Source organism: Pseudomonas sp. AC169 (assembly GCF_979258515.1).
The window spans coordinates 5,011,461-5,242,146 of the sequence record NZ_OZ409866.1 but is presented as its reverse complement, the minus strand read 5'-3'; the positions used below and the strand labels follow the sequence as shown (position 1 = coordinate 5,242,146).

At 59.5% G+C, this 230,686-nt stretch carries 202 protein-coding genes and 4 pseudogenes (2 of these 206 only partly in view); 103 read left to right on the top strand and 103 right to left on the bottom strand.

Features of this window, described 5'->3' with window-relative positions:
• Positions 1–1,137, top strand: partial view of a TonB-dependent siderophore receptor gene (locus ACZZ0G_RS23435; protein WP_463557702.1) — the 3' portion only. 1,062 nt of this gene lie to the left of the window's left edge; the window shows 1,137 of its 2,199 coding nt (coding positions 1,063–2,199); the start codon falls outside the window, past its left edge; it ends in the stop codon at positions 1,135–1,137.
• A 132-nt stretch (positions 1,138–1,269) separates the two neighbouring features.
• On the opposite strand, the gene ACZZ0G_RS23430 is transcribed toward ACZZ0G_RS23435, so the two are convergent.
• The 3 genes from ACZZ0G_RS23430 to ACZZ0G_RS23420 all read right to left on the bottom strand — a co-directional run bounded on the left by ACZZ0G_RS23430 (position 1,270) and on the right by ACZZ0G_RS23420 (position 4,008).
• Positions 1,270–2,556, bottom strand: coding sequence for an ATP-binding protein (locus ACZZ0G_RS23430; protein ID WP_463557701.1), 1,287 nt, complete (start codon positions 2,554–2,556; stop codon positions 1,270–1,272).
• On the bottom strand, positions 2,557–3,264 hold the full coding sequence (locus ACZZ0G_RS23425; RefSeq protein ID WP_463396772.1) for a response regulator: 708 nt from the start codon (positions 3,262–3,264) through the stop codon (positions 2,557–2,559).
• Between the two features lie 132 nt (positions 3,265–3,396).
• Complete coding sequence (locus tag ACZZ0G_RS23420) at positions 3,397–4,008, bottom strand: MiaE family protein (RefSeq protein ID WP_463557700.1); 612 nt, start codon at positions 4,006–4,008, stop codon at positions 3,397–3,399.
• A gap of 159 nt (positions 4,009–4,167) precedes the next feature.
• Here ACZZ0G_RS23420 and ACZZ0G_RS23415 point away from each other — a divergent pair, with 159 nt between their 5' ends.
• Entirely contained in the window at positions 4,168–5,031 is an 864-nt protein-coding gene (locus ACZZ0G_RS23415; protein ID WP_463557699.1) for a universal stress protein, read from the top strand.
• Positions 5,032–5,123: 92 nt separating this feature from the next.
• On the opposite strand, the gene ACZZ0G_RS23410 is transcribed toward ACZZ0G_RS23415, so the two are convergent.
• Complete coding sequence (locus tag ACZZ0G_RS23410) at positions 5,124–5,594, bottom strand: DUF1289 domain-containing protein (protein WP_064117650.1); 471 nt, start codon at positions 5,592–5,594, stop codon at positions 5,124–5,126.
• A gap of 468 nt (positions 5,595–6,062) precedes the next feature.
• On the opposite strand from ACZZ0G_RS23410, the gene acnB reads away from it, so the two are divergent.
• Positions 6,063–8,672 carry a bifunctional aconitate hydratase 2/2-methylisocitrate dehydratase gene (gene acnB, locus ACZZ0G_RS23405; protein ID WP_463558880.1) on the top strand — a complete coding sequence of 870 codons (2,610 nt, stop codon included), beginning with the start codon at positions 6,063–6,065 and terminating at the stop codon, positions 8,670–8,672.
• Between the two features lie 176 nt (positions 8,673–8,848).
• Here acnB and ACZZ0G_RS23400 read toward each other — a convergent pair whose 3' ends face one another.
• Both ACZZ0G_RS23400 and ACZZ0G_RS23395 read right to left on the bottom strand, forming a co-directional pair.
• Positions 8,849–10,129, bottom strand: coding sequence for an HAAAP family serine/threonine permease (locus ACZZ0G_RS23400; protein WP_064117620.1), 1,281 nt, complete (start codon positions 10,127–10,129; stop codon positions 8,849–8,851).
• A gap of 233 nt (positions 10,130–10,362) precedes the next feature.
• Positions 10,363–10,545 (bottom strand): hypothetical protein, encoded by a 183-nt coding sequence (locus tag ACZZ0G_RS23395; protein ID WP_064390528.1) that lies wholly within the window; start codon positions 10,543–10,545, stop codon positions 10,363–10,365.
• Positions 10,546–10,907: 362 nt separating this feature from the next.
• Between ACZZ0G_RS23395 and ACZZ0G_RS23390 the strand changes: the two genes are divergently transcribed.
• The 7 genes from ACZZ0G_RS23390 (at position 10,908) to ACZZ0G_RS23360 (ending at position 16,488) form a co-directional block, all read left to right on the top strand.
• The gene (locus tag ACZZ0G_RS23390; RefSeq protein WP_463557698.1) at positions 10,908–11,291 is read left to right on the top strand and encodes a tautomerase family protein; all 384 of its coding nucleotides are present in this window, start codon (positions 10,908–10,910) and stop codon (positions 11,289–11,291) included.
• Positions 11,292–11,510: 219 nt separating this feature from the next.
• Positions 11,511–12,035, top strand: a complete 525-nt coding sequence (locus ACZZ0G_RS23385; RefSeq protein ID WP_463557697.1) for a cysteine hydrolase family protein — start codon at positions 11,511–11,513, stop codon at positions 12,033–12,035.
• 347 nt (positions 12,036–12,382) lie between these two features.
• On the top strand, positions 12,383–12,865 hold the full coding sequence (locus ACZZ0G_RS23380; protein WP_463557696.1) for a DUF4822 domain-containing protein: 483 nt from the start codon (positions 12,383–12,385) through the stop codon (positions 12,863–12,865).
• A 15-nt stretch (positions 12,866–12,880) separates the two neighbouring features.
• Entirely contained in the window at positions 12,881–13,300 is a 420-nt protein-coding gene (locus ACZZ0G_RS23375) for a hypothetical protein (RefSeq protein WP_463557695.1), read from the top strand.
• 170 nt (positions 13,301–13,470) lie between these two features.
• Positions 13,471–14,439 (top strand): 2-hydroxyacid dehydrogenase, encoded by a 969-nt coding sequence (locus ACZZ0G_RS23370; protein ID WP_463557694.1) that lies wholly within the window; start codon positions 13,471–13,473, stop codon positions 14,437–14,439.
• A 191-nt stretch (positions 14,440–14,630) separates the two neighbouring features.
• Positions 14,631–15,698, top strand: a complete 1,068-nt coding sequence (locus ACZZ0G_RS23365) for a phosphotransferase family protein (protein WP_463557693.1) — start codon at positions 14,631–14,633, stop codon at positions 15,696–15,698.
• A gap of 22 nt (positions 15,699–15,720) precedes the next feature.
• Positions 15,721–16,488: an SDR family oxidoreductase gene (locus tag ACZZ0G_RS23360; protein WP_095120260.1), complete on the top strand. Its 768-nt coding sequence runs from the start codon at positions 15,721–15,723 to the stop codon at positions 16,486–16,488.
• 689 nt (positions 16,489–17,177) lie between these two features.
• On the opposite strand, the gene ACZZ0G_RS23355 is transcribed toward ACZZ0G_RS23360, so the two are convergent.
• Both ACZZ0G_RS23355 and ACZZ0G_RS23350 read right to left on the bottom strand, forming a co-directional pair.
• Positions 17,178–17,435 carry a DUF1652 domain-containing protein gene (locus tag ACZZ0G_RS23355; RefSeq protein WP_463557692.1) on the bottom strand — a complete coding sequence of 86 codons (258 nt, stop codon included), beginning with the start codon at positions 17,433–17,435 and terminating at the stop codon, positions 17,178–17,180.
• Positions 17,436–17,572: 137 nt separating this feature from the next.
• Positions 17,573–19,069, bottom strand: a complete 1,497-nt coding sequence (locus tag ACZZ0G_RS23350; protein ID WP_463557691.1) for a helix-turn-helix transcriptional regulator — start codon at positions 19,067–19,069, stop codon at positions 17,573–17,575.
• Between the two features lie 209 nt (positions 19,070–19,278).
• Between ACZZ0G_RS23350 and ACZZ0G_RS23345 the strand changes: the two genes are divergently transcribed.
• A complete protein-coding gene (locus tag ACZZ0G_RS23345) occupies positions 19,279–19,470 on the top strand; it encodes a hypothetical protein (RefSeq protein ID WP_099758657.1) in 192 nt (63 codons plus the stop codon).
• Positions 19,471–19,587: 117 nt separating this feature from the next.
• Here the strand turns inward: ACZZ0G_RS23345 and ACZZ0G_RS23340 are convergent, their stop codons facing one another.
• Together ACZZ0G_RS23340 and ACZZ0G_RS23335 are read right to left on the bottom strand one after the other, a co-directional pair.
• On the bottom strand, positions 19,588–20,223 hold the full coding sequence (locus tag ACZZ0G_RS23340) for a Vgb family protein (RefSeq protein ID WP_463557690.1): 636 nt from the start codon (positions 20,221–20,223) through the stop codon (positions 19,588–19,590).
• A 31-nt stretch (positions 20,224–20,254) separates the two neighbouring features.
• A complete protein-coding gene (locus tag ACZZ0G_RS23335; protein ID WP_463557689.1) occupies positions 20,255–21,466 on the bottom strand; it encodes a helix-turn-helix domain-containing protein in 1,212 nt (403 codons plus the stop codon).
• A gap of 142 nt (positions 21,467–21,608) precedes the next feature.
• Here ACZZ0G_RS23335 and ACZZ0G_RS23330 point away from each other — a divergent pair, with 142 nt between their 5' ends.
• Together ACZZ0G_RS23330 and ACZZ0G_RS23325 are read left to right on the top strand one after the other, a co-directional pair.
• Entirely contained in the window at positions 21,609–23,738 is a 2,130-nt protein-coding gene (locus ACZZ0G_RS23330) for a type VI secretion system Vgr family protein (protein ID WP_463557688.1), read from the top strand.
• Positions 23,735–24,322 (top strand): DUF4123 domain-containing protein, encoded by a 588-nt coding sequence (locus ACZZ0G_RS23325; RefSeq protein ID WP_463557687.1) that lies wholly within the window; start codon positions 23,735–23,737, stop codon positions 24,320–24,322. Before ACZZ0G_RS23330 ends, ACZZ0G_RS23325 begins: the two co-directional genes overlap by 4 nt.
• Here the strand turns inward: ACZZ0G_RS23325 and ACZZ0G_RS23320 are convergent.
• Positions 24,311–24,757, bottom strand: a complete 447-nt coding sequence (locus ACZZ0G_RS23320; RefSeq protein ID WP_463557686.1) for an NUDIX hydrolase — start codon at positions 24,755–24,757, stop codon at positions 24,311–24,313. The genes ACZZ0G_RS23325 and ACZZ0G_RS23320 overlap by 12 nt on opposite strands.
• A gap of 85 nt (positions 24,758–24,842) precedes the next feature.
• Between ACZZ0G_RS23320 and ACZZ0G_RS23315 the strand changes: the two genes are divergently transcribed.
• Both ACZZ0G_RS23315 and ACZZ0G_RS23310 read left to right on the top strand, forming a co-directional pair.
• Entirely contained in the window at positions 24,843–25,157 is a 315-nt protein-coding gene (locus ACZZ0G_RS23315; RefSeq protein WP_463557685.1) for a hypothetical protein, read from the top strand.
• Between the two features lie 44 nt (positions 25,158–25,201).
• Complete coding sequence (locus ACZZ0G_RS23310) at positions 25,202–25,630, top strand: nuclear transport factor 2 family protein (protein WP_463557683.1); 429 nt, start codon at positions 25,202–25,204, stop codon at positions 25,628–25,630.
• Between the two features lie 168 nt (positions 25,631–25,798).
• Here ACZZ0G_RS23310 and mqo read toward each other — a convergent pair whose 3' ends face one another.
• Entirely contained in the window at positions 25,799–27,442 is a 1,644-nt protein-coding gene (gene mqo / locus ACZZ0G_RS23305) for a malate dehydrogenase (quinone) (protein ID WP_463557682.1), read from the bottom strand.
• 464 nt (positions 27,443–27,906) lie between these two features.
• Between mqo and ACZZ0G_RS23300 the strand changes: the two genes are divergently transcribed.
• Positions 27,907–28,338 carry a nuclear transport factor 2 family protein gene (locus ACZZ0G_RS23300; RefSeq protein WP_463557681.1) on the top strand — a complete coding sequence of 144 codons (432 nt, stop codon included), beginning with the start codon at positions 27,907–27,909 and terminating at the stop codon, positions 28,336–28,338.
• A 139-nt stretch (positions 28,339–28,477) separates the two neighbouring features.
• Here ACZZ0G_RS23300 and ACZZ0G_RS23295 read toward each other — a convergent pair whose 3' ends face one another.
• Together ACZZ0G_RS23295 and ACZZ0G_RS23290 are read right to left on the bottom strand one after the other, a co-directional pair.
• A complete protein-coding gene (locus ACZZ0G_RS23295; protein WP_371850956.1) occupies positions 28,478–29,203 on the bottom strand; it encodes a methyl-accepting chemotaxis protein in 726 nt (241 codons plus the stop codon).
• Between the two features lie 132 nt (positions 29,204–29,335).
• Positions 29,336–30,091 (bottom strand): annotated as a pseudogene (locus ACZZ0G_RS23290) (MCP four helix bundle domain-containing protein); the annotation flags it as partial.
• 245 nt (positions 30,092–30,336) lie between these two features.
• On the opposite strand from ACZZ0G_RS23290, the gene sodC reads away from it, so the two are divergent.
• The 3 genes from sodC to ACZZ0G_RS23275 all read left to right on the top strand — a co-directional run bounded on the left by sodC (position 30,337) and on the right by ACZZ0G_RS23275 (position 31,815).
• On the top strand, positions 30,337–30,858 hold the full coding sequence (gene sodC / locus ACZZ0G_RS23285; protein ID WP_463557680.1) for a superoxide dismutase [Cu-Zn] SodC: 522 nt from the start codon (positions 30,337–30,339) through the stop codon (positions 30,856–30,858).
• 160 nt (positions 30,859–31,018) lie between these two features.
• Complete coding sequence (locus ACZZ0G_RS23280) at positions 31,019–31,333, top strand: DUF2388 domain-containing protein (RefSeq protein ID WP_016983279.1); 315 nt, start codon at positions 31,019–31,021, stop codon at positions 31,331–31,333.
• 80 nt (positions 31,334–31,413) lie between these two features.
• Positions 31,414–31,815, top strand: coding sequence for a hypothetical protein (locus ACZZ0G_RS23275; protein ID WP_463557679.1), 402 nt, complete (start codon positions 31,414–31,416; stop codon positions 31,813–31,815).
• On the opposite strand, the gene ligD is transcribed toward ACZZ0G_RS23275, so the two are convergent.
• The 7 genes from ligD to ACZZ0G_RS23240 form a co-directional block, all read right to left on the bottom strand.
• Positions 31,816–34,407: a DNA ligase D gene (ligD, locus tag ACZZ0G_RS23270; RefSeq protein ID WP_463557678.1), complete on the bottom strand. Its 2,592-nt coding sequence runs from the start codon at positions 34,405–34,407 to the stop codon at positions 31,816–31,818.
• 17 nt (positions 34,408–34,424) lie between these two features.
• The gene (locus ACZZ0G_RS23265; RefSeq protein ID WP_463557677.1) at positions 34,425–35,378 is read right to left on the bottom strand and encodes a methyltransferase; all 954 of its coding nucleotides are present in this window, start codon (positions 35,376–35,378) and stop codon (positions 34,425–34,427) included.
• Positions 35,379–35,389: 11 nt separating this feature from the next.
• A complete protein-coding gene (locus ACZZ0G_RS23260; RefSeq protein WP_463557676.1) occupies positions 35,390–36,766 on the bottom strand; it encodes an iron-containing redox enzyme family protein in 1,377 nt (458 codons plus the stop codon).
• 144 nt (positions 36,767–36,910) lie between these two features.
• Positions 36,911–38,020, bottom strand: a complete 1,110-nt coding sequence (locus tag ACZZ0G_RS23255; RefSeq protein ID WP_463557675.1) for a hypothetical protein — start codon at positions 38,018–38,020, stop codon at positions 36,911–36,913.
• Entirely contained in the window at positions 38,010–41,600 is a 3,591-nt protein-coding gene (locus ACZZ0G_RS23250; RefSeq protein ID WP_463557674.1) for a toxin VasX, read from the bottom strand. Before ACZZ0G_RS23250 ends, ACZZ0G_RS23255 begins: the two co-directional genes overlap by 11 nt.
• Positions 41,597–42,463: a DUF4123 domain-containing protein gene (locus tag ACZZ0G_RS23245; RefSeq protein WP_463557673.1), complete on the bottom strand. Its 867-nt coding sequence runs from the start codon at positions 42,461–42,463 to the stop codon at positions 41,597–41,599. The genes ACZZ0G_RS23250 and ACZZ0G_RS23245 overlap by 4 nt, the downstream gene beginning before the upstream one ends.
• 302 nt (positions 42,464–42,765) lie before the next feature.
• The gene (locus tag ACZZ0G_RS23240; protein WP_463558879.1) at positions 42,766–43,539 is read right to left on the bottom strand and encodes a tellurite resistance TerB family protein; all 774 of its coding nucleotides are present in this window, start codon (positions 43,537–43,539) and stop codon (positions 42,766–42,768) included.
• A gap of 259 nt (positions 43,540–43,798) precedes the next feature.
• Between ACZZ0G_RS23240 and pcsA the strand changes: the two genes are divergently transcribed.
• Positions 43,799–44,521, top strand: a complete 723-nt coding sequence (gene pcsA, locus ACZZ0G_RS23235) for a phosphatidylcholine synthase (RefSeq protein ID WP_007919592.1) — start codon at positions 43,799–43,801, stop codon at positions 44,519–44,521.
• A 152-nt stretch (positions 44,522–44,673) separates the two neighbouring features.
• On the opposite strand, the gene ACZZ0G_RS23230 is transcribed toward pcsA, so the two are convergent.
• Positions 44,674–45,486 carry a class I SAM-dependent methyltransferase gene (locus ACZZ0G_RS23230; protein ID WP_463557672.1) on the bottom strand — a complete coding sequence of 271 codons (813 nt, stop codon included), beginning with the start codon at positions 45,484–45,486 and terminating at the stop codon, positions 44,674–44,676.
• Between the two features lie 32 nt (positions 45,487–45,518).
• The gene (locus tag ACZZ0G_RS23225) at positions 45,519–45,791 is read right to left on the bottom strand and encodes a DUF4242 domain-containing protein (RefSeq protein WP_175554690.1); all 273 of its coding nucleotides are present in this window, start codon (positions 45,789–45,791) and stop codon (positions 45,519–45,521) included.
• 225 nt (positions 45,792–46,016) lie between these two features.
• Here ACZZ0G_RS23225 and ACZZ0G_RS23220 point away from each other — a divergent pair, with 225 nt between their 5' ends.
• On the top strand, positions 46,017–46,478 hold the full coding sequence (locus tag ACZZ0G_RS23220) for a GNAT family N-acetyltransferase (RefSeq protein ID WP_463557671.1): 462 nt from the start codon (positions 46,017–46,019) through the stop codon (positions 46,476–46,478).
• A gap of 17 nt (positions 46,479–46,495) precedes the next feature.
• Here the strand turns inward: ACZZ0G_RS23220 and ACZZ0G_RS23215 are convergent, their stop codons facing one another.
• The 3 genes from ACZZ0G_RS23215 to ACZZ0G_RS23205 are packed head-to-tail and all read right to left on the bottom strand — an operon-like array spanning position 46,496 to position 48,376.
• Complete coding sequence (locus ACZZ0G_RS23215) at positions 46,496–47,707, bottom strand: cytochrome c biogenesis protein DipZ (RefSeq protein ID WP_463557670.1); 1,212 nt, start codon at positions 47,705–47,707, stop codon at positions 46,496–46,498.
• A gap of 37 nt (positions 47,708–47,744) precedes the next feature.
• Positions 47,745–48,083, bottom strand: a complete 339-nt coding sequence (locus ACZZ0G_RS23210; protein ID WP_463557669.1) for a hypothetical protein — start codon at positions 48,081–48,083, stop codon at positions 47,745–47,747.
• Positions 48,084–48,112: 29 nt separating this feature from the next.
• Positions 48,113–48,376 (bottom strand): DUF2790 domain-containing protein, encoded by a 264-nt coding sequence (locus ACZZ0G_RS23205; protein WP_102902755.1) that lies wholly within the window; start codon positions 48,374–48,376, stop codon positions 48,113–48,115.
• 297 nt (positions 48,377–48,673) lie between these two features.
• On the opposite strand from ACZZ0G_RS23205, the gene ACZZ0G_RS23200 reads away from it, so the two are divergent.
• Both ACZZ0G_RS23200 and ACZZ0G_RS23195 read left to right on the top strand, forming a co-directional pair.
• A complete protein-coding gene (locus ACZZ0G_RS23200; protein ID WP_463557668.1) occupies positions 48,674–49,414 on the top strand; it encodes a response regulator in 741 nt (246 codons plus the stop codon).
• On the top strand, positions 49,411–50,718 hold the full coding sequence (locus tag ACZZ0G_RS23195) for an ATP-binding protein (protein ID WP_463557667.1): 1,308 nt from the start codon (positions 49,411–49,413) through the stop codon (positions 50,716–50,718). The genes ACZZ0G_RS23200 and ACZZ0G_RS23195 overlap by 4 nt, the downstream gene beginning before the upstream one ends.
• Positions 50,719–50,846: 128 nt before the next feature.
• Here the strand turns inward: ACZZ0G_RS23195 and ACZZ0G_RS23190 are convergent, their stop codons facing one another.
• Both ACZZ0G_RS23190 and ACZZ0G_RS23185 read right to left on the bottom strand, forming a co-directional pair.
• A complete protein-coding gene (locus ACZZ0G_RS23190) occupies positions 50,847–51,599 on the bottom strand; it encodes an HvfC family RiPP maturation protein (RefSeq protein WP_463557666.1) in 753 nt (250 codons plus the stop codon).
• Complete coding sequence (locus tag ACZZ0G_RS23185; protein ID WP_463557665.1) at positions 51,592–52,431, bottom strand: HvfB family MNIO-type RiPP peptide maturase; 840 nt, start codon at positions 52,429–52,431, stop codon at positions 51,592–51,594. The genes ACZZ0G_RS23190 and ACZZ0G_RS23185 overlap by 8 nt, the downstream gene beginning before the upstream one ends.
• A gap of 404 nt (positions 52,432–52,835) precedes the next feature.
• On the opposite strand from ACZZ0G_RS23185, the gene ACZZ0G_RS23180 reads away from it, so the two are divergent.
• Together ACZZ0G_RS23180 and ACZZ0G_RS23175 are read left to right on the top strand one after the other, a co-directional pair.
• Entirely contained in the window at positions 52,836–53,882 is a 1,047-nt protein-coding gene (locus ACZZ0G_RS23180; RefSeq protein ID WP_463558878.1) for a class I SAM-dependent methyltransferase, read from the top strand.
• 55 nt (positions 53,883–53,937) lie between these two features.
• Complete coding sequence (locus ACZZ0G_RS23175) at positions 53,938–54,780, top strand: NAD-dependent protein deacetylase (protein ID WP_463557664.1); 843 nt, start codon at positions 53,938–53,940, stop codon at positions 54,778–54,780.
• Between the two features lie 315 nt (positions 54,781–55,095).
• Here the strand turns inward: ACZZ0G_RS23175 and ACZZ0G_RS23170 are convergent, their stop codons facing one another.
• Positions 55,096–55,983: a LysR substrate-binding domain-containing protein gene (locus ACZZ0G_RS23170; protein ID WP_463557663.1), complete on the bottom strand. Its 888-nt coding sequence runs from the start codon at positions 55,981–55,983 to the stop codon at positions 55,096–55,098.
• A 272-nt stretch (positions 55,984–56,255) separates the two neighbouring features.
• Between ACZZ0G_RS23170 and ACZZ0G_RS23165 the strand changes: the two genes are divergently transcribed.
• From ACZZ0G_RS23165 to ACZZ0G_RS23155, 3 genes are read left to right on the top strand one after another with little or no spacing between them, the layout of a single operon-like run.
• Positions 56,256–56,954, top strand: coding sequence for a CoA transferase subunit A (locus ACZZ0G_RS23165; RefSeq protein ID WP_463557662.1), 699 nt, complete (start codon positions 56,256–56,258; stop codon positions 56,952–56,954).
• Positions 56,955–56,978: 24 nt separating this feature from the next.
• Positions 56,979–57,644 carry a CoA transferase subunit B gene (locus ACZZ0G_RS23160; RefSeq protein ID WP_122843518.1) on the top strand — a complete coding sequence of 222 codons (666 nt, stop codon included), beginning with the start codon at positions 56,979–56,981 and terminating at the stop codon, positions 57,642–57,644.
• A gap of 11 nt (positions 57,645–57,655) precedes the next feature.
• Entirely contained in the window at positions 57,656–58,837 is a 1,182-nt protein-coding gene (locus tag ACZZ0G_RS23155) for an acetyl-CoA C-acetyltransferase (RefSeq protein ID WP_463557661.1), read from the top strand.
• 218 nt (positions 58,838–59,055) lie between these two features.
• Here ACZZ0G_RS23155 and cobF read toward each other — a convergent pair whose 3' ends face one another.
• Both cobF and ACZZ0G_RS23145 read right to left on the bottom strand, forming a co-directional pair.
• Entirely contained in the window at positions 59,056–59,811 is a 756-nt protein-coding gene (gene cobF / locus ACZZ0G_RS23150; protein WP_463557660.1) for a precorrin-6A synthase (deacetylating), read from the bottom strand.
• On the bottom strand, positions 59,811–60,380 hold the full coding sequence (locus ACZZ0G_RS23145) for a histidine phosphatase family protein (protein WP_463557659.1): 570 nt from the start codon (positions 60,378–60,380) through the stop codon (positions 59,811–59,813). The genes cobF and ACZZ0G_RS23145 overlap by 1 nt, the downstream gene beginning before the upstream one ends.
• A 328-nt stretch (positions 60,381–60,708) precedes the next feature.
• Between ACZZ0G_RS23145 and ACZZ0G_RS23140 the strand changes: the two genes are divergently transcribed.
• From ACZZ0G_RS23140 to ACZZ0G_RS23105, 8 genes are all read left to right on the top strand, one after another.
• On the top strand, positions 60,709–61,563 hold the full coding sequence (locus ACZZ0G_RS23140; protein WP_034152527.1) for a MurR/RpiR family transcriptional regulator: 855 nt from the start codon (positions 60,709–60,711) through the stop codon (positions 61,561–61,563).
• 2 nt (positions 61,564–61,565) lie between these two features.
• Positions 61,566–62,210, top strand: a complete 645-nt coding sequence (locus tag ACZZ0G_RS23135) for a cysteine hydrolase family protein (RefSeq protein WP_463557658.1) — start codon at positions 61,566–61,568, stop codon at positions 62,208–62,210.
• A complete protein-coding gene (locus tag ACZZ0G_RS23130) occupies positions 62,207–63,538 on the top strand; it encodes a type I glutamate--ammonia ligase (RefSeq protein WP_463557657.1) in 1,332 nt (443 codons plus the stop codon). The genes ACZZ0G_RS23135 and ACZZ0G_RS23130 overlap by 4 nt, the downstream gene beginning before the upstream one ends.
• Positions 63,522–64,274 (top strand): N-formylglutamate amidohydrolase, encoded by a 753-nt coding sequence (locus tag ACZZ0G_RS23125; protein ID WP_463557656.1) that lies wholly within the window; start codon positions 63,522–63,524, stop codon positions 64,272–64,274. Before ACZZ0G_RS23130 ends, ACZZ0G_RS23125 begins: the two co-directional genes overlap by 17 nt.
• Before the next feature lie 77 nt (positions 64,275–64,351).
• Entirely contained in the window at positions 64,352–65,701 is a 1,350-nt protein-coding gene (locus ACZZ0G_RS23120; RefSeq protein ID WP_463557655.1) for an APC family permease, read from the top strand.
• Positions 65,702–65,819: 118 nt separating this feature from the next.
• Complete coding sequence (locus ACZZ0G_RS23115; protein WP_463557654.1) at positions 65,820–66,836, top strand: arginine N-succinyltransferase; 1,017 nt, start codon at positions 65,820–65,822, stop codon at positions 66,834–66,836.
• Between the two features lie 58 nt (positions 66,837–66,894).
• A complete protein-coding gene (astA, locus tag ACZZ0G_RS23110; protein ID WP_463396820.1) occupies positions 66,895–67,929 on the top strand; it encodes an arginine N-succinyltransferase in 1,035 nt (344 codons plus the stop codon).
• A 167-nt stretch (positions 67,930–68,096) separates the two neighbouring features.
• On the top strand, positions 68,097–68,966 hold the full coding sequence (locus ACZZ0G_RS23105) for an isocitrate lyase/PEP mutase family protein (RefSeq protein WP_463557653.1): 870 nt from the start codon (positions 68,097–68,099) through the stop codon (positions 68,964–68,966).
• A 134-nt stretch (positions 68,967–69,100) separates the two neighbouring features.
• On the opposite strand, the gene ACZZ0G_RS23100 is transcribed toward ACZZ0G_RS23105, so the two are convergent.
• The 3 genes from ACZZ0G_RS23100 to ACZZ0G_RS23090 form a co-directional block, all read right to left on the bottom strand.
• Entirely contained in the window at positions 69,101–69,403 is a 303-nt protein-coding gene (locus tag ACZZ0G_RS23100; protein WP_038369113.1) for a hypothetical protein, read from the bottom strand.
• A 695-nt stretch (positions 69,404–70,098) separates the two neighbouring features.
• Entirely contained in the window at positions 70,099–71,337 is a 1,239-nt protein-coding gene (locus ACZZ0G_RS23095) for a M20/M25/M40 family metallo-hydrolase (RefSeq protein ID WP_463557652.1), read from the bottom strand.
• A 214-nt stretch (positions 71,338–71,551) separates the two neighbouring features.
• Positions 71,552–72,625 carry a diguanylate cyclase gene (locus tag ACZZ0G_RS23090; RefSeq protein WP_463557651.1) on the bottom strand — a complete coding sequence of 358 codons (1,074 nt, stop codon included), beginning with the start codon at positions 72,623–72,625 and terminating at the stop codon, positions 71,552–71,554.
• Between the two features lie 177 nt (positions 72,626–72,802).
• Between ACZZ0G_RS23090 and ACZZ0G_RS23085 the strand changes: the two genes are divergently transcribed.
• The 14 genes and pseudogenes from ACZZ0G_RS23085 to ACZZ0G_RS23020 all read left to right on the top strand — a co-directional run bounded on the left by ACZZ0G_RS23085 (position 72,803) and on the right by ACZZ0G_RS23020 (position 91,706).
• Positions 72,803–74,257 carry a flavin-containing monooxygenase gene (locus ACZZ0G_RS23085; protein WP_463557650.1) on the top strand — a complete coding sequence of 485 codons (1,455 nt, stop codon included), beginning with the start codon at positions 72,803–72,805 and terminating at the stop codon, positions 74,255–74,257.
• 21 nt (positions 74,258–74,278) lie between these two features.
• Positions 74,279–75,205 (top strand): alpha/beta fold hydrolase, encoded by a 927-nt coding sequence (locus ACZZ0G_RS23080; RefSeq protein ID WP_463557649.1) that lies wholly within the window; start codon positions 74,279–74,281, stop codon positions 75,203–75,205.
• 136 nt (positions 75,206–75,341) lie between these two features.
• The gene (gene glcD, locus ACZZ0G_RS23075; RefSeq protein WP_463557648.1) at positions 75,342–76,841 is read left to right on the top strand and encodes a glycolate oxidase subunit GlcD; all 1,500 of its coding nucleotides are present in this window, start codon (positions 75,342–75,344) and stop codon (positions 76,839–76,841) included.
• Positions 76,841–77,890, top strand: coding sequence for a glycolate oxidase subunit GlcE (glcE, locus tag ACZZ0G_RS23070; protein ID WP_463557647.1), 1,050 nt, complete (start codon positions 76,841–76,843; stop codon positions 77,888–77,890). The genes glcD and glcE overlap by 1 nt, the downstream gene beginning before the upstream one ends.
• A 2-nt stretch (positions 77,891–77,892) precedes the next feature.
• Entirely contained in the window at positions 77,893–79,113 is a 1,221-nt protein-coding gene (gene glcF, locus ACZZ0G_RS23065; RefSeq protein WP_463557646.1) for a glycolate oxidase subunit GlcF, read from the top strand.
• Positions 79,114–79,201: 88 nt separating this feature from the next.
• Entirely contained in the window at positions 79,202–80,581 is a 1,380-nt protein-coding gene (gene hglS / locus ACZZ0G_RS23060; protein WP_463557645.1) for a 2-oxoadipate dioxygenase/decarboxylase HglS, read from the top strand.
• A gap of 377 nt (positions 80,582–80,958) precedes the next feature.
• Complete coding sequence (locus ACZZ0G_RS23055) at positions 80,959–81,474, top strand: Hcp family type VI secretion system effector (RefSeq protein WP_007919523.1); 516 nt, start codon at positions 80,959–80,961, stop codon at positions 81,472–81,474.
• 130 nt (positions 81,475–81,604) lie between these two features.
• Complete coding sequence (locus ACZZ0G_RS23050) at positions 81,605–83,647, top strand: type VI secretion system Vgr family protein (protein ID WP_463557644.1); 2,043 nt, start codon at positions 81,605–81,607, stop codon at positions 83,645–83,647.
• Complete coding sequence (locus tag ACZZ0G_RS23045) at positions 83,637–84,380, top strand: DUF4123 domain-containing protein (RefSeq protein ID WP_463557643.1); 744 nt, start codon at positions 83,637–83,639, stop codon at positions 84,378–84,380. The genes ACZZ0G_RS23050 and ACZZ0G_RS23045 overlap by 11 nt, the downstream gene beginning before the upstream one ends.
• Entirely contained in the window at positions 84,377–89,149 is a 4,773-nt protein-coding gene (locus ACZZ0G_RS23040; RefSeq protein ID WP_463557642.1) for an RHS repeat-associated core domain-containing protein, read from the top strand. Before ACZZ0G_RS23045 ends, ACZZ0G_RS23040 begins: the two co-directional genes overlap by 4 nt.
• Positions 89,146–89,559, top strand: a complete 414-nt coding sequence (locus ACZZ0G_RS23035) for a hypothetical protein (protein ID WP_463396833.1) — start codon at positions 89,146–89,148, stop codon at positions 89,557–89,559. The genes ACZZ0G_RS23040 and ACZZ0G_RS23035 overlap by 4 nt, the downstream gene beginning before the upstream one ends.
• Positions 89,560–89,686: 127 nt before the next feature.
• Positions 89,687–90,106 carry a hypothetical protein gene (locus ACZZ0G_RS23030; RefSeq protein ID WP_463557641.1) on the top strand — a complete coding sequence of 140 codons (420 nt, stop codon included), beginning with the start codon at positions 89,687–89,689 and terminating at the stop codon, positions 90,104–90,106.
• Between the two features lie 245 nt (positions 90,107–90,351).
• Positions 90,352–91,338, top strand: a pseudogene (locus tag ACZZ0G_RS23025) (RHS repeat-associated core domain-containing protein); the annotation flags it as partial.
• A complete protein-coding gene (locus ACZZ0G_RS23020) occupies positions 91,335–91,706 on the top strand; it encodes an SMI1/KNR4 family protein (protein WP_463557640.1) in 372 nt (123 codons plus the stop codon). The pseudogene ACZZ0G_RS23025 and the gene ACZZ0G_RS23020, both read left to right, overlap by 4 nt.
• A gap of 5 nt (positions 91,707–91,711) precedes the next feature.
• Here ACZZ0G_RS23020 and ACZZ0G_RS23015 read toward each other — a convergent pair whose 3' ends face one another.
• Complete coding sequence (locus ACZZ0G_RS23015) at positions 91,712–92,266, bottom strand: RNA 2'-phosphotransferase (protein WP_463557639.1); 555 nt, start codon at positions 92,264–92,266, stop codon at positions 91,712–91,714.
• Between the two features lie 336 nt (positions 92,267–92,602).
• Here ACZZ0G_RS23015 and ACZZ0G_RS23010 point away from each other — a divergent pair.
• From ACZZ0G_RS23010 to ACZZ0G_RS22970, 9 genes and pseudogenes are all read left to right on the top strand, one after another.
• Positions 92,603–93,304 (top strand): annotated as a pseudogene (locus ACZZ0G_RS23010) (bacteriophage T4 gp5 trimerisation domain-containing protein); the annotation flags it as partial.
• The gene (locus ACZZ0G_RS23005) at positions 93,294–94,034 is read left to right on the top strand and encodes a DUF4123 domain-containing protein (RefSeq protein WP_463557638.1); all 741 of its coding nucleotides are present in this window, start codon (positions 93,294–93,296) and stop codon (positions 94,032–94,034) included. The pseudogene ACZZ0G_RS23010 and the gene ACZZ0G_RS23005, both read left to right, overlap by 11 nt.
• Positions 94,031–98,887, top strand: a complete 4,857-nt coding sequence (locus ACZZ0G_RS23000) for an RHS repeat-associated core domain-containing protein (protein WP_463557637.1) — start codon at positions 94,031–94,033, stop codon at positions 98,885–98,887. Before ACZZ0G_RS23005 ends, ACZZ0G_RS23000 begins: the two co-directional genes overlap by 4 nt.
• Positions 98,888–98,899: 12 nt before the next feature.
• Positions 98,900–99,223 (top strand): DUF7716 domain-containing protein, encoded by a 324-nt coding sequence (locus ACZZ0G_RS22995; protein WP_238539547.1) that lies wholly within the window; start codon positions 98,900–98,902, stop codon positions 99,221–99,223.
• Positions 99,224–99,693: 470 nt separating this feature from the next.
• Entirely contained in the window at positions 99,694–100,131 is a 438-nt protein-coding gene (locus ACZZ0G_RS22990; protein ID WP_463557636.1) for an immunity 22 family protein, read from the top strand.
• A 472-nt stretch (positions 100,132–100,603) separates the two neighbouring features.
• Complete coding sequence (locus tag ACZZ0G_RS22985; RefSeq protein ID WP_007919513.1) at positions 100,604–100,867, top strand: hypothetical protein; 264 nt, start codon at positions 100,604–100,606, stop codon at positions 100,865–100,867.
• A gap of 304 nt (positions 100,868–101,171) precedes the next feature.
• The gene (locus ACZZ0G_RS22980) at positions 101,172–101,621 is read left to right on the top strand and encodes an SMI1/KNR4 family protein (RefSeq protein WP_463557635.1); all 450 of its coding nucleotides are present in this window, start codon (positions 101,172–101,174) and stop codon (positions 101,619–101,621) included.
• Positions 101,622–101,739: 118 nt separating this feature from the next.
• Complete coding sequence (locus ACZZ0G_RS22975; protein ID WP_463557634.1) at positions 101,740–102,237, top strand: hypothetical protein; 498 nt, start codon at positions 101,740–101,742, stop codon at positions 102,235–102,237.
• A gap of 57 nt (positions 102,238–102,294) precedes the next feature.
• Entirely contained in the window at positions 102,295–102,792 is a 498-nt protein-coding gene (locus ACZZ0G_RS22970; protein WP_064392907.1) for a hypothetical protein, read from the top strand.
• A 39-nt stretch (positions 102,793–102,831) separates the two neighbouring features.
• Here ACZZ0G_RS22970 and ACZZ0G_RS22965 read toward each other — a convergent pair whose 3' ends face one another.
• Positions 102,832–103,644: a VanW family protein gene (locus ACZZ0G_RS22965; protein ID WP_463557633.1), complete on the bottom strand. Its 813-nt coding sequence runs from the start codon at positions 103,642–103,644 to the stop codon at positions 102,832–102,834.
• A gap of 224 nt (positions 103,645–103,868) precedes the next feature.
• Between ACZZ0G_RS22965 and ACZZ0G_RS22960 the strand changes: the two genes are divergently transcribed.
• Positions 103,869–104,672: a glycosyltransferase family 2 protein gene (locus tag ACZZ0G_RS22960; protein ID WP_463557632.1), complete on the top strand. Its 804-nt coding sequence runs from the start codon at positions 103,869–103,871 to the stop codon at positions 104,670–104,672.
• Between the two features lie 340 nt (positions 104,673–105,012).
• On the opposite strand, the gene ACZZ0G_RS22955 is transcribed toward ACZZ0G_RS22960, so the two are convergent.
• The 7 genes from ACZZ0G_RS22955 to ACZZ0G_RS22925 form a co-directional block, all read right to left on the bottom strand.
• Positions 105,013–105,597 carry a hypothetical protein gene (locus ACZZ0G_RS22955; protein WP_463557631.1) on the bottom strand — a complete coding sequence of 195 codons (585 nt, stop codon included), beginning with the start codon at positions 105,595–105,597 and terminating at the stop codon, positions 105,013–105,015.
• Positions 105,598–105,682: 85 nt separating this feature from the next.
• Positions 105,683–105,880: a hypothetical protein gene (locus ACZZ0G_RS22950; protein WP_463557630.1), complete on the bottom strand. Its 198-nt coding sequence runs from the start codon at positions 105,878–105,880 to the stop codon at positions 105,683–105,685.
• A 10-nt stretch (positions 105,881–105,890) separates the two neighbouring features.
• On the bottom strand, positions 105,891–106,133 hold the full coding sequence (locus tag ACZZ0G_RS22945; protein WP_463557629.1) for a hypothetical protein: 243 nt from the start codon (positions 106,131–106,133) through the stop codon (positions 105,891–105,893).
• Between the two features lie 194 nt (positions 106,134–106,327).
• Positions 106,328–107,395 (bottom strand): lipocalin-like domain-containing protein, encoded by a 1,068-nt coding sequence (locus ACZZ0G_RS22940; protein ID WP_463557628.1) that lies wholly within the window; start codon positions 107,393–107,395, stop codon positions 106,328–106,330.
• Positions 107,385–109,856, bottom strand: a complete 2,472-nt coding sequence (locus tag ACZZ0G_RS22935) for an FtsX-like permease family protein (protein WP_463557627.1) — start codon at positions 109,854–109,856, stop codon at positions 107,385–107,387. Before ACZZ0G_RS22935 ends, ACZZ0G_RS22940 begins: the two co-directional genes overlap by 11 nt.
• The gene (locus ACZZ0G_RS22930) at positions 109,853–110,506 is read right to left on the bottom strand and encodes an ABC transporter ATP-binding protein (RefSeq protein ID WP_463557626.1); all 654 of its coding nucleotides are present in this window, start codon (positions 110,504–110,506) and stop codon (positions 109,853–109,855) included. Before ACZZ0G_RS22930 ends, ACZZ0G_RS22935 begins: the two co-directional genes overlap by 4 nt.
• Before the next feature lie 174 nt (positions 110,507–110,680).
• A complete protein-coding gene (locus ACZZ0G_RS22925; RefSeq protein ID WP_463557625.1) occupies positions 110,681–112,378 on the bottom strand; it encodes a sulfatase-like hydrolase/transferase in 1,698 nt (565 codons plus the stop codon).
• Positions 112,379–112,767: 389 nt separating this feature from the next.
• Between ACZZ0G_RS22925 and ACZZ0G_RS22920 the strand changes: the two genes are divergently transcribed.
• From ACZZ0G_RS22920 to ACZZ0G_RS22840, 17 genes are all read left to right on the top strand, one after another.
• Positions 112,768–114,120: a UDP-glucose dehydrogenase family protein gene (locus ACZZ0G_RS22920; protein WP_463557624.1), complete on the top strand. Its 1,353-nt coding sequence runs from the start codon at positions 112,768–112,770 to the stop codon at positions 114,118–114,120.
• Entirely contained in the window at positions 114,117–115,154 is a 1,038-nt protein-coding gene (locus ACZZ0G_RS22915; protein ID WP_463557623.1) for an NAD-dependent epimerase, read from the top strand. The genes ACZZ0G_RS22920 and ACZZ0G_RS22915 overlap by 4 nt, the downstream gene beginning before the upstream one ends.
• 18 nt (positions 115,155–115,172) lie before the next feature.
• Positions 115,173–115,919 (top strand): sugar transferase, encoded by a 747-nt coding sequence (locus ACZZ0G_RS22910; RefSeq protein ID WP_322846673.1) that lies wholly within the window; start codon positions 115,173–115,175, stop codon positions 115,917–115,919.
• On the top strand, positions 115,919–116,566 hold the full coding sequence (locus ACZZ0G_RS22905; protein ID WP_463557622.1) for a CpsD/CapB family tyrosine-protein kinase: 648 nt from the start codon (positions 115,919–115,921) through the stop codon (positions 116,564–116,566). The genes ACZZ0G_RS22910 and ACZZ0G_RS22905 overlap by 1 nt, the downstream gene beginning before the upstream one ends.
• Positions 116,567–116,587: 21 nt before the next feature.
• Positions 116,588–117,610 (top strand): polysaccharide biosynthesis/export family protein, encoded by a 1,023-nt coding sequence (locus ACZZ0G_RS22900; protein ID WP_463396848.1) that lies wholly within the window; start codon positions 116,588–116,590, stop codon positions 117,608–117,610.
• Positions 117,611–117,626: 16 nt separating this feature from the next.
• Positions 117,627–119,219 (top strand): GumC family protein, encoded by a 1,593-nt coding sequence (locus ACZZ0G_RS22895; protein WP_463396849.1) that lies wholly within the window; start codon positions 117,627–117,629, stop codon positions 119,217–119,219.
• Positions 119,216–120,307, top strand: a complete 1,092-nt coding sequence (locus ACZZ0G_RS22890; RefSeq protein WP_463396850.1) for a glycosyltransferase family 4 protein — start codon at positions 119,216–119,218, stop codon at positions 120,305–120,307. The genes ACZZ0G_RS22895 and ACZZ0G_RS22890 overlap by 4 nt, the downstream gene beginning before the upstream one ends.
• Positions 120,304–121,674 carry an O-antigen ligase family protein gene (locus ACZZ0G_RS22885; protein ID WP_463557621.1) on the top strand — a complete coding sequence of 457 codons (1,371 nt, stop codon included), beginning with the start codon at positions 120,304–120,306 and terminating at the stop codon, positions 121,672–121,674. Before ACZZ0G_RS22890 ends, ACZZ0G_RS22885 begins: the two co-directional genes overlap by 4 nt.
• Positions 121,671–122,639, top strand: coding sequence for a glycosyltransferase (locus ACZZ0G_RS22880; protein WP_463557620.1), 969 nt, complete (start codon positions 121,671–121,673; stop codon positions 122,637–122,639). Before ACZZ0G_RS22885 ends, ACZZ0G_RS22880 begins: the two co-directional genes overlap by 4 nt.
• The gene (locus ACZZ0G_RS22875; protein WP_463557619.1) at positions 122,632–123,768 is read left to right on the top strand and encodes a glycosyltransferase; all 1,137 of its coding nucleotides are present in this window, start codon (positions 122,632–122,634) and stop codon (positions 123,766–123,768) included. The genes ACZZ0G_RS22880 and ACZZ0G_RS22875 overlap by 8 nt, the downstream gene beginning before the upstream one ends.
• A 13-nt stretch (positions 123,769–123,781) precedes the next feature.
• Positions 123,782–124,783 (top strand): polysaccharide deacetylase family protein, encoded by a 1,002-nt coding sequence (locus tag ACZZ0G_RS22870; RefSeq protein WP_463557618.1) that lies wholly within the window; start codon positions 123,782–123,784, stop codon positions 124,781–124,783.
• On the top strand, positions 124,780–126,087 hold the full coding sequence (locus ACZZ0G_RS22865; protein ID WP_463557617.1) for a lipopolysaccharide biosynthesis protein: 1,308 nt from the start codon (positions 124,780–124,782) through the stop codon (positions 126,085–126,087). The genes ACZZ0G_RS22870 and ACZZ0G_RS22865 overlap by 4 nt, the downstream gene beginning before the upstream one ends.
• The gene (locus tag ACZZ0G_RS22860) at positions 126,084–128,006 is read left to right on the top strand and encodes a hypothetical protein (RefSeq protein WP_463557616.1); all 1,923 of its coding nucleotides are present in this window, start codon (positions 126,084–126,086) and stop codon (positions 128,004–128,006) included. Before ACZZ0G_RS22865 ends, ACZZ0G_RS22860 begins: the two co-directional genes overlap by 4 nt.
• A gap of 68 nt (positions 128,007–128,074) precedes the next feature.
• Complete coding sequence (locus ACZZ0G_RS22855) at positions 128,075–128,764, top strand: N-acetyltransferase (RefSeq protein WP_463558877.1); 690 nt, start codon at positions 128,075–128,077, stop codon at positions 128,762–128,764.
• A 4-nt stretch (positions 128,765–128,768) separates the two neighbouring features.
• Entirely contained in the window at positions 128,769–129,953 is a 1,185-nt protein-coding gene (locus tag ACZZ0G_RS22850; protein WP_463557615.1) for a GNAT family N-acetyltransferase, read from the top strand.
• Positions 129,925–130,716 carry a ChbG/HpnK family deacetylase gene (locus tag ACZZ0G_RS22845; protein ID WP_463396858.1) on the top strand — a complete coding sequence of 264 codons (792 nt, stop codon included), beginning with the start codon at positions 129,925–129,927 and terminating at the stop codon, positions 130,714–130,716. The genes ACZZ0G_RS22850 and ACZZ0G_RS22845 overlap by 29 nt, the downstream gene beginning before the upstream one ends.
• 114 nt (positions 130,717–130,830) lie before the next feature.
• Positions 130,831–131,523, top strand: a complete 693-nt coding sequence (locus tag ACZZ0G_RS22840; RefSeq protein ID WP_463396859.1) for an N-acetyltransferase — start codon at positions 130,831–130,833, stop codon at positions 131,521–131,523.
• Between the two features lie 136 nt (positions 131,524–131,659).
• Here the strand turns inward: ACZZ0G_RS22840 and ACZZ0G_RS22835 are convergent, their stop codons facing one another.
• The gene (locus ACZZ0G_RS22835) at positions 131,660–132,457 is read right to left on the bottom strand and encodes a class I SAM-dependent methyltransferase (protein ID WP_463557614.1); all 798 of its coding nucleotides are present in this window, start codon (positions 132,455–132,457) and stop codon (positions 131,660–131,662) included.
• 130 nt (positions 132,458–132,587) lie between these two features.
• Here ACZZ0G_RS22835 and ACZZ0G_RS22830 point away from each other — a divergent pair.
• Together ACZZ0G_RS22830 and ACZZ0G_RS22825 are read left to right on the top strand one after the other, a co-directional pair.
• Positions 132,588–132,704, top strand: a pseudogene (locus tag ACZZ0G_RS22830) (hypothetical protein); the annotation flags it as partial.
• A gap of 98 nt (positions 132,705–132,802) precedes the next feature.
• Positions 132,803–133,150, top strand: a complete 348-nt coding sequence (locus ACZZ0G_RS22825) for a hypothetical protein (RefSeq protein WP_463557613.1) — start codon at positions 132,803–132,805, stop codon at positions 133,148–133,150.
• 98 nt (positions 133,151–133,248) lie between these two features.
• Here ACZZ0G_RS22825 and ACZZ0G_RS22820 read toward each other — a convergent pair whose 3' ends face one another.
• The 5 genes from ACZZ0G_RS22820 to ACZZ0G_RS22800 all read right to left on the bottom strand — a co-directional run bounded on the left by ACZZ0G_RS22820 (position 133,249) and on the right by ACZZ0G_RS22800 (position 141,754).
• Positions 133,249–134,679, bottom strand: a complete 1,431-nt coding sequence (locus tag ACZZ0G_RS22820; RefSeq protein ID WP_463557612.1) for a sigma-54-dependent transcriptional regulator — start codon at positions 134,677–134,679, stop codon at positions 133,249–133,251.
• A complete protein-coding gene (locus ACZZ0G_RS22815; RefSeq protein WP_463557611.1) occupies positions 134,648–136,138 on the bottom strand; it encodes a sensor histidine kinase in 1,491 nt (496 codons plus the stop codon). Before ACZZ0G_RS22815 ends, ACZZ0G_RS22820 begins: the two co-directional genes overlap by 32 nt.
• A gap of 93 nt (positions 136,139–136,231) precedes the next feature.
• Entirely contained in the window at positions 136,232–137,335 is a 1,104-nt protein-coding gene (locus ACZZ0G_RS22810) for an SCO family protein (protein WP_463557610.1), read from the bottom strand.
• Positions 137,332–140,139, bottom strand: coding sequence for a multicopper oxidase domain-containing protein (locus ACZZ0G_RS22805; protein ID WP_463557609.1), 2,808 nt, complete (start codon positions 140,137–140,139; stop codon positions 137,332–137,334). The genes ACZZ0G_RS22810 and ACZZ0G_RS22805 overlap by 4 nt, the downstream gene beginning before the upstream one ends.
• A gap of 166 nt (positions 140,140–140,305) precedes the next feature.
• Positions 140,306–141,754 (bottom strand): sensor histidine kinase, encoded by a 1,449-nt coding sequence (locus tag ACZZ0G_RS22800; RefSeq protein WP_463557608.1) that lies wholly within the window; start codon positions 141,752–141,754, stop codon positions 140,306–140,308.
• Positions 141,755–142,173: 419 nt separating this feature from the next.
• Here ACZZ0G_RS22800 and ACZZ0G_RS22795 point away from each other — a divergent pair, with 419 nt between their 5' ends.
• The 6 genes from ACZZ0G_RS22795 (at position 142,174) to ACZZ0G_RS22770 (ending at position 148,557) form a co-directional block, all read left to right on the top strand.
• Positions 142,174–143,520 (top strand): hypothetical protein, encoded by a 1,347-nt coding sequence (locus ACZZ0G_RS22795; RefSeq protein WP_463557607.1) that lies wholly within the window; start codon positions 142,174–142,176, stop codon positions 143,518–143,520.
• 35 nt (positions 143,521–143,555) lie between these two features.
• On the top strand, positions 143,556–145,784 hold the full coding sequence (locus ACZZ0G_RS22790) for an Ig-like domain-containing protein (protein WP_463557606.1): 2,229 nt from the start codon (positions 143,556–143,558) through the stop codon (positions 145,782–145,784).
• A gap of 73 nt (positions 145,785–145,857) precedes the next feature.
• Positions 145,858–146,322, top strand: a complete 465-nt coding sequence (locus ACZZ0G_RS22785; protein WP_463557605.1) for a curlin — start codon at positions 145,858–145,860, stop codon at positions 146,320–146,322.
• A gap of 27 nt (positions 146,323–146,349) precedes the next feature.
• A complete protein-coding gene (locus ACZZ0G_RS22780) occupies positions 146,350–147,801 on the top strand; it encodes a curlin (protein ID WP_463557604.1) in 1,452 nt (483 codons plus the stop codon).
• Between the two features lie 275 nt (positions 147,802–148,076).
• A complete protein-coding gene (gene relB / locus ACZZ0G_RS22775; protein WP_150693397.1) occupies positions 148,077–148,283 on the top strand; it encodes a type II toxin-antitoxin system RelB family antitoxin in 207 nt (68 codons plus the stop codon).
• Complete coding sequence (locus ACZZ0G_RS22770) at positions 148,273–148,557, top strand: type II toxin-antitoxin system RelE/ParE family toxin (protein ID WP_463557603.1); 285 nt, start codon at positions 148,273–148,275, stop codon at positions 148,555–148,557. The genes relB and ACZZ0G_RS22770 overlap by 11 nt, the downstream gene beginning before the upstream one ends.
• Positions 148,558–148,737: 180 nt before the next feature.
• Here ACZZ0G_RS22770 and ACZZ0G_RS22765 read toward each other — a convergent pair whose 3' ends face one another.
• The 23 genes from ACZZ0G_RS22765 to ACZZ0G_RS22655 all read right to left on the bottom strand — a co-directional run bounded on the left by ACZZ0G_RS22765 (position 148,738) and on the right by ACZZ0G_RS22655 (position 175,011).
• Positions 148,738–149,109, bottom strand: coding sequence for a DUF6124 family protein (locus ACZZ0G_RS22765; protein ID WP_463557602.1), 372 nt, complete (start codon positions 149,107–149,109; stop codon positions 148,738–148,740).
• A 430-nt stretch (positions 149,110–149,539) separates the two neighbouring features.
• A protein-coding gene (locus ACZZ0G_RS22760; RefSeq protein WP_463556477.1) for an IS3 family transposase occupies positions 149,540–150,681 on the bottom strand; the annotation gives its coding sequence in 2 pieces (ribosomal slippage) (positions 149,540–150,420 and positions 150,420–150,681; 1,143 coding nt in all).
• A gap of 203 nt (positions 150,682–150,884) precedes the next feature.
• On the bottom strand, positions 150,885–152,030 hold the full coding sequence (locus tag ACZZ0G_RS22755) for an integrase core domain-containing protein (RefSeq protein ID WP_463555955.1): 1,146 nt from the start codon (positions 152,028–152,030) through the stop codon (positions 150,885–150,887).
• A 647-nt stretch (positions 152,031–152,677) separates the two neighbouring features.
• Positions 152,678–153,538, bottom strand: coding sequence for a CsgG/HfaB family protein (locus tag ACZZ0G_RS22750; protein WP_463396872.1), 861 nt, complete (start codon positions 153,536–153,538; stop codon positions 152,678–152,680).
• A gap of 29 nt (positions 153,539–153,567) precedes the next feature.
• Positions 153,568–153,999, bottom strand: a complete 432-nt coding sequence (locus ACZZ0G_RS22745) for a curli assembly protein CsgF (RefSeq protein ID WP_463396873.1) — start codon at positions 153,997–153,999, stop codon at positions 153,568–153,570.
• Positions 153,996–154,388, bottom strand: coding sequence for a curli production assembly/transport protein CsgE (gene csgE, locus ACZZ0G_RS22740; protein ID WP_463557601.1), 393 nt, complete (start codon positions 154,386–154,388; stop codon positions 153,996–153,998). Before csgE ends, ACZZ0G_RS22745 begins: the two co-directional genes overlap by 4 nt.
• Positions 154,385–154,924 carry a type II secretion system protein gene (locus ACZZ0G_RS22735; RefSeq protein WP_253482782.1) on the bottom strand — a complete coding sequence of 180 codons (540 nt, stop codon included), beginning with the start codon at positions 154,922–154,924 and terminating at the stop codon, positions 154,385–154,387. The genes csgE and ACZZ0G_RS22735 overlap by 4 nt, the downstream gene beginning before the upstream one ends.
• Entirely contained in the window at positions 154,899–155,273 is a 375-nt protein-coding gene (locus tag ACZZ0G_RS22730) for a type II secretion system protein (protein ID WP_064392635.1), read from the bottom strand. The genes ACZZ0G_RS22735 and ACZZ0G_RS22730 overlap by 26 nt, the downstream gene beginning before the upstream one ends.
• Positions 155,274–155,278: 5 nt before the next feature.
• Positions 155,279–155,752 carry a type II secretion system protein gene (locus ACZZ0G_RS22725; RefSeq protein WP_083368631.1) on the bottom strand — a complete coding sequence of 158 codons (474 nt, stop codon included), beginning with the start codon at positions 155,750–155,752 and terminating at the stop codon, positions 155,279–155,281.
• A gap of 2 nt (positions 155,753–155,754) precedes the next feature.
• Positions 155,755–157,602 (bottom strand): secretin N-terminal domain-containing protein, encoded by a 1,848-nt coding sequence (locus ACZZ0G_RS22720; protein ID WP_463557600.1) that lies wholly within the window; start codon positions 157,600–157,602, stop codon positions 155,755–155,757.
• Complete coding sequence (locus ACZZ0G_RS22715) at positions 157,599–158,111, bottom strand: hypothetical protein (RefSeq protein WP_463557599.1); 513 nt, start codon at positions 158,109–158,111, stop codon at positions 157,599–157,601. The genes ACZZ0G_RS22720 and ACZZ0G_RS22715 overlap by 4 nt, the downstream gene beginning before the upstream one ends.
• Positions 158,111–158,659: a GspMb/PilO family protein gene (locus tag ACZZ0G_RS22710; protein ID WP_463557598.1), complete on the bottom strand. Its 549-nt coding sequence runs from the start codon at positions 158,657–158,659 to the stop codon at positions 158,111–158,113. The genes ACZZ0G_RS22715 and ACZZ0G_RS22710 overlap by 1 nt, the downstream gene beginning before the upstream one ends.
• Positions 158,646–159,191 carry a PilN domain-containing protein gene (locus ACZZ0G_RS22705; RefSeq protein ID WP_463557597.1) on the bottom strand — a complete coding sequence of 182 codons (546 nt, stop codon included), beginning with the start codon at positions 159,189–159,191 and terminating at the stop codon, positions 158,646–158,648. Before ACZZ0G_RS22705 ends, ACZZ0G_RS22710 begins: the two co-directional genes overlap by 14 nt.
• 1 nt (position 159,192) lies before the next feature.
• Positions 159,193–159,996, bottom strand: coding sequence for a hypothetical protein (locus ACZZ0G_RS22700; protein WP_463557596.1), 804 nt, complete (start codon positions 159,994–159,996; stop codon positions 159,193–159,195).
• Positions 159,977–161,683: a GspE/PulE family protein gene (locus ACZZ0G_RS22695; protein WP_463557595.1), complete on the bottom strand. Its 1,707-nt coding sequence runs from the start codon at positions 161,681–161,683 to the stop codon at positions 159,977–159,979. Before ACZZ0G_RS22695 ends, ACZZ0G_RS22700 begins: the two co-directional genes overlap by 20 nt.
• 81 nt (positions 161,684–161,764) lie before the next feature.
• Positions 161,765–162,295, bottom strand: coding sequence for a response regulator (locus tag ACZZ0G_RS22690; RefSeq protein ID WP_463396882.1), 531 nt, complete (start codon positions 162,293–162,295; stop codon positions 161,765–161,767).
• Between the two features lie 219 nt (positions 162,296–162,514).
• The gene (locus ACZZ0G_RS22685; protein WP_463557594.1) at positions 162,515–163,276 is read right to left on the bottom strand and encodes a SurA N-terminal domain-containing protein; all 762 of its coding nucleotides are present in this window, start codon (positions 163,274–163,276) and stop codon (positions 162,515–162,517) included.
• Between the two features lie 15 nt (positions 163,277–163,291).
• Positions 163,292–164,842 carry an ABC transporter substrate-binding protein gene (locus tag ACZZ0G_RS22680; protein WP_463557593.1) on the bottom strand — a complete coding sequence of 517 codons (1,551 nt, stop codon included), beginning with the start codon at positions 164,840–164,842 and terminating at the stop codon, positions 163,292–163,294.
• 9 nt (positions 164,843–164,851) lie between these two features.
• On the bottom strand, positions 164,852–165,472 hold the full coding sequence (locus tag ACZZ0G_RS22675; RefSeq protein ID WP_463557592.1) for an SCO family protein: 621 nt from the start codon (positions 165,470–165,472) through the stop codon (positions 164,852–164,854).
• A complete protein-coding gene (locus ACZZ0G_RS22670; protein WP_463557591.1) occupies positions 165,469–166,119 on the bottom strand; it encodes an SCO family protein in 651 nt (216 codons plus the stop codon). Before ACZZ0G_RS22670 ends, ACZZ0G_RS22675 begins: the two co-directional genes overlap by 4 nt.
• A gap of 14 nt (positions 166,120–166,133) precedes the next feature.
• A complete protein-coding gene (locus tag ACZZ0G_RS22665) occupies positions 166,134–168,056 on the bottom strand; it encodes a YncE family protein (protein WP_463557590.1) in 1,923 nt (640 codons plus the stop codon).
• A gap of 300 nt (positions 168,057–168,356) precedes the next feature.
• Complete coding sequence (gene mnxG / locus ACZZ0G_RS22660; protein WP_463557589.1) at positions 168,357–174,203, bottom strand: manganese-oxidizing multicopper oxidase MnxG; 5,847 nt, start codon at positions 174,201–174,203, stop codon at positions 168,357–168,359.
• A gap of 199 nt (positions 174,204–174,402) precedes the next feature.
• On the bottom strand, positions 174,403–175,011 hold the full coding sequence (locus ACZZ0G_RS22655) for a lytic transglycosylase domain-containing protein (protein ID WP_463557588.1): 609 nt from the start codon (positions 175,009–175,011) through the stop codon (positions 174,403–174,405).
• Between the two features lie 206 nt (positions 175,012–175,217).
• Here ACZZ0G_RS22655 and gspG point away from each other — a divergent pair, with 206 nt between their 5' ends.
• The 3 genes from gspG to ACZZ0G_RS22640 all read left to right on the top strand — a co-directional run bounded on the left by gspG (position 175,218) and on the right by ACZZ0G_RS22640 (position 177,423).
• The gene (gspG, locus tag ACZZ0G_RS22650; protein ID WP_160057215.1) at positions 175,218–175,646 is read left to right on the top strand and encodes a type II secretion system major pseudopilin GspG; all 429 of its coding nucleotides are present in this window, start codon (positions 175,218–175,220) and stop codon (positions 175,644–175,646) included.
• Between the two features lie 14 nt (positions 175,647–175,660).
• A complete protein-coding gene (locus ACZZ0G_RS22645) occupies positions 175,661–176,848 on the top strand; it encodes a type II secretion system F family protein (protein ID WP_463557587.1) in 1,188 nt (395 codons plus the stop codon).
• A 74-nt stretch (positions 176,849–176,922) separates the two neighbouring features.
• Positions 176,923–177,423: a hypothetical protein gene (locus ACZZ0G_RS22640; protein ID WP_463557586.1), complete on the top strand. Its 501-nt coding sequence runs from the start codon at positions 176,923–176,925 to the stop codon at positions 177,421–177,423.
• Between the two features lie 131 nt (positions 177,424–177,554).
• Here the strand turns inward: ACZZ0G_RS22640 and ACZZ0G_RS22635 are convergent, their stop codons facing one another.
• Entirely contained in the window at positions 177,555–178,454 is a 900-nt protein-coding gene (locus ACZZ0G_RS22635; protein ID WP_463557585.1) for a LysR family transcriptional regulator, read from the bottom strand.
• 161 nt (positions 178,455–178,615) lie between these two features.
• Here ACZZ0G_RS22635 and ACZZ0G_RS22630 point away from each other — a divergent pair, with 161 nt between their 5' ends.
• Together ACZZ0G_RS22630 and ACZZ0G_RS22625 are read left to right on the top strand one after the other, a co-directional pair.
• Positions 178,616–179,638: an alpha/beta hydrolase gene (locus tag ACZZ0G_RS22630; RefSeq protein ID WP_463557584.1), complete on the top strand. Its 1,023-nt coding sequence runs from the start codon at positions 178,616–178,618 to the stop codon at positions 179,636–179,638.
• Positions 179,639–179,746: 108 nt separating this feature from the next.
• Positions 179,747–181,174: a mechanosensitive ion channel domain-containing protein gene (locus ACZZ0G_RS22625; protein WP_463557583.1), complete on the top strand. Its 1,428-nt coding sequence runs from the start codon at positions 179,747–179,749 to the stop codon at positions 181,172–181,174.
• Positions 181,175–181,835: 661 nt separating this feature from the next.
• Here ACZZ0G_RS22625 and ycaC read toward each other — a convergent pair.
• The 6 genes from ycaC to ACZZ0G_RS22595 form a co-directional block, all read right to left on the bottom strand.
• The gene (gene ycaC, locus ACZZ0G_RS22620; protein ID WP_007913541.1) at positions 181,836–182,459 is read right to left on the bottom strand and encodes an isochorismate family cysteine hydrolase YcaC; all 624 of its coding nucleotides are present in this window, start codon (positions 182,457–182,459) and stop codon (positions 181,836–181,838) included.
• A gap of 70 nt (positions 182,460–182,529) precedes the next feature.
• Positions 182,530–184,368 carry an amidohydrolase gene (locus tag ACZZ0G_RS22615; protein WP_016987824.1) on the bottom strand — a complete coding sequence of 613 codons (1,839 nt, stop codon included), beginning with the start codon at positions 184,366–184,368 and terminating at the stop codon, positions 182,530–182,532.
• A 43-nt stretch (positions 184,369–184,411) separates the two neighbouring features.
• Positions 184,412–185,038 carry an antibiotic biosynthesis monooxygenase gene (locus ACZZ0G_RS22610; protein WP_463557582.1) on the bottom strand — a complete coding sequence of 209 codons (627 nt, stop codon included), beginning with the start codon at positions 185,036–185,038 and terminating at the stop codon, positions 184,412–184,414.
• Positions 185,031–185,444, bottom strand: a complete 414-nt coding sequence (locus ACZZ0G_RS22605) for a DoxX family protein (RefSeq protein ID WP_463557581.1) — start codon at positions 185,442–185,444, stop codon at positions 185,031–185,033. Before ACZZ0G_RS22605 ends, ACZZ0G_RS22610 begins: the two co-directional genes overlap by 8 nt.
• A gap of 239 nt (positions 185,445–185,683) precedes the next feature.
• The gene (locus tag ACZZ0G_RS22600; protein ID WP_463557580.1) at positions 185,684–186,607 is read right to left on the bottom strand and encodes a LysR substrate-binding domain-containing protein; all 924 of its coding nucleotides are present in this window, start codon (positions 186,605–186,607) and stop codon (positions 185,684–185,686) included.
• Between the two features lie 54 nt (positions 186,608–186,661).
• A complete protein-coding gene (locus tag ACZZ0G_RS22595; RefSeq protein WP_463557579.1) occupies positions 186,662–187,645 on the bottom strand; it encodes an MBL fold metallo-hydrolase in 984 nt (327 codons plus the stop codon).
• A 248-nt stretch (positions 187,646–187,893) separates the two neighbouring features.
• Between ACZZ0G_RS22595 and ACZZ0G_RS22590 the strand changes: the two genes are divergently transcribed.
• Positions 187,894–188,325 carry a helix-turn-helix domain-containing protein gene (locus tag ACZZ0G_RS22590; protein WP_463557578.1) on the top strand — a complete coding sequence of 144 codons (432 nt, stop codon included), beginning with the start codon at positions 187,894–187,896 and terminating at the stop codon, positions 188,323–188,325.
• 125 nt (positions 188,326–188,450) lie between these two features.
• Positions 188,451–191,339, top strand: a complete 2,889-nt coding sequence (locus ACZZ0G_RS22585) for an ATP-binding protein (RefSeq protein ID WP_463557577.1) — start codon at positions 188,451–188,453, stop codon at positions 191,337–191,339.
• Here the strand turns inward: ACZZ0G_RS22585 and ACZZ0G_RS22580 are convergent.
• Together ACZZ0G_RS22580 and ACZZ0G_RS22575 are read right to left on the bottom strand one after the other, a co-directional pair.
• Positions 191,316–192,773 carry an ATP-binding protein gene (locus ACZZ0G_RS22580; RefSeq protein WP_463557576.1) on the bottom strand — a complete coding sequence of 486 codons (1,458 nt, stop codon included), beginning with the start codon at positions 192,771–192,773 and terminating at the stop codon, positions 191,316–191,318. The genes ACZZ0G_RS22585 and ACZZ0G_RS22580 overlap by 24 nt on opposite strands.
• A gap of 90 nt (positions 192,774–192,863) precedes the next feature.
• Positions 192,864–193,814 (bottom strand): GlxA family transcriptional regulator, encoded by a 951-nt coding sequence (locus ACZZ0G_RS22575; protein ID WP_463557575.1) that lies wholly within the window; start codon positions 193,812–193,814, stop codon positions 192,864–192,866.
• A gap of 214 nt (positions 193,815–194,028) precedes the next feature.
• Here ACZZ0G_RS22575 and ACZZ0G_RS22570 point away from each other — a divergent pair, with 214 nt between their 5' ends.
• Complete coding sequence (locus tag ACZZ0G_RS22570; protein ID WP_463557574.1) at positions 194,029–194,751, top strand: pirin family protein; 723 nt, start codon at positions 194,029–194,031, stop codon at positions 194,749–194,751.
• A 49-nt stretch (positions 194,752–194,800) separates the two neighbouring features.
• On the opposite strand, the gene ACZZ0G_RS22565 is transcribed toward ACZZ0G_RS22570, so the two are convergent.
• Both ACZZ0G_RS22565 and ACZZ0G_RS22560 read right to left on the bottom strand, forming a co-directional pair.
• On the bottom strand, positions 194,801–195,286 hold the full coding sequence (locus ACZZ0G_RS22565; protein WP_463557573.1) for a hypothetical protein: 486 nt from the start codon (positions 195,284–195,286) through the stop codon (positions 194,801–194,803).
• Positions 195,287–195,467: 181 nt separating this feature from the next.
• Complete coding sequence (locus ACZZ0G_RS22560) at positions 195,468–196,343, bottom strand: LysR family transcriptional regulator (RefSeq protein ID WP_463557572.1); 876 nt, start codon at positions 196,341–196,343, stop codon at positions 195,468–195,470.
• A 111-nt stretch (positions 196,344–196,454) separates the two neighbouring features.
• Here ACZZ0G_RS22560 and ACZZ0G_RS22555 point away from each other — a divergent pair, with 111 nt between their 5' ends.
• From ACZZ0G_RS22555 to ACZZ0G_RS22545, 3 genes are all read left to right on the top strand, one after another.
• Entirely contained in the window at positions 196,455–197,654 is a 1,200-nt protein-coding gene (locus tag ACZZ0G_RS22555) for a YbfB/YjiJ family MFS transporter (RefSeq protein WP_463557571.1), read from the top strand.
• A gap of 61 nt (positions 197,655–197,715) precedes the next feature.
• Entirely contained in the window at positions 197,716–198,714 is a 999-nt protein-coding gene (locus tag ACZZ0G_RS22550; RefSeq protein WP_463557570.1) for an NAD(P)H-quinone oxidoreductase, read from the top strand.
• 112 nt (positions 198,715–198,826) lie between these two features.
• Positions 198,827–199,771, top strand: a complete 945-nt coding sequence (locus ACZZ0G_RS22545; RefSeq protein WP_463557569.1) for an alpha/beta hydrolase — start codon at positions 198,827–198,829, stop codon at positions 199,769–199,771.
• On the opposite strand, the gene ACZZ0G_RS22540 is transcribed toward ACZZ0G_RS22545, so the two are convergent.
• Positions 199,768–201,579 (bottom strand): ABC transporter ATP-binding protein, encoded by a 1,812-nt coding sequence (locus tag ACZZ0G_RS22540; RefSeq protein ID WP_463557568.1) that lies wholly within the window; start codon positions 201,577–201,579, stop codon positions 199,768–199,770. The genes ACZZ0G_RS22545 and ACZZ0G_RS22540 overlap by 4 nt on opposite strands.
• 223 nt (positions 201,580–201,802) lie before the next feature.
• Between ACZZ0G_RS22540 and ACZZ0G_RS22535 the strand changes: the two genes are divergently transcribed.
• Positions 201,803–202,216: a VOC family protein gene (locus ACZZ0G_RS22535; RefSeq protein WP_463557567.1), complete on the top strand. Its 414-nt coding sequence runs from the start codon at positions 201,803–201,805 to the stop codon at positions 202,214–202,216.
• Positions 202,217–202,273: 57 nt separating this feature from the next.
• Here ACZZ0G_RS22535 and ACZZ0G_RS22530 read toward each other — a convergent pair whose 3' ends face one another.
• The 5 genes from ACZZ0G_RS22530 to ACZZ0G_RS22510 all read right to left on the bottom strand — a co-directional run bounded on the left by ACZZ0G_RS22530 (position 202,274) and on the right by ACZZ0G_RS22510 (position 207,702).
• On the bottom strand, positions 202,274–202,603 hold the full coding sequence (locus ACZZ0G_RS22530; RefSeq protein ID WP_016987808.1) for a hypothetical protein: 330 nt from the start codon (positions 202,601–202,603) through the stop codon (positions 202,274–202,276).
• A gap of 151 nt (positions 202,604–202,754) precedes the next feature.
• Positions 202,755–203,780, bottom strand: a complete 1,026-nt coding sequence (gene rtcA / locus ACZZ0G_RS22525) for an RNA 3'-terminal phosphate cyclase (protein ID WP_463557566.1) — start codon at positions 203,778–203,780, stop codon at positions 202,755–202,757.
• Between the two features lie 8 nt (positions 203,781–203,788).
• Positions 203,789–204,577, bottom strand: a complete 789-nt coding sequence (locus tag ACZZ0G_RS22520; protein ID WP_463557565.1) for a nucleotidyltransferase domain-containing protein — start codon at positions 204,575–204,577, stop codon at positions 203,789–203,791.
• A 14-nt stretch (positions 204,578–204,591) separates the two neighbouring features.
• Positions 204,592–205,818: an RtcB family protein gene (locus ACZZ0G_RS22515; RefSeq protein ID WP_463557564.1), complete on the bottom strand. Its 1,227-nt coding sequence runs from the start codon at positions 205,816–205,818 to the stop codon at positions 204,592–204,594.
• 336 nt (positions 205,819–206,154) lie between these two features.
• Positions 206,155–207,702 (bottom strand): RNA-binding protein, encoded by a 1,548-nt coding sequence (locus ACZZ0G_RS22510; RefSeq protein ID WP_463557563.1) that lies wholly within the window; start codon positions 207,700–207,702, stop codon positions 206,155–206,157.
• Positions 207,703–207,906: 204 nt separating this feature from the next.
• Here ACZZ0G_RS22510 and rtcR point away from each other — a divergent pair, with 204 nt between their 5' ends.
• Together rtcR and ACZZ0G_RS22500 are read left to right on the top strand one after the other, a co-directional pair.
• The gene (rtcR, locus tag ACZZ0G_RS22505) at positions 207,907–209,511 is read left to right on the top strand and encodes an RNA repair transcriptional activator RtcR (protein ID WP_463557562.1); all 1,605 of its coding nucleotides are present in this window, start codon (positions 207,907–207,909) and stop codon (positions 209,509–209,511) included.
• Positions 209,512–209,610: 99 nt separating this feature from the next.
• Entirely contained in the window at positions 209,611–209,889 is a 279-nt protein-coding gene (locus tag ACZZ0G_RS22500; RefSeq protein WP_463558876.1) for a hypothetical protein, read from the top strand.
• An 8-nt stretch (positions 209,890–209,897) separates the two neighbouring features.
• Here ACZZ0G_RS22500 and ACZZ0G_RS22495 read toward each other — a convergent pair whose 3' ends face one another.
• The 9 genes from ACZZ0G_RS22495 to ACZZ0G_RS22455 form a co-directional block, all read right to left on the bottom strand.
• Positions 209,898–211,715, bottom strand: a complete 1,818-nt coding sequence (locus tag ACZZ0G_RS22495) for a glycosyl hydrolase family 28 protein (protein ID WP_463557561.1) — start codon at positions 211,713–211,715, stop codon at positions 209,898–209,900.
• A 13-nt stretch (positions 211,716–211,728) separates the two neighbouring features.
• Complete coding sequence (locus ACZZ0G_RS22490) at positions 211,729–212,097, bottom strand: 5-carboxymethyl-2-hydroxymuconate Delta-isomerase (protein WP_463557560.1); 369 nt, start codon at positions 212,095–212,097, stop codon at positions 211,729–211,731.
• A gap of 23 nt (positions 212,098–212,120) precedes the next feature.
• Entirely contained in the window at positions 212,121–212,897 is a 777-nt protein-coding gene (locus ACZZ0G_RS22485) for an ABC transporter ATP-binding protein (RefSeq protein ID WP_463557559.1), read from the bottom strand.
• A 10-nt stretch (positions 212,898–212,907) separates the two neighbouring features.
• Positions 212,908–213,747 carry an ABC transporter ATP-binding protein gene (locus tag ACZZ0G_RS22480; RefSeq protein WP_026000816.1) on the bottom strand — a complete coding sequence of 280 codons (840 nt, stop codon included), beginning with the start codon at positions 213,745–213,747 and terminating at the stop codon, positions 212,908–212,910.
• 11 nt (positions 213,748–213,758) lie between these two features.
• Positions 213,759–214,679: an ABC transporter permease gene (locus ACZZ0G_RS22475; RefSeq protein ID WP_463557558.1), complete on the bottom strand. Its 921-nt coding sequence runs from the start codon at positions 214,677–214,679 to the stop codon at positions 213,759–213,761.
• Positions 214,680–214,741: 62 nt separating this feature from the next.
• Entirely contained in the window at positions 214,742–216,352 is a 1,611-nt protein-coding gene (locus ACZZ0G_RS22470; protein ID WP_463557557.1) for an ABC transporter substrate-binding protein, read from the bottom strand.
• A 46-nt stretch (positions 216,353–216,398) separates the two neighbouring features.
• Positions 216,399–217,412: an ABC transporter permease gene (locus ACZZ0G_RS22465; protein WP_016987798.1), complete on the bottom strand. Its 1,014-nt coding sequence runs from the start codon at positions 217,410–217,412 to the stop codon at positions 216,399–216,401.
• Between the two features lie 84 nt (positions 217,413–217,496).
• Positions 217,497–219,107: an ABC transporter substrate-binding protein gene (locus ACZZ0G_RS22460; RefSeq protein ID WP_463557556.1), complete on the bottom strand. Its 1,611-nt coding sequence runs from the start codon at positions 219,105–219,107 to the stop codon at positions 217,497–217,499.
• A gap of 72 nt (positions 219,108–219,179) precedes the next feature.
• A complete protein-coding gene (locus ACZZ0G_RS22455; protein ID WP_008079679.1) occupies positions 219,180–220,334 on the bottom strand; it encodes a mandelate racemase family protein in 1,155 nt (384 codons plus the stop codon).
• A 360-nt stretch (positions 220,335–220,694) separates the two neighbouring features.
• Between ACZZ0G_RS22455 and ACZZ0G_RS22450 the strand changes: the two genes are divergently transcribed.
• From ACZZ0G_RS22450 to ACZZ0G_RS22440, 3 genes are all read left to right on the top strand, one after another.
• On the top strand, positions 220,695–221,420 hold the full coding sequence (locus ACZZ0G_RS22450; protein ID WP_463557555.1) for an oligogalacturonate-specific porin KdgM family protein: 726 nt from the start codon (positions 220,695–220,697) through the stop codon (positions 221,418–221,420).
• Positions 221,421–221,516: 96 nt separating this feature from the next.
• Positions 221,517–222,359, top strand: a complete 843-nt coding sequence (locus ACZZ0G_RS22445) for an NAD-dependent epimerase/dehydratase family protein (protein ID WP_463557554.1) — start codon at positions 221,517–221,519, stop codon at positions 222,357–222,359.
• Complete coding sequence (locus ACZZ0G_RS22440) at positions 222,356–223,249, top strand: SMP-30/gluconolactonase/LRE family protein (RefSeq protein ID WP_463557553.1); 894 nt, start codon at positions 222,356–222,358, stop codon at positions 223,247–223,249. Before ACZZ0G_RS22445 ends, ACZZ0G_RS22440 begins: the two co-directional genes overlap by 4 nt.
• Before the next feature lie 4 nt (positions 223,250–223,253).
• Here ACZZ0G_RS22440 and ACZZ0G_RS22435 read toward each other — a convergent pair whose 3' ends face one another.
• Complete coding sequence (locus ACZZ0G_RS22435) at positions 223,254–224,009, bottom strand: FadR/GntR family transcriptional regulator (RefSeq protein WP_397482187.1); 756 nt, start codon at positions 224,007–224,009, stop codon at positions 223,254–223,256.
• 199 nt (positions 224,010–224,208) lie between these two features.
• Between ACZZ0G_RS22435 and ACZZ0G_RS22430 the strand changes: the two genes are divergently transcribed.
• Positions 224,209–225,351 (top strand): pectate lyase family protein, encoded by a 1,143-nt coding sequence (locus tag ACZZ0G_RS22430; protein WP_463396924.1) that lies wholly within the window; start codon positions 224,209–224,211, stop codon positions 225,349–225,351.
• Positions 225,352–225,595: 244 nt separating this feature from the next.
• On the opposite strand, the gene gspF is transcribed toward ACZZ0G_RS22430, so the two are convergent.
• The 4 genes in view from gspF to gspM are tightly spaced (each overlapping or abutting the next) and all read right to left on the bottom strand, a layout consistent with a single transcriptional unit that may run on beyond the window.
• Positions 225,596–226,807, bottom strand: a complete 1,212-nt coding sequence (gene gspF / locus ACZZ0G_RS22425; protein ID WP_463557552.1) for a type II secretion system inner membrane protein GspF — start codon at positions 226,805–226,807, stop codon at positions 225,596–225,598.
• Positions 226,807–228,213, bottom strand: a complete 1,407-nt coding sequence (gene gspE, locus ACZZ0G_RS22420; protein ID WP_180697983.1) for a type II secretion system ATPase GspE — start codon at positions 228,211–228,213, stop codon at positions 226,807–226,809. The genes gspF and gspE overlap by 1 nt, the downstream gene beginning before the upstream one ends.
• Positions 228,210–230,579, bottom strand: a complete 2,370-nt coding sequence (gspD, locus tag ACZZ0G_RS22415) for a type II secretion system secretin GspD (protein WP_463557551.1) — start codon at positions 230,577–230,579, stop codon at positions 228,210–228,212. Before gspD ends, gspE begins: the two co-directional genes overlap by 4 nt.
• Positions 230,576–230,686 carry the 3' end of a type II secretion system protein GspM gene (gene gspM / locus ACZZ0G_RS22410; RefSeq protein WP_463557550.1) on the bottom strand. Its footprint extends 432 nt past the window's final position, so 111 of the gene's 543 nt are visible here — the last part of the coding sequence; its start codon lies beyond the right edge, outside the window — the gene reads right to left on this strand; its stop codon occupies positions 230,576–230,578. The genes gspD and gspM overlap by 4 nt, the downstream gene beginning before the upstream one ends.

Here is a 230,686-nt window from a genome sequence, read left to right as displayed (position 1 = left end):
CGCTGGGAAGGTCATCGGGTGCAGAACACCGCTGATGTCAACGTCTCCGGCCCGTTCACCCTGGGCGGTCGCGAGCATGAGCTGATCGCCGGCGTCATGACCGCGCACTCACGCCAGACTGGTGCGACCTACGACGGCAGTGCGTTTTCCGAAGTGCCGGGGAGCATTTACGACTGGGACGGCAACCTGCCAAAACAAGACTTCCCGAAAAACGGCAAGTACGAGCGCACCCAAAGCCAGAACGGTATTTATCTGGCCACGCGCCTGCGCCCGACCGACGATCTCTCGGTGATTCTCGGCAGCCGTTTGAGCACCTTCAAATACAACGAAGACTACCGCTACAACCCCGGGGCCGGCCTCGACGACACCCAGACCAGTTACAAGGAACACGGCGTGGTCACGCCTTACGCCGGGGTGATCTATGACCTCGATGACACCTACTCGTTGTACGCCAGCTACACCAGTATTTATCAGCCGCAGACCTACAAAGACGCCAACGGCTCCACCCTCGCCCCTGTCGAGGGCGACAGCTACGAAACCGGTTTGAAAGCGGCGTATTTTGACGGTCGCCTCAACGCCAGCCTGGCGTTTTTCCGCATTGAGCAGGACGGCGTTGCCGAGTCGATCGGCACCAACGCGGTGACCAACGAAGGCATCTACAAAGCCATCGATGGCGCCACCACCAAAGGCGTGGAACTGGAACTGGCCGGTGAGCTGGCCGAAGGCTGGAACATTTCCGCTGGCTACACCTACGCGCGCACCCGTGATGCCGATGAGCAGCGCATGTACGGCTATCCGTTGTCGACCACCAAGCCCGAGCATATGGTGCGCACCTTCACCACTTACCGTTTGCCCGGCGTGCTGGACAAGGTCACCGTCGGTGGCGGCGTGAGCTGGCAGAGCGCGTTCTACGGCAAGATCTACAGCGCCCCGGCCGGTGATTACACGCGGATCAAACAGGGCGGCTACACCCTCGTCGACCTGATGAGCCGCTATCAGTACAACGAGCACCTGAGCTTCACGGTCAACGCCAACAACGTGTTCGACAAGCGCTACCTGACCGGGCTGGGCAACTTCGACACGACGTTCTACGGCGAACCGCGCAATTTGATGCTGACGACCAAGTGGGATTTCTGATCACCAGTTGAAATAGCAGTGCCATGGACGGCCCCATCGCTGGCAAGCCAGCTCCCACAGTGATCTGTGGCGTTCACAAATCCAGTGTGGGAGCGAGCTTGCTCGCGAAGAGGCCGGCGCAGGCAACGGCGTTCAATCCAGATGCGCCCAGGTCATCCGGAACGAAGCCCCGCCCCAAGGCGAATCACCCACTTCAACCTGCCCGCCATGGGACTGTGACACCCGGCGCACCAACGCCAAACCCAAACCAAACCCGCCCGTACGCCGATCCCGACTGGCATCCAGTCGCGAAAACGGCTCAAAAATCTTCTCCCGCCCGTCCACCGGCACGCCCGGCCCATCGTCGTTGACCCGCACTTGGTAATAATCGCCCGTGCGTTCCAGCGTCACCTCCACCCGCTGCTCGGCATAGCGAATCGCGTTGCGCAGCAGATTGATCACCGCCCGCGCCATGAATCGCGGCTCGATGCGCACCGTGTCGAGCCGGCAATCACCGATCAACAACTGCACCCCCGCCGCTTCAGCCTCCAGCGCCACGCTGCCGACCACACTGTCGAGCCAATTGGCCGCCTGGATGTTTTCCCGTTTGATCACCGTCGCGCCGCGCTCAAGGCTGGCATAGGTCAGCAATTCGGAAACCATTTCCTCCAGCTCGCCGAGGTCGGCATACATATCGGCAATCAGCTCACGGTTCTGGCTGGCATCCGGTTGCTGCTTGAGTTGGTCGAGTTCAAACGACAGCCGCGCAATCGGCGTGCGCAGTTCGTGGGAGACGGCGTTGGTCAGTTCGCGCTGATTGGCGATCAGGCCCTCGATGCGCGCCGCCATCAGGTTGAAGTGCTCAGCCAGATCGCGGATGTTCGAGCGCTTGGACAATTGAATGCGCACCGACAGATCGTTATCGCCGAAACGCTCGGCGGCCAGGCGCAGTTTCTCCAGATCGCGCCAATGCGGACGCACCCAGAAAAACAGCACGAAACCGATCATCACGGCAATCATCAGGTAGGCACCGGCGATGTAGAACGGCATCAGGCTCGGCTCGGCCGGCAAGCGGATGCTGAGCAGTTGCGACCCCTCGTCAATCGCGGAAATGTATTGGGTGTACTGGTCACGAATCACCAGCAGCCCTCGGGCCAGTTCGGCTTTTTCCTTGTCGCTCAAAGCCAGTTCATGAGCATCGACCAGCGTCAGCCCCAAGCCGTAATGCGGGCGAATCGTTTCCAGCTGGTTTTCCCGGGCCGGGCCGTCGAGGTCACGCAACTGCTGAGCCAACGTCCACGCTTGCCCTCGCACAGCCTCGCGGTTGTAGTCCTGCATCTGATAGTCGAGCAAGGCATCGAAGGTGCGCTCGACCGTCTGCAGCGCCAGCACCAGACCAATCGTCATGACCAGAAACAGCCCGAGAAATAACCGCAGCATCTACAGCTCCCACGCGAACGGATTGAACAGATACCCCTTGCCCCACACAGTCTTGATACACATCGGCTCGCGGGGATTGTCCTTGAGCTTGTTGCGCAACTTGCTGATGTACACGTCGACGCTGCGATTGAGCCCGTCGAAGGCAATCCCGCGCATGCGATTGAGGATGTCATCACGCGACAGCACCTTGCCGGCCGCGCTGGCCAGCAACCACAGCAACTCGAACTCCATAGTGGTCATTTCGATGCTCTCTCCAGCCAGTCGCACTTCCCGACAACTGCGGTCGACGCTCAACTGACCGAACTGCATAAAACTGACGACGTTGCTTTCCGGGACCTGTCGTCGTTGCAACGCCCGCAGCCGGGCCAGCAGCACCGGCGGCTTGATCGGTTTGATCACGTAGTCATCGGCGCCCGACTCCAGACCGAGAATGTGGTCGAGATCATCTTCCTTGGCCGTCAGGATCACGATCGGCGTGTCCGACACGCTGCGGATCTCCCGGCACACATGCAGACCGCTCTGCCCCGGCAACATCAGGTCGAGCACGACGACTTTCGGCTTGAATTCCAGAAAGGCAGCCACAGCCAGATCCCCGCGATGTACCGCGCGCACTTCGTAGCCGTGTTGTTCGAGAAAGTGGGCGATCAACGCCGCCAGACGCTCATCGTCTTCCACCAGCAGGACTTTGCCAAAACCCAGGTTATCCATAACGCCCGTCTGCCGCCCATGTGTGAAGTGGTCGGCATTATGGCGACTTTCGTGGCACAGGCGTTTGTTTCAGGCAGCAAAAACCGGCCACTGGGGCCGGTTTTCGGTGATGTTTCATACTCTTAAGAGTTTTTAACAATCTGGGGCAGGCACGCCGCTGTGGAAGCGGAACTCTTCATCCGGCGACTCGATCAGTTCCTGCTCGGCGGCGCGGACCTTGTCGATGACCTGAGCGATATCCTTCGCATCGCCGTACTGATAGGCCAGCTTCAGATAACCCTGAAAATGCCGCGCCTCGCTTTTCAGCAGGCCAAAGTAGAACTTGCCGAGTTCTTCGTCCAGGTGTGGCACCAATGCTTCGAAGCGCTCGCAACTGCGCGCTTCGATAAACGCGCCGACCACCAGCGTATCCACCAGTTTCACCGGCTCGTGGCTGCGCACCACCTTGCGCAAGCCTGAGGCATAACGACCGGCGTGGAGCTGGCGCAGTTCGATCTTGCGCCGTTTCATGATGCGCATGACCTGCTCGTGGTGCACCAGTTCTTCCCGGGCCAGGCGCGACATCATGTTGATCAGGTCGACGTGGGAATGGTACTTGGCAATCAGACTCAGGGCGGTACTGGCGGCCTTGAACTCGCAGTTCTTGTGGTCGATCAGCAGGGTTTCCTGATCGGCCAGTGCGGCCTGGACCCAGGCGTCTGGCGTGCGGCAGCCAAGGAATTCGTGGATTTCGGGAAGGATCATGAGGCTCACGGTAAAAGGTGTTCGAGCGAAGGGCGCCGATTATACCGGCCTGTCCGCAGACCACCAGCCGCGCGCGTTGATATGCGTCAAGTCGCGCACGATCGAGCAGCAACTATAGTTGTGCAACGCCGTGCCTTTTCTTTGCTGGAGACTCCGCTCATGCAAGCCATTCGCAGCATTCTGGTGGTCATCAACCCCGAACATTCGGAAAGCCTGGCGCTCAAGCGCGCCAAGTTGATCGCAGGTGTGACCCAGGCTCATCTGCACCTGCTGGTGTGCGACAAGAAGCACGACCACGCCGGCATGCTCGGTGTGCTCAAAGCCGCGCTGCTGGCGGATGGCTACAGCGTGACCACCGAGCAGGCGTGGAACGAGAGCCTTCACGAAACCATCATCGATGTGCAGCAGGCCGAAGGTTGCGGTTTGGTGATCAAACAGCACTTCCCGGACAGTTCACTGAAAAAAGCCCTGCTGACCCCGGCGGACTGGAAACTCCTGCGCCACTGCCCTACCCCGGTGCTGCTGGTGAAAACAGCGGGATCGTGGAAGGACAAGGTGATTCTGGCAGCCGTGGATGTGGGCAATGCCGATGGTGAACATCGGCATTTGCACACGACGATCATTGATCATGGCTACGACATCGCCAGTCTGGCCAAGGCGCATCTGCATGTGATCGCTGCGCATCCATCACCGATGCTGTCGGCTGCGGACCCGACGCTGCAATTGAGTGAAACCATCGAAGCGCGCTATCGCGAGCAATGCCGGGCGTTTCAGGCGGAATTCGATGTCGATGATGAGCATCTGCACATTGAGGAAGGCCCCGCGGATGTGTTGATACCCTTTATGGCGCACAAGCTGCAGGCGGCAGTGACGGTGATCGGGACAGTGGCACGGACCGGGTTGTCAGGGGCGTTGATCGGCAATACGGCGGAAGTGGTGCTGGATGCGCTGGAGAGCGATGTGCTGGTGCTCAAGCCGCAGGAGGTGGAGGATCATCTGGTGGAGTTGGCGGTGAAGCATTAAAGATCAAAAGATCGCAGCCTTCGGCAGCTCCTACAGGTAGAACGCGTCACACAAACCTGTAGGAGCTGCGGCACGCTGCGATCTTTTGGACTTCAGGCACCAAAGGCGTCCTTGAGAAATCCGGGGGCGATGTAGCGCTGGTAGTGCGCTTCCGACAGCAGGAAGAATTCCCGATCAATGGCATCGCGCAGTTCCGGCAGGTTCCAGTCGCGAAACTCGGGCAGCAACACCATGCCGTAGGCTTCCAGATTAATGATCACCCGCGCACCGCGAGCGATCAGCTGATATGCCCAGCAATATTCCGACTGATGCGGCACGAAGCGGATCTTGCGCTGCTCGAGCTGCTCGCGCAGGCGCGCCGAATCGAAAATCTCGACCTTGGCCGCCATCACTTGTGACAGCAATTGCTCCAGACGCAACCACACCGCGCGCTTTTCCTCCTCGTTGTATCCATTCCAGTGGATCACTTCGTGGTGGAAACGCTTGCAGCCACGGCACACCAGATCACCGTAAACAGTGGAGCAGAGGCCGACGCAGGGGGTCTTGATGGTCTGATTGGGCATAAGATAGGCAAAACACTGAAACGCGGAACAGGCCGGCATGTTAGCCCTTTGTCGGGCATTGATCACCCCTCAAACATCAGGGTCTCAGACGCACCGCGCGTTTGACCCGGCCACGCGCATTGCCACGAAAGTCCAATAGAGCCCGACTTACCTTTAAATTTTTTTTGCCGTAGAATCAGCCAGCCTTTTAAGGCGCCAATGTCCGTTAGAAGCTGTTTTCAAAGCGTCACGAGCACAGTCGTTCCTTCAGAGCGGTGTTGGCGAAGGGTTTTTCCAGCGGGGAAAAGCCCATCGCCAACCCTCATCAGCTCCCCGTTCTGCAGGCGTAAAACTTTGAAAGCAGCTTCTGTAAGGAATTGCCGGTAATTCTGGCCGAACGACCCACAACGTCGTGAGGAGCATGAGTACGGCAATTTCGGGATGAGCGTCCCGGACACCCATTTGGGACCACTGATGAGGGTAATAACTGTGCTTGAAGCCTACCGCAAACATATCGAAGAGCGTGCAGCCCTGGGTATCGTTCCCCAGCCGCTTAACGCCGAACAAACAGCAGGCCTGGTCGAGCTGCTGAAAAACCCTCCGGCTGGCGAAGAAGAATTTCTCGTTGACCTGATCACCAATCGCATTCCACCAGGCGTGGACGAAGCGGCTTATGTAAAAGCCGGCTTCCTGTCTGCACTGGCCAAGGGCGAAGTTTCCTCCCCGCTGCTGGACAAAAAGCGCGCTGTAGAACTGCTCGGCACCATGCAGGGCGGCTACAACATCGTCACTCTGGTTGACCTGCTGGACGACGCCGAGCTGGCGCCAGTCGCTGCCGCGCAACTCAAGCACACCCTGCTGATGTTCGATGCGTTCCACGACGTCGCTGAGAAAGCCAAGAACGGCAACGCTCACGCTAAAGCCGTGCTGCAATCCTGGGCTGACGGCGAGTGGTTCAAAAACCGCCCGACCCTGGCCGACAAGATCAGCCTGCGCGTGTTCAAGGTTACCGGCGAAACCAACACCGACGACCTGTCCCCTGCTCCGGATGCCTGGTCGCGTCCAGACATCCCGCTGCACGCCCTGGCCATGCTGAAAATGGCCCGTGACGGCATCGTTCCTGATCAGCAGGGCGCCATCGGCCCGATGAAGCAGATCGAAGAAATGCGCGGTCAAGGCTTCCCGATCGCCTACGTCGGTGACGTGGTCGGTACCGGTTCGTCGCGTAAATCGGCAACCAACTCGGTACTGTGGTTCTTCGGCGACGACGTTCCTTACGTGCCGAACAAGCGTGCTGGCGGTTTCTGCTTCGGCAGCAAAATCGCTCCGATCTTCTACAACACCATGGAAGATGCCGGCGCACTGCCAATCGAGTTCGACGTTTCCAACATGAACATGGGCGACGTGATCGACCTGTACCCGCATGCTGGCAAAGTCTGCAAACACGGCACCGACGAAGTCCTGACCACCTTCGAAATGAAGACCCCGGTGCTGTTGGACGAAGTCCGTGCCGGCGGCCGTATCCCGTTGATCATCGGCCGTGGCCTGACCGAGAAGGCTCGCGCCGAACTGGGTCTGCCAGCGTTCGACCTGTTCAAGAAGCCTGATGCACCGATCGAAAGCACCAAGGGTTACACCCTGGCGCAGAAAATGGTCGGCAAGGCTTGCGGTCTGGCAGAAGGCAAAGGCATCCGTCCTGGCACCTACTGCGAACCGAAAATGACCACCGTGGGTTCTCAGGACACCACCGGTCCGATGACCCGTGACGAACTGAAAGACCTGGCGTGCCTGGGCTTCTCCGCTGATCTGGTAATGCAGTCGTTCTGCCACACCGCGGCGTATCCAAAGCCGATCGACGTGACTACCCACCACACCCTGCCTGACTTCATCATGACCCGCGGCGGCGTTTCCCTGCGTCCGGGCGACGGCATCATCCACTCGTGGCTGAACCGTATGCTGCTGCCAGACACCGTCGGTACCGGTGGTGACTCGCACACCCGTTTCCCGATGGGCATCTCGTTCCCGGCCGGTTCCGGTCTTGTTGCGTTTGCTGCGGCCACCGGCGTTATGCCGCTGGACATGCCGGAATCGATCCTGGTGCGCTTCAAAGGCAAAATGAAACCTGGCATCACCCTGCGTGACCTGGTTCATGCGATTCCGTACTTCGCTATCCAGAACGGTCTGCTGACCGTCGAGAAGAAAGGCAAGAAAAACGCCTTCTCCGGCCGCATCCTGGAAATCGAAGGTCTGGAAGGTCTGACCCTGGAACAGGCGTTCGAACTGTCCGACGCCTCGGCCGAACGTTCGGCTGCCGGTTGCACCATCAAGCTGTCGAAAGAGTCGATCACCGAGTACCTGAACTCCAACATCACCCTGCTGCGCTGGATGATCGGCGAAGGCTACGGCGATGCTCGTACCCTGGAACGTCGCGCCCAAGCGATGGAAGCCTGGGTTGCCAACCCGGAACTGATGGAAGCCGATGCCGACGCCGAATACGCCGAAGTCATCGAAATCGATCTGGCCGACATCAGCGAGCCGGTACTGTGCGCGCCGAACGACCCGGACGACGCCCGCCTGCTCTCCAGCGTTGCTGGCGAGAAGATCGACGAAGTGTTCATCGGTTCGTGCATGACCAACATCGGTCACTTCCGCGCTGCCGGTAAGTTGCTGGATCAGGTCAAGGGTCAGCTGCCAACCCGTCTGTGGCTGTCGCCGCCGACCAAAATGGACGCTCACCAACTGACCGAAGAAGGCTACTACGGCATCTACGGCAAGGCTGGCGCACGCATGGAAATGCCAGGCTGCTCGCTGTGCATGGGTAACCAGGCACGCGTTGAGCCGAACAGCACCGTGGTGTCGACTTCGACCCGTAACTTCCCGAACCGTCTGGGCGACGGCGCGAATGTCTACCTGGCCTCGGCCGAGCTGGCGTCCGTTGCTTCGATCCTGGGTCGCCTGCCGACCGTCGAGGAGTACATGGAATACGCTGGCAAGATCGACAGCATGGCGGCCGATATCTACCGCTACCTGTCCTTCGACCAGATCGCCGAGTTCCGTGAAGCTGCTGCGAACGCCAACATCCCGGTCGTTCAAGCCTAACGTTACAACGCATTGAAAAACGCCGCCCATCGTGAGATGAGCGGCGTTTTTTTATGCCTGCTGGAGGGTAGCTACCTGTTCGGGTCTCATCGCTTTCGCGAGCAAACTCGGCTCCCGGACATAAAAAAACCGCCGTGCCTGGGCAGGCACAGCGGTTCTTTTCGCTTGAGTCTGCGTTACATCGTCAGCTTGTAAACCAGTGCCGATATCGCTACCAGACCTACCGCCGTAACAAACACGTTCGACGCCTGACCACGATAGCGCGCCATCGCCGGAATCTTGCGAATCGCATACATCGGCATCAGGAACAGAATCGCCGCGATAACCGGGCCGCCGACGGTTTCGATCATGCCCAGAATGCTCGGGTTCAGCGTCGCGATGATCCAGCAGATCACCAGCATGAACGCCGCCACGATGCGATCCAGTGCCTTGGCGCTCGGGCGCTTGCCGCTCTTGACGATCAGGCCTTTCAGACCTTCACTCGCTCCAATGTAGTGGCCGAGGAACGACTTGGAAATTGCCACAAACGCGATCAGCGGCGCGGCGAACTCAATGGTTGGATTGTTGAAGTGGTTGGCCAGGTACGACAGGATCGACAGATTCTGCTCTTTGGCTTCCGCCAGTTGCTCCGGCGACAGCGTCAGTACGCAGCTGAAGACGAAGAACAGCACCATCAGCACCATCAACGCATGGGCGCGGAACAGGATCTGCGAGCTGCGCTCATCGGCATGCACGCCGTACTGACGCTTCTGATCCACCGCGAACGCCGAAATGATCGGCGAGTGGTTGAACGAGAACACCATCACCGGAATCGCCAGCCACAGCGTGTGCAGCAGCGCCGACGGTGGCGGCACCTGCGAAACGGTGGTGAGGATGCCGCCGTTCCAGTGCGGAATCAGGTACACCGCCAGAAACAGCAGCGCGACGATAAACGGGTACACCATCAGGCTCATCGCCTTGACGATCGCCTCCTGACCGCAACGCACCACGGCCAGCAAACCCAGAATCAGCACGAACGACAGCAACGCACGGGGCGGCGGTGTGATGTGCAATTGATGCTCAAGGAAACTGGCGACCGTGTTGGTCAAGCCGACGCTGTAGATCAGCAGGATCGGGAAGATCGCGAAGAAATAAAGCAGCGTGATCAGCGCACCAGCCTTGATGCCGAAATGCTGTTCGACCACCTCAGTGATGTCAGCGCCTTCGCGACCGGAAAGCACAAAACGAGTCAGGCCACGGTGTGCGTAGAACGTCATCGGGAACGCCAGCAGCGCAAGAACGACCAGCGGCCAGAAGCCACCCAAGCCTGCGTTGATCGGCAAATACAGGGTACCGGCGCCAATGGCCGTTCCAAACAACCCCAACATCCAGGTGGTGTCCTGGCGATTCCAGCTCGAAAGTTCAGCGGGTGCTGCTGCATCAAAGCGCTCTTCGACGCTATTGGCCTGATCATTCATCCGGTCGGATCTCCGCATTCCGGTCACTTGCCACTCGGTCAGGACGCGTCGGAAAAAACCGACAGACATGCTCCGGCCGAAACAGGGGCGCGATTCTCCGTGATAAATGAGCAGAAGCAAAGACTTAGCTGAGGAATGGTTGTGTGGAGCAGATCCCTTTGGCGTCGTTTTCGGGAAATTATCTGTCGTAAACAGGTATTCATGATGTCGTTAATAGGCACATGCACGGGTATTCAGATGGTCCGAGCCAACACCATCACGAAAGCGATCCCCACCGCGCCCATCAACATTCCAAGGCTAAACAGCAAAACCGTTTCACGCCTTTCGGCTTTGCGAAAGGGCTTCATGGCTTCTCTGAACTCAAACTCCTCTTGATACAGTCGGTCTATTCTGGCTCTGCTTTCCTCTGTGCTCATACTGCCCCCTTCCCTTTTTTGGTGCTCAAAGCTTGCGCCTCTCCACACCGAGCTTTTGGGTTTCTGTTTGTAGCCTTTCGAGCTCCACATTTTTGTGGTCATCAAGATGCATGAACCTTCCTTGGCTGCTGACAGTTAACGCTCGGGAAGCTTTTCCATCCTGGGCCACCTCCCATCGCGGCCCCATGATTTCGCGTTGACCGTCTGCCCGATAGCAGATGGCTCTGCCAAATGCGTAGGTAAAATCCTCGAGTTTCGTAAGTAGCCTCATACAAAAACAGCAACGAGGTCATCACCCCATACTTTCAATCTGGTTGATATGTTCTAGCGTGAATGGGTTCCCCCCACCGGAGTCTCTGCCCATGCCCCTCGTTCGCGTCGACATCAAACAAAACCCCGACCCCACTTTCGCCAAACGCATCGGTGAGCAGATCTATTCCGCCCTGCGCAGTTGTATTGATGTGCCCGAGCACGACAACTTCCAGATCCTCACCGAGCACGACAGCCAGCACTTCGTATACGACCCGCAGTATCTGGGGATCCAGCGCAGCGATGGCGTGGTGTTCATTCAGATCACCATCAGCGAAGGGCGCACGGTGGAGAAAAAGCAGTTGCTGTTCAAAACAATCGCCGAAAGCCTGCACACACAGTTGGCGGTACGCCGGGAAGACGTGTTCATCAATCTGGTCGAGGTCAAGAAAGAGAACTGGTCATTCGGCAATGGCATCGCGCAGTACGTCACTTGATCCGCTCGTTGACAGCCCGATACCGGGGCCAGCATGATCGGCCCATGAACATTCGCGTGCTGCAACTCACCCGTACCACCACGACCGCCACCGGCGGGTCGTGGTGTTTCTGTCTGAGGTAAACCCAGCGCAGCAAACCCCAAGGCCCCGCCAGCAATGGACGGGGCCTTGTTGTTTCTCCCGTCCGTGCGGCATCTGCAGCACCCCAGGAGAAGCGCCATGTCCGCAGCACTGTTGATCATCGATATGCAGGTCGGTCTGTTCCACGGATCGGAAAAACCCTACCAGGGCGAACGGGTTCTGGCCAACATCCAGCGCCTGGTCGCTCAGGCCCGCGCGAATCGAGTGCCGATCTTCGCCGTGCGCCACACCGGCCCGGACGGCTCACCGATTGCCGCTGGCAGTCCTTTCTGGCAATTACTGCCAGCGCTTGAACTGGACGCAGATATCGACACCCTCTTCGATAAATCCCGACCCAATGCTTTCCATGGCACTGACCTTGCGCGGCAACTCAAAGCCGCACAGGTAGAAGACCTCTATGTGGTCGGCATGAAAAGCCAGTTCTGCATCGACAGCACCTGCCGTAGCGCTGCCGATCTAGGCTTCAAACCAGTGCTGGTCGCCGACGCCCACACCTGCATGGACACTGCCGCGCTGCCGGCCGAAGCGATCATCAAACATCACAACGCAACGCTCGGTGCCGCCTTCGCACGATTAGTCGACAGCGCTGAAGTGACGTTCTAAGGAAGTCCTCCCTGAAATTGACGCAACTTAAATTGCTGCGGTTGCGTCAACCAGATATCTGTTACGGCATCCCCTGTCCTACATCATTGTGTAATCAGTTGATTACGCCAGCTTCGTTAGCTACAGAAAACACCAATAAATAAGCGATCCAGCCACAAACATTTCAGACTATTCCTACAACTTAAACGGCCAACACATTCACAACAAAATATTACTCAAAAATCGAATAACCGGTATTTGTTACAAACAACTACCCAGCCATTGAACAATACTCCGCGGCAAGCCTATATTTTTATCGCCCCGAATCCGAACAATTAATAACTGGATTCCAACCAAGAGGACACAGCATGCAAAAGTACATGATGACCGGCCTGTTGTTGACCGCTTTGCTTGCCCCGCTCGCCAGCGCCACTGCCGACGTCCGCGAGCTGGCTTCTTCGCCGCGATGGCTGACCACCAAGGTCTATATCGACGGCGCCCCGGAAACCGACGTCAAAGCACAGTACCCCGGCGTCGTTGGCATTTCGACGTGGGATCCCGAGCGTAATCGATACGAGTTCTTTTACGCCGATACAGGCGAATCAAAGTACAACAATGGCGGGGGTGGTTATTTCTTCGTTACCGGCGATCAGCAGCAGCACATTCTTGTGCCGGATATTGGCCCGACCAAAACATTGGTCAGGCGTCTGGAAACATTGAACGACCGCGAGTTCACTTATTCTCGTGAAGTACCCCGCGACATGGTCGACAACAACCCTCTCGTCCGCATTCATGTCGTTCACGCGCCCTATACCGGAACGATAGAAACCAGGTCTGCCATCAAACAATAAGACCAGGAGTTCGATATGCAAACGTCACTTAAGACCCTGCTGTTGTCGTCGTTACTGATTTCTTCCGTCTATTGTGCCGGGGTCAGCGCGCAAGCCGCTGCCGAACCCACAAAAAATGCCGTCGCCACTGCCGACAACGCGATGATGCTGACCGTATTTCTGAAACACGATCAAACCCGACCGCTAAGTGAGCTCAAGGCCCAGCTCGCGCAACAGGGTTTCCACAAAACGTTTCCCCCGGCCGGAGTCGAGGTGGTGAGCTGGAACATCATGATGGGTATCGGCCAGGTAGTAACGGTGCGCTTTCCTGTCTCGCGTCTGGCGGAAGTGAACCTTGCACTGGAAAACACCGCATGGGGCAGTTACCGCACCGAGTTCTATCCGACCTACGATATCAAGCCGATCGCGATGGCTGAACAAGCCAAAGCCCAATGATCCCGGCAGCACACCGGATCACCGGTGTGCTGCCTGCCTTGCTTCTTGTCCGAAGCCGTCCAGAATCAAAGCACCACTGCGCCAATGACAACGATTGCCAAGTCGCTGCGGATTCAGCACTCTGAAACGACTTTCGCGACCACCCCGCAGACGTTCACAGGAGCCGCGCAATGCCCGCAACCGTTCTGGTACTGGTTGAAACCATCAATGACTATTTGCCGATCCTCGAACATCAGGGTTTTCACCTGATCCTCGCCCCCACACCCGCCGAACGTGCGCAAGCCATCGCTACCCACGGTAGCCGCATCGACGCAGTGCTGACCCGTGGCCCACTTGGCCTCACCGCCGATGAAATCGCCGCCCTGCCCGCCCTGAAAATCATCACGGTGATCGGCGCCGGTTACGAACACGTCGATCTGCAAGCCGCGAGCAACCGCGGCATTACCGTCACCAACGGCGCCGGGGTCAATGCCTCGTCTGTGGCCGATCATGCGATGGCGATGCTGCTGGCGCTGGTCCGTGACATCCCGCGTTGCGACGCGGCCGTACGCCGCGGGGAGTGGCCGAAAATCATGCGCCCGTCACTGGCCGGCAAGCACTTGGGGATTCTTGGTCTCGGTGCGGTGGGGATGGCGATTGCCAAACGCGCGAATCTGGGCTTTGACATGGAGATCAGCTATCACAGCCGCCAAGTGCGCAGCGACGTGCCTTACGCGTTCTGCTCGACGCCGACCGAACTGGCCCGGGCGTCGGACTTCCTGATCATCGCCACGCCCGGCGGCATCGGTACACAGCACCTGGTCACCCGTCCGGTCCTCGATGCGCTCGGTCCGAAAGGCTTCATCGTCAATATTGCCCGCGCCAGCGTGATCGCCACGGCGGACCTGATCACCGCCCTGGAACAACGTAGAATTGCCGGCGCCGCACTGGATGTGTTCGACCACGAGCCCCAAGTGCCGGATACGCTGAAAAACCTGAGCAACGTGCTGCTGACGCCACACGTCGCGGGCCTGTCCCCAGAAGCTACTCAAGGCACGGTGGAACTGGTGGGCAAAAACCTCGCAGCATTTTTCTCCGGGCAACCGGTACTCACACCGATCGCATTGCCTCCGAAGCTCAACAACCAGCGCGTGCACTGATCAAAACGCAACCCCGACAGGAGCTGCCACAGCCTGTGGTGACTTTTGCGGGGGGCCTTTGCGCCTATTCGGAACGCTGATTATCGGGCAACACGCTAACCTATAAGACCGACCCGCGCTTGTGGCGATCTGAGCGCGCCATTAGATTAGCCAATGATGTCTGGCCTCCAAAATAAGCAGAAGGGATAAGCATGGCGCTTACTGACCAGTCCACCCGGATCCGCTCTGGCGAAGAACTCGATGCCAGCCTGATCGATCCGTACCTCAAGGCGCACATTCCAGGCCTGAGCGGCACACCTGCGATCAGCCAGTTTCCTGGCGGTGCGTCGAACCTGACCTACCTGCTGGAATACCCGGAACAGGAATTCGTCCTGCGCCGTCCGCCGTTCGGCCACAAGGCTAAATCCGCCCACGACATGGGCCGTGAATTCCGCATCCTCAATCAATTGCGCGACGGCTTCCCGTATTGCCCGAAAGCCTACGTGCACTGCACCGACGAAGCGGTGATCGGCGCCGAGTTCTACGTAATGGAGCGCGTCAAAGGGATCATCCTGCGCTCGGAACTGCCACCGGAACTGGGCCTCGATTCAGCGAAAACCGAAGCGCTGTGCAAGAGCTTCATCGACCGCTTCGTCGAGCTGCACCGCGTCGACTACCACGCCTGTGGTCTCGGTGATCTGGGCAAACCGGAAGGCTACGTTGCCCGTCAGATCAAAGGCTGGAGCGAGCGCTACGAAAAAGCCCTGACACCCGACGCGCCACACTGGGAAAAGGTCAAAGCCTGGCTCAACGACAAGATGCCGGCCGACCACCCAACCTCCAGCATCGTCCACAACGACTATCGCTTCGACAACGTGATTCTCGACCCGAACAACCCTATGCAAATCATCGGCGTACTCGACTGGGAACTGACCACCCTCGGTGATCCGTTGATGGACCTGGGCAACACCCTCGCCTATTGGATTCAGGCCGATGATCCGGCGCCGGTGCAACTGATGCGCCGCCAGCCGAGCCACGCGCCGGGCATGCTCACCCGCCGTGAGTTCGTCGATTACTACGCCGAACGTTCGGGCATCCAGATCGACAATTTCGACTTCTACTACACCTATGGCCTGTTTCGCCTGGCCGGCATCGTGCAGCAGATCTACTACCGCTTCTACCATGGCCAGACTCAGGACAAACGCTTCGCGCAGTTCATTCACATGAACAAACTGCTGGAGCAGATGAGCTTGCAGGTCATTGCGAAATCGAGCCTCTGACGGCCCACACCCAGGAACCCTTATGTCCAAGACTCAGTTGTTCGACCTCGACGGCAAGATCGCTTTCGTCTCCGGCGCCAGCCGTGGCATCGGTGAAGCCATCGCCAAACTGTTGGCCCAGCAAGGTGCCCACGTGATCGTTTCGAGCCGCAAGCTCGACGGTTGCCAGCACGTCGCCGACGCGATCATTGCTGCTGGCGGCAAGGCTACAGCCGTGGCTTGCCACATCGGTGAGATGGAACAGATCAGCCAGGTGTTCGCCGGGATCAAGGAACAGTTCGGCCGCCTTGATATTCTGGTCAACAACGCCGCGACCAATCCGCAATTCTGCAACGTGCTGGACACCGATCTGGGTGCATTCCAGAAGACTGTCGACGTAAACATTCGTGGTTACTTCTTCATGTCGGTGGAAGCCGGCAAGCTGATGCGTGAAAACGGTGGCGGCAGCATTATTAACGTCGCCTCGATCAACGGTATTTCACCGGGGATCTTCCAAGGCATCTATTCGGTGACCAAGGCAGCGGTAATCAACATGACCAAAGTGTTCGCCAAGGAATGCGCGCAGTTCGGCATCCGCTGCAACGCTCTGCTGCCGGGCCTGACCGACACCAAATTCGCGTCGGCACTGGTGAAAAACGATGCGATCCTCAAGCAGGCACTGACGCAGATCCCGCTCAAGCGTGTGGCCGATCCGAGTGAAATGGCCGGTGCGGTGTTGTACCTGGCCAGTGATGCGTCGAGCTACACCACCGGTGTTGCGCTGAATGTGGATGGTGGTTTCCTGTCCTGATATGCACTGCTAACACGCAAATCCCGGTGGGAGCGAGCTTGCTCGCAAAGGCGTAGTGTCAGCCAATGTGACTTGAATGACACACCGCGTTCGCGAGCGGACTCGGTCCCACAGGGGTTGTGTATCAGGCAATGACCTTCGGCAACTGCCAGCCGAAATGCACCAACAGCAAGGGCAACATCAATCACCCCGCCGACGCTATTGCGTGACGCAACGGGTGGTTGTGATGTGTCGAGTAACCTGCCCGTCGGCGTACACGTCACCGGCGACCTCAGTGTTTTCGAGCACCTGACACGTGCGCTCCGGCGGTGGCGGCGGCGCGACCGGTGGAGGGGGTGGAGGACTGGCACAGCCAGCCAGCAGCAATGTAAAGAAAGCCAACGGCAACACGCGTTTCCCAGGATTTTTCATAGGACGACCCGCGATAAATGGAAGAGCAACTCCCGCGACCGAACCGACCACGGAAGACCTGACCACTCATTCTTTATAGCCGAGCCCCCCGCAAGCGCCAGCGAATCGGCCGTATCCGGGGAAGTTGGCTGTCGATTTTGCGTTGGGGTTCGAGCGGGTTGGCAGATTGAAATGTGATTTGTCTGACAGGGCCACATCGAGAGCAGGCTCGCTCCCAAAGTTGAAAGCGTACATCTGCTAGAAATTGGTCAGCTGTCAGGCCGCCAAGCCCAAGGGGCCTACGCCAAATCCGGATCCCGAGACGAACGCAAAGAGTTGCTCTCAAGCTCATACCGCAACTCCTCAACCAACGCCTCAACAGCCTCAGCCGTACGCAACACATCAAGCTTCAAGCCACTGATCACCAGATCCACCTGCCCAGACACCGGGTGATACAGCTTCACCGTCAGCGAATGATCACCATCCACCAGACACTCACACGCCAGCGGAGAAAAACTGCGTTCAAGCTGCGCGCGCAACTGCGCAAGATTCATCATTGCGGTTGTTCCTTTAGCAACTTCGAAGGGACGCGACCACAAACCTCAAAAGGCTTGCACCGCACCCAGCCAGACTAAGAACAGCCGCTGCCGGCCAACACCTCAAATTGCACCAGACCAACTAGTGCATTTGCACCCTATCGCTGCCCCTTGACGCTGGAATCCCCGGCAAACAAGCCACGCTCGCGCGCCCAGACAATCGCCTCACTGCGACTGTGCACATCCAGCTTGGAATACACTGTCGCGACATGATTACGCACGGTGTTCGGCGCCAGTTTCAGCCGCGCCGCGATCTCCTTGTCCGCCAGTCCTTCACAGATCAACCCCAGTACATCACGCTCGCGCGCCGTCAAATCGGTGAACGAAACGCTCGGCAGTTGCGGCGAGTTGACCTTCTTCACATTGGCCAGTTTTTCGATCAGCGTACGGCTGAACCACGACGCGTCTTTCATCACCTCTTCAATCGCCGCGACAAGCTCTAGCTCGGTACGTTTGCGCTCCGTGATGTCCATCAGCACAAGTAAATAACACGGCATGTCATGAATATTCACAGTGTCGGCCGACAGCGCACACTCGAGCAGATTCGCATCCTTTTTGCGCACCCGCACATCCACCCGATCCACCCGCCCGTTTTTCGCCAGCGCCGCCAGCAGCCGCGAGCGTGCGCCGCTGTCATCGATAAAGTCCAGCTGCGTCACGGTTTTACCGAGCACGTCCGCGCTGTCGTAGGCCAGAGTTTCGAGGAAGGCCTGATTGACATCGATCACCTGCTGCTCATCGGCGCTACAGATCAGGATCGGCACCGGCGTCAGGCGAAACGCTTTGGCAAAACGCTCCTCACTCTGACGAAGCGCCACCTCGGCCCTGTGCCGCAGCTCCATGTCGACAAAGGAGAACAGCATGCAATCCTCATCGTTGAGCGTCAGCGGCTGACCGGCCACGATTACCTGCTTGCTGCTGCCATCGGGCAAGCGCAGCTCAGCTTGCATCTGCGGGATGGTTGCGACGTCGCGCAGGCGCTGAATAGCCAGATCCCGGCGTTCGGCCTGTTCGAAAATATCGATTTCATAAGAGGACGTGCCGATCACTTGCTCACGGGTGTACCCGGTCATTTCCAGAAACCCCGGATTGACCTTGATGTAACGCAGATCACTGAGTCGGCAGATCACCGCCGGTGCCGGATTGGCGTTGAACGTCCTTTCGAAGCGCTGCTCGGCGTTGGCCCAATCAGTAACGTCGCTCATGATCAGCACCAGTGATTCGGGCTGCCCTTCGCGGTCGGTGAGAATCATGCTGCGCACGCTGTGCACCCAGATGCGTTCCGGATCGTCGGCCGGCGACACTTCAATGAGCACGTCATTGAAACTCTCACAGCGCGCCACTCGGCTGATCGGATAGTTTTCGGCGCTGATCGAGTGATTATTGCGATAGCGCAAATTGAATTTCTTGGCGTATTCGTCGGCATTGTGGCCCAGATCGGTGATCCGGTTGACGCCGTGCATGGACAGCGCGGCTTCGTTGGCCCAGAGAATGCTCTGATCCAGCTCCAGCAGAATCACCCCGTCAGACAGCCCGGCGATGATCTGCTGCAACTGGCGGCGGTTGGTTTCGGTGGTCAGGACTTCCTGGCTCATTGGATCTCCACAAGTGATACGCCCATGTGCAGAGTACGACCGCGGCGGCCTCTGATCGTGCCGAACCATTAATTTGCGCAACACCGCCCATCCCTTTGCAGGAGGGGATCGCGGTGCGTTCGCAACTTCCGGGGTTGTCGACTAACGTTAACACCTCATCGGATTGAGCCCCTGCCTGCTACACCGGGCTCTTGATCAAGGAGAGACTGATGACGTCGCGTCGCAACATCGAACAAACCTATCGCACCTGGTCGAGCCCGATTCTGCTGGAGCTGAAAAAGCGCGAGCACCAAATGGCGCCGGTCGAGCGCCAGGCCCTTGAGAATGTCTTGGTGGAAAGAAGGCTGCTGGACATTGGCGGCCCGGAGGGTATTGAACGTCGTCGAAACAGCGGTGCCTGAGACTGCGCTTTCGCGAGCAGGCTCGCTCCCACAGATTTTGGGTAACTCACAAAGCTTGTGTTCACCCGCAATCAATGTGGGAGCGAGCCTGCTCGCGAAGAGGCCAGTCCAGTCACCTCACGATTTGGGCCGACGCACCGCCCTCACCCGGCCACTGTCGCCGCCACCGCAATAAAAGCGATGCGCGCCGTCAGCCTCCAAACCTGAAACTCCCTGCCCCGCCGGCATCTTCAGAGACTCGAAGACTTCACCGTTCTGCGCATCGATATGCCGCAGCTCACTCTCATCCCCCTCCCAAGTACCATGCCACAACGCGCCCTCCACCCAGGTCACCCCGGTGACAAAGCGGTTCGACTCCAGCGTGCGCAGGATTTTGCCGGTCTGCGGATCAATCTGATGAATCTTGCGCTCGCGATACTGCCCCACCCATAACGAGCCGTCCGCCCAGGCCATGCCTGAATCACCGCCATTGCCCGGTGCCGGGATGGTGTGGAGGACGCGCCCGGTGGCTGGATCGATCTTGTGGATATGGCGATCGGCGATCTGATACAGATGCTGGCCATCGAAGGCGGTGCCACCATCGGCGCTAATCTGGATCGAGCGTACGGTTTCGCCGCTGACCGGGTCGAGTGCATTGAGCTGACCGTCGCTGGCGAACCAGACGTGCTGGCCATCGAAGGTCACGCCGTGAATGCCTTTGATGTGGTCAAAAGGACCGTATTCGCGAAGGATTTCTGCGTTTGCCTGTTTCATGTCGGCTTCCTCGTGGATGTGTGGGTCCAGCCTAACCATTGCCCAGCGACACCGGGAGTAACAAGATCGTCGCGAAACCCGGTAGCGGTGGCGTCACCCAGCGCCGCGCCCGGCCCACGCCGAAAGCCTGCACCTTGTCCTCCACGGCCAAGGCCTCCAGTGCCCGCTGCACCTGTCGCTGGCTGCGCCCCAACGCCAGCGCCAACGCTGAACTCGACCAGGCCTCACCGTCAGCCAGCAAGGCCAACAATTGCGCCTGTTTGTCCTCAACCGGCAGCGTGAGCAACGCCACATCGGCCGCTACCAGTGCAAAGCCGCGCGAAGTTGCGGTGATATTCGCCAACGGTTGCAAAGCTGATCGCAGCCGACCGATTTCGACACGCAATCGCGCGCGGTGGCTTTCATCACTGAGCTGCAGGCGGAACGCCGTCGCAATCAGTTGCTCCCGAGACACATCGCCCGGCCAGGCTTGCGCAAGCAATCGGGCAAGGTTGAACAGCACCGGCCGGGTTGCCAGTGTCACGGTCATCCCGGCTCCGCGCACGGTGTAGCGCGTGGCATCGATCACCAGGCCCGACGACGCGAACAACGCTTCAACCTGCGCCAGATTCACCGCTTGCGAGTGGCCCGCGCTGATCAACCGCGCAGCCGGCGCGTCGAAGTCTCGTATGGCGTGTTCGACCTCTGCCATCAGGCTTGCGATGCCCGCTTGTTGTGCTGCTAGCTGCGCCCGTGCAAGTGCGGCGCGAGCCTTGTGCGCCTGTATCCGGCGCAGGGCAATCCCGGCCGACATCAGTTCATGGGCCGCATGCAGCGCCGGCGGCAAGGGTGCGCGATCCACTTCCACAAGCAGCGCTTCGGCCGCATCCAGTTCACCAATCAGCAGCAGGCGGCGAATCTGCAAATATCGCGCGTGCGCTGCGTTCAACCGGTCACCGTGGCTGTGCAACAACTGCCGAGCGGCCTCCAACGCTTTCACCGGCCAGCCCAGGTCTCGCGTCGCCAGCGCCACTTCCGCCTCGGCCACCATGCAACGCGCCCGCGACAGCGGTTCGTTGCTGCCAAAGGCTTTCACCGCGCGCTGCAACAACGCCTTGGCGCGGGGCAGATCACCGAGCTGGGCCATGGCAATGCCACGCAACGCCAGCGCAGGCGGATCTTCACGCAGGGCAACGTAGTTCAACGCACCCAGCGGATCGCCAGCGCTCAACGCCCGACCAGCGGCAGTCATCAACGAGTCCATGGTGAGTTCATTGCGGCGGACACCTCGGTACAGTGCTTTGAGATCGAGTTTAATGCAGGCGTTTAAGCGCGTTTAAAATCCCTTGATAGCACATTGGTATTGCTGCACCATCAGCAAAGCTTTTCCATGGAAGGAGTCAGGCATGCTGGACGCAAACGCTACCCACATTACCTTTTCCCTTGAAAGCGGCTCCACCGATCTGCAGGTGTTGAGCTTTGTTGGCCATGAAGCCGTCAACCAGCCCTTCTGTTTTGACCTCGAACTCATCAGCGCCCGCCCCGACCTCAAACTCGAAGAACTGTTGCACAAGCCCGGCGTCCTGACTTTCGGCCCCACCGGCGAAGGCAAGATCCACGGTCTGGTCTATCGCATCGAGCAAGGCGACTCCGGCAAAACCCTGACCCGTTACAGCCTCAGCCTGGTGCCACAACTGGCCTACCTGCGGCACAACCACGATCAGCAGATCTTCCAGCAACTGACTGTGCCGAAGATCATCGCTCAGGTGCTGGAAGATCGCGGCATCCTCGCCGACGCCTACAGCTTCCAGCTCGGCGCCGAATACCCGGAGCGTGACTACTGCGTGCAGTACGACGAATCCGACCTGCATTTCATCCAGCGCCTGTGCGAAGAAGAAGGCATTCACTTCCACTTCCAGCACAGCGGCAGCGGCCACAAACTGGTGTTCGGCGACGACCAGACCGTTTTCCGTAAACTGAAACCAGTGAGCTACCAGCAAGACTCCGGCATGGCCGCCGACAAACCGGTGATCAAGCGCTTCAACCTGCGCCTGGAAACCCGCACCACCCGCGTCAGCCGCCGCGATTATGACTTCGAAAAACCGAAGATCCTCCCCGAAGGCGCGGTGAAAACCGAGTTCGCCCCAGACCTCGAGGACTACGACTACCCCGGCCGTTTCACCACCCGCGAGCGCGGTAAATTCCTCTCGACCCGCGCCCTCGAACGCCATCGCAGCGACTACAAACTCGCCGAAGGCAAAGGTGACGAACCAACCCTCACCAGCGGCCATTTTCTGACGCTGGCCGAACACCCGCGCGCCGAATGGAATGACCTGTGGCTGCTGCTGGAAGTCTTCCACGAAGGCAAACAACCGCAAGTACTCGGCGAAAACGTCACCAGTGACGTCACCGACAACAAAAGCGATTTCCACCAGGGCTACCGCAACAGCTTCCTCGCCACCCCGTGGGACGCGCACTACCGCCCTGCCCTTGAACACCCGAAACCAAAAGTCCTCGGCAGCCAGACCGCCGTCGTCACCGGCCCCGCAGGCGAAGAAATCCACTGCGACCAGTACGGCCGGATCAAAGTGCAATTCCACTGGGACCGCGACGGTCAGTCCAACGACAAAACCACCTGCTGGATGCGCGTCGCCAGCGGCTGGGCCGGCGCTGCCTATGGCGGCATCGCCATCCCGCGCATCGGCATGGAAGTGCTCGTCACCTTCCTTGAAGGCGATCCCGATCAGCCATTGGTCACCGGTTGCCTGTACCACAAGGAAAACGTCGTCCCCTACGACCTGCCGGCCAACAAGACCCGCAGCACCTTCAAGACCCTGAGTTCACCGGGCGGCAAGGGCTACAACGAATTCCGCATCGAAGACAAGAAAGGCGCCGAGCAGATCTACATCCACGCCCAACGCGACTGGGACGAGAACATCGAGCACGACCAAAAAATCCGCGTCGGCAATGAACGGCATGACACCGTTGAAGCCAACACGCTGAGCGAATTCAAGGTTGAAGAGCACCGGATTACGCATCTGGATCGGATTAGCGAGATGCGGGCGGATGATCACCTGACCGTGAGTGTGACGCAGCATCTGAAGGTGGGGACTGCGCAGTTCGTCGAGGCCGGGTCAGAAATCCATTACTACGCCGGCCAGAAGGTTGTGGTCGAAGGCGCAATGGAACTGACGGCCAAGGCTGGTGGGAGTTTCGTCAAGGTCGATGTCGGCGGTGTGACCATCAGTGGTGCGCAGGTGAAAAACAACTCCGGCGGATCCCCAGGCTCCGGAAGCGGTATCGCGATCAAACTGCCGATAGCGCTGACACCCGCAGATGCCGACACCGCCGGTAAAACCCTCAGTGCGGCGCCAGTCAATACCCCCACAGCGGCGACACCGCTGGCAACACCGGCCTCTACAGCCGCTACGCCGTCCCCCGCAGAAACCCGACTTGTTCAGCAAAACATTCAGGCGCAAACACTGGTGACCGCCGCAAAAACCGGCGTGCCCTTCTGCGAGATCTGCAACCGATGAGCCAGTTTCGCCCCAGTCGCAACGAATGGTTGACCGCCGAATTCTGGCCCCAGGGTTCGCGCCCGGACGCGCCCAAGGTCTACGCCTTGCTTGACGGAGCCCGCGACCCACGCATCGAATCTCTGGTCCGGAGCAGCGGTGCGGAGTTTTCTTGCCTGTACGCAGGTGAACTCGCACCGAGCCTGTCGGCGGCCGCCCCCTATCTGCTGCACCTCGATCCACAGCAGGCGTACACCGCCCGCCTGTTCGAAGAAAGTTGGGGCAAGAGCTGGGGCATTTTCGTCATCGCCCCCGCCCGGCTCTCCCTGGACGAGTTACGCAGCCACTTTCGCACCTTGCTGCGCGTCACCGACCCGGATGGCAACCTGCTGGTGTTCCGCTTTTACGACCCCAGAGTCCTGCGCGTGTACCTGCCGACCTGCACGCCCCAAGAGCGCGCTGCGATATTCGGCCCGGCGAGCAAGCTCATCGCCGAAACCAGCACTGGTCATTCACTGATTGCTTACTTGGCAGATCCTTCCGGCGGCCCGGCGGCACGAGTCAGTGGCTGGCCGTCGGCGCCCGCAACCGGGTCAATCGAGTAATGCAGCGCCTTTGAGCAGTTCGCGCAGCCCTGTCGGGACCAACATCGCCTGATCAGTGAAGCTCGCGCTGTCATGCCACTTCACTCTGAAGGGTGAACCATCACTCTCATGCCCATCAATATGGAGGCGTTGGTAAACCCGCTCATCCTCAAACAGCGCGTCATACACCTGAACGATTTCATGCCCCGGTTTGCCATCGAAGACAAAGAAGCTTTCGAGTGTGCCCAGCAAACGCAGGTTTTTGATAGCGAGTCCTAACTCCTCCTGCACTTCCCTTGCGACCGCCTCGGCACTGGTTTCACCAAACTCGATGCCGCCACCGACAGGGCGCAAAAAAGACTGCTGTTTGATGACGTCGTCAAATTGGTGAAGCAGAATCTTGCCTTTGTGGTGAAAGACACACAGGGCAAGTGCGCGAATACGTTGTTCGGCCATGTGAGAGAGGTCCATCTGCAGATTTATGGCGCGGTATTAAACCATGCTTCATGCACAGTAGCTGCGGACCTGACCCCAATAACGTTTGCACGCGTCAAACCGGCGAAATGGTCGCCAGCAAGCCGATCAGAATGGTCAAGGCCAAGAAACCACCGAGGAAAATCGCCATTTTGTTCATGCTGCTCTCTCCAATGCTGAGCTAGCGGTGCACCGGACGCTTCGGGATGAAGGATTGTCGCGAGTCACCGAACTGTGGGGCTATTTTGAGCGGATGACTGAGCCGGTAACAGAGGCAGATCCGGCGAAAAAATACGGATCAGATGCGCATCTGATCCGCATGGGTCATGGGCCGGTATTCAAATCGTTGCACAAGGACTCAATTTCGCTGTGGTTGATCTAGAGTCATTGCCGTCGCGAGAACAATAAAAAATTCCTGGAGTGAACATGACCAACCTGAACCTGCAACCCAACGTCGCCGCATCGCTGAAGCAATGGCACGAAATGATCGGCAGCGGCAACCTTAGCGCCCTGCCCGAGTTGCTTGATCCACAAGCCGTGTTTCGTTCACCAATGGCCCACATGCCTTATCCGGGTGCGCCGGTGGTGTCGATGATCCTCAACACCGTGTTCGAAGTATTTGAGGATTTCAAATATCACCGCGAACTGTCGACGGCGGACGGGTTGAATGTGATTCTCGAGTTCAGTGCGAAGGTTGGGGCGAAGGAGTTGAAGGGGATCGACATGATCTGCTTTGACGAGAGCGGGAAAATTGTCGAGTTTGAGGTGATGGTGCGGCCACTCAGTGGACTGCAAGCCTTGGGCGAAGAGATGGGACGGCGGCTTGGCGCTTATCTGGCAAAGGCCAAATCCTGAGCAATTGAAAAACCGAGAGCTGCCGCAGGCTGCGATCTTTTGATCTCGATCTTCCAAAATCGAAAGATCGCAGCCTAGTTTCACTCGACAGTTCCTACAAAACGCTTTGCCACAAAAAAACCCACTGACCGTCGCCGGTTCAGTGGGTTTTGTGTGTCAGGCGTCTAGTTACAGCGCCATGTCACGTGCAGCGTTTTCCTTCGGAGCTTCAGCTTTTTCAGCTGCAGGTGCAGGAGTTGCAACCTGACCGATCACCGGAGGCGTCGGCAGTTCGAGGATCTTGGCGGTGTAAGCCCACTCTGCAGCCACTTTGGCTGGATCGCTGTTCAGCTGAGTACCGTAGCTTGGAACGATCTGGTGCAGCTTGGTTTGCCACTCAGGCGATGCAACTTTGTCTTTGAAGACTTTCTGCAGCACGCTCAGCATGATCGGTGCAGCGGTCGACGCGCCTGGCGATGCGCCCAGCAGGCCGGCGATGGAGCCGTCTTGTGCAGCAACGATTTCAGTGCCCAGTTTCAGCACGCCACCAGCGGCTTCATCACGCTTGATGATTTGCACGCGTTGGCCGGCTTGCCACAGGCGCCAGTCTTCGGCTTTGGCGTTCGGGAAGTATTCCTTCAGCGCGTTCAGACGGTCTTCATCCGACAGCATCAGTTGGCCAGCGAGGTACTCGACCAGCGGGTATTCCTTGATGCCGACCTTGGTCATAGGCCAGATGTTGTGGGTGGTGGTGCTGGTCAGCAGGTCCAGGTACGAGCCTTCCTTGAGGAACTTGGTGCTGAAGGTCGCGAATGGGCCAAACAGAATGACGCGCTTGCCGTCCAGAACACGGGTGTCCAGGTGCGGAACGGACATCGGTGGTGCGCCAACCGACGCTTTACCGTAGGCCTTGGCCAGGTGCTGTTCAGCGATGGTTGGGTTATCGGTCACCAGGAACGAGCCGCCTACCGGGAAGCCAGCGTATTCCTTGGCTTCAGGAATGCCCGACTTCTGCAGCAGGTGCAGTGCACCGCCGCCCGCGCCGATGAACACGAACTTGGCGTCGGTTTCGGTTTTGCTGCCGTCTTTCAGGTTTTTGTAGCTGACGCGCCAAGTGCCATCGGCATTCTTGGTGATGTCCTGGACTTCGCTCGACAGTTTCAGATCGAAGTTAGGCTTGGTCTGCAGGTGGGCAGCGAACTGGCGGGTTATTTCGCCGAAGTTCATGTCGGTACCCAGCGGGCTCCAGGTGGCCGCGATTTTCTGGTTCGGGTCACGCCCTTCCATCATCAGCGGAACCCACTTCTTGATCACAGCCGGGTCTTCGGAGTACTGCATGCCGGCGAACAGCGGGCTCGCTTGCAGGGCTTCGTAGCGCTTTTTCAGGAACTTGATGTTGTCATCACCCCACACAAAGCTCATGTGCGGTGTGGTGTTGATGAACGAGCGAGGGTTCTTCAGAACGCCTTGCTGAACCTGCCAGGCCCAGAACTGACGGGAGACCTGGAACGCTTCGTTGATCTCGACGGCTTTCGGGATCGTCACGTTGCCTTTGTCGTCTTCCGGGGTGTAGTTCAGCTCAGCGAGCGCCGAGTGACCGGTACCGGCGTTGTTCCAGCCGTTGGAGCTTTCCAGGGCGACGCCGTCGAGGCGCTCGACCATTTCCATCGACCAGCTTGGCTCCAGCTCATTGATCCACACACCGAGGGTGGTGCTCATGATGCCGCCGCCGATCAGCAGGACGTCGACTTTCTTTGCTTCGTCAGCATTGGCGGATGTCATCCCCATCGCCAAAGCCAGACCCAGCAGGGCTGTGTTCACTTTCTTAAACATCTGTTGCACCTATGATAAAACGCCTTCCGCCCGCCGCTGTTATCTGTATGCGATCCGCTTTGATGACGCTCAGGCTCGCGTCGCAGATTCCGGCACACTTCAATTTTGACGGGTGGGCACACAAGGCCGACATGCTGCATCGACCTCAGTTAATGTCCCTTCTGAACTGACTTCTTATCATTATTGGCTCAGCTACTTGAGCGACAGGGATTCCGTCGGCCCGCCCAAAGGCAAGCAAACTGAATAAGGTCAAACCAAGTTGGCGCGAAGAATATCACGTCAGGGCAAACCCGCGCGTCTGTTCCCGACTTGAGAGTCTTTTTCCGCTCACGACACTATCGGCCGATGAAGGCTGAACATGACCCCCGACGCTTTGAAGCAGTGCCCTGATTAAAGATTTCTGCTAGGTTGTACGATGACTGACGAATCAGTCATCAACCCATAACAACAAGGAAACAACCTCCATGACCAAAACCCGACTGCTGATCGGTTTTCTCTGTGCCTTCAACGGTTACGCCATGGCCGCTTCTGCTCCAGCGGAAAAGGATGTCGCCCAAGCGGTGGATCATCTGACCCAGGCGATGCTGCACAAGGACATCGCCGAACTGAACGCGCTCACCGCGCCCAACCTGACCTACGGCCATTCCAGTGGCAAGATTCAGGACAAGAAGGAATTCATCGCCGACATCGAGACTGGCAGAAGCGCCTTCAAGACCCTCGAGATGCAGAAGCAGACCATCACCCTCTCAGGCGATACCGCGCTGGTGCGCCACCATTTTTCCGCGCAGGCGTTGAAGGGGACCGAAGTCGTGCCGACCGAGATCGAGAATTTCCAGATCTGGCAGAAGCTGGATGGCAAGTGGTTGCTGGTGGGACGGCAGGCGTTCAAGTTTTGAGGCCAGTGATCTAGCTGAATGAAAGTTGGCCGAGCTGGCCTCTTCGCGAGCAGGCTCGCTCCCACACAGGAACGCATTCCAAAGGTGGGAGCGAGCCTGCTCGCGAAGGCGGTAGCCCAGGCACTACAAATCTTCCTGGTTACAACCGAAACCGATCCACCGACTGCGCCAATTGCCCCGCCAGGCTCGACAACTCATCGGTGGTATTCGCCGTTTGCCCGATCACCCGGCTGTTGCCCTCGGACATCCCGGCAATCATTTCCACCTGATGGGCAATCTCGTTACTGGCTTGGCTCTGTTCGCCGATCGTGCGGGTGATGTCGTTGACCAGTTGCGTCGTGCTCAACGTCGCCTCGAGGATTTCGCGGATAGCGCGCTCGACATCCGCCGTCACCGCCATGCCCTTGTCGACCTGCGCAACCCCCGCCTCCATGCTGCTCACCGCCTCGCGGGTGCTGTGCTGAATGCGTGCGACCATCGCCGCGATTTCCTGAGTCGAGGCGCTGGTGCGTGCCGCCAGACTGCGCACTTCATCCGCGACCACCGCAAACCCTCTGCCCTGCTCCCCGGCCCGGGCCGCTTCAATGGCAGCATTGAGCGCCAGCAGATTAGTCTGGTCGGCGATGCTCTTGATCACCTGAATGATGTTGAAAATGGCTTCGGATTCCTGATCCAGCGTGCGGATCACCTGGGCCGACTGTTGCGCTGATCGGGCAATATCGTCCATGTCGCTGACCACTTGGTGAATGACCCCGCCGCCCTCCTTGGCCAGGGTTTCGGCCTGACTGGCCATGCTCAGAGCACGTTCGGCGTGGCGGGTGATTTCCTCGATGCTCGCGGTCATCTGGCTGGCGGCTGCGGCCATGGTGCCGGCGGCGACACTTTGTTGCTGGCTGCTGTCGGCAACCTGATGGCAGCCGTGGCTGAGTTGTTCGCTCATGCCACTGACGCCATGAGCATTGCGCCGCACCACATCGATCATGTTGCGCAAATCGCGCTGCATGGTCGCCAGCGTGCGGATCAGGACACTGGCTTCGTCCTTGCCGGACGGCTCGGCGATCGGCTCACTGAGATTGCCGTGGGCGATGCTCTCGGCGATGCGACTGGCGGTCTTCAACGGTCCCATGATGCTCAGAATGACCCAGCGACCCTGTGCCAAAAGCAGCACCAGACTGGCGATCAACACCACACCGAGCGCGAGGTTGGCATTGCGGATCGCCGCTTCAGTGCCTTCGCTGGTCTGCCGCGTATTGGACTCGATCAGTTCGCTCAAAGCGGCCATCTGTTCTTCGAGCTGACTGAATGCAGTGTTGAACGTGCCCAACTCCTGTTGAGCCGCATCGGGATTGTCCAGCGCCAACCCGACAATCCGTTCGCCGGTATTGATGTAAGTGTCGAGGCTCGGCTTTAAATGCTCCAGCGCAGTGCGCAATGTCGGGTTGATCGGTAATTTGAGGTTGTCTTCTAGCACCTCACGAAAATGCCCGGCATGCTCGTTGATCGACTCGCGCACCTCGCTCGCCGTACTGGTGCTTTTGCCCAAACCCACCAGCATCGCCGAGTAGACATCGGCGCGCAGGGCGTCGTGCATCATGTCGGCTTCCATGTGATTACGCAGCGCGCTCATGCTGACCGCGTTGTCGCTGACCGCTGAGGCCATCCGCTGGTTGCCGACGTAACTGACCAGACTCACGATCAAGGCTGTCAGCAGACTTGTCACAATCAGCAACACTAAACGCAGTTTGATCGACACCGGGTTTTCCTCCTTGGCCACGCCCGTAAGCGCTTGTCAGCCTTCAGTTAAGCCTATTTGCGCAGGTCTGCCGGACCAGAGCGTGTCAGCCGGTGTCGGTATGCAGGCAGACTGGCGCAAAACTTTCGGATTGCGCGGCAAGTCTCACTTTTCAACGCGCACGGCCAACGCCTTCATCACCGGTTAATGCCGGCAGGCTATTGAGTCCGTCGTTCTGAATTCTCTTGCAGCAAAAGGAAACGCTTATGAAACGCGCATTGTGGTTGGGTTTGCTCGGCACCTTCGCCATCGGTACCGCACAGGCGGCGACGGAGAAAGTCGCCATCAATCTGGTCAGCGCCGACGGCGCGCCGCAGGCAATCGGCTCGGTCACCATCAGTGAAACCGCGTACGGCCTGTTGTTCACGCCCGATCTGAAATCCTTGCCGGCCGGCGTACACGGTTTCCACGTGCATGAAAACGGCAGTTGCGAAGCGGGCATGAAGGATGGCGTGAAAGGCGCTGCACTGGCCGCTGGCGGGCATTTCGATCCGCAAAAAACCGGCAAGCATCTGGGCCCATACGCTGACGGCCATTTGGGTGACCTTCCGGCGATCTATGTCACCACTGACGGCATTGCCAACTACCCGGTACTGGCGCCGCGCCTGAAAAAAATCGCCGAGATCAAGGGCCATGCGCTGATGATCCATGCCGGCGGTGACAACCACGCCGACATGCCCAAACCGTTGGGCGGTGGCGGTGATCGCATGGCCTGCGGGGTCATCTGACTAGTCGCAGCATCAAGACCGGGCAGCCTGCAATGACGCTGCCCGCGTCTGTTTTGCAATAGCTCAGACTTTGCTGCGCCACGGAACTCCCGCCGCGTGCGCCCCTCTCACATTATGTAGTCCTTCCCTTTTTGCTTCGCGCTTGTGGAGGAACACCGTCATGCGCAAGTTAGTGCTCGTTTCTTCTTTACTCTTATGCCTGCCGGTCGGTTCGGCGTTGGCCCGCGTCGATGCGGGTGATGTCGCGACCTCGGCCGGTGTCTCCGCGTCGCTGTACTCGACCTTCAAGGATCACAAAATGGTGATTCCGGCCCGTGACGACTTGTCTGCATTTGTCGCCAGTGGCGGGGCCATTCGTGGGGTTTATCTCGAGTCGGTGCTGCAGCAGGTTCGCCAGGACAACCCTGGCATCAACGCCAGCGATGAAGATCTGGCCAACGCGATTCTGGTGCATTACGAAGGCCTGAATCAGTAGCCGTCACGGATAAAGCAGCCGATGGATGGCCGCTGAAGGCACATAGGCAAAACTGTCCGACGGCCTCTATGATGGAGGCCATGACGACCTCTGCGCCTTTGCGCTCCCCCTGCCCGCCCGGCGCCTGCATTTGCGGGCGCGATCCTTTGCTCGAGACGCCCGGTGCGGATGTGCGCATCCTGCGCCTGACCCGTGAGGAGGAGAAACGCCTGCTCGCGCGCCTCGAAATGCTCAAGGACTTGAATGACCTCAAACATCTGCAACAGCGGATGTTCGAGCAACTGGGGATTCGCGTTGACGTCGCCCCTGGGTTCAATGAAGTTCGCACCATGCGCGGCATCGCTATTCAGATCGACGAGTTACCGGGCCTGTGCCGCAAGACCCGCGCAGCGATTCCAGCCGCCATTCGTCGCGGCCTGGAAAACCACCCGGAAATCGCCTTCGAACTGCTCAACGCCCACGACTTGCTGCGCGACACCTGATCATTTTTTCAGACCAACCCGTTTGCGCATCTCGGCCGTGATGCTCTGACGGGTTTTCTTCATGTCGGCCCACGGCTCATCACCAACCTCAGCCAAGCGCTCATGAACGTTGTGCACATTCCACTGATTGCCACCCTTTATCTCAGCGACCTCTTCACGAAACAGCGGCACCGATACCGGCAAGCCTTCGCGGGTGCGCGCGGCGTAGGCGCAGATCGTGGTGGCGCCGAGACCGTTGCGCAGATAGTCGATGAAGATCCGGCCAACGCGATTCTTCGGTCCGGACACCGCCGAAAACCGGTCCGGCAACAGCTTGGCGATATGACTGACGATGGCGTGGCTGAAATCCTTGACCTCATCCCAACCGAGTTTACGAGTCAGCGGCACCACCAGGTGAATACCCTTGCCGCCACTGGTTTTGAGAAACACTTTGAGTCCAAGTTCATCGAGCACGGTCAAAGTCAGCGCGGTCGCTTCGACCATGCTTTTCCACGGCAACGCCGGATCCGGGTCAAGGTCGAGGACGAAGCGATCGGGCTTGTCCAGATCGACGGTGGTGGCGTTCCAAGTGTGCAGTTCGACGGTACTCATCTGCACGGCACCAATCAGCGCTTCGGCGTTATTGATCAGCATCACCGGTTGCCCGGTAACGTCCTTATCCAGCGTGGTAATGCCGGGGATCGCCAGGCGTTCGGCATTTTTCTGGAAGAACAACTCGCCGGCGATGCCGTCCGGCGCCCGCACCAGAGCGACCGGACGTTCCTTGAGTTGCGGCAGGATCCATTCGGCAACGCTCGCGTAATACTCGGCCAGTTGCATTTTGGTGGTCCCGCTGACCGCGTCGATGACCCGATCCGGGTGAGTGATGCGCACCTTGCCATTGGCCAGCCCGAGCTGTGACGGTGCAGTGTCGGCGCTGCTCGCCGGAGCTGTTTTCGACGTTTTTTTCGTTGCGGTTTTCTTCTCTGCAGTCTTCACCGGTTTCGCTCGCTCCTCAGTGATGTCCTTGGCAGGCTTGTCATCGCGCAAGCCATGAAACACAGCGTGGCGCACCGAACCGTCCTTGGTCATTTCGGCAAATGCGACTTCCGCCAGCAGTTTCGGCTTGAGCCAGTGCACGCCTTTGACCTCGAAGCCGCTGGGTGGATTGACCACCGCCGCCTTCTTCACCTGCAACGGTTTGAGTTGGGCCAGAATGCTTTTCAACGTCGACTCGTTGAAACCGGTGCCGACCTTGCCGGCGTAGCGCAACTCACCGCTGTCGCGATCATGCAGCCCCAACAGCAAGGCGCCGAAGGCACTGCGCGAACCTTTCGGATCGGTGTAGCCGACGACCACGAATTCCTGGCGGTGTTTGCACTTGAGCTTGATCCAGTCGCCACTGCGCCGCGACACATATGGCGAGCCGAGACGTTTGCCGATCAGGCCTTCCATCTGCATCTGGCAAGCGCTGTTGAGCAGTGCGTCGGGGGTTTCGTCGAAGGCTTCGGAAAAGCGCAGCAACGGTTGTTCATGGCTGCCAAGCACCGTGGCCAGCGCGGCGCGACGTTCCTCGACCGGCACTTCACGCAGGTCGACACCGTTGAGATACGGCAGATCGAACAGGTAGTAGAGAATGTTGCCGCTACGTCCCGCCTCAAAGGCATTTTGCAGGGCCTGAAAGTCCGGCACGCCGTGTTCGTTGGCGACGACCATTTCACCGTCCAGCCATGCGGATTCCAGCCCCAGCGCAGCCAAAGCTTGCGCCTGTTGCGGCAACTTGTGCGTCCAGTCATGACCGTTGCGGGTGAACAGTTGCACCTGATCATGATCGATGCGCGCCATGATCCGGTAGCCGTCGAATTTGATCTCGTAGCTCCACTGACCTTCGGGCGCACTGTCGACCAGCGTGACCAGCTCCGGCTTGAGTTGCGCCGGCAGTTTCGCCTTGTGCGCGCCGGTGAGCTTGCCGGTCGCGGGTTTGCGGGTCTTGGCCGGGGGCTTCTTTAGCGGTTTGCTTTGCTCGGCGGCCAGTTTGGGTTTTCCGACTATCGTGCGTTCGCTCAGCACACTGTCCGGTTCGGCCACCAACACATCGTAGTCATCCTGCGGCCGTGCGGCGGCGTCCTGATGCTTGATCAGAAACCACTGTTCTTTCTTGCCCGGCATGTGCGTGCGCACCAGGTTCCAGATGCCGCCCAGTTTTTCGCCTTGCAGCTCGAACTTGAGCTTGCCCTTTTCGTAGGCCTTGTGCGGATCTTCCAGCGGAATCCACACGCCACGATCCCAGACGATCACATCTCCGGCGCCGTAATGCCCTTCTGGAATGCTGCCTTCGAACGTTGCGTAATCCAGCGGATGATCCTCGACGTGCACCGCCAGCCGTTTGACCTTGGGGTCGAGAGATGGTCCTTTCGGCACCGCCCAGCTCTTCAAGGCGCCATCGAGTTCCAGGCGAAAGTCGTAATGCAGGTGCGAAGCGTCGTGCTTCTGAATGCAGAACTGCAACGCGTGTTCCGTGGCGGATTTGCGCCCCGAACGTTTGACGGCGGCCGGTTCCGACGTCGCCGAAAAGTCGCGCATGCGGTTGTAGTCGTCGAGGTTCCTGTTCATCGTGCACCTGCCTTGCTTCAGCCAATCCGCGTCACGGTCAGCGCCACCACCGCGATCCGGTCGACCCGTTGATAGCCGGGGTTGAGCAGCTCTTCGCCGAAGACATCCGGATCGAGTTCGCGGTATGTCCAGCCGAAGCGTTTTTCATCGAGGCGCGGTAGCACGGTGTCGAGAAACGGATCGCGACCATCGACCATTGCCACGCCGGTGTAGAGCAACAGCGAGCCACCGGGTGCCAGCCGATTCAGCGCCTGCTCGACAATGCGCAGCGACAGCCCTGCCCCGAGCGTGCCGCCACCGTGTCGATAGGCGCGTTCCGCAGGGTCGGCCATGTACGGCGGGTTGGCGACGATCAGATCAAACTCGCCGTCGGCGTTCTGCAACAAATCACTGGCGCGCACCTCGACGTTAGCGACCTCTGCCAATGCGGCATTGATTGCGGTCAGGCGCAGCGCCGCAGGGTTGATATCCAGCGCCAGCACTTGCGCCTCGCGGCGGGCCCGGCCAATCAGAATCGCACCGACGCCAGCCCCACAACCGATGTCCACTGCGCGATGAATCGGCGCGAAATTCTGTTGCAGGTGAGCGTGGATCAGTTGCGCGAAACGGTAGGTGTCGGGGCCGAAAAACACCGCGTCAGCGGCCTCAGTGGGAAATGCTGAATGCACGAACAGCAAATCATCCAGACTCGACCAGCGCACCCGGCTCTTCAGCTCGCCTTCGTAGTGATCAATGATCTGAGCGTCTTGCAGTTGTTGCTGTTCATCAGCCGACAACAAGCCCGGCGCGAAAGGACGCGACCAGCCGAACACGTCGCGCAAAGAGTCAGCCATTTGCCCTTCGTCACGCTGGTTGACCCGTTGATGGGTCAAAGGTGTAGGGGTCACGAACCGATACCCGTCTGCCAACAGGCGTCGGCCCAGTTGCAGCAGCACGAGGTCGTTGGGGCAGAGCTGTTCTTCCTGATTCATCGGCAAGGTCCTTAAGGCAAACGAGATTTGAGTTCGATGAAACGCCGAGTGGCGAGCAGCCCGGCTGGATGTGCATGGCGGGCCGGGGCGAGCCAGGGGATCAGAATTGCCATCTGAGCCAATGCGTCCTGACCTTGCAACGCCGCGTTGAGCGCCTGAACATCGGGGTCCTGTTCAAGTCCCTCGATGGCTGCTGTGGTCTGACTGTGCCGCCGGACGGGTTTCGCTTTATCCGACGGCGCCCAGTCGCCGGCGATCCAGTCGTGCACCAGTTGTTTTTCGTAGGCATTGAACACGCCAAACATTGCCGCACCATCACCCGCGATCAGTTGCCAAAAGCGACTGGCCTGTGGATCTTCGTGTCGCTTGATCCAGCCTTTGTTCTGCAGCGCCTGAAGAAAACCGGGCAATTGCTCCGGTGCTGCCAGCCACTGATTGACGGTCTGCCCTTCGAAGCGGCAGTAATCGGAGTGCATATGCTGGGCAAATGGGCATTTGCGCTCGAGCATCGACAGCAACTCGCGCTCAAGGTCGAAGCCTTCGATGATCGCGCGACTGCCCTGCCCCAGATCGTTGAGTCGATAGCCCAGCGCCACCCGACGCAGAAACTCGCCGCGATCAGCCTCAAGCGGCAGCAGATCGAGCGCTGCCTGCACGGCCTTTTGCGCATGGCCTGTACTGGCGTTGTCGATGGTCACGTGCAGGGTGAAATAGTACGGATCGATACCCAGCTCACTGAGTTCGTAACTGCTGATCAGCAAGTGCAACGGCAGTTGTTCATAGCCGAGGTTATAACCGATCACCTCGGGCAAGTAATCGGCGCCACAGACACCGAGGGCCAGTTGTATCGCGCCTTGCAGGTAGCGTTCATCGTCGATGGCGCTGTTGTCCTGCAAATCGTGCTCGGCGAGCAGTTTGCGGTAAATCACCACGTGATTCTGTGCCGGATTGCCATCGCCCAGCTCTTCCAGAAAGGTCCGCAACAAGCCTTGGAAACGCGGGTCCTGCCAGCGCGGCAACAGCCCAGAGAGCCAGGCGCCATCGACCAGTTTGGTCGGCGCCACCGCTTGCAGGAAATACAGCGCTTGCGCCTTGCCACGGAAAAATTGCCGTGGCCCACCGGCCTTGCGTTGTTGCAGATAGTCGGCGTATTGCCGGGCGACATTAGCGCAATGCTCGGCCACCCAGGCGTGCCACGTGGTGGGATCTTCGGGCAGGGAATCGGTGAGTGGCGCGGCGTGTTGCAGTTGCTCCTGCAAAAACGCCTGCGCAAGCTCTTGGGGATTGTCATCGCGCAACAATGCTTCATAGACCTGGCGGATGTTCCCGGCGGCGTTCATCAGTTGCGGTTGAGCAGGCGCAGCTTGCAGGTGTGTCAGGACAGTCATGGCAAAATTCTCGGTCGGTTGGCAGGACGCTGTTACACACGCCTCTACAGCAGCAGAGAGGCAGGACCTGCGAAAAATTCAATCGACGTGAAATTTGCCCGGACGGACGGTGGGCTTCTGCCCCAGCGCGCAAAGCCCGCGGATTCACCTGCCTCGTTGTACCTGCGCAAAGATCTCGGTGATCGGCCGATGCGGCTGGCGTTTTTGCATTTGCCGTACTTGTTCGCTCAGTCGCAGCAATTCCTCGCTCGGTTTGGCCCATTGATCCTCCGGCAATGGTTCCGACCATTCGCGCATGACGTCGGGCAATGCTTGCTTGCCGATTCTTTCGAGACGACGCACTTCCCATTCGACGAGGTGGTTGGGAATCGTCCACAAGGTCATGACGTGGTACAGGTACCAGAAGAAGCCCGACAGTCTTGTTCGTGTGCCTTCGCGGATTTGCTGGTGCATGCGCGTGCGAGCATTGCGAAAAGTGTGAAGGCCTTCGTGGGGTGGGTCGTCCGGGCCTTGCAGGTCTTGCAGGTCCTGTATGGATTTGAGGTCGTTGACTTCGTATTCCATGTAACCGCGAATCGCTTCCCAGTGGCTGATCGCGAAGGGCAGGCCGGCGCATTGGAATTCGAGGCTGATGAGGGTTTCGCCGTGGTAGAAGCCGATGCCCATGCCGTATTGGCGGTGGATGCCGTATTGGGTCGCGCCTTGGGCTTCGATGATCCAGGCGGAAAGAGATTCCCATGGAACGAAGACGGGTTCGGTTTCGCCTTCGGGCATGAAGCAGACTTCGCGGCGTTGGCGGTTGAAGCGGGTTGGGATGATGTGGGCGCGTTTTTTGTGGTTGTGGTGCCAGACGGCGAGGCCGATGAGCAAAATAAGCGGGTCGACAATTACCGAGTTCTCATAGCCTGTTTCGAACATGCCCACCATTGACTCCCATATAGCCTCCTGTCCATACCCAAAAATAATCCCCATCAGTCCGGTAATTAGCGGGAACAAAAATACGACCATGAAAGATAAGCTGACTGGCCCGCCTAAAGTCATTTGCCACATGAATACTTGCGGTGATCCCAACCCAAAGTCCATAAAACCGTCATTCAGCTCACCAATATGCGGCCCGTACGGTGGAATTGAAGTTGGCAGCGGAAGCGGCGCGAGATAGGTAGTTTTGCCGCTCGGAAACGGTTCTATATCTCCGGCTTTTCGCGGTTGTTCAACCCATACAGCACCGGTGGATTGATCGTGCTTATTCGCCATGATCGGCTTGCTCCAGAAACTGGGTTTCGACTAGCAACATGGGCGGATTCCCTTTGACCCGCTGAGGAGCAATCACCGCAAAATGCCCGTCACCCTGCGGGTCAATATGTATGACACGGGTTCGCGACGCCCACTCACCTTTGTCGTTCAAGTTTTGAACGCATACGGCCAATTCCAGCGTTTCTTTTGCTGGCGTGTACTCGGCGCTGTGATCAACCGGATATTGGAGGCAGAGCACCAACCCTTCTGGCGATGACTTGACGATTCGCAGGCTGCTTAAAACCTCGTCGCTAAGCACGTCTTTGCGCTCTCGCGGCGCGCCTCGACTGTGGAGGGGTATGGAAATACGGTGTGCGCCAATGCCCAGTCGGTGTGTCGGCTTACCACCCAAGGGAGGTAGAAGGTTTTCCAATGTCAGTCTGGGTAAGACCAGATGGATATCGCTGGGCTTGGCTTTGAACAACAGACTTTTCAGCCAGGAGTCGTATGGATTTGGGCCAAGTTGCGCGTAAGGCGCATGGATTAAAAAGGCCAGATAATTTTGATAATCCTCCAGCGTGTGATCACCGCGCATCTCCGCATCATGACTCCAGGGTGTGATTTTCAGCCATTTATCGTGCGCGCTGAGGTTGTAGCGGTTGAACAGCCAGGTGCCACTGAACTCCAAAACGGTGAATAACGCTCCCGCCAGGTTGAAACGGAAAAAAACAGTGGAAAGGCGCCTGCCTGCGGCGGCCCAAGCGACTGTTCGCGCAGCCCGGCTTGGTGCGGTGAATACGGTGTAACCCGCATGCAAGGTATTGCTTAAGCCATAAGCGTTTACCGCAGTTATTCCGCCAGCACCTAGTGTGCCTAGCGCGCCTGCACTTTGAGCCGCTTGATTTCCACTGCGAACTGCCTCCTGCCAATTTTGGTTTTGACTGTTGAAACTGGCCAAAGCGACTCTAAGGCCCAAACCGTATGTGAAGATGCCCAACCCAATATGCAACTTGCCCATTTGCACATGCACGTGCTGTAACGCTTGAGGTTGAAGCGCAACTGTTAGCGCTGTTCCACGAGCCTTCAACGCGTTATCCGCAAGCCCCTGCGCCGCTGTAAACCCGGCCGCACCCGTTGCAGCCAAAGCAGAGAGAAAGTCCGCCCGCTTCTTCTTGTCTCGGGTCTGCTTCATCAACTCCCGATACGCCCCAACCAAATTCACCACCTGCACCAAAACCACCACCAGCCCCATCCCTTCCGCCCTCACCAAACTCCCCGCCGACACCCCACTCACGCCCAACCGAATATTGCCCAACAAACTCCTTAATTCCCCCTGTTGCGCCGGCGGAAACACCACCGTCACCCCCGCTCTTGCAGGCGTTGCGCCATACAACCGCGCCGAGCGATCCGGCAGTTCCTCAATCGGGCTCAACGCCGCTGCCAAACGTCCTTCGAACAGCGCCAATTGCGCCCGCACCCGCACGATTTCTTCCTGTAATTCCACCGCCCGCGCCGTTTTGTGGCCCTGGCGATTTTTGTTGTGGGTGAGCTGGTTGCGTTCGCGGTTGAGGGCTTTCAGGTATTCGCGTTCTCTGAGCAATTCCTTGATCGCGCCTTGCAACGCGGTCTGTTCCGCCGGGCTGGCGACGGTGAAGGTCACACCGCTGGTTTTTGCCGCGTCGAACAAGCGTAATTTCAGGCCTTTGGGCAGGCGCTGGAACAGTTCATCCAGCTCGGGGATTTTCTCGCCCGACAGGTCGAAGCCTTCCAGCACGCGGTTCAGCCCAAGGTTCAGCGCCGGGCTGTAGGTGTCCTGCACCGCCTCGGCGATGGTGCGGGTGTGTGCGGGAAAATCGTCGAGTGCCGGCAGCTGCGGCTGTTCGATGTTCTTCAGTTTCGCCAGCCAGTCTGGCAGGTTGTTGAACATCGCCATGCCGGCGTTGAACAGTGGCGAATACTGCCCGGCTTGCTGGGTTTGCAGGCGCAGCGGCAAGGTGTAGAACAACATGCGGGTCAGTTCTGGATGCAGCTCCAGATAGCCGAGCATCTCTTCGCTGGCCGCGTCGCTGCGGCAGAGGTCCTTGAGGCAGGCGTATTCGGTGCTAAGGGCCTGGCCGATCTGCGCCGCGACTTGTGCGTCGAAGTACCACGCCGAACGATGGAAGCGCCCGGCGATCAGCAGTTGCGTGCGGTCGGCGGTGATGCGTTCGAGCAAGCGGTTCCAGCGGCCGAGGTTGTCGCGATGACGGTTGAGGACTTCGTCCATCGCCGGGCGGTCGATCAGGTCGTTGATGCCGCGTTTGCCGCTGAGGATCGGCCCGTCGAGCACGTCGCGCATGCGCCGATCCTGATCCTTGCCGAGGTCGACCAGTGTCGAAAGGTGCCGTTCGACAAAGTCTCGCGGGGCGACTTCGGCAAAATACTCGCGCGTATAAAAACGTCGATCCGCCTCGGCGGTAGCGCGACCATAAGCCTTGGCGTCCGGCGCTAAACCATCGAATCGATTTAACGCCAACGCATCATCAAGGGCTTTTTCGCGAAGTTGCGAAAGCTCTGGCGATACTTCCGCAGAAGCAGGTTCAACCGTGCCGCCCTTGTTCAAATACTCAAGCAACGCCTTGCGGGTATTTTCCCGATCCGGCTCGGGCAGTTGCTCCAGCTCGGCATAAAACGCCTTGGCCTGCGGATCGTCACTGGCCTTGGCCAGACTGTCGAAATCTTCGCTGCCGAGCTGGCTCAGGGACTCGATGTAACTGGCCAGCAGATAATCACGTTCATTGTTGCCGCTGTTGCTCCACTCTTCGACCCAGCCAACGGCTGTGTCCTGATACTCGGCCAGATCACGCATCACCCCCAAGTCATCATTGACCAGCAGAAACAGCGTGTCGTCCTGATACGGCCCGCGCACCCGACCGAGAAATTCGCCGATGTGTGCCTCGCGAAAGCGTCGCGGCTGTTCCCACAGATACGGTTCGCGCTCGTGCTCCGGCGCATCGCTGACCTGCACCGCTGGCATTCGCGTCGCATCGGTCTCGGCAACCGGTTCAGCCCCCACCGCCACCTCCGCCAGCCATCGCCGGGTCTGCTCGACGGTCAACAAGTGCTCGCCGCCAACCAGGCAATTGACCGGCCCCAGATCGACCGCCTGCATGAAGTGCTCGCGCTCCTCGCTGCTGTCCAGCACCTGCCGGCATTTCGCAGCCGTCAACTGCACCTCGGCAAACGTCACGTACAGCGTGCTCTTGCGCGAAAAGATCAACGCCGGGCGTTCTTCGATGGCCGCGCGCTGATCCTCAGTAACGGTTTTACCTTGGTGCAGCAGCGCGGTGACGATGCCGTCGAGTACGCGATATTCGTACAACTCGCCACCGAGGCTGTCGATGATGTACAGCCAGCCATCGCGCAACCGGCGAATGCCCATTGGCCGGGCGGTCAAGGTATACGGCAGCGTCAATTCGGCGGCCGGGTCGTGCGGTCGTTCCACCAGGCCATAGGCCAACGGCAACAGTTGCACGTGGGTTTGCCGCAGCGGGCAAAAATCCAGAGAGCCAAACGGCTTTTTTGAGGCAGCGGCAGCATCAAGAATCGCAGGATGGGTCACGGTTTCACCCTTTGGCTGGCCCAGCGTTCTGCCAGATCAACCGCCAGCGCGACACGCTCGCCGGGTGATTGCAGCGAGGGGTTGTGGAGCAAGTGATGGATTTGCGGGTGTTGGCCGATATCGCTGCCGTCGAGCAACGCCGTCAGGTTGGCGTAGTTGAACAACTCGGACTGACAGCTCAAGCCAAGTGCACTGGCTTGGGTTTCCATAAGATCCAGCAATGGCCAGCGCTGGCCCAACGTTTCCCCGACATGGAATTCGCGAAAGTGCTTTGACAGATGCGCATCGAGATCAAGCAACACTCGACGCCGGTCAACCTGATCCAGTGCCGCGCTCAGCTCAGGATCAAGGCGATACGGCACGGCAAGCGCCGGACACTCGGCCAGCCGAGGTCGATGACTGTGCCAAAGATCATTGACGCAGTCCGCCGTCACCACGCAGGCCAAAGGCCCGAACAAACGCTGATCGGCATGGGTGAACAACGCATGCGCCACCGCCGCATCGGCCATGCGCAAAAACGCCGATTGCCCGGCGGGTAACTCGACGACCAGCAGTTTGCGCAGGTGTTCGGCGACGCCGTGCAGCGGCGCAGCACTGAACAACAACACGCCCCACTCCTCCCGCGCGCTGTGCAGATAGAACTGCGCCAATGGATCGTTCGGTTGCTCGATCGCCACCAGCAACGGCGAGATATCGCGCAATGTTGAGAATGGCGGTTGGTCGTAGAGGGCAAGGGTGCTGGCCGTCGGGCTGATCTGTTTCAGACGCTGCGGCAAATCGATGATCGTCGCGCCGTCCAGCAGTACACAGGCCTGCTGCTCGCCCCAAGGCAAACCCTCTGGAAAAGAAGTCAACGCGCTCATGCTTGTGCGGCCTCGCCCATAAGACGGTGCGGGCCGCGAGTGAAATCGAGGGCGGGATGTTGCTGAGTCAGATCAATAAGGCTGCGCACCCTCCTGACCCGGAATCCGAGTATCTGAAATGGGTGGAAAATTCTCTCGATTTCGAATCTGCAAGCGACTGACGAGCCAACCGTGAGCATCCGCATTTCCTTGTGTCTGGTTAAGACACAGGACTTTGCTTGGCTCTACGGATAGCCGCAGTCGGCTGATTCCCTTATTTACGTAGGACACATCCGGTAACCAACATGACCGGTGTGGACTTTCTATGCTTGGCCCTTGGCTTGCTGCTCCAGATGCACCTGCAAATCGGGGTCGATCTGCAATGCTGCCGCCAGTTCATCCAGATAACTGCGCTCGGCGTCCTGCTGATCATCCACCAGCATCACGCTGACCAGATACATTTCAGCGGCCATGGCTGGATCGTCTTTGGCCGCCTGCGCGACTTCGTGCGCGTCCAGCGGTTTCGCGACTTCTTCGTCAAACCATTGCTGCAATTGTGGATCGTCGGTGTGTTTGGTGATTTCCCCACTGATCATCTGTTGCTCCCGGGCGTCGATCTCACCGTCAGCCTTGGCCGCCGCGATCAACGCGCGCAGCACCGCATGGCTGTGTTCCTCAATCTCCGGCCCGGCCAGGAGGTTAGCCGTTTGCGGCGTTTGTTGCGCTGCCGAACTGGCCTGGCTGCGTTGCCAAGCCTGATACGCCTGGAACGCCATCATCCCCAGCGATGCCAGCGCCGCATAATTGGTACCACCGGAACGACTTTGCGTGCCGCCCCCGCCGCCCAGCGCTCCACCCAGTGCGCCGCCCAGGCCGCCACCGGCGCCGCCGCCGAGCAAACCACCGAGCAAGCCACCTAAGCCACCCAGCCCTCCGGCTGCGGAGCCACCGCGTGTGCCGGTGGAATCCGCACCACCGAGCAGGCCGCCCAGCAAGCCACCGAGGCCGCCCAGGCCCGCACCGGCAGACGCTGAAGATTGTTGACCTGCCGAGGCCTGGCCTCGCAGCAGTTGTTCGAGCAAATCGCTGGTGTTCATGACGTCATCCTCAAGCATTGGCAGTAACTTCGTCTGGCAACGATAGACCCGTGCGGCCTTAGCGCCAGCACCGTTTGGCTGATGCTCGAAGCCCTGGCGGATTTCGCCCGCGTATTTTTTCGCCGGCCAGCTAAGATTGATCAATGGTGAACCTTATCCCGGCCAGACCGGTCGATAGCTGCAACCCCGACCCGGTTTGCCGGCGCCCTGCTACCCGAGGGTGATACCCGGCTTGCTTGACTTTCTGGAGAACGCCCCCGTGATATCGACCGTACACATCGCCAGGCTCAAAGCATGGGGCGCCCATGGTTTTACCGCGACTGGCGTGGTCACCGCTTTTCTGGCCACCCTCGCCCTGTTGGAAAACCAGCCGACCCATTGTCTGATGTGGCTGGGCGTGGCGCTGATTGTCGACGGCCTCGACGGCGCACTGGCGCGCAAGGTCAATGTGCAATCGGTGCTGCCGAGCTTTGACGGTTCTATCCTTGATCTGGTGATCGATTACCTGACCTATGTATTCATTCCGGCGCTGTTCATCTATCGCTACATTCCGTTGCCCGACTACACCCTGCTGCTGACCGTGTCGCTGATTCTGGTGTCGTCGCTGTTCTGCTTCTGCAACGTCAACATGAAGAGCAAGGACAACTACTTTGTCGGGTTTCCAGCGGCGTGGAATGTGGTCGCGCTGTGTCTGTACATCATCGGTCCGGGGCCGTGGATTACGTTCCTGACGGTGATTGGCTTGGCGTTGCTGACCGTGACCCGGATGAAGTTTTTGCACCCGTTCCGTGTGCGCCGGTTCATGCCGATCAACATTGCGGTGACGGCGATCTGGCTGCTGTGCAGCCTGTCGCTGGTACTCAACCATCCGGTGATCAACCCGTTGGTGATGGGTTTGTGGTTGCTGATGTCGGCGTACTTTCTGGGGATCTGCATCTGGCGCACGGCGCTGGAATGGTTTGATCGGCCGCAGGTGAAATAGGCATTGCGCCCCAGCTACATTTACCCTTGTGGGAGCGAGCTTGCTCGCGAAGACGGAGTGTCAGACAACATCTGTGTTGAATGACACAGCGCTTTCGCGAGCAAGCTCGCTCCCACAGGGGGATCACCACAAATTTTAAAATAGTGTGTGACTCAGCGTTTAGTGATCACCACCTCCAGATATTCACTCGGCACCACCAGCGAACTCTCCCCCGCCCGATTCAACCGATTGAGCAAATCAGCCAGATCACTCTCCAGCGCCTGCCCGCTCTCCGGCGGCAATGCGGCGAAAGCCTTGTGCACCGGCCCGTACCAATGGCGGAAAATGTCGATGAAATGCGCGGCCGAGCGATAGCGAAAATTGAACTCGCGCCGTGTCACCCGAAGCAGAAAATCACGGTCATCGAAATGCTTGTGCAGCCATGCATCGGAGCCCCAATTCGAGGGCGGCTGTGCGCCTGCCGGGGGTGGCAGATGCCGGCCCAAAGTCTTGAACATCTGGCCAACGAAACCTTCCGGCGTCCAGTTGGCCAGGCCGATCCGCCCGCCACGGCGACACACCCGGCCCAGTTCGGCGGCAGCCTTGTCCTGGTCCGGCGCGAACATCACGCCAAAGGTCGACAGTACCGCGTCGTAACTCTCATCGGCGAACGGCAGTGCCTCGGCATCGGCGACCTGAAACGTCACTTCCAGATGCTCTGCCCGTGCGCGATCCTGACCGCGTTCAAGCAATGCCGCGACATAGTCGGTCGAGGTGACCAGACAACCACGCCGCGCCGCCGCCAGCGTTGCATTTCCGTTGCCGGCGGCGACATCCAGCACCTCCTCATCGCAACGCAAATCACAGGCTTCAGCGAGGTTTTCGCCGACGATTTGCAGGGTGGTGCCGATCACGGCGTAATCGCCACTGGCCCAGGCGACTTTCTGGCGTTCTTTCAAGGCAGTCAGATCTATCGGGGTACTCATGACAGTGAGCTCCGCTACACGTGGGTCGGTGATCATTCGGCAGTGGTGGGGTCGATGACAGTCATCACCCGCGCCACACTGTTGGCAGGAAAACCACCGAGCCTGGCATGTTCGCGCACCTGCTCTTCGTCAGGCGCGATGTACACGCAATAGATTTTGTCTGCGGTGACGTAACTCTGCAGCCACTGCACCTGCGGGCCGAGCTCGCGCAACACGTCACAGGACGTTTGCGACACGGCTTTGAGTTCTGCTTCCGACAGCTTTCCGGCTCCTGGAATCTCGCGTTCAATCACGAATTTCGGCATGGCAACCTCGCGTTCTTGTTATGTGACAGGGCCGGCAGTGTCCCTGCTCGTTCACTATCGCGCCGCGGCTGATCGGCGTCCTTGCCGATCGTCTGGCAAGCCAGTAAAACCGGGGGTTTGCCGATGAGCGGTGGAAATCTGTAAAGCGTCTGGAACACCTTGAGGATTGCCATGCTTCGGCGATTGGTTTCTGATGCACGCTCGCTTCTGGAACGGACTCGACCGATGGCACTGCAAATTGATTGGCTGGCGCATCACATGCACCACAGCGACCGTTATGCCGAGTGGATTCACCAGCAATTCCCCTACGAATACATCGACCAACCGCTGGCCGAATGGCAACGTGAATTTGCCGAAGGCCAAAGCAATGGCAATTGGTCCTGCCTGATCGCAATGGACGGTGAGCGTCTGCTCGGCGGCGCGGCACTGGCACGCGATGACCTCGCCCTGCGCCCTGATCTCGGGCCTTGGCTGGCCTGCGTTTTCGTCAACCCTGACGCACGCGGGCAAGGATTGGCGGAACGCTTGATTGCAGGGATTTGTCAGGAGGCGAAAGACTGCGGCTTTGCGCGTTTGTACCTGCATACGCAAAGCAAGCAGGACTACTACGCCAAGCGCGGCTGGCAAATCCTGAAGCGCTTTCGCGCCTGGGACAACGAACAATGGCTCATGGTTCGCGACCTATGAGCCATTGGTTCTGTTGATCAAGCGGCAGGCGCCTTCGCCTCCTTCAGCAACTGCTGGATCATCTGCTCCTGCGTTTCGTAGCGACCTTCGCCGAAGTGGCTGTAACGCACCTGCCCCTTGGCGTCGATCAGGTAATGCGCCGGCCAGTCCTGATTGTCGAAGTTGCGCCAGATCGCGTAGTTGTTGTCGATGGCCACCGGGTAGGTGATGCCGAGCTTTTTCACCTGATCCTTGACGTTGTCGATAATCCGCTCATAACCGTATTCCGGGGTGTGGACGCCGATCACCACCAGGCCATCCTTTTCGTACTTCTTCGCCCAGTCTTTGACGTACGGCAGGGTGTGCTGGCAGTTGATGCAGTCGTAGGTCCAGAAGTCCACCAGTACCACTTTGCCGCGCAGGGATTCTGCGCTCAGTTCGGGCGAGTTCAGCCATTGCACCGCGCCGGCCAGTGACGGCATCGCGCCTTTGCCCTCCTCCATCGGCGAGTCCGCGCGGACTTTGCTGATGAAGTAGTCGACCACTTTCGGTACGTTTTCCAACACGCTTTTTTCGACGCTGGCGACGCCTTCAGAGGAGGTCTTCGCCAGCAAGGTTTTATCGAAGCCGGTGGCAATCACCGCCGCCGTTGCCAATACCGCAACCCCGGCACCACGACGCAACCAACCGGTGAACGGGATCGACGGTTTCAGGCGATTGACCAAGCCGCGTCCGGTGAAGATCAACGTGCCCAGCGACAATGCACTGCCGGCGCCGTACGCCAGCAGCAACAGGCTGGTCTGCGCGTTGGCGCCTTGCAGCATGGCACCGGTGAGGATCACGCCGAGAATCGGCCCGGCGCACGGTGCCCACAGCAGCCCCGTGGCCACGCCGAGCATGATCGAACTCAACGGCCCGGCCTTTTTCCGGGTATCCGGGTCGAGACGATTGCCCAGCATCACGAAGGGACGTGTCAGCCAGTCGCCGATACGCGCCGAGATCAGCGACAGGGCGAACACGCTCATCACGATCAGCGCGACGTAACGTCCGCTGTTGCTGGCTTGAATCACCCATTCACTGCTGACCACCGCCAGGCTGGAGATCAGCGCGAAGGTCAGGGCCATGCCGCCGAGGGTCAGCATTATCGAAGCGCGGCTACGCTGGGCGCCGGCAAACAGAAACGGGACCACCGGCAGGATGCAGGGGCTGAGCACGGTCAGCAGACCGCCGAGGAATGCGATGAGGTACATAGTGAGTCACCCTTGATCAATGAATGTGACGAGCCATTCAGACGTTCTGGCTTTCCAGCCAATGGCTCTGCGGCGTACGGCTGGCGCCGTTCTCGGCAAACATCTGGCCTTGCGGTGTGCGACTGGCGCCGTCCGCTGCAAACATCTGGCCCTGCGGCGTGCGGCTGGAGCCGTCCGCTGCAAACATCTGGCCCTGCGGCGTGCGGCTGGCGCCGTCCGCTGCAATCAGGCCGTCGCTGCCCTGCTTGGCCACCGGCGTCAGCTGGAAGCAGGTGCCGCTGTGGCAGCTATGCTGTTCAACCGCAGCGTTTGCATGGGCTGCAACGCCAGCCAGGGAGAAGGCGATGGCGGTCAAAAAACGCGATACGTTGTTCATGGCTGTTTCCTTCTATAAAGAGTGATGGCTTAGTTGTCGTTGTTGCAGCCGTCGGCGAATTTGCTGTAATCGAGTACGCGGGTCTGACCGGCCGAATCGAGGTAGGTCATGCGCGCCTCGACAATCCCGCAATTCACCGAGTTGTCCTGTTTCAGCGAGAGCACTTTCTGGATATCCAGGTGGGTGCCGTAGGTGTAGGTTTGCGGGGTGACAGCGGCTTCGGCACGGGCCGACAGCGTGCAGATGTTCAGGGCGGCAAACAGGCAGGCGGCGATTACGGATTTGTTGTTCATGGCGTGTTCCTCAAGGCTTCAGTGGGTTTGAGCCGAGGCGATCTGTGTGGGCCTCGATGGAGCCTATTTGAGGCTCGCGAGGTATCGCGTCTGTGTCAGGAACAAGCGCGTTTCAATCGCTGTGTATCCCTGCCAGCGGGGGATACACAGCGATACAAAACCCTGTGAAAATCGCGTTTTTGCGTCCCCGTGTATCCGTGAACGCGGCAGATACACTGCAATACAAAGGCAGGCAGGCGAGCCATTGAAGGCTCTATAGACTGCACGGGATTCCCCTTCTGACTGAGGCTTGAACCGATGGATCATGTCGATCACATTCTCATCGTCGACGACGACCGCGAGATCCGTGAACTGGTAGGCAACTACCTGAAGAAAAACGGTCTGCGCACCACGGTGGTCGCCGATGGCCGGCAGATGCGCAGTTTTCTCGAAGCCAACACCGTCGACCTGATCGTGCTCGATATCATGATGCCCGGCGACGATGGCCTGCAGCTGTGCCGCGAACTGCGGGTGGGCAAACACAAGGCCACGCCAGTGTTGATGCTGACCGCGCGCAACGACGAAACCGACCGCATCATCGGCCTGGAAATGGGCGCCGACGATTACCTGACCAAACCGTTCGCCGCCCGCGAATTGCTCGCGCGGATCAACGCCGTGCTGCGCCGCACGCGGATGCTGCCGCCGAATCTGGTGGTCACCGAGGCCGGTCGCTTGCTGGCTTTCGGCCGTTGGCAACTGGACACCTCGGCCCGTCACCTGCTCGACAAGGACGGCACCATGGTCGCCCTCAGCGGCGCCGAGTATCGATTGCTGCGGGTCTTTCTCGACCACCCGCAACGGGTGCTCAGCCGCGATCAACTGCTCAATCTGACCCAGGGCCGTGATGCCGATCTGTTCGACCGCTCGATCGATTTGCTGGTCAGCCGTTTGCGTCAGCGTCTGCTCGATGATGCGCGCGAGCCGGCCTACATCAAGACCGTGCGCAGTGAAGGTTACGTGTTCTCGCTGCTGGTCGAGATTCTCGGTGCCCCGGCATGAGCATCAATCTGCACTGGCCGCGCACCCTCGCCTCGCGCCTTTCGCTGATTTTCCTGATCGGCCTGCTGCTCGCCCAAGCGCTGTCGTTCGGTGCGCAGTATTACGAGCGTTACCAAAGCGCCAAGAACACCATGCTCGGCAATCTGGAAACCGACGTGTCGACCTCGATTGCGATCCTCGATCGCCTGCCTGCAGAAGAGCGCCCTGCCTGGCTTGAGCGTCTGGCGCGAAAAAATTATGGCTACCTGCTGAGCGAAGGCGAACCGGGCACGCCGATCGAGGCCAGTGATGTGCCGGTGGCTGTCACCTCGATCACCGAAGCCATCGGTGAACGCTATCCGCTGACCTTCACCGACATTCCCGGGCCAAAGAAACATTTTCAGGGCCATCTGCGCCTGAGTGACGGCAGCCCGGTGACCATCGACGTGCGTCCCGCCATGGTCCCGTTGTCACCGTGGTTGCCGGCGGTCCTGCTCGGCCAACTGGCGCTGATGCTCGCCTGTAGCTGGCTGGCCGTGCGCATTGCGGTCCGCCCCTTGACCCGGCTGGCCGACGCCGTGGAAACCCTCGACCCCAACGCCCACCCGATCAACCTCGACGAAAGCGGCCCGAACGAAGTGGTCTACGCGGCGCGGGCGTTCAACACGATGCAAGCGCGCATCGCCGCCTACCTCAAAGAACGCATGCAACTGCTGGCGGCGATTTCCCATGATCTGCAAACGCCGATCACGCGGATGAAACTGCGCGCCGAGCTTATGGACGATTGCGTCGAGAAAGACAAACTGTGGAATGACCTCAGCGAGATGGAACATCTGGTGCGCGAAGGCGTGGCCTATGCGCGCAGCATCCATGGCTCGACCGAGGAAAGCCGCCGCACCAACATGGATTCGTTCCTCGAGAGCCTGGTGTTCGACTATCAGGACATGGGCAAACAGGTGCAACTGGTCGGCAAGAGTGCAGCCGTCATTGATACCCGGCCTCATGCGTTGCGCCGGGTGCTGGTGAATCTCACGGACAACGCGCTGAAATTCGCTGGCGCCGCCGAAGTCTGGGTGGAAGCCAACAAAGGCAACCTGGCGATTACCGTCATGGACCGTGGCCCGGGCATCGCCGACGCCGAACTGGCACAGGTGCTGCAACCGTTCTACCGCGTGGAAAACTCGCGCAATCGCGATACCGGCGGCACCGGGCTGGGACTGGCCATCGCCCAGCAACTGGCCATGGCGCTCGGTGGTTCGCTGACTTTGAGCAACCGCGAGGGGGGCGGGTTGTGTGCTGAACTGAAACTTCCCTTGCACTCCTGATAACAACGAAAATCCCTGTGGGAGCGAGCTTGCTCGCGAAGGCGTCCTGTCAGTCGATGTTCAAGTTGACTGACAGATCGCTTTCGCGAGCAGGCTCGCTCCCACAGGGTGCGGCGCGGTTTAAGTATTCAAGATGCCAGACCGATCACCTGGTCCTCATGCATCTGCTGCAACAACGCCAGCCCATTGTCCATGAACGTAGCGCTCGCCGACTCCCCGGCCTCCTGCGCCAGACCTCGCAACTGCTCGCGCCCCGTCAACGACACAAACTCAGTGATGCGCTGCAACAACCGCCAGGCCAACGGACTCAGCGCGGAAAACTTCACACTCCAGTCCGCCGCACGCCGCACCAGCAACAGCGTCGGTTGCGCCGGAGGCGTGGCGGGCTGATGGTTTGGATCGAGTGCCTGTACCGGCCACACATACGCCAACGGCCAGGCCAACGCCGAGATCTGCAGCGGGCGTTCCAGCAACAGCGCCGGATCCGTCCACGGCAGCGCCTCAGCATCAGACTGCTGCAACACCATCTCGACCCATTCGTAATGCGCCAGCTCCAGCAGAAACGCCGGCCACTCACCTTCGCGTAACACCTGCGGTTGCGAAGCGAGATAGTCGAGAAAGGTTTGGGCAATCTCGCCGAACTTCGGTGTTTGCGCTCGCCAGTCACGCAAGAAACCTCGCACCAGCAGGCCCCAGCGTTGCTCACCGATGATCCGGATCATCACCGGAAACGTGCCGCTGAGCAATTGCGAGACGTTGTTGAACACCAGATCCCGATAAACGTTGACCCGCTCCGCGTTCATGTCGGCCGGTGGCGATTGATGATCGGGATCGCGCAAATACCGGGTCAGCGCCTGTTGTTGCAGTGTCAGCTTATCCACGATGGTTGCCCCCTGCCTGCAAGTGGCGAATGGTCTGCATCTCAGCAACCAGTTCGGAAAATGCCGGGAAATTGAAATCCCGTTCAAGCAGCGTGGGCTGCGCGCCAAACCGTGCGTAGGCTGCGGCCAGCAGAGACCAGACCTGCGGTTTTACCGAGGCGCCATGGGTGTCGATTTTCAGCGTATCGGACTCATCGAAATGCCCGGCCACGTGCATCCCGACCACCCGGCCCGGCTCGATACCGGCGAGAAAGGTTAGCGGATCGAATTCATGGTTGATCGCATTGACGTAGACGTTGTTGACGTCCAGCAGCAGATCGCAATCAGCCTCTTGCAGAACCGCATTGGTGAAGGTCACCTCGTCCATGTCCTGGCGCGGGGCGGCGTAGTAGGAGACGTTTTCCACGGCCAGACGCCGGCCGAGAATGTCCTGAGCCTGACGGATGCGCGTGGCGACGTGGTGCACCGCCTCTTCGGTGAACGGTAATGGCAGCAAGTCATAGAGATGCCCGTCATCGCTGCAATAACTCAGGTGTTCGCTGTACAGCGGCACGTTGAAACGGTCGAGAAACACCCGCACTTCCTGCAGGAATTCGACATCCAGCGGCGCGGATCCGCCAAGTGACAGCGACAAGCCGTGACAGGACAACGGGTAGCGTTCGGCCAGTTCACGCAACGCCGCACCGTGGGCACCGCCGACGCCGATCCAGTTTTCCGGAGCGACTTCGAGAAAGTCGAAATCGCCGCTGCGGGCAGCTTGCAAGTCTTTCAGCAAGCCACGGCGCAGGCCCAGGCCGACACCGGGTTGCGTTGATGATTGAGGAATTTGCATGGGGAAACCTCGATGGATGGGTCTACCCAGTGGAGTCGACGCCTGTATCAGGGCTGTGTACGCCCACCCGGACAATTGCCGCCCCGTGTATCCCCCCACCACCGCGATACACAGTGATACACACTCTCAAATGTGGGAGCGAGCTTGCTCGCGAAAGCGTCGTCACTGCCAATATAAGAATTGCCTGAAATGCCGCATTCGCGAGCAAGCTCGCTCCCACCGAGGTTTTCGCTGTTCACAAAGAAAGCGGCAGTCCCGGACCGGGGCTAGACTCCTTTATTACCCAGTCGAGGGGGACGCAGGACTTCAGCCGTGCCCTGCCCAACTCCGCGACCACCGCCCGGTGGCGCACGCCTCGACCCTCGACGCCGCCGGACTGTGATCCTGTTTCAGGAGCACACATGATGGACGAGGCGAAGCTCAACCAATTCATGGGCAAACTGGTCAACGACATGGGCGGCGCGGCGATGCTGGCCAATGTCATCGTCGGCGAAGAACTCGGTTTGTACCGGGCCATGGCCGACAGTCAGCCGATCAGTGCCGATGCCCTCGCCGCGAAAACCACCTGCAACCCGCGTCTGGTGCGCGAATGGCTCAGCGCTCACGCGGCGTCCGGCTATATGGAGCACCACGACGGCCAGTTCCGTTTACCGGAAGAACAGGCGCTGGCCCTGGCCGTCGAAGATTCGCCGGTATACGTCGCTGGCGGCCTCGGGGTGGTGGCGTCGTTTTTTCATGACAAGGACAAACTGGTCAAAGCCATGCGCGGCAACGGCGCCCTGCCCTGGGGCGATCATCATCCGTGCATGTTCAGCGGCACCGAGCGGTTCTTCCGGCCTGGCTATAAAGGCCACCTGATCGCCGAATGGCTGCCGGCGCTGGACGGTGTGGTGGCGAAACTGGAGGCAGGCGCCAAAGTCGCCGATGTCGGCTGCGGCCATGGCGCGTCGACGGTGATCATGGCCCAGGCCTTTCCCAACTCGCGTTTCGTCGGCTACGACTATCACGCCCCCTCGATCACCGTCGCCACCCAGCGCGCCGAGGAAGGAGGAGTCAGCAGCCGGGCGAAGTTTTTCCAGGGTTCGGCGAAGAGCTACCCCGGCAACGACTACGACCTGATCTGTTATTTCGACTGCCTGCACGACATGGGCGACCCGGTCGGCGCCGCGCGTCACGCCTATGATTCGCTGAAAGACGACGGCACGGTGTTACTGGTCGAACCGTTCGCCAACGACACCCTGGACGACAACATCAACCCGGTCGGGCGGCTGTTCTATGCGGCCTCGACGTTTATCTGCACACCGAACTCGCTGTCGCAGGAAGTCGGCCTGGGCCTGGGCGCGCAGGCGGGAGAAATGCGTTTGCGCAAAGTGTTTGTCGAGGCCGGGTTCAAGCAGTTCCGCAGGGCCACGCAAACACCGTTCAACCTGATTCTGGAGGCGCGCAAGTAACCTGCGCGGGTCGCGTGCTAACCTGCTGGCATCGTCCTTCCCCGGAGCGCTGACCATGCTCGACAGCCCGACCCGCGACCACCTCGACACCCTGCGCAGGGTGATGGCTGATGGCGATTTCATCGTGTTGACCGGAGCCGGCATCAGCACGCCGTCGGGGATTCCGGATTACCGCGACAGCGACGGTGTGCGCCGTGGCCGGCAACCGATGATGTATCAGGAGTTTCTGGCCGCCGCCGAATCCCGCCGCCGCTATTGGGCACGGGCGATGCTCGGCTGGCCGAGGGTGCGTCAGGCGCAGCCGAATGCGGCTCACGAGGCATTGGCCGATTTGCAGCGCAGTGGGCTGATCCGCGATTTGATCACTCAGAACGTCGACACCCTGCACGATCAGGCCGGCAGCCACGATGTGATCGAACTGCACGGCAGCCTGCATCGCGTCCTGTGCCTGGACTGCGGTCAGCGCAGTGAGCGTGATTCGATTCAGCAATTGATGGAACGGCAAAATCCCTATCTGGCCGGCGTCGATGCGGTGCAGGCGCCGGATGGCGACACCCTGCTCGACCCGGCGTTCGAGGCGCGTTTTCAGGTGCCGCAGTGTCCGCATTGCTTTGGTGAGCGGATGAAACCGGACGTGGTGTTTTTCGGCGAGAACGTCGCGCAAGTCACGGCGGCACGGGCGATGGCGGCGGCGGAAAATGCGGCAGGGATGTTGGTGGTGGGGTCGTCGTTGATGGCGTATTCGGCGTTTCGCCTGTGCCGGGTGATTGCCGATCGCGGCAAACCGTTGATTGCGATCAATCTGGGCAAGACCCGCGCGGATGACTTGCTGGATTTGAAGATTGAAGCGTCGTGTGAACAGCTTTTGCCATTGTTGGCGAGGGATCTGGACCTGTGAATGGCTGCACTCTGCGCTCGACTCAGGACCCAAGCCCCTCACCCTAGCCCTCTCCCAAGGGAGAGGGAACTGACCGAGTTGTCTGGGATGAATACTGCGACCTGAAAATGCTGAGTCGAGCTCACAAGCTGAATAACCCCCGATCAGCTCCCTTCCCCCTCGCTCTCTCCCAGGGGAGAGGGAACTGACCGAGTTGTTGTCAAGCGATACACCGACCTGAAAATTTCGAGTCGAACCCATTTCCTGAAATGCCCACGATCAGCCCCCTTTCCCCCTCGCCCCCTTGGGGAGAGGGTTGGGGTGAGGGGGTAAATCTCACAGTCGCCCGAGATCTTCAGCCTTGAGAATATCGAACAACGCCTGCGCCGCCGCCGACAGTTCATTGCCAGGCTCGGTCAGCACGCCAATCGCCCGTTCCACCGAATCATCCAGCGTCAGGCAATGGGCGCCCAGCTCCTGCATCTGCTCGGCGCACAACGCCGGCACGGCACTGACGCCCAGCCCACTGGCGACCATGCGCCCGACCGTTGCCAATTGATGGCTTTCAAACTCCACCGGCAACTTCATGCCGCGCGCCTGCAGGTGCTCTTCGAGCATCACCCGAACCGTCGAGGGTCGCTGCAACGTGATGAACGGCTGCTGCAACAACGTCTGCCAATCGATCTCACTGCGCTGCGCCAGCGGCGAATCCTTCGGCACCACCGCGACGAAGCGATCCATGTACAACGGCGTAAACGTCATCGAGGTGTTTTGCATCGGCTCGAACGCCACGCCCAGTTCCACCTGACGATCACGGACCATCTCCAGCACTTGCTCATTGATCACGTCATTGACCGTGACGTTGACGTTCGGATAGCGCGCCCGAAACGTCTTGAGGATCGGCGGCAGCAGGTTGCCGGCGAACGACGGCATCGCCGCCAGCGTCACCCGCCCGCGTTGCAAACTGAATCGTTGACGCATCTCGTCTTCGGCGTTGTCCCAGTCGGCGATCAGGCGCCGGGCCAGGGGCAACAGCGATTCACCTTCCGGAGTCAGCGCCACATTGCGAGTGTTACGGCTGAACAGACGCCCACCCAGGCCCTCTTCCAGCGCTTTGATGGTCAGGCTCAAGGCTGATTGCGACAGGTGCAGGCGCTCACAGGCCACAGCGAAACTCAGGCTTTGCGCCACGGCAAGAAAAGCGCGGATCTGTTTGATGGTCATGGTCGCTTCGCTCCAGTTGTAAGCTACAAGCGTTAAGCGGCAAGCCATGATGATCGTTGCAGCCCGTGACGCTCCGCGTCACTGGACGCGGAGCGTCCCTAAAGGCGTTCCCACGCAGAGCGTGGGGAACGATCAAAGCAGCACGCCATAACGCGACTATTGAGTTTTATCTATCAATCAACCTTAAAAATCAACTTAACAAATATATCTCCCGGCGAGACACTCCAACCATTCGGCTAGCCAGCCGCCCGCAAATAATAAAAGAGGTGCATATGGCAGGTTTCGACAAACGCGTGAATTCCTACGAGGAAGCCCTGGCCGGGCTTGAGGACGGCATGACCGTCATCGCCGGCGGCTTCGGCCTTTGCGGCATTCCGGAAAACCTGATCGCCGAGATCAAGCGCAAAGGCACCCGCGACCTCACCGTGGTTTCCAACAACTGCGGCGTTGACGGTTTCGGCCTCGGCGTACTGCTCACCGATCGTCAGATCAGCAAAGTCATCGCTTCCTACGTCGGCGAAAACAAGCTGTTCGAAGAGCAACTGCTCAAGGGCGAAATCGAAGTCATCCTGACCCCGCAAGGCACCCTCGCCGAGAAGATGCGCGCAGGCGGCGCCGGCATTCCTGCGTTCTTCACCGCCACCGGCGTCGGCACCCCGGTTGCCGAAGGCAAGGAAGTGCGTGAATTCAAGGGTCGCAAGTACCTGATGGAAGAATCCATCACTGGCGACTTCGCCATCGTCAAAGGCTGGAAAGCCGACCACTTCGGCAACGTCATCTACCGCCACACCGCGCAGAACTTCAACCCGCTGGCCGCCACCGCCGGCAAGATCACCGTGGTTGAAGTCGAAGAAATCGTCGAACCCGGCGAACTCGATCCTTCGCAGATCCATACCCCGGGCATCTACGTCGATCGGGTCATTTGCGGCACGTTCGAAAAACGCATCGAACAGCGCACCATCCGCAAATAATTCAGGCTGACGGAGAATAAAAACATGGCACTTACCCGCGAACAAATGGCTCAGCGCGTCGCCCGCGAAATGCAGGACGGCTTTTATGTGAACCTCGGCATCGGCATTCCTACCCTGGTCGCCAACTACATTCCCGACGGCATGGAAGTCATGCTGCAATCGGAAAACGGCCTGCTCGGCATGGGCCCGTTTCCGACGGAAGACACCATCGATGCCGACATGATCAACGCCGGCAAGCAAACCGTGACCGCGCGTATTGGCGCGTCGATCTTCAACTCCGCCGAGTCCTTCGCGATGATTCGCGGCGGCCATGTCGACCTGACCGTGCTCGGCGCGTTCGAAGTCGACGTCGAAGGCAACATCGCTTCGTGGATGATCCCCGGCAAACTGGTCAAGGGCATGGGCGGCGCGATGGATCTGGTGGCCGGCGCCGACAACATCATCGTGATCATGACCCACGCCTCCAAGGATGGTGAGTCGAAACTGTTGGCCAAATGCAGCCTGCCGCTGACCGGCGCCGGTTGCATCAAACGAGTGCTGACCGACCTCGCCTACCTGGAAATCGAAAATGGCGCTTTTGTCCTCAAGGAACGCGCGCCTGGCGTCAGCGTCGAGGAAATCGTCGCCAAAACCGCTGGTAAACTGATCGTCCCGGATCACGTACCGGAAATGCAGTTCGCTGCCCAGTGAGGAATTCGAAAATGCAAGACGTCGTAATTGTTGCCGCCACGCGTACCGCGATCGGCAGTTTCCAGGGTTCGCTGGCCAGCGTGTCCGCCGTTGATCTGGGCGCGGCGGTGATCCGCCAGTTGCTCGAGCAAACCGGTCTGGACGGTGCGCAGGTTGATGAAGTGATCATGGGCCAGGTGCTGACCGCCGGCGCCGGCCAGAACCCGGCGCGTCAGGCCGCAATCAAGGCTGGCTTGCCCCACGCCGTGCCGGCGCTGACCCTGAACAAGGTTTGCGGTTCGGGCCTCAAAGCCCTGCACCTCGGCGCACAGGCGATCCGTTGCGGCGACGCTGATGTGATCATCGCCGGTGGCCAGGAAAACATGAGTCTGTCCAACTACGTCATGCCGGGCGCACGCACCGGTCTGCGCATGGGCCACGCGCAAATCGTCGACACCATGATCAGCGACGGTCTATGGGATGCGTTCAACGATTACCACATGGGCATCACCGCCGAGAATCTGGTCGACAAGTACGAAATCAGCCGTGAGCAGCAGGACGCCTTCGCTGCCGCGTCTCAGCAAAAAGCCGCAGCCGCGATCGAGGCCGGTCGCTTTGTCGATGAGATCACCCCGATCCTTATCCCGCAGCGCAAGGGCGATCCTGTTGCCTTCAAGGTTGACGAGCAACCGCGTGGCGACACCACCGGCGAATCCCTGGCGAAACTGCGCCCGGCGTTCAAAAAGGACGGCAGCGTCACCGCTGGCAACGCTTCGTCACTGAACGACGGCGCCGCTGCGGTCATCCTGATGAGCGCCGAGAAAGCCAAGTCCCTCGGATTGCCGGTTCTGGCGACCATCGCCGCTTATGCAAACGCAGGTGTTGATCCAGCAATCATGGGCATCGGCCCGGTTTCGGCCACCCGTCGCTGCCTGGACAAGGCCGGTTGGAACATCGACCAACTCGACCTGATCGAAGCCAACGAAGCGTTTGCTGCACAATCGCTGGCGGTGGCCAAGGATCTGCAATGGGATCTGGACAAGGTCAACGTCAACGGCGGCGCCATCGCCTTGGGCCACCCGATCGGTGCCTCGGGTTGCCGCGTCCTGGTGACCTTGCTGCATGAAATGATCAAGCGTGATGCGAAAAAGGGTCTGGCGACCCTGTGCATCGGCGGCGGCCAGGGTGTGGCGCTGGCCCTGGAACGCGCATAACCAGAGTTCAACAGTGAATGGCGGATCCACGACATCCGCCGCTTGCTGCCAACAAAAACCCGGTGCGACTTGCGTTGCACCGGGTATTTTTTTGCCTGTTCGAAATCGGCTTTGAATGTTGCGGCCCCTTCGCGAGCAAGCTCGCACCCACAAGAGAACGCATTTCAAAATGTGGGAGCGAGCTTGCTCGCGAAGGGGCCAGCCCGGCCAGCGAAAATCTAGGGTTTGCGCAGCAAGTACGTATCCATGATCCACCCATGCTCCGCCCGCGCCTTCTTGCGCACCCGCTCGATCTCATCGGCGACATCGGCAAGCCTGCCACTGATCAGAATCTCGTCCGGCGTGCCCAAGTAGGCGCCCCAGTAAATCTCGGTCTGCTGATCGGCGACCTGGTGATACGAGTCTTCGGCATCGAGCATCACCACCAGACTGTCCGCATCACTCACCTGCCCCGCCGCCAAACGCCGCCCGGTGGTGATTTCAATCGACCGACCGATGGTGTTCAACGGCACTTTGTGCTGCGCCGCGAGCGCCTGCACACTGGTGATCCCGGGGATCACTTGAAACTCGAAGGTACAAACGCCCGAGGCAAGAATCGCCTGAAGGATGCGCACGGTGCTGTCGTACAACGCCGGATCGCCCCACACCAGGAAACCGCCGCACTGGCCGTCAGACAATTCTTCATTGATCAGACGCTCGAAGGTTTGCTGCTTGGCGCGGTTCAGGTCATCGACACTGGCTGTATAGTTGACATCGCCCCGCTCGCGTTCCGGGCTCTGCGCTTCGACGAAGCGATAGTCGGGGTCGTCGATGTAGCGCTCACAGATCTCACGGCGCAAGTCGATCAGCTTGTCCTTGCTCTGGCCTTTATCCATCAGGAAGAACACATCGACCTGATTAAGCGCCTTCACCGCCTGCATCGTGATGTAGTCGGGATTACCGGCACCGATGCCGATCACCAGCAGTTGTTTCATCAAAGTGCTCCTTTAACATCCAGGCTTGGCAGACGCAGGCGCCAGCGCCCGGTGAAGCGTAGTTCGACCATCGACAGCGGTTCGACATCAATGTCATGAAACGCCACGCCACTCATCGCGTGGCTCAGCGCAGCGCGGATGACAAACGGATGCGTCACCGCCACTACCTGTCCAGGCGTGGCTTGCAGACTGCTCAGCCATATCGCCACCCGCTCGCACAACTGGGCCACCGATTCACCGCCATGTGGTGTCGCGTGGGGATCTTCGAGCCAGGCCCGCAGCGCCGCGTCTTCAGAGTTTTGCAGGGATTTGATCGACACCCCGTGCCAGCGTCCCCAGTCACAATCGCGCAGCGCCTCGTCGATCTGCGCATCCGCGCCAAACCACGCCGCCGTCTGGCGGGTGCGCAATTCCGGAGCGCAAATCAAGCGTCGCGCGGTGTCGAAACGCTCGGCCAGTGCGGCTGACGCCAGGTCGATATTTTCAACGGGTTCATTCGTAGGAAAACACGCCAATTTCTGTGCGACGGTTCGCGCATGGCAAATCAATGTCAAACGAGTGGTCTGCACAGGCATCGCTCCGGTCGGGCTTGAGGAAAATCAACGACGTAAGCCGTTTTGTTGGCAATTGTGCCGTAAACCGAGGGCTGCGGGGCCGCTGGCTAGCCACCGGAAAAAAGGACGACGCCAGGAATACGGCAATATCTGACAGCGTTGTGGGCAATGGACTACAAGGCTGGTCGAAATCCGTGTAGCCCTTGTTATACGGGCACCGCGCCCCATTTGGGCATTGCTTCAACACGCTGAAAAATTCACTAGACATGTAACGTCAGTTACATAAATACTGTTTTAACGGATTATGAAGCGAATTCAACACCCTCATCCAGCAGGAGCCCGGATGCCCCCTCTCAGAGACCTGATCACCGATCCCGGCCTGGATCTTACGCCGTCGGAGCGCAAAGTCGTTCGCGCCTTGCTTGATCAGTACCCACGCAACGGTCTGGGGCCGATGGCGCGTCTGGCCGAACATGCCGGCGTCAGCGATCCGACCATTGTGCGGCTGGTGAAAAAACTTGGTTTTGGCGGTTACGCCGAATTCCAGGATGCCCTGCTCAGCGACATGGACCACCGCCTGCGCTCGCCGCGCACGCTGTTGCAACCGCGCGCCCATCAGCACAAGGACGACGCCTGGAGCCACTATCTGGGCGACAGCCATCGCCTGCTGGTCGAAACCCAATCGCTGACCCAACCCGAAGACGTGCGCATTCTCACCGATTGGCTACTCGACGCGCGGCATCAGGTGTACTGCTTCGGCGGGCGCTTCAGCAGCCTGATGGCCACTTACCTGCTCAATCACCTGCGTCTGCTGCGCCCCGGTTGCTTCGCTCTGGAAGACAACGCGCAATTGCCCGATCGCCTGTTCGATCTGCAACGCCAGGACGTGGTGCTGCTGTTCGACTACCGCCGCTATCAAACCCAGGCCCTGCGGGTGGCCAGCGCGGCGAAAAACAACAACGCGCGCGTAGTGCTGTTCACCGACATCTACGCCTCGCCACTGCGCGAACTGGCCGACCTGATCATCAGCGCCCCGGTGGAATCGGCCTCGCCGTTCGACACCATGGTGCCGGCGCTGGCTCAGGTCGAAGCACTGATCGCCTGCCTGACCTTGCGCACCGAAAACCTCGCCGATCGCCTGGAAGGCATCGACGCCCTGCGCAATGACTTCAACACCCACCTGCTGGAGGATAAATAAGGATGTTCAGCCTTCCCCACCGCTCGCCGCGGGACTTGCCGTTTGTCACCGATCACACCGCGCTGTTGCTGGTGGACATGCAGCGTGCCTGGCTCGAACCGCAGTTCGACGCGCACCTCAACGGCCCTGACGCCGAATATTTCCTCACCCGCGCGCACATGCAGGTGGTGCCCAATCAACGTCGCTTGCTCAGTGCTTTTCGCGAAGCGCGGCAAAACGTGCTGCACACCATCATCGAAAGCCTCACCGCCGATGGTCGCGACCGCTCGCTCGACCACAAACTCTCGGACATGCACCTGCCCAAAGGCAGCGTGCAGGCCAGGATCATTGAAGACCTGACCCCGGTGGAAAACGAAATCGTCCTGCCTAAGACCTCGTCCGGGGTGTTCAACTCGACCAACATCGACTACGTGCTGCGCAACCTGCAAACCCGTCACCTGATCATTGCCGGCATCGTCACTGACCAGTGCGTCGACATGGCCGTGCGCGACGCCGCCGATCGCGGCTATCTGGTCACGCTGGTCGAGGACGCCTGCGCCACCTACAGCGCCGAACGCCATCACGCCTGCCTGAACGCGATCAAGGGTTATTGCTGGATCACCGACACCGACACCGTGCTCGGCCGCCTGCAGGAGATGCAGCCATGAGTACGCGCCTGACCCCACTGCCGATGACCACACTGGTCACCACCGACCTGATCGGCATCACCCGGGGCCGCTCGTTTCCCACCGATGAGCTGGAGCATTATCAAGCCGCCGGTTGCGGCTGGGTGCCGGCCAACAGTGCACTGACGCCGCAGGACATCATTGCCTCGACCAATCCATGGGGCGCTTATGGCGACCTGCGGCTGATTCCGGATCTGGGCAGCCGCGTCACCGTCGGCAACGGCCCGGATGCTGATGCACCAGCACTGGATTTCATCCACGGCGATATCCGCGAAACCGATGGCCGCCCGTGGGGCGCCTGCCCGCGCACGCTGTTGCGCGACGAAATCGAGCGTTATCGCGATGAGCTGGGCTTGCAGGTCAACGCCGCGTTCGAACACGAATTCAACCTGCACGCCGGTTTCGTCGAACATCTGGCATTTTCCCTCGAAGCCCAGCGTCAGGGTGCCGAATTCGGCGGCTGGCTGCTCAGTGCCTTGCGCGCCGGCGGTGTCGAGCCGGAAATGTTTCTGCCGGAATACGGCAAGCACCAATACGAAATCACCTGCCGCCCGACGCTCGGCGTGGCGGCGGCCGATCGCGCGGTCAACGTGCGCGAGATCACCCGCGAGATCGCCCGGCAAATGGGCCTGGATCTGAGCTTCGCGCCGAAGACCTCCGCCGATGCGGTGTGCAACGGCGTGCATTTGCATGTCAGCCTGCTCGATCTGGCCGGCCAGCCAATGCTTTACGACGCCGGCACCAGTAACGGTCTGTCGAGTCTCGGTCAGCATTGGGCGGCGGGGATCCTGCATTACTTGCCGGCACTTTGCGCGTTCACCGCGCCGACGCCGGTGTCGTACGAACGTTTGCAACCGCATCACTGGAGCGCGTCCTACGCTTGCCTGGGCCAGCAGAACCGTGAAGCAGCGCTGCGCATTTGCCCGACCGTGACCCTCGGCGGCAAATCCGTGGCCCAGCAGTTCAACCTCGAATTCCGCGCCATGGACGCCACCGCATCGCCGCATCTGGCCATGGCTGCGCTGTTGATCGCCGGTCGACTGGGCATCGAACAACGCCTGGCACTGAACGCGATCACCGACGAAATTCCCGATTCACTCAACGACGAGCAACGCCAGGCCCGGGGCATCGTCGCCCTGCCCGCCTCGCTGGCCCAGGCGCTGGATTGCCTGCGCAACAGTGGCGCCTTCACTGCATGGCTTCCCAATCCGCTGCTCGACACTTATTACGCCCTGAAAACCGAGGAACTGGCGCTGACGGAACAGCTCTCGCCCGCTGACTTGTGTGAGCACTATGCACGCCTGTACTGAATCCGCCGAACTGGGCTTGTACACCCGACCGGCCTACAACCTGAGCCGCGCCGACTCGACGCACCCGGTGATTCTGGTGTGCGAACACGCCAGCCGCTATATCCCCGACGCCCTGAACAATCTGGGCCTGGACGATGCCGCCGCTCGCGAACATATCGCCTGGGACCTCGGCGCCCTGCAACTGGCCGAGCAGTTGTCGCAAATGCTCGGCGCAACCCTGTTGAGCGCCAATTATTCGCGGCTGCTGATCGATCTGAACCGGCCCCGCCACGCCCCGGACAGCATTCCGGCGCAGAGCGAAATCTATCAGGTGCCGGGCAACCGCGAACTGGACGAAGCCACCCGCGAATACCGCCGCCAGACCTTGTTCAAACCGTTTCACGCGCGCTTGCAAACCTTGATCGACGAACGTGTTGCACAGGGCCAAGCGGTACGTGTGGTGGGGATTCACAGTTTCACCCCGGTGTATTACGGCCAGCCGCGACCACTGGAGATCGGCGTGCTGTTCGGTCAGGCGAAAGACTATGCGCAACGTCTCCTCGACGGCCTCGCTGAACATCCAGTGAAAGTGGCTGGTAATCAACCGTACAAGATCGACCCGCTGGGCGACATGACCGTGCCGGTGCACGGTGATGCCCGGGGCCTCGATTCGGTGCTGATTGAGGTGCGCAATGACTTGCTGCGCAGCCCCGAAGCCGTATCGCGCTGGGCCGGATACCTCGCGCCATTGCTGTAATGAAAGATTGCTGACGCTGTAAACGATGGACCGATAACAACTAAAACGACCGACTGGCTGACAAGGAGTTGCGCTTCATGGAAATTGAAGAATTCGGCTACAAGCAAGAGTTGAAACGTAGCCTGACGCTGACCGACCTGGTGGTGTACGGGATGATCTTCATGATCCCCATCGCCCCGTTCGGAGTGTACGGCTACGTCAACGCCGAAGCCCCGGGGATGGTGCCGCTGGCGTACATCATCGGCATGGTGGCGATGCTGTTCACCGCGCTGAGCTACGGCAGCATGGCCAAGGCTTTTCCGATCGCAGGTTCGGTATATTCCTACGCGCAACGCGGCCTCAATCAGCACGTCGGCTTCATCGCCGGTTGGTTGATGCTGCTTGATTACCTGCTGATCCCGCCGCTGCTCTACCTCTATGCGGCGATGGCGCTTAACCACTTGTACCCGGACATTCCCAAGGTCGGCTTCATCCTGGCGTTCCTTGTCAGCGCGACCTTCGTCAACTTGCGCGGCATCACTTTCACCGCGCGGATGAACATCCTCTTTCTGATGGCGCAACTGGTCGTGCTGGGCATTTTTCTGTTCTATGCCTGGAACGCGCTGCACAACGGTGGCGGTAACGGCGAGTTGACTCTGGCGCCGTTGTATCACCCGGAAACGTTCAACTTCGCCCTGCTGATGCAAGCGGTGTCGATCGCTGTGCTGTCGTTCCTCGGCTTTGATGCAATCTCCACGCTCGCCGAAGAAATCAAGGACGATCCGGGCCGCAGTGTCGGCAAAGCGGCGCTGATCACCCTGGCAGTAATGGGCACGATTTTCGTCGTGCAAACCTGGATCGCCACTGATCTGGCGGCGGGCATGGGCTTCAAGTCTGCCGACACGGCATTCTATGAAATCGCCGAGATCGCCGCTGGCAGTTGGCTGGCGACTCTGACCGCCGTCGCGACGGCGCTGGCCTGGGGGGTTGCCGTGGCAATCACTTCACAAGCGGCAGTGTCGCGCCTGCTGTTCGGCATGGCCCGCGACGGCAAGCTGCCAAAAGTGCTGGCCAAAGTGCATCCGAAATACAACACGCCCTATCTGAGCATCTATCTGGTGGCCGTGCTGTCTCTGGTGATCTGTTATCTGTTCATCGACGCAGTCGACATCCTGACGTCACTGATCAACTTCGGCGCGCTCAGCGGTTTCATGCTGCTGCACCTGACAGTGATCAACTACTACTGGCGTCGGCAGAAGTCCGGTCAGGTCGTGCGTCACCTGATCTGCCCGGTGATCGGCTTCATCATCGTCGCGGCCATCATGTACAACATGGGCGTCGATGCGCAGAAACTCGGCCTGATCTGGATTGCCCTGGGTCTGGTGTACCTGTTTTTCCTCAACAAACTCGGCGCCAGCACCGCGCTGCCTGACCCGAGCAACGGCTGACAAGAAAAAGAGCGGCGTCTGACAACAAATCAGGCGACCGCCGATTTATCGCGTGGAAACCGACAGTGATAGTCAGGTTCGGCGACTTTGCCGAACCTTTTGATACAGGAGTACATCCATGCTGGTCTTACGCCCAGTCGAACAGACTGATCTGCCCCAGCTCCAACAATTGGCCCGCGACAGTCTGGTGGGCGTGACCTCCCTGCCGGATGACAGCGAACGCTTGCGCTTGAAAATCGCCGGTTCCTGCACTTCGTTTGACAGCGCTACGGTGGCCCATGGGCCGGAAAATTACTTCTTCGTGCTGGAAGACCTGGGCAGTCAACGGCTGGTCGGTTGCTCGGAGATTCTGGCGACTGCCGGTTTCGACGAGCCGTTCTACAGTCTGCGCAACCGCCACTTCACCAGTGCCTCCCGCGAGCTGAACATTGAACATGGCGTGCCGGCGCTGTCGCTGTGCCACGATCTCAATGACCACACGCTGCTGCGCGGTTTTCACATCGATGCCGAACTGGTGCGTACGCCGTTTTCCGAACTGCTGTCACGGGCGCGCCTGTTGTTTATCGCCGCCCACGCGCCGCGCTTTGCCGAGGCGGTGATTACCGAAATCGTCGGTTACAGCGACGAGCATGGTCATTCGCCGTTCTGGGATGCGCTGGGCAAGCACTTCTTCGATTTGCCCTACGCGGAAGCCGAACGCCTGTGCGGCCTGCAGAGCCGCACGTTTCTTGCCGAACTGATGCCGCAATACCCGATCTACGTGCCGATGCTGCCGCAAGCGGCGCAGGACTGCATCGGCCGGATCCACCCGGACGGTCAGGAAGCGTTCGACATCCTTGAGCGCGAAGGCTTCGAAACCAACAGCTACATCGACCTGTTCGACGCTGGCCCGACCCTGTATGCGCGAACCGCCAACATTCGTTCGATCGCCCGCAGCCAGACGGCAAGGGTGCAGCAACGGCCACAGATCGATGCCCGTGGTCGTTACCTGCTGAGCAACGATGCGCTGCACGGTTTCCGGGCAATTATTGCCGAACTCGATTACCAGACTGATCAACCGCTGTCCCTCACCCCTGCAATGTGCGCGGCGCTGAACGTGACCGATGGCAGCCCAATCCGGCTGATTGCCCTGTGAAACCCGCGCGGTTGCGCAGCCAACGACAGTGCCCGAACAGGCGCGAAGGAGTTACAGCATGATTGTCCGCCCGGTCAAAGTCAGCGACCTGCCAGCCTTGATGGCGCTGGTGCAACAGGCCGGCCCGGGGTTCACCACCCTGCCGGCCAACGAAGATCGCCTGTCCCACCGGGTCCGCTGGGCGCAACGGGCGTTCGCCGAACAGGTGGAACGGGCCGACGCGGACTATCTGTTTGTGCTCGAAGACGACGACATGCGCGTGGTTGGTGTCAGCGCACTGGCCGGGGCGGTTGGCCTGCGCGAGCCCTGGTACAACTATCGGGTCGGGTTGACCGTCAGTTCGGCGCCGGACCTGGGCATTCAACGGCAGATCCCGACGCTGTTTCTCAACAATGAACTGACCGGCCAATCGGAGCTGTGCTCGCTGTTTCTTGGCCATGATCAGCGCCATGGCAGCAACGGCCGTTTGTTGTCACTGGGGCGTTTGCTGTTCGTTGCCGAATTCCCGCACCTGTTCGGCGAGAAGATGATTGCCGAACTGCGCGGCAGTGCCGATGAGCACGGTTGTTCGCCGTTCTGGGACAGCCTGGGTCGGCATTTCTTTCAAATGGACTTCAGCCACGCCGATCACTTGTCCGGGCTGGGCAACAAATCGTTCATCGCCGAACTGATGCCGCGCCAGCCGCTGTATACCTGCATGCTCACCGAACAAGCCCAGGCGGCGATTGGCCAGGCACACCCGAATACCGAGCCGGCACTGAAGATCCTCCAGGCCGAAGGGTTTACCCACAAGGGCTACATCGACATTTTTGACGGCGGCCCGGTGATCGAAGCGCCGGTGCGCAATATCCGCACCGTACGCGAGAGCGTTGAGCTGACCCTGAGCCTCGGCAGTCCAGATGAACAGGCACCGCTGTGGCTGATTCACAACCGCCGTCTGGAAAACTGCCGCATCACCGTGGCCCGCGCCCGCCGGGTCGGCAGCAGCCTGATGATCGACCGCCTCACCGCCAAGCGTCTGCAACTGCAACCGGGCAATTCGGTGCGCGCGGCGATGCTGCCCAATCAACAGCAGCAGGCGGTGGCGGCCTGACGGTCATCACCGCAAAAAGGTAAATCCTTTCAGCAAAAGAGTCCGCGACAACCTGTCCCTTGCAAATTCGTCATGATCCTTGACCCATTCGCGTGATAGCCTTTTCATTCTTCGGCGTTGACACCTTTGTTCAAGCCTTTCCATTCCTTTGTATTGGTGGAACTCGTATGACCAGGCTTTCCCATCAAGATTTGCGCCGCAACTTCCGTCAACTGCTGGCTTCCGACACCTGCTATCACACGGCTTCGGTGTTCGATCCAATGTCCGCGCGCATTGCCGCTGACCTGGGTTTTGAAGTGGGCATCCTCGGCGGTTCCGTGGCTTCGTTGCAGGTGCTCGGCGCCCCGGACTTTGCCCTGATCACCCTCAGCGAGTTCGCCGAACAGGCCACCCGCATCGGCCGCGTCGCCCAATTGCCGGTGATCGCCGACGCCGACCACGGCTACGGCAACGCCCTCAACGTGATGCGCACCATCGTCGAACTGGAACGCGCCGGCGTCGCTGCACTGACCATCGAAGACACCTTGCTGCCGGCACAATTCGGCCGCAAATCCACCGACCTGATCACCGTTGCCGAAGGCGTCGGCAAGATCCGCGCAGCGCTGGAAGCCCGGGTTGATACGGAAATGGCGATCATCGCCCGTACCAATGCCGGTATTTTGCCGAACCAGGAAATCATCAGCCGCACTCGCCAGTATCAAGCGGCCGGGGCTGACGGTATCTGCATGGTCGGGATTCAGGATTTTGATCAACTCGAACAAATCGCCGAACACATGACCGTACCGCTGATGCTGGTGACCTACGGCAACCCGGCATTGCGCGACGACAAGCGTCTGGCAGAACTTGGGGTGCGTGTGACCATCGATGGGCATGGTGCGTACTTTGCGGCGATCAAAGCGACGTACGACAGCCTGCGCGAGCAGCGGCAGATCTTTACCCAAGCCTCCGATTTGAGCGCGACCGAGTTGACGCACACCTATACCCAGCCGGAGGAATACATTCTCTGGGCCAAGGAATACATGAGCGTCAAGGAGTGATGCACACGCTTCACCGGCCCATTTCGCGAGCAGGCTCGCTCCCACATTTGATCGGTGTCGAACACGAATATTGTGTTCACCCAAGATCCACTGTGGGAGCGAGCCTGCTCGCGAAGGCGTCTGCCGCTACACCGCTAAACCGGCGTCTTGTAAGCCTCCTCCCGCTGCACTGCCCGCGCCTGAATCACATTCAGAATCGCACAGCCCTCGCGCATCAACAGATGCACCGCGCTGGTCACCCGCGTCAGATCACAATCGGAAATGCCCTTGAGGTTGAGACTGGCGAAGGTGTCGGCCAGATCGCGCACAACCACAAACCGGTGCATCGCACAGGCGGCCATGTCGCTGAGTTCTGAGTGAGTATTGAGGAAGAGCACCGGGGATTCGGCGTCGTAGGTATCGATGGGGAGGAAGCGGGGCATTACTTGATCACACATTGGTATAACTCCTGTATTGAGAGAGCTACCACCAGTCGCGGCCAAACGAGGAAGGTGGCAGCCGTACGCGGGTTGGCCGACCGGATACAGGAACCGGCACACCCGAAGGTGTCCCACGCACAGCCGCCATAACACAACATCACAGACAAACATCGACTGAATATGTTGGGCAGACTGTACGTCTCTGTATCGACCGGCCAAGGTCGTTCGCGGTGTTTTTCCGCGAGCCCGAACTATAGGGGTCGATACCGAAATGCGGCAACAGGGTACGTTGTAGGAAACGTCTTGGAAAGTTGTACGCCGTCCGCGCCTTCCACTTTTCCCCCAAAAGCCCCTCACCCTAGCCCTCTCCCAGAGGGAGAGGGAACTGATTGGGGGATGCTCGGGAGCTACGCCGACTTGCGACACCGCGCTGAATCCGATTTTGAATTCAAAGGTAATCTTTCAGGTCGCCGTGTTAATCACAAACAACACGGTCAGTCCTCTCCCTCGGGAGAAGGAACTGATTGGGGGATGCTCTGGATCTACGCAGACGCGAGAGACCGCGTTGAATGCAAATTTGCATTCAACTTGATCTGCCGATTGCCACATGGACCACAAACAACGCGGTCAGTCCCCTCTCCCTCCGGGAGAGGGTTAGGGTGAGGGCAAATGCACCTGACACCCCACCCGCATCAGTCACACCACCAACCCACTCACCGCGGCTTGGCCAACTCCATAATCATCCGCGACAACAGATAAATCCGCGGCGCCACGCTCGCCACCTCGGCGTACTCCTCAGGCGTGTGAATATTGCCGCCAACAATCCCGAAACCATCCAGCGTCGGCGTGCCAACCCCGGCAGACAAACTGGCATCCGCCGCGCCGCCACTGCCCTCCTCCGTCAACTTGCGGCCAATCTCGCCGTAAATCCCCTGAGCCATGGCCATCAGGCGATCCGACTCGGGCGTCTGCGGCATCGGTGGCAAGCCGCGTTGCAACGATGTCTTCACTTCAGTTTCAGGAATCAATTTGTCCTGCGACACCCGCGCCAGGTCCTTCTCGATCCGGTCAAACTCCTCCGGCACCGCAGCACGCACATCAGCCTTGGCCGTGGCTTGATCGGGAATCACATTGGTGCGATCGCCGGCCTTGAGCACGGTGAAGTTGATGGTGGTTTTCTTCGCCTCATCGCCGAGTTTGCCCAGTTGCAGAATCTGATGCGCCGCTTCCATCGCGGCGTTGCGTCCCAGCTCCGGCGCGACACCGGCGTGCGCGGCTTTACCCTTGACCTCGACCAGCGCCGTCGCGCTGCCCTTGCGCCACACCACCAGACCATCGGCCGGGCGGCCCGGCTCAAGGTTGAGGGTCACGTCGTGCTGTTTGGCGGTTTTCTTGATCAGGTCGGTGGCGACGTCCGAACCGGTTTCTTCGCTGGCGTCGAGCAGGAAGGTGATTTGCGCGTAGTCCTTGAAGTCGAGGTTTTTCAGGATTTTCAGCGCATAGATCCCGGCGACGATGCCGCCCTTGTCATCCATCACGCCCGGCCCGTAAGCGCGGCCATCCTTGATGTGAAACGGCCGCTCGGCAGCCGAACCTTCCTTGAACACCGTGTCCATGTGCGCCATCAGCAAGATTTTCGCCTTGCCGGTGCCTTTCAGCGTTGCGAGTACATGGTTGGATTTTTCCGGCGTGTTCGGCACCAGTTCGATGGTGGCGCCGAGTTTTTTCAGTTCATCGATAGCGATGTCGCTGACTTGCTTAAGACCCGGTTCATAGCCGGAACCGGAGTCGATATTGACCAGCCGCTCCAGCAGTTTCAGGGCTTCTGGCTGGTATTGCTCGGCATCAGCGAGCACTTGTTTGTGCGGTTCGGCAACGGCGTTGGCAGCCGAGAAAGCGAGAGACAGGCCGAGGCTGGCGGCCACCAGGGAGCGAGAAAATGAGAACGTCATGAAGCGATCCTTGTTTCGCGTCGGGGGGACTCCAACCGTACCCGACATCGGCGCGAGGCTCTACACCGAATGCGACATCTCCCTGACCACCACCGAACACGTGTAGGAGCTGCCGAAGGCTGCGATCTTTTGATCTTGCTTTTGATTTAGAAAGACCAAAGTCAAAAGATCGCAGCCTTCGGCAGCTCCTACAAGGGATGTGTGGTGATGCGGATCAGACCGAATCCAGCAACGTCCGCCGAGGCTTGTCATCGCAATTGCAGATCACCCGGTTACGCCCGCTCGCCTTGGCCTCGTACAACGCCTGATCGGCATCGTTGAGCCAGCGTGTCGCGTCGGCATGCGCCGGATCGTACGCCGCGAGGCCAATACTCAAGCTAACCTTCAACGCCGGATTCTGCTCATAGCCCAGAAGCGCAAAGCGCTCACGCAACGCTTCCATGGCCTGCGCGGCGTTGAACAACGGCAGTTCCGGGAGAATCACGCAGAACTCATCACCGCCGTAGCGCCCGGCAACGTCCGTCGCCCGCAGGTTTTGTTTAAGCAACTTGCTCAACTGGCGTAACACGATGTCGCCGGCAACATGGCCGTAGGTGTCGTTGATGGCTTTGAAATGATCAATGTCGATCAACGCAATCGCCGCGCCCTGCTTCTGCCGCTTGCAGCGCTGAAAAGCGATCTCCAATTGATCCTTCCACGCGCCGTGATTGAGCAGGCCAGTCAGACTGTCGGTGCGGCTCAGGGCGAGCAATTCGCGTTTATGTCGACCGAGGGTGTAGGCCTGACGAAAGCAGATCCAGCCCAGCGCCAACGGGTACAGCAGCAGCAACGGAAAACAGGCGTACATTTGCGCCGGCGAGGTTTGCGGAATGAATGCCGGAGCAAACACCACCAGCCCGACGCCGACCCCGAGCAACTGCGCCGCAGAACCGGCCAATAGAAACCGTGAACCACCGATCGCGACGTTGTTCATCGCCATCATCGAAATGGTCGTGGCAGTGGGCAGCGGATTGAAATGCATGGCGGCAAGCCAAAAGCCGCCGAAAAAGGCGTCGATCAACAGATTGCGGTGTTCAGCGTGGTAAGGAACCCGGGCGCGGCGCGCCCATTGAAACGCCAGATGCGGCCAGACCAGGCCATTGAACAGCATCAGCGCCCAGACCCACAGCGGTGGATCCAGCGCATACATCGCGACGGATACACACAGTAGCCCAAGCAACAGCCCGAGGGTTCGCGACGTATAAAGCCTCCTGGCCAATGAAAGTCCCTTTCCTCCCGTGTTTCCCATAAGGACCTCGATCACGCACACCGCAGGACGGATGTGTTGGGAGTCTATCAGGGCGACGTTAAATAGCCATCACCGGCCAGCGGGCTGAATAGCGCGCCATCAGGGCCGCACACAGGGCAAATATTTGGCTATACATGAAAGGAGCAAAATGGAAAAACAACTATAAGAAGGAGGCCCATGCACACCTATCACGTGTTGATCATCGGCAGCGGTTTTGGCGGTCAATGTGCTGCGGTCAACCTGCTCAAAGCCGGGATCGACGATTTTCGCCTGCTGGAGCGACGAGACTTCTTTGGCGGCACTTGGTGCCAGAACACCTACCCCGGCGCGGCGGTGGACGTGCCGTCGCCGCTGTACTCGCTGTCGTTTGCGCCATACCGCTGGTCGCAGATGTTTGCCGGGCAGGCCGAACTGCAGCGCTACACTGAGCATGTGATCGAGGAATTCGGTTTGCGCGAACGCGTGGAGTTGCAAGCCAATGTCGAGCGCGTCGAATGGGACGACACGGAAAAACGCTGGAACGTGCACACCGCCAGCAAAGGCACCTTTCATGCGCAGTTCCTGATCAATGCCACCGGGCCGCTGAGCCAACCAGTCATCCCACACTTTCCCGGCCAGGATCGCTTCCAGGGCAAGACGTTTCATACAAACAACTGGGATCACAGCTACGACTATCGCGGTAAACGCGTGGCCATCGTCGGCAGCGGCGCCAGTGCAGTACAGGTGATTCCGGCGATTGCGCCGCAGGTCGAGCAACTGCACGTGTTTCAGCGCACGCCGCATTGGGTGCTGCCCCGCGCCGATCGCCAGTTTGGGCCCCTGCAACGCTGGCTACTCGGCCGCAAACCTGCCTACAAACTGTTGCGTTGGCTGATTTACTGGCAGTTCGAAACCCGGGTCATCGCCTTCAAATATTCGAAAGCAGCGATTCACATGGTGCAGCAGCACGCCCTGCGCTTTCTCAAACGCCAGGTGCCAGACCCGGTACTGCAAAAAAAACTCACCCCGGACTTCACCATCGGCTGCAAACGGGTGCTGGTGTCCAGCACGTATTACCCGGCGCTGAGTCGTCCCAACGTCACTTTGCATACCCGCGAGCAGGGCATCGCTTCCATCGACGAAACCGGGATCAACACCGAAGACGGTCAGCACATCGATGTTGATCTGATCGTCTGGTCGACCGGTTACGACGCCACCGACGGGGTGATTTCCTACCCGGTCAGCGGAAAAAACGCCGTGCAACTCAGAGATGTCTGGGCGCAATACCCGCGTGCGTATCTGGGCACCAGCCTGCCGGACTTTCCTAACCTGTTTATCGTCACCGGCCCCAACACCGGCATCGGCCATACCTCGGCGTTGTTCATCATCGAGTCGCAGATGAACTACATCCTCGACTGCATTCGCACCGTGCAGGCCAAAGGCCTGCGCAGCATCGAAGTGCGCCCCGAAGCGGAACGTACCTACACTGAGATGATTCATCGGGAAATGCAGCGCACGGTCTGGAAGTCCGGCGGCTGCCACAGTTGGTATCAAAGCAAGAGCGGTCATGTGATCGCGATGTTTCCCGGCTTCAGTTTCAGCTATCACCGCTTGACCCGAGCGCTGAAACCGGCCGACCACATTCTGTCCTGAACACGTAAAAGGAAGACGTCGATGCTTTTGCTGTTTGTCGCCCTCGCGGTTTTCGTGGCCTGGAGCTGGTTGAGTTATCCGGCGGTCGGTCATTGGCTGTACGACCTGAACATGGCCATCGAGGCCAAGTTGTACAAGTTGCACAAGATTGAAGTGCCGATCGCCGAGATGACCGTCTCGACCTGGCAGGGCGGACCGTATGAAGCGGCCAGCGCGATTCTGATGCTGCATGGCTACAGCGCCGAGAAGAACCTGTGGCTGCGCTTTTCCCGGCACTTTGTGCGCCAGTATCGGGTGATCATCCCGGACCTGGCCGGCCATGGTGAAACCGGCTTCAAGGCGGGTGGCGGCTACGACATCCCATTGCAGGCCAAACGCATGATCCAGTTGCTCGACGTTTGCGGTGTGGAAAAAGTCCATGTGATCGGCAACTCGATGGGCGGCTACATCGCGGCGTGGCTGGCGGCGACGTATCCCGACCGCATCGCTTCGGTGGCACTGATCGACCCGGCGGGCGTCACCGCGCCCGAGGTCAGCGATATGGAGCGGCATCTGGCGCGCGGGCATAACCCGTTTCTGATCAACTCCCGGGAAGAGTTTCGCCAGTTTTACGCGATGACCATGGAATCACCGCCGTGGGTGCCGAACCTGGTGCTGGACGCCATCGCCCAGCGCTACGAACGACAACGCGATGAACTGGAAGAGATCTTCCGCGATTTTCGCGCCAGCCCGCCGATGGAGCCGAAACTGGCCGACATCAAATGCCCGGCGCTGTTGCTCTGGGGCCGCAAGGATCGGTTGATCGACGTCAGCAGCGTGCCGGTGTGGAGCAAGGGCATCGCCAATTTGCGCGTGGATGTCTGGGATCACGTCGGGCACATGCCGATGGTTGAACAACCGGGGAATACTGCAGAGCTTTACCGCGAGTTTTTGGGAAGCCAAAGATGACAATGCACCCGGCCCCTGATCGTTCCCACGCTCTGCGTGGTAATGCCTCAAGGGACGCTCCGCGTCCAGTGACGCGGAGCGTCACGGGCTGCATTCCCACGCAGAGCGTGGGAACGATCAAGGTTAAGGGCTTGAGATGAACATTCTTTATGACGAGCGCCTCGACGGTCCGTTGCCGCAGGTGAACAAGGCTGACCTGCTCAAGGCCCTGCAACACGCCGTGCCAGACCTCGACATTTTGTGGCGTGAAGAAGAACTCAAACCCTACGAATGCGACGGCCTCTCCGCCTACCGCACCACGCCGATGCTGGTCGCCCTGCCGCGACGACTTGAGCAAGTGCAAACCCTGCTCAAACTTTGCCATCAGAAGAACGTCCCGGTGGTGGCCCGTGGTGCCGGCACAGGCTTGTCCGGCGGCGCATTGCCGCTGGAACAGGGCCTGCTGCTGGTGATGGCGCGCTTCAACAATATTCTGCACATCGACCCCGCCGCTCGCACTGCGCGGGTGCAACCGGGGGTGCGCAATCTGGCGATTTCCCAGGCGGCCGCGCCTTTCGGTTTGTATTACGCGCCGGATCCGTCCTCGCAAATCGCCTGTTCGATCGGCGGCAACGTCGCGGAAAACGCCGGCGGCGTGCATTGCCTCAAGTACGGATTAACCGTGCACAACCTGCTGAAAATCGAAGTGCTGACCATCGAAGGCGAACGCCTGACCCTCGGTTCGGACGCCCTCGACTCAGCGGGTTTCGATTTGCTCGCGTTGTTCACCGGTTCCGAAGGCCTGCTGGGGATCATCACCGAAGTCACGGTCAAACTGCTGCCCAAACCTCAGGTCGCGAAAGTCCTGCTGGCCAGTTTCGACTCCGTGGAAAAGGCTGGCCGCGCGGTCGCCGAAATCATCGCGGCGGGGATCATTCCCGGCGGCCTGGAGATGATGGACAACCTCGCCATTCGCGCCGCTGAAGATTTCATCCACGCCGGTTACCCGGTCGACGCCGAGGCGATTCTGCTGTGCGAACTCGACGGTGTCGAAGCCGATGTCCACGACGATTGCCAACGGGTGCGCGAGGTCATGATCGCGGCCGGTGCCACGGAAGTGCGTCAGGCCCGCGATGAAGCCGAACGTGTGCGCTTCTGGGCCGGACGCAAGAATGCTTTCCCGGCCATCGGACGTTTGTCGCCCGATTACTACTGCATGGACGGCACCATCCCGCGCCGCGAATTGCCCGGCGTGCTGAAAGGCATCGCCCGCCTCGGCGAAGAATACGGTTTGCGCGTGGCCAATGTGTTCCATGCCGGTGACGGCAATATGCACCCGCTGATTCTCTTCGACGCCAATCAACCGGGCGAACTGCACCGCGCCGAAGCCTTGGGCGGCAAGATCCTCGAACTTTGCGTGCAGGTCGGCGGCAGCATCACTGGCGAACACGGCGTCGGCCGCGAGAAAATCAACCAGATGTGCGCGCAGTTCAACAGCGACGAACTGAGCCTGTTCCATGCGGTAAAAGCTGCGTTCGACCCAAAAGGCCTGCTCAACCCCGGCAAGAACATTCCGACCCTGCACCGCTGCGCCGAATTCGGCGCGATGCACATTCACGCCGGCCAATTGCCATTCCCCGAACTGGAGCGTTTCTGATGGCTGACGTCGACGCCGCCAGCGCCCTGCTCGATCAGGTCAACGAGGCGCGGGCCAATGCTACGCCGCTGAAAATTCAGGGTGGCAACAGCAAAGCATTCCTCGGCCGCGAGGTCGCCGGCGAAGTGCTCGACACCCGTGCCCACTGCGGCATCGTCCGCTACGAGCCGACCGAACTAGTGATCACGGCGCGCGCCGGCACGCCGTTGTCCGAGCTGCTGGCGGCGCTGGATGCTGCCGGACAAATGCTGCCCTGCGAGCCGCCGGCATTCGGTGAAGGCGCCACCGTCGGCGGCATGATCGCCACGGGTTTGTCCGGGCCTCGGCGGCCGTGGTCTGGCTCGGTGCGCGATTTCGTCCTCGGCACGCGGGTGATCACCGGCCTCGGCCAGCACCTGCGCTTCGGCGGCGAAGTGATGAAAAACGTCGCCGGTTATGACCTGTCACGGCTGATGGCCGGCAGTTATGGCTGCCTCGGCGTGCTCACCGAGGTCTCGCTGAAAGTCCTGCCGAAACCGCGCCAGTGCCTGAGCATTCGCCTCGATATGGACTGCGCGCGGGCACTGGCCAAGCTTGCCGAGTGGGGCCAGCAACCGCTGCCGATCAGTGCCGCCTGCCACGATGGCCAGAGTCTGTATCTGCGGCTTGAAGGCGGCGAAGGCTCGGTGACGGCCGCGCATCAACGCCTTGGTGGCGAGCCATTGGACTCAGGGTTCTGGCGGGATCTGAATGAGCAGCGGCTGGCATTTTTCGATGAAGGCCCGCCGCTGTGGCGCCTGTCTCTGCCGAACAATCTTGGGCCACTGGACTTGCCCGGCGAGCAGTTGATCGACTGGGCCGGCGCGCAACGCTGGCTGAAATCCGACGCGGCGCACATCCACATCCTCGCGCAGGAACTGGGCGGCCACGCCACCTGTTTCAGTCATGGCGCCAGCGACACACCGTTCCAGCCATTGCCCGCGACACTGCTGCGCTATCACCGCCAACTCAAGGCGCAACTCGACCCGCAAGGGCTGTTCAACCCCGGGCGGATGTACGCGGAGTTCTAGCCATGCAAACCACCCTCAGCGAACAATCGCGACAACTGCCCCGCGCCGCCGAGGCGGAGAAGATCCTGCGCACCTGCGTGCATTGCGGTTTCTGCAACGCGACCTGCCCGACCTATCAGTTGCTCGGCGATGAACTCGATGGCCCGCGCGGGCGCATCTACCTGATCAAGCAAGTGCTCGAAGGCGCACCCGCGACGGCGCAGACGCAACTGCATCTGGACCGCTGCCTGTCGTGCCGCAACTGCGAAACCACCTGCCCGTCCGGCGTCGACTATCACAACCTGCTCGACATTGGCCGCGCGGTGGTCGATCACGCGGTGCCACGTCCGGCGGCGCAACGTCTGTTGCGTGAGGGGTTGCGCGCATTGGCGCCGAATCCGGGGTTGTTCAAAGGCTTGCTGCGCGTGGGCACGACGTTTCGACCGCTGTTGCCGCGAATGCTGGAAAGTAAACTGCCGCAGCATCTGCCGCTTTCCGGTTTGCGCCCCGCCCCGCGCCATGCCCGGCGGGTGTTGTTGCTTGAAGGCTGCGTACAACCGGGGTTATCGCCAAACACCAATGACGCCACGGCGCGGGTGCTGGATCGCCTGGGCATCAGTGTCACGCCGGTGGCCGAGGCCGGGTGTTGCGGCGCGCTGGACTATCACCTCGACGCGCAAGCCAAGGGCCTCGACCGCGCCCGGCAAAACATCGATGCCTGGTGGACGCACCTGCAAAACGGTGCCGAAGCGATTGTGCAGACCGCCAGTGGTTGTGGTGCATTCATCAAGGATTACGGGCATTTGCTCGAAGACGATCCGTTGTATGCGGCCAAGGCCCGGGAAATCAGCGAACGGACGCTGGATCTGGTGCAGATTCTCGATCGGGAACCTTTGGAAAAGGTTTGCGCCGCCAGCGAACGACGGATTGCCGTGCATTGCCCGTGTACCTTGCAGCACGCTTTGAAACTGGGCGGCGCGGTGGAAGCCGTGCTCACCCGCCTCGGTTTCAATCTCACCGCCGTGCCCGACGGCCATTTGTGCTGCGGCTCGGCGGGCACCTATTCGCTGACGCAACCGGTGCTCGCGCGGCAACTGCGCGACAACCGCCTCAACGCGCTGGAGAGCGGCCGACCTGAGCTGATCGTCACCTCCAACGTCGGCTGCCAGAGCCATCTGGCCAGTGCCGGACGCACGCGGGTGATGCATTGGATCGAACTGGTGGATCAGTCGTTGGCAGAATGAAGTTCGTAGGATTCTTCGTTTGCCCGCTTGCGAGAAGGCTGCGATCTTTTCTCCTATCCATTTCGTGACCGTGGCAGGAATTTTTTTCATGACCGTGCAGCCGTTCGTCAGCCCCGACCTGATCCGCCAACGCTTCTCCAAAGCGATGTCCGACATGTACCGCGAAGAAGTGCCGTTGTACGGCGCGCTGATGCAATTGGTGGAACAGACCAACCGCGAAGTGCTTGCACGTCAGCCGGACATCGCCCGGCAACTCGACAGCACCGGCGAAATCCAACGGCTGGACATGGAACGCCATGGCGCCATCCGCGTTGGCACTGCGACGGAACTGGCCACCCTCGCCCGTCTGTTTGCGGTGATGGGCATGCAACCGGTGGGTTATTACGACCTGACCCCGGCGGGCGTACCGGTGCATTCCACAGCGTTTCGCGCGGTGCATGAAGAGGCGCTGCAAGTCAGCCCGTTTCGGGTGTTTACGTCGCTGTTGCGCCTGGAGTTGATTGAAGATGCGGAACTGCGCGCGTTTGCCGAATCAGTGCTGGCCGAGCGTTCGATCTTTACCTCGGAGGCGTTGCGCCTGATCGCGCAAGCTGAAAACGCGGGTGGACTGAATGAAAGCGAGGCCGAGGCATTCGTCCTGCAGGCACTGGAAACTTTTCGCTGGCATCACAGCGCTACAGTCACCGCCGCGCAGTATCAGACATTGAGCGCCCAACACCGCTTGATCGCCGATGTGGTTGCATTCAAAGGCCCGCACATCAATCACCTGACGCCACGCACGCTGGACATCGACCGCGTGCAGGAGCAAATGCCAGCCCATGGCATCACCCCGAAAGCCGTGATCGAAGGCCCCCCGCGCCGGCAGTGCCCGATCCTCTTGCGCCAGACCAGTTTCAAGGCGCTGGACGAACCGATCGCCTTCACCGACCAGAACCAGACCCGTGGCAGTCACAGCGCGCGTTTCGGCGAAATCGAACAGCGCGGCGCGGCACTCACGCCCAAAGGTCGGGAGCTGTACGACCGCTTGCTGAATGCCGCGCGCGATGAACTCGGTGACTTCCCCAACGAAGGCAATGCCGCACGCTACAACGCGCTGATGGCTCAACACTTTGGCGAATTTCCTGACAGTGTCGAGGGCATGCGTGAACAAGGGTTGGCGTACTTTCGCTATTTCGTCACGGAAAAAGGTCTCGCTGCTGTAGGGCTTGGACAGTCGTCACTGGAGGAATTGTTGCGCGATGGTTATGTGAAAGCGGAACCGTTGGTGTACGAAGATTTCCTGCCGGTGAGTGCGGCGGGGATTTTTCAGTCGAACCTTGGCGATGCCGCGCAGGCGCATTACGGCGAGCATTCCAATCGACAGGCCTTCGAGCAGGCGCTGGGCCGCGCGACCATTGATGAGTTGGGGTTGTATGCCGCGACGCAGCAGCGTTCGATTGAGGAGTGTCTGAGCCAATTTGCGCGTTGAAAAATCAAAAGATCGCACGCTGCGACCTTTTGATCTGAAAGTTTCAAGCAGCCGCCTCGACCAAATGATGGCGTGTGGCCATTGTGCGCAAGAAGTTGCGCACTTGTTTTGCAAAACAGACCGATAAAACCGCTGAGAGCCACACCGCACAAGGCCTGCAGCCAAGTGCGCAAGAAGTTGCGCAGTACTGCGCAACTTCTTGCGCACTTTTGCTTCGGATGACTGCTTCGTTTCGCGCAATCGGCGGAAAAATCGGCTGAACACCCCGGCCCGCATGGCTGCGACAATTGTTGGCACGCTCCTTGATAACAGTCAGGCACCCACCGGGCGATTTCGCCTCCCGGGCACCTTAAATTATTCCGCAAGGAGAGCACCCCATGGCAACACCAGCGTACATGTCGGTTACCGGCGAAAAACAAGGCCTGATCACTGCAGGCGCTTTCACCGCTGACTCCGTAGGCAATACCTACCAGGAAGGCCACGAAGACCAGGTTATGGTTCAGGCTTTCAGCCACGACGTGATCATCCCGCGTGACCCACAATCCGGTCAGCCAACCGGTCAGCGCGTTCACAAGCCAGTTGTGATCACCAAGGTCTACGACAAAGCTTCGCCTCTGCTGCAAGCCGCTCTGACCTCCGGCGAGCGCATGAGCGAAATCGTTATCCAGTGGTTCCGTACTTCTGCTCAAGGCACCCAAGAGCACTACTACACCACCAAACTGGAAGACGCGATCATCGTCGCCATCAACAACAAAATGCACAACTGCCAGGATCCAGGCAACTCGCACTTCACCCACCTGGAAGAAGTGCAGTTCACCTACCGTAAAATCACCTGGACCCACGAAGTATCCGGTACTTCGGGTTCCGATGACTGGCGTGCTCCAGTCGTTTAATTACGGCTGATCGTTACAAGCATCGGCCAGCTCTGCTGGTCGATGTTGTTTTCGCCCTCCAGAATTTCGCGTAAGTTGAGCCGTTTTGCGGTCGTCAACTCACGCCGCTGTACAGCACGAGGAACAAGGGATGTTCGCGCCGGCCAATGAAACTCACTTTGCCCTGACCATCGAAGGGCTTTCCGCCGATTTTCAGGTGTTTACCCTCACCGGTCGGGAAGCCATCAGCCAGCCTTTTGTCTTCGAGGTGGAGCTGGTCAGTGAGCAGCCGTCGCTGGACCTCGAAACCCTGCTGCACAAACCGGCCTTCCTGCAGTTGTCGCCCGACGGCAGCGGCATCCACGGCCAGATCTACCGCGCCGCGCAAGGCGATTCCGGCAAACGCCTGACCCGTTATTCAGTGACCCTGCGCCCGCAACTGGCGTACCTGGCGCATCGCGTCAACCAGCGCATCTTCCAGAACCTCAGTGTGCCGAAAATCATCGGCAAGGTCCTCGAAGAACACGGTATTCAAAGCAACGCCTACGAATTCAAGACCGGCTCGATTTATCCCGAGCGCATTTACTGCGTGCAATACGATGAATCGGACCTGCATTTCATCCAGCGCCTGTGCGAGGAAGAAGGTATCCACTACCACTTCGAGCACACGGCGACGGCGCACAAACTGGTGTTCGGCGATGACCAGACGGTGTTCCCGAAACTCAAGCCTGTGGCCTATCAGCAAGACTCCGGCATGGTCGCCAGCGACCCGGTGATCAAGCGCTTCGACCTGCGCCTGGAAACCCGCACCAGCCGCACCACCCGCCGCGATTACGACTTCGAAAAACCGCGCATCACCCTCGAAAGCGAGAACCGTGGCGACGCCCTGCCCGACCTCGAAGACTACGACTATCCGGGTCGTTTCATCGACCGCGAGCGCGGCAAACACTTGGCCAAACGCGCCCTCGAACGCCACCGCAGCGATTTCAAGCTGGCTGAAGGCAAGAGCGATCAACCGCTGTTGGTCAGCGGCCACTTCCTCGCCCTGACCGCGCACCCGAAAGCCAAATGGAATGACCTCTGGCTGCTCACCGAAGTCCACCACGAAGGCAAGCAACCGCAAGTCCTCGAAGAATCGGTAACCAGCGACACCACCGCACTCAAAGACGATTTTCACCAGGGCTACCGCAACCGCTTTCAGGCCACGCCGTGGGACGTGCCGAACCGCCCGCCCCTGCGCCACCCGAAACCGCGCATCCTCGGCAGCCAGAGCGCCGTGGTCACCGGCCCGAAAGGCGAAGAGATCCACTGCGACGAGTACGGTCGCGTCAAAGTGCAGTTCCACTGGGACCGCGAAGGCCAGGCCGACGACAAAACCAGCTGCTGGTTGCGCGTCTCCAGCGCCTGGGCCGGCGCCCAGTACGGCGGCATCGCCATCCCGCGTATCGGCATGGAAGTGCTCGTCACCTTCCTTGAAGGCGACCCCGATCAACCGCTGATCAGCGGCTGCCTGTACCACAAGGAAAACACCGTCCCGTATGAGCTGCCGGCGAACAAGACTCGCAGCACCTTCAAGACCCTCAGCTCGATGGGCGGTGGCGGCTACAACGAACTGCGCATCGAAGACAAAAAAGGTCAGGAACAGATCTACCTGCACGCCCAGCGCGACTGGGACGAAAACGTCGAGCACGACCAGAAAATCCGCGTCGGCAACGAACGCCACGACACCGTCGAAAAGAACAGCTACAGCGAGTTCAAGGCCGAAGAACACCACACCGTCTACGCCGACCGCAAAGTCGAAACCCGCGCCAACGACCACCTCACCGTCGGCGTCAATCAGCACATCAAGATCGGCACCGGCCAGTTCATCGACGCCGGGCAAGAAATCCACCTCAGCAGCGGCATGAAAGTGGTAATGGAAGCCGGCGCAGAGCTGACCCTGATCGGCGGCGGCAGCTTCATCAAGATCGACGCCGGCGGCGTGACCCTGAGCGGCCCGGTGATCAATATGAACTCCGGCGGAAGTCCCGGCAGCGGCACCGGCGCCGCCCCGTTGATGCCCGGCATCCTGAAACAGGCCGACGCCGACAAGGCCGGCCAGGTCCTGACCCCGGCCCAGATCAACACCCTCAAACGTAACGCGCCGTTCTGCGAAGAATGCGAAAAATGCAAGGCAGGTGCCTGTGCCATCTGATCGAATTACGCCTAAGGATTGGCTGGCGCAACAGCCGTTGCAGACTGGCGAGCGTTTGTATCTGGTTATTAGTGCGGCGAGTGATTCCGACGCGCTGAAAAATCTCTACCTGACCGAGCCTACCGCCCAGCTCCTGCCGATATGGGGCGGCACGCCCTACTCCACCTGGCAACCGGTGATGCCCTACGTCACCGAGCTCAAAGCCAATTCCGCGTTCCTGCCGTGGATCGCTGAAACCGATGCCCTTGATTGGGGCTGGCTGGCGGTGTCGCGTTCCGAGCCGAATGAAGTGTTCGAGCATCTGCGCAGCCTGACACAGGTGAAGATGCCGGACGGGACCGAGGTGTTTTTCCGGTTTTGGGATGGGCGGCATATCTACCCGATTCTGCATGGGCTTGGGGAGAAGGCTGGGGAAGTGATGCCGATGTTTGAACGGTATCTGATTAATGGGCAGTCGCTGGAGGTTGGGACGCGGGTTGTGCCGAAGGTGCGGGACTGGCCGTGGTGGGAGGTGCCGAAGGATTTGCTGGATGGATTGATGGCGGAAAATCCTTCGACCGTCATCGGCAACATGATGCAGTGGCTGTTGGACGAACATGCCGATCTGTACTTCTCGTTCCCCGAATCAAATCTGAAACAAAAAGTGGCGCGTTTCGTAAAGCGCACGCCGCTCACGGAAGAAAATTTTGCCGGGCTGCTGAAAGCCCATCTGGAAAATGAGGTGGTTGTATGAGCGTTTTGATGGGTGGGATCGTTGGTGGCCTCACGGCAAAACAACCTGATGCTCAGGCGATCATTGCCGACTTCAAGAAGTGTCTGAAAGACTACCGTGAGCATGCCGAAGCCTGGTATGGCGGCATTCTGGATGCCGAGCAGCAGTTCAAGGTCGGGGACGAAGTCGGCACTGCAGACAAGGACAGCAAAAAGGAAAACACCCTTTATGCCAACTGCCCGGCGAACGGCAAGCTCGTACTGGTGCACAGCTTCGAATCCGCACGTTTTGTACCGATCGGTAATACACCGGTCCGTCTGACACCAGTGGTAGATGGCCGCTTTATTGGCAAGAACGAAGTCGGTCCAACCATCAACAAAACCATCGACTCGACCGGCATTCTGGAAGTTTCCGGGCTTACACCCAATCAGCAATACAAGATTACGTTCTTCCCTAATCCTACGCCCGCTCAGATCGATAGTCTGTTCAACTCCTACCAAGGTGTGATCGGTGAGCTCGGCGGTTGGCTGCAAACCGAGTGGAGCACAAGTTTCTTGCCGCTTTGGCAGGCACATACTGATGCATCACTGGGCGGTCGTGCCCTGCAGGAGTTGGAAGCTGCGTGGGAAGGCTTCATGAAGGCGATAATGGGCTTGTGGGGCGATATCAAGAGCCTCTACGACCTCGTCGCCCACCCTCGCGAAAATTACGAAAAGCTGAAAAAATTTTTCACTGAGGAGCAGATCAAGAAAATTTATGATGCCTCAGCAGAGGCCATCCACACGGCCTTGCTGATCGCCAGTGATGAGCCACTGATGTGGGTCTACGTCGCCGCCATCGTGGCGTGGATAAAGATGCTGCCGCCACAAACCTGCACGGAAGTGCTGGCGCAAATGAGCACAGAATTCTTGCTGAACATTCTGGTCGGTGTGGTTCTGACTGGTGGCCTGGGCCTGGCTGTACGAGTGGGCACAAAGGCAATCCAAGGCGTGCAAAGCAGCGGCAAGGTCATAAAACTGATCGAAGACTTTACCGGCATGCTGATGAAAGTCAGCAAAACCAAGGCCACACCGCACACCGAAGCGTCGAAGCCTTTGTTGCTTAATGGCGATGCGCCGTTCAACCCGGCGCGTAAGGCTGATGTTCAGATTGCAAGCCCAAAACCTGCAGAAACGGCAAAGGTTTCTGAGCCAAAACATCCTGTCAGCGGCGGGAAAGTGAAATCCGACGCGCAGATTCAGGCACGTAAAAAAGATGCGCCTGCCTCACGTATCGAACAAGTGGAACCTGTCGATAACGCGCCAAAACAGTCAAAAAACCCGGCCGACAAGCCCGCCCAATGCGTCGACAAAACCTGCTCAGACGGTGAACCCGTGTCGATGGTGACCGGTGAGGAATTACTCACGCTGACCGATGGTGAAATGGGGGGGGGGCTGCCCTTCGAGTGGACCCGCCTATACCGTAGCAGTGCGGTAGAGATCGACAGCCGTCTCGGCCATGGCTGGAGCCATTCGCTTTCTCATCGTTTGCATCTCGATGATGAAGGTGTGCTGTGGACAGACAACGAGAACCGGCAGACCCGATTCCCGATGCCCACTGAACAGCGCCCCGCCATTACCAATAGTCTGGCGCAAGCGGCAATTTATCTAGGCGATGCTCCCGGTGAACTTGTCCTGACTCAGGCCGGGGCAAAAACACGCTTCTACCATTTCCGAGCCGGTCGCCTAACCACGATCAGCGACGCCTACGAAAACCGGTTACATATCAGTTATGACTTCGTTGACCGTATCCAGCGCATCGATAACGGTGCAGGCCGTGCCCTGCTAATGCGTTACGACGACCGACACATTGTGGCCGTCGATCAGCAGCAACAACGCCAGGAATACAATGACCGCGGTGAACGTCAGGATCCATGGCTGACCATTCAAACGCTCGTCACCTACCAATACAACGCACGCAATCAACTGGTTTCCTCTACCAATGCGGCGGGTGAAACCGAGCACTATCGGTACAACGATCAGCACGTCATCCTCGAACGACAAATGGCCGGCGGCGCCAGCTTCTTTTGGGAATGGGAACGTGAAGGCAAACATTCCCGCTGCGTACGCCACTGGGCCAACTACGCGCAAATGGAAGCGCGTTACGAGTGGGACGACAAAGGCTCGGTGACCGTCTACAACGCCGACGGCAGTGAGCTGGTCTACGTGCATGACGAAAATGCGCGTTTGGTCTCGGAGACCGCCCCCGACGGCGGTGAAACGCAGAACGCGTACGACGATCAGGGACGTCTGATCGCAGTAAAAGATCCGATGGGGGCGATCACTGAGTACCAATACAGCGAATCTGGGCGCTTGATCGCCGTTATCCCGCCAGAAGGTGTGCCAACCCGCTACAACTATTTCAACGGTCAACTTATCGACGTACAGCGTGGCAAGGCCCGCTGGAAATATGAGCGCAACCGACAGGGCGACATCACCCAACAAACCGACCCGGATGGCAACGAAACCCATTACAGCTATGACCGTCAGGGCCGACTGCTGGAAATTCGTCATCCCGACGGTAGCCGTCACCAACTGGGCTGGAACAACCTCGGCCAGTTGCTGGAAGAACGCCTGCCCGATGGCGGCCAACGCAAGTATCGCTACGATGCTTTGGGTCGGCAGATTACCCGCCAGGATGAATTCGGTGCTATTACCCAATACCAATGGGATGCTGCTGATCGTCTGACCCAAGTAACCCTGCCCGGCGGCGCCACCCGCGCCTTCAGCTACAACCCATATGGCCGCGTCACCGCCGAACGCGACGAGCTTGGGCGAATCACTCGTTACGAGTACGCCGACAACCTGCACCTGGTCAGCCGCCGCATTAATCCTGACGGCAGCCAACTGCGTTATCGCTACGACAACTCCCAACTCAATCTCACCGAGATCGAGAACGAGCGCGGCGAACGCTACCAACTCGACTACTATTCGAATGGCCTGATCCAGCAGGAAACTGGTTTTGACGGTCGCCGTACTGCCTACGAGTACGACCTCAACGGCCAGTTGCTGAAGAAAATCGAGTTCGGCGATGACGACAGCGAACTGGTCAGCGAGTATCAGCGTGATGCGTCCGGACGCCTGCTGGTCAAAACCTTGCCAGACGGCGAAGAAATCCATTACAGCTACGACGCATTGGGGCGCCTGGTAAACGTCGACGACGGTAACTGGCCGCTCGCGTACGAATACGACATACAGGACCGCCTGATCACCGAACACCAGGGCTGGGGCACTACACGTTACGAATACGACAGCGTCGGCCAACTGAGCCGCTGCCGCCTTCCAGATGGCAGCACACTCGATTACCGTCATCTACCCGGCGGACGCCTGAGCAGCATCGACCTGAACGGCTCACGCCTGACCTCTCACCAGTTCAGCGCCGGTCGCGAGCAACAGCGACAACAGGGTTTGCTCCTAAGCCAATACCAGTACGACGAACAAGGTCGCCTGCAAGCGCATAGCGTTAGCCAACGCGAAAAAAATCTGTTCCAGCGACGCTACAACTATGACGCGAATGGCAACCTAGCCGGCGTAGATGACACCCGCAAAGGTAATCGCAGCTATCACTACGACCCGTTGGATCGACTGATCAGTGTGCGTGGTGCGACACCGGAAAGCTTCGCCCACGATCCAGCAGGCAACCTCCTCGGTCAGAATGACCTTCCTGTAGCCAATTTGGCTAACGTCAAAGGCAACCGCCTGCTAATGCAGGGCGACCGTCATTATGACTACGACGCTTACGGTAATTTGAGCCGCGAACGTCGTGGCGCAGGCCAGAAACTCGTCACCGAATATCGCTACGACTGCCAGCATCGTCTGATCGGTGTCAGCCTGCCGGGCGGCAGCACTGCAACTTACAAATACGACGCCTTCGGCCGTCGTATAGAAAAAAACGTCGACGGCCACACCACTGAATTCCTTTGGCAAGGCGAGCGCTTGATCGCTGAAAGCGCCGAGAATCGCTACCGCAGTTACATCTATGAACCGGGCAGCTTCCGTCCGTTGGCCATGCTCGACGGCGAAGGCCCACGTAAGGCCACCCCGTTTTACTACCAACTCGACCACCTCGGCACACCGCAGGAACTCACCGATTACAGCGGCGAGATTATGTGGTCGGCCAGATACCGAGCTTATGGCAACCTGGCGGCACTCGATGTCAGCGAAATCGATAACCCCCTGCGTTTTCAAGGCCAGTATTTCGATGCCGAGACGGGGTTACATTACAACCGTCACCGCTACTACAATCCAGGCACTGGACGGTTTTTGACGCCGGATCCGATCAAGCTTGCTGGCGGACTGAATAACTACCAGTACGTGCCTAACCCTACGGGATGGGTGGATCCGTTAGGATTGAATGGGTGTCCTGGAGGCGAAAATGGCTCATCAGGAATAAGTACCGAGGCCCCCTCAAGCAAATCAGTCGTAAAGGAGGGTTCTCCGCCACCTCCTGAACCCCCAGTTACTGATAAGTGGAGTCGGGAACCCAAAAGCATTCAAGATCAAATGACCTTGCAAGCAGCTAAAGAAGGACACGGAGTCAGGATTATTGAAGGACTCAATGATCCAAAATTTAAAGGAATGGACAAATGGGAACTAAAAGTTAAATCTAAAAACGGGAACGACTCAGTTGTGCATTACGTCAGAGACCCTAACACTGGGGAGCTAATGGATTTTAAATTCAAAAAACATAGTACAGATGATATAAAGCCATGGGGTAACGACCCAGCCGTCCCACCTGGAGATAAAAAGTGAAAGTCACATGCAAAACAAACAAGATAGGCGAAAGCTTCTCGTTAGAAACAGCATCTAGACTAAAACGCCACATTTCAATTGGCGACGATGAATTGGAAATCGAAATTGGAAAAGAATATGTAGTCTATGGCATTGAGCTTTGGGATAACTGCCCCTGGCTTTACATTTGCACAGAACCCTATGACGAATATCCGAAACCGTTCGCCCTAGATTTTTTTGAGATTTCCGACAAGAAACTTTCATCTCACTGGATTTTGAAATCAAAGGAGACTCACAACAATAAAAACAAAACTCAATTTGTTTTTCAAGAGTGGGCTGAAGACGACAGCTTTTATGAAAACCTAGTTAACGAAGATCAAACCTGCATAGCTATATTCAACCGATACAAAAAACTCATTGATACAGAATAAGATCAAAAACGATATATGAGCCACCTTTTCACTTGCGAGCTCCGCGCAGTAGGAGAAAGGCTATATTTTTTGCGATTCGCACTTTAAACGTGGTCCGTCCCTGATTAATTCCCAGGGCATTTAAAAAATGAGTTATTTCGACGACGAGATTGAAAAAGACCTATCAAACTCCAACATTACTTTCGAAAAATTGAAACCCGAAGTACATGATAGTTTTGTATCTAGCACCAATAAAAAATTTCCATTTAGCGGGTCTAAAATAGCTTGGAACTCCCTCCCCAACATTATGAACTACGTAAAAAAAGAGGCCGACCAAGCTTTTATTGACATTTCAAAAAAAATAACTGCCCTCAACGCCCCCGAGATTGTATTGATTGGCGACTCTCTTACAGATAACGCATACAAAATAAGCACAGCAAATTTAGAATGCACTCTGGCGATTTTCGCGGACATCCCTCAACATACTTACTTCTTCTCGGAAAGCCTAAGCTTCATCGGCTGCATTAGTAGCGAAGGAGAAATTAATTTTAGCGAATCATCTTCTTAATCATCATTCCCAATCAAGCCGGGACAGGCCACGTGCCTGTTTTCCTGATAGACTAAATAGGGAACGAACTAAAAAGGTGACAGATTTATTTTCTACAAACTGAAAATAATTCTGTCACCTTTGTTTCTCAAACCGCATTTCAATGCGTGAATGGGGACAGACCACGGTTTCATTTTTGTATCTATAATCTGCCCTCTAGAAACTCACCTCTTCCTCGCTATTTATAGTTGTCTGTCCCTGAATAACACCGCTTGATCGGCGTTAGCCTGCCGGGTGGCAGCACTGCAACCTACAAGTACGATGCCTTCGGCCGTCGTATTGAAAAAACCGTCGACGGCCACACCACTGAATTCCTGTGGCAAGGCGAAAGACTGATCGCGGAAAGCGCCGAAAACCGCTACCGCAGCTACATCTACGAACCGGGCAGCTTCCGCCCATTGGCGATGCTCGATGGCGAAGGCCCACGTAAAGCAACACCGTTCTATTACCAACTCGACCACCTCGGCACACCGCAGGAGCTAACCGACTACAGCGGTGAAATCATGTGGTCGGCGAAGTACCGAGCCTACGGTAATCTCGCCGCGCTGGACGTCAGCGAGATCGATAACCCGTTGCGGTTCCCAGGTCAGTATTTCGATGCGGAGACAGGGTTACATTACAACCGGCACCGCTACTACAATCCGGGAACTGGACGGTTTTTGACGCCGGATCCGATCAAGCTTGCAGGTGGTTTGAATAGCTACCAGTACGTGCCTAACCCTACAGGGTGGGTGGATCCGTTAGGCTTAAGCTGTAATGTCGCGCAGTGCCCGAAAGTGAAATCCATTGACCCAAATGAGGTAAGATTTTCTCAAACCTCCGTCTCATACAACAAAATTGACAGAGCGGGAAACAATTACACCTATGACAATTTAGTCGCGAGCATGAGAGAAAAAGGTTGGCAAGGCGATCCCATTGATGTGGTCCGAATGCCGGATGGTCACCTCACCAGCATGGATAACACTCGGGTGCGCGCCGCACGCGAAGCAGGTATAAAAGTAGAGGCTAGAGAGCGCGGATATAACGATCCAGTAACTGAGCCAGAACAACAACGCTTTGCTGTTAAGGGAAAAAAACCAGATACGTGGGGACAGGCGATCGAATTAAGAGTCGGAAAACAGTCGCCAAAACGATTCGGAAAGGAAACTCCTTACGGATCTCACGAACTACCAAAGTTGAGTGGCAAAGAATGAATGCTCATTTAGAAATCACAGGCAGAAGTCATTTTTATTATCCAAATGACTTCATCAAAACAATCAACCTAAAACCTGCCATCGATATCGAACCTTGGTGGTTCATTGTGTTTGAAGAGGGGGATGTAAACTACTGGTACCACACCTTAAAAAAGCTCTACCCCCAGAGGGAGCTAATCCCCTTTGCGAAGTTTAACGCGAACGATGACATAGCCTGCTTCGATGGCCGCGATGATTCCGGAAACCCGGAAGTCCTCATAATCCATGCCTACGCTTCGGAAGGCTGGGAGCTTCATGGCAGTCACGAGAATTTCAAAGAGTGGTTGAACGAGGCAATTAAGATGCATGCTGCCTGGGAAGAAGAATGAACACCCTAGCTATCTGCAAGCGTGTGAATATATTTCGGAGGTACCAAGCTTGTTAACCAAACATCATTTTCAGCTTTAAAAAACTTGAATCCATTTAAATACATCTGGTGACTACCAACGCGCAAAATCACAGACTTACCGTAACGACGCCCGACATCACAAGCTAGCGATTCACTTTGTGTTAAATGGACATGATGCCTAGCTCCAGATATCAGACCGTGTTCCCAAATAGAGTCGAGGAAACGTATGGCCGTGCCGTGATACAAAAAAACCGGAGGCTCAAGTTCAGGGTAATAACGCTTCACCGATTCTGACGAATGCCCCTGAACTGCTCGAATACATGCTCCATCTCCGGATATTTCAAAGCGTTTTTTAGCACTGCGAGAGACAATGTTAATTATAATTTCATAGCTCAATGACTTCCCAACGCTCTCCGCACTTCTGATTAAACTATCTATATTCGCCCACCCCTCGACATCCAGCAGCAATCCAATCGACTCGGGCTCGTGACGCAACACATAACTTATAAACTTACTAAAATCTTCAAACGAATCAGCCATTAAACACCCCAAATAAAAAACCTTAAAAAATAGACAACACGGTTACCAAAAATAATTACTCAACCCTAAAAAACGCCTTAGCACTCAGCATTCCTCCTTCAACATACTGTATACAAGATCGCCTCACAAACCAGCCAACTTCAGCATCAATAAATCCTTGATCAGGGGCACTGAAGTTATCTTCGCATACTCAGAAACCTAAAATCCTCATAAAAAGAGTCGATTTCAATCTTCCCATTCTGGTTGTATGTAATAGCTTTTCCAACTATTACTTTACCCCCGCATTGCGACCGTAGATCTTAAGCATCCAGAGTTCAGCCTTTGGACCTGAGGGCGCCGCTGATCAGCGGCTGCCTGTACCACAAGGAAAACACCGTCCCGTATGAGCTGCCGGCGAACAAGACTCGCAGCACCTTCAAGACCCTCAGCTCGATGGGCGGTGGCGGCTACAACGAACTGCGCATCGAAGACAAAAAAGGTCAGGAACAGATCTACCTGCACGCCCAGCGCGACTGGGACGAAAACGTCGAGCACGACCAGAAAATCCGCGTCGGCAACGAACGCCACGACACCGTCGAAAAGAACAGCTACAGCGAGTTCAAGGCCGAAGAACACCACACCGTCTACGCCGACCGCAAAGTCGAAACCCGCGCCAACGACCACCTCACCGTCGGCGTCAATCAGCACATCAAGATCGGCACCGGCCAGTTCATCGACGCCGGGCAAGAAATCCACCTCAGCAGCGGCATGAAAGTGGTAATGGAAGCCGGCGCAGAGCTGACCCTGATCGGCGGCGGCAGCTTCATCAAGATCGACGCTGGCGGCGTGACCCTGAGCGGCCCGGTTATCAATATGAACTCCGGCGGAAGTCCCGGCAGCGGCACCGGCGCCGCCCCGCTGATGCCCGGCATCCTGAAACAGGCCGACGCCGACAAGGCCGGCCAGGTCCTGACCCCGGCCCAGATCAACACCCTCAAACGTAACGCGCCGTTCTGCGAAGAATGCGAAAAATGCAAGGCAGGTGCCTGTGCCATCTGATCGAATTACGCCCAAGGATTGGCTGGCGCAACAGCCGTTGCAGACTGGCGAGCGCTTGTATCTGGTCATTAGCGCGGCGAGTGATTCCGAGCCGCTCAAGCCTTTCTATCAGCAAGATACCGCACCACAACTTCACCCAATTTGGGGTGGAACGCCTTACGCCGATTGGCTTCCTGTCATGCCATATCTCGCCGAGATCAGTCCCAATGCCAGTTTTCTGCAATGGATTACTGAAACCGATGCATTGGATTGGGGTTGGCTCGCGGTATCCACCAGCGCGCCGGAAACGGTGCTGGAGCATTTGCGCAGCCTGACTCAGGTAAAAATGCCGGACGCCACTGAGGTGTTTTTCAGGTTCTGGGATGGTCGACATTTTCATCCGATCATCGAAGGGTTAGGTGCTACCGCAGGTGAATTGCTGCCGGTGTTCCAACGCTACCTGATTAACGGACAGACGCTCGATGTCGGCAGAAGAGCGATACCTCCCGCAAAAGAGTGGCCCTGGTGGGAGATCCCCCAAACACTTTTGGATGCTCTCGCGAAAAAGGACCACACCACCGTCGTTGAAAACCTGATGCAGTGGCTATCCGAAGATTGCCCTGAGTTGTACTTCGAATTCCCCGAAGCCAACTTGCGCAGAAAGGTTGAGCGCTTCGTGCGCCAGAACCCAAACACAGAAGAGATGGCAGAGCGTCTCGCCGCAGAGCTGACAAAGGAAGTCACGTCATGAATACCCCGATTGGTACCCTGGTCCTGCGTGTGCTGGACGCCAAAACACCTGACGTGAACCTGATTCTCAAAGACTTCAAAAACTGCCTGAGTGATTACAAGGAATGGGCAGACGGTTTCTGGACTGGCTGGGCGCTGGACGTCGACCAGACCTTCAAGGTCGGCAACGAAGTCAGCGTTACCGAACGGAAAACCGAAACAGGTGCGGTGAAGACCTATGCCACTTGCCCGTTGGTAGGTGATTTCACGCTGATTCATATGTTCGAGTCGGCGCGCTTTGTGCCGATTGGCAACACGCCAGTCAAACTGGAACCGGTCACCAAGGGTACCTTTTACGATGACGTTACCGGTCCGGTCATCGAAACCATGATCGGACCCAGCGGCATCAAAGTGATCGAGGGGGCCAAGAGAGGTCAGACTTACCGCATCACTTTTTTCCCCAACGTATCCCAGAGCGACGTCAAGGCGCTCTATGACTCCTATCAAGGCGTTATCGGCAAGCTTGATGGCTGGTTGCAGAGCGAATGGTCGAGCAAGTTTAAGCCGCAATGGGCCAGTTACTCTGCAGCGGATCGTGCCGGGCGTTCGGTGATTTTGCTCAAACGAGCCTTGGACGGTTTCGAAAAAGCGCTGCTGCGGCTGTGGGACGACATCAAAAGCCTTTTCGAGCTACTCGCCAATCCGAAGAAAAACTACGAAAAACTCAAAAAGTATCTGTCGGATATTGAGATCGACAAGCTTTACGCTGCTTCCAAGGAGTCGATTGCTTCAGGGCTGTTGATCCTCAGCGACGAACCGCTGATGTTCATCTACGTTTCCGCCATTGTCGCTTGGGTCGGAATGCTGCCGCCGCAGGTAGTGGTCGACGTGATGACTGCCATCGCCTCGGAATTCCTGATCAACGTACTGGTGGGTATCTGCCTGACAGGTGGCGCCGGGCTGGCCGTGAGAGCGGGCACCAAAGTCCTCTCCACCGTCAAATCCGGAGAAGCCATCAAGTATCTTGATGACCTCGCGTCGACCTTGATGACACTCAGCAACAAACACGCCCTGCCCGCCCACGCGGAAGTGTCGAAACCAATCATCGCCAGCGCCAAGAATGTGCCGATGAAGCCTGCCAAAACCGCAGCGCTGAAAATCGATGAAGCTACCACTGAAGCGCCAAAGGCTGGCTCGCGCAAGGCTGAACCCAAGAGCCAACTAGAGGGACTGTCTCCCGCAACACAACTGCCTAAAACTGCAGATACTCCGAAACAAGAAGTCAAAGACGCCTCTTCGTTCCCAAGGGACAAGAAAAAGAACCAGTCCACTCTGCAACCTAAAGAAAAAGTCGACGACGTTCCCGATCAGTCCAAGACACCCGATGACAAAAGCGCCACCTGCGCGAAAAAGACCTGCACCAACGGCTGCCCGGTCTCGATGGTCACCGGTGAAGAGCTGCTGACCATTACCGACGGTGAACTCGGTGGCCTGCTGCCATTCAGTTGGACTCGACTCTACCGAACCAGCGCGGCTGAAATCGACTGCGGTCTAGGCTATGGCTGGAGTCACGCCCTCGCTCAGCGGGTGGACATCAATGGCGACGAGGTCGTGTGGACCGATCACGAAAACCGGGTCACCACTTTTCCGCTGCCCAGCGTACAGCGCCCGGCAATCACCAACAGCCTTTCAGAAGCCGCGATTTTCATTGGCGACGACCCGTCCGAACTCGTACTGACTCAAGCCGGCGAAAAGCCGCAGTTCTATCACTTCCGCTTCAACAACAAAGGCGCGACGTTGATCGCCATCAGCGACAACTACGACAATCGCCTGCACATCACCCGTGACATCCATGGTCGAATCAAGCGCGTGGATAACGGGGCTGGTCGTGCATTGCTTGTGCGGTACGACCGCAAGCACATTGTCGCCATCGACTATCAGCAGTTTATTCCAGCGGACAATCTCGAAGACGCCTGGAACACCGTTCAGACGCTGACCACCTATGAATACGATGCTCACCATCGGTTGATCAAAGCCACAAACGCTCTGGGAGAGTCCGAGCGTTATGCCTACAACGAGCAAAACGTCATTCTTGAGCGGCAACTCGCCGGGGGCGCGAGCTTTTACTGGGAGTGGGAAAAAGAAGGCAAGTCTGCACGTTGCATCCATCACTGGGCCAGTTTCTCTCAGATGGATGCGCACTATGCGTGGGATGACAAAGGCAGCGTCACCGTTACCAATGCCGATGGCAGCGAAGAGGTCTATACCCACGACGACAAGGCGCGACTAGTCGCCAAAGTTGATCCGGATGGTGCCGAGCACTTAAAAGCCTATGACGACAAAGGCCGACTGATCGCCGAAAAAGACCCGATGGGTGCGGTCACGGAATATCAGTACAACGAGGCCGGCCGTTTGATCGCGGTGATACCGCCAGAAGACGCGCCGACCACCTACGAGTACTACAAGGGCTTTGTCCGTGTGGTGAATCGCGGTACCGCCAAATGGATCTACTGGCGTAACGACCAGGGTGACATCACTGAGCAAGTCGACCCGGACGGCAACTCAACGCATTACACCTACGATCGCCAAGGACGCCTGCTGGAGATCCGCCATCCCGACGGCAGCCGCCACCAACTGGGGTGGAACAATCTCGGACAATTGCTGGAGGAGCGTCTGCCCGATGGCGGCCAGCGCAAATACCGCTACGATGCGCTCGGTCGCCAGATCACACGTCAGGCTGAAACGGGTGCAATCACCCACTACCAGTGGGATGCGGCTAACCGCCTGGCACAGATCACGCTGCCCGGCGGCGCTACCCGTGCGTTCACCTACAACCCATACGGCCGCGTCACTGCTGAACGCGACGAACTGGGCCGCGTAACCCGTTACGAGTATGCCGATAACCTGCATCTAGTCAGCCGTCGCATCAACCCGGACGGCAGCCAACTGCGCTATCGCTACGATAATTCGCGTCTGCTGCTCACCGACATCGAAAACGAACGCGGCGAACACTATCAGCTGGATTACTACTCGAACGGGCTGATCCAGCAGGAAACCGGTTTCGACGGACGCCGTACCGCTTATGAGTACGACCTCAACGGCAAACTGTTGAAGAAAACCGAGTTTGGTGACGACGGCAGTGAATTGGTGACCGAGTATCAGCGCGATGCCTCTGGTCGCCTGCTGGTCAAAACCCTCGCTGATGGCGAAGAAATCCATTACAGCTACGATGCCCTGGGTCGCCTGGTAAACGTCGACGACGGCCACTGGCCCCTCGCCTATGAGTACGACGTACAAGATCGTCTGACCACTGAACACCAAGGTTGGGGCACCACGCGGTACGAGTACGACAGCGTCGGCCAACTCAATCACTGCCGCCTGCCGGATGGCAGCACACTCGATTACCGCCACTTGTCCGGCGGTCGGCTGAGCAGCATCGACCTCAACGGGTCGCGCCTGACTACGCACCAGTTCGACGCTGGCCGTGAACAGCAGCGCCAACAAGGCGTGCTGCTCAGCCAATATCAGTACGACGAACAGGGAAGGCTTCAAGCGCACACCGTAGGTCAGCAGAATCGCAATCTGTTCCAGCGCCGCTACGCCTACGATGCAAACGGCAACCTGGCCGGCATCGATGACAGCCGCAAAGGAAACCGCAGCTACCACTATGATCCACTGGATCGTCTGGTCAGAGTTCGCGGCGCCACCCCCGAAACCTTCGCTCATGACCCGGCCGGCAACTTGCTCGGTCAAAACGATCTGCCAACTGCGAACCTCGCCAACGTAAAAGGCAATCGCCTGCTTATGCAAGGCGACCGGCATTACGACTACGACGCCTACGGCAACCTTAGTCGCGAACGCCGTGGTACCGGCCAGCAACTGGTCACCGAATATCGCTACGACTGCCAGCATCGCCTGATTGGCGTCTCGCTGCCCGGTGGCAGCACCGCAAGCTACAAGTACGACGCTTTTGGCCGTCGTATCGGAAAAACCGTCGATGGCCACACCACTGAATTTCTGTGGCAAGGCGAACGCCTGATTGCCGAGAGCGCTGAAAATCGCTATCGCACCTACATCTACGAGCCAGGCAGCTTCCGCCCATTGGCAATGCTTGATGGCGAAGGCCCGCTGAAGGCAACGCCGTTCTATTACCAACTCGATCACCTCGGCACACCTCAAGAGCTCACCGACTACAGCGGCGAAATCATGTGGTCGGCGAAATACCGTGCCTATGGCAATCTGGCCACCTTGGACATCGCCGAAATCGACAACCCTCTGCGCTTTCAGGGTCAGTATTTCGATGCGGAGACCGGGTTACATTACAACCGGCACCGCTACTACAATCCCAGCACCGGACGGTTTCTGACACCGGATCCGATCAAGCTTGCAGGTGGTTTGAACAACTATCAGTATGTGCCTAACCCTACGGGATGGGTGGATCCGTTGGGATTAACGGCTATCGAGTGTGAACCTCCTGTTGTGGATGCGAGTGGCCGCCCTAAATCCAGCCCTCACTATAGCGTCGCTTATGAGGCCACATTGGAAAAAGACGTTCACTATCCTGGAAGAAGCGATCTTTCACACTTTCAGGAAGGTAATAAACAGCTCTACAACACTATGAATAATGATCCTGTTTACAAAGATCATATGGAAACGTTGTATCCTGGCATTTTTGATAAAGTCAGCCCTGGCCCGAAGGGCGCTCACGCAAGGTCAAAGCCACATCCTCTACTAACCTGGCATCATGATGCCTACCGTGAAGGGATTTTGCAGCTCATCCCTACGGCGCAACACAGATCCGGAGGGGTAGTTGCTGATGTTCTACATCCAGGCCAGAAAGGTGGGATGGAGCTCTGGGGAGGCGGCCGAAAATAAATGGTGGATCAAATGAAAAAAACAAAATTTATTAATGTTCTCTCTGATGCAGAAAACCTAAATTGGGAAGACGCATTGTATTTACCAAAAAACAAAGAAGAGTGGGGTTTGAATTGCGAAGCAATAATCGAAAACCCAGACACCTTTGAAGACTACGACGCTGATGATAATCCGACAGAGCTATCAAAAATAGGCTATCGTTATGTTTTACTCTGCGACGACCTATCGTCCATAATAAAAAACCTAAAAGAACAGACCGCCTCATATGATATGGATACTGCCTACAAAGCGTTCATATTTTATTTTAATAACGATAGCTTCATTAAAATAGCCTAAACAATAGGCCCAGCACAAATATCGATAATAGTGGGCAGATGAAAAGATAGATTTATTTTTAAATGTATCAACCAAAGCCATTAAAAATAATCTGCCCCCTTTTTACCGGCATGTTCCAGAGAAATTTTGACATGCCTAAGATAAGTATTTCGTGCAGCAGTCTTGTAAAGAATACAAGGCAAAAAGGTGACAGATTTATTTTCTACACGCTAAGAATAAATCTATCCCCTTTCGCTGTGGAATCCTGATATGAAATTTGACTGGAGTTCTTTTGGGATTGAACAGGGATCCTCAGTGGATACCAATACGATTTCTCAAGTGGAAAAACTACTTAGCGTAATTTTTCCAAAGTCATATCTGGACTTGGCCACATATTCAGACCAAAAAGGGGACAGATTTATTTTCTAAAAAATGAAAATAAATCTGTCCCCTTTTTTCCCTCAATGAGTGGCCGGGTCGGAGGTTAGAAGGTGGAGTTGACTCTCTCCCATCTGGCCTTAAAAATTGAGGAGAAAAAGATGAGTAATAAAAAAACAGTATCAATTTGGACTGCAAACGCCGACTGGCAGCAATCCACTCTTCGGGAAATAGTGACGCCTGCCTATTCTGACGATGGAGAATCTCTAGGATCGGAGTTCAGCAATGCATTTTCTCTGGGCTTTATTGACGACGACTTTATTGAAGCTGATATCGTAGAGCCAACTAAAAATCTGGAAAAAGCAATCGAGGATTTTTCTTATGACTCCGATATCATCGCTGAAATAAAAAAGAAAAACCTCTCTACCTCACCTGAAAAAATAAACACTGTTATTACAATTTATGATTGTGCTTATAAAGGAAAAACCAAAGCCTCCATATTACGAGGCATCGAATTTACATATCGAGGTCAGTTTGAATATAAAGATTAGGACACATGAGACGCAACCGATAAAGATTGAAGTTTTTACTTCCCTAAGTGCCCATCGGATGACCTTTACCCGTCAATCCTAAATGCTCGTGACTAGCCTCGTCGATGTCAAAGACAAGCACCTGACGACACCCTTACTACATGGATAATTGCACCGTAAACGGGGGACAAACCACGTTTTCTTTTTCTGAAGGTAATCTGCACTTTATGAGCTTCTGTCCCCTTTTCTGTTCTTTGAGAGTTCCTTTGGCCTTAAACCTGGCTTTCTTAGCAACAATCAATTATTGCGCGTGGACATCACTAACCCAAGGGAACTTGAATTAAGAATTCCATCAGGAAATGAAGCCGGCGCTAACGACCTATGGATTCCGGGTGGAAAGTTGCCAAATGGAAACAGTGAAGCAATAGTCGACGCTAAAGGCCCCATTGCACCGAAACTTGAAATATCACCACTGTCGCTATAGAGAGAAATCATGAAATTCAATGACACTTTTGTCAATACAGACGAGCGATTCACTTTAGGAATAGAAGCCGCCAGTGGAAAGTATTATGTCTCTATCCCTGTTAGCAACCGCTTGGTTGACTATGACGAGTATTACGAAATAAGCAGAGAGTCATACGAACTCTTTCTTAAAGATCCGTCTGCAGCGCTGATATTTGTAGAGCGCTGTAAAGCTAGACAAGAAGACGAATCTCTCATGTTCAAGCCAGGCGCAGACCGCGGAGTTGCGACCTAAAAAATTTTCTGGCGAGCCGAACTTTCTATTTCCTCGGGAAGGGTCTAGCCCTTTCGGGGTAGGCATCTCGGTTCAGCCGATTGCGGCCATTCACAGGCGCTTGCTTTTGGCGGTTAACTGCCGCTCCCGATCGTACACTTCCGGCCAGAAGCGAACGCTTACCCGACCAACTTCCGCCCGTAGAACAGCACGGACAAAAAGGGGACAGATTTATTTTCTAAAAACTAAAAATAACCCCCCCCTTTTCTCAAACTAGGAAAACATATTGAAAAGAACGAGCCAAAGACTTTGAGCGAGCAGAACCATGCATAAATATCAAGACCTGATAACGAAACTGGATAACTCCGACGAAGAAACATTTTGGCTCGGCCCCACCGCTGCTGAGCAAATTAAACAACTCGAAAATATTCTAGGCATAAAGCTGCCTGAAGATTTCTTTGACTTCTTGAGTGTATGCGGTGGTGGTGGTGGTGCAGCAGACTCAGAAATATGCGGAATTGAGAATAATGATGCAACTCTAGATAACGGCGGAACTGTAAATTACAGCACCATGTACTGCCGTTCAGAGTTTGAGTTACCTAATCATTTTGCCGTAATTTATTTAAAATACGACGAAGTTTGCTGGGCAATTGATTGCGGTCCCACGGAAAATGGACAGGTCATTAGCTACGATCTGTTTAAGCGCAAAACGTCTAAGAAAACAGCGGAAAACTTCTATTCATTCTTTGAGGAATACGTCGAACTCAGAACTTAACTTTCAGCCATGAAAGAACGGGAATACAAAAATTGGACTAACGACCAAAAAGGGGACAGATTTATTTTCTACAAACTGAAAATAAATCCACTCCCGTTTCCCCGGAGCGTCATTGAAAATGACGATGACTTTGGAAAAAGCCTCAATGAAAACAACCTTTGAAACAGCTTTAGAACTTCATGAAACATCTGATTTATTTAAAGGCAATGGAAAATATTTTGCTCGCGGCTCTGACTGGGGAGATCATCTTTTCATTAGCAGCTGGCAGGAAATGTGCGGAGTTTTAAAACATCAAAAAGCAGCACAACACCTGCTGACAACTATATTTGAAAATTATGCAGAACACTTAAAAGAAGATTATTCAGATGCAGAAGGATTGCTTTCAAACATAAGCGCTTACTACACACTTAAAGACAAAGTCGCATTTCTGTCGGAGAATAATTACGACTTGATTAAGAGCCTTAAAGAAAAAAGCAAAACAAACATAGGGAAATTATTCCGTCTCCTTAGACAGCAGTACGACATAAAAAACGAACTCTTGCCAAAATACAAATTCAATGATGAGATCAAGCGATTAAAACTCAAAGGCTGTCTAATTGACCTCGAACGCCTTTGAGCAATATTTAATTCGACTACCTCACATCACCGCACGTTCGATACTTGACCCGTACTCATGAATAAACATCAGATCACTCTAGCCAATGGATGGACAGCAACCTTTGATAACAACGGTGAATTCCGTATGGGAGCCGAAGGTTGGAGCTTGTCTTTGCAAGGGCCGGACGGCAGGAATATTCATTACTTCGCGGATCAGATCATTCTGGTCAACGATGACGACGGCACCCAGGCAAATTCATGCCTGCGTCTATCTACTGATGGTGTTTACGGTTATTTGAGCACAGCCGTTGATAGCTGCTGGGTGATCGATTTTTCGCGATGCATGATCGCTCCCCATCGGGTAAGCATCTATCACTACCATGACGCCTACGATGAAAGCGTCGCAGCTTACGAGCAGCCGGCCTTCAAACGCGCGAGGCAATACATCAGCGTTGTTGGAAAGTACATTTATCTGACCTTCCCTCTAACCAAAGATGAGGACTTTCCCAAGGTATGGGAGGAGTACCTCTCGATACGCAGACGCCAGCTGGATGAGTTGTATTTCAGAAACTGATCAAAGGGCGCCATCGTCAGCGAAGTGCTTTCACGCGCCCTACCCGATCAACTCATCTGCCACGTCGTACTTAACCACCACCCGATTCCGATACAGCCTCACCCTCTCCACCAATTCCCCAACCTGCCCTTTCTCCCGCACCTCCCGCCAAATCTCATTCTCCCGATACACCCGCGCGCCCTCCCGCACAAACCGATGCCCTTCTTGAAAAACGTGATACCGATACTCCCTCACCCGATCACACAGCAACTCCCCTTCGAGTTGTGTCTCGCCGACGTTCAACTTCAGCTGAAAGCTCCGATCCGTCGGGTTATGCAGCACCAGATCAACGTAGTTGTAGAAAATCGCCGCCCCGGACCCGAACGGCAGCACCCGCCCTTCATCCGGAAACGGGTCGAAGCTGTGGTTGGAGCGCTCGACCACCACCAGCGGTGAATGAATCGCCATCCAGTGAATCAGGTTGCTCAGTTGGCAGATGCCACCGCCTACCCCGCGTCGTGCCTCACCGAAAGACAGTTCCATGCCTTCAACGTAACCGCGCTTCACAGTCGGACGGCCGACGAGGCGGCAGAAGGAGAAGTGTTCGCCGGGGGCGATGATGACGCTGTCGATGGCGGCGACGGCGAGTTTGAGGTTGATGACTTTGTTGTGTTGCAGGGCGAGGTCGGAGTCGCCGAGTTTGCGGATGAGTTTCGAAGTGTGTTTGAGGTAGCGAAATGGCAGACGCTCGGCCGTAGCGACGGGGCGTGCGTAGCGTTTGCTGGAACAGTGCCAGGCAATCTGGCGGAACAGTCTTTTTTGCCACACGCGCAGCCAGTAGAGGGCTGGGTGGTAGAGGGAGAGTGGTTTCATCCGTGACACAACGGCGTGCGCCGTTTCTTCCTTGAACCGTGAGAGGGGCGCGCATTTTATCCGGTAATGAGTGGCAGCACCCCATGCATTTCATAAGACCAGCAGCCTCTTCTCGGCATACATCTACAGCCACATCCGCAAATTAAGGTTCGCCTAAGGTTGCCTCGCTACGATCGCGGCCACGAAACCCTGTTGCCCTTGAATCGCAGATGAGTCCTTCCGACATGAAAGCGTTTGATTTACCAACCCAGCCAGCGTCGAATTTCAGCCTTGTCTTGGTAAATTACAAAACCCCGGACATCACCAGAATGTGCCTTGAGCTGTTGCGTGAGCACGTCCAGGAACAACGCATTCCGGTGTGGGTGGTGGATAACGATTCGGCGGATGCCAGTCTCGATTACTTGCGTTCGCTGGACTGGATCAACTTGATCGAACGTCCTTCCCCGGGTAAGGAAGCCGGGCATATTGCGCATGGCAAGGCACTGGATCTGGCGCTGGAAAAAGTCGACACCGATTATCTGTTTCTGTTGCACACCGATACCTTTGTCTACGACAAGGAAGTGTTTGCCATGATGATGCGCGAGTGCACGAAAACCCCAGACATGGCAGCGGTAGGTTGTGTCGAACAACTCAATCGCGGGATTGTTCGTGACACCTGGCGTCTAACTTCGCGTTTCTGCAAGCACTATGTTCGTAAAGCGAAAGTGCGTCTGGGTCTGCGTTCGAAAATGCCACGGCCGTACAAAGAAACGCATCTGAAAAGTTTCTGCACATTGTGGAATGCGCGTTTGATGAAGTCCCACGGCCTGCACTTCTGCATGGATGACCGCGTGCCCGGCTACACGTTGCAAGATCGAATGAGCAGCCTGGGATATGGCATCAAGTTTCTCTCACCGCGCAAGATTTTCGGCTATCTGGATCACATCCAGGCAGGCACCGTCGCGGCGGCGGGCACCTACGGGAAAAATCACCGCAGGACAAAAATGTATCAGGCGACGCTGAAGCGCTTTCAAGGGCAGCAAGCCTGACGGGCAACCCTCGTTTTAATTCACCGCAAACAAAAAGGGCGACTTTAAAGTCGCCATTTTTGTTTGCGGAAATTGTATACAACCACTCCGAAGAGGTGTTCGCCCAGTGTAATGGCCTGGCAATCCATGCACCGGTAAAGAGCCCTGACACTGGGCGAACGGGAGGGATTTTAATTGAAGTTGGCCGATATGTCCTCATGCTTAAACATGAAATTTATGTACCAGAAAGTTAAAAAGTGTTGCCCGCCGATATTTACCGGGAAACTTCCTACAGGTTCTTTTATATGATTGCTCTCATACTTAAAGCTGTACAAGAACAATCATTCTGTAGAGTTAATACTCAACTTTCGTGTTGACTGGTCACTTTCAAGATATCGGTGTAAGTGACAATAACGCTCTGCCCTTCCTTCAGATCTTTCAGCTTGGCTTGAATTTCAGGCTTTTTCACGTCGAGGACTTTCGATACCCCCGCCGGGTTTTCCAGGGTCACCTGATTTGTCTTCAAATCAATTTTGGTGATTTTCAGTTGCACCTGAACCTGACGGTACGCTTCGCCACCGGGGTTATCGCTGCCCGGGGCCTTACGCAACTCGCCGGTACGTTCGGTGGTGCCAGGCAGACCTTTATCCACATCGGTGTCGAGGTAAGCGGCGACGGATCGCTGCACTTCGATCTTCACCTGATCGCCGGCCTTGAGATTGGCGAGGTTTTTCGCCTTGTCACTGAGCTGAACATGAACCGGCTTGCCTTCGGCGCCTTCGAGCACCACCTGATGGTTGGCGGCATCGACGGAGATCACTTTGGTGGTGACCTGATCTGCTTCAAGAGTGGCAGACAGCGGAATATCGGCAGCCAGAGCGCCGAAGCTGGTAGCGGACAGTACGGTTGCGAGGGTGATGGCCTTGGCCAGTGCGTCGAGCTTCATAAGCAATACTTTCCCTGTGATGAATGGCAGCGCCCGGCGCTGAAGCGAATTCGGCGACGGGCGTGCCAGTGAGCATAGACGCTGTTCAGGGCTTGGCTTTGGTTTGTGCCGGGGAGGTTTGTTGCTTGGCGGTGTCCTGCGCGGTGGATTCGCCACTGGGTGTGCCCTTCCCACTGCTTTCACGTTGTTTTGGATCGGTCGGCCGCAGAGCGTCGTTGTCGCGTTCGGTTTCGCCCGGTGGACGGGGTTCGTCGGGGTGTTCGCCTTGGGTGATGGGTTTCATGGGTTGCTCCTCAGGCTTCAGGGTCGTCGAGTTCACGGGTGACGTTGATGGCGGGGGAATCCTTGTGCAGATCGTCGGCCTTGGCGCGCAGGATCTGCCATTGCTCAAGGTCGATGGCGCCTTGGCCGAGCATGTCGTCGGCGATGCGTTGCAGGTCGAAGTAATGCGCGTCGGGGGATTGCTGCCAGTAGGTCTGGTCGTCGAACAGGCGCTGCCAAGTGGTCATGTCATGGGGTTGCAGGTCGTCGCTCATGGGGGAGTCCTCGACGGCGTTTCGCAAAGGTGTGAGAGATATTTGGTAGAGGGGTTAAGAAGTAGCGGAGTTCCGGCCAATTTCTCTGTGGTATCTGGACGGGCGCTTTCGCGAGCAGGCTCGCTCCCACATTTTGATCTCGGTCAGATCCGGATTCTGCGCCCGTTACAACTCGCAGTTTTTACGAGGCGCTGTCAGTACCCGGTCATTTCCAGATAGCCCTGGCCAGGATGGCTGCCGCTGATGTGCACCGGGCCTTCCCAGTACGGGATGCGCAGGTTCATCCACGCATTGGCGTTGAGCGCATCGAGGGTAATGTCGAGATGTTTTTCAGGAATGCTGATCGACCATTTCACCGGCATCTCGCGGCCTGCGACGTTGGCAGTGTCTTGTGGGGTCAGCTGGATCTGCGAACTGCGCAGTGTTTGCGTCTGGCCATCGGCAGCAATCCACGTGCCGGTGAGGTAAGGCGCGCCCTCTCTCTGGCGCATGCGGTAAAGCATCACGTGTTCGCCGCTGTCCAGATGCAGGGAAAACCAGTCCCAACCGGTTTGATTGGCGGTCAGCGGCTGGCTGCTCCATTCGCGATCAAGCCATGCCGGGCCACTGACGGTGTAGGTCTGGCCGTCAATCTGCAACGTACCTCTGGCCTGAAAAAACGGCTGACTGTAGTAATACGACGCCTGACCTTCTTCGGATTTCTGACTGAAGCCCTTGTCGCCCTGCAACACCAACGGACGACTGGAAGTGAGGTGCAGTTGATAGGCGAAAGCCGTGTCGCGAGCGCTGAGTTGTAAATCACTCAAAGGATCCTGCGCCTGACTGGCGAACCGCCAATCGTCGATCCATGCCTCGAACGGTGCCAGTTGCACACCCGCCTGCCCTACCCCGCCTCGCGCATAACGTTCGGCAGCGTGATGCACCGTGCTGGAAGTAACCGCAGCGTGCCCCAGCCAGATCGTCTGGTTGCCCCACCCCGCCTGCTCCGCCACGGGTTTCAATGCGCTGCGAAACAAGGTCCATTGCACGCCGAACTCATTGCCCTGCTGATCCTTGAGATTGGCGGTGACGTACCACCACTCGATACGAAAACCCTCGTGTGCAGCGTGATCCGCCGGAAAACTGAACACCCGGCCCGGCACTACCGGCGTAAACGCCAACGCCTGATCGCCCATCCCGGCAAAGCCTTTCTGCTCCGGCGCCGATTGATCGCAACCACCGAGCAGCAACAAAACCATGAGCACAGCGAAGTTAATCCTCATGGGCAAAAGTCCTCAGCAGATCCGCCGGTTGCGTGCGGTACAGCGAGTACAGCGGCCATGCCGAAGCCAGCAACGTCGCCAACAACGCCAACCCCATCAACTGCAGCAATTGCCACGGAAACACCCGCAACGGCAGCCGCCAGCCAAACGCCTGCACATTGATCACCGCGTCCAGGCACCACGCCAGCGCGATCCCCAGCGGCAACGCCAACACCAATGTCAGCACCGCCAGCAGCCAGGTCTGACCGAGATTGAGCAGCATCAACTGCCGTCGCGTTACGCCCAGCGCCCACAGCGGTGCGAGTTGGCCGAGGCGGCTTTGACTCTGGGTCAGCAGACTGATGAACAGCGCCACACCCGCCACCGCCAGGGTCAAACTGTTCAACGCCGCCGTCGCCGCAAAGGTGCGTTCGAAGACTTGCACCGACCAGCCCTTGAGCCGCGCCTGATCGACGATGCGGCTGTCATCGAGTTGAAAACGCGTCTGCAATGCAGCTAAAAATCCCGGGATGTTCTGCGGTTCGATGCGCAGATTGAAACGGTTCGGCGTCAGTTGCGGCCAGCCGCGCAGCAGGTGGTTGATGTTGACCAGCAAGTGCCCTTTGGGATTACCGTAATCGGCGTAAATGCCGACGATGCGCGGCGACCACGCACCATTCGGCGCTGGAATCGTCAGGCGATCGCCCGCCCGCACCTGCAGCCGACGCGCCAGTTGTTCGCTGAGCATCACCGCATCGTCGGTGGCCAGATGCGCCCACGGGTCGCTACCACTGACATCGAGCAACGGCCAATGCTGGCGATAATGCGCGTGGTCGATGATGCCGAACACCTCCGCCGGCCAGCCCTGCAATGTCACCGCGACCTGCCAGTTGGGCAGAATCGCCGCGATATTCGGCTGCTGCTTGAGCCAGCTGTACATTTCCCGCGACTGCGCCGGATTGCTCGGGTTGATATACAGCTCGGCGCTCAGACGTTGTTCGAGCCAATCATCGAACGTCTGGCGAAAACCGGCGGTCATGCTGCCGGCGCCGATGTTGGCGGCAAGCGCCAGAAGCAACGCCATCAGCGCCAGACTCAGTGCCGGCAATTGCTGACGGCAGTCGGCGAGAAACCACTGGCCGAGCACCGAGCGACTGCGCCCGAGCAGCTGATTGAGTATCGCGCTGAGCAACACCGGCAACGCCAGTGCGGCACCGAGCAGCAGGCCTGCCATCAGGACAAAACCGCTGGCCAGACTGTCGCCCCAGATCAACGCCGCCAACGCAATCGATCCCAACATCGCCGCCAGCCAACCTTGTCGACGTAGCCAACGCGCATATTGCTGGTGCCAGGCTTGCGGATCGGCCACCGCCAACAGCGGCAAACGGGCGGCGCGCAACAGACTATTGGCTCCGGCCAGCAAAGCGCCGAGCAGGCTCAAACCGATACCGCTGAACCACCACCAGGGACTGAGGCGCAACTGCCCCGCCACTTCCGCGCCGTACAATCCGCGCAGGCTGGCGGCGACATCCGGCAGCAAGACACTCGCCAGCCAATAACCGCTGATTACGCCGAACAATCCGCCGATCAGCGCCAGCACACCCAGCTCAACGATCAAGCAGAAAATCAGCATTCGCGCGCTGACCCCGCACGCGCGCAGCGTGCGCAACAAGCCGCGCCGTTGTTCGAGAGCAAGGCCGATTGCGGCGTGGACGATGAACAATCCGACCAGAAAGGAAAGAAATCCCAAGGCATCGAGATTGAGGTGAAAACTCTCGGTCAGACGTGCCAGGTTGTTTTCCTCACCGCTGCTTTTGAGCTGCAACTGGCCTTTGAATGAGGCTGGCAATTCACCGTGAAAATCCTTCGGCAGCAACAGACGCGAGAGTTGGCCTGGCTGCTCGAGCAGGGTTTGCGCGACGCCGATATCCACCAGCAACACACCCGGCGCCATGTCCTTTTGCGCCAGCAGCGGCGGCAAGTTCAGCCCATTGGTCGTCTGCGGCGTTGCACCCTCCCGCAGCTCCAACGCCTGCAAGGTTTCCGGGGAAATCCACGTGCTGCCCGGTGGCGTGAAAAACTCGACAACCCGTTCGATCGGCAGCGCCTGCCCGGCCACCGCCGAATCGGGCGGCAGCGACACCGGTTCGATACCCATCAGTTGCAGCCGCTGATTTTCCTGGCCCTTGAGCGTCAAGCGGCCCTGCAACAGCGGCGACACCGGCCAGCCCTGTCGGCGCAGATCAACGAACCATTGCTGCGGGAAAGTCGCCCCGTTCGGCGTACTGAGACTGGCCTGCGGTTCGCCGCCGATCAACTGACTGGCCCGCGCGTAGCTGTCGTGCGCCTGACTGTTCAGCGCTTCGACACCGGTGAGCAGACTGGTCGCCAGCCACAACCCGGTCAGCACACTGAAAAATTGCACCGGATGGCGCCGCCAATGGCTGAGCAGCGCGCGCAGGGTCTGATGGAAAACAATCACGTCAAGCGTCCGTTGGACAACACCACGCGCTGGGCCAAGCGCGCCGCGACTCGTTGGCTGTGGGTGACCATCAACAACGTGGTCGGTGTGTCGTCGAGCAATTCCAGCAACAAGCGCAGTACTTCGTCACTGGTCGCTTCATCGAGGCTGCCGGTGGGTTCATCGGCCAGCAGCAATTTCGGCTGCGACGCCAATGCCCGGCCCAACGCGACCCGCTGTTGCTGACCACCGGAAAGTTGCTCGGGATAACGCTTGAGCAAATCGCCCAGGCCCAGACGCTGCACCAGATGCGCCTGCCAACGCGGCTCATGACGCCCGGCCAGACGCGCCTGAAACGCTAGGTTGTCTTCGACGCGCAAACTGCCGATCAGGTTGAACTGCTGGAACACCAGACCGATTTCCGTCCGCCGCCAGTTCGCCAGTTGCGCCTCGTTCATGGTTTCCAGCCGATGCTCGCCGCTGCGAATGCTGCCGCTGTCGACTTTGTCGAGACCGGCGACCAGGTGCAGCAAGGTGCTTTTGCCGCTGCCGGACTCGCCCATCAGCGCCAGGCTGCTGCCGGGCGCCAGCGTCAGGTCGACGCCTTGCAGCACCGGCAATGGGCCTTGCGGGGTGAGATAACTTTTGAAGACGTTTTCAACACGAAGCATGCCGCCACCTGATCGGTCAGTGTGGGGCAAGGATAGCGGATGCCGGTGACAGACCTGAATCTTGCGTTGAAGCAAATGGCCCCTTCGCGAGCAAGCTCGCTCCCACAGGTAGATCGCGTTCCAAATGTGGGAGCGAGCCTGCTCGCGAAAGCGTCAGCCCAGCCAACTCAAAATCTACTGTCCCGCCGCCACACTGGTGGGCGCCTGCGCAGGCGTGACAATGCTGCCCAGATCAATGTGCTTCCACTCAGGCTTGGCCCCCAGTCGCGCGTTAAAGCGATAGTTGAACGTGAATTCATCCGCCGTCGGCACCGTCAGCGGTTTGCCATACAGCGCCTCGATCCCCGCCAGGTCATAGCCCATCAACTGCAGCAGCGTCGGGAAGATGTTGTAGTGGCTGGAGCGATCCTTGTTGGTCGCCAGTTGCGCCGACCAGTCAACGGTCTTCAACGCGCTGCCCTGAATCACCACCAGCGGCACCAGCCCTTCTTCCTCTACCGGATCGCCACCGCAATGAGTGTTCAATCCCGGGTTACCGCGTTCATGCAAATCCTGGCCATGATCAGACGTATAGATCAGCAGCGCATTGTTCAGATTGCCTTGGGCGAACACCCGCGCAAAGAACTCACCGACATTCCATAACAGCGTGTTCTTGTAGGCGTTGCGATACAGCACCCAGTCATCCGGCTGACCATTGAAACCGTTGCGCTCGCCGGTGTCGGCCACCTCGGTGAATTGCCCGCGCGGCAAGGTCGGCCGGTAGGCCATGAACGCATCGGGATATTTGTCATGCACCGGGAAGTGCGCGCCGACCTTGTTGATCACCACCAGCTCCGGCTGGTCATCGTTGAGCAATTCGATGAGCTTCGCGGCCGCCGCCATGTCGCGATCGCGCACGCTGGTCTGGTCGAATTGCACGAACTGGTCGATGTCCTTCTTCTCGGTGTCGGTCATCAGATTCTGCAGGTTGCCGGCGGTGCGCTGGGCGTCGATGTAAACGGTGCGCAGCCCGGCCTTTTTCGCGTACTGCCAGATCGACGGCAACGTGCTGTTGATGCGCATGTAATCGGCGCGGGTGCCACCGTAGCGCAGGGTCACGTTGGTGTCGGCGCTGCAATTGGCGATGGACGCGGCGTATCCGTAATTGAAGATATCGACGCCGGGACGCGCCTGTTTGAGGTTGCTGTGCACGCCGAATGGCGCGTTGATGTCCAGATAATTGCCGGAGATGCTTTCGTCGATGATCAGCACGATGTCGTGGCCGACCGCTGGCGAGGTGCGCGCCAGTGTCACCGGCTCGCGTGGGCCGACGGTGTTGTGCAATGCCTCATAGGCAAACAGGTTCAGGTACGCCAGCGGCGTGTACATGATCGGCAAGCCCCGCGCGCCCTCACCCGCACGCAAGAACAGCACGGCACTGAGCAGCAAGACACCACACAACGGCGCCGCCACACGCAACGCGTTCGGAATCACCAGCCCATGACGTGGTTTCAGACCAATGCCGAACAGCAACAGCAAACCGCTGAGGGCGCCGTGCAGGATCGCGTCTCGGTACTGGTACGCCGCTTCCTGGATGAAGCCGCCGGAATACACCAGCGAGACAAAGCTGCTGTAGCTCAGATAATCCGCTGTGACACGGGTGTAGACATCAAAAAACACCGCCGAGGCGAACATCGCCAATGCGAATGCATGGCGGATGAGAGCCTGCCGTATATACGCCGTTAGATATAACGCAAAAGTAAGCGCCAAAAACATCGCGCCAAAAAGAAGTACAGCAAAACCCAGGCCGATAGCATTTAACCGCTCTATGTAATATTCGGCATAAAGCAGTAAATAACTAATTAAAAGCAATTCTTTGGCATATCTGAACATGGCGATACCGGTCTTTCAAAACGCTAGGGAGTCAAAGGTTTGGCAATCAGAACCTGACACTAGCACCCGGCCATCAAAGCGCAAGAATTGACTGTTTTTTGTGGAAAGCGTCAAAAAACCGGTGACTCAAATCTGACACACATAAGGCGCTACAAGCCTCTAAATTAAAGGCTTGCGACCGTTTATCGCTTATTTTGAATCTGAACAAATCTGCAAAAAAGCAACAAATCCAATCGCAGCAATGACTTGATGGCCAATCGCCAAAAAATGCTCAAGTGTTATACAGATGCAACATGTCATTTTGCTGACACGCTTTTCAAACGCTGCGCTATACCCCTTTTACAGTCTTCTTCCGAACTTCTTCTTTTCGCTTTATCGAGGGTGCGCAGATGGACGTGAGCGTATTTGGCACGGGCTATGTTGGATTAATACAAGCCGCCGCACTTGCAGATGTCGGTCATCGCGTTTTATGCGTTGATATTGACCCAAACAAGATTAAACAACTGCAACAAGCGGTGCCGCCAATCAGTGAGCCCGGTTTATCCAGCACGCTCGAAGAAAACATCAAGGCTGGCCGTCTGCTGTTCAGTACCCAGGCCAGCGACGCCGTCGAGCATGCCGAGCTGATCTTCATCGCCGTCGGCACGCCGGCCGATGAGGATGGTTCTGCCGATCTCAGCCACGTGCTCAACGTCGCCCGACAAATCGCCTCATACATGGAAGCCGATCGCACCCTGATCATCAAATCCACGGTGCCGGTGGGCACAGCCGATCAGGTGCTGGCCACCGCCAACAGCGAACTGCTGCGCCGCGGCAAGGCTGATCTGGCCGTGCGCGTGGTGTCCAACCCGGAATTTCTCAAGGAAGGCAGCGCCCTCGTCGACTGCATGCGCCCCGACCGGATCATCGTCGGCACCCGCGACGACGCAGCCCGCGAGCAGATGAGCGAGCTGTACGCGCCGTTCTGTCGCAACCACGAAAAACTGATGTTCATGGACAACCGCAGCGCCGAGCTGACCAAGTACGCCGCCAACGCGATGCTCGCTACGCGTATCAGTTTCATGAACGAACTGGCCAATCTCACCGAGCTGCTTGGCGCCGACATCGAAGCGGTGCGCAAAGGCATCGGTTCTGATCCGCGCATCGGTTACCACTTCATCTATCCGGGCTGCGGCTTCGGTGGCTCGTGCTTTCCCAAAGACCTGCGCGCCCTGCTGCACACCGCCGAACACAACGGCATGCCGCTGAAACTGTTGCGCAGCGTCACCGACGTCAATGACCTGCAAAGGCACATCCTGTTCAGCAAACTCAAAGCACAGTTCCCGCAAGGCCTGGCCGGTAAGTCCATCGCGATCTGGGGCCTGGCCTTCAAGCCCAATACCGACGACATGCGTGAAGCACCGAGTCGCTATCTGATGGATGCACTGTGGGCCGAAGGCGCCAGCGTGCAGGCCTACGACCCGGAAGCCATGTCCGAATGCCGGCGCCTTTACGGTTACCGCAATGACCTGCACCTCTGTGCCACCCGTGACGACACGCTGGAAGACGCCGACGCACTGGTGATCTGCACCGAGTGGAAAAACTTCCGCGTGGTCGATTTCGAACTGCTCGCCGACAAGCTGCGTTCGAAGGTGATCATCGACGGCCGCAATCTCTACAACCCGGAACAAGTGGCGGCCGCCGGCCTGCATTACAGCGGTATCGGCCTGCGCCACATTGCGCCTGAAGGCGTGCGGCCATGAAGATCCTGGTCACCGGTGCGGCCGGTTTCATTGGTGCCCATTGCGTGTTGCGGCTGATGCGCGACGGGCACTCGGTAGTCGGTCTGGACAACTTCAACGCCTACTACAACCCGCAACTCAAGCACGACCGCGTGCAGTGGGTACGCGAGCAGGTCGGCGATTTCCAGCTCGCCACGGTTGACCTGGCCGATGCCTCGGCCATCGAAGCGCTGTTTGTCCGCGAACGCCCACAAGCGGTGATTCACCTCGCCGCGCAAGCCGGGGTGCGTTACTCACTGGACAATCCACGGGCGTATCTGGACAGCAACCTCAACGGTTTCCTCAACATTCTGGAAAGCTGCCGGCATCACCCGGTCGAGCACCTGATCTACGCCTCGTCGAGTTCAGTGTACGGCGCCAACCAGCACACGCCGTACTCGGTGAAGGACGGCGTCAATCATCCGCTGTCGCTGTACGCCGCCACTAAAAAAGCCAATGAACTGATGGCGCACAGCTACAGCCATCTGTTCGGTATTCCCTGCACCGGCCTGCGTTTCTTCACTGTGTACGGGCCATGGGGCCGGCCAGACATGTCGCCGATCCAGTTCGCCCGGGCGATCAGCGAAGGCACGCCGCTGAAGCTGTTCAACTATGGCGAGCACCAGCGCGACTTCACCTATATCGACGACATCATTGAGAGCATCGCCCGCCTCATCGAGCAGCCACCGCAGGTCAATCCGCAGTGGGATCGCGAGCAACCCGACCCGGCCAGCAGCATGGCGCCGTGGCGGTTGTTCAACATCGGCGGGCAGCACCCGGTGGAACTGAAAACCTATCTGGCCCTGATGGAAAAACATCTTGGCCAGAAAGCCATGGTCGAGCTGCTGCCGCTACAACCCGGCGACGTGCTCAACACCTGCGCCGAGGCCAGCGATCTGGCCCAGGCCACCGGATTTCAGCCCCGGATCGAGCTGGATGAGGGACTTGGGCGCTTTATCGCCTGGTTTCGCGACTACTACCCCACTGCCTATCGCCCAAGCGCCGTACGCGCCTGAATTAATGCGGAGGATTTTATGACTGGACATGAGAAAGGTGTGCCGATCCAACAAATGCGCCGCGACAAGCGCGTGGATCCCGAGCACCGAATGCGTCTCGACGCGGCGATTCATCGCCAGGGCCGCGGCTGGTTTACCGGCCGCGACGGCGGTCGTCCATGGCAACTGTCGCGCACCAATCGCGTGGTCGCCTGCCTCGGAGCGCTGATGATTCTGCTGCTGATTTCGCCGCTGTTGCTCGGTCTGGCACTGATCATCAAGTTCACCAGCGAAGGCCCGGTGATGTTCGTGCAAAAACGCACCGGTTATCGCGGGCGCAAATTCGGCATGTACAAATTCCGCACCATGGTGGCCAACGCCGAAGAACTGAAAGAGTCACTACGCCACCTGAACAAGCATGGTGCCGACGCGATCGATTTCAAGATCGACCACGACCCGCGCATCACCCGCATCGGCGGTTTCCTGCGGCGCACCAGCCTCGATGAATTGCCCAACCTGATCAATGTAGTGACCGGCGACATGCGCCTGGTCGGCCCGCGTCCGACCTCGTTCAACGCCTATCGCTACAAGGACAACCATCTCGCGCGTCTGGCGATCTACCCCGGCATGACCGGCCTGTGGCAGATCTCCGGACGCAGCAATATCGACTTCGACCAGCGCGTTGAGTTGGACCTCAGCTATATCGCCGAGCAGAGCCTTTTGCTTGATCTGAAGATTCTGTTGAAAACCCCCTTCAAAGTATTCAGCGGCCACGGAGCAAGCTAATGGACGGTTCAACCAACAAAAGCCTGAGCATCGCCAACCCCAGCGAATCGAACCTGACCTCGACCGTGCTGGATCTCGATCTGCGGATCCTGCTCCTGACCGCCGCCAACCCTGGCGCGGGGACCACCACCAGTGCGCTGGCGCTGGCCAGCCAACTGGCGCAAATGAGCAGCGGCCAGGTGCTGCTGGTCGACGCCAGTCAGTCGGCGAGCAACCTCACGCAGCAGTTGAACCTGAACAAGGAGCGCGGCCTGCGCGACTTGTTGTTCAACCCGGACAACCCGCCGCTGTTGCAGGACTGCGTGGTGCAGGTCTCGAGCCTGCCCTTCCACGTGCTGCCCAACGGCCGGCCGATCCGCACCATGGAACACCTGACCGCCGAGCGCCTGAGCCCGTTGCTCGATCAATTGGGCAGTCAGTACCGCTTCGTGGTGATCGACGGCGACGCGGTGTATTCCGCCGCCGACACGCTGGTCATCAGTACCCAAGTCGATGGCGTGGTGTTTGTCGTCCGCGCCGAGGACACCCGCTGGGAAGTCGCCCAGGCCGCCGTGCAACGCCTGACGCAGGCCGGGGCAAAAGTGGTTGGCAGCGTGTTCAACCGGCGCAAGTACTACATGCCCAAATGGCTTTACAAAAACCTCTAAGCGAACGCGAAGGATGACGCCATGAACGCCAAGATTCTTGTGCTGCTGATGCTGCCGCTTGCAGGCTGCTCGAGCACCTCCGATACCCAGAACATGCCGGTGAACATTCTCACCGCCAGCCCGGCCAACGCTCAGGCCACGGATATGCCGAAGATCGAGCAGACCCTGCGTCCGCAGGATGTGCTCGATGTGATCTTCCATATCAGCACCAGCGGCTCGGACGCCTACCGCGTGCAGTCGGGTGACCAGATCGGTCTGAACTTCACCGCTGCCAGTCAGCTCAACGGCAATCAACTGGTGCTGCCCGATGGCACCATCGAACTGCCGGGCGCCAACACCTCGGTGAAAATCGCCGGGCTGACCAGTGATCAGGCCCGCGAAGAAATCCAGCGTGCCTATCAGCGCAAGCAACTGTTCCAGCCCAACCGCAATCAGTTGACCGTGCAGATCATCAGCCCGCTGACCAATGAGCAGAACCTGAAAAGCGCGCTGAACCACCCGGCCACCGGCATGAGCCGCGAGATCACCGTCGGCACTGACGGCTACGCGAGTTTCCCGGAAATCGGCGCCGTGCCGCTGCAAGGCATGACCGTCAATCAACTGGAAACCTTCCTCAACAAGAAGTACGCGCAACTGCCGGGCCGCATGACCGTGGACGTGCTGTTGAAGTCCACCGCCGGCAACGAAATCTATGTGCTTGGCGAGGTCGGACAACCAGGTTCCTACCCGATCCGCCGCCCGGTGTCGGTGCTTGAAGCGCTGACCCTGGCCCGTGGCACCAACGTCAAGGCGCGCCTGGATTCGGTGGTGATCATGCGCCGCAACGGCAATCAGGTGAAGGCCGTGCGTTACGACGTCGAGAAGGCCCTGTCGGGTGAGGCGCCACAAATCGCCTACCTGCAACCGGACGACATGCTTTACGTACCGAAAACCAAATTGGCCAGCGCCGGCGAACTCGCCCGCCAACTGGCCGACGTGGTGTTGTTCCAGGGCGTCGGGTTCAGCTTCGGCTACCGCGTCGACAACAAAGACAGTGACAACTAACTCTCAGGTGACCGACATGAACCCAAAGGAAAACTACCTGCACGAGTTCTTCAGGATCTTCTTCGCCAACAAGCAACTGGTGAAACGGGTCTTCCTGATCTTTGCAGTGATCGCCCTGCTCCTGCCGCTGCTGCTCAAACAGAGCTTCGATATCACCGCGCAGGTGATCGTGCAGTCGAAAAAACTCTCCCAGGGTGACGCCACCACGTCGCTCACGGTGGACAACGCCACCTTCATTCCGCCATCGCTGGCGGACATGGAAACCGAGAGCAATATTCTCCGTTCGCCGGCATTGATCCGGCAGACCATCAGCGAACTGCGCGACAAGGGTGAATACACGCCTTCGCCGGGCATCTTCAGCAAACTGGTGGCCGAGCCGTTCAAGCGCTACGTCAGTTCGCCGCTGCGCCAGTACGTGATCAATCCGGTGCGCAACGTGCTCGGGCTGGAGACTGATCCGGTGCGTGACACAGCGCTCGACGCCTTCACCCAGCAAGCCATCGATAGCCTGAAAATCGAGACCCTGCCCGGTTCCAACGTGATCTCGATCGTCTACAGCTTCCCCGATCCGCATCAGGGCACGACGTTTGTTTCAGCCTTGCTGCAAAACTATCTGGTCAGCCGTCAGGCCTTGCAATCGATCGACTTGCCGCAGTCCTTCTACGAGTCGAAGAAGCATCTTTATCAGGTGCGCCTCGATGGTCTGGAAGGTAATCGTCAGGCCCTGCTGGAAAGCGTCGGCTCGTCGGATCCGAAGGAAGAGATCACCTTCCGCCTCAACGCGATCAACACCGAAGAACAAGCGCTGAACCTGTATCAGGATCGCCTGTTGCAGAGCCAGCGCTGGCTCGAATACCTGAAAACCGCGATGGCTGCGGCCACCAACAGCAAGCTCAACGACTACACCTTCCCCTTCACCTTCACCACCACCGTTGACAACGTGGCGTTCGAGGATCGGGAAATCAAACAGATGGGCGAGCAACTGACCACCCAGGTCAGCCGTTACATGAATGACCTGGCGGTGTTCCAGCCCGGCAGCGAACCGATGCTGCTGACCCGCGAGCAGATTGCCCGCACTCGCCAGCAATTCCTCAAAGTGGTGAGCAACCGCATTCAGGAACGCACCGCCGATCTGGCCGTGGTCAAGCAAGTGATCGAGCAGAAAACTGCGCGCATCGCCGATTTCAAAAACCGCATCCACGAGTTGCAGCAGACCCAAAGCAAGCTGCGCCAGATGGACACCGAAATCGATGCGCTGCATGCGGCATTCTCGACTTACGCCCAGCGGTTTGCCGAAAGCAGCACCACCGGCGCGCTCAACGACGATCTGTCCAACGCCCGGGTGCTCAGCCCGCCGTTCGAACCGACCGAAGCAGCGTTCCCGAAACCGGGCCTGATCATTCCGTTCGGTTTGTTCACCGGTTTGTTGTTGGCGATTGCGCTGGTCTACGTGCGTGAGTTCTTCGATCACCGCTTCAAACATCCGGCGCAAATCAGCCACGAGCTGGGCCTGCCGGTGCTGTTGGTGATCAACGACCAGAACGCGCTGCCGAGCAATCCGCACAAGAGCTGGACAGTGCCAAGCTTCCTCCACTGGGTGCGCAATTGAACACCGCACCCTCCCCGACTGCCGCGCTGCCGATCATTCATTTGCTCAGCAGCGGCGGCTTCTATGGGGCCGAGCGCATGTTGCTGGATCATTGTCTGGCGACGCCGGGGCAGCATCAGGTGCTGTTTCTCGACGCGCCGCCAGAACTGATCGCGCGCTTTCGCGAGGCTGGGGTGGACTGTCGCGGCTGTGCCGGGCTAGGGGAGTTGCTGCGGCACTTGCGTCAGCGGCGCGGCGAAAAGCCGCTGATCAATACGCACAATTTCAAAGGGCTGTTGTTCGGTTGGGTCGGCGCGACGCTGTTGCGCCTGCCGCTGGTGATTACCCAGCACGGCTTCACGCCGCGCAGTCGCAAGCAGAAGTTCTACACCTGGCTGAGCCTGCAACTGTGCCGCACGGCGTCAGTGGATCGGGTGGTCTGCGTGGCGGAAAGTATCGCCGCGCTGCACCGTCAGGCCAGCGTCCGCGCGGAAAAATTGCAGGTGATCCCTAATGGTTTGCCGGCCGCTGCGGCCATGGTGCCGGACGCCGGTCGGCAACGCTGGCTGGCCGGTTACGTCGGCCGTTTGAGCAGCGAGAAAGGCCCGGATCTGTTTCTCGATGCCTTGATCCCGCTGTGTCATCAGCATCCGCAACTGGATGCGGTGATGCTCGGTGATGGCCCGGAGCGCGAGGCGTTGCAGGCGCGGATCGACCACGCCGGTTTGCAGCAACGCATTCATTTGCCTGGTTATCAGGTCGCCATGCAACCGTGGTGGCAGCAACTCGATGCGCTGGTGATCAGCTCGCGCACCGAAGGTACACCGATGATTTTGCTCGAAGCCATGCAGGCCGGGGTGCCGGTGGTGGCGTTCGGTGTCGGCGGGATTCCCGATGTGCTGGAACACCGGCACAACGGTTTACTCGCCACACCGGTCGATTGCACTGACCTCGCCCGCCAGCTCGACACCTTGTTGAGCGAGCCGAAACTGGCCCGGCAACTGCGCGACAACGCAAAACGCACGCAACAGGATCGCTACGACCTCAAGGCTCTGGCCGAACGCTGGTCGCAGCTGTACATCCGCACGGCACGGGAGGCACGCGCATGATTTTCCCGCTCTCGATCGTAAGTCTGCTCAGTCTGGTCTGCATCGCTTTGCTGGCCAGCCCTTATCCGTATCTGGCGCCGGGGGCGGTGCTTGGCCTGGTGGGCTTTGCGGTGTTATACCGCAAGCCGACCTGGGGTCTGCTCGGCATTGTCGCACTGGTGCCGTTCGAAGGTTTTTTCAAAGACAGTCCATTGTCCGGCAGCAAGCTGCTCGGTGCCGCACTGGCGGTAATCCTCATGCTGCAACTGGCGCTGCACCAGATTCCGTCCGAGCGCCTGCGCAGCAATATCTGGCGCTTTCTGATCTGGTTCATGGTTCTGTACTTTCTGAGCCTGCTCAACACCGATGATCTGGGCATGTCACTCGGGCATCTGCGTGAACTCAGCGTCGGGCTGATCCTGTTTGTCATCACCCTGCTGATCGGCCGCGAGCTCAACCTTGATTTGTTTGCCCGCCTGGTGACCCTCGCGGTCAGCACCACCTGTGCGATGGCGATGTTCTCAGCCAAATTCCAGGATCAGGGCCGCGCCGCTGGCCTGCTCGAAGACCCCAACGCTTTCGCCCTGCTGATCGCGTTTGCCATACCGATGGGGTTGTTTCTGGTGATCCGCAGCCCGAATACCCTGCACCGGTTGTTCTGGGGCGGTTGCTGCCTGCTATTGCTGGGCGGCATGACCAAAACCGAATCGCGCTCCGGGCTGGTGGTATTGGCCTTGAGTCTGTTGATCGGTTGCTGGCACTACCGCGCGCAACTGACCCGCATTCGCCCTCGGCACCTCGGTTTTGCCATGCTCGGCGCGGCCATTGTGATTCCGCTGGCGATCTACGCAATGCCGGCCGGTTACATGGCGCGCATCCAGTCCCTGAGTATTCTCAGCGCCGGCTCCAAGGCTCAGGACGAATCCCTCGGTCGCCGCGCCTCGTACATCGTCGTCGGCAGCCAGATGATCCGCGAGGACCCGCTGCTTGGGTCCGGCCCCGGCACCTTCCCGCTGCATTACGCGACCACCGGTTACGCCAAGGCGTTTTCGGCCAACCGCAAAATTGGCGACCTCTATCGCCGCGCACACAACACGTATCTGGAAATCTTCAGTGAACTCGGCGTGCCTGCCGGGCTGTTGTTCGTCGGCATGCTCGGCCTCGGTCTGTACAACCTGATTCGCGCGCGGGCGGCGTGGATGCTGCGCCGCGATGCGTATCAGGCGGATCTGATGACCCACCTTGGCGTGAGCTTTCTGTCGCTGACGCTGTTCCTGATGTTTCTCAGCGCGCCGAACCAGAAATACGTGTGGATCATGCTCGCCATGACCAGCGTCCTGCGCCTGAAAGCCGAGCAAGCACCCCTGACCAAGGAGGCCAGCGCATGAGCCGTATCAGCATCGTCATCCCGATGTTCAACGAGGCCCGGCACATTGGCCGCACCTTGCTCGCCGCGCAGAAAGCCGCGTACGCCGCCAATGTCGAGTGCGAGCTGATCGTGGTCGATAACGGCTCGACCGATCAGGGACCGCACATCGCTCGGCAATTTGGCGCGCAGGTGCTGGTGCAGCCGGGACTGTTGATCGGGGCGTTGCGCAATCGCGGCACCAGTATCGCCAGCGGCGAGTGGCTGGCGTTCATCGACGCCGACATTGAAATGCCAGAGAGTTGGATTACCCGCTTGCTCGACATTGAAGCCAGCGGTCAGGCGGATGTGTTCGGCCTCGACCTGGACACCCCCGCCGAAGCGCCGTGGTACGCCACCGCATGGCAACGCCGCACCACGCGGGTGTCTTCGCAGCCGTCGCATTCTGTCGACTGGTTGCCCAGTTCAAACCTGCTGATGCGCCGTCGCTGGTTTGACAAGGTCGGCGGCTTCAATGAAAGCCTGCGCACCGGCGAAGACAAGGAGTTCACCCTGCGCCTGCATGAACAAGGGGCGCGGCTGCTGTCGATCAACGACAACGTCGCCCTGCACTGGGGTTACGAAATGAACTGGCGCGAGTGGATGGGCAAGGAAATGTGGCGTCAGGGCAGTCATCTGCAATTGCTCCGCACCCACGGTTTCAGCCTGCGCCTGCTGCGTTTTCCGATGCTGTCACTGTTGGTGTGGTTGCTGGATTTTCTGGCGATTTCAGCGCTGCTCGACGGCTTTCCGCATCATGCGGCCGTCATGGTCATACTGACACTGATACCGGGACTGGTCCTCAGCCTGCGCCAAAGTGCCAAACACCGGGACATCAGCTTGACCCTGCAACTGTGGGGGCTGCACTGGGTGCGTCTGCACCTGGCCGGCGCTGCCTTCATCTTGAGTCTGTGTCATTGGAACGCCAGGAGGCCTGCCCGTGGCTGAGTTCATTTTCTGGATGTGCCTGTTGCTGCCGGTCTACGCCTATGTGGGCTACCCGCTGCTGCTGACGATTCTGGCGCCGCTGTTCCCGGCCTGGCGTCACACACCGGCACCGCCATTGAACGTCAGCATCGTGATTGCTGCGCACAACGAAGCACGGCACATCGAGCACAAGTTGCGCACGCTGCTGGCGCAGGATTATCAGCCAGCGAACCTGCAGATTATTCTGGCCAGCGACGGCTCGACCGATGACACGGTGGCCTGCGCGCGCAAAATCGTCGACCCGCGTATCACCATTCTCGACCTGCCGCGCCAGGGCAAAGCCGCGACGCTGAATGCCGGCGTGGCCCTGAGCAGCGGCGACATTCTGGTATTCACCGACGCCGACAACCAATGGTCACGCGAAACCCTCGGCTACCTGCTCGCACCGCTGAATGATCCGAATGTCGGCGGTTGCGCCGGGCACATGGTGATTCCGGTCACCGGCGGCGGCTTGAGCGTCGGCGACAGCCTCTATCGGCATTACGAAGGCTGGCTGCGCCGGGTCGAGAATCGCACCGGTTGCATGGTCTCCGCCGACGGCGCCCTGCTCGCCCTGCGCCGCGAGTTGTTCCAGAACGTGCCGGCCGAGGTCAACGACGACTTCTTTATCAGCACCTGCGCGCCGGTCGCGCACAAACGCATCGTCTACGTGCCTGAAGCGCAAGTGATCGACCACGGCGTCGATGAGGCGGACAAGCAATTCCGCCGCCGCCAACGCGTCACCGTCGGTGGTCTGCAAAGCCTCGCCCAGCGCCGCGAGCTGCTCAATCCGCTGAAATATGGCCTGTATTCGATTGCGCTGATCAGCCACAAACTGATCCGCCGTCTCGCGCCAATCCTGTTGCTGCCGTTGCTGTTGAGCAACTTCTGGCTGTGGGAAGACCACGGCTTCTATCGCCTGGCCCTGATCGCGCAATTGTTCGGCTACGCCATCGCGATTGCCGGGCTGCTGGATTCGCAACACCGCTTGCCCAAGCCCTTCCGCCTCGCCGCGTTTCTGCTGGTCACCCTCGCCGGGATGAGTCTCGGCCTGTGGCAGTTCCTGCGCGGTCAGCGGTATGCCCAGTGGAATCCGGAACAGAACCGTTAAGAGGACCGAAGCCATGGCGATCAAACAACTGCTCAAACGCACCAGTGGCTGGCTCTATCTCAACTCGTCCATGGGCCGTAACCAACTGCACGGCGCCGGGGTGATTCTGATGTTGCACCGGGTGCTGTCGAACGACCGCGCCGCCGATCTGCCGCACCGCAATGAACTGTGCGTGGGGCCGAAAGCCTTCGAGCATCTGCTGGTGTGGCTGCGCAAACATTTCGATTGCGTGCCGTTGATGGAAATCCTCCAGCCCAACTCGCTGCGCACCGAACGCCCACGGGTGGCGCTGACCTTCGATGACGGCTGGCGCGACAACGCGGTCAACGCCTTTCCGCTGCTGCAAAAACATCAGGTGCCGGCGAGCATTTTCCTCTCCACCGATTTCATCGGCAGCCGTCAGCGCTTCTGGTGGGAAAGCCTCGGCGAAACCCTGTGGGGCAGCCACGGCGACAAGGCGCGGATGCATTTGATCGAATGCCTGCATGCCATGCATCACCCGTTGCCGGTGCTGGTCGATGACATCGACGTTGACCGCCGCAGCCTGGCACTGCTGCATTATCTGCACGGCCTGAAGTCGCTTGACCCGAAGGAGCTGGAACAGCTTACCGATGAATGCCCGGCGGAATCACAACCGCAAGCACTGGACTGGCATCAGGTGCGCGCGCTGGAAGCTTCCGGGCTGGTGCGTTTCGGCCCCCACGGCGCCAGTCACGCGATCCTCACTGGCCTGGACGATGTGCGCCTGAACGAAGAAATCAGCCGCAGTCGCGATGCCCTGCACAACGGCTGCAACCGACCGCTGCCGGTGTATTGCTACCCCAATGGCGACAACGATGAGCGCGTGCGCGAACAGATTGCCAATCACGATTACCCTTTCGCCCTCGGCACCGGCACCGGCATCTATCGCGGTGAAGGCGATCCGCTGAATCTGCCGCGTTTCGGCGTCAGTCAGCGCACCGCCCGTAATCCGCAACTGTTGTCGTGGCGGATTTTTCGTGGGGCGCGGCCATGAGCCGAGGCAACTACCTCAAGCATTTGGCGCTGAGCATGGGCACCAAACTGGCGATGATCGCCCTGCGCTTGCTGCGCAACGTGCTGCTGGCGCGGATTCTCGGGCCGAGTGAGCGCGGGTTGTTTGCGCTGCTCAGCACGTTGCCGGACTTGATCAGCGCCGCCACCAGCGGCGGCTTGAATTCAGCGGTGGGTTATCAGGCCGCCAAGCAGCGGCCGATGGGTTTGTTGCTCAGTCAGGTGTTGGTGTTCGGCTGTTTGCTGGCGGGGTTGCTGACCTTGTTGGTGGTGGCGCTGGTGCGTGAATTTGGCAGTGAGCTGGATGTGACGATGCAGCTTGGCTTGCTCGCCTGGCTGTTGCTGCTGGCAGTGCCGCTGACCGTATTGAAAAGTGGTTTGCTGACGCTGCACAACGCCTCCGGTGGCGTGGTCGCGTTCAATGCCTTGCGCCTCGTGGAGTCGCTGGCGCCGCTGTTGCTGTTCCTCGCCCTGTTCTGGATGTGGCAAAGCGCTGCCCTCGAAGCCGCGTTGATCAGTTGGCTGGCCGGCATCAGTCTGGTGGTGCTGGTCGGCTGGGTCTGGCTCAAACGCGCACAACCGTTGCAGTTGCAATGGGACCGCGCCAGCCAGAAAGAACTGCTGCGCTACAGCGCGCGCAGTCATCCGGATCTGCTGTTCCAGCAAGTGATTCTGCGTTCGGATTATCTGTTTATCGGCGCCCTGCTCGGCAGCACCGCCCTCGGTCATTACGCGATGGCCAGCGCTGCCGCCGAACTGCTGCTGATCGTCCCGGAAGCGGTGACCACACCGTTGATGAAACGCCTGCTGCAACAGGACGAAGGCATGGACAAGGTCACGCCACTGGCGCTGCGTCTGACCGCCACGGTGATGCTTGGCGCCTGCCTGACCATGGCGGTGATTGGCGAATGGCTGATCGTCACCTTGTTCGGCGCGGTTTACCAACCGGCGTATCCGGCGCTTCTGGCCCTGCTACCAGGGTTGTTGGGCCTGTGCTACGCAAGCATTCTGCGGTTGGACTTGCTCGGCAAAAATCGCCCCGGCACGGTGTCGTTGCTGATGGGGCTGGGGGCGCTGCTGAACCTGGCGCTGAATCTGGTGTTGATTCCGGCTTACGGGATTGTCGGTGCAGCGGCGGCTTCATCGATTGCCTATCTGGCGGTGACCGTGGCGATGCTGGTGCTTTACTGCCGCTTGAGCGGCGTGCCGTTCTGGCAAGTCCTGATCATTCTGCCCCGCGACCTCACGCCAATGTGGCTGATGCTGCAACGGCGGAAAACCGCATGAAAGGCCTGGCCCTGCTGCTCGGTCTCGGCCTGTCGCTGGACGCCTTTGCCGCGTCGATGCGTTGGGGCGAGATCCGCGACGGCAGTCTGTATCTGCAAGCCGATCGCCCGGATACGGTGACTGTGCGCTGGACGCCGGCGTGGCAGGCCGATGCCAACGAAGAACATCTGTACCTGCTCGACGGTCAAGGCAAACTGGCGGCCGATCGGTTCATAAAGGCCAGCGAAATTCGCGGCAGTCAGAGCTGGCCATTGCTGCCCGGCGCGAGCAGTTATCGGCTGGAAATTCCCGGCTACAGCTTTCGCAATTATCGAATTGAACATGACCAGCGCACGGTCGCGTTGTTCGCGCCCGCTAAAGTGCATTTCAGTGCCGACACGCACAACGGCGATGAGCTGTATTTCAGAGTCGCGCCGGGTGAACACGCGGTGCTGGCCGGCAAGTTTCACGGCGGTGTCAGCGGCTTGCAGGCGCAGCGGGTTGGCGACGATCAGCCACTGACATTGGCGCTGAAACCCTATCGCGCTTATTGGCAGTTTGATCAAGTCGCCCTGCCCGTCAGCGAGCGCGAGCAGATCTGGCGCCTGCGTTTGCAAGGCAGTGGCAAAGCGGCATTCTGGCTCGACGGTACGGCCAACCTGTTTGCGCAGACGCCGCAACAACTCAAGCCACTGCGCGAAGACGCTGGCCAGACGCGTCTGGTGTTGCACGACAAAATCCTCGGACGCACGCCGGATCTGGGCATCGCCCTGCCCTACGTGATGCCGCCGCAAGCCAGTCATGCCGCACTCGATGCACTGAAACCGACGGCAGCGAGCTACTACAGTTTTGTCGATGTGACGGCGAAGAATCCACAGTTCGAAGATGCGTTCCGTCAGCTGTATCAGGAGCGCTTCGGCATCAGGCAGGACATCACCCTGCTGGCCGGCAGTCAGCGTCAGGCGGATTTGCGCGCCGATGTGCAAAGCAACAGCGGCCTCGATGCGTGGCTGGCCAGCACCCGCAAGCTGGGTGGCAAAGGCACGCACTACATCGGTTTTGCTGATGAGCCGAACCTCAACTATTCCAGCTACGCACAATATCAGGCGATTTTAGCCAGCATGGCCCGCCAGGTGCGCAGCGATCCGGCCAACGCCAAGGCTGGCGTGCGCATTGCCATGCCGGCCAGTTCGCGGCTGGTCAACGGACCGTTCGCCAACAACGCGGCGGACAAACGCGGCATCGATTGGGCGCGGCGCTTGCTCAGCGAATCCGGCGATCAGGTCGACGCGCTGGCGTGGCACGAATGGATGATCCGCGACCTGCTCGCCACTCGTGTGTATCGCGACAGCGTGCGCCGCGCCGCCGATCTGGTCGGCCTCGACGCCAAGGGTCAGCCGCGCAAAGCCTTGCTGCTCGACCAGACCAACCTGTCCAGCGGCTCCAGCCTCAGCCCCTACGATCAGGAAACCCACTACGCTTCGCTGTGGTGGGCGTCGGTGGTGATCAACGCTTCGCAAGACGGCTTGCTGAGCATGCTCAACTGGTTTCAGGCCGCCGATGAGCCGCAGTATCCCAAGGGGATGTTGCGGGTTTCGCAGGATGAACAACGTTTCGAGCTGAAACCCGTGGGCCTGGCTCAGCAATTCATCGCCCAGCATTGGCTGCATCAAGTGCTGTGGCTGGAGAACGATGCGTTCGAAGTCGATGTGCTGGCGATGGCCGGTGACGATCAACGTGGCTTGCTGGGGGTGAACAAAGGCACGCGCTTGCAACGTGTCGACTTGAGCGGCGCCAAGTGCCCGCTGAGCAACGGCGCCCTGCGTTATTTCGGCGCTGACAATCGCAGTCGCGATGCGCCATTTACCTGCCAGGACGGCCGTGTGCGTTTCGAGCTGCCGGGGCAAACCCTGTTCGCTCTCAGCTGGAGCGCCTCATGAACCGTCCGTTGATGTTCAGCCGCGCCGGCTTCTGGCCGCGCGATGCCTCATCATCAGGAGTGCACACCATGAACATGCTCAACAAACTGACTCAACACCTGCGGCAGAAAGGACTCACTGCCACCGTTAAGAAGGCATGGAAGCACTGCATCTTTTCCCATCAGGAACTGCTGTGGATGGAGCGCGATCTGGTCAGCCCGGTGCCACCGCACAGCCTCAAACCCTACCCGCCGCTGCGGGTGGTGAAGATCACGGCGGACAACGCCAGCGCCTTCGCCCGTTACTTCGGCGACCGCGTCGGCACCATGGCCGAACTGGCCAACGAGGGTCACACCGGGCACATGCACCTGGACGATCAGGGCGATGCCGTGGCGTTTATCTGGGGCAGCTCGCGGGACTACTTCGACCGGCACTACTACGGCTGTCTGTTCCCGGTGAAACCCGGTGAATTCTTCGAATTCGGCGGTGAACTGACCCGCGCCTATTGGGGCACCGAGTTGTCGGTGGATCTGCAACTGGAGCTGTGGAAAGCCATGGCCGCGCAGGGTTGCGACAAGGTGGTCGACGTCTGCGAGTTCCACAACATCCCGGCGCTCAAACTGCACTTGCGCATGGGCTACACCGAGCAAAACCGCATCATGAATGTGTACACCCTGTTCGGTCGCTGGCGCTTCTACCGCGAAAGCCGCTATAGCGGTTCGCGTCTGGAGACGCTGCGCAAACCTTCCCGTCCACCCGTAACAGCCACGGCAGCCTGAGCTTATGGTGACGCGATTTGAATGGCGCACTTCCCTGTGCGCCGCCGATTTCCCCGAAGCAGCATATGAAGCGCTGCGCCTGCGGGTGACGGATCACACGCCGTTCAACAACCTTGGTTGGTTGTGTGCGGCCGAGCAGGCCCTCGGCGAGGATGAGCGTCTGCACATTCTGCTGGGCTGGGAGGCGGAGGAATTGCGTCTGTGTCTGCCGTTGGTGGCGAGTCGCGAGCGCTTTGCCGGTGTGCCGTTTCGGGTGCTGCATCACTTGGGTTATCCGCTGGCGGATCGCTTGGCACTGTTGTCGTCGCTCGGCAGTGAGGACATGCGTCAGGCCTTGAACATGATCCGCCAACGCGTGCCCCACGCACTGCTGCAACTGAATGAACTGTCCGAACCCGTCGGTGAAGAAAGTGCGCTGACCGAATGGATGGCGCACAGCTCCACCGGCGAGCGGCGCTTGAGTTGTCGGACGCCGGTGCATCTGATCAGCGAGGCCGATCATCAGGAAGTCTCCGGCGACCCGCGCTACAAGTTGCGCCGGGCACGCAAGCGCATCGCCGCGTGCGGTGCCGAAGTACGCCGGATCACTCCCGATGCGCTGAGCATGGGGCCGCTGTTGCAGACCATCAGCGAAGTCGAAGCGGTGAGCTGGAAAGGTGACGAAGGGGTGGGAATTTTCGCCAGCGAACGCAGCCGCCAGTTGATCGAACGCGCCTTCATCGCCCTCGCCGGCCAAGGCCTGGTGCGCGTGGTCACGCTGGAACTGAACGGCCGTTGCATCAGCTATCGCCTTGGCCTGTTGGAGCAGGGTCGACTCTACGATTACAACCTCGCGTTCCTGCCGCAATACGCCGATCTTGGCAGCGGCCGGGTGCTGCTGGAGGAATGGATTCGCTGGGGCCTGGACGACAACTGGCGCTGGATCGATGCCTCGCGGGTCAGCCTGGAAAACTCCAGCCATCAACTGCACGAACGCATGACCGGGCAACTGGAGCACTGGCGCTGGAGTTTTTATTCCTGGCGCCCGAGCGGCCTGATCCTCGGTCTCGGCTTGCGCCTGTGGTATCGACTCAAACCCCATGTCCAAGCCTGGCGGGCACGCCGTGCCGAACAAGCGAAACCCACACTGAAACCTGTCGCGGTCACCACGGAGGGCGAACATGCCTCGCCAAGTCATAGTCAACGCTGACGATTTCGGCCTCAGCCCGAACGAAAATGCGGTGATCTTCGGAGCGTTTCAGGCCGGGGTCATCAGTTCTGCCACGGCGATGGCCAACATGCCGGCGTTTGAAGCAGCGTGTGCCATGGCGCGGCATCCGACCTTGCAAGGCCGGGTCGGTCTGCACTTCAACCTGACTTACGGACGACCACTGAGCCAGGCGATTCTGACTCGACGAACGTTTTGCGATGACTTCGGTGTGTTCGACCTCAGCCTGCCCCGCCACAGTTTTTCGCTGGCGCGCGAGGATCGTGAAGCGGTGCGCGAAGAGTTGCAGGCGCAGTGGCAGCGCTGCGTCGATCACGGCATGCGCCCCAGCCACATCGATTCCCATCAGCACGTGCACAACATCTGGCCGATTGGCGAGATCGTCGCGCGGTTTGCCGCGCAGCAAGGTGTGCCGATTCGTCTGGCGCGAAATCTGGGGCAGAACCTCAATCTGCCCAAACGCGTGTTCAAGGGTTTGCTCAATTGGCGCTTGCAGAGTCTGGCGGGGGTTACCGCTGACTATGTGTGCACACCGATCGACCTGCGCAACGACAGCGCGCCGACCGACGGCGTGCTGGAAATCGTCGCGCATCCAACGCAACTCGGCGCCGATTTTGGTGATGCCTATCTGAACCCAGATGAGTCGCTGATCCGCGTGCTAGAGCAGCGGCTGACGGGTGTTCCACGCGTTTCCTATAGCGATCTGAACAAGGAATTCATACGCGGCGCCACGGCCATCGATTGAGCTACACAAGTTGAAATACTTTCCAAAGTGGCACTTTGAAATTAGTTGACCAGCGTGATCTATACCCACAAAAGCACCATCCACCACACCCGGGCTTCGGCCACGGAGGGCAGCATGAGCATCATCGAAAAACTACAAGAACGCATCCGGCAAAAAGGCCTCGGCCGCACTTTCAGCACGTTGTGGAAACGCTACGTGTTCTTCCATTGGGAACTGCTGTGGATGGAGCGCGACCTGGTCAGCCCGGTACCGCCACACAAGCTGCGTCCTTATGACGGCCTGCGCAAAGTCGACATTACGCCGGAGAATGCCATCGCGTTTTCCAAGCATTTCGGTGACCGCGTGGCGACCATGGCCGAGCTGGCTGCCGAGGGTCACACCGGGCACATGTACCTCGATGCCGACGGGCACGCGGTGGGATTCATCTGGGGCAGTATTCGCGACTATCACGACCGTCACTATTACGGCTGCACCTTCCCGGTGAAGCCGGGTGAATTCTTTGAGTTCGGGGGTGAGATGATCCGTGCGTACTTCGGCAGCAGCCTGTCGGTGGACGTGCAGGTGGCGCTGTGGGAAGCGATGGCGGCGCAGGGTTGCAACAAAGTGGTGGATGTTTGTGAGACGCACAATATTCCGGCGCTGAAGCTGCATATCCGCATGGGTTATCACGAGCAGGGGCGTGTGATGCACGTGTATTGCCTGTTTGGCCGCTGGAAGTTTTTCCGCGAAACGCGCTATGAGGGTTCGCGACTGGAACCGCTGCGCAAGCCGGGACGGCCGGTGGTGAGTGCGGCGGCGCAGGCTTGAGTCAGTTCTAAATATTGTGGCGGTCATGAGGCCGCCTTCGCGAGCAGGCTCGCTCCCACATTGGATCTGCGTCATGCACGCATTCAATGTGGGAGCGAGCCTGCTCGCGAAGGGGCCGGTCTGTGCAATGAAGATGTCAGGACTTGGTGGCAACCAACGTAAAGCACATCGGCATCTGCGCCTCTTGATTCAGATACTGGTCATACACCTCTTCCCGATTCGAATGCGCATACTCCTTGAAATGCGCAATATTCAGCCCCGCCGCAATGGCAGCGCTGAAGATGGCACCAAGGTTATGCACAAACCAATACGACTTCGCCGCCTGCTGTTCAACCTTGCCGACGTAGACAATCGGCTCTTCCTGCACAAACGGCTCGGCTCGGAAGTACGAACTGGCGAGGCGGTAAGGATCCTCAGCGTCGGGATCGACCATCTCCAGGAACGGATGGGTTTCGTAGATCACCAGTTTGCCACCCGGTTTAAGGGTCGAAGCGACATGGCGGAAGAACTCGCCGATGTCCGGCATCCAGTTCAAAACACCAATGGTGATCAGCGCCACATCAAAGCGGTTCTGCAACGATGCCGGCAGATGATGGACATCGCTTTCGATGAATTCGGCGTTGTGCGGTGAACGCTTGTTCAGCTCGCGGGCCTGTTCGAGAAACGCTGCCGATTGATCGACACCGACCACGCTTTTGGCGCCGAGGGCAAACAGCGACAGACTTTCGCGACCATTGTTGCAGCCCAGTTGAATCACATCTTTGCCGTCGACCTCCAGCAACCCGTTCAATGTCTCATCAAGGCAAGAGAAATCCGTCTGCGCGACCTCGCCGAGCAAGGCCTGCCAGTCAGGCGAATCCTCGTGATGGCGGGCAGAATCGTTCCACGCCTGTCGATTGCTCTCGACGGCGATTTTATTATCGGGCACTTCCATGGCGCACTCCGGACGATACTCGTGATTGAGCGAAACCGAGTCTAGATCACCCTGCCAATCCCGGTTGTTGCAAACTTGTAAGCCACTCCCCCTGTAGGAGCTGCCGCAGGCTCCTACATATCAGGGTGTTCTGGCCTACAAATGTCGGCGAATTATCAAAACAGCCATCGCCGAATACCTGTTTCAGGTGCTTGCGAACGGAGATAACAAAGAGTTTCTTCGCGCAATCGGCTATGTGCTCAAGGCCTGCGCACAGCCGGGGCATGTGATCAATCAGCCGGTTGCTTGAATGCAGGGCAGCTATAGTTAATAGCCTTGGGGAAAACCGCACTCGCAGGTGCCGCCATGCTAATGCTCGATCGGCTGTTGTTGACCGGCTGTCTGCTTGTTGCCTCTCAGGCGCAAGCACTGGACAGCAATTTCAATTATTACGGGCCTAACCAGCCCTTCGCCCACCCTGCTCCGTATTCACTGCAGGCCACGCCACCCAAGCCTTACGACGATACGGCCCCGCAGGATTTCGTGGTGCTTCCGGGTGACCATGAATTCTACGATTCGCAACTGCCGACGGTGGCGGATGCGACCGTGCGGGTGTTTATCCGCACGTACGATGCCGAGCGCGGGATTTATGTGAATGACGAGGTGCTGGACCCGAGTTGTGTGCTGGAGTGTTTGAGTCGGCAGCAGCATTGATCCGGGTTGTCCAAATATTCTGCAGACGCCAGATAACCCTGTGGGAGCGAGCTTGCTCGCTCCCACAGGGTTTTGTGCTGGCTCGGACATCTGCATTTTTACCACTGCCGCTTGTCGGGGCGGGCGAGGCCGAGTTTTTCGATGCGGTAGCGCAGCATGTCGCGGCTCAGGCCCAGCAGGCGCGCGGATTTGGTGACGTTCCAGTCGGTCTTGTCGAGCATTTTACGCACCATGTCGCGCTCGACTTCCGGCAGGTTCATCGACTCGGTGTTGCTCGCCGGCCGTGGTTCGTAGTGCAGCGGTGCTTCATGAATATGCAGTGGCGGTTCGTCGACCAGGCTCATGCACACGTTCAACTGATGCGCGGCAATCGTGTCACTCGGCGCCAGCAGCACGGTTTGCTCAAGCATGTTGCGCAACTCGCGCACGTTGCCCGGCCAGGTGTAACTGAGCAGTAACTCCTCGGCCTGCTGGCTGAAATGCAGATTCGGTTTGCCATAGCGTTTGCCGTGACTGGCGAGGAAGTGCCGCGCCAGCAGCAAGATATCTTCACCCCGCGCATACAGGCGCGGCACCTTGATCGAAATGATCCGCAAACGGAAAAACAGATCGCGGCGGAATTTGCCCTGCTGGACCATTTGCTCAAGGTTGCAGTTGGTCGCACTGATCACCCGCAGATTGACCTTGCGCTCCTTCACCGAACCGACCCGGCGAATGGTCCGGTCTTCCAGCAACTTCAGAATCTTCGCCTGCAACAGCAGGTCCATTTCGCCAATCTCATCGAGAAACAGCGTGCCGCCGTCCGCCGCTTCCACCAGTCCGACCCGGCGATCCTTGGCATCGGTAAATGCGCCTTTCTCATGGCCGAACAGTTCCGATTCCACCAGGTTCGACGGGATCGACGCACAGTTGAATTCAATGAACGGGCCTTTGCTGCGCGGACCGTCGAAGTGCAACGCGCGGGCCACCAGTTCCTTGCCAGTCCCGGTCTCGCCTTCGACCAAGACCGGTGGCAGATCGGTGTTGGCCATGCGTCGCTCGGCGTCGAGCAACTGGCCGATGGTGTTTTTCAGATACTGCATCGGCGCCGAGTCACCGATCAGCGCCTGCACCCCGGATTTCTGCGCCTCGCGCTCCTGATAGAACGACAGCGTGCGCTCCATCCGCTCAGTGGCCAGCGCCTTATCGAGCAGCAGTTTGAGTTCCTGCAGCGCGACCGGTTTGGTGACGTAATGAAAGGCGCCCTCCTTCATCGCCACCACCGCATCTTCAACGTTGCCGTAACCGGTCATCATGATCACTTTCAGATCCGGCGCGCTGATGCGCAGCTTCTGGATCAGGTCGTGACCGCTCATGCCCGGCAGCGAGTTATCGGTCAGCACGATGTCAGGCATGAAGCTGCCCAACTGTTCCAGCGCGTCTTCGGCCGAATGGCAGACGGTCACCTCGAAGTCCTTGCGCTCCAGGTAGGTCTGAATATTTTCGGCCAGCAGTTCGTCATCCTCGACCAGCAGAATGCTGTGTTCCATATTCCCCTCCCGATGCCACTTTGAAGTTGAGACTGACGCGGGTTCCTTCCTGCTCTTTGCTGGTCAGGACGACCGAGCCCTGAAACCGCTCCATGATTCTTTTGACCAACGCCAGGCCAACCCCGAGGCCGCCCTGTTTGGTGGTGAAAAACGGTTTGAACACCAACAGTTGCTGCTGCGCGCTCATGCCCTTGCCGGTGTCGATCACGGTCACGCGCACGCTGTCCGGCTGCGGCGACTCGAATTCGACGCTGAGCACGCCGCCCTTGGGCATGGCTTCGAGGGCGTTGGCAAACAGGCTATTGAGTATTTGCGTGAGCAGCACCTTTTGACTGACGACCGGTGCGCAGTTTTGCGGACTGAATCGCACTTCGACGTTGCTGCGTTTGATCAACGCTTCAAAGGCACCAAAGGTGTCTTCGACCGCCATGACCAGATCCACCGCTTCGCCGTCGTCATTCATCGGCCGCAACGACACCAGCAGCTCGCGCACCCAGCGTGACATGCGATCGACCTGGCTGATGATGTCGCCAATATTGCGCTGCGCACCGGGGCTGGCGACTTCCTGGGCCAGTTCGGCGCTGGAGCGTATGGTCGCCAGTGGATTGCGCAAACTGTGCGCCACCGCCGAGGACATCTCGCCGAGGGCGACAAAGGTTTCATTGCTGATCAACTGCTGTTGTTGGCTCTGCAGTAATTTCGCCGCCCTGCGCACGATCCAGAACAACGCGAGAAAGATCGCCGCGCCACCGAAACACGTCGCCGCCCAGATCGAGGCAAAGCCACGGTCGATACGGTCGACCAGATCCGACGGCTCCTTGTAGACCTCAACCATGGCGATGACTTTGCTTTTGTCGGCGTTGAACATCGGAATGTAGTTCTCGATGAACAGGTATTTCGGTTCGCGCAGCAGGCGCTGCTCGGGTTTCTCATCGTCGATCTTGTGGTAGCTGGAGGACACCGGCACTTTCATCTCGAACGACTCGTCGAGCTCGTCGTCATCCTCGATGCGTTCGCCAATCAGCTCGGCGTTGGTCGACCAGATCACCGTGCGATCCAGCGCATACACCGTGGCCAGGAGAATGTCCGGCAGGTGTTCGACGTGATCGAGAAATTCGATACGCGCCGACGCCTGTAGCGCCGGATCAACATCGGGGTAATGGTTGTCCTGACGAGGGTCGAGCATCTCGCCCATCGTCCGGTTCGTATTGATTTTGGCGTGACGCATCTCGGCCGCGCCAATGGCCTGAACGAATTGCGCGGTCAGCAGCGCATCGCGCTCGACGCTTTCGGTGACCACGAAGCGCGTGGAGATGTAACCGAGACCCAGCGCCACCGCCGCGATGATGAAAAAACTCGCGAGCGAGAACCAGCGCAGCAGATTGAACTGCTCGCGCCAGCCCTTGCCTGCGACCGATGGGTTCGGTGCAGAGGTTTTTTGTGCTTCCAGTCGCTGCATGGGAGTGCCCTGGAGTTTTATATCGCGCCGCTTATAGCCATCAGTGTAGGTGGCTCTGACCGCGACACACGGTTCAATGATGCTATTTCGCCGCTATCGCATCTGACTTACCGTTGCGGCTGGATCGCCCGGTTTTACTGGCGCCAAACCACCGTCGGCCAAGGCTTTGGCGGCCGGATGCTGACGCTCGGTTTCATCGCTAAGGAAGTCGATGATCGACTGCGCGGCCTGCTCGTCAAGGCGCAGGTTGGGCATCGGGATTCGCTCGAATTGCTCATACAGTTGCAGGGCAATCGGGTCTTTTTCCGCGAGCAGGCGGTCCGGTTCGCGGATCCAGCGATTCAGCCACTGGGGATCGCGGTTGCGGGTTACGCCAATCAGATCGGGGCCGATGCTGCGCATGCCGATGCCCTGCCCGTCCTGTGGGCCGAGGCTGTGGCACGAGGCACAGCGAGTGCGGAAGAGTTCTTCGCCATTGCTCGGCGGACGAATGTCCGGGGCATTGGCGTAGCTTTCTTCAATGCTCGGCTGTTTCCAGTTCTGCAGGGTGTTGGCCAGTTGATCGGCGAGGATCCACGGGTTTTCGAACGGCGAGGCTTTCATCCAGCGCCCGGTGCTCTGGTTACCGACGATCAGGCTGAGGTTGTGATCCTTGGTGCGGCCATTGTCGACGCCGTCGATAAACAGCCCGAGTTTTTTACGCAGGTCGGTGACGTCTTCGAATTCGCCGGTGAGAAACTTCCAGCCGGGGCCGACCTTGAAGCGCTGCGAATAGGCCTTGAGCACTTCGGGGGTGTCACTGAGCGGGTCGATGCTGATCGAGTAAAAAAAGATGTCTTGGCCGACCCGGTCACCGAGCAGCTTCTGCACCTGGCGCAGGCGTGCGGTTTCCAGTGGGCAGGAGTCGCTACAGGAGGTGAAGATGAAGTTGATCACCACCACTTTGTCTTTGATCAGGTCATCGAAAAAATGCACCTGCCGACCGTCCTGATCGGTCAGCAGGGTATTGGGGAAATAGTCGCCACCCCACGGGGTGGCGGATTCACTGGCCGCTGGCGGTGCGCCGACACTGGCCTGATGCGCCAGCAGCACGCGGCTGCCGAGCATACAGGCCACCAGCAGCAGCACCAGGTGCATACCCAGCGCCCGGGAGCGCGGGGTATGCAGCGGTTGGCTGTCGCCATGCCGGCGGTTCATGGCTTGACCACCACTTGTGGGCCCATACCGTCGCCGTTGCGGAAGGTCGGCAGCGCGGCGGAGTTGACGTAGCGCACACCGTCCCAGCTTGGCAGCGGTGTCGGCATCAACTGCAATTGCCCGGGCTTCTCAAGGTCCCAACGCAGCAGCATCGAGTTGTCCTCATGCTGGGTGTTGTGACAGTGCTCCATGTACGTCCCGGCGAACTCGCGGAAGTTGATCGCCATCTCGACGCTGTCCAGGCCATCGTTTTCCGAACCGATGCGATAAACGTCCTTGCGCGCCCATTTTTCCCATTCTGGCGGTGCCTTGCCGCCGCGACTGAGGATGATCCCCTCTTCGAAGTGCACGTGCACCGGATGGCTCCAGCCCTTGCCGCCAGCCTTGATGTTCCACACTTCCAGAGTGCCGAATCCGGTCACACCGGCGTCGGTCGGACCACTGGACAGTTGCGTCGAAGCGTTCAAGCGGCGCGGGTCCATGTGGTAGCCGAAACCGCCATCGGTCTTGACCGTCCACGGTGCCAGATCGGTGCCGTCGGAACGGCCGAAGGTGAAGGTACGGTGACGGGCCTTGGCCAGCACCACTTTGTCGGCGGCGTTGTCGCGATGGAGCTTCAGCGGAATCATCACCAGCCCTTCAGCCTTGCCCGGTTTCGCCGGTTCGTAGGCTGCCGGGTTCATCGCCAGATCCTGGCCGGTGTAAGCCTTGACGTTGAGCTGCAGGAACTTGCCGACCACCGGATCGCCCTTGTCCCACTGCGGGCCTTTGCTGGTCTGCTTGATCACCGGCAGGTATTTCTCCGAGAGCACGTCAGCCAGCGAGATCACGTCTTTCGGGCCTTTGCCGTCGTCGTGGGATTGCAGGTTGACGAAGAACAGCTTGTCGCCGGGCTTGATACCGTTTTTCGAGAAGTTGACGATGATGTCGAAGCGCTCGGCGATGCCCTGGGTCGGCAGGATCGCGTTGTGGTTCTGTTTATCGCCATCGGCGTCCAGATCCATCGAGCCGTCGAACGGCACGCTGTGTTCCATGATGTTGCCGTCGTTGGCGATCATGTGGAACGGCACGCGGCTGTATGTCAGGCCGGAGTTTTTCGGCCCCTGGAACTCGCCGCCGCTGCCCTTGATTTCCCGCACCAGCGCCAGTTTGAAGTAGCGCGACACCGAGCCGTTGAGGATGCGGAAGCGATAACTGCGCGCACGCACGTCGAGGGTCGGTTTCCACTGCCAGTTGACCAGCATCTGATCGCCGATAAAGCCATCGGTGTTGAACGGGTTGAACCACAACTGCCCTTCCTGATCCCAGGCCTTGTCGGCCAGCACCAGGTTGACGTCGTAGTCGCGGTTACCCCACGGCAAGGCGCTGCCGCTCGGGAAACGCAGGTTGACGCCGTCGTTCACCGACTCGTTGCCGCGATCCAGCGCGCTGTAGTAGTTCATCATCGCCGCGTTGCCCTTGTAGACGTTCTGCGCGGTGAAATCGAGCATGTGGTCGTGGAACCAGTGGGTGCTCATGGTCTCGCGCCAGTCGCCGCGGATCTTGATCGTGCCGTTGTCACAGGTCTTCTTCGCCGGCGCCAGGTCATTGACCCACAGGGTTTCGCCCGGGGCGCAAGGGAACGCGGCGCGCGGGTCTTCGGCCTTGGTGTTGATGCTGTCGTAACCGGCGAGCTGGATCGGCCAGCGATAGTCGTAGAACTGCCCCGGGAAGAAAAATGCGTTGGCATAGCCATCGCTTTCCGCCGGCGCGTGACCGTTGTGCTCGTGGGTGCTGATGGTGTGCAGGCCGAAACCACGGTTGGCCGACGGATCGATCGGCAAGCCATTGTAGTGGCGCATCATCACCGGCTGGCCGTAGCGCACCATCAACAGTTTCGGCGGCAGCGTGCCGTCGAACGTCCACACCGAGTTGTGGTTCTGCACCGGCATGTTCGGGTGGAAACGCGCATCGACGCCTTTGGCCGTGCCATCGGTGGCGGGAACGCCAGCGACGTTGTGGTACAGACCACCGGGGCCGAATTCACCCATGGTGTAGCCATGCATTTGCCGACTGTCGCGCAGGCCACCGTTGAGGCGCGCACCGGTCTGCACGGTTTTGTAGGCCGCTTGCGGGTAGAACTCGTTCCAGCGTTGATGCGCCCAGCCTTTTCCTGGCGGCCGCCCTTCAGCGGAGGAACCGATGTGGCGGTTGAGGAACACCTCGATCTGCGCCTGCCACGGGTTGCGGTCGACGATATTGGAGAACTGGCTCGGGAACGGGGTCAGTCCCGGCTGGCGCAGGAACGCATCAAGGGCGGTGCCGGGTGGCGCACTGCGGGCGACGTTGTTCGGGTCTTGCGCCGGCGCCGGGCCAATCGCTGCCGGCGGGAATGGCAGCGGCGCGGCCGGCGTGGTCGGGTCGAGTTTTTCCGGGCCGAACTCTTCGAACAGGGTCAACTGCTGGGTGAACGGCTGCGCGCCATAGAGTGGGCTCGGCTTGCCGTTGGTGGGGTAGTTGAAACTGGTCTGCACGGTCGGCGGCAGGATGTTTTCCGAGCGAGTCGAGTCGCGGCTGCCTTTGACGCCGTCAGGCAAGTCGAAGGAATCTTCGTTGGCCTCGGGCAGGGTCAGGATGTTGTTGAGCGCGCCGGCGCGGTCGGCCGGTTCGTCGTAGTACGCCGACGGGTCGGAGGTTTCTGGCTGTCGCTCGTCATCGATCGGGCTAGCGCGAACGCCGGCCGTGGTGCCGAGGGTCAACATCAGAAAGACGCTCAGAGGCGTCAGCAGAAAGGTGTTGCTTGGGTCACGCGTTGTTTTGTCCATCACCAGCCGCCTCATCAAGGAAGGGGTGATGGTGTTTTGCAACTACTGCGCCAATAAATTATTTCCAGTTGTTACAGGGACTTGGGGGCGCTGTGGGTTTCCCCACTCCCCGGTGACCGGGGCTTGACACCCACTGGTGGGGGAAGTTCAGCGAATTTTCGCGGATTTACGGCACCAGCTGAAACGCCAGACGAACGGTGGTGCCCTCGCCTTCGCGACTGTCCAGCGTCACGCCTCCGCCGAAGCGCTCCATGATGCGTTTGACCAGGACCAGACCGACACCCAACCCGCCAGACTTGGTGGTAAAAAAAGGCCGGAAGGCCATGGTGCGTTGTTCTTCATTCATGCCCTTGCCGGTGTCGCTGAGCACCACGCATACGCCATGGTCATCACTCGACTCTAGGCTCACGGTCAGCGTGCCGCCCTTGTCCATCGCTTCCAGGGCATTGGCCAGCAGGCTATTGAGGATCTGCGTCAACTGCACCGGTTGGCTGAGCACCATCGGCGTATTTTGCGGATGAAACACCACCTGCACGCCAGCCTTGGCAATCTGCTGTTCAAACGCAACGAGGCTTTCGTGCAACGCCGCCACCAGATTCACCGGTTCCGGATCATCGTTGAGCGGACGCAGTGACTGCAGCAGTTCGCGCACCCATTTCGACATGCGATCGACCTGACCGATGATGTCCTTGATGTTCTTTTCGGCCGGGCCGGCGTCGAATTCCAGCGCCAGCTCGGCACTGGAACGAATGGTCGCCAGCGGGTTGCGCAAACTGTGCGCCACTGCCGAAGACATCTCACCGAGGGCGACGAAGGTTTCATTGGCAATCAGCTGCTTTTGCTGGGCCGCGAGCAAAATCGCCGCCCGCCGCACGATCCAGTAAAGCCCCAGATAAATCAGCCCGCCGCCCAGTGCGGTAGCCAGCCAGATCAGCGTCAGCCCGCGCTCCATGCGCGCAATCAGGTCTTTGGGCTCCTTGTAGATTTCAACCATCGCCGTGACGTTCTTGCCCTCGGCGTCGAACAGCGGAATGTAGTTTTCGATGAAGATGTAGTCCGGCGGCGTGATGAACTTCTGCTCTTCACGGGCCTTGTCGACGTCGTGGTAACTGGCGGAAACGGGGATTTTTTCGTTGAAGGCGCGATCGAGGTCTTCGTCGGCATGAATGCTGGTGCCGATGAGCACGGGATTGGTTGACCAGATTACCTGGCGGTCCGGCGCGTAAATGTTGGCGAGAATCACGTCTGGCAAGTGTTCGATGTGATCGAGAAACTCACCCCGTGCATCGGCTCGGGCTTGCGGGTTGACGTCGGGAAAGTCCTTGTCCTGACGCGGGTCGAGCAATTCGCCCATGGTCCGCACGTTGGGAATAGACACGTGGCGCACTTCCGCCGAGGCGATCGCCTGGATGAACTGCGCGGTGAGCAAGGCATCGCGTTGCACGCTCTCCTCGATCACGAACCGCGTCGACACCGTCCCAAGGGCCACGGCCACGGTGCCGATCACCGCCATGCTGATCAGTGAAAACCAGCGCAGCAGGTTGAACGACTGCTTGCGCGAGCTCAATCGGAGATTGCCCTCCTCGACCGGTAGCGACTTTGACTGCATGTTCATGGCGGCGACTTCCCGATACGTCCCTATAGGGTTATAGCCCACGGGTGGGGGTTTGCCCGGATGCGGGGATATCGACCCGATCTACACCTTCCAAACCACCACAAATCCCAGTGGGAGCGAGCTTGCTCGCGAAAGCGGCAGGTCAGTCGACATTTTCGTCACAGGAAGTCCGCTTTCGCGAGCAAGCTCGCTCCCACAGGTTCTTCATCCGGCAGATATTCAGTCTTCATCCCCAACATCCCCAATTCTGGGGAATGACGCCCGTTCTGCGCAGCCCAAAAATCTCACCATCCCGCCTGCCAACCCCTCTACCCCGGCCCTCTCGCGCCCATTCACCGCACCTTGGCATGGAAGGTGTAAAGGCCCTGTGCAACTGACCCATCCCCAAGGGGCAGGTACTTTGATAGAGGGATTAACTCATGCACCCTTTACTGTCCAAAACCGCGACCGTCCTGGTCGTGAGCGCCTTGGCCCAGGGCATTGCTCAGGCCGCTTTGTTTGCTGTTGACCCTGGCCCGTACGCGCCGGCCAACGGTGGTTTCGCCAGTTGGTATCAGGACACCCACGGTCGCACCCTGGATCTGTGCCTGTCCAAAGCACTCAGCTCGCGGGTGCCAAGCGCCCCCGGCGCGCCGTCGTACATGTGCTCGCTGCTGCCGACCCCCGGCGTGTTCGATGACGCCCAGCCGATCGTCTTCCCGACAAACTTTCCCGATGAAGCGTTCTGGTTCACCGGCGAAACGACCCTCGTCGACGCCGCACGCGGAATCGACCTGACCTACGTCAGCGCCATCGAAGCCGCATTCGCTGCCGAAGAACCGGTCGAGGGCGATCAAGTCAGCTTCGCCCGAATCCGTATTCGCGTTGATGTGCCCACCGCCGGCACCTACGTGATCACTCACCCGTACGGCGTCGACGTGTTCAACATCGACACCCCCGGCCGCCGCGCGATCAACATGACCCGCGACATCGGGATCGGCACGCCGAAAACCTATGACGGCGCGCTCAAGGGCGACATCGGCCCGTTCCTGCGCAGCGTCAACGGCCCGTACACCGAAACCAACCCGCTGACCGGTGCCGCCGAACAATTTGTCGGCGACCCGAACCTCAGCGAGGCAGTCACCGGCAGCCCGTTCAACACCAACTTCGTGCGCATCGAAGGCCCGAACGGGCTGGATCTGCGTTCCACCACGTTTGCCGTCTCCGGCAAGTTGTCGACGGTGGTGCGGCCAACGCCAATGATCACCCAGCGCAGCACCTACTCGCGCAAAGCGGGAACCAGTGCGCCGGTCGCCCAGCAAGACGTGTTCGTTCTCGCACCACCAGCGCCGGGCACCGTCGCCGTGACCAGCAGCACTCCGGTGCTGAACATGACCGAGGCCAACTCCACCGGCAGCTGGTACGCGCAATCGTCTACCAACCCGACCTTGCCGAGCGTCCTGCAGGTGACCGCCGACAACCACTTGGCCATCGCCAGCAGCACGCCGACCACCCTGCCCATGAACCTGACCGACCTGGTAGTGATCCAGAGCGCGCAATACAGCCTCAGCTCCGGACAACTGACCGTGGTCGCCTCGACCAGTGACGAAACCTCGCCGCCGGTACTCACCGCCACCTCCGGCAGCGGCGCCGCCATCGGTGCGCTGGGCGGCGACGGCGCAGTGAAAACCCTGGCCACCGGGATCTCGCCGATACCACCGGCCAAGGTGCGCGTGACGTCGTCCAACGGCGGCAGCGACACCGAAGAAGTGGTCATCGTGCAATGAACGCTCACATGCCCAGATCCGCATCAGGAGGCATCATGAACAAGTGGCCACGCTTTGCGCTCAACGCGCTCGGGCTCGCTCTCTCGCTGACCGGCAGTGCCTATGCGCAACTCGCCGCCGTCGACCCCGGCCCCTACACCTTCGCCACCGGGAAATTCCCGATGTGGTATCAGGACAACAATCTGCTGTCGATGGAACTGTGCCAGTCGCGTGCTGCCAGTTCGCGCGTTGCGGCGACCACGCCGCCGGCCTACATGTGCATTCTCTTGGCCGAGCCAGGCATCTACGACGATGCCCAGCCGATGATCTTTCCCGACAACTGGCCGCCGGAAGCCTTCTGGTTTTTAGCGGAAACCGCAATCCCCGACAACGGTGCCGGTTATGGTGTGGACGCTTATGTCGCCGGGATAGAAGCAGCATTCGCCTCGGAAAATCCGGCCGATGGTGATCAGCAAAGCTTTGCGCGGATTCGCATCCGGGTGAACGTCCCGGTTGCCGGCACTTACACCATCACTCACCCGTACGGCGTCGAGACGGTCAATGTCACCGCACCCGGGCGCCGCGCGATCAACATCACTCGCGACATCGGCATCGGCGCACCGGGCAATTTCACCGGTGCCGTCAATGGCGCTATCGGACCGTTCCTGCGCAGCGTCAACGGCCCTTACACCGAAGTGAACCCGGACACCGGCGCCACGGAAACTTTCGTCGGCGACCCGAACCTCAACGAAGCGGTGACCGGCAGCCCGTTCAACACCAACTTCCTGCGCATCACCGGGCCGGCCGGGACGATCCAGTCCAGCGTGTTCAGCCTGTCCGGCAAAGTGCTCGACAACCGTCAGCAGACCCAGGTTGAAATCGACCGTGCCACCTATCGCCGCACCGCCGCTGGTGTGCGTGCCGAAGTGTTTGCCAAGGCTGACAGCAGCTCGACCCTGTGCTTCCGTGAAAGCGTGGCGCTGCTCCCCGGCCCACCGCCGACGCCGTGCCAGACCAGTTTGTTGGGTGACAACAACGGTCTGTTCTTCGGCCAGCGCCTGAGCACCGGTGCAGTTCCTCCAGTGGTGGTCGTTACCGCCACCAACCCGACCGGCACGACCCGGCCGACGGCGGTGTCAGCCAAGCTCACCGACGTGGTGAAAGTGCAGACCGCGCGCTACAACTGGGCCAACCACAGCCTGCTGATCGAAGCGACATCGACCGATGAAGTGGCGATCCCGGACATGGTTGCGCAAGGCTATGGACGTCTGTCGAAGTCCGGCACCCTGCAACGCATCACCGTTGCCGACTTGACCCAACCACCGGCCACCATCACGGTGAAATCCGCCGCCGGCGGTAGTGACACCGAGGCGGTCGTCGTGGTCGGCAGCGCGCCGGACACGGGTGAAAACCAGGCGCCGATCGCCAACGCCGATACCGGCAGCACCAGCTTCGGCGTGCCGATCACCCTCAGCCTCTTGACCAACGACAGCGATCCCGATGGCAACAACCCACTGGGCATCACCGCGTTGACTCAACCGGCTGCCGGCCAAGGCACCGTAGCCCTCAGCGGCAGCGCCGCCGTGGTCTACACCCCGCCAGCGGTGGTCAACGCGCCACTGACCACGACCTTCACCTACAAAGCGCAGGACGCCAAAGGTCTGGCCTCGGCCAACCCGGCAACCGTGACAATCACCGTCGCACCGAACCAGGCACCCACCGCGGTCGCCGACAGCGTCGCCACCCTGGGCGTAGCGATCCCGATCAACGTGCTGGCCAACGACACCGATCCGGAAGGCAACGTGCCGCTGGGCGTCGCCAGCCTGACCCAACCGGCCGCCGGCCGTGGCACGGTCAGCACTGACGGCACGGTGATCACCTACACCCCACCGGCCACCGTGACCACGGCGTTCACTACGACCTTCACCTACATCGCCCGGGACAACTTCGGTGCCCTGTCGACGCCGGCCACGGTCACGGTGCAAGTGTCGCCACGGCCAGCGGCGGAAACGTTCGCCATCACCGCGTCGACGGTGCAGGCACGCTCCGGCGGGCGCTTCAACTGGGACTTCACCGGCACCTCGTCGGTGACCACCGGCAACACCATCACCGTGCAGGTCACCACCCCGACCGGGCTGGTCACCCTCGGCACCACCACCGTACCGGTGACCGGGCGCTGGCGGCTGACGCTGAACAACACGACGGTGGTGCCATCGGCCAACCCGACCGCGACGATCCGCTCGTCCCAAGGCACCGTGCGCACGGTCTCGGTGACCACGCTGTAAGCCAGCACCCCAGCCACTTTCGGGTGGCTGGGGGCTGAATTGAAACCGGTTAACGCCTGACAGGAAGTGAGCCATGAACACGCCGACCGCCGCCCTGCTTTGCCTGCTTCTGTTGTGCAGCACTGCGGGCGTGCGCGCCGACGACCTGATGGAAAACGACGACCTGGCCCCGACCAGCAGCGACCTCGGCGAACTGCCTCCACCGGTGGGTCAGCAAGCCCTGATCGACCAGCTCGGCCAGGCCAACGTCGCCCTGCTGCAACAGAACGGTCAGTCGCTGCTCGGGCAGATCGTGCAGTCGGGCAGCAATCAGGAAGCGTACATCCTGCAACAGGGCAGCGACCTGATGGCGCTGATCAACCAGAACGGTTCCGGCAACGCCGCCTCCATTACCCAAAACGGCAGCCATAACCGCGCGCAGATTTCGCAAAACGGCAACAACAACGACGCCAGCATCGAGCAGGCCGGCGCGGGGCTGCAAAGCGCCGTGACCCAGTCGGGCAACGGCATGAGCGTTTCGGTCAAGCAATATCGCTAAGCACTGCCAATCATCGGAGAGTTCATCATGTTCAAACTGACGCCCCTCACCGCCGCCATCCTGGTCATGATCAGTGCCCAGGCCATGGCCGACGACAGCCTGTCCACCCAGAGCCAGGCCGGTACTGCCAACATCGCCGATGTGAAACAGTCCCAGGCCCCGTTCAGCACCGCCACCCAGACCCAACTGGGCCAGGGCAACGACGCCGCCGCCGTGCAAGACCACGCCACCAGCGTGATCACTCAGGACGCGGTCGGCGACTACAACGCCGGTTACGCCGAACAGCTTTACGAAGACAACGCCACCATCACCCAGCAACAGGCCGGCGCCTTCAACACCGCCCACGCCAGCCAGTCGCTGGGCTTCGGCTCACCGAACAACGCGCTGCAACAGCAGCAAGGCACCGGCAACTTTTCGTTTGTCTACCAGGACTCGCAGAACGGCAGCCAAGGCACAACCTTGCAGTTCGGCGACAGCAACGAAGCCAACATCGAGCAACTCTATGAAGGCACTGGTAATAGCGCAGTGATCACCCAGTACGGCACCGCCAACTACGGCACCGCCGAACAAGTGCTGCACAACGGCGGCCAGATCGGCATCAACCAGGCTGGCGAAGGCAACTACGCCTACGGCGACCAGCGCAACGGCACCGGCGGCAACATCACCATCAACCAGTTCGGCAACCTCAACGGCACGGAAATCTGGCAGGACGCGCAACTCGCCAGCCAAGCCACCGTTAACCAATACGGTGACAGCAACGAAACCGTGGTCGACCAAAGCTTCGGCGAAAACAACAGCGCCGCCGTCACCCAGGTCGGCAACACCAACGCGATCTACGCCGACCAGTTCGAATCGGTCAACTCGACGCTGGCGCTCTATCAAGTCGGCAACGGCAACGTGCACTTCACCTACCAGAACGGCGACAGCCACGTGCTTAACGCCACCTCGGTGGGCAACGACAACAAGGTCTACGCCAGCAACTGGAAAGGCCCGCAGTCGGGCGGCCAGTTCGGCAGCGGCCAACGTGCCACAGTTACTCAGGCGGGCAATGGCAACATCGCCAGCTTCACTCAGGATGGTGTCGGGCATGTGATGACCACCAATCAAACCGGGACAGGCAACAAGACCACGGTCAGTCAGGCTGAGTCCTATAACGAGCTGTACTTTGATCAGAATGGCAGCGACAACATTCTGATCTCGGATCAGCGCGGGACGGGCAACCTGGTGCAGGGTTCTTCGAATGGCACCGGCAACAGTGCTGAGTTTGATCAATCCGGGACGGGTAACCAGGCGTACACCGCGCAGCTGTACGGCAGTGACAACATGATCACTGTTAAGCAGGCAGATACGATGAACGTGGCGTACGTGACCCAGGGCGGCACGGGGAACATCGCCAATGTCGATCAGAGTGGCGTGACGCAGACGGCGAATATTCAGCAGTTTGGGTCGGCTAACCAGGCAACGGTTTTGCAGCAGTAGGGGTTGGGTGTTGATGGGCCGCGATTCTCTGGTGAGGGGGTCGCGGTTTTTTTTGCGCTGACGCTTGAGTTGCGTCCTACGGAAAACGGAACGTTTTCAGAAATTCGGGGAGTTTTCTGACAAGTTCTGGCGGTTGGCCGTCGGAAGTGCAGGCTCTAGGATTTGCCGAGACAACTTGATCCACATGGAGCTTGGCCTACATGCAATTCATCCAGACAGCGACGACAGCGATACCGTTAACGAATAGACTTCGAGGCACCAAACCCGGAGGTTCTATGATCGACCCGTCCTTGATCGACCCACTGTGCCCGGTTGTTTCGGATCTTGGTCCCGAGGAGCAGGCTGCGAGTTATGACCGTTGGTTTCGGGCCGAAGTACAGGCCTCTCTCGATGATCCGCGTCCGAGTATTCCCCATGAGCAAGTGATGGAGGAAATCAACGCCTTGATGGAATCAATGCGCAAAAGCGCTGATGCAGATTAAGTGGCGACCCAAGGCCCGGGTCGAACTCTCGAAAATCCTGAAGTACATTGGCGAGCGAAATTTTGTAGCGGCGACTGCACTTCACAAGTCCGTCTCAAAAACTACATCTGCGCTTTGTTGGCATCCACACCTGTATCGCAAAGGCCGCTCTCCCGGCACTCGAGAGATTGTGGTAAGCCGGAACTATCTCGTCGTTTATCAAGTAGCGGACCAGATTGAGATTGTGAGCATCTTGCATGCGCATCAGGAGTACCCTCGACGCGACCCCGGCTAAGATCGGTTCCTCGTCTCAACACAAGAAATCGTGCTTCCCGTGGAGGTACGGTTTTTTTGTATCTTGATCGTTCCCACGCTCTGCGTGGGAATGCCTCTCGAGACGCTCCGCGTTCCAGCTCGCGAATTTGACGCAGAGCGTCAGGGGCTGCATTCCCACGCAGAGCGTGGGAACGATCAATCAGCCATCCTTCAGCTCGACGTGATCCAGCGCTTGATTCACCGCCAGTTCGCCCAGCATGACGACTTGAGCGATGCCCAATGCGGTTTTGCGCTGTGAGGTTTCCAGCGAGGCGGCGAAGTTGATGAGCATTTCGCTGGCCGAGCCGAGGGTTTCGCTAGCGTTGGCCAGCAGGGATTCGGTGTTGTACCTGGGATTGGCGAGGTACATGGGTTCCGGCTCGTTGGCGCTGGACATGATGTGGGCGGTGGGATTGAGGTAGAAATCGAGGGCGCGGTCGGCGGCTTCGTGGAGTTTTTTGCTGTCGACCGAGGCGTAGGGGGATGTGGTGTCGGCGTCTGATTCTGGGGGATTGGGTGTTGGTTTTTTCATGGTTATTTACCCTGTATGACGGTTATAGCTGGCCCCCCATTCGGTTTCCAAGCGAATAGGTGGCAGCTGTACGCAGGTTGGAAACCCGGGACAGAGGCAACCCGGCAGACACAAGGTCTCCCACGCACAGCCGCCATAACAAAGTGCACACAGTGAGGTGCGCAAGGATACGTTATGAATGGCGCTTGTGCGCTCTGTAGTTACTCGGGTTTCCACGCCCGGTCGCTGAATTGGCAGCGACGAACACAGGCTAGAGACCGGACGTCCGACGGACAACCTGAAAACCTTGTGGGAAGGTTCCGCCGATTCAGACACTTTTTTAAACACACTTCAGATCGCAGCCCTCACCCTAGCCCTCTCCCGGAGGGAGAGGGAACTGACCTGATCTGGTCAAACGATACTGGACACGGTTATAGGGTTTTACCCTTTTTCATGCCGCCAGGGCTTCCATGGCTACGGGAGTTCGATAGCCGTTGTAACTGTGTAGCCTGATCCGATTGTAATAGTGGGTCAGGTAGCGCAACACATCGGTACTGGCCTCGTCTTCGTTTCGGTAGCCAGCCTTGGGTATCCATTCAGATTTCAAACTGCCGAAGAAACGCTCCATCGGGGCGTTATCCCAGCAGTTTCCTCGTCGACTCATGCTTTGTTTTATCCGCATCTCCGACAGCGTTTCACGAAACATTTTACTGCTGTAATGGCAGCCCTGATCCGAATGGAACATCAGGTTTGCAGGACGTCCTCGCGACTCGAAAGCCATCTTCAACGCTTTACAGGTCAGAGCCGAATCGGGACTCCTGGATATCGCCCAGCCGACGATGCGTCGGGCATACAGGTCTAGTACCGCGGCCAGATAAACCCAGTAAGTACCGGCCCAAATGTAAGTCACGTCGCCACACCACACTTGATTGGGCGCCTCAACGTTGAATTTACGCTGCAAATGATTAGGGGCGTATTGAGCCTCCGCGCCGCTAGGTTTGTAACGATGCCTGCGCCGTTGCTGGCTCTTCAATCCGATCTCGCGCATCAGGCTACGAGCCATGTAACGACCTACCGACTCCTTTTCGTTACACAACGCCTTTGCCAGGCTGCGCGCGCCCATTGAGCCGCGACTTTGCTCATGTAGTTCGGCAGCCTTGATCTTGAGGCGATCGCGCTCGACATCCACTTTTGTCCGCCGTTTCAGACGCTCGTAATAACTGCTGCGGTTGATACCAAATACGCCACACAACTCGGATCTTGGATATTGCTCGCTTAACTCCTCGACCAGCTTTACCGATCGAGGGAATCCGACATCAAGAGAGCAGTAGCCTTTTTTAAAATTTCCTTCTCGCGCTCAATCCGTCGGATTGTTGCTTCCAGTTCCTGGATGCGTTGTTGGTCAGCGGTCATGGCCTTGGACTTCTCAGGTGTCTTCCCGCTGCGCTCTGCACGCAGTTGCTCAACCCAGCGGCGCAGAGCTGTAGGGCCTACACCCATTGCTTCACAGGCTTCGCTCACCGAATAATCTTTATCCAAAACCAGGCAAGCCGCGTCCCGTTTGAAATCTGTCGAAAAATAGCGTCTGGTCAAATCACACCTCGTCGTTGGGCGTAGATTAACGCCCTTTAGGGGTGTCCAGAATCATTAAGCCAGATCAACCGTGGTGTTTGGGAGATGTACACCGACATGAAATACCGAGCGGAACTTGGATTTTCAAGCTTTGAATCAAGAGCCCCTCACTGTAGAGACCGGTACATCCTTTACAAATTAGACCGGGGACATCGTTTACACCTTTAAAGGCTTGAAACGCGTTTGGCGCCGTTTTCAAGCCTGCCTAAACAGTGGCTGCAAAGGTACAGTTCCCAAGCGTCATCAGCCACTTCCTTCAGCGCGATATCCTCTCCAATCAGAGCCTCTCCTAGAAAAATCAGCTGTCCTTTCCATTTAATTTCCCCATTTGACCGAACCTTGCGTACTTCAACATCGGAACCGTATTCAAACGCAGGCAAGTAACCAGGATAAGCGCGTGTCGACGGGCTATAGACAGATGCCGGCGGTTTCATGCCCAGCGCGGTGTGCGGTCGGTGGTGGTTAAAGTCTTGGATGAATTCCTGAAAAGCCAGCTGCTGGCGCACCAGGTTTTCCGCCGGTGGCACTGCTGCCTTTAGCGTTCTATGCATCCGTTCATGTCGCCCATTTTGGTCGGGACGGCCAGGCGTAATCGTTTCGACATGGATTCCAAGCCTGATGAACCAAACCGATAACTTCGAAAGTCGCGCCAGACCTGTCGACGCAAAAGGAGCGCCATTGTCAGTGCGGATCACATCCGGCAGCCCATATTCTCGAAAAGCCCACTCGAAGCCTTCCCGCGTCGGCGCTCCGTGCGTACTGGGCAAGGCGCGACAGACGAATAAAAAGCGGCTCATCTGATCGGTAATGGTCAACGGGTAGCACCAATTACCGTCCTGCATTTTGAACTGCCCTTTGTAATCAGCACACCAAGTCTGGTTGGGCGCGTCGACCGGACGCAAATGTGTTGGAGCACGGGGACGCGGGGGATAGGGCCGTCGCGCCACCACCAAACCAGCTTTCTTCAACCACTCCCCGGCGGTGCTCGCGGCCGGCCATTGGATATGCGGATCGGAATCGCGCAGGCGACCAATGATCTGCTTGGGTCCCCGATCGGGATGTTCGTTTTTCTTGGCCAGCAGCGTGGCAATAATTTCGTCGGGCGTTTGATGAGGACAGTTCAACGGCTTGCGCGATTGCTCTTTCAAGCCATCTACGCCCAACGCTGCGTATCGTTCCAGCCACTTGTCGATGGTTGGACGGCTGACACCATAGCGCCGGCTTAATTGGCTCTTGGTGTAGCTGCCGCCAAGCCAGTCACTGACTAACTTCACTCGTTGATCCATTGGGGACTCTTGATTCCAGGGCATGGTCAGCACCTCCTGACCATGATTAATACCTGTAAACCATGTCCCCGGTCTCAAACGTAAAGGATGTACCCGGTCTTTACCCACCCTAGCCCTCTCCCGGAGGGAGAGGGGACTGACCGAGGTGTTTCGAAGAGGTACGCCGACGTGCGATACCGCGTTGAACTCAGATTTTGAAAGGCCCAAAAATCGGCTCCCTCTCCCTCGGGAGAGGGCTGGGGTGAGGGGCAAGAGCACCACAAAAACCAAAGCCGTGCGCGCCGTGCTCTTCACCACTCAATAGGCCGAGTGTCAGCTCGCCTGCTTTTGATCTTGATCCACGGGCGACGTCGGAAGGCTGAGTGGAGGGATTGATCCGGGCGTGGGAGCGCAGCGACCGTTTGGCGCAGCCAAACACAGCGGGAGTAGGTGCAGCGAAGCAAACCGGAGACGCTGCGCCCGGATCGATCCCGCAGCGAAGGAACCCCGAGCCCCAGCGAGCGGGCCGCACGTAGGAGCAAGCCTTTTGGGTTACCTTTTCGGCGTTTGGAAAAGGTGACCCGCCGTCAGCGCGGAACCCTAAGCCGCCGTTACCGCAGCAACGGATATGCACCCGGCCAACCAGAACTCACCGCCCAACCAGAACCTGGTCGGCCCGAAGGCCGCCACGTTCACTCCGCATCCGGATCAATCTTGTTCTGGCTCAAATACCGATTCAACACATCATCCTGCCCAGGCACAGAAGCGTCCCCCGCCACCTGCCACAGCCGCCGCTCAATTCCCTGCGCCACCATATGCCCCACCGCCGCCTCAATCGCCGACAACACACAAAGCTGCGCCGGCTCATTCGTGGTGTAGCCAACCTCAGCCTCAAGCAACTTCTTGAACTCGATAAACTTGAAAATCCCCGCACTGCGCGCCACCGAATAAATCGTCTTGCTGGTCATCACATTCGCCAACACCTGCCCACTGCGCACATCCACCGCACGCAAATTCACGGTCACCTGATCCACCCGATACTCACGCTGCAAATCAATCCCCAAATACCGCGCCCCTTCCCCACCGCTGCGCACATTGGTGTCATAGGCGATGATCCCGCCTTCAAGCATCATGTTCGCCGCCTGCAACGGTGGCAGCTCACCCTGAATATTCACCGGCGTATTCGGCTTCTTCTGCGAGGCGCGAATGATCTTGCGCTCGGTCAACAGGTTCTGCAGCCCTTCCCGCTCCAGCACCACAAACCAGCCACTGGCCTGCATCGCGTCCATCAACATCGACGCCGCACCCTGGGTCACGCTGGTGGAAAACGAACTCGCCGGCGTCGGCTTGTACTGCCCGGTCTGATCACGGAAGCCGTACACCACCGCCATCAACCGCCCCTTGGGCCGCGGCATCTTCAGCAAGTCGTAATAGGTCGAGGCCCTGGGGGTCAGGGTCGGGGTTTCGGTGTCCTGCTCAGCCGACATCGGCTCCCGCAGACTGCACCCTTGTAAAGTCGCCAACAGCAGCCCTAACGCGATTAATTTTTTCATGTCCATCACTCCCCGGAACCGTCAGCCCGTCATGGGTTGAGGCCGTTCACCTGAATTTCCGAAACCTCACCGGTCGCTCGATCGGTCACTTCAATGCTCAGTGCCCCGGAGTCGTCGATGACGTTGACGATAAAAGAGTCGGTGGACAGGCTCCCCGTGTTGCCGGTGGAGATGTTGTCCAGCAACTGCCCTAGCAGCCGCGATTGCAATTGACTGGTGAAGCGCTCCAGCGCCGACGTCCCAGCCACCGCCGAGCGGCTCTTGATGTCCGGGTCGTCGTGATCGTTTTGTGCCTGCGCGTTGTTGAGCAACCATGTGCCGTTCAGCGGGTTGCCGCCGAACGACGGGTTGACCGGCGTGTAGACCAGTTCAGTGGCCTGGACGGCAGCGGCGCTGGCGAGCCCGATCAACAACCCCGAGATCCAGAATCCGCTGCGCCGTGAGAACGTTGTGCTGTTCATAGTTCGTCCTTCTCAAGGTCGGTGGTGTCCTGCAACAGAGCCTCCAGCTTGCGCTGGACAACCTGGCGTCGAACCCAGTCGGCGGCCGCGTAGGCCTCGTCCTTCAGTTCCACGGTGTTCGGCGGCAGGAAGCGCCGATAAACCAGGCGTTGCTGATATTCCACGGTCACCAGGCTGCCCCAGCGCGCGTCGGGCCGCTCGCGCACCACCAGGTTGAAATCCATTCGGCTGGTGTCGCGCAGGCGTTCACTGAACGAGTAGTAAAAGTCGTGGCCGATGTGCGAGATCGTGTCGTCGACGATAAAGCCCATCATTTCGTCTTCTTCACCGGCCTGAGCGCAGCACGCCGCCATGGTGAGAATCAGCGCGCACCACCACTGACGAGTCATGGCTGCAGCGCCTGTGGCAAATTCGACTGGCCTTTCGCCGGGCCGTTGGTGCCGTCGAGGAAGGCTTTTTCGGCAACGAACTGCCAGTCCGAATAACGCTGCATGCCGTCGAAATCCGACCACTGCGTCGGGAAGTCCGCCTGCTTCAATGGCAGCTCGGTCGAAGGACTGTTGAGGCCGGTGATGCGCCCGTCGAAACCGCGTTGCAGTGCCCATTCGCCCTGACCGATCGGGTCCGGATAGAGCTGACGCAGATGATGCTTGGCCTCGGGAAAACGCTGATCTTCAAGCAGGTCCGCCAGTTCTTTCGGGTACTGCGCCAGCCCCGGCGAACTGCGGTAATAACTGCGCAGCGCCTGTGCGTACTGAGTGCCGACCCAGAGCAACTGACGTTCACGGTCGCGCCGCGAAGCGGTCGACCACAACTCGCCGGCACTCGCCAGGCCCATGCCCATCACCGCAATCAGGAACAGCACGCCCAAGTAAGTGAAGCCACCCTGCTGCGCGCGGTTACCACTCGGAATACTGGCTGCCATCACGCGCCCTCCCGGTAGCACCGCTTTTGATGTCGGCCACGCCACCCGCCACGCCGTCCGGTGGCGCGATCAGCACCCACTGGTCTTTGCGTTCGGTGATCGGATCGAGTGGCGCGTTGCGCAGGTAACGTTGTTCGATCAGTTGCTCGATGGAATCCGGATAGCGGCCGGTGTCACCGTAGAAGTGATCCAGCGCCTCGCGCATCGCCGACAGGCTCTGGCGCAAGGTGGTTTCCTTCGACGCATCAAGGCTGTTGAAGTAGCGCGGCAGTGCGATGGTCATCAGCGTGGCGATGATCGCCATCACCACCATCAGCTCCAGCAAGGTAAAGCCTTTTTCCCGGCGCATGAGGTTCACCACTCGCGGTAAGCGACACCGTTGAGGCCCTTGCCCCGGGCGTGGGAATAGACGTCGAAAACGTCCTCGCCATCGCGCGGGTTCTGAGCCGAACTGTTGTAGGCGCGCACGCCCCAACCCCCTTCGTCATCACGTTTGGCCGGCACCAGCGGATCACGCGGAATGCGGCGTAAAAAGTAGAACTTGGCACCTTTGGCGCTGCGCACATCGCGCACGCCTTCGACCAGCACCTTCAGGTTCGGCGGGTAGCCGCTGCTGTTCAGCGACTTCTCGATGTAGCCGGCATCGAAGGCACGCTTGTAGGCGTCGATGCCATCGCGAATCTGGTACAGCGCGTTGCGCAATTCCTGCTCCTTGCCACGCCGCACCAAAGTCTCGGTCAGCGGCGCGGCCATGCTCGCCAACAGGCCGATCAGGGCCAGCGTCACCACGACTTCGATCAGGGTGAAACCGCGTTGGGAGGCGTTCATGATCAAGGCTTCTCGACGGTGACACGGGTGGTGGCCACGGCCGATTCACCGACGGCACGCGGTTGCGCGGCAGGCGACGGCATCACGTAGCTCTGCGAACGGTCCGGGGCCTGGATGTGCATGCTGGTTTCGGTGCCGGTGGAGAACTCCATGTCCGACGGGCTCTGGTACGGCAGGTTGCGCACAATCCGTGGGGTGATCGACAGCACCAATTCCGATTTGCCGACAGTGTCCTTGTTACTGCCGAACAAGCGGCCAATGCCAGGAATGTCGCCAAGGCCCGGGATCTTGTTGCCGGTGGCGCCGTGGTCGTTGCGCATCAGGCCGGCGAGGATTTGCGTTTCGCCGTCATGCAGACGCAGTGAGGTTTGCGCGTTGCGGGTGTCGACCTGCACCGGGATCGTGCCCTGCCGGGTCGGTTCCAGCGGCGTGGCGTTACTCACTTCCAGCGCAATCTTGATCGCCACTTCGTTGTTCAGGTGCACGGTCGGTTGCACTTCGAGCTTCAGACCGACGTCCAGGTAAGTGACGCTTTCGGTAATCACCGGACCCTGCGTCGAAGGCACCGACGTGGCGCTGATGATCGGCACGCGCTGACCAATGTGAATACGCGCCTGCTCACGGTTGCTGACGCGAATCACCGGGCTGGCGAGTGTGTTGATGTCGTTGTCCTGGGCGTTGATCTTGGCTTGCGGCGAAGGCGAGATCGAGATGCGGCTGGAGTTGATGCCCTTGAGTTGATCGAGAATGGTCACCGCCGAACCGTCGCTGTTGACCACGCCGAAGGTGTTCGGCCATTGCAGGCCAAGGTCGAGAATGCGCTGGGTGGCGACTTCCATCACTTCCACTTCGAGCACCACTTCCGGGTTGGACTGGTCTTGCGACTGCAGCAGTTTCTCGGCCATGCGCACGGCGTCTTCGGTGTCGCGCATGGTCAGGGTGTTGAGGCGTTCGTCGACGAACACGTCACGGGTCTTGAGCATGGTTTTCACCATGTTCAGCGCGGTGTTGGCGTCGATGCTGGTCAGGTAGAAGGTGCGCATCACCAGTTCCTGGTAATCCTTCACTTTCTGCGGCGAGTCCGGGTAGATCAGCAAGGTGTTTTCGTTCACGACTTTCTGGTGCAACTGGTTCTGTTGCAGCAGCAAAGTCACAGCGTCTTCAATGCGCACGTCACGCACGAAAATCGTCGCTTTCATGTCCGGGCGCAGGTCTTTATCGAAGATGAAATTCAGCCCGGCGACCTGCGACAGCACTTCGAAAATGGTCTTGAGGTTGGCGTCGCGAAACTCCAGGGTCACCGGCCGATCGAGCTTGGTGCGCAGTTGCGGATAAGGAATGACATTGCGGCTCTGCACCAGACGAATATTGCCTTGCAACTCCAGCGCACCCTCGTTGTTGGGGTCGAGTTCGAGGATCTGTTTGACCTGCCGATCGGCACCGTAAATGTCACCCCGGCGCAGGTCGCCACGGGCCAGTTCGAGCTTCTCGTCCATGCTGCGCAGGTAGTCCATCTGCTTCAGGGCATCCTGGGCGCGGCGATTGTTCGGCTCGATGGTCAGCGCGCGGTTGTAAGCCACACGCGCCGAAGCGAAATCGCGGCGCGAACGGTCAGTGTCACCGGTCGTCAGTAACGCGGTGATGGCCTTGGCCCGACCGCTGTTTAGCAGCAGATGCAGTTCCGTGTCCCGTGGGTTTTCGCGCAGACCTTCCTCGACACGCGCCAGACCCGCCTCGTACTGACCCTGTTCAATCAGGTCGGCGGCTTCCTTGTTGGCCACTTGTGCAGAACTGCACGCGGCCAGCCCGGCACACAGGCCCAGGCTCATCAGCAAACGGGAACGGTTCATTGCGTACTCCCCACAGACAGGGTCTGCGACAAATGCAAAGGCAGGTAAACCAGGCTCAATTCCACATCGGAAATGCCGGTGATCTTCCAGGTGTCGTCGATCACATCCCCGTTGCGCACGACGTAGATCTTTTCGCCGTTCTGCAAAAACACTTGCAGATCGCTGCGGTCATGCAGCCTGCCGACGAACTGAAACGGCACCGGTGGCAGGCTCGGGGCTTGCACCACTGTGGCCGGATTAATCGCTTGTTCGGTGACCGTGGCCAGGGTTGGCGCGGCCTTCCAGGATTTGGCTGCGAACAGGTCGCCGGCCGGGCTCAGGTCCTTGATCGGCGCATCCTTGGCCTTGGCGGTGCTGGCCGGCAGCGCGCCACGGGTTTTCCCCGGTGTGGCGACCGTCACTTCGTTCGAATCAGCGTCTTCGCTCGGCGAGAAATATTCCGGCAACCACGCCAGCGCGGCCGCCACGCCGAAGAATGCCAACCAACCTGTCACGCGCTTGGTATTCATCACGACCTCGACAGGAAAAGGGTCATACGGATCCGGCCATTGAGGTCGGTGTCGCCAATCTTCTTGCGTTGCAACTCGAGGTCTTCCACCACCACCGCCGGTAACTGACCGAGCAAGGCGTGGACGAAACGGCGCAGTTGCGGATAGCTGCCGCGTACGGGCAACAGGATCTGATAGCGGGCCAGATGGGTTTTCGGGTCAACACCGAGGGCATATTCGCCACGCGCCAAAGTGATGTGTTCCTGGGCTGCGAGGGCGTAGATGCGGTCGATGGCGACGGTGGCTTGCGGTTGCGCCGGCAGTTTGTTGCGGAAGTCGTCTAGCTGACGCTGCGGCACCACCGGCGGCGCGATGCTGCCGTCTTCAACCTTGGCCAGGTACTCGGTGGCTTGCTGAGTCTGCTGGCTCAAGTGCTGCAACGATTGCCAGCCCGGCAGCAAACCGCCAAGTGCCCAAGCCGCGGTGACCAGCAGCAGCGCCAGCCCGGCCAGGCCCGGAACGCCGAGGCCTTGCAGGTATTCGTGGACGATCAGTCTAGGGATTCGCATCGCCCATCTCCCAAGTCGCCGACAGGTTGAATTGCACCGGTTGTTCCGGCGATTTGACGACGATTTCGTGGCTCAGCAGCGACACGTCGGACAGCTCGTCGCTGGCTTCCAGACGTTTGTGGAAATCGAGCATCGCTTGCAGATCCCGCGCTTCGGCGCTGATCCGCACCTGGCCTTTACGCGCATCCGGGGTCAGGGTCAGCAGCGCGACGTCATCACGCGGCATCGCTTCGAGCATGGCGAACAGGCGTTCCCACGGCCGGCGCAGTTGCTGCGAGACCTTGCGCATCTCGGCGAGATTCGCCGCTTGCTCGCGGGTTTCCGCCGGGCTCAGGGTGGACTTGGCACCGCTGTCGCCGGTGAGCTGACGCTGGGTGGTTTGCAGGTGGCCTTGTTGCTGTTCGGTGTGCGCATCGAGGTGCTGTTGCGCGGCGAAGCACAGCAGCGCCAGCAGCACGCCGGCGCCGAGCAGGCTCCAACCCAATGGGCCGGAACGAGGGCGTGGCTGAAAGTCGAGATTGAGCGCGCGCATCTCAGGCCACCGCCCGGGACATGACGTACAAGCCGTCACGCACGGTCATCGAGGCGTCTTCAAGGGTGCGCAGTTGCACCCCCGCCACGTCCGGATGCGCATCGAGGCGCGCCGGCGCATGCAGATAAACGTTGAACGCGCGTTCGCTGGTCGAGGCTTGCAGCTGCCGTTCGCGACCGATCAATGCACTGAGCGCCGCATCGCTGTCGCTGCCACCGACCGAACGCACGCCGGCCCAGCGCCCTTCCCTCGCCAGCAACAACACGCTGCGTTGCGGCTCGGCGACGACAAAGAGGAAGTCGCCGGCATCGAGGCTTTTGTCGAAGCGGTTGAACGCCGCCATCAAGTACGGCTGCACCGAGCGCAGGCGCAAACCGCGAGCGCTGACCAGCGTGCGCAAACGTTCGAGCAAGTCTTGCGGCAAGGCGCCGGCGATGCGGTCGTAACCGGCCGGCTCGGCGGACAGCACCAGACTCCAGGCTTGGCTTGGCGCGCCAAACAGGTCTTCAAAACACAGCTGGGCAAAGCCGCGCAGCTCTTCAGGGCTGCTGATCTGCGCGCTCCATGGCACCAGGCAGAAACGGCTGAAATGCCCGGAGATGACCACGCTCAGTTCGGCACCGGCGCGGGCGTGTTCACCGAGCAGGCGATCGAGGGTGTCCAGCGCCACCGTGTAGCTCTGGAAGCCTTCGTCGATGTATCCGACGCTGCCCAGCCACAGGGTGTCGCTGCCACGCCGCTGACCGAGGCCAACACCGCTGGCGCCGAGCACGGCGACAAAACGCTCACGAGATAAATGTGACACGGTTGATCTCCTCCAGCGTGGTGCGACCTTGTTCCACCAGCTCCAGCGCCGATTCGCGCAGCAGGCGCAAACCACGGGCGCAGGCCAGGGCTTTGATGTGTTTGATCGGTTGGCGCTCGACGATCATCTGGCGTAGCTCGTCATCGAGGTGCAGCAATTCGGCAATCGCCGTACGCCCGCGATAACCGCTGCCCCGGCAATGGCCGCAGCCTTTGCCGTGGACGAAGTGGTAATGGTCGACTTTCTGCGGATCGAGGCCCGAGGCGCGCAGCTCTTCATCGCTCGGGTTGACCGGCGCGCTGCAACTGGCGCACACCAGACGGATCAGGCGCTGGGCGAGAATCGCGTTGAGCGCTGAGACCAGGCTGTAGGGGTCGATTTCCATTTGGGTGAAGCGGCCAATCACGTCGAAGACGTTGTTGGCGTGGATGGTGGTGAACACCAGGTGGCCGGTAAGCGCCGATTGCACGGCGATCTGCGCAGTGTCCGGGTCACGGATTTCGCCGACCATGATCTTGTCCGGGTCGTGGCGCAGGATCGAGCGCAAGCCGCGGGCGAAGGTCAGGCCTTTTTTCTCGTTGACCGGGATTTGCAGCACGCCCGGCAATTGATATTCAACCGGGTCTTCGATGGTGATGATCTTGTCCACGCCGTGGTTGATCTCGGTGATCATCGCGTACAGCGTGGTGGTCTTGCCGCTGCCGGTCGGGCCCGTCACCAGGACCATGCCGTAGGGTTCGGCGGCGAGGCGACGCAACTGGCGCAGGGTTTCGTCTTCAAAGCCCAGCGCCTGCAATTGCACGCCGCAGACCTTGTCGGCCAGATCCTGTTTGTCGAGCACCCGCAGCACCGCGTCTTCGCCAAAAATGCTCGGCATGATCGACACACGGAAGTCGATCTGGCGCCCGCTGATGCCGATCTTGAAGCGACCGTCCTGCGGCACACGCTTTTCGCCGATGTCCAGTTCAGCCATGACCTTGACCCGCGAGATCACCTGCTCGGCGAACTCGTTGCCCTGGACTTTACTGATGTTGTTGAGCACGCCGTCGATGCGGTACTTGATCACCAGACCGTGGCCGGTGGTGCCGAGGTGGATGTCGCTAGCGTGCATTTTCAGCGCGTCGTACAGGGTCGAGTTGACCAGTTTCACCACGCTGCTGGCGTCTTCGCTGATGCTGGTCAGCGACAGGCTTTGCAGGGTGTCGATTTCGCTGTGGGTGTCGCCCTGGGCGTTCAGCGATTCAACGGCGTGGAAGCTTTCTTCGTGGCGGGCCAGATAGGCCTTGAGGTCATCGGCGTGCACCAGATGCAGCGGTGCGCCGTGCAGGCAATCGTCGATCCAGGCCAGGCGCGCTGGGTCGAAGGGGTCGGCAAATACGCCGATGACTTCGTCGTTGTGGCGCAGCAGGATGAATTCACGTTTCAAGCATTGTGCGAGGGTGACCCGGTCGAACACCGGCGTCGCGGCAAACAGTCTGTCGGTGTCGAGCACCGGGTAATGCAGGGTAGCGCCGAGGGTGTGAATGAACGGCATCGGCGCCAGTTCGCAAAGTACGCCGAGGGCTTCGAGGACGCGTTCGCCGGAGGTGGCGGCCCGCGCCCGGGCCTGGGCAAGCTGTTCACTGGAAAAGCGTTCTGGCGCGCTTTCGGCCAACAGCGGTTCGACGACAACGGACAGACGTTCCATGGCTTGCTCTCCAACCGGGGCTTAGAGCCCTGTCGGCGCGGCAAACCTTGGCGGCAAGTGCCGGAACGTCTGTTCGCGCCATTACTCCCCGGTGAGCATTTGATCGTCGTCCGGCGCCATGGATTGCGACTGTCGTCGCCGATCCGCCAACACCCAACTGCCATCGTACAACTGCAACGGGAAGCTCTCGGTCCTGCTCTGGCGTCGTTCGACAAACCCTTCGGAAGGGTTCGCACCGGGTTTCGCTTCGCGCTTGATGCCCAGAAGGTCGCAGACAGCTCGGGCCAGTTCCGCCAATGGAAACGGTTTGAACAGGATGTGGCTGACCCCCAGTTGCCGCGCCCGCTCACAGACTTCAGCGGTCGGGTGACCCGTTATCAGCACAAAATGGCACGTCCTGTTCTGGCGGACCGCGTCGAGCACCTCAAAGCCTTCCATATCGGGCAAGCGGTAATCGAACACCAGCACGTCGGGGGCAAACGTTTCGGCCAAACCGATACCCGTCGCTCCGTCATGTGCAATCCGGACGTCCAGCCCTTGCGCCGACAGATAATCCTGAAGGTTTTGTGCAAGCAGCTGTTCGTCTTCGACAACCAGTACTTTGTTAACCAAGGTCGACTCCTTGAAACAGCAGGTCCGATGACCCCGCCCTGAGAGTGCGCCTTACCATCGGTAACGCACACTTCATGCCAGGCTGAGTGCCGGTAATTTTATGTCTTCATGTCCTTGAATTTAATGACAATGCCCGCTCGTCCCGGTACCCCGTTCCCCAGAAACGGGGAAGCACCTGAATGGGCATCGAAGCCATTCCCCACTATTGGGGGGGAACCTTCAGTCGTCGTCAATTCGTTCGATCCTGTTCTGCACCCGTAATTGCGCGAGCACTTGGCGACGAGCCTGGGTCTGTTGCTGTCGGGCGAGCTCTGCCCTGACTGTGTCCAGCCCCTGCAAATCTGGGACATCGGCGACCTCCAAGTGGTTCTGCGAATAAATCACATGCCAGCCGAACGGTGAACGCACCGGTTGGCTGGCAAACGACGCCCCGCTGATGATCGAGACGCGCATTTGCATCAAGCGTAGACGCGCTGCGGCCACTGTGGCTGCATCCGCTTGTGCAGGTACGCGGATCAACAAGTGCCGGGGTTGCAAAGTGTTCGCGCGTATCAGCTCGGCAAAGGTTTGCTGCGCGGCCAATTCGCGGCGGGTGTACTCGGTAAAAGAAACCTCGTCGAAACCGGCATCCTGCAAGCGACGCTGGAATTTGTCCGAGCCTCCGATGGCACTGCGCATCTGCTCGATCTGCTGACGCACCGCTTGCTCGTCAATCTGCACGCCACGTTTTTGCGATTCCTGCCACAACAACTCCTTGTCGATCAGCGTTTGCAACGCAGCCTGGCGCAACTGCTTGTAAGCCTTGGGACTACGAATGCTCGCCACCGCGCGGCCCTGATCTTCCAGGTATTCCGCGAAGAAGCGCTCGAAGCGAAACCCGGAAATTTCCTCGCCATTGACCCGCGCCACGGCCGGTTCGTTATTGGCCCACGCCAGCGGCAGCCAGCAGGTCAGCAGCCATATCAGCGTTGTCAGTTTCATGATCGGGCCCTCCATTCAGGGGCTGGCAACAATCGGTTTATAAGGCGCGACCAGATAGAAGCGCTGATCCGGCAAGTCCACAGTGACCACATGGGCGCCGCTCAGACCCAGGCGGCGTCCGGGGCCGAAACTCAGGCGCGGAGTCAGGCCGGTGTCGAAGTCGTGCAGGCCTTCCAGCGCCGCCACCAGTTTCTCGCGGCTGGCATCGCGACCGGCCTGTTTCATGCCTTCGCTGAGCAGCAGCATCGAGGCATAAGCGCCGACTTGCAGCACCGCGTGCTGGGCGCCGAGGCCCTGGCCTTCGCGCAGCAGCGTCAGGGCCATGCGCCCGGTCTGGGTCCAGTCGCTGGGCACGAACGGATAGGCAAGAAACACCCGTCGGGTGAATCCGTCAGGCACTTGCAGCAGATCGCCGGCCACCTGGCTTGAAGCGGCGAACAGATAAGGCACTTGCCCGGCGCTTTGCAGCCTCGTTGCCAGACGACTGAATCCGTCGCCATTGCCCAGATAGAACACCGAGCGCGAACCCAGCGGCAGCGCATCCGCTGCCGGGCCGTAGGCTTGCAGATGGACTTTTTGCCAGCCGTGATCCTGCAAGTACTGGCCGAGGTTTTGCGCGGCCAGCGCTTGTGCAGGGTCATCGGGATAGGCAATCAGCGTCGGCCCTTGCAGCACACGCAAGCTCGCCGTGGCGTAGTCAGCCAGGGCGATCAGTTGCTCGCGCAAGCCCGGTAATGGCTCGAAAATCTGCGGACTGGCCTGCATCGCCCCGAGTAATGACAACGCGCCGATCAGCGGCACGCCGGCCTGTTCCAGACGCGGCCCCAGTTCGCTGTCGAGGGCCGGCGCCAGCGGCGCGATCAGGGCGAACACTTGTTCCTGTTCGATCAAACGCTGCAATGCTTGCTCGGCACTGGCGCGATCCGGACCGGGATCGATCACCGTCAGACGCAGTTGCCGACCATGAATGCCACCGGCCTGATTGATACGCGCGACACTGCCATTGAGCACCGCTGCCACCGTCGCGCCCTCCTCGGCCAATGGGCCTTGGCTGGGCAGTAAGGTGCCCAGGTGCAAGGTCTCGGCATCGAGGCCGGGGTCGCGCTCATCGGCCAGACGTTTGAGGTACGCGGTGAGGTTGCGCTGATCCTTCATCGACAGCAGAAAGCGCGGCATGCTCGGGTCAAGGCGATTGTGGCCGGGGTCGCGGCCCTGCTCGATGACGGTCGCCAGACTGCTTTCGCTGTACGCCGGATAGCTGCGCCCATTGACCTGTTGCTGACCATAGGTGCTGGTCAGCCGCGCCCAGTTCAGCGGCGGCGGACGCACGCCGCCTTCGGGCCGACCGAGGCCATCGGCGCCGTGGCAATTGGCACACGGCAGGCTGGTCGCCGGCAGCAACACATCCGCCGCGCCGACCCGCGCCATGATCGCCTCGCCGCTGGCCGACAGACCCTGGCGGTACAGGCGCTTGCCCGCCGCCTCTTCCGCGGTCAGCGACGCAGCACTGGCGCCAAGGCTGAGGCCGGCGAGCAGGATCAGGGCGAGGACGCGGCTCAGGTTCATGGCGCGGACTCAGCGGCCAGCCACGGGCATTGTCAGCAACTGCAAGCGCTGGGCAATGGCGGCGGCCGGGGCATCGGGACGGATTTTGCTCCAGCGTTTATTGGCGACATCGCCGACGATCAACTGCGTCGAGTGCTGCTCGGGCGTCGGCACGATCTGGCCGATGCGGCTCAACACCAGGTCCATCTGCGCCTTGTCGCCGGTAAGAAAAAGCCAATGAGGGTCATCGGAACCCTGCTTCAAGGTGTAAGCCTTGAGCACCGCTGGCGTGTCGCGCAGCGGGTCACTGGTAAGGGAAATAAAGGTGATGTCCGGCGCCTTGTCGCCCAACAGCTCGCGGACTTCTTTGAGCTTTTGGGTGATCAGCGGGCAGGCATCGTTGCAACTGGTGAAGATCACGTTGAGCAGCACTATGCGGTTCTGCAGTGCGTCACTGTAGAAGCGCAGGGTTTCGCCGTTTTGATCCTGCAACGGCGTGTCGGTGAACCAGGTTTTCGCGTCGTGTGTGCCTTTGGCCGGCGCGGCAGCCACAGCGGCTGGCGGCTCTGAAACGTGACCTTCGTGGGCCAGCGCGACGTTGCTGAGAATCCAGAAACACACGCTCAGGGAGATCCAGTCGAGCAGTCTCATGGCTGTTGCTCCATGGCGATGGCGGTGTGTTTGGCGTGGGTGCGCAGGCCGCTGAGTTTTTCCACTTCCTTGGCCAACAGCGCCGGGTCGGTGAAGCCGTAGTAGCGCATCCAGTGCCGGTTGTTGCCGTCGCCGACGAGGATCAGCGGTTGATGACTCTTCAAGTCGCCGCTGAAACTGCCGAGGCCCTTGAGGGTTTCATTGATCGATTGCGGCGAGCCGGTCAGCCAGCTCCAGCCCGGCCCGCGCTGGAACGTGCGCGCATAATCCTGCAGGCGTTTCGGATCATCGCGCTGCGGGTCGATGCTGATCGACACCAGTTGCACTTCATCGCCAACGCGCGCACCGAGTTGCTTCTGCACCTTGCCCATGATCGACGAGACCACCGGGCACACCGTGGTGCAACTGGTGTAGATGAAGCTCATGACGACAATCTTGCCCTGCACCAGATCCGGCTCCAGACGCACGGTCTTGCCGTTCTGGTCGAGCAGCGGCACGTTGGCGAATTTCACTTGGGCGTGTTCTTGCGTGCTGCTGGCCGGGGCTTTGTGCCCGGCGTGTTCGTCCGCCGAATGGGCCTGGGCGTGTTGGATGCCGAGGCTCAACAGACACAGGGTCAGCAGGCCACTGGATGCAAATCGGTTCATGTCGAAACTCCTCTTCAACGGGCCTGGCCGGGGGCTACCCGAACACTGGCAAAGGTCTTGTCATCGAATCCGGCACCCAGCGAAGCCGCGCGCACATGCAGGTACCAGGCACCGCTGCGGTCGAGGATGATCGGCGCTTCGTACACGCCTTCGGCGACTTCCAGCGCTGCCACTTCACGGGGGTGTGAGGTCGGTGCGAGGTAGTAACGCAGTTGCACGTCTTTCACCCCGCTGCGTTGGCTTTTGTCTTTGCCTTGCACGATGCGGAAACGCACGACGTAAGGGTCGTTGAGTGCGACGGCAGTCTTGTCGAGAAGAAACTCGACCTTCGGCTGGCCGAGGTGTTTTTGCGGTTTGCCGTCGCTATCAATCTGCGCGCTGAAGCAGTGAATGATGTTCGGCTGGTTGAGCAGGAACGCCACATCGAAGCGCCCCGCTGCCGGCAGTTTCACCCGCGCGCTGTAAAGTCCCGGCGAGACTTCGCGCAGGCTGCGATCGATGACCATCGCGGCGCGGGCGATCTGGCCACGGTTGGGGTAACCGGACATCGGCGCGTTCATGCCTTCGGCGTAGAAGTAGGTGGTGTTGTCGACCGGGTTGACCACGAACACCGCGTTGTCGTCCCGCGAAACCGCGAGGCTTGAGGCCAGCGGCAAATCGCCGGCCAGGCGCGGCGCTTGCGGGCCGGCTTCGAAACCCTGGCTGATCGGCTGGCGGCCTTCGCCGAGGGAGGACAGGTTGATCATGGTGACTTTCGGCGAAGCGAGTCCGCGGATGTAGGCGTAGGCCTGGGTGAACACCACTTGGTAAGGTTCGGCGCTGACGTCCAGATCATGGATGGCGCTGTTGGTCGCGGCATCGATAACGGTGGCGCGGTTTTCCACGGTGTTGAGCACGACACCGAAGCGGCCATCGGCGCTGAAGCCCATGGGGCCGAGGCCTTGCTGCAGTTTGAGCACCCGGCGGATGGCGTGGGTGCTGGCGTCGATCACGGTGACGGTGCCGTCCTTGCCGTCGGCCACGTAGACCGCGCCGGACAGTGCTGAATAGGCGACTGACAACGGGTGGGAGCCGGTTTTGAGCTGCTGGACGATGTTCAGGCTGGCGATGTCAACCACGCTGACGGTGCCGTCGTCGCGGTTGCTGACGAAGGCGAAGCGGCTGTCCTTGCTGAAGCTGATTTCGTGGTGGCCGCGACCGGTCTGCAGATGTTTGAGGGGTTTGAGGCTTTGGCTGTCGATTACCGTCACCCCGGAGTCTTCGGGTTTGCTGGCGTTGTTGCCGACCCAGAGCAGGCGTTCGTCCGGTTGCAGCGCCACGCGTACCGGTTGGCTGCCGGCTTTGATCGAATCGAGAACCTTGAATTGTTCGCTGTCGATGACCGCGACTTCGCCCGCCGTTGGCATCGAGACGAACACGCGTTTGTTGTCTTTGGGCGTGACCCAGTCCATCGGCGGCTGCTTGAGTTCAATCCGCGCGAGGGTGCTGGTGATGCCGCCCACTGACACCGACGGATCGACCACGGCGATGCTGGCGTCGCGGTTCATCACCAGCAAGAAATAGCTGTTGAGGTCGAGCAACGGTCGCGCGCCGATGTTGGATTTGAGGAACACGCCGACCCGGGCTTTGCAGCTCTGGTCACGGCCCTGGGCCTGATCGGCGGCGAGGGCTTGCGGATCGACCCAGGCGCCCGGGGCCACGCCGGACAACGGCTGGCCGGAAGCGCTGTCGGTGACGCGGAACTGCACATCGGCGAATTCGCCTTCGCGCAGTTTGCCGTCAGCGGCCAGTGGCTTGAGGTTGAAGTCCACCGCCACACCGTCACGCTTCAGCGATTGCCCGCCAGCGGTTTGCGCCAGCGCAATCTCACTCAGCGTCAGCACCGCCCCGGCCATGGCCAGCGTGCAAATACCGATGATGTTGATGATCCTGTTCATCTATCACTCCCCTACCTCTTCATCTGGCAAAACACCGCCCCCCATGTGGGAGCGAGCCTGCTCGCGAAAGCGTCTTCAGCCTCACCCTCACAAACCGAGTTGCCCCGATTCGCGAGCAAGCTCGCTCCCACAAGGGATTTGCGTACATCCACTTCCTCACTGCCACCACTGCCCCCTGTGGGAGCGAGCTTGCTCGCGAAAGCGGTCTGTCAGCCAACACACCTGTTGCATGTGCCGCCCTCCTCGCGAGCAGGCTCGCTCCCACAGGGATTTGCATCCGCCGGGGCATTACCGTTGTACCTACTGGCTTGGTGGCGCCGGTTCCGGTTCGTTGGTCACGCGCAGCAGTCCCCATAACCCGGACGTATTGCCGTAGGCGGCGTAGTCGCGGAACAGGTAGTCACCGGGGATCGCGTTGCTGCCGCCGGCGCTCGGGATCATGAAGCTGAAGTGCGCGGCCGGCAGGACGCTTTCGTGGGCGCCGATGTACATCGACATCGGGTTGTAGCCGAAGCGCACCGATCCCACGCCCGGCGAGCCCATCGGATAACCACCGACATCGCTCTTCTCGGCCTGGAACGGATTCACCGACCAGACATGCCCGTCGAGCTGGAACGTGGTGCCGCGACTGCCACCGCTCGGCATCAAAATATGCGTACGGAACGGCTGCCCCGGTTTGGCGTAAAGCACCGGCGTCTGCGGATCGCCACCCACCAGCGCATTGCTGTAAGCCATGTGCGCATTGGTCATGTCGCCATAACCCGCGCCATCCGCATGACCAAACGGTGCGTCCGGGGCGAGGCCGAAGCGATACCACAGCGGTTCGGTCTTGTAGTTGATCGCCATGCTCGAGTTGTCCTGCGGATCGGTCGGCACGCCGAAGCCTTCGGCAGCGATCCCCTCCACTGGCCGACCATTGGCCCAACGGGTGTTCAACGCCTTGTGCCAGACCATCGCGAAGTCGCGGTAGCTGGTTTGCCCAGGCGCCGTGACCGTGGCGTTGACCTTGCGCGCATCATCAACCCAGGTCGCGCCGATCGGCAGAATGCTCATCGCCCCGCCAAGGCCTTTTTGCGGCTGCTTGATCACGTCCGCCGGGGTGATGTTCAAGCCGCCGAACTCGACCGCCGTGGCGTTGATGTTGTCGACGCTGCGGCCCAGTTGAGTCACCGGTTTGCCTTCACGCTCCAGGTGCCCGGCGTAGTACTGATAAATACGGGTCGGGTACGCGCCGCTGTTGCCGACGCGCGGTGGCACGGTCTGGATCGGGTTGGCGCCGACGTTGGCGCCGTCGGATTTGGTGATGTCATACGCCAGCAATTGCGCGTGCAGGCCGACGTGGCTGGACGGCCGCATCAGGTTGTTGCTGAAGGTGGTCGAACCCAGACCGCTGTTGCGATCACGCTTGACCATGCCTTGCATCACAGCGGTTTGCGTCAGGTCAGGCATCACGCTCGGCAGGCGGTTTTCCAGGGTGATGTTGATGCAATCACCTGCGGCTGCACGCAGCACCAATGGTTCGACCGGGATACCGGGTTTCAGCTTGCCGCTAAGCGGATCGAGATCGGATTTGCGCACATACAGGATCGCGGTCGGATCATGCAGCGGCCCGCTCTGCCCGCCAATGGTGATGGTTTCGCCATCCTCCGGATCGGTCACCGTGACCTGCGGAATGCTCACCGTGCGCGAGTTCAGCACCAGGGTGCCGCCCGCCGGATTCAGCGGTCCGCCGACATGCTGGCCGAGCCCTTCGGGATCGCCGATGGTCAGGCCCAGCGTATTGCCGAGGATGTCATTGGCCAGCGCCGCAACCACTTCATAGTTGCGCTGGACAGTGGGCCGAGTGCCAATGCCGTTAGGGTTGGCGCCATAGCGTGGGCAACTGCCCTCGAACGCCACGGTATTGCGCATGCCCGCCGGGCTTGGATTATTAGGGATAGCGAACAGATCGCTGCGCTTGGCGGTGTAGTTGCGCATCACGCCCCAGATACCGCTCCAGTAGCCTTCGATCGAAGCGTCCATCGAGTACAGATAGTCACCCGTGGTCGCTGCCGAACTGGAGAGCATCGACACCGGCGCAATGAAGCCCATCTGCTCGGAGATGCCGATCATTTGCGACGCGCGCCAGCCGGAGTTGGAGCTGTTGCCGAAACCGGAACCGCTCTGCAGCCATTTCACACCGTGCAGGGTAACGTTGTGCTCTTCTTCATGGCCGCCGGCATGCACCCGCAGCCGCACGTTGTCGCCGGTATAGGTGCGCAGCATTGGCGTGAACGGGTCACCGGGTTCGGCGCCGCCCTTGTTGATGTGCGGCGGGAACAGCGTGGTGCCGCCGGTTGGGCCGGTGGCCGAGGTGAGCAGATTCGGCGCCAGGTTCATTGCCGGAATCGCGCGGTCGGTACGGCTTTGCATGGCGAACGACAGATCACCGCCGAGGCCATCGGCCTGCATGCCGCGCTTGCCATCCGGGCCGACCTTGTTCGGGTCGTACACGCGCAGGGCCAGCGGTTCGTTGCGATAGTTGACGACGAACATCCCAGGATCATCCACCGAAATCGCCTGCGGACATGGCCGGCTCGGGCAGCCCGGCACCTGACCACCCTGCACTTCCAGCACGCCTTCAAGCAGGTTGCTGGCGTTGTTGCGCACTGGCGGATTGATCGCGTAGCGGAAGCTGTCGGCGGTGGCCGGGAATGCCTGCGCATTCGGCACACCGTTGGGGCCAGCACCGACGTAGACGCCAGCTTCATAGGCGTGCTGGAAGTCGCTGTATTCGAGGAAGAACTCGCGGAAGCTGTCGTTCTTGCCGTCGCCATCGAGGTCGCCGGTGTTGATCACCGCTTGCCACGACGTCGGCCCGCCGTCCTGCCGCGCGCCGCTGTACAGAGGCTCACCGGTTTCGGCGTGGAACCAGGTGGAACCGGCCGGTTCCGCCAGCACAGTGGCGTACAGACCAATCTGCTGATGCGTCGATGGGCCTAAGTGGTCGTGGGTGAAGATGGTGCCGAGGCCGCGATCGACGCCTTTGGCGTTAACCACCGGATCGACGAACCAGCGCTGCATCGCCGTGCGCGCACCGACCCAGTCGGCGCGGCCGTACTGACCGAAGAACGGATGGTTCTTGGCTTTCGGGCAGGCCTGAGTGCCGTCGCGTGGATCGGTGCCCGCGCACTGGTTGAACTCGCGGATCGCATGAATGCGTTCCTGAACGGCGCCGGGCGAGAGCACGCCGTCCTCATAGTTCCAGCCGTTGGATGAACCATCGGCAGCGGTCAGATCCCACTTCGGCAGGTGAATGTGCTGACCGATCACGTCGGTTGGCGTGCGCACCTGATAGTCGTCCATCTCGTAGGTAGCCGGCACCAGGTTGGTTTGCTGGTATTGCACGCAATCGAAAGTGTTCATGCGCATCACCAGCGGCTCTGGCGGACGCTGCTTGGTGATCACCGGCCAGGCGTCTTCCCACAGCGCCAGAATGCGCGCCTGCGGAAAGTGATAACCGACCTTGTTGTACACCGCGTCGAACTGGATGTTCGCGGCTTTGTAGATACGCGGGCGGTCGGCGGTGTAGGTCGAGGCGCCGACAAAGGACATGCCGTCGATGCGCTCACCGCTGGCAAACTCACCGCTGCCAGCGCTGGCGGTCAGGCGTTTTTGCCGATCGTCCATGCACGGTTCGTAGTACGGCGCGCCGGCCATCGGCAAGGCACCGTTGGTACGGAACGCCTTGGCCACCACTTGATTGCCGGGCAGCAAGGCATAGCTTGGGTGATCTTTTTTCGCGTGGAAAGACATCGCGGCTTGTTCGACTTCGGTGCCTTCTTCCGGCAGGTAAATCGGTTTGGCGCGGGTGACTTCCTTGGAGAAATCCAGCGAGGTGGTCACGGTGTGGGCCTCACCGCCCGCCGATACACCGTCGAGTGCATGCCGCTGCAAACCGCCATTCCAACCACCGGATTGCGCAGGATCAAGGTTGGCCCACAGCGCTTTGCCGCTGGCCTTGAGCGACTGCGCGGTGGCGGCGTCGAGCATGTCCAGTGGCGGGGTTGGCGGACGTTGGCCGACCGAGCTTTCCATGCCGCCGATCCAGAACGGATAGCCAGGGTTTTTCAGGCTGCCGTCGGCATTGCGGTTGGCTTCGCTACGATCGACCAGCGCCAGAGAACCGATGGCTTGACCACCGGCGTTGCCGCCATGGTGTTCACCGTCGTCATCGCCCTCTTCTTCGTCATCGTCGTCATCATTGCCGGCGATCAGGGTCTCGCCGATTTTCGGCACGACCACGACTTTGCCGGGCATCGGCGCCATGGCTTTGCCCGGTAGCGGCACGATGGCCGGAATAGGTGTACCGGCGACGATTTCGCCATCAGGCAAGGCGCGTGCTCCGGCGGCCGGTTTGCCACTGCGCAAGGCAAACGGTTCGCTGTGGTAACCGTCGGCGCCCTGCTGCGAAACATCGAGTCGGGTGCCTTCTTCGAACACATCGTGCACCCGCCACATCGCCCACATGCCTTGGGCAAAGTGCGGGTAGAAATGGCAGTGATAGATCGCATCGCCGGCCACGCGGTTGCGGTTGCCCGAACCGCCGTTGGCGATTTCATAGGTGTAACCGGCACCCGGGCCGATGCCTTGGGCGTCGACATAGTCGGAGTTGTCGTCGTTGGGGTTGAACAGCCACTGATGGCCGTGCAAGTGGAAGATGTGCTGCTCGTGACCGTTATGGGTGTTGCGGAATTTGACGAAGTCACCGATGTAGCTGTGGTTGACGTTCGACGGCTCTGATGGATACAGCGCCATGGTCGCTTTCACACCGATCTGGTCGGCGCTAGGCGTTTGGCCGGGGAGGATGTTCTCAAGCCCGGTGTTGGCGGGGACATCCACCAGCATCGCCACGTCGCCGACGGTGTGCGAGCTGAGGAAGAATTCTTCATAGGCGCAAGACAGGCAATCATGCATCGGCCCTACGCCCAAACGGTTGGCGACCACTTCGGCGCCCATACCGCCGGAGCCGTAGTTGATCATGAACGAGTCGCGGGTCGGCTCCAGCACATGGGCCATCACCGGGTCGGCCCAATACGCCGGGAAGGCTTGGGTGGCGGCAGTTTCGTCCTGGAATTGCGAGGCAAAATCGCGGAACGCTTCGAGGCGGTTGGGGATTGCCGGGTTGCGCTTGCCGACCGCTTCCAGCGGATAGGTGCTGGACGGGAAGCTGCCGTCGGCGTTGCTGCCCATGACAATCGCATCACTCTCGCTGGAAATGATTTCATTGCCGTCGACCATGCCGATGATCGGTGTGCCGGCCTTGCCTTCACGCAACCACGGTTCGCGCTGCGGGTAGCGTGCCTGGTAGTCGACGATCGGTTGGCCGGTGGGTGCGCGGCCGGTGGTGGCCAGGCGCATTTCTTCTTCGGTGAGGGTATTGCGATAGGTGCGACCACCCTTGGGCAGCACGACGACCTGGCCGAACAGACCATTGGCGACGTTGCCGGCCGCGCCCTCGCCGCCAAACGTCGCGCCACGGCTGCTGACGGCAAACGCGCCTTCGCGTTCGGCGTACAGGGTGTAGGAACGGCTCGCGCCAGGTGGCACCAGGCTGTTGGCGTTACGCCCGGTGAACGAAGAGATGTCATCGATGCTGTTCACCGCTTGCAGGCCGTTGACCTGGAAACCGACGTGACGATCCGCCACTTGCTCGTCGACTTTGAAGTCTTCGGCACCGTTGGCGTTTTCGACGCCCTCTTCTTCGCCTTCCTCTTCGCCTTCGTTTTCAAAGTGCTTGTTCGGGTTGGCCTGATAGTCGAGCAGGTTCTGTAGATTGATCGTCAGGCAATCACCGGCAGCCACGCGCAGCACCAGTGGCCGTGGGCGCTTGTCCGGGCGCAGCGAGACTTTGCCCGGCACTGCGGCGCCGCCGTAAGCCAGCGACTGCTCATGTTCATCGACCACATCGCGGCGCAGGGCGAACATCATGCCGTTGATGTTCTGCGCACCGAGGCGGTTGAACATCAGCGGTTGATCGAAGGCGACGACGTTGGCCACCAGGTTGCGCTCGCAACGCACGGCCGCGCTGGCCAGCTCGACGCTGAGCATCGAGGCCAGGATGACTAGCCAGTTCAATAGAGACGGAGCGTGATGAATGCCAACCATGATCAGTAACCTCGTAGTGGGTGCTCTTGGGAACACTTCTCGACAAATGCCTCGGAGCAATCAGCGTGCCACAAAAAATCTCATTACCGTTCAATCAGTTACCGCGACCACTTGAGAATCCGGGGAATATTCCCCACCCCTTTTCCCCACTTTTCGGGGCTATCCGGTTTGCCCCGAAAGTGGGGAAACCGGTTTGGGGTCACAGTGGGGCGTCCATCGCCAACCCTTGCAGGCGCCGGTATTGGCGCAACACATTCGGTACGTAGCGCTGGGTTTCGGCGAACGGCGGAATCACCCGGCCACGGCTGAGCACCGCGTCGGGCCCGGCGTTGTAGGCCGCCACGGCAAGGGCGATGTCGTTGTCGAACAGGGTCATCAGGCGCTTGAGGTATTTCGCTCCGCCCTGGATGTTGGCCTTGGGGTCGTAGACGTCGGTCACGCCCAGCTCCCGTGCGGTGTCGGGCATCAATTGCATGAGCCCGCCGGCGCCTTTCGGTGAGGTCGCGCCGGGGTTGTAATGCGACTCGGCGTTGATCACCGCGTGCAGCAATGCTTCCGGTAACTGATTGACTTTGGCCGCCGCCGAGACCAGTTCCGCGTAGGGCTGGTTGGCGATCATTTGCGGCTGTTGATCGAGACTGGCCACGGCGGCGTCCGCCTCGTGGATCACCCGTTCGTAAGTGCGTCCGGGCCGGTGAACGTTGGACAGTACGTAGCTGCCCTTGGCGTCCACCGAGATAAATACATCGGCCTGCACGGCGCCGCTGAGCAGCACACATCCGAGCAATCCGCTGGCGAGAAATTTCATATCTGGCCTCCCCGGATCGACCCCGATAAATTGGGGGAAATGCCCCAATGGCCGATCACGTTTGAGCCATATGCAAGCACTGTGCCGATTCTTGAAACGCCCGGATTACAAGGCTTACAGCCTATCCATGAATTTTCATTGGGGGCTGAGCATGGCAATTGCATAAGCCCTTCAGGCGACACGGCTGCCACTCACGGGAGGTCATCATGAAGCTGCAATTTCGTCCGCGTGACCAACGCGGTTTTACCCTGCTCGAATTGCTCGTGGTGTTGGTGGTGCTCGGCCTGTTGGCCGGGATCGTCGCGCCGAAATATTTCGCCCAACTCGGCCGCTCGGAAGTGAAAGTGGCCAAGGCGCAGATTGAAGGGCTGAGCAAAGCGCTGGACATCTATCGACTGGAAGTCGGCCACTACCCGTCCACCGAACAGGGCTTGCAGGCCTTGGTCACCGCGCCGAGTGACGAGGCGAAATGGACCGGCCCGTACCTGCAGAAAAAGCTGCCGCAGGATCCGTGGGGGCGTAACTACGCCTACCGCTATCCCGGCGAAAACAGCGAGTACGACTTGCTGTCGATGGGCAAGGACGGCCAGCCCGGCGGCGAAGGCGAGAACGCCGAAGTGACTAACTGGCAGTGAGCGGAGCGCGGCCCATGCGATTTCATTTGAAGGCGGTCGGCAAGGCTGGCGTGGTGTCCTTGAGCGTCGAGGCGGCGGGTGACAGCGAAGCGCGGCGCATCGCCGAGGATCAGGGTTTGCGGGTGCTCAGCTCGCACGCCGACAAGCATTGGCGCTCACTGAAACTGCGCCAGCGCGAGACCTTCAACCTGGTATTGTTCAGCCAGGAACTGACCACGCTGCTCAATGCCGGCCTGCCGTTGATCGATGCGCTGGAAAGCCTCGCCGAAAAAGAAACCGCCCCCGCCGCCCGGAAAACCTTGAGTGAGCTGGTGCGCTTGCTGTACGAGGGCAAATCCTTCTCGCAGGCGTTGGGCCAGTTGTCGGCGGTTTTCCCGCCGCTGTACGTGGCGCTGGTACAGTCCAGCGAGAAGACCGGCGCGGTCGGCGATGCGTTGGGCCGTTACGTCAGTTATCGCCAGCGCATGGACGAAGTGCGGCAGAAGATCATCAGTGCCTCGATCTACCCGATGCTGTTGCTCATTGTTGGCGGTGGCGTGGTGCTGTTCTTGATGGGTTATGTGGTGCCGCGCTTCAGCCTGGTGTTTGAAGGCTTGGGCGATAACCTGCCGTGGCTATCGCAGGTGTTGATGAACAGCGGCATGTTTCTGCATGCGCATCAGGCGGAATTCTTCGGTGCGCTGGCGGCGCTGGTCATCGCCCTCGCCGTGCTGCAAAAACAGCCGGCGTTTCGCCGGGGACTGGATCGGCTGGTGGAGAAATTGCCGGCCGTGCATCAGCGGATTTTCATGTATGAGCTGGCGCGGTTTTATCGTTCGCTGGGGATTCTGCTGCAAGGCGGGATACCGCTGGTGACCGCCATGAGCATGGTGCGCGGCCTGCTCACCGTGGCGTCACGGGTGCGGCTCGATCAGGCCTGCGAGCGGGTGCGCGAGGGGCAGTCGCTGTCTACCGCGCTGGAGCTCAATCACTTGGTAACGCCAGTGTCCCTGCGTCTGCTGCGCGCTGGCGAACAGTCCGGCAACCTCGGGCAGATGATGGAACGCAGTGCCGACTTCTACGACGAGGAAATCAGCCGCTGGCTGGAGTGGTTCGTGAAGTTGTTCGAACCGCTGCTGATGACCTTCATCGGCCTGCTGATCGGGGTCATCGTGATCCTGATGTACATCCCGATTTTCGAACTGGCTTCGAGTATTCACTGACTCCGGGAACGGGTCCGGCTCCTCCAATAACGCACTGTTACGTTCCCAACAAAACCACAAAGACGGAGAACGATATGCACATTAAAAAGCTCGTGCTCGCAATGGCCATCGGCGCAGTTCTGTCGGCGTCTACGGTACTCATTCCGGACAGTTTGTCCGGGGTGTCCAGTGCTTATGCCAAGGATGGTGGGAGTGGTGGTGGAGGCAGTGGGGGCGGCGGGGGAAGTGGTGGCGGAGGTGGCGGGGGCGGTCACGGTGGCAGCGGTGGTGGCAGCGGTGGAAATGGTGGGGGCGGAAGTGGCGGCGGAGGCAGTCACGGCGGTGGAGGCAACAGTGGTAGTGGCGGTGGCGGCGGTAACAGTGGCCACAGCGGCAGCGACCACGGCTCGGGACACTCGGGCGACAGCGCCTCATCCGGTCGCAGCGGCACGCACGCCGAAGCGGGAGATGACCATGGGGTCCACCGCGCGGGCGAAGTCGGTGATGATCGTGGCGTGCATGCTGCGGCTGAAGCCGGCGATGATCGCGGCGTGCATGTCGGCGGAGAGCCGGGCGATGACAAGCGCGCCAACTGATTTTTAGAAACACCACAAAAACCTGTGGGAGCGAGCCTGCTCGCGAATGCGGTGGGTCAGCCAATGATGTTTTGACTGACAGGACGCTTTCGCGAGCAAGCTCGCTCCTACAGTTTTGATCTGCGTAAGGCTCAGAGGGCGACGTGGCTCTGGTTCAGGCGCTCGCGCAAAAATTCGACCAGCGCCTGCACCGGTCTGGAGGCCTGACGATGTTGCGGGTAAACGGCTGAAAGCGTCAGTGGCTCCGGACGCAAATCATCCAGCACCGGCACCAACCGGCCATCTTTCAACGCCGCGCCAACGATGAACGTCGGCAAATAGGTAATCCCCATCCCCTGCACCGCCGCATCCCTGAGCAACTCGCCGTTGTTCACCCGCATGCGCCCGGTGACATTCACCAACAGCGGCTTGCCCTGCCCCGCATTGAACCGCCACTGCACTGACCGCCCATGCCCATAAGGCAAACAATCATGGCTGTGCAGATCTTCCGGCCGGAGCGGAGTACCCCGCTCGGCCAGATACGCCGGGCTGGCGCAGTACACCCGTTCGATGGAGGCGATGCGCCGGGCAATCAGCGTCGAGTCTTCCAGCACGCCGATGCGCAACGCCAAGTCGTAGCCCTCGCCGAGCAAATCCACCGGCCGATCACTCAGATCCACTTCCACCGTGACCTCCCGATAGCGCTGCAAAAACATCGGCAGCAGACACCCCAGATGCGCCACGGCAAACGACAGCGGCGCGCTCAGGCGAATCGTCCCGCGTGGCTCGGCGGTTTGCCCAGCGATGCCCTGCTCCACCTGTTCGACTTCACCGAGCAGGCGCAATGCCGATTCGTAATAACTCTGCCCCAGCGGCGTGACATCAAGGCGCCGCGTCGAGCGGTTCAACAAGCGCACGCCGAGGCGCTCTTCCAGTTGCATCAAGCGCCGGCTGACGAACTGCTTGGACAGGCCCAATTGATCGGCCGCTGAGGTGAAGCTGCCGGAGTCCATGACCTGGCAAAAAATACGCATGTCTTCGAACGGGTTCATTGTCACTCTCTGGTGGACAGTTAAACGCTTTATAGCCGCTTTTTCACTTTCGAGCAGCTCATTAATCTGTGCTCACGGTGTTGCTGAGGCCTGAAGCCCAGCGCCACAGCAGCCCGCAACCCAGGCATAAAAAATCAAAAACATTCAAAAGGATTTCCACCATGAACATCGTCAAGAAAACCCTGACCGCTTCCCTCCTCGCCCTGTCCATCGGCAACGCTTTCGCCGCCGAGACCTCCGGTGTCGAACACAATACCCAGGCCTTCCTCAACGCCCTCGCCGCCGGCGGTGGCAAACCCCTTGAGCAACTGAGCCCGAAAGACGCTCGTGCGGTACTGACCGGCGCGCAAGCTTCGGTGAAAGTGGACCTTTCCGGTGTTGAAGTCAGCGACAAGGCGATCAAGGTCGATGGCCAGACGATCAACCTGAAAGTGGTGCGCCCGGCCAAGGTCAGAGGCGAGTTGCCGGTGTTCATGTTCTTCCACGGTGGCGGCTGGGTGCTCGGTGATTACCCGACGCACCAGCGCTTGATTCGTGACTTGGTGGTGGGTTCCGGCGCCGTCGCGGTGTACGTCGATTACACGCCGTCGCCGGAAGCGCAGTACCCGACCGCGATCAACCAGGCCTACGCCGCGACCAAATGGGTGGCCGAGCACGGCAAAGACATCGGTGTCGACGGCAAGCGCCTGGCGGTGGCCGGCAACAGCGTCGGCGGCAACATGGCGGCAGTTGTGGCGCTGATGGCCAAGGAACAGAAAGCCCCGGCGCTGCGTTTCCAGCTGCTGATGTGGCCGGTGACCAACGCGCAATTCGACGACGGTTCTTACCAGCAATTCGCCGAAGGTCACTTCCTCACCAAAGGCATGATGCAGTGGTTCTGGGACAACTACACCACCAACCCGGCCGAACGTGCACAGATCCATGCCTCGCCGCTCAACGCCAGCGCCGAACAGCTCAAGGGCCTGCCTGCCGCACTGGTGCAGACCGCCGAGTTCGACGTGCTGCGCGACGAAGGCGAAGGTTATGCGCGGCACCTTGATGCAGCCGGCGTGGCAGTGACCTCGGTGCGTTACAACGGGATGATTCATGACTTCGGTCTGCTTAATCCGCTGAGTCAGATTCCTGAGGTGAAGGCGGCGGTGCGTCAAGCGGCGGCCGAGTTGAAGACCCATCTGAACCCTTAAAAGCAAAAGATCGCAGCCTGCAGCAGCTCCTACCTTGGAATGCAATTTTCTGTAGGAGCTGCCGCAGGCTGCGATCTTTTCACTTGCAGACACCACGGAGCCAAGGTCATGACATTTTTCTACACCCACTTGCTGTCCTGGAGCGCCGCCCTGCTGCTGCTCGACGCTGCGCTCTGGCACTTCGCGCCCTACAAGCATCGGGCACCAAAGGTTGGCGTGCGCCTGGCGCTGTTCCTGGCTTTTACCGCGCTGGTGATCAACGCCGGCGTCAGTCCGTTGCAGACGCCACAGTTCGCCGATGATCGCGTGGCGCAATTGGGTGCGACGGCACTGGGCATTCTCTGGTGGCTGTACGCCGCTCGCGTGCTGACCGAAGTCATCGGCCTGGCGTTGATGCGTCGCATCGGCCACAGCGGTCGTTTGCTGCAGGACGTGATCGGCGCACTGGTGTTTCTGGTCGCCACGGTCGCGGCGGCAGGTTACGTGCTGGAGTTGCCGGTGAAAGGCTTGCTGGCAACCTCGGGCGTGGTGGCCATCGTTGTCGGTCTGGCCCTGCAAAGTACCTTGGCCGATGTGTTTTCCGGGATCGTGCTCAACACCACCAAGCCGTATCAGGTGGATGATTTCGTGGTGATCGACGGCGTCGAAGGCAAAGTCTTCGACATCGACTGGCGCGCCACGCACCTGCTGACCAGCGCCGGGACCATGGCGGTGGTGCCGAACTCGGTGGCGGCCAAGGCAAAAATCGTCAACCTCAGCCGCCCGAACAACATGCACGGCGTGTCGATCAGCATTCAGGTGCCAAATCACATTCGCCCGCGTCGGGTACTGGATGCGCTTGATCGCACCTTGCAGGGCAGCAGTTCTCTGTTGTTGAGTCCGGCGCCGAAAGCCGTGTTGAAAGAGGCCGGTGAAACCATGTCGGAGTACGTGGCCAGCGGTTTCATCGCTGAACTGGGCAAGAAAAGCGAGGTGCGTAATCAGTTGTTCGACCTCGCCCACCGGCACCTTGAAGCCGCAGGCATTTCCCGGCATCCCGACGGTGTGATCGAACCCTCGACCCGCGCCCGTGCGTTGCTCGATGAAGTGAAAATCTTCCGTTCGCTGAGCAGCGAAGAACGTGATCGCCTCGCCGAATCGATGGTCGCGCAGCAATACACTGCAGGCCAAGTGGTGCTGGATCTGGATGAGGTGCCGGACAGTCTGTTTGTGATCGCCACGGGCGTGGTCAGCGCGACCGTGCCGGACGGCGACAGCAAAATCGAGGCCGGGCGCATGGGGCCGAGTGAGGTCATGGGTGAACAGAGCATTCTGGCGGATACACCGTCGCAGGCGACGTTCACGGCGATGACGTCGAGCATCATTTATCGGCTCGACAAGAATCTGACCCGCGAGTGCATGGCGCAGCGCACGGAGGTGGGTCGGGCGTTGAATAAGTTGCAGGCGGTGCGTCAGCAGAACAGTCGCCTCGCGTTGATGGCCAAGCCGGTGGCGGTGAGGAAAGGTGGGTTTCTGGGTTGGTTGCAGAAGCGCTGAAGCGGCAAGATCAAGATCAAGATCAAGAGCTTACCCCCTCACCCCAACCCTCTCCCCCAAGGGGGCGAGGGGGAAAGGGAGCCGATCCCCGTGTACTTCAAGACCGGAGTTCGGCTCGGTATTGCAGGTCGGCGCACCTCGAAAGAACCCCTCAATCAGTCCCCTCTCCCCAAGATCTCAGAGGAAAAGGGAGCCGATCTTCAAGCTGTTCAAAACTGAAGTTCGGCTCGGTATTGCACGTCGGCGTACCTCGAAAGAACCCCTCGATCAGTCCCCTCTTTCCAAAATCTCAGAGGAAAAGGGAGCCGATCTTCAAGCTGTTCAAAACTGAAGTTCGGCTCGGTATTGCACGTCGGCGTACCTGGAAAGAACCCCTCGGTCAGTCCCCTCTTCCCAAGATCTCAGAGGAAAAGGAAGCCGATCTTCAAGCTGTTCAAAACTGAAGTTCGGCTCGGTATTGCACGTCGGCGTACCTCGAAAGAACCCCTCGGTCAGTCCCCTCTTTCCAAGATCTCAGAGAAAAAGGGAGCCGATCTTCAAGCTGTTCAAAACTGAAGTTCGGCTCGGTATTGCACGTCGGCGTACCTCGAAAGAACCCCTCGATCAGTTCCCTCTCCCTCCGGGAGAGGGCTAGGGTGAGGGGCTTTTCAGGATCAGCCGATTACTTGGCAGTGAACTTGGTATAGCTGTTGATCAGGTTGCGGTAGTTAGGCAGACGCTCCGACAGCAAATGCGCCAAACCTTCCATGTCGTTGCGCCAGTCACCCTGCAGCTCGCACGCCACCGAGAACCAGTTCAGCAGGTGTGCACCCGCCGCCGACATCCGCGCCCACGCCGCTTGCTGCACGGTAGTGTTGAAGGTGCCCGACGAGTCAGTCACGACAAACACTTCGTAACCTTCAGCGATAGCCGACAGGGTCGGGAATGCCACGCAAACATCCGTCACCACACCAGCGATGATCAGTTGCTTGCGACCGGTAGCTTTGATCGCTTTAACGAAATCTTCGTTGTCCCAGGCATTGATCTGGCCCGGGCGCTGAATGAACGGCGCATCCGGAAACTGCTCGCGCAGCTCAGGCACGATCGGGCCGTTGGGACCTGCGTCGAAACTGGTGGTGAGGATGGTCGGCAGTTTGAAGAACTTGGCGATGTCACCCAGCGCCAGCACGTTGTTCTTGAACTCGTTCGGGGTGAAATCCTGGACCAGCGAGATCAGGCCGGTCTGGTGATCGACCAGCAGTACAACTGCGTCATCTTTGTTCAGACGTGTGTAAGGAACGCTCATGGGAAAACTCCTGATGGACGGATGGATGAAGCGATAAGCGCCGACCGGATGGCCGGCGCTTCAGGGGAAATCAGAAGGCGAAGCAGGAGCAACCGAAAGCGCCCCAGAAACCGGCGAAGTCGCTGACCGGTGCGTTCGACATCCGTGCCTTTTCATGGCTGTGGGTGTGCACCGCGCATGGGCCGCTGCATTGGTGAACCTGCGCCTGCAACGGCGAATTCGGCCGCCAGTGGCCCGGGACTTTCACCACCGGTGACCAGTCCGGTAGCACCGGAATCGAGCGCGGGCCGAGGTCTTCGAAGTCGCCAGCGGCGTAAACGATCTTGCCGCCAACCACGGTCATGACCGATTCGATCCACTTGATCGCTTCTTCTTCGACATGGAAGAAGTCCGCGCTCAGCGCCGCCAGATCCGCCAATTGGCCGACCTTGATCTGGCCCTTCTTGCCCTGCTCCGAGGAGAACCAGGCGCTGCCGTGGGTGAACAGTTCCAGTGCGGTGGTGCGCGGCAGACCTTCTTCGTACAAGGCCAGACCGCCGACGGTGCGACCGCTGACCATCCAGTACAGCGAAGTCCACGGGTTGTAACTGGACACGCGCGTCGCATCGGTGCCGGCGCCGACCGGTACGCCTTCGGCGAGCATGCGTTTGATCGGCGGCGTGGCTTCGGCGGCTTGCTTGCCGTAGCGGTCAACAAAGTATTCGCCCTGGAACGCCATGCGATCCTGAATCGCAATGCCGCCGCCCAATGCCTTCACCCGCTCGATGTTCTGCGGGGTGATGGTTTCGGCGTGGTCGAAGAACCACGGCAGACCGTTGAACGGAATGTCGCGATTGACCTTCTCGAACACGTCGAGCATGCGGCTGATCGATTCGTTGTACGTCGCGTGCAAACGGAACGGCCAGCGCTGTTCAACCAAGTGGCGCACCACCGGCTCCAGCTCTTCCTCCATTGTCTGCGGCAAGTCAGGGCGCGGTTCGAGGAAGTCTTCGAAGTCCGCCGCCGAGAACACCAGCATTTCCCCGGCGCCGTTGTGGCGCAGGAAGTCGTCGCCCTGATGCAATTTCACGCTGCCAGTCCAGTTCTGGAAATCGCTCAGCTCTTCTTTGGGCTTCTGGGTAAACAGGTTGTAGGCGATGCGCACGGTCAACTGGTCATCTTTGGCCAGTTGCTCGATCACCTGATAATCGTCCGGGTAGTTCTGGAAACCGCCGCCGGCATCAATCGCGCTGGTCAGGCCGAGGCGATTGAGTTCACGCATGAACTGGCGGGTCGAGTTGACCTGATATTCCAGCGGCAACTTCGGCCCTTTGGCCAGCGTCGAGTACAGGATCATCGCGTTCGGTCGCGCAACCAGCATGCCGGTCGGGTTGCCGTTGCTGTCGCGGACGATTTCGCCACCCGGCGGGTTCGGCGTGTCGCGGGTGTAACCGGCCACACGTAGCGCGGCGCGGTTGAGCAGCGCGCGGTCATACAGGTGCAGGATGAACACCGGGGTGTCCGGCGCGGCCTGGTTGATTTCTTCCAGAGTCGGCATGCGTTTTTCGGCGAACTGGAATTCGTTCCAGCCACCGACCACGCGCACCCATTGCGGGGTCGGTGTGCGGTCGGCCTGATCCTTGAGCATACGCAGTGCGTCGGCCAGCGACGGCACGCCTTCCCAGCGCAGTTCGAGGTTGTAGTTCAAACCGCCACGGATCAAGTGCAAGTGCGAGTCGTTGAGGCCAGGGATGACGCAGCGGCCGTGCATATCGACCACTTGCGTGTTCGGCCCGCGCAGGGCCATGGCCTGGTTGTCGTTGCCGACGACGACGAAGCGGCCGTCGGTGATGGCCACGGCACTGGCCAGCGGTTTGGTGCGGTCTACGGTATGAAACTGGCCATTGAATAAAATCAGATCGGCGCTCATCGCAGTTCCTCAAGCAAAGTGAAAAGAAGCGAACCCCGCGCGCTCAACGCGGCGAGGTTTCTTGGGAGTCGAGGTGTTCATGGGCCTGGCTGGCTTCGAGCCACGGCGTAAACAAACGGGTGACCGGCGGCATCACCACGTACACCACCGACAGGACGATGGTCAGGGTGATCAGGAACGTGGCGACCACGTAATTGGACAGGAGCGGATGCAACGCCAGCAGCGGCCCCCAGATCAGCGGCACCAGCAAGGTGTGCGGCAGAATCACCAGCAGCGTGACCACGGCTTGCTTCCAGCGCGGCGGTGGCGAAGCGGCGTCGGCCAGTGGGGTAAACCAGAATTCATTGATTGGCGCGACTTCGGTCTGATCGCCATCAGCCAGCATCGGCGCGGCTTCGTCGACCAGCGCCCGGCGCTGCGGCGACTCCAGCCAGCCTTGCATCGCTTCGGTTGAGCTGAAGCGCAACACGCAGGTGTAGAAGTCGAGACGGCCGCGCTTGCCGCGCACCACGTCCACACCCAGATGCCCTTCACGCTGCCCCGCCACGCGGACGATATTGCGCAGCCAGGCTTCGTACGCCGACTCGAAACCGGCCTTGACCCGGTGCTTGATGATCAATGTGACCGTCTCATCGGCCCCCGGTGACTGTGGATTGAGGACTTCAGGCATAACGCAACACTCCGGGCAAACGAACAGAAATCGCCAGCCGTCCCGGCCCGGCGATCAACACAGTGGTAAACAGGATCAGCAGCAACCAGCCGAACTGCCCTTCGGCCACACTCCATTGCGGATGCACGACCAGCAACGCCACCAGCAGCACAAAGAGAATAGGCACGCAGGCCAATCGCGCCAGTAACCCGGCGACGATCAGTAACGGACAGAGGACTTCGGCGAAGATCGCCAGGATCAAGGTGAGGTGGGCGCCGAGGTGGAACGGGTCTTCGATCAGTTGCAGTTGCGCGGTGAAGTCAAGCAGCTTGGGCAAGCCGTGGACCCACAGCAGGAACAATCCGCCGCTGACCCGCAGGAACAGCAAACCGATGTCGCGTGTCTGTTCATCTGTTGAGGCATTCATGACCCGAACCTTGAAATGTCATTGGCTGGAATCATGCCAATGATGGTCGGGAGGAAATTGGACAGATGTGCTCAGTTCTACGGCATTCCAGAATTCTTGGAGCACCGCAGCCCCCTGTGGGATCGAGCCTGCTCGCGAAGGCGTCGGGTCAGTGAAGAATGAGTTGAATGACACAACGCCTTCGCGAGCAAGCTCGCTCCCACAGGGATCAGTGCTGTATTTGAGATTTGCGCAGGGATTCAGCTAGCCGGGATATCCAGCGGCGCCGCCATGAACTGGCTGATCCGCGAACGCAGCCATTTCTCCGCCGGGTCGTTGTCATGCACCCCGCTCCAGGCCATCGACAATTGCGCCGCATCGATCGGAAACGAGGGATCTTCGGCGCGCAACGCACAGCCCTCAACCAGCGCACACGCGGCGTAATCCGGCACGGTGGCGATCATCTCGGTGCCGGCGAGCAAGGCGCGCAGACCGCTGAATTGCGGCACGCCCAACACGACGCGGCGACTGCGTCCGACCTTGGCCAGGTCCATGTCGATGTTGCCGCTCAAGTCGCCGGAGAACGACACCATCGCATGCGGGCGCTCGCAGTATTCATCCAGCGTCAGCGGCCCCGGACGGTCGTCGCCGCGCAGGACTTTGCAGGGAATGTCGCGCAGTTTTTTGCGCTTGGCGTTGGCCGGCAATTCAGTGGTGTAACTGACGCCAACGGAGATTTCCCCAGAGGCCAGCAGCGCCGGCATCAGCAGGTAGTTGGCGCGGCGCACGACCACGACAATCCCCGGCGCCTCTTGCTGAAGCTGACGCAGCAACGGCGGAAACAGGCCGAATTCGGCGTCGTCCGACAGGCCTATGCGGAAAACATCGCAACTGCTCGCCGGCTCGAACTCCTTGGCCCGGCTGACCGCACCGGAAATCACATCCATCGCCGGCTGCAGCTCCTTGAGAATCGCCAGCGCCCGCGCGGTCGGCTCCATGCCGCGACCGTTGCGCAGCAGTAGCGGATCGTCGAACAGATCGCGCAACCGCCCCAGCGCTGCGCTGACGGCTGGTTGCCCCATGAACAGTTTTTCAGCGACGCGGGTCAGGTTCTTTTCGAACATCAGCGCTTCGAAAATCACCAGCAGGTTCATGTCGACGCGACGCAGATCGTTACGGTTCATGGGCGTGTTTTCCTTTTCGGTGTCGGCCGCTTTTGCGGGTGGGCGCTGCGCACTTTACTCGATTAACGGCACCTTGGCCGCGCGCTTGTAAGGACCGTATTCCACGGGCACCCACTGAAAATGTTTGCCCTGCGCGGTGATGTGACCGATCCCTGGGAACGGCAGGTGCGCCGCCGTCACCCACGTCTTGCTGGCCACCGCCGCACTGAAGACTGCCTGACGCGCGTTGATCGCTTGCGCACTGTTGACATCAAAGCCGATGGACACTTCTGGATGCTCAAACTGCACAGCCAGGTTATGCACCAGATCGCCCATGAAGACGATGCTCTGATTCTGCGAGGTGAAACGGTAAGTGGTGCTGCCCGGCGTATGGCCAGCTTCGAGTGTCGCTTCGACTAATCCCGGCAACGGCGACTGGCCAGCGGCGAACGTCTTGAAGCGCCCGGCGGCGACGTAGGCCGCCGTGGAGTCCTGGGCGATCTTGAAAAACTCTCTGGCGCCGGCCGGCGCCTTGGCCTGCGCGGTCGGGTCGAGCCAGTAATCCGCTTCAGCCTTGGCGGCGTACACCGTGGCATTCGTGAACAACGCTTGTTTCTGTGCATCGACCAGACCACAGACATGATCAAGGTGCAGGTGCGTCAGCAAGATCGTATCGACCTGCTCTGGCTGGTAGCCGGCCGCCTGCATATTCGCCAGGAGCTGCCCGGCGGTGGCGCCAATGCATTGCCCGGCGCCGCTGTCGACCAGAATCAGTTGCTTGCCGGTATTGACCAGAAACGCATTGAATGCCGTCTGGACACCCGGGGTTTCAATCGAACGACGTGCCAGCAGCGCACGAATCTGGGCCTGACTCATGCCCTGCAACAGCTTCGGCGACAGGTCGTTGTACCCATCGAACAACGCGGTGACCTCGTAATCTCCCACGGCCAGGCGGAAATAGCCTGGCGCCTGAGTGCCCTGCTGTGGTGCCTGCGCCATGGCACCGGAAATCACCAGCGCGCACGTCAGTGCCGTCGCTACTTTAAAGATGCCTTTCATTTGATTCCCCCTGGACCTGCCGATTGCGGCGCCCCATCGGTTCGCCACGCTTGCAGTCATCGTGCCGCAAACCGCGGGGCGCAGACTTGCAGGGATGTGCTGAGTTCAGGTCAATGCGCTGGAATTAACAACGATTAACTCGTCAGCCTCCCGCCCTCGGCCAACAATGAAACCCTCTGCGCAGCGTTGTTTTTTTGACCTGAGGGGATGCGCCGACCGTGCATTCCCCATCGACACGGACTTTGGCCATGGCTCACTTACAGCACAGCGTCGCCCTCGCCCCTGCCAATCAACCACGCAAGACCGGGATCGGCGGGCTCAGTCCGCAACGTGAACGACAGGTCAAACAGCTGATCCTCGAACGCCTCGGCGAAAGCCTTGAGGTCACCGAACTGGCCCGCGCCTGTTCACTGTCACGCAGCCATTTTTCCCGCGCCTTCAAATGCAGCACCGGGGTGTCGCCGCAGGACTGGATTCGCACCCAGCGTATTGCGCGGGCCAAGCTGTTGATCCAGCACACCGACCTGAGCCTGACGCAAATCAGCCTGGAATGCGGGTTCTGCGATCAGGCGCATTTCTGTCATATGTTCACCCGCAGCGAAGGCATCAATCCGTTTGCCTGGCGCTGCCAGATCATGCGTGAACCCAAAGCTCACCGTGCACAGCCCGCCGTGTTTTGATTGCGGCCCCCGTTGCACTGACGCTCAAACCTGAGGATTATGCCGGGACACCCCGGAATAGAAGGCCTGCGCGCGCGCTCGGCGCTACTCCGCTCTGTCCGTTGCCGCACCGCAGGAGTGAGCTGTTGAGTCTTTCCCCGAATCAGGCCCTCGGCTTTGGCCCCTATCGGATTCATCCCGGACAACGGCGGGTGCTCGAAGGCGAGCAGCCGTTGCGTCTCGGTCGACGGGCGATGGACATCCTCCTGATTTTGCTTGCCCATGCCGGCGAAGTGGTGAGCAAGCAACAATTGATGGCCGGGGTCTGGCCGGACAGCGTGGTCGAAGACATCAACTTGCGGGTGCACATGGCGGCATTGCGCAAGGCACTCGGTGACGGTCAGGCCGGCCAGCGTTACATCATCACCGTGGCGCAACGGGGTTACAGTTTCGTCGCCCCGGTATTAATGGAATCCATGGAGGAGCGACCTGTGGGCGATGCTGGCGGTCGGCACAATTTGCCCTTGCGGCGCACGCGTATGATCGGCCGCCAGCCGCTCGTCGATAGCTTGATGACGCAGTTGCCGCGCCGACGCTGCATCACCCTGGTCGGCCCCGGCGGGATCGGCAAAACCACGGTGGCCTTGCGCGTGGCCGAGCAGTTGATCGGACAGTACCGCGACGGCATTCGACTGGTGGACCTGGCACCGCTCAACGATCCGCGGTTGATTTACTCGCACCTGGCCGCCCTGCTCGATCTGGCGTTGCTCGAGGGTGATCCACTGGCGGCGCTGGTCAATGGTCTGCAACAACGACAAATGCTGTTGCTGCTCGACAACTGCGAACACCTGATCGATGCCGTCGCGGCGCTCAGCGAGAGCATTCTGCGTGGAGCGCCGAAGGTGCATATCCTCGCCACCAGTCGCGAGAGCCTGCGCGCCGAAGGCGAATTCGTGCAGCGTCTGGATTCCCTCGAATACCCGTCGATGCCCGCAATATTGAATCGTCAGCAGGCGCTGGATTATTCGGCGCTGCAACTGTTCATCGAACGGGCCACTGCCGCGCAGGAAAGTTTCGAGCTGAGCGACGCGCAGTTGCCGCAAGCGATCGAGATCTGCCACCGACTCGACGGCATTCCACTGGCGTTGGAGCTGGCGGCAGCGCAGGTCGCAGAACTGGGCCTGGATGGCCTGCTGAGTCAATTGCAAGGCCGCTTGCCGCCACTGGCGACTGGCAATCAAAGCAGTCTGGAGCGCCACCTCACCCTGCGCGCCACACTGGATTGGAGCTTCAATCTGCTCGACCGTTGCGAGCAAACCTGCCTGCGCCGTTTGGGCGTGTTTTGCGGTGGTTTTACTTTAGAGTCAGCGGCGGCGGTGATCGTCGGCCAACAGATCGACCCCGGAGTGGTGTTTGTTTCGATCACCCAACTGGTGGCCAAATCCCTGCTCAGCGTCGAGGTCGGTGATGAAGAGGTGTTTTATCGCCTGCTCGACACGACCCGCCGTTATGCACTGGAAAAACTCGAGCACGCCGCCGAATGCGAAGAAACCCGCGAGCGCCATGCCGAGCGTTGTCTGGCGTTGATGCAGCAGGCGCAGAGCGATTGGGAAAATACACCGACGGCGTTGTGGATCGAACGCTATGCGCGAGGGCTGGAAGATTTGCGCGCGGCGCTGGACTGGAGCCTTAACGGTGTCGGCCCGGGCGGCTTGGGGATTCGCCTGACAGCAGCGTCGGCGCCCTTGTGGCAAGAGTTGTCACTACTCAAGGAGTACGGTGGCTATGTGCGCCGGGCGCTGAGGCTGTTCGACGAACTCGGCGAACCCTGCCCGCGTCTGAAAATCGCTCTGAAGCTGGCTCTGGGCAGTGCCTGCTATCACACCTGGGGCGGCACTCCGGAAACCATCCAGGCGTTTGCCGATGCGCGCCAGTTGGCCCACGAGCACGATGACGTCGCCGGGCAATTGCGTGCGGTGTCCGGGCACATGGCGGTCAACCTCAGTTGCGGGCACTACCGCATGGCGCTGGCCCAGAGCGAACAGTTCGACCGCCTCGGCCTGCACGGTGACCCGTTGTTGTCACTGAGCACCCACCGTCTGCGAGTGCTGGCCCTGCACTATGCCGGCGACCAGCCGCAGGCGCGCATTCATGCCGAACAGGTGCTGCAGCGTATGGCGCACAGCGGTCACGTCAACCGCTTCACTCACGGTTTTGGCGTGCAGTACGACCAGAGTGTCGCTTCGCTGACGGTGCTGGCGCGGGTGCTATGGCTGCAGGGATTGCCGGAGCAAGCGTGGCATACAGCGCGGCTGGCTCTGGATATTGCCGTGCAGATCGACCACGGCACTTCGATTTGCTACACCCTGGCATTGGCCAGCTGCCTGATCGCGCATTACAACGGCGATCAGCAGAACGCCCGGGCACTGTTGCAGCAGTTGCTGGAGCAATCGCAGAAGCATTCGGTGTTGCTGTTCAACACGTGGGCGCGGCACTACGCGCAGGTGATCGACGCACAAGCCGAGGCGTCAGTGCCGAAGGACAGCAGCGGGTTGATTCGGGAAATCATGGTGACGCTGGATGACCGCTTTGTGGATGACGCCCTGTTTGAGCGAGCGCTGAGTGGTGATGCGGGGTGGAGCACGGCGGAGATTTTGCGGGCTCGGGCGGATGCGTTATTGAGTGAAGATCCGGGTTGTCTGGGCGGGCCTCTTCGCGAGCAAGCTCGCTCCCACATGGGTTCTGAGTACAGGATGAATCCTTGTGGGAGCGAGCCTGCTCGCGAAGAGGCCCTCAAGGAAGCCGAAGCACTCCTGCAACAATCCCTGACCATCGCCCGCACCCAAGGCGCGCTCGCCTGGGAACTGCGCAGTGCCACGTCACTCGCGCAACTCTGGCAGCGCCAGTCACGCTGTCGCGAGGCGCTGGACTTGCTCTGTCCGGTCTACCAACGTTTCACCGAGGGCTACGCGACCCCGGACTTGCGCAAGGTGCGCTTGTTGATCAACGAACTACACGAGCACGTGCACGCCTGAGGCTTGGCGAATCCGGTTGATGTAACGCGTGTGCCGGCGTTCAAGATCAACCCCTTCACCGCTGCGTTCGAGTTGCTCGCGGGCATAGCATCGGGTGGTATTGAGCATGCGGTAGCGGCCGGCACTGGCGCCCCGCTCTACCGTCAACAATGACTTTTGCACCAGGCCTTCGATGAGCGCAGCAAGCCGCGGCGATGCCAGTTGCGGGCAACTGATCACCGCTAGCGCAGCGTCCAGCGTAAACGCCATTTTGAACACCGATAAACGTTGCAGCACACGTTGCTCCTGCTCACTCAAGCGCTGATAGCTCCAGTGCAGGGCCGCCTGCATCGATTGGTGGCGGGGCACAGCGGTGCGCCGGCCATGGCTGAGCACTTGCAGACCGTTGGCTATTTGCGCCTGCAAGCCGAGTAGCGCCAGCGCATCGATCTGCGCCGCCGCCAATTCGATCGCCAAGGGCAAACCGTCGAGTTGGCGACAGATTTCAAGGACCGCTTTGACATCCTGCTCGCGCAAGCGGAAATCATGCTGTCGAGCCCGGGCGCGGCTGACGAACAACTGCACCGCAGAATGACCCATGGCTTCAGTGATGCAATCTGCCGTCGAGCGTTTCGGGATGGCCAGGGGTGGCACGTACTGATGCGTTTCCAGACTGACGTGTAAGGCTTCACGGCTGGTGGCGAGAATCGACAGTCGAGGCGCGGCTTCGAGCAACGTTTCAATCGCAGCTCTGCAATCGTCGCGGCGGTGGTCACAGTTATCCAGCAGCAGCAAGGCATGGCGAGTCGAGAGCCCGGTCAAATCGCAATCCAGGGTGCGCAGCACATGATCGAGGAGCGACGTGTCGCCGTCGATCAAGCTCAGATCGACCTGCCACACGCCGTCTCGGTAGTACTGCAACAGCAGCTCTGCGACCCGCAATGCGACAGTGGATTTACCTACCCCGGCAGCGCCCGTGACGGTCATCAGTCGACACAGTGGCATTTTCCGCACCAGCCCGCCGACCAGCGCATCGCGTCCGGCAACCGGGGTCAGTCGCGCAGGCAAATTATGCAGGGGCGTTTGCAGACCCTCGAAGACCACTTGCGTGACGCTGTCGCAGCGTACCGGGGCAATAAAGCTGTAACCGCATTGCGGCACGTTAACGATGTAGCGCTGACCGTTTTCGCCGTCACCCAAGGCGCGCCTGAGCGCGGCGATGTGCACGCGCAGATTGATCTCCTCGACCACCGACGTCGGCCACACCAAAGCGATCAACTGTTCCTTCCTGACCACTCGACCGGCACGCTCGACCAGCACCTGCAGAATGTCCAGCGCACGACCGCCCATGCGCAGCGGCCGATCTCCATCGAGTATCAGCCGCTGGCGCAGGTGGAAGGCGTAAGGGCCGAAATGCAGCACCGACGCCGTGTTCAAATCGTTGAGGCTATCCATGCCAGCTATCTTGGCAGCCTCAGATGACGCGACAACCGCTACACGGGGCGCAGCACGGACATACGAGTGCGCCAGACGGACACAACCGCTCTAACTGAACTGTTCACGGTATTGCACGGGGGTCAGACCAAGCTTTTCAGCGAACAGCGAACGCATGTGCCGCACACTGCCGAAACCACTTTTGTAAGCCACGGTTTTAAGCGGCAGATCGCTGGTTTCCAGCAGGTTTCGCGCGCAGTCGATGCGCGCACTTTGCAGAAACTCCATCGGCGTCATGTTGATGTCGCGGGTGAACACTCGCGCGAAGTGCCGCGCACTCATATTGGCAATGGCCGCCATGCGCTCGACCGTAAAGGCTTCGTCGAGGTGTTCCAGCACGTAACTCTGGGCGCGGGTGATCGGTGTTTCCTGCGGTGCCACGGCAGCCATCAGCGGACTGAACTGCGCCTGCCCGCCCTGCCGTTTCATCACCACCAGCAGGACTTTCGCAACATCCTGGGCGAGTTTCTTCCCGTGATCACGGGCGATCACCGCCAGCGCCATATCGATGCCGGCCGTGACGCCACCCGAGGTGATCAGGTTGCGATCCTCGACATAGATCTGATCGGTCGTGACCTGGGCCCTCGGAAATCCCTTGATCAGGCGCTCGGTGTAGTTCCAATGGGTGGTCACACGGTAACCATCAAGTAATCCGGCATGACCCAGTACAAACGCGCCAGTGCAGATCGAACCGTAATAGTCGACACGCTGAACAGCGCCTTTGAGCCAGGCAAACAGCGACGGAAATTGTTGGTTGTAGGCACCGGGACCGCCCGGTACCAACAGCAGATCATAATGTTCGGTGTTGTCGTCGATAGTTTGGTCGGCATGCACCAACACACCATTGGACGCCCGAAGTGGGCCACGCTCGGTGCCAAGCGTGATCAATTGATAATGCGCATCGGGTTTCAGGAAGCGATTGGCAACCGAAAAAACTTCCAATGGCCCGGCCATGTCTAGCAGGAGAAAGTCGGGGAACAGCACCATTGCCACGGTTTTCATGGGAGGACATCACTTCAATCAAAGAAACATGAGACAGGCCCGACATTATGGTCAAGTCATACATCGCGGGCGCAAGAGTTTGTGTGAAGGGTATCGCATAACTGTCAACCTGATCAGGACAGTCTTTCAATTTTCATCTACTTATTGCGCAACCCAGTAAATAGTAACCTTCTCCTCACTCGGACGAATTCACGTCCCGCAAGGAGATTTCATCATGCTGACTCTTCGCAAAGCCTCCGATCGTGGCCTCGCCAATCATGGCTGGTTGAAGTCCTTTCACACCTTTTCTTTCGCCAGCTATCGTGACCCTCGCGAACAGGGCTTTTCCGACCTGCTGGTGATCAACGATGACCGCGTTGCCGCCGGTAAAGGCTTTGGCCAGCACCCGCATCGCGACATGGAGATCTTTTCCTACGTGCTGGAAGGTGCGCTGGAACACAAGGACACGCTGGGCACCGGCTCGGTCATCCGCCCGGGTGACGTGCAATTGATGAGCGCCGGCAGCGGCGTGGCGCACAGCGAGTTCAACCATTCGGCAACAAAACCGGTGCATTTTCTGCAGATCTGGATTGTGCCGGAGGTTGCCGGTGCCAAACCGCGCTATCAACAGGAGCATTTCACCGCACAGAAAAAACGCGGTCGTCTGCAGTTAATCATTTCGCCGGACGGCCACGACGGCTCGCTGAAAGTGCGGCAGGACGCACGGGTGTACGCAGGGCTGTTCGACGGCAAGGAAAGCGCCACGCTGAAATTGCCGGCCAACCGCTACGCCTATGTGCACGTTGCACGCGGCAGTGTTGAACTCAATGGCCAACCATTGCAGGAAGGTGACGGCGTGCGGGTTCGCGAGGAACAATTGCTGACCTTGAGCAACGGGGTCGATGCCGAGGTGCTGGTGTTCGACTTGCGGCCGCAGGAGTTGCCAGAGATGCCATGACGCGGTGTTTCAATGCTCACCAAAAACGGCCTTCCTTGAAGGCCGTTTTCTATTGTGCTGATTCGGGCGCTTGTTGCGAAGCAGGTCTTGGTGCGCCTATATCTTTACCTACCTGGATCGCCGCGAGTGTCGTCTGCAAGGTGGTTAACACCGCTGCCTGATTGGCGAAGTGCGCCCCCACGACGACGGTGATCATTCCGAGAAAATGGACGGCTGTCGTCGCCCAGTAATGCGCCTTTATTGTCGAGGCATGTTTGATGGCTTCTTTTGATTCTTCGGCGATCCGTTGTACACCGTCCCACATCAGATCGTATCGTTTATCCCTCTCCATTTGAGTCTTGTCTCGCTCAGCCTGAGTCAACAGGTAAGCATCGATCCTCGCCGACACACCCTCGACCCGAGCGTCCATCCTGGCCTCGATGGTTTCGATCCTGGCGTTGAACTCTTCACGACCTATAGCGTTCATGGCTTTAGCATTCCGACTTTTACTCGACAGATCACTGACTGGATTTTGACTGAATTCCGTGGTTTTCAACTCGACACCTTCCTGGCTCTGACCCTACCGTCCCTGGTATTAACATCAGTGAAAGCCTGACGTCCCTCACCGAGCTGACGAAAACAATAGGCCGCATCCAGAATGCCGACAAGCCGGGAGATTCTGCCTCTGATGTAGGCCGTTTCGTCAGAAGTTGTAGCCCTGCCAAAACAGCGTCTACCTACTCATTCTCCGACGCGAACACGTCGACAATCTGCTCAATCACCGCCCTCACCCGCGCGGTATGGCGCAGGTCTGCGTGGGTTACCAGCCATACCTCATACGGGAGCGGCGTCGTGCGCTCCGGCCAGAGCCTGATCAAGCCATCGCGCTCGCCCATGTACACCGGGATTTCTCCTACACCCAACCCTGCCGCAATTGACCGGCGCACGAGCAAACTGGAACTGAGGCTGGCGACGATCCGACCGCGACTCAACGGCTCAGACACCAGCGTCAGGTCTTTTTTGCCTTGCAGATACGGTTGATAGACCACTAGATCATGCCCTTCAAACGCCGTGCCCGGCTGCGGCACGCCATTGGCATCTATATAGGCTTGAGAAGCAAACAGCCCCACCGGCCAACGGGCAATGCGCCGGGCGATCAGGTCCGGATTGTCCGGCCGAGTGTTGCGCACGGCGATGTCCGCTTCGCGCTTGGCCAGACTGAGAATCTGCGTGGACGCATCCAGTTGCACTCGCACGTCCGGGTGCTGCGCGTGCAAGCGGGCAATGGCCGGAATCAGAAAGTCGATGGCCAGCGAATCGGTAGTACTGACGCGCACCGTGCCAGTCAGGCGATCGTCCAGACCTTGAATCTGCCGCTCCAGCTCCAACGCCGAATGCTCCATTTTCTCCACGCTTTTGAGCGCTGCTTCGCCGACGGCCGTCAACGCGTAGCCGTCGGAGGTGCGCAAAAACAACGTCGCGCCCAAAGATTTTTCCAGCGCCGCGATGCGCCGTCCGACGGTCGCCTGATCCACTCCTAAAACCCGCGCTGCGCCACGCAGTGTCGACTCGCGGCAGACGGCCAGAAATACCCGTGCGTCATCCCAATTCATGCTGTCTCCGTGCGATGCAAATTCGCATCATAGTGCCGCCAATTCGCTGCATTAACGCAGCAACGATAACCGATATGCTGAACGCCATAAACCTCCCGCGAGATCGCTATCATGCGCACTTCAACCTCCACCGGTATCTGGCTGCCGATCTTCGCCGGCCTCTGCGCCAGCCTGGTCAGCATCGGACTGGCGCGTTTCGCTTACACCCCGTTGATCCCTTCGCTGATTGAGGCGCAGTGGTTCAGCGCCAATGATGTGGTCTACCTCGGTGCGGCCAATCTGGTGGGCTACCTGATCGGCGCCCTGCTCGGCCGCCCGGCAGCAAGCCAGCTCGGCAATAGAAATGCCTTGCGGCTGATGATGCTGGTGGTCACGGCGGCTTTTTTTGCCTGCGCATTTCCGTTGTCGGTGAGCTGGTTCTTCGGCTGGCGGCTGCTGTCCGGGATTGCTGGCGGCGCGATCATGGTTCTAGTGGCCGCGACAGTACTGCCGCATGTCCCGGCGGCGCGTAAAGGGCTGGCCAGTGGCGCGATTTTTCTGGGCATCGGTCTCGGCATTGCCGGTTCCGGGACGCTGGTGCCGCCGCTGTTGAGCCTTGGTTTACAGGCGACGTGGCTGGGCCTGGGGGCTTTGGCTTTGTTGCTGACGGCGCTGAGCTGGTTTGGCTGGCCGTCTGATTTCGCACACCCGGTGGTTTCGCTGGAAACCGTATCCACAGAACCGACACCGCGCGGTGTGTACTTGCTGTTCGCTCAATACGCCTTTATGGCCGCCGGCCTGGTGCCCGCCATGGTGTTTCTGGTGGATTACGTGGCGCGTGGGCTCGGTGCCGGGGCGCACATCGGCGCGTTGATCTGGGTGATGTATGGCTTGGGCGCGATTGTCGGCCCGGTGAGTTATGGCTTCCTCGCCGATCACCTTGGCGCGCGGTCAGGCATTCGCCTGGTGCTGGTGGTGCAAGCGGTTGCCCTTGGGTTGCTGGCGCTGACTCACTCGTTTCTGGCGCTGGCGTTGCTGGCGGTGATTCTCGGTTCATTTCCGCCCGGCATTGTGCCGCTGGCGCTGGCGCGGGTGCATGAACTGGTGCCGGAGCATCATCGCCAGCAAATTGCCTGGAGCCGCGCCACGGTGTCATTCGCCACCTTTCAGGCGCTGGCTGGATTTGCCTATTCGGCGCTGTTCAATGCCAGCGGTGGTCATCACGCGTTGTTGTTCGTCATTGCCGCTGGCGCGATTGTCGTGGCGCTGCTGCTGGAGCAAGCGATGAAATGGCTGCCGGCCCCTATTGAGCCGCGCTGCTGTGCAAATTGAAGGGAATCATTGCTCACGAATCACGCTCCCATCTACAGAACTTATGCCAACAGGAATCGATATGTCCCTGCCCAACGAAATGACCCGAATCGAAATCACCGAACCCGGTGGCCCCGACGTCCTGCAACCGAAACGCGTGCCACTTCCAACTGTCGCAGAAGGCGAAGTGTTGATCCGCGTACACGCCGCCGGAATCAACCGGCCGGACGCCTTGCAGCGGGCCGGCAAATACCCGATGAAACCCGGCATGAACCCGATTCCCGGACTCGAGGTCGCCGGTGAAATCGTGGCTCTCGGGGCCGGTGTCAATCAGTTCAGCGTGGGTGACAAAGTCTGCGCGCTGACCAACGGCGGCGGTTATGCCGAATACTGCGCAGTCCCGGCCGGCCAGACCCTGCCAATTCCACAAGGCCTGGACTGGGTGCACGCCGCCGCAATCCCGGAAACCTTCTTCACCGTGTGGGCCAACCTGTTCGGCCTCGGCGGCGCCAGCCGTGGTCAACGCGCATTGATTCACGGTGGCACCAGCGGCATCGGAACTACCGCACTGATGCTTTGCCGCGAATTCGGTATAGAAGCATTTGCCACCGCCGGCAGCCCGGACAAATGCGCAGCGATTCGCGAACTGGGTGGTCAAGCGATCAATTATCGCGATGAGGATTTCGCTGAGGTGATCGCCGATAAAACCGCCGGCCAAGGCGTGAATGTGATCCTCGACATCATGGGCGGCTCGTACCTCAACGGTAACGTCAGCGCCCTGGCGATGGACGGTCGCCTGGTCATGCTCGGCTTCCTCGGCGGCGCGCGGGCCAATGACTTTGATCTGCTGGCGATGATGGCCAAACGTGCGGTGATTACCGGCTCGCTGTTGCGCGCCCGTACCGCAGCCGAAAAAGCCGCGATCGCCGATCAACTGCGCGAGCACGTATGGCCGGCGCTGGCTGCCGGGCGCTGCCTGCCGATGATCGACAAGGTCTATCCACTCGCCGAAGCCGCTCAGGCCCACGCGCACATGGAAGCTGGCGACCATATCGGCAAGATTGTGCTGCAGGTCGTGTGAGTCTTCGCAGCATTTGGTAATCGTTGTGCCGGGGCGGTGGTCGAAAATCTCACGCGCAGGCCGAGGCATCTGGTAAAAAGCCTTCTTTGTCTGCGCTTGGGTGAAACGTTTAATGTTGCTGTCCTTCATGACGCGTCTGCGCCGCCGCCGTTTGGCGTTTGCCTGCATGGCCGCGCTGATTATCGGCGTGCCGGCGAGTTGTGGTGTGCTGGAACACACCGAACGCAAACTGCTGTTTCGCATCGAACCGGGCACCGCTGGCTGGTATCACGGCTTGCCTGGCAGCGTGCAGGAACTCGACCTGCAACCGAAAAGCTTCAAGGCCGGGGAAAACATCCATGCCTGGTGGTGGCCGGCGGAAAAGGCCAATGCGCCGGCCATTCTTTATTTGCATGGGGTGCGCTGGAATCTGACCGGGCAGTTGTTCCGCATCGAACAATTGCGCGCGGCGGGTTATTCAGTGTTGGCCATCGACTATCGCGGTTTCGGCAAGAGTCACGGTGATCTGCCGTCGGAAAGCAGTGTTTACGAAGATGCGCGAGTGGCGTGGGAACGTTTCAAACTGCTGCAACCGGATCCGGCCAAACGCCTGATCTATGGGCACTCCCTCGGTGGCGCTGTGGCCATCGATCTGGCCGCAGAACTTGGGCAAACCGCCGCTCGGGATCATTCCGCGTTACCGGTTCGCGGACTAGTGATCGAGTCCACTTTCACCACGCTGGCCGATGTCGCCGCCTCCGTGGCCAACACTTCGCTGCCGGTGCGCTGGCTGCTCTCGCAGAAATTCGATTCGATCGACAAGATCGCCGACATTCACATGCCACTGCTGGTGGTGCACGGTCTGGCTGACGCTTTCGTGCCGCCGCGCTTCAGCGAGCAACTGTTCAACGCCGCGCAACAACCCAAGCGTCTACTGTTGGTGCCGGGCGCGACGCACAACAACAGCATGGCGCTCGGCGGGCAGAATTACCGCAAAGCGCTCGACGGCCTGATGCAGAGCAAGCCCGTCCCTCGGGTGGCCGGGCCGACAACCGTGCGCAGCGGGCGGGATACTTAACGGTAGCCGCGAGCCTGCAAATCGAACAGTTGCGCGTAATGCCCGGCAGCGGCGATCAATTGATCGTGGCCGCCCTGCTCCAGAATCCGGCCTTGTTGCAGCACGATGATGTGGTCGGCATTGCGCACGCTGGAAAATCGATGGGAAATCAGCAACGTCATGCGACCTTCGCTGTGCTGGCTGAAATGCTCGAACACTGCCGCTTCGGCCGCCGGATCAAGGGCGGAAGTCGGCTCATCGAGGATCAGAATGTCGGCTTCACGGCGCATATACGCGCGGGACAAGGCAATCTTCTGCCACTGCCCGCCAGACAACTCCTGGCCACCGGCAAACCAGCGTCCCAATTGCGTGGCATAACCCTTGTCCAGCCCTTCGATGAAGGGTGCAGCCATGCCTTGAGCTGCCGCCTTCTGCCAACGCTGCGCGTCGTTGAACGCCAGGGTATCGCCGACGCCGATGTTTTCTCCAACGGTGAACTGGTAGCGAATATAGTCCTGAAAAATCACGCCAATCCGCCGCCGTAACGCGGTCTCCTGCCAATCCTGCAAATCGCTGCCGTCGAGCAGGATGCGCCCTTGATCAGGGCGGTAGAGCCGGGTCAGTAACTTGATCAGTGTGGTCTTGCCAGAACCGTTCTCCCCGACCAGCGCCATGCTCTGGCCTGGCACCAGTTGCAGATCAATGTTTTCCAGTGCTGGCCGACTGGCACCGGGATAACGGAAGCCGACGTTTTCGAATCGCAAACCATCGCCCGGGCACACGCCAACGGTCAGGTGTCCGGTATCCAACTGCACCGGTTCGGCCAGATACTCATAGAGACTCGTCAGGTAGAGGCCGTCTTCGTACAGGCCACTGATCGCACTGAGACTGCTGCTCACGGCGCTTTGGCCTTGCTTGAACAGCACCAGATACATGGTCATCTGGCCGAGGCTGATCTGGCCATGCACGGCATCGATCACCACCCAGGCATAGGCCACGTAAAAAGCCGCAGTACCGAGCAGACCGAGGCCGAAACCCCAGCCATCGCGCCGCAACGTCAGGCGGCGGTCTTCGGCATACAACCTGGCGAAGGTGTCGCGGTAGCGTTGTAGCAACAACGGTGCAAAGCCAAACAGCTTGACCTCTTTGATATAGGTCTCGTGGGACAGCAGGGTTTCGATGTAATTCTGCTGTCGACTCTCCGGCGCGCGGCGGGTGAACAGGCGAAAGGCGTCACCGGAAAAATGCGCCTCGGCAAAGAACACCGGCAACGCACCGACCACCAGCAGCACCAGCGCCCAAGGGGAGAAATGCACCAGCAGCACAGCAAAGCTGATCAGCATGATCAGGTTTTGAATCAATCCCAACGACTTCATGACCAGCGCCAGCGGCCGGGTCGAAGCCTCACGACGGACACGCACCAGTTTGTCGTAGAACTCGGAGTTCTCGAACTGCACCAGTGACAGGGTCTGCGCTTTTTCCAGGATCAGCGTATTGACCTTCTGCCCCAGTTGCACCCGCAACAACGACTGCTGCACCGACAGTGCCCGTTGTGTACCGGACAACATCGCTAATACTCCGGCCTCCAACAACACATAACGCAACACTGGCCACAACGGCGCACTGCCGTGTTGCGCGTGCAACTGCATCGCTGCAACCACGGCATCGACAATCCGTTGCCCCAACCATGCCGCCAGTGCCGGCAGCAAACCGGCAATCAACGTTGCCAACACCAGCCCCAGAAACAAGCCACGCGATGTCCCCCAGACCAGGCGCAAGGCTCGCTGCGCCTGATCGAACAAAGAGGTGAAACGCGATAGATCAGGCATGGGGCTTTGCACTCTGCAGGCGGTGGCGGTGCGTTATGGTACTCCAGCGCCACGACGGAATTTCACGCGACGACCGCGTTATCGTCGACGCACTTTTCAGAACAAAAACATCTGGAAGACTTCGGCCTTTCCGGCGTCCAATGCTCTGCTATGTTTTAACCGCCCAACGCGGAACCCGGCGAACACCCGCCACGCTCCGCGCCTGACTGTCGGGAGCAGAGACATGAGAATCGACCCGTACCTGATCTTCAACGGTGATTGCCGCGAGGCGTTTACCTTTTACGAGCAAGCCCTGCAGGGAAAACTCGAGGCCATGATGACGTTCGGCGAAACCCCCGCCGCCGAGCACGTGCCGAAAGAGCACCACCACCTGATCATTCACACCTGCCTGAAAGTCGGCGATCAAATGATCATGGCCTCGGACACCACGCCCGATCGGCCGACTCAAGGCATGAGCGGCTGCTCGATTTCGCTGAACGTCGACAGCATCGCCGAAGCGGAGCGCGTGTTCAACGCACTGGCCAAGGACGGTCGCGTCGACATGCCGCTGGAAGCGACCTTCTGGGCCGCACGCTTCGGCATGTTGGTGGATCGTTTTGGCGTGTCGTGGATGGTCAATTGCGAAAGTGAAAAGTGACGCTGAGATTTCGTCAGGCATGAAAAAGCCCAACCTGTTCAGGTTGGGCTTTTTGTATTAACGCTGGGCCAATTCGTGGCGCACGCATTGTTCGTAATAGGTCTGCTTGACCGCCGCTGGCTTAAGCTTCGACGTGCTGTTGTAGGTTTGCTCGGTAATCCCCATCGCGGTCATGCGCATCCACGGTTGCTGGAATCGGCGCACCTGCAATTGTTTGCGTGCGCCGTACAGCGAGACGCCCGACAACTTCGATTGCTGGGCACCGGCAGCAATGTCCGAGCCCCAGGTGCAGGCAAAGCGATGGCTTTTGCTCAGTTCTTTCGCCTGCACTCCCACCGCGAAAACAGCCAGGGAAAGCGTTGCAACGGTGATGACAATCGTCCGCATAGAGCCAACCTAACCTTTTGAAAAAAGGCGATTTTGCCGGGGAAGCAAAAATCCGGGGGCCAGCAATTTGCCGCCTTTCGGAACTTTTTTACGAACGTAAAAAAGGGCGGTGGGATTTCCTGATGAAATCCCACCGCCCCTGGCCTGACGATCAGTTGGCGCTGACCTCAACGCGCAATCGATCCGCACCCTCTTCCCGACAATCGATGCGAACCGGCAAAAACACCTCGATCACCGCGATATTGCTGTGCAGATGCTCGGTCATGCGCGGCGTGGTAAACGAGCCGCCACCGGCCAGCGCCATTGGCAACAGCAACTGATCGGCCAAATGCTCGGCCACCGCAGCACCACTGCGCAACCAGTCGGCGGCCTGATTGATCGCGGCGTCGGCGACCTTTTCAGCCCTTAGCGACACTTGGCCAAACGCGCTGAACACTTCGGTGACGTGCTCGAATGCGTACTCCAGCAACAACACATTGCCCGGGCCCCGCGCCGCATCGAGCGTGACATGTTGCAGCGCCGCAGGCGGCAGACTCAAGCGCTTGGCCACCTGGCTCAGCTCACGTTCGGCCACCGTCGGCGCCAGCCCGGCGGTGAGCGCCGATGCCTGTTGCGAGATGGCCTCGCCGCGTTCACACAGATCCAGCCGCGTCAGATTCGACGGCTGCACGTTCACCTCAATCTCGCCACCGCCTGCCGGGACAAACCCATGTCGCAACAAGTCCAGCTCGACGTTGGCGCCCATCCGCCGCAACAGCGGCAGCCAACTGCGCACGAGGAAATCGGTCGGCGGCGCCAGCGGGTTATGCGTGCCACCCGAGATGCGCACCCGACTCGCCTGCGGTGCCCGCATGAGTGCCGGCAACAAGGTCTGCAACACCAGCGTGCAACTGCCGGCCGTGCCGATGGCGAACTGGTAATCGCCGGAGCGAATCGCGCCGGGTTCAAAGCTCAACGCTTGCGAGCCCAACTGCGCACCGGCAACCGTCGCGCCGCAGACCTCGGCCGCCGCCATGACCGCCGTCAAATGTTGCCTGAGCAATCCCGGACGGCTGCGTTTGGCGCGGATCTGTTTAATGCGAAACGCCCGGCCTGTCACCATCGACAGGCTCAAGGCACTGCGCAACACCTGGCCGCCACCGATGGCACCGTCCAGTTCTATCACTTCCTGTTTCATTGCTTTCCTTACGCGTACAACCCGACGGTTTCCCTGAGGTACCGATCCAGGCGTCGCGAGTCTTCCGAAGTTCTGAGTAATGTCGGCACTTCGCGCTCAAGTTCGGCGGCGATGAACCCGTGCAGCGCCGGACGACGCGGCCCGTAGGCGCTCTCGTCGGCATTGCGTTTGAGGGCCAGCAGTTCGTCGACTTCCGCGAGCAGCGCGCGGTCGTCGACGGTGGTCAGCAGGTCGGCGAACGTCATCGGCGGCCGCCCTCGGCCCTGGTCGATCCAGCGCACCGCCAGCAGTGGCCGCAGCACGTAGAAGTACTTCTTGAAACGGACGGTTTCCCCTTGCAGGTAACCGCGAAAGTTCTTCTTCGCCATCGACAGATAGTGATTGCGCGCGGCGGGCGGGCTGTAGAACGCTTCGGCGAGTTCGCGCAGTTGCGCTACCTGAGCGGTTTCACTGCGATAAACCAGCGGCGAGTCGAGCCACTCCAGCAAGGTCGGATTGGATTTGCGCAACAACCCGAGGGTCTTGCGCAGTTCCCAGCCACTGACGTCGAGTTCATCGTCCAGCGGACGTTCGATCACATCACGTGGCGCATCGACCTGGACAAACCACTCGGGCTTCTCCACGTAAACAAACCGCACGTCGTAATCGCTGTCGGTCGAGGCAAAACCCCAGGCCCGGCTGCCGGACTCACAGGCATACAAAACGGTGACATTGCGTTCACGTTCTATGCGCGCCAGCTCTTCCAGTACCCGCGCACGCATCGTGGCGCACAGCGGATGACGCTCTTCCAGTTCCATGACCTGCTTTCCTTTTATCCTTTGACGCACACCACCTGACGCAAGGTGTGCAACACTTCCACCAGCTCACGCTGGGCGTGCATGACTTTGTCGATGTCCTTGTAGGCCATCGGAATTTCGTCGATCACCGCTTCGTCCTTACGGCACTCCACATGGGCAGTGGCGCGAATCTGATCTTCGACGGTGAAGATGTTTTTCGCCTTGGTGCGGCTCATGGTGCGACCGGCGCCGTGGCTGCAGGAACTGAACGACTCTTCGTTGCCCAGACCGCGAACGATGAAACTCTTGGCACCCATCGAGCCTGGAATAATCCCCAACTCGCCCTTCTTCGCCGACACCGCGCCTTTACGGGTAACCAGCACCTCCTCACCAAAATGCCGCTCTTTCTGCACGTAGTTGTGGTGGCAGTTGACCGCTTCCAGCGCCACTTCAAACGGCTTGCGAATAATCTGTCGCGTCGCCTGAATCACCGCGCGCATCATCAGTTCGCGGTTCTGTCTGGCGAAGTCCTGCGCCCAACCCACCGCTTCCACATAGTCATCAAAGTGCCGGCTGCCTTCTTCGAAGTAGGCGAGGTCACGGTCCGGCAGGTTGGCGATGTGCTGACGCATATCCGCCTGAGCCATCTGGATAAACAGGTTGCCGATGGCGTTGCCGACACCGCGCGAGCCACTGTGCAACATGAACCAGACGCGGTTGGCTTCGTCCAGGCACACTTCGATGAAGTGGTTGCCGCTGCCGAGCGTACCGAGGTGCCCACGGTTGTTGGTGTTGGCCAGTTTCGGGTACTTGTCGGTGATCAACTTGAACCGTGGCTGCAGCCCCGTCCAGGCTTGATCGGCTTGCTGCGGGATTTCATCCCAGGCGCCCTTGTCGCGTCGCGAATGGCTTGAACTGCGGCCATGCGGCACGGCTTGCTCGATGGCGCTGCGCAGACCGAGCAGGTTGTCCGGCAAATCAGCGGCGGTCAGCGACGTACGTGCGGCGATCATGCCGCAGCCGATGTCGACGCCAACCGCTGCCGGAATGATCGCGCCGACGGTCGGGATCACGCTGCCGATGGTCGAACCCTTGCCCAGGTGTACGTCCGGCATGACCGCCAGATGTTTGAAGATGAACGGCATTTTCGCGGTGTTCATCAACTGCTCGCGGGCCTCTTTTTCCACCGGGACGCCTTCGGTCCAGAGTTTGATCGGTTTGCCGTTGGCGACTTCGAGCAGCTGGTAAGTGTGTTCTTTCATGTCTTCATTCTTTATTCATTGGCCGATGATTCGGCGTTGTTCTGTAAGTCGCAGCGACAAAAACACAGGCACTGTGGCTCTGCCAGTTGAGCCCCCGTTGCCGGGGCGGGAGTCGAACCCGCTTTCCGATGTAGTACCTGTCGCATTCGCTGCCAATAACCGCAAAAAAGGTGGCACGACAAAAGTTGATGACTGTTGCGCGTTGCCGCGCTCCGGACTTAACCGGCCTTGGATGTACAGCCATCAGGCATTCGTGCCGTCACTGGCGCTGACAAGGGCTTGATGAGACGTCTTGGATGTAGTCCCATCGGCATTCAGCACCGGTGATCAATCAATTCATGACGCGCTTTCGATCGCCTCGACCCAGTGCTGCGCACTGTATTGGCCGCTGGTGAACTGCTCGATCACATCGAACACCGCATCGCTGAAACCGCCGACATTCAAGATGTCATCACGATCCGCCGCCTGTGTTGCATGGCCTGGCTGGATGTCGATGCACACCAGCCGTGCCTGTGGGTTGAGCTTCTTGATCCGCTCCCATTGGCGCATCGTTTCGCTGGCACCGTAACGTTGCGAATCGATCCACGATTCGTTGTCCGAGACCATGATCAACGTATCGACCCTGGCCTGGCTGTCCGCCAATCTTTTCAGCGGTGCCGAGCAGTTGGTGCCGCCGCCGAAAATCCCGGCGAGCTTCTCGGCGTTGCTGATCACACTGTCACGCGGGTTGAGCTGGATACCTACCACGTTGATCTCGAACGGCATGACCCGCGCAGCCGGCTGCTTACGCAAGACCGCTGCGGCCACCAGCGCCGCCACGTCGATGCAGCGCACCTGCGAGGTCGCGCCAGAGCGATAACCGGTCACAGGACTGCCCATCGAACCCGATACATCCGGGCAAACCACCACCGCACCCTCAAGCTTGGGCACGTTGCTCAGCGACAACTCCAGTGCATCCTGCAAGGCTTCGCGGATCGCTGCCGGGGTGTTTTCGCCCATCATCCGGTAAGCCGACAACAACTGATACGGATACACCCGCGCCTTCGCCACTTCCTGCGGATCGGCCAACCGCGCCGCGACATATTCGATGCAACCCGGTACTTCAAACGCGCCATGGCGCGCCAATGTGTTGAGGTTGATGCGCAGTCCCTGCCAGCCCATGTTGCGGGCTTGATCGGCCCATTGCTCCTTGCTCAGTGTTTCGTTGCCGAGCAACTGAAACGGCACCGCCGGCACTTCATCACTCGCGCCGCTGCGAAACGCCAGCAAATCGCGAGTCAACTCCGGCAAGGCCTTCGCCTCCACCGGTTTACCAATCAGCCAAGCGAAAAACGCTTCGCGCCACGCTTCGGCAGGTTTGGGGTGAACCATCTTCACCACGTCCGACAACGACGGTTGATTGCCGATCGACGCTTGCAGCAGTTGCCGCTCGGTCGCGCTGTTCAGCCAGTTCTGCACCAGACGCTTGGGTTGCGAGCCAAGGGATTTACGCCCGGTGGCACCGCTACGGAGGATCTGTACAAAGTTACGCAGCATCTTGCCGCTGTCGATGACTTGCTCGAAAACCTCTGGCACCAGACTTGAACGCTGAGCGGTCAATGCCGCCAGTAACAATGCCGGCATGTCTTTCATGTGACCCTTTTGGCGAGCGTAGATCGCGGTTTTCGCCACGAAACGACTGTCGAGCTCGGCCACCAGCTTCAGCACTTGATCCAGCTGACTTTCTGCGCAGGCGTAAAAGGTCTGGTTCAGGCAACCGGTCACTGCCAATTGCGCCAGTTGATGCTTCGGGCTGTAGGTATAAGCGCTGGCACCAGAGGCATTCGAAGTATCGCAGGCCGGCAGGTGATTCGATTGCGTGTTGAAGAGATTTGAGTTGGCCATCTTGGCGTCTCGCTGTGTTGTCCTGTTCGTTGCGATTGGTATTGCAGCGGCTGTGCCAGCTTTTGATTTTTCTCGAATAAAATTTATATCTTGTTGATTTATATCGTTTTTATTTACTAATCCATTTTTCATCGAATGAATTGACGACAAATCCCTCGTCGAATATTTATCATTGGATATCGTTTTTTATCTTTTGAGATAAACATGCCAAATATGCAAACCGTCGCCATCGAATTTATCGGCGCCACCCTCGATCGCGTCGGCAAAGGCGCCAATCGCTGGAGCCATTGGCGCCCCAGCGTTGGCCTGTGCCAACAGCAGGATGTGCTGATCAACCGGCTCGAGCTGATTCACGGCATCGACGCCCGCGATGTCAGCCTGGCCGAGCGGGTGCGCGCCGACATCCAGCAGGTTTCGCCAGAGACCGAAGTGCGCCTGCACCCGATGTCACTGCGCAACCCGTGGGATTTCGAAGAGGTCTACGGTGCGCTGCACGACTTCACCACCGCCTACGATTTCGACACCGAGCGCGAGGACTACCTCGTCCACATCACCACCGGCACCCACGTCGCGCAGATTTGCTGGTTCCTGCTGACCGAGGCGCGCTATCTGCCGGCGCGACTGATCCAGACCTCCCCGGCCAAGCGCAACAGCGACAGCGATCACGCCATCGGCACGCATGCCCTGATCGATCTTGACCTGTCGCGCTACGATCGCATCGCCTCGCGCTTTGCCAACAAGCGCCTCGAAGGCCTGGAGTTCTTGAAGTCCGGCATCGCCACACGCAACGCCGCATTTAACCGATCGATCGAACAGATCGAGCGCGTGGCAGTGCGGTCGAAGGCGCCGATGCTGCTGATCGGTCCGACCGGCGCTGGCAAATCCTTCCTCGCCCGACGCATCTACGAACTGAAACGCAGTCGCCACCAGATGCAGGGGCGTTTTGTCGAGGTCAACTGCGCCACCTTACGTGGCGATGGCGCGATGTCGGCGCTTTTCGGCCATGTCAAAGGCGCTTTCACCGGCGCACAGAACGCTCGCGACGGCCTGTTGCGCGCTGCCGATGGCGGCATGCTGTTTCTCGACGAGATCGGCGAACTGGGCGCAGACGAACAGGCGATGCTGCTCAAGGCGATTGAAGAAAAACGCTTCTTTCCGTTGGGCTCCGATAAGGAAGTCGAAAGCGATTTCCTGATCATCGCCGGCACCCACCGCGACCTGCGCAGCCGAGTCGCTGACGGCCTGTTCCGCGAAGATTTGTACGCGCGCATCAACCTGTGGACGTTCGACCTGCCCGGCCTCGCCGGCCGCCGCGAGGACATCGAACCGAACATTGATTTCGAGCTGGAACGCCACGCCCGCGAACACGGGCAACTGGTGCGCTTCAATCTGGAAGCCCGGCGCAGTTATCTGGCGTTCGCCAGCTCTCGCGAAGCGGCCTGGCTGGGCAACTTCCGTGAACTGTCCGCCTCGATTACGCGCATGGCGACCCTGGCCGACAGTGGGCGTATCGATGAGGCACAGGTGCAGGAGGAAATTGATCGGCTGCGCTACGCGTGGGGCTTGGCGCAACCGCAGGCGATTTCAGGAGCGTTGCCGGGAGACGCCGAAAGCATGGATCTGTTCGACCGCTTGCAATTGAAGGCAGTAATTGAGGTGTGCCGGCAGGCGGACAGCTTGTCCGATGCCGGCCGCCGACTGTTCGGAATATCACGCCAAGCCAAGGCACAACCCAACGATGCCGATCGACTGAGGAAATACCTCGGCCGGTTCGGGCTTGAGTGGGGCCAGATCGTCGACCTCAAGTGATGAGAACGTCAGCGACCGACCGCCCGTCCAGCAGCGGGCACCTTCGCTCGCCGGGCACTTCCAATGATCACCATCCGCTTCGACCGGAAGACGCCCATCATGAACAGCAAAATTGCAGCGTTCACCCTAGCAGGCCTGATCTCGGCCTGCCCGCTTTTCGCCTCGGCAGCCGGGCAGGCAGCTGACGAGTCTGCCGCGCCACCGACCGCGCTTCCCGGCGTGAATCAGGCCGGCAAAGCTCAATCCAACGAAGACAAGGCCGACAAGAAAGGTGAAGAGGCGTCGGGTTCAAACTCCGGCGCCGAGTCGCATGAAACGGCAAAAGATGCAGCCACTTCGAGCGACTCGAAAGACCTCGGTAAATCGACGAAACCTTGATCAGGGCTCTACGGAGGTGGTGGCTGCACATCCGTGAACGTCAGCCCGACACTCCCGGTGATTTGCCACGGGTTGGCAGCGCCGTGCCCGCTGAACGACACTTGGTCAAACAGCGAATCCTTCAACCCGTCGATCTGCGCTTTGGCCGGGCCACTGAAGCGCACGCGCTCGAACACCAACCCCTGATGCCAGGCGTTGTGCTGACTGTCGCCCTTGACTTCGATCGCCTTGCCCTGAGCATTTTCGATGCTCACGTCGGCGACGCGGATATCGCGGAATTGCCCGGGGATGGTTGAGCGCTGGTAATCCAGCTTGGCGTTCGGATCGTTGTAGTCGAGGGTGAAAATGAATGCCTGCTTGAGCGTATTGCGGATCGCCGAGTCGCGGAAGATCACGTTACGCGCCCCGCCGCCCATGAAGTTGGTGCTCTTCATGCGCAGGCCGGCATCGGTGCCATCGGAAACGTTGTCTTCGGCCAGAATGTTTTGAATCCACGCGCCGGTATGGCTGCCGGCAACCACCATGCCGTGACCCTTGCGGAAGTAGTTATTGAAGATCCAGGCATCTTCCTGCGGCTTTTGCTGCACGGCATCCGCCCCGGTACCCGCAGCAAAATTGACGCAGTCATCGCCGGTATCAAAGAAGTTGTTGAAGACCATCGCGCCCTTGCTGTTGGCGAATTCGATGCCGTCGCCGTTATTGGCGTCGTAGGTTTTATGCGTGGTATTGGCCAGCACCACGTTTTCGGTTTCCAGGTTCATGATCCCGTGGAATGCCGGGTTCACCACGGTGAAACCGCCGTAGAACACGTTTTTCACGTTGCGCAGGGTGATCAGCGACGAGCGCATCTGGCCGTAGGCGTCCTTAACGTTCATGCCGCGCGCGACCGCTTGCTCGACCTGCGCCTTGGCCAGAATGCCGTCCTGCTGGTAGCGGGTGTTGTCGCTGGGCAGGTAGAACGGCAATGGCTGACCGCGTTCGTCGACGACATCGGCGCGGCGCTTCCAGCCGTTGCCGTCAATCGTGCCTTTGCCGACGATGCGGATGTTTTCGAACGACTGATGCTGACGCGGATCGCGCGGCAAGGCATTGATCAGCGACGCCGGGCGCACGGTACTCGAATACGGATACTGGATGTAGCCGGCCAGCGGATAGTCTTCCGCCCGCTCGGAACCCAACAGCGTTGCGCCCTCGGCGATTTCCAGGGTGATGTTGCTCTTCAGGTAAAGCGCCCCGCTTTTATAGGTGCCCTTGGGCAACCATACTTTGCAGCCGGGGGTGCAGGCGTCGATGGCGTTCTGGACCGCCAAAGTATCAAGGCTTTTGCCGTCACCCTTGGCGCCATATTTCCTGACATCGAACACAGCGGCAACCTTGCTCGTCCGTTGTAAAACGGGCGGGCTGTCGGCCGACTCTTTGCCATCGGTGCCCACCGAACGCACGGTGAATCGATAGGCCGTATCCGCTTTCAAGCCTTGCGCGGTGTAACTGTGAATGCCGATGCGATGGTGAAAACCGGCAACATCCTGTTCGTAGAAGCGGTCAATGTAAGGTTTGGCCGGCGAGATGCGGTCATTGTTGGCGTTGCTGCCGCCCAGCAACACACCGTTGGCGTAGACCCGGTAGTCGCTGATATCGGCGTGATCGGCGGGTTTTTCCCAGACCAGGATGATTTGCTGATCATCGTAGGCCAGAGTCGGCACCTGCAATTTTTGCGGTGCCTCCAGTGCCCACGACGACACACTGCAAACCATCGTCAACGTGGCCGCCAGCGACAAAGCCAATGGCTGTTTGCGCCGCGTCGGAACAACATTTCGATAAGGCATGAGCACTCCTTGTTCAGGCCGACAATCCGGCTTCTTGCAGATATTGGCTGCGGTTGACGAACGTCTCGCGGGGCATTTCCACAACCTCCATCGACAACGACTCGACCTCCGGTAGTAAAGCGACCAGCGCCGCCACGGTCGCCGAGGCCAGACGCCGGCGCTGTTCAGCACTGCGCCCGGACAACACCGACAGGACGACGTGGACAAAATCGTCCTCGCCCGCGCCGCAGCGGTAATGCGCGAACGTAGTGAGGCGCACCTTGATGTCCCCGGCCTTGAACAGGCCGAAGGCATCGAGGGCGTCATGCACGGCAGCGAGCAGGGTTTGCTCGCCGACACGCTGGGCCAGGGTTTGCGGGCAATCGATAAGGCAATGCGGCATGTCGCGCTCCTTTATGGATCGGTTCAACCAGCGAGCTGGCGCACCGACTCCTGACTGAAATCACGACTGGCCTGCACCAGCATCCGCGTGTAGGCGTGGCTTGCCAGATCCTGGCTGAGCGCCTGACTGTCGAGCAGCTCGACAATCTTGCCCTGCTGCATCACCGCCACTCGATCACACAGGTGCGTGACCACACCGAGATCGTGAGTGACCATCAGGTAGGTGAGTTTCTCGCGCCGGCGCAAATCCGCCAGCAGATTGAGAATCTCCGCCTGCACCGAGACATCCAGCGCCGAGGTCGGCTCATCGAGCAGCAGCACGCGCGGCTCGAGAATCAGCGCACGCGCAATCGCCACGCGCTGGCGCTGGCCACCGGACAACTGATGCGGATAACGAAAACGGTAACTGTCGTTCAGACCGACCTTGAGCAGGATCTCGTTGATCCGGTCGTCCTTGTCGCGCACGCCGTGAATAATCAGCGGCTCACGCAGCGCCGTGTCGACGGTGTGGCGCGGATGCAGGGAGCCATAGGGGTCCTGGAACACCATCTGCACCTGACGGAAATGCGCCTTGGGGATCTTGTGCTGCAGCGGCGCACCGGCAATGCTCAACTCGCCCGTCCAGTGCCGGTACTGCCCGGCCAGACAGCGCAATACAGTGGTCTTGCCGGAGCCGGACTCCCCCACCAAACCGAAGGATTCGCCGTCGGCGACACTGAGGCTGACGTCGTGCAAGACCTGGTTGAGGGCCGGGCCGGCGCCGAAACTCAGGTTCAGCGCGTGTGCTTGGATCATGGACATGGTCGATTCCTCAGCAAGTCAGCCACAGTGGATCGCGTTGCAACACCGGCAACCGTTCGCGACGGTTGTCCATGCTCGGCAACGCCGCCATCAGGCCTCGGGTATAGGGATGTTGTGCATGTTGCAGGTCGCCGGCGGCCAGCGATTCGACCACCCTGCCGGCGTACATCACCAACACGCGGTCGCAGTAATTGCGCACGAGGTTGAGGTCGTGGCTGACAAAAATCAGACCCATTTCCTGCTGCTCGACCAGCTCTTCCAGCACGTTGAGCACTTGCTGACGCACCGAGACATCGAGGGCCGAGGTCGGCTCGTCGGCGATGATCACCTGTGGCCGGGTGATGACCATCATCGCGATCATGATGCGCTGGCCCATACCACCGGAGACTTCATGCGGGTACAGGTTGTAGACCCGTTGCGGATCACGGATATGCACCTTTTCGAGCATTTCCAACACCCGCTCGCGGGCCTCGCTGCGGCTGGCCTTGTGGTGCGCCAGATACGCCTCGGCGATTTGATCGCCGACCTTGACCACCGGGTTCAGCGAGTATTTCGGGTCCTGCATGATCATCGAAATGCGCTGGCCACGAATCTTCTGCATGACCTTTTCGCCGGCTGAGAGCAGATCGACTTCACCGAACTGCATAGCCTTGGCGGTGATCCGCGCGCTGGCCGGGTGCAGCTTGAGCAGGCTGCGACCGACCGTCGATTTGCCCGAGCCCGACTCACCGACAATGGCGAGTTTTTCCCGCCCGAGGGTGAAGGACACGTCGCGCACGGCGTGGGTTTCTTTCTGAGCATTGACGAAGCGCACATTGAGCCCTTCGACGTTCAATTTGATTGCAGACATACAGCCTCCGATTACTCGCTGCGCGGATCAAGAATGTCCCGCAGGCCGTCGCCCAACAGGTTGAAAGCCAGGCTGACCAACATGATTGCGGCCCCCGGAACAGCCACCAGCCACCAGCACTCAAGCATGTAGCGGCGCCCGGTGGAAATCATCGCGCCCCACTCCGGCGACGGCGCTTGCGCACCGAGACCGAGAAAGCCCAATGCCGCTGCGGTGAGGATGATCCCGGCCATGTTCATGGTCAGGCGGATGATCACCGACGACATGCACATCGGCACAATGTGCCGCAGGATGATTCGGGTGGACGAAGCCCCTTGCAGCTCGACCGCCACAACGAAGTCAGCCTTGCGCAACGACAGGGTTTCCGCCCGCGCCAGTCGCGCGATTGGCGGCCACGACGTCAGCGCAATCGCTACCACCGCGTGTTCCAGGCCCGGACCGAGCGCAGCGATAAACGCCAGCGCCAGCACCAGACTGGGGAAGGAAATGAAGATGTCGGTCAGGCGCATGAACACCGTGTCGACCACACCACCGTAGTAGCCGGAGACAGTGCCGATAAACAGGCCAATCGGGCCGACGATCACGGTCACCAAGGTGATGATGTACAGCGTGATGCGCGAGCCGTAGACCAGCCGACTGAAGATATCCCGGCCGTATTCATCGGTGCCGAACCAGTGGGCAGCGCCCGGCGCCTGCAGGGCATTGGCAAGGTTCTGCGCCACCGGATCATGGGTGGCGATCCACGGCGCAAACAGCGCCACCACCACCACCAGCACCAGCGCGACCAGCAATCCGGCCAGGGTCATCGGGTTGCGCAACAAGTGCCGCAAGACTTTCAGGGCACTTTTGCAGAAGGCGTCGAAGCTGGATCCGGGGGTACGATCCGACCGCCGCTTGGCGCTCGAATCAGTAGAAGACATGTTGGCAATCATGGGCATGTTCTCGGATTGAATTCAGGATCACCCGGCGCGTACGCCGACGCACCGGGCAGCGTTCAGCGTTGTTTGTAGACACCCAGATAACGCGTCGCCTCGGCATCATCACCGGCAAAACCCTTGACGTCGGCGGCGCTGACCACGGTGTCGGTCATCTGCGAAATCATCATGATCGGGCCGACTTGCTCGTCGTAGATTTTCTGTGCCTGGTGGTACAGGTTCAGGCGCTGGCCGGCATCGCGTTCGACCCCGGCCTGATCAATCAGGCTATTGAGCTGCGGGCTGAAAAACGATGCGCGCCAGCCCTGGAAATTCGGCAGGCCGGCGTCATCGCTGTTATTGGGGTTGTAGGCAAACGTGCGCAGGCTGAAATACGGATGCGGATAGCGCTCGGCCCCGCGCGCAACGATGATGTCGAAGTTGCGCGCACGCATGGCACCGTACACCTGGTTGCCCGTGCCGTTGACGATGCTGGCCTTGATTCCGCCCTCGGCCAGCGTCGCTTGCAGGCGCGCGGCGATGTCGATGAAGGGCGGCTCTGACAGTGTGCGAATGGTCGTGGTGAAACCGTCCGGATACCCCGCTTCGGCGAGGAGTTTTTTCGCCTTGGCGACGTCCATGTGATAACCCGGATCCGGCAGGCGCGCCGTCAGACCGAGTTGCATCGGCTGCTGATTCAGCTGGCCGTAATACGGCATCACCTGTTCGTCCAGACCCTTGTAGTCGATCAGGTTGCGCACCGCTTCGCGCACTTTGGGATTGGCAAATTCGGGTTGCTTCATGCTCAGCGCGACGTAGTACATGGTGCCGCGCGGCAGTGACTGCACGTGGATTTTTTCCGAACCGTCGATGGCGCGGATGTCCGGTGCGGCCATGCCGTACGCCAGATCGAGGTCTCCGCGTTCCAGCATCAGGCGCAGCGACTGCGATTCCGTCATGTGCCGCACCACCACCCGTTTGAGCTTGGCAGCACCGCCCCAATAACCGTCGAAGCGGGTCAGCAACAACGAGTCGTTCGCCGTCCATTTGCTCAGCACAAAGGGGCCGCTGCCGGCCTCGTTGGTCACCAGCCAGTTAGCACCGAGGTCAGCGTTTTTCTCATGCGCCAACGCTGTTCTGCGATCGATCACCACCGCGCTCGGCGAGATCGCCAGCGAGTCAATCAATAACAGTGGGTCCATGGTTTGCGGCAAGTCGATGACCAGCGTGTGGGCATCGCTGGCACGGATCAGTGACTGGATGTTGTCGACGTTATAACCGTAGGCTTTCCAGGTCGTGGCCAGGCCGAAGTTGAGCTTCATCACCCGGTACAGCGACCAGGCCACGTCTTCAGCGGTCAGCGGATTGCCGGAGTGAAACTTCACGTCCTCACGCAAGTGAAAGGTTATCTGCTTGCCGTCGTCGCTGATCGTCCAGCGCTCGGCCAGTTGCGGTAGATGCTGTTCCGGATTGCCCTGATCTCGCTTGACCAGAGTGTCGTAAAGATTGGCGTTGACGCCAGAAGCGTCGAGGCCGGGAGCGTTGGCTGGATCGATGGAAAACAGGTTGACCATGCTCATGCCGACGATCAGTTGATCGGCCGGCGTCTTGGCGCTGGCCTGCGTCATCGGCACCAGCGCCAGGATCGCCGCCAACAGGCCAGCGTGCAGTTTGGTAAATGCAGTCGTCATTTGAAAAATCCTTGTTTTTATAGTTTTGGTGCCGCCGCCAGGCGTGTTAACGGGTGCGCGGGTCGAAGACCTTGTACAAGGCATCGCTGATCAGGTTGAGCGCGACAAAAATCAAACCGATCACCAGCACACAGCCCATCACCGCGTTCATGTCGCCGAGCATCAGGCTGCTGGTCAGGTACTGACCGAAACCGGGCCAGGCAAAAACCGTTTCGATCAGCACCGCGCCTTCGAGCAGCGAGCCGTAAGCCAGCGCCACTACTGTCAGCAGTTGCACGAGGATGTTGCGAAAGGCGTGACCCCAGACCACTTGGCGGCGCGACAAACCCTTGACCCGAGCGGTGATGATGTATTCCTGAGACAGTTGCTCGAGCATGAAGCTGCGCGTCATCCGACTGATGTAAGCCACCGAGTTCAGCCCGAGGATCAGTGCCGGCAAAACGATGTGGCGCAAGGCGCTGGCGAAGGCTTCCCAATCACCGGCCAGGCTCGAATCGATCAGCAACAGCCCGGTGACTTCGGGCACCATGCCGTCGTACGCCAGGTCGATGCGACCGGCGCCCCCGGCCCAGCCGAGCCAGGCGTAGAACACCAGCAGGCCCATCATGCCCAGCCAGAAAATCGGCGTGGAATAGCCGAACAGGGTAATCACTCGCGCGACATGATCGCCCAGTCGCCCCTGATTGCTCGCCGCGCAAACGCCCAGCGGTAAACCGATCAGAACACCGAAGAGAATGGCCAGGGTCGCCAGTTCGATAGTGGCCGGGAACACTCGGCGGATGTCATCGAGCACCGGGTGCCCGGTCAACAGCGCGTTGCCAAAATTGCCGTGCAGCAAGTCATTGAGGTACAGGCCGAACTGGGTCCAGATCGGCTTGTCGAGCCCCATCGCCCGGTACACCTGATCGTAGGTCGAACTGTCGGCGTCCGGCCCGACCACCGCCAGCACCGGATCGAGCGGCATCACCCGACCGATGATAAACGTCAGCGCCAGCAGGCCCAGTAACGTCACCAGTACCGTGCTGGCACGCCGCGCGGTATTGGAGGCGCGGGCTCCCATGGCAGAGGCAGTCATAACAAACATAGTCAGCTCCTGATAATACGGTCACCGGTGCACCCGGCACGCGAAGTTCATCCGTGCATTTCAGCGTTTTTTGTAGACGTCTTTGTAGCGCGTGGTCGCGGCCGTGTGCCCCTGAAAATCGGCAACATCGGCGTAGACCAGCACTGTGTCGGTCATCTGCGAGACCGGCAGAATCGCGCCCACTTGCTGATCGAGCTGCTGCTGGATGTCCTGATACTGCGCCTGCTGTTTCTGCGCATCGGGCTCGACTTCGGCACTCTCGATCAACTGATTCAACTCGGGACTGTAAAACGAAGTGCGCCAGCCCTGGAAGTTGCTCAGCTTGGCTTCGTCACGGTTATCCGGGTTGTACACCAGCGTGCGCAGGCTCGAATGGGGATGACGTTCGGCGCCGCCACCGCCACGGCCGACGATGATGTCGAAACTGCGCTCACGCATGGCGCCGTAGATCTGGTTACCGGTGCCGGTGATGATGCTGGCTTCGATCCCGGCCTGCGCCAGCGTCGATTGCAGATTGGAGGCAATGTTGATGAAGGGCGGTTCGGCCAGCACGCGGATGCTGGTCTTGAACCCGTTGGGGTAACCGGCGTCAGCGAGAAGTTTTTTTGCCTCATCGACATTCAGTCGATAACCGGGATCCGGCAGACGCGCGGCCAGTCCCAACGGCATCGGCCGCTGATTGATCACGCCGTAGTGCGGCATGACGGTCTGGTTGATGCCCTGGTAGTCGATCAACGAGCGCACAGCCTTGCGCACGCGCGCGTCGGCGAACATCGGCTGCTTCACACTCAGTGCGACGTAATACAGCGTGCCGCGTTGCAGGGTTTGCGTGCGGACCTTGTCGCTTTTCTGCAAGGCCTGAATGTCCGGCGCCGACATGCCTTTGGCGATGTCGAGGTCGCCCCGCTCGATCATCAGACGCAACGACTGCGACTCGGTCATGTTGCGCATGACAATGCGCTTGAGCTTGGCCGGGCCCCCCCAATAACCGTCGAAACGGCTCATCAGAATCACGTCGTTGGCCCGCCAGTCATTGAGCACGAAGGCACCACTGCCGGCGGCGTGCGTCACCAGCCAGGCGGCGCCCAGGTCATTGTTCTTCTGATGTTCGAGCACTTTTTTGCGGTCGAGAATGAAGGCGCTTGGCGACGTCGCCAGCGTGTTGAGCACCAACTGCGGATCGGTAGGTCGCGGCAGTTCAATGACAAAGGTATTGGCATCGGTCGCGCGCATCGAATGCTCGACATTGTCGGCGGTAAAACCGTAAGCCTTCCAGGTCGACGCCAATGCGAGATTGAGTTTGAGCACGCGCTGCAACGACCAGGCGACGTCTTCGGCGCTCAACGGGTTGCCTGATTGAAATTGCACGCCCTGGCGCAGATTGAAGGTCAGGGTCTTGCGGTCGTCGCTGACTTGCCAGCGCTCGGCGAGTGCCGGCAACAGCCGATCCGGCGCAGCGACGTCTTGCACCAGCAACATGTCATAGAGATTGGCATTGATCTCCGACACGTCCAGGCCGGTGGCGGCTGCCGGGTCGAGGGACAGCAGATTGATCATGCTCATGCCGACGATCAATTGATCGGCCGGGGTTTTGGCATGGACGACAGGTAGCGCGGTCACCGTCAGGGTAGCCGCCAGAACCCGCGCCCACAGCGAAGGAAGAATGTTCATAGCGAGAGTGCCTTTCTTATATTTATAGGGCTCTCGGACAGCCCGGCATGCACCGGGCAGCCCGCGTACACGTCAGAAGCTTTTAAGCGTGTTCATCTCGATGAAGTTGAAGTCGATGTCTTCGCCCAGACCCGGCAGGTCGGACAAATGCACAAAACCGTCGCTGTCCATCGGGTCGACCAGGCGCTTGAGGTACGCCGGCACCTCGTCGTAATCCAGGTACGGGTGCAGCAAGCCGCGCTCGTACCAGGTGCAGTTCTTGATCGCGCCGACCACTGTCAGGTTGGCTGCGCCGTTGCCATGGATTTCGCAGTCCATGCCAAACGACTCGGCCATGTGCGCGACTTTCAGGCAAGGCCCGATCCCGCCGACCCCGGCGACCCCGGCACGCAGGATGTCGCAAACGTCGTGCTTGACCCAACTGGCCCGGCTCAGGTGTTTACCGGACAAGGTTTCCGGCCCGAGTACCGGAATGTCCAGTTGCCCCGCCAGCCAGGCATAGGATTCGGCGGACTCTTCCATCATCGGTTCTTCGAACCAGGCGAAGTCGAGTTTTTCCAGTTCGCGTCCGATGTACAGCGCTTCGGTGCGGCTGTACCAGTGATAACCGTCGAGCATCAAGGCGATGTCCGGGCCTACCGCTTCGCGCACCGCTGCGCAGGCTTTTACGTCAATGCGCGGGCTCGGCGCGAACGAGACCGGTGGCATCCAGGTGTGCAACTTGATCGCCTTGTAGCCGCGCTTGACCAGCGTTTCGGCAAAGCGTCCGTAGTCTTCCGGCGTCGCCAGGCCCTCAGGCAATTCATCGCCGCACATGGTTGAGCCGTACGCCGGCACTTTGTCGCGAAAACCGCCGATCAACTTGTGCACCGGCACGCCCAGCTTGCGCCCCGCCCAGTCCCACAACGCCTGCTCGACCAACGCCAGCGCGCGATCAGTCAACTGGCTGGCGCTGCCACGCTGCCAGTGCGCCAGGTCATGCCAGATCTTTTCGCGATCAAAGGCGTTCTGCCCGACCAGCACCTTGCGCACAAAACCATCCAGCACATAAGGACGAATCAGCTCCGGCGCACCGAGGGCGTAACCCTCCTTGCCGTCTTCGGTCTGGATGCGCAGCAACGCCATTTGCGCCTGACTGACATCACCGGGATGAGCATGACCGGCGCTGTCGACTGCGCGGCGGGTGGGATAGGAAAAAACCTGGACGTTGACTGCTGTGATTCTCATGGACGTCTTGAGCCTTCTTATTGGATTTGTGACAGGAGTGTCGTCGGTTGCGACCGATCATAGGTCATCGTACAACACTTGAAAAGACCCAATAACTCTTCTTCGAATCGAAGCCTTTTCGGCTAAACGTCGAGCAAAGCGCCATATTTAAAGATGACTGTGGAATAACATGACTGGCGTTACAGGCCTATTCACGCGGCGCATATGTTTCAATATGTTTCTAAACAAGCAAAATCACGTAGACGAGTCATCTTGTCGTACGATAACTTATATCTGCGCCTCAAATGAGAGCCATACGCAACATCGCGGTGCCTGTAGTACTCGTCAAACGACCCTAACAAAAACAAAAAAGAAGACCGTATGAACACCACCCTACGCACGCTCGTCACTGTCGCGGCCCTCGGCCTGCCCTTCTCTGTCAATGCTGACTCTGCCAGCCTCAACTACCGCCATCAGTACACCGAGGAGGACAGCGCCCACGCCGACCGAATCAAGCTCAATTACCGCCTGGAGAGTGGACTGGGGTTTGAGGCGGAGATGAAATACCGCACGGCCGGTGACCGCAAAGATGTCGCCTACGACAACATGGTCAACAACGGCCATGAGTTCACCGTGAGCTACAACTACAAGCTCAGCGCGCAGTCGACGCTGACCCCGGCGTTTCAGATGGACAGTTCGAAGGATGCGACCGCCTACAAGTTCGGCCTCAAGTACAACTACAAAATCGACGACGCCTTCTACGTCGCGACGCGCTATCGCCTGGACCTGCGCAAACTCGATCGCGATCAGGTCAACAAAGACATGCCCGATCACTACAAAGATGACCAGACCACCCACCGCTTCGAAGGCTGGCTCGGCTATACGCCAGCCAACAAGTGGGCCTACGAATATCAGTTCATCTATTTCAAGACCGACTACATCCGCTACGACAACAAGAAGAGCGACTACGAACAGAACCTGATCGTCAAATACAAGCTCACCAAACAATGGGCGCCCTTCATGGAAATCGGCGACATCAAAGTCGACTCCACCTCACCTGACCGCCAGGCTCGCTGGCGTCTGGGCGTGCAGTACAACTTCATGTAAGCCGCGCGCCGCTTTTGCCTGGCGAGCGCGCATCGCTTGTCGGGCAGACACCCCGCCGCCCCCCCCTTTCACCACCGCGTAATGGAAGACCCGACCATGACCACACACGCTACGCAAGCCAAATCCTTCAACCGTATTTTGCTGACCGGCGCCGCCGGTGGGCTCGGTCAGATTCTGCGAGAAACCCTGCAGGTTCACGCCGACATCGTCCGCGCCTCGGACATCAGTGCGATGGCGCCGAGCCGCGGCGCGCATGACGAAGTGATCAACTGCAATCTGAGCGACAAGGCCGCTGTCGCGGCGCTGGTCGAGGGCGTCGATGCCATCGTGCATTTGGGCGGGATCTCGGTGGAGCGATCCTTCGAAGAAATCCTCGAGGCGAATATTCGCGGCACGTTTCATGTTTATGAGGCCGCGCGCCTGCACGGGGTCAAGCGCATCGTGTTCGCCAGCTCCAACCACGTCACCGGTTTCTACTCGCAGGACGAACAGATCGACGCCCATTCACCGCGCCGCCCGGACGGTTATTACGGCTTGTCGAAGGCGTACGGCGAGGACCTGGCAACGTTCTATTTCCACCGCTATGGCATTGAAACAGTGAGCCTGCGCATCGGCTCCTCATTTCCCGAACCGCGCAACCTGCGCATGCTGGCGACCTGGTTGAGCTATACCGATCTGGAGCATCTGATCGCCCGCGCACTATTGGCCAGCGATGTCGGGCACAGCGTGGTGTACGGGGTGTCGGCCAACCGTGATCAGTGGTGGAACAACCGTCACGCCGCGCACCTGGGCTTTGCGCCGCAGGACAGTTCCGAAGCCTTTCGCGCAAAGGTCGAACAACAACCCGCACTCGCCGCCGACCACCCCGACCGCTTGTACCAGGGCGGCGCCTTTACCGCAGCAGGTCCGTTTGAAGCGCCAGCGCAGACGCGCTCATGACGGCCGAACTGATTGTCGATGCGCGCAATGCCACCGGTGAAAGCCCGGTCTGGCAAGCCGACGAAAATGCCTTGTATTGGGTGGACATTCCGGCCGGCCGCTTGCATCGCTGGCAACTCGACGGCCAGACCGACTGCTGGCAGGCGGACGAAATGCTCGCCTGTATCGCCCGCAGCGATGCGGGACATTGGCTTGGCGCGCAGGAAAGTGGCCTGTTCAAACTGCGCCCGCAGGCTGACGGACGTCTGGCTGCGGAAAAGCTCATCGGCGTCGAGCACGCCCGCCCGCACATGCGTTTCAATGATGGCCGCTGCGATCGTCAGGGACGCTTTTGGGCCAGCTCGATGCCAACCGCCATGGGTGCCGAGGCGGTCGGCGCGCTGTATCGCTACGACGCACAAAACCCGAACGATGTATCGATGCTGGCGCCGCAACTGGAGGACCTCGTGGTGCCCAATGGCCTGGCGTTCAGTCCCGACGGGAGCATCATGTATCTGTCCGATTCGCACCCGAGCCGGCAACTGATCTGGGCCTTCGATTACGACATCGACAGCGGTACGCCGCACAACCGCCGCCTGTTCGTCGACATGAACGACCACCCCGGTCGACCGGACGGTGCCGCCGTCGATTCACACGGCTGTTACTGGATCTGCGCAATTGATGCCGGCCTGGTGCTGCGCTTTACCCCACGGGGGAAACTGGATCGCGCGCTGCCGGTGCCGGTGAAGAAACCGACGATGTGTGCCTTTGGCGGCCCTCGGCTGGACACACTGTTTGTCACTTCGATTCGCCCGCAAGGCATCGATCTCGCTGACCAGCCATTGGCGGGCGGGGTGTTCGCCCTCAATCCGGGCGTTCAAGGCCTGCCCGAACCCAAGGCACGCGCCTGAGGCTTCAGACGTTCAACGCCGCCGCGTCTGCGGCCTCGTAGGCTCGGCGCAGACGCTCGCGGCTGTTGGATAGATGCAAACGCATGGCTGCGCGCGCGGCGTCGGAATCACGCCGGACAATCGCAATGTAAATGTCTTCATGCTCGCGACTGAGGCGCTCCAGATAGGGCTCCTTGCGGTCATTCTCCAGGCGTTTGGAGTGCAGGCGTGTGCGCGGCAGAATGTTCGCGCCCAGATGCAGCATGATGTCGGTGAAATAGCGGTTGCCGGTAGCCAGCGCAATTTGCTGGTGGAACTGGAAATCCGCCGACACGGCGTAGTCGACACTGACGGCGCGAGAATTGATGGCGTCCAGCGAATCACGCATCAGTTGCAGTTGCTCATCGGTACGTCGTGCACACGCCAGGCCGGCGGCCTCGACCTCAAGGGTGATGCGCAACTCAAGCACCGCCAAGACATCCGCAAGCGTGACGATGCTGTCCGGATCAATGCGAAAACCGCTCGGGCTGGGAATGTCCTGAACAAAGGTGCCGATACCGTGCCGGGTTTCTACCAGGCCGGCCGCCTGCAAACGCGACATCGCCTCGCGCACGACCGTGCGACTGACGCCGTGCTCGGCCATGACCTGGGATTCAGTCGGCAGCTTCGTCGCGCGCGCGAGTTCGCCGCTGCAAATGCGTCGGGACAGCTCGGTGACCAGGTCCTCCGCCAGGCTGCGATGCCGGCGACGAACATTGGGTGTGGCGTTGGATCTGTCCATCAGCAACAAAAATCTCGAATTTTCGAATAATTACGCATCATAGCCCATTCAGTTGTACGACAACGCACCAGTTCACATGATAGGATTTCTCATGCAGCGGACGTTCGATTCGCTGCAATGGCGATAAGGACGTCCGCTCGAGAAACACGTCGAAATTTCGCGTGTAAAACACTCAAGTTAATCAAGGATCTGATTACTCATGACAAAACCAACAACCTTCACGGCCTGCAAACTCGCCAGCGCCATCGTCGGCAGCCTGCTGTTTTCCAGCCTGCCTGCACAAGCGGCCGATATCTGGCTGGATGTTGCAACGACTGGCTGGGCCACGCAAAACGGTGGCACCAAGGGTGGCTCCAAAGCCGCAGCCAACAACATCTACACCGTGAAGAACGCTGCCGAACTGAAAGCTGCACTCAGTGCTTCAGTCGGCACCAACGGTCGCATTATCAAGATTACCGGGCCCATCGACATCAGCGAAGGCAAAGCTTATACGACGACTGCCGATATGAAAAAGCGCGGTCGTCTGGATATCCCTGGCAAGACGACCATCGTCGGTACGAGCAGCACGGCGGAGATCCGCGAGGGTTTCTTCTATGCCAAGGAAAACGATGTGATCATCCGCAACATCACCATCGAAAACCCGTGGGATCCGGAGCCGATCTGGGACGCCAATGACGGCAGCGCCGGCAACTGGAACTCCGAGTACGACGGACTGACCATCGAAGGCGCCAACAATGTGTGGGTCGACCATGTCACCTTCACCGATGGCCGCCGCACCGATGACCAGAACGGCACCGCCAACGGTCGTCCAAAGCAACACCACGACGGCGCACTGGACGTGAAAAACGGTGCCAACTACGTGACCATTTCCTACTCGGCGTTCAAATCGCACGAGAAGAACAACCTGATCGGTTCCAGCGACAGCCGTACCACCGATGATGGCAAGCTCAAGGTCACGATCCACAACACCCTGTTCGAAAATATCTCCGCCCGCGCGCCACGCGTTCGCTTCGGCCAGGTGCACCTGTACAACAACTATCACGTGGGCAGCACCAGCCATAAGGTCTACCCGTTCAGTTACGCGCACGGTGTGGGTAAAAACTCGAAGATTTTCTCCGAGAAAAACGCGTTCGAAATCTCCGGCATCAGCGGCTGCGACAAAATCGCCGGCGACTACGGTGGCAGCGTTTACCGCGACCAAGGTTCGACACTCAATGGCAGCGCACTGAGCTGTTCGTGGAGTTCGAGCATCGGCTGGACCCCGCCTTACAGCTACACCCCGCTGAATGCGGACAAAGTCGCTGCTGATGTTAAAGCCAAGGCTGGCGCTGGCAAGATCTGATTGATCGATGTAACCGCGTTAATGAAAAGCCCTCGGTGACGAGGGCTTTTTCATGTCTGCTTGAAGATCGTACAGGGAGTGGAGTTCTGGGAAAGTTTGGATTATTCATTGCCCTGACTGGCCTCATCGCTGGCAAGCCAGCTCCCACAAGTTTTCTGTTGTGACACAGATCGCATCAACAACACTGCACCCTGTGGGAGCTGGCTTGCCAGCGATGAGGCCAGTCAGACACCATCAAAACCTGCTACTGGACCAGTTGATTAATCTCAATGATCGGCAACAGCACCGCCATCACAATCACCAGCACCACCCCGCCCATCACCACAATCATCAGCGGCTCCAGCAACGCGGTCATGCCCATCGCCCGCCGTTCGATATCCCGCGACAGGGTTTGTGCCGCGCGTTCGAGCATCGGTGGCAACGAACCGGTTTTTTCGCCACTGGCGATCAAATGAATCAGCACCGGTGGGAAGACGTTTTCCACGCGCAACGCCGCCGCCAGGTTCACGCCCTCGCGCACCTTGGCCGTGGCCTCAGTGACGCTCAAACTCAAGCGGTCGTTGGACAAGGTCTGCCGCGCCGCCTCCAGCGCGCGCAACAACGGCACCCCGGCACCGCCGAGAATCGCCAGCGTCGAAGCAAAACGAGCGGTGTTCAGGCCGAGGATGAATCGCCCGAACAACGGCAACTTCAGCACCCGATGATGCCAACTCAAACGTGCCGCCGGATTGCGCAAATACAGGCGCCAGCTCCAGAAACTGGCGGCCATGATCGCCGCACACAACCAGCCCCAACTGCGGATGAAATCACTCGCGTTGAGCATCGCCAAGGTCAGCCCCGGCAAGTCCTGCCGCGCCTGGGAAAACGCGCTGACCACCTGCGGCACCACGTAACTGAGCAAGAAAATCACGATACCGATGGAGACCAGCCCAACCACGCCCGGATAGATAAACGCCGTAAGAATCTTGCCGCGCAGGTTGTTGCGTTCCTCGATGTAATCCGCCAGCCGCTCCATAACCTGCGCCAGATCGCCGGACTCCTCACCCGCCGCAATCAACGCACGATAGATCTCTGGAAAATCCCGTGGCCGCGCCGCCAGCGATTCCGCCAGACGCATGCCGCTGCGCACATCCGCACGCACGGCACTGAGCGTATGGGCAATGTGCTTTTTCTCGGCCTGCTCAACCGTGGCACTCAACGCGGCTTCCAACGGCAGGCTGGCCCCGAGCAGGCTCGCCAATTGCCGCGTGGCCCAAGCCAGATCGTTGTCCGAGAGTTTGGCGCTGAACAGTCCACCGCCACCGTGACTGGCGACATTGCTTTCCTTGTGCACCGACAACGCGGTCAAACCGCGCCCGCGTAATGTTGTGAACGCGGCGCTTTGGCTGTCCGCCTCAAGGTGCCCGGATTCAATCTTGCCGGTCGCGTCGGCAGCTTCAAAACGATAGCGATTCATCAGGCGTCCCGTGTCACACGCAAGATTTCTTCAGGCGCGGTGGCTCCGCTGCGGATCCAGCGCTCACCGTCCTCGCGCAAGCTGAACATCCCGGCTTTGGCGGCGGATGCGCGCAAGGCCTGCTCCCCTGCCCCTTGGTGAATCAGGGTGCGGATGTCGTCGTCGATGCAGAACAATTCATGGATGCCGGTGCGGCCGCTGTAACCGGTTTGATTGCAGTTTGCACAACCGACCGGGCGCCAGGTGCCGGGCGCGGTGGGGTCTTCTTCCTTGCATTGATTGCACAGCCGCCGCACTAGTCGCTGCGCCAAAACCCCGAGCATCGACGAGGCCAGCAGAAACGGCTCGACGCCCATGTCGATCAAGCGGTTGACCGCCGACACCGCGTCGTTGGTGTGCAAGGTTGCCAGCACCAAATGCCCGGTCAGCGAGGCCTGCACGGCGATTTGCGCGGTTTCCAGATCGCGGATTTCGCCGATCATAATGATGTCCGGGTCTTGCCGCAGGATCGCGCGCAGCGCCAGGGCGAAGGTCATGTCGATCTTGGCGTTGACCTGAATCTGGCTGATGCCTGGCAGGTCGTATTCCACCGGATCTTCAACGGTGAGAATGTTGCTGGTACTCGCATCCAGCCGCGCCAGCGCCGCGTACAGGCTGGTGGTTTTGCCGCTGCCGGTGGGCCCGGTCACCAGGACGATGCCGTGGGGTTGGCGGATCAGGTGATCGAGTTTGGCTAACACCTGCGCGTCCATGCCGAGGGTTTCCAAATGCAGACGCCCGGCCTGTTTGTCGAGCAAGCGCATCACCACGCGTTCGCCGTGGCCAGTGGGCACTGTGGAAACACGAATATCAATCGGCCGCCCGGCCACGCGCAAAGCGATGCGACCGTCCTGCGGCAGGCGTTTTTCGGCGATGTCGAGTTGCGCCATGATCTTGATCCGCGACACCAGCGCACCGTGCAACGCCTTGCGCGGTGAGACCACGTCACGCAGGGTGCCGTCGACGCGATAGCGCACCACTGAATGGGTTTCGAACGGTTCGATGTGAATGTCGCTGGCCTCATCGCGCGCGGCTTGCGTGAGCAAGGCGTTGATCATGCGGATCACCGGCGCGCCGTCCTGGGTGTCGAGCAGGTCAGTGATTTCCGGCATGTCCTGCATCAGGCGATCGAGGTCGACTTCGTTTTCTGCTGCACCGACCACCGCCGCCGCGCTGCCGGTGTCGGCGTAGGCAGCGGCGAGCAAGCCATCGAGTTCGTCATCGCGCACGCGCTGTATCGTGGTCGCGCCAAACTGCCGCCGCGCCTCGCTGATCGACCAGCCTGGCGTCGACGGGCACACCGTCAACACGCCATCGCACAACAGAATGCGCTGCGCCTTGGCCCAGGCGTAGGGCAGCGAACTCATTGGATCGGCACCGCTTTGATGGTTGCGCGTGGGCCAGAGCTCGGTAACACCGCCGGCACACCCTGCGCCGCCGTCGGTAACTGTGGCGCCTGCATATCCGGCATCGCCCAACTGCGTTCCGGCTGCAACCCACCCTGAGCGCGGCGCATGAAGTCATAGCGGTTCAGGGTGATGCTGCGCCCCGCTTCGCTGTCGCGGATGATGTACGGGCGCAGGAACACCATCAGGTTGGTTTTGGTGATCGCCCGGCGTTCGTTGCGAAACAGCGCGCCGATTCCTGGAATCGTCGATAACCACGGCACCGCGTCGTTGCTCTGGCTGTAACCGTCCTGCAGCAAACCACCAAGGACCATGATCTGGCCGTCATCCAGCAGGATGCTGGTATCGATCGCGCGTTTGTTGGTGACAATCCCCGCCGAATTGGCACTGGCCGAAGCCCGCTCATCAATGCTGCTGACTTCCTGATAGATATCGAGCTTGACCGTGCCGCCTTCGGAAATCTGCGGGCGCACGTTGAGTTTCAAACCCACCTCTTCACGGGTCACGGTCTGGAACGGGTTATTGCTGGTGCCGCCACCGCCCGTGACATAACTGCCGCTGACAAACGGGATGGTCTGCCCAACAAAAATACTCGCGGCTTCGTTATCCAGCGTCAGCAGGTTCGGCGTCGACAACACGTTGGTGCCGCCCTTGCTCTTCAACGCCCGGGCCAACACTTTCAGGTCGAGAATCTTGCCGATGCCGGGGATGTCGACGGTGCCGTTGACGTAGCCCAGGTTCAAACCTTGCGGCAGTACGTCGATGCTGGTCTTGCCATTGGTGTTGAGTCCCGAACCGCCCAAATTGGCGCCGCCGATCACGCCTTTGCCGCCAAGGTTGCCGGTCTGCCACTGCACACCAAATTCACTGGCATCATCCTCGCCGACTTCGACGATCAGGCTTTCGATCACCACTTGCGCGCGGCGCTGGTCGAGCAGATCGATGACTTCGCGCAAGTTGCGATATAACGGTTCCGGCGCGGAAATCAGCAAAGTGTTGGTGGTGGCGTCGGCCTGAATGGTCACGCCGCCAGCGCTGAAGGCGACGTTCTGATCGCTCGCCTGATTACCGCTGCTACTGGTGCCGCCACTGCCTTGTGCGTAACTGCCACCGGCACTGCCGCTGCTATTGCTGGTCGATGTTGTGCCGCTGGTTTGCGTCCCGCTCTGGCCATCCTGTCCAGCGCTGCCGCCGGTACTGCCGCCCATCGCACTGAGCACCGAACGCGCACTGTCGCTGGTGCCGCTATCGCTTTCGCCGGTGAGCAAACCGCGCAACGCCTGCGCCAGTTTCGCCGCTTGCGCGTTACGCAGATAAACCACATGCAGATTGCTCGGATTGCTCTGCGCGTTGTCGAGTTTGTAGATCAGGTTACGCGCCAGTTCCGTGCGCTCCGGGCTGCCAGCGCGAATGATGATGGTGTTGGAGCGCGGATCACCAATCACGGCGATTTTCTGCGTCGGATCATTGCCCGGCGCATCCAGCAAATCCGCGACCATCGGCGCAATGTCAGCGGCAATGCCGTTCTGAATCTGCACCACATCCGTGTCGATCGCACTCGGCGAATCAATGCTCGCAATCAACTGCGCAACGCGGGTCAAGTTCTCGGCGTAATCGGTGATAACGATGGTGTTGTTGCCGGGGTAAGCGTTGATCGGATTATTCGGCGAAACGATTGGCCGCAGCACCGGAATCAGGTTCACCGCATTCTCGTATTGCAGACGAAACGTGCGCGTGAGCATGCCGTTGCCCGCCGGTTTGTCGGCGCTGTAAATCGGCCCGCCGAGTAACTTCGCATCCGCCTCCGGCACCACCTGCGCCACACCGCCAACATCCACCACGCTGAAACCCTGCATGCGCAACGCCGCGAGCAACATGTCGTAAGCCTGCCGCGCCGGCACCTGACCTTCCGAGACCAACGTCAACGTACCCTTCACCCGAGGGTCGACCAAAAACTGCTGCCCCGTGGAACGCGACAAGGCCCGCACCACTGCTTGAATATCGGCATCGACAAAATTCAGCGTCACCGGTTGATCGCCCAACGGATTGCTCGGCAAGGCAATGCCCGAAGCCGCCGCGCCGCTACGCGCACTTTTGGAGATGTTGTGCAATTGCTTCGGCGCCGGTCGCGCCTGCGCCTGTGCGCGTTCGCGGTCGAGCACCGCGTCGCCGCTGCGCTGGGTGTTGGCCAGCGGCCGACCGAGTTCACTGTCGACCAGCAATGGGGGCTGGTTCTGTGGTGTGGTGCTGGTGTTGCTGCATGCGCTCAGTGCCAACAACAGAAACGGCGCGGCCGTACGTACATAATTGGAACCTGACCACTTCATGAAGCTTCCTTAGCGCCCAGCGCCTGATCCATGCGAACGGTTCCCGACAGAGTGCCTGCCGTATCATCGACCTTGACCTCACTTGCACGCTGCAAACGAGCCTCGAC

Excerpts from the sequence above, each read along its gene's own strand:
- ACZZ0G_RS22520 (WP_463557565.1), bottom strand. The coding sequence starts at position 204,577 with ATGGAACTGGAAGAGCGTCATCCGCTGTGCGCCACGATGCGTGCGCGG.
- ACZZ0G_RS22725 (WP_083368631.1), bottom strand. The coding sequence starts at position 155,752 with ATGAACGCCTCCCAACGCGGTTTCACCCTGATCGAAGTCGTGGTGACG.
- rtcR (WP_463557562.1), top strand. The coding sequence starts at position 207,907 with ATGCCAAATATGCAAACCGTCGCCATCGAATTTATCGGCGCCACCCTC.
- ACZZ0G_RS23430 (WP_463557701.1), bottom strand. The coding sequence starts at position 2,556 with ATGCTGCGGTTATTTCTCGGGCTGTTTCTGGTCATGACGATTGGTCTG.
- ACZZ0G_RS22675 (WP_463557592.1), bottom strand. The coding sequence starts at position 165,472 with ATGAGACTGCTCGACTGGATCTCCCTGAGCGTGTGTTTCTGGATTCTC.
- ACZZ0G_RS22785 (WP_463557605.1), top strand. The coding sequence starts at position 145,858 with ATGAACACGCCGACCGCCGCCCTGCTTTGCCTGCTTCTGTTGTGCAGC.
- ACZZ0G_RS23345 (WP_099758657.1), top strand. The coding sequence starts at position 19,279 with ATGACGTCGCGTCGCAACATCGAACAAACCTATCGCACCTGGTCGAGC.
- ACZZ0G_RS22870 (WP_463557618.1), top strand. The coding sequence starts at position 123,782 with ATGGCGATCAAACAACTGCTCAAACGCACCAGTGGCTGGCTCTATCTC.
- ACZZ0G_RS23300 (WP_463557681.1), top strand. The coding sequence starts at position 27,907 with ATGACCAAAACCCGACTGCTGATCGGTTTTCTCTGTGCCTTCAACGGT.
- ACZZ0G_RS22600 (WP_463557580.1), bottom strand. The coding sequence starts at position 186,607 with ATGAACCGTAACGATCTGCGTCGCGTCGACATGAACCTGCTGGTGATT.
- ACZZ0G_RS22910 (WP_322846673.1), top strand. The coding sequence starts at position 115,173 with ATGACTGGACATGAGAAAGGTGTGCCGATCCAACAAATGCGCCGCGAC.
- ACZZ0G_RS23330 (WP_463557688.1), top strand. The coding sequence starts at position 21,609 with ATGCTGGACGCAAACGCTACCCACATTACCTTTTCCCTTGAAAGCGGC.
- ACZZ0G_RS22430 (WP_463396924.1), top strand. The coding sequence starts at position 224,209 with ATGACAAAACCAACAACCTTCACGGCCTGCAAACTCGCCAGCGCCATC.
- ACZZ0G_RS23090 (WP_463557651.1), bottom strand. The coding sequence starts at position 72,625 with ATGGGAAACACGGGAGGAAAGGGACTTTCATTGGCCAGGAGGCTTTAT.
- ACZZ0G_RS23325 (WP_463557687.1), top strand. The coding sequence starts at position 23,735 with ATGAGCCAGTTTCGCCCCAGTCGCAACGAATGGTTGACCGCCGAATTC.
- ACZZ0G_RS22640 (WP_463557586.1), top strand. The coding sequence starts at position 176,923 with ATGCACATTAAAAAGCTCGTGCTCGCAATGGCCATCGGCGCAGTTCTG.
- ACZZ0G_RS23215 (WP_463557670.1), bottom strand. The coding sequence starts at position 47,707 with ATGTACCTCATCGCATTCCTCGGCGGTCTGCTGACCGTGCTCAGCCCC.
- ACZZ0G_RS23340 (WP_463557690.1), bottom strand. The coding sequence starts at position 20,223 with ATGAAACAGGCAAACGCAGAAATCCTTCGCGAATACGGTCCTTTTGAC.
- ACZZ0G_RS22695 (WP_463557595.1), bottom strand. The coding sequence starts at position 161,683 with ATGGAACGTCTGTCCGTTGTCGTCGAACCGCTGTTGGCCGAAAGCGCG.
- ACZZ0G_RS23335 (WP_463557689.1), bottom strand. The coding sequence starts at position 21,466 with ATGGACTCGTTGATGACTGCCGCTGGTCGGGCGTTGAGCGCTGGCGAT.
- ACZZ0G_RS22625 (WP_463557583.1), top strand. The coding sequence starts at position 179,747 with ATGACATTTTTCTACACCCACTTGCTGTCCTGGAGCGCCGCCCTGCTG.
- ACZZ0G_RS22545 (WP_463557569.1), top strand. The coding sequence starts at position 198,827 with ATGTTGCTGTCCTTCATGACGCGTCTGCGCCGCCGCCGTTTGGCGTTT.
- ACZZ0G_RS23310 (WP_463557683.1), top strand. The coding sequence starts at position 25,202 with ATGACCAACCTGAACCTGCAACCCAACGTCGCCGCATCGCTGAAGCAA.
- ACZZ0G_RS22645 (WP_463557587.1), top strand. The coding sequence starts at position 175,661 with ATGCGATTTCATTTGAAGGCGGTCGGCAAGGCTGGCGTGGTGTCCTTG.
- ycaC (WP_007913541.1), bottom strand. The coding sequence starts at position 182,459 with ATGAGCGTTCCTTACACACGTCTGAACAAAGATGACGCAGTTGTACTG.
- ACZZ0G_RS22940 (WP_463557628.1), bottom strand. The coding sequence starts at position 107,395 with ATGAGGATTAACTTCGCTGTGCTCATGGTTTTGTTGCTGCTCGGTGGT.
- ACZZ0G_RS23175 (WP_463557664.1), top strand. The coding sequence starts at position 53,938 with ATGCTCGACAGCCCGACCCGCGACCACCTCGACACCCTGCGCAGGGTG.
- ACZZ0G_RS22435 (WP_397482187.1), bottom strand. The coding sequence starts at position 224,009 with ATGGACAGATCCAACGCCACACCCAATGTTCGTCGCCGGCATCGCAGC.
- ACZZ0G_RS23050 (WP_463557644.1), top strand. The coding sequence starts at position 81,605 with ATGTTCGCGCCGGCCAATGAAACTCACTTTGCCCTGACCATCGAAGGG.
- ACZZ0G_RS22465 (WP_016987798.1), bottom strand. The coding sequence starts at position 217,412 with ATGGGAGCCCGCGCCTCCAATACCGCGCGGCGTGCCAGCACGGTACTG.
- ACZZ0G_RS22485 (WP_463557559.1), bottom strand. The coding sequence starts at position 212,897 with ATGTCCATGATCCAAGCACACGCGCTGAACCTGAGTTTCGGCGCCGGC.
- ACZZ0G_RS22815 (WP_463557611.1), bottom strand. The coding sequence starts at position 136,138 with ATGCAGCGACTGGAAGCACAAAAAACCTCTGCACCGAACCCATCGGTC.
- ACZZ0G_RS22445 (WP_463557554.1), top strand. The coding sequence starts at position 221,517 with ATGACCACACACGCTACGCAAGCCAAATCCTTCAACCGTATTTTGCTG.
- ACZZ0G_RS23185 (WP_463557665.1), bottom strand. The coding sequence starts at position 52,431 with ATGCAAATTCCTCAATCATCAACGCAACCCGGTGTCGGCCTGGGCCTG.
- ACZZ0G_RS23200 (WP_463557668.1), top strand. The coding sequence starts at position 48,674 with ATGGATCATGTCGATCACATTCTCATCGTCGACGACGACCGCGAGATC.
- ACZZ0G_RS22885 (WP_463557621.1), top strand. The coding sequence starts at position 120,304 with ATGATTTTCCCGCTCTCGATCGTAAGTCTGCTCAGTCTGGTCTGCATC.
- ACZZ0G_RS22595 (WP_463557579.1), bottom strand. The coding sequence starts at position 187,645 with ATGAAAGGCATCTTTAAAGTAGCGACGGCACTGACGTGCGCGCTGGTG.
- ACZZ0G_RS22955 (WP_463557631.1), bottom strand. The coding sequence starts at position 105,597 with ATGAAGCTCGACGCACTGGCCAAGGCCATCACCCTCGCAACCGTACTG.
- ACZZ0G_RS23100 (WP_038369113.1), bottom strand. The coding sequence starts at position 69,403 with ATGTGTGATCAAGTAATGCCCCGCTTCCTCCCCATCGATACCTACGAC.
- ACZZ0G_RS22975 (WP_463557634.1), top strand. The coding sequence starts at position 101,740 with ATGACGATGACTTTGGAAAAAGCCTCAATGAAAACAACCTTTGAAACA.
- ACZZ0G_RS23160 (WP_122843518.1), top strand. The coding sequence starts at position 56,979 with ATGGCACTTACCCGCGAACAAATGGCTCAGCGCGTCGCCCGCGAAATG.
- astA (WP_463396820.1), top strand. The coding sequence starts at position 66,895 with ATGATTGTCCGCCCGGTCAAAGTCAGCGACCTGCCAGCCTTGATGGCG.
- ACZZ0G_RS23030 (WP_463557641.1), top strand. The coding sequence starts at position 89,687 with ATGAGTTATTTCGACGACGAGATTGAAAAAGACCTATCAAACTCCAAC.
- rtcA (WP_463557566.1), bottom strand. The coding sequence starts at position 203,780 with ATGAAACAGGAAGTGATAGAACTGGACGGTGCCATCGGTGGCGGCCAG.
- ACZZ0G_RS22905 (WP_463557622.1), top strand. The coding sequence starts at position 115,919 with ATGGACGGTTCAACCAACAAAAGCCTGAGCATCGCCAACCCCAGCGAA.
- ACZZ0G_RS23085 (WP_463557650.1), top strand. The coding sequence starts at position 72,803 with ATGCACACCTATCACGTGTTGATCATCGGCAGCGGTTTTGGCGGTCAA.
- ACZZ0G_RS23295 (WP_371850956.1), bottom strand. The coding sequence starts at position 29,203 with ATGGCCGCAGCCGCCAGCCAGATGACCGCGAGCATCGAGGAAATCACC.
- ACZZ0G_RS23080 (WP_463557649.1), top strand. The coding sequence starts at position 74,279 with ATGCTTTTGCTGTTTGTCGCCCTCGCGGTTTTCGTGGCCTGGAGCTGG.
- ACZZ0G_RS22855 (WP_463558877.1), top strand. The coding sequence starts at position 128,075 with ATGAACATGCTCAACAAACTGACTCAACACCTGCGGCAGAAAGGACTC.
- ACZZ0G_RS22685 (WP_463557594.1), bottom strand. The coding sequence starts at position 163,276 with ATGAAACTGACAACGCTGATATGGCTGCTGACCTGCTGGCTGCCGCTG.
- gspD (WP_463557551.1), bottom strand. The coding sequence starts at position 230,579 with ATGAAGTGGTCAGGTTCCAATTATGTACGTACGGCCGCGCCGTTTCTG.
- ACZZ0G_RS23385 (WP_463557697.1), top strand. The coding sequence starts at position 11,511 with ATGTCCGCAGCACTGTTGATCATCGATATGCAGGTCGGTCTGTTCCAC.
- ACZZ0G_RS23120 (WP_463557655.1), top strand. The coding sequence starts at position 64,352 with ATGGAAATTGAAGAATTCGGCTACAAGCAAGAGTTGAAACGTAGCCTG.
- ACZZ0G_RS22985 (WP_007919513.1), top strand. The coding sequence starts at position 100,604 with ATGAAATTCAATGACACTTTTGTCAATACAGACGAGCGATTCACTTTA.
- ACZZ0G_RS22980 (WP_463557635.1), top strand. The coding sequence starts at position 101,172 with ATGCATAAATATCAAGACCTGATAACGAAACTGGATAACTCCGACGAA.
- ACZZ0G_RS22470 (WP_463557557.1), bottom strand. The coding sequence starts at position 216,352 with ATGACGACTGCATTTACCAAACTGCACGCTGGCCTGTTGGCGGCGATC.
- ACZZ0G_RS22915 (WP_463557623.1), top strand. The coding sequence starts at position 114,117 with ATGAAGATCCTGGTCACCGGTGCGGCCGGTTTCATTGGTGCCCATTGC.
- ACZZ0G_RS23265 (WP_463557677.1), bottom strand. The coding sequence starts at position 35,378 with ATGAATCAGGAAGAACAGCTCTGCCCCAACGACCTCGTGCTGCTGCAA.
- ACZZ0G_RS22510 (WP_463557563.1), bottom strand. The coding sequence starts at position 207,702 with ATGGCCAACTCAAATCTCTTCAACACGCAATCGAATCACCTGCCGGCC.
- ACZZ0G_RS22460 (WP_463557556.1), bottom strand. The coding sequence starts at position 219,107 with ATGAACATTCTTCCTTCGCTGTGGGCGCGGGTTCTGGCGGCTACCCTG.
- ACZZ0G_RS23380 (WP_463557696.1), top strand. The coding sequence starts at position 12,383 with ATGCAAAAGTACATGATGACCGGCCTGTTGTTGACCGCTTTGCTTGCC.
- ACZZ0G_RS22835 (WP_463557614.1), bottom strand. The coding sequence starts at position 132,457 with ATGGAAGTGCCCGATAATAAAATCGCCGTCGAGAGCAATCGACAGGCG.
- ACZZ0G_RS22865 (WP_463557617.1), top strand. The coding sequence starts at position 124,780 with ATGAGCCGAGGCAACTACCTCAAGCATTTGGCGCTGAGCATGGGCACC.
- ACZZ0G_RS22665 (WP_463557590.1), bottom strand. The coding sequence starts at position 168,056 with ATGAACAGGATCATCAACATCATCGGTATTTGCACGCTGGCCATGGCC.
- ACZZ0G_RS22610 (WP_463557582.1), bottom strand. The coding sequence starts at position 185,038 with ATGCCTGAAGTCCTCAATCCACAGTCACCGGGGGCCGATGAGACGGTC.
- ACZZ0G_RS22745 (WP_463396873.1), bottom strand. The coding sequence starts at position 153,999 with ATGAACAGCACAACGTTCTCACGGCGCAGCGGATTCTGGATCTCGGGG.
- ACZZ0G_RS22605 (WP_463557581.1), bottom strand. The coding sequence starts at position 185,444 with ATGAATGCCTCAACAGATGAACAGACACGCGACATCGGTTTGCTGTTC.
- ACZZ0G_RS22925 (WP_463557625.1), bottom strand. The coding sequence starts at position 112,378 with ATGTTCAGATATGCCAAAGAATTGCTTTTAATTAGTTATTTACTGCTT.
- ACZZ0G_RS23195 (WP_463557667.1), top strand. The coding sequence starts at position 49,411 with ATGAGCATCAATCTGCACTGGCCGCGCACCCTCGCCTCGCGCCTTTCG.
- ACZZ0G_RS22580 (WP_463557576.1), bottom strand. The coding sequence starts at position 192,773 with ATGGATAGCCTCAACGATTTGAACACGGCGTCGGTGCTGCATTTCGGC.
- ACZZ0G_RS23245 (WP_463557673.1), bottom strand. The coding sequence starts at position 42,463 with ATGAGCGCGTTGACTTCTTTTCCAGAGGGTTTGCCTTGGGGCGAGCAG.
- ACZZ0G_RS23365 (WP_463557693.1), top strand. The coding sequence starts at position 14,631 with ATGGCGCTTACTGACCAGTCCACCCGGATCCGCTCTGGCGAAGAACTC.
- ACZZ0G_RS22850 (WP_463557615.1), top strand. The coding sequence starts at position 128,769 with ATGGTGACGCGATTTGAATGGCGCACTTCCCTGTGCGCCGCCGATTTC.
- ACZZ0G_RS22555 (WP_463557571.1), top strand. The coding sequence starts at position 196,455 with ATGCGCACTTCAACCTCCACCGGTATCTGGCTGCCGATCTTCGCCGGC.
- ACZZ0G_RS22635 (WP_463557585.1), bottom strand. The coding sequence starts at position 178,454 with ATGAACCCGTTCGAAGACATGCGTATTTTTTGCCAGGTCATGGACTCC.
- ligD (WP_463557678.1), bottom strand. The coding sequence starts at position 34,407 with ATGAACAGGAACCTCGACGACTACAACCGCATGCGCGACTTTTCGGCG.
- sodC (WP_463557680.1), top strand. The coding sequence starts at position 30,337 with ATGAAACGCGCATTGTGGTTGGGTTTGCTCGGCACCTTCGCCATCGGT.
- ACZZ0G_RS22560 (WP_463557572.1), bottom strand. The coding sequence starts at position 196,343 with ATGAATTGGGATGACGCACGGGTATTTCTGGCCGTCTGCCGCGAGTCG.
- ACZZ0G_RS23180 (WP_463558878.1), top strand. The coding sequence starts at position 52,836 with ATGGACGAGGCGAAGCTCAACCAATTCATGGGCAAACTGGTCAACGAC.
- ACZZ0G_RS22765 (WP_463557602.1), bottom strand. The coding sequence starts at position 149,109 with ATGAAAAAACCAACACCCAATCCCCCAGAATCAGACGCCGACACCACA.
- ACZZ0G_RS23415 (WP_463557699.1), top strand. The coding sequence starts at position 4,168 with ATGCAAGCCATTCGCAGCATTCTGGTGGTCATCAACCCCGAACATTCG.
- csgE (WP_463557601.1), bottom strand. The coding sequence starts at position 154,388 with ATGACTCGTCAGTGGTGGTGCGCGCTGATTCTCACCATGGCGGCGTGC.
- ACZZ0G_RS23230 (WP_463557672.1), bottom strand. The coding sequence starts at position 45,486 with ATGAGTACCCCGATAGATCTGACTGCCTTGAAAGAACGCCAGAAAGTC.
- ACZZ0G_RS22670 (WP_463557591.1), bottom strand. The coding sequence starts at position 166,119 with ATGAACCGATTTGCATCCAGTGGCCTGCTGACCCTGTGTCTGTTGAGC.
- ACZZ0G_RS23420 (WP_463557700.1), bottom strand. The coding sequence starts at position 4,008 with ATGATCCTTCCCGAAATCCACGAATTCCTTGGCTGCCGCACGCCAGAC.
- ACZZ0G_RS22970 (WP_064392907.1), top strand. The coding sequence starts at position 102,295 with ATGAATAAACATCAGATCACTCTAGCCAATGGATGGACAGCAACCTTT.
- ACZZ0G_RS22735 (WP_253482782.1), bottom strand. The coding sequence starts at position 154,924 with ATGGCAGCCAGTATTCCGAGTGGTAACCGCGCGCAGCAGGGTGGCTTC.
- ACZZ0G_RS23395 (WP_064390528.1), bottom strand. The coding sequence starts at position 10,545 with ATGAGCACAGAGGAAAGCAGAGCCAGAATAGACCGACTGTATCAAGAG.
- ACZZ0G_RS22475 (WP_463557558.1), bottom strand. The coding sequence starts at position 214,679 with ATGATTGCCAACATGTCTTCTACTGATTCGAGCGCCAAGCGGCGGTCG.
- gspE (WP_180697983.1), bottom strand. The coding sequence starts at position 228,213 with ATGAGTTCGCTGCCCTACGCCTGGGCCAAGGCGCAGCGCATTCTGTTG.
- ACZZ0G_RS22715 (WP_463557599.1), bottom strand. The coding sequence starts at position 158,111 with ATGAATACCAAGCGCGTGACAGGTTGGTTGGCATTCTTCGGCGTGGCG.
- ACZZ0G_RS22950 (WP_463557630.1), bottom strand. The coding sequence starts at position 105,880 with ATGAAACCCATCACCCAAGGCGAACACCCCGACGAACCCCGTCCACCG.
- ACZZ0G_RS22480 (WP_026000816.1), bottom strand. The coding sequence starts at position 213,747 with ATGTCTGCAATCAAATTGAACGTCGAAGGGCTCAATGTGCGCTTCGTC.
- ACZZ0G_RS23275 (WP_463557679.1), top strand. The coding sequence starts at position 31,414 with ATGACGACCTCTGCGCCTTTGCGCTCCCCCTGCCCGCCCGGCGCCTGC.
- ACZZ0G_RS23095 (WP_463557652.1), bottom strand. The coding sequence starts at position 71,337 with ATGACGTTCTCATTTTCTCGCTCCCTGGTGGCCGCCAGCCTCGGCCTG.
- ACZZ0G_RS22860 (WP_463557616.1), top strand. The coding sequence starts at position 126,084 with ATGAAAGGCCTGGCCCTGCTGCTCGGTCTCGGCCTGTCGCTGGACGCC.
- ACZZ0G_RS22495 (WP_463557561.1), bottom strand. The coding sequence starts at position 211,715 with ATGCCTTATCGAAATGTTGTTCCGACGCGGCGCAAACAGCCATTGGCT.
- ACZZ0G_RS22800 (WP_463557608.1), bottom strand. The coding sequence starts at position 141,754 with ATGAACATGCAGTCAAAGTCGCTACCGGTCGAGGAGGGCAATCTCCGA.
- ACZZ0G_RS23260 (WP_463557676.1), bottom strand. The coding sequence starts at position 36,766 with ATGACTGTCCTGACACACCTGCAAGCTGCGCCTGCTCAACCGCAACTG.
- ACZZ0G_RS23165 (WP_463557662.1), top strand. The coding sequence starts at position 56,256 with ATGGCAGGTTTCGACAAACGCGTGAATTCCTACGAGGAAGCCCTGGCC.
- ACZZ0G_RS22680 (WP_463557593.1), bottom strand. The coding sequence starts at position 164,842 with ATGAACCTGAGCCGCGTCCTCGCCCTGATCCTGCTCGCCGGCCTCAGC.
- ACZZ0G_RS22825 (WP_463557613.1), top strand. The coding sequence starts at position 132,803 with ATGCTAATGCTCGATCGGCTGTTGTTGACCGGCTGTCTGCTTGTTGCC.
- ACZZ0G_RS23115 (WP_463557654.1), top strand. The coding sequence starts at position 65,820 with ATGCTGGTCTTACGCCCAGTCGAACAGACTGATCTGCCCCAGCTCCAA.
- ACZZ0G_RS23255 (WP_463557675.1), bottom strand. The coding sequence starts at position 38,020 with ATGGCGAATAAGCACGATCAATCCACCGGTGCTGTATGGGTTGAACAA.
- ACZZ0G_RS23240 (WP_463558879.1), bottom strand. The coding sequence starts at position 43,539 with ATGAACACCAGCGATTTGCTCGAACAACTGCTGCGAGGCCAGGCCTCG.
- ACZZ0G_RS23220 (WP_463557671.1), top strand. The coding sequence starts at position 46,017 with ATGGCACTGCAAATTGATTGGCTGGCGCATCACATGCACCACAGCGAC.
- glcD (WP_463557648.1), top strand. The coding sequence starts at position 75,342 with ATGAACATTCTTTATGACGAGCGCCTCGACGGTCCGTTGCCGCAGGTG.
- ACZZ0G_RS23140 (WP_034152527.1), top strand. The coding sequence starts at position 60,709 with ATGCCCCCTCTCAGAGACCTGATCACCGATCCCGGCCTGGATCTTACG.
- ACZZ0G_RS22490 (WP_463557560.1), bottom strand. The coding sequence starts at position 212,097 with ATGCCGCATTGCCTTATCGATTGCCCGCAAACCCTGGCCCAGCGTGTC.
- hglS (WP_463557645.1), top strand. The coding sequence starts at position 79,202 with ATGACCGTGCAGCCGTTCGTCAGCCCCGACCTGATCCGCCAACGCTTC.
- ACZZ0G_RS22880 (WP_463557620.1), top strand. The coding sequence starts at position 121,671 with ATGAGCCGTATCAGCATCGTCATCCCGATGTTCAACGAGGCCCGGCAC.
- ACZZ0G_RS22655 (WP_463557588.1), bottom strand. The coding sequence starts at position 175,011 with ATGAAATTTCTCGCCAGCGGATTGCTCGGATGTGTGCTGCTCAGCGGC.
- ACZZ0G_RS23225 (WP_175554690.1), bottom strand. The coding sequence starts at position 45,791 with ATGCCGAAATTCGTGATTGAACGCGAGATTCCAGGAGCCGGAAAGCTG.
- ACZZ0G_RS23280 (WP_016983279.1), top strand. The coding sequence starts at position 31,019 with ATGCGCAAGTTAGTGCTCGTTTCTTCTTTACTCTTATGCCTGCCGGTC.
- ACZZ0G_RS22900 (WP_463396848.1), top strand. The coding sequence starts at position 116,588 with ATGAACGCCAAGATTCTTGTGCTGCTGATGCTGCCGCTTGCAGGCTGC.
- ACZZ0G_RS22895 (WP_463396849.1), top strand. The coding sequence starts at position 117,627 with ATGAACCCAAAGGAAAACTACCTGCACGAGTTCTTCAGGATCTTCTTC.
- ACZZ0G_RS22730 (WP_064392635.1), bottom strand. The coding sequence starts at position 155,273 with ATGCGCCGGGAAAAAGGCTTTACCTTGCTGGAGCTGATGGTGGTGATG.
- ACZZ0G_RS22920 (WP_463557624.1), top strand. The coding sequence starts at position 112,768 with ATGGACGTGAGCGTATTTGGCACGGGCTATGTTGGATTAATACAAGCC.
- ACZZ0G_RS22770 (WP_463557603.1), top strand. The coding sequence starts at position 148,273 with ATGCAGATTAAGTGGCGACCCAAGGCCCGGGTCGAACTCTCGAAAATC.
- ACZZ0G_RS23040 (WP_463557642.1), top strand. The coding sequence starts at position 84,377 with ATGAGCGTTTTGATGGGTGGGATCGTTGGTGGCCTCACGGCAAAACAA.
- ACZZ0G_RS22820 (WP_463557612.1), bottom strand. The coding sequence starts at position 134,679 with ATGGAACACAGCATTCTGCTGGTCGAGGATGACGAACTGCTGGCCGAA.
- ACZZ0G_RS23210 (WP_463557669.1), bottom strand. The coding sequence starts at position 48,083 with ATGAACAACGTATCGCGTTTTTTGACCGCCATCGCCTTCTCCCTGGCT.
- ACZZ0G_RS23135 (WP_463557658.1), top strand. The coding sequence starts at position 61,566 with ATGTTCAGCCTTCCCCACCGCTCGCCGCGGGACTTGCCGTTTGTCACC.
- ACZZ0G_RS22845 (WP_463396858.1), top strand. The coding sequence starts at position 129,925 with ATGCCTCGCCAAGTCATAGTCAACGCTGACGATTTCGGCCTCAGCCCG.
- ACZZ0G_RS22570 (WP_463557574.1), top strand. The coding sequence starts at position 194,029 with ATGCTGACTCTTCGCAAAGCCTCCGATCGTGGCCTCGCCAATCATGGC.
- ACZZ0G_RS23170 (WP_463557663.1), bottom strand. The coding sequence starts at position 55,983 with ATGACCATCAAACAGATCCGCGCTTTTCTTGCCGTGGCGCAAAGCCTG.
- ACZZ0G_RS23350 (WP_463557691.1), bottom strand. The coding sequence starts at position 19,069 with ATGAGCCAGGAAGTCCTGACCACCGAAACCAACCGCCGCCAGTTGCAG.
- ACZZ0G_RS22795 (WP_463557607.1), top strand. The coding sequence starts at position 142,174 with ATGCACCCTTTACTGTCCAAAACCGCGACCGTCCTGGTCGTGAGCGCC.
- ACZZ0G_RS22720 (WP_463557600.1), bottom strand. The coding sequence starts at position 157,602 with ATGAACCGTTCCCGTTTGCTGATGAGCCTGGGCCTGTGTGCCGGGCTG.
- ACZZ0G_RS23400 (WP_064117620.1), bottom strand. The coding sequence starts at position 10,129 with ATGAATGATCAGGCCAATAGCGTCGAAGAGCGCTTTGATGCAGCAGCA.
- ACZZ0G_RS22790 (WP_463557606.1), top strand. The coding sequence starts at position 143,556 with ATGAACAAGTGGCCACGCTTTGCGCTCAACGCGCTCGGGCTCGCTCTC.
- ACZZ0G_RS23105 (WP_463557653.1), top strand. The coding sequence starts at position 68,097 with ATGACCAGGCTTTCCCATCAAGATTTGCGCCGCAACTTCCGTCAACTG.
- relB (WP_150693397.1), top strand. The coding sequence starts at position 148,077 with ATGATCGACCCGTCCTTGATCGACCCACTGTGCCCGGTTGTTTCGGAT.
- ACZZ0G_RS23000 (WP_463557637.1), top strand. The coding sequence starts at position 94,031 with ATGAATACCCCGATTGGTACCCTGGTCCTGCGTGTGCTGGACGCCAAA.
- ACZZ0G_RS22575 (WP_463557575.1), bottom strand. The coding sequence starts at position 193,814 with ATGAAAACCGTGGCAATGGTGCTGTTCCCCGACTTTCTCCTGCTAGAC.
- ACZZ0G_RS23015 (WP_463557639.1), bottom strand. The coding sequence starts at position 92,266 with ATGGCTGATTCGTTTGAAGATTTTAGTAAGTTTATAAGTTATGTGTTG.
- ACZZ0G_RS22805 (WP_463557609.1), bottom strand. The coding sequence starts at position 140,139 with ATGGACAAAACAACGCGTGACCCAAGCAACACCTTTCTGCTGACGCCT.
- cobF (WP_463557660.1), bottom strand. The coding sequence starts at position 59,811 with ATGAAACAACTGCTGGTGATCGGCATCGGTGCCGGTAATCCCGACTAC.
- ACZZ0G_RS23355 (WP_463557692.1), bottom strand. The coding sequence starts at position 17,435 with ATGATGAATCTTGCGCAGTTGCGCGCGCAGCTTGAACGCAGTTTTTCT.
- ACZZ0G_RS23370 (WP_463557694.1), top strand. The coding sequence starts at position 13,471 with ATGCCCGCAACCGTTCTGGTACTGGTTGAAACCATCAATGACTATTTG.
- ACZZ0G_RS23410 (WP_064117650.1), bottom strand. The coding sequence starts at position 5,594 with ATGCCCAATCAGACCATCAAGACCCCCTGCGTCGGCCTCTGCTCCACT.
- ACZZ0G_RS22455 (WP_008079679.1), bottom strand. The coding sequence starts at position 220,334 with ATGAGAATCACAGCAGTCAACGTCCAGGTTTTTTCCTATCCCACCCGC.
- ACZZ0G_RS22780 (WP_463557604.1), top strand. The coding sequence starts at position 146,350 with ATGTTCAAACTGACGCCCCTCACCGCCGCCATCCTGGTCATGATCAGT.
- ACZZ0G_RS22540 (WP_463557568.1), bottom strand. The coding sequence starts at position 201,579 with ATGCCTGATCTATCGCGTTTCACCTCTTTGTTCGATCAGGCGCAGCGA.
- ACZZ0G_RS23205 (WP_102902755.1), bottom strand. The coding sequence starts at position 48,376 with ATGAACAACAAATCCGTAATCGCCGCCTGCCTGTTTGCCGCCCTGAAC.
- glcF (WP_463557646.1), top strand. The coding sequence starts at position 77,893 with ATGCAAACCACCCTCAGCGAACAATCGCGACAACTGCCCCGCGCCGCC.
- ACZZ0G_RS22500 (WP_463558876.1), top strand. The coding sequence starts at position 209,611 with ATGAACAGCAAAATTGCAGCGTTCACCCTAGCAGGCCTGATCTCGGCC.
- gspF (WP_463557552.1), bottom strand. The coding sequence starts at position 226,807 with ATGAATCGCTATCGTTTTGAAGCTGCCGACGCGACCGGCAAGATTGAA.
- glcE (WP_463557647.1), top strand. The coding sequence starts at position 76,841 with ATGGCTGACGTCGACGCCGCCAGCGCCCTGCTCGATCAGGTCAACGAG.
- ACZZ0G_RS22710 (WP_463557598.1), bottom strand. The coding sequence starts at position 158,659 with ATGCGAATCCCTAGACTGATCGTCCACGAATACCTGCAAGGCCTCGGC.
- ACZZ0G_RS22530 (WP_016987808.1), bottom strand. The coding sequence starts at position 202,603 with ATGCGGACGATTGTCATCACCGTTGCAACGCTTTCCCTGGCTGTTTTC.
- ACZZ0G_RS22930 (WP_463557626.1), bottom strand. The coding sequence starts at position 110,506 with ATGCTTCGTGTTGAAAACGTCTTCAAAAGTTATCTCACCCCGCAAGGC.
- ACZZ0G_RS23055 (WP_007919523.1), top strand. The coding sequence starts at position 80,959 with ATGGCAACACCAGCGTACATGTCGGTTACCGGCGAAAAACAAGGCCTG.
- ACZZ0G_RS22515 (WP_463557564.1), bottom strand. The coding sequence starts at position 205,818 with ATGAAAGAACACACTTACCAGCTGCTCGAAGTCGCCAACGGCAAACCG.
- ACZZ0G_RS23320 (WP_463557686.1), bottom strand. The coding sequence starts at position 24,757 with ATGGCCGAACAACGTATTCGCGCACTTGCCCTGTGTGTCTTTCACCAC.
- ACZZ0G_RS22440 (WP_463557553.1), top strand. The coding sequence starts at position 222,356 with ATGACGGCCGAACTGATTGTCGATGCGCGCAATGCCACCGGTGAAAGC.
- ACZZ0G_RS23155 (WP_463557661.1), top strand. The coding sequence starts at position 57,656 with ATGCAAGACGTCGTAATTGTTGCCGCCACGCGTACCGCGATCGGCAGT.
- ACZZ0G_RS23125 (WP_463557656.1), top strand. The coding sequence starts at position 63,522 with ATGCACGCCTGTACTGAATCCGCCGAACTGGGCTTGTACACCCGACCG.
- mnxG (WP_463557589.1), bottom strand. The coding sequence starts at position 174,203 with ATGGTTGGCATTCATCACGCTCCGTCTCTATTGAACTGGCTAGTCATC.
- ACZZ0G_RS22615 (WP_016987824.1), bottom strand. The coding sequence starts at position 184,368 with ATGAGCGCCGATCTGATTTTATTCAATGGCCAGTTTCATACCGTAGAC.
- ACZZ0G_RS22965 (WP_463557633.1), bottom strand. The coding sequence starts at position 103,644 with ATGAAACCACTCTCCCTCTACCACCCAGCCCTCTACTGGCTGCGCGTG.
- ACZZ0G_RS22630 (WP_463557584.1), top strand. The coding sequence starts at position 178,616 with ATGAACATCGTCAAGAAAACCCTGACCGCTTCCCTCCTCGCCCTGTCC.
- ACZZ0G_RS22840 (WP_463396859.1), top strand. The coding sequence starts at position 130,831 with ATGAGCATCATCGAAAAACTACAAGAACGCATCCGGCAAAAAGGCCTC.
- ACZZ0G_RS22945 (WP_463557629.1), bottom strand. The coding sequence starts at position 106,133 with ATGAGCGACGACCTGCAACCCCATGACATGACCACTTGGCAGCGCCTG.
- ACZZ0G_RS23130 (WP_463557657.1), top strand. The coding sequence starts at position 62,207 with ATGAGTACGCGCCTGACCCCACTGCCGATGACCACACTGGTCACCACC.
- mqo (WP_463557682.1), bottom strand. The coding sequence starts at position 27,442 with ATGTTTAAGAAAGTGAACACAGCCCTGCTGGGTCTGGCTTTGGCGATG.
- ACZZ0G_RS23360 (WP_095120260.1), top strand. The coding sequence starts at position 15,721 with ATGTCCAAGACTCAGTTGTTCGACCTCGACGGCAAGATCGCTTTCGTC.
- ACZZ0G_RS22705 (WP_463557597.1), bottom strand. The coding sequence starts at position 159,191 with ATGCGCGCGCTCAATCTCGACTTTCAGCCACGCCCTCGTTCCGGCCCA.
- ACZZ0G_RS22755 (WP_463555955.1), bottom strand. The coding sequence starts at position 152,030 with ATGCCCTGGAATCAAGAGTCCCCAATGGATCAACGAGTGAAGTTAGTC.
- ACZZ0G_RS23375 (WP_463557695.1), top strand. The coding sequence starts at position 12,881 with ATGCAAACGTCACTTAAGACCCTGCTGTTGTCGTCGTTACTGATTTCT.
- gspG (WP_160057215.1), top strand. The coding sequence starts at position 175,218 with ATGAAGCTGCAATTTCGTCCGCGTGACCAACGCGGTTTTACCCTGCTC.
- ACZZ0G_RS23020 (WP_463557640.1), top strand. The coding sequence starts at position 91,335 with ATGAATGCTCATTTAGAAATCACAGGCAGAAGTCATTTTTATTATCCA.
- ACZZ0G_RS22550 (WP_463557570.1), top strand. The coding sequence starts at position 197,716 with ATGTCCCTGCCCAACGAAATGACCCGAATCGAAATCACCGAACCCGGT.
- ACZZ0G_RS22535 (WP_463557567.1), top strand. The coding sequence starts at position 201,803 with ATGAGAATCGACCCGTACCTGATCTTCAACGGTGATTGCCGCGAGGCG.
- ACZZ0G_RS22960 (WP_463557632.1), top strand. The coding sequence starts at position 103,869 with ATGAAAGCGTTTGATTTACCAACCCAGCCAGCGTCGAATTTCAGCCTT.
- ACZZ0G_RS22450 (WP_463557555.1), top strand. The coding sequence starts at position 220,695 with ATGAACACCACCCTACGCACGCTCGTCACTGTCGCGGCCCTCGGCCTG.
- ACZZ0G_RS22810 (WP_463557610.1), bottom strand. The coding sequence starts at position 137,335 with ATGAACCGCCGGCATGGCGACAGCCAACCGCTGCATACCCCGCGCTCC.
- ACZZ0G_RS23425 (WP_463396772.1), bottom strand. The coding sequence starts at position 3,264 with ATGGATAACCTGGGTTTTGGCAAAGTCCTGCTGGTGGAAGACGATGAG.
- ACZZ0G_RS22590 (WP_463557578.1), top strand. The coding sequence starts at position 187,894 with ATGGCTCACTTACAGCACAGCGTCGCCCTCGCCCCTGCCAATCAACCA.
- ACZZ0G_RS23390 (WP_463557698.1), top strand. The coding sequence starts at position 10,908 with ATGCCCCTCGTTCGCGTCGACATCAAACAAAACCCCGACCCCACTTTC.
- ACZZ0G_RS22750 (WP_463396872.1), bottom strand. The coding sequence starts at position 153,538 with ATGAAAAAATTAATCGCGTTAGGGCTGCTGTTGGCGACTTTACAAGGG.
- ACZZ0G_RS22995 (WP_238539547.1), top strand. The coding sequence starts at position 98,900 with ATGAAAAAAACAAAATTTATTAATGTTCTCTCTGATGCAGAAAACCTA.